Here is a 230,686-nt window from a genome sequence, read left to right as displayed (position 1 = left end):
TGGTATATTGGTTAAAATTCATGGCGGCTTTTCTGTTAATGATTTAGTGAATTTGATTTAGATAACTAATTCAGTACAAGGACTATGCCTAATGAAAAAAACGGAAATTTTGGCACATTTTTTTTGTTTTTTGAAGAAGAGTGTAGACAAAATGACGTTGTTTTTGCTATTTTTGGCACTATGTCAACACCTGTTACTATTGAAACCCAAGAGGCGTTCGAAAAAGTGGTTAAACATCTAAGCGGTTTGGAGGCGTTTGCTATTGATACCGAATTTGATCATAACCATTACGCCTACGGCTTTACACTTTGTCTTATTCAAATTGCTACTCCCGATACTTGCTATTTGATCGATCCTTTTACTGTTCAGGACTTAACTCCGCTTTGGCGTGTTTTGGAAGATGAAAGATCTGAAAAGATATTTCATGATTGCGGCGAAGACCTGCGTTTATTGCATTTGCACGGTTGTTCACCCCGTAATATTTTTGATACGAGCGTAGCGGCAAAAATGCTGAGTTTGGAAAAAATCGGCCTCAGTAGCGTATTGAATGAGTTGTTGGGCGTAGAGTCAAGTAAAAAGAAGCAACAAAGCAATTGGCTGAAGCGCCCGCTTTTACCGCTGCAATTGGAATACGCCGCCAACGACGTTATTCACTTATTGGCATTGCGAAAAATATTTGCAGAACGCCTGCAGTCACAGAATCGTTGGGAGTGGTTTGAGCAAATGATGCGATTTGTAGAGCAAAAAGATTATTCTCCCAAGCCTAAAGAAACGTTTTTAAGCCCGAAAGAGCAACGTGAGTTCAATCCCTTTCAACAATATATACTAAACGAATTGTATCGATTTCGGGACGAGCAGGCCAAACGTATTAATAAACCTCATTATCAGGTATTTCCCGAATCAATTGTTCATCAGGTACTGTTTGAGCCGGTGATATTAAATGATTGGATGAATTTAAAGGGAATTCATTATCGTATTCAGAATCAATCCATTGCAGAGCAGTTTAGAGCGGTTTTGCAACAAGCTGAAGCAGAAGCGAAAGAGCAGGTATTGTCGACGCAAAAACGCACATTGAGCAATCCGGACCAAGCTGATTGGCAACGCAAAGCCGCGCGGTACAACAGGCTTCGAGAACACGTTTTTTTGCCTATTAAAAGATGGATAGAAGAAAACTACGGAACGCATTTTGCTCCTTACGTATTGAGTAATGAAACGATGAGCACCTTAATTTCAGGAGATGTAAAACTATCGGAAATCAGCCCTGCCTTTCAACAAAGTATTATCAGAGCAGCTGCGTTTGCGTTAAATATAGATATTTCGGCGTTTGAATAACAGAATTTGCCCCAACAATGAGTTATCTTTGAATATAATGACATTGCCGTCTGCTTGGCAAAAACGAACGTAGAATTGGACTAATGCCCTTACGTCGCCTTTTTTTGTGGATCTTGTTGGGAAGTGTTGCTTTCGTTGTGAGTTACTTCGTCTTATTTCCGCACGTATTTCGCTGTTTATCCATCCGTTATTCTGATTTTAGACTTGCTGCGGAGCACTTATATGTTAGCCCGGAGCTTTCGCCGCGTGTTCAGACCCATGCCAATAAACTTATTCATGAATCTCGGAAACGGATTGAGACGTTTTGGGGGAGTAGAGTGGGTAAGCCTACCATTATTCTTTGTCAACGCGCTGACCAATACCGCCAATACTGTAACAGCGGAGACGGTGCCGGATGCAGCATTGGTACACCTTGGGGAACTTCTTATATTGTACTTAACATGGATGGCCTCAATACCGATGTAATAGCCCACGAAATGTGTCATGATGAACTTTTTACCCGTTTGGGTTGGTGGAAAACCACCCGTGAGATTCCCCAATGGTTCAATGAAGGCTTGGCCTTGATGGTTGATTATCGGTTTGTTCCCAAAACCGACAGTATTCAACGTTACGTTGATTATAAAGATGAATATTTATACCTTTCCCGAGGGGGCCAAGTGGCGTTGGATTTAGATGATATTGCTTCGATGCGCGGTTTTTTCAATGGTCAGGAAAGTCACGTGATGTTGGCGTATATGACTTCGGGAATGGAAGTGTCGCGTTGGTTGGCTTTAACGGGCGAAAAAAAAATCCCTTTACTGATTCAACATGTGGCGCAAGGAAAAGCCTTCGAAGCAGTGTATCAAGAATTGGAGCAGGAAAATAAGCGACGATAAATTGTAGAAATACAATGCAATATACTACTAACTAAACACTCTTCTACTATGGAAACTTTTGAGCGCATTTTTGAAAACAACGAACATTGGGTGGCCGAAAAACTCAGCCATGATCCTGCTTATTTTGAAAAACTTTCGCAAGGCCAACATCCTGATTTTCTATACATTGGCTGTTCGGATAGTCGTGTAACGGCTGAAGACCTGATGGGCGTGCAGCCCGGAGAAGTGTTTATTCACCGCAACATTGCCAACATGGTAGTAAGCATAGACCTGAACGTAATGAGTGTTATCAATTATGCCGTCAGGCACCTGAAAGTCAAGCACATTATTGTGTGCGGCCATTATTCGTGCGGGGGTATAAAAGCGGCGATGCAACATGCCGATCTGGGCATCCTGAATCCTTGGCTGCGGAATATTCGTGATGTGTATCGTATGCATAAAAATGAGTTGAATGCCATAGAAGACGAATCAGCACGTTATGATCGTTTGGTAGAGTTGAATGTGCAGGAGCAATGTATCAATGTCATAAAATTGGCGGCTATTCAGGAGGCACATCGTGAGCGCGGAATTACGGTTCATGGTTGGGTATTTGATATTCATACGGGTAAATTGATCGACCTGAAAATTGACTTCCCCAAAATATTGGAAGATATCATGGAAATCTATCGGTTGGATTAACGTCAAATAGGATGTTTTCAAGGACAAAAAACGGTAAGGAGATATATCTTAAAAAGTGGGCTTTTGAAAATTTGGAAGCCCTGACCGAATATCTTGTCGAATTGAACCATGAAACTAAAAAACGCTTTGCGCCCCATGCCTTTGATATAGAAACACTAAAAACCCTTTTTCAAAAATCGGAGGAATATAGCGGATACATTGCTACAGAACCTCTTGAAAATAAAGTCATTGCGTATTGCATTGTTAAAAGCGGCATCTTACCCAAAGATGCCGCTCGTTTAGAGCAATTAGGTTTGATCTTTGACCAAGATTCCGATTTGACAATTGCTCCGTCGGTAGCAGATGCCTGGCAAAGCGAAGGTGTTGGCAGTTTGCTTATGCACTTTATTGTTTCGGATATTCGTTTAACATTGGCTGCGCGTATGGTACTTTGGGGAGGTGTGCAAAGAGACAACCAAAAAGCTATCCGGTTTTATCTAAAACACGGTTTTAAGATTGTCGGTCAATTTGAGCGTAAGGGGCTTAACTATGACATGGTGTTGGATCTGTGACGCCGCTTGAAGAATATTTTCAATAGTTTTTCAGTACATTTACTAATACGCCAACTTTTTATAATAAGTGGTTTTGTTAACCCTATCTGTATTGTAAAATGAAAAAGTGTGTTTTTCGTAATTGGAGTATCGGGGTCATAGTGGCAGCAATAGCAAGTGCGTGCGGAGGTAGTGTGGAGATTCCTCAAGATGTTGAAAAAGCGGCGGCCAATTTACCGGAGAAATTGGATTATAATCTGCACGTAAAGCCTATTTTGTCGGATCGTTGTTTTGCATGCCACGGTCCCGATAAAAATAAACAAAAAGCCGATCTGCGCTTGGATATTGCCGACGCCGCTTACGACAAAGAATGCGAAAGCGGTCTGAAAGCGATTGTTGCCGGCAATCCTGCTAAAAGCGATGTTGTGCACCGTATTCTATCGGAAGATCCTGAATACGTGATGCCGGAGCCTTCGACTCACCTCACACTTTCGGTGGAAGAGAAAGCCATTCTTATCAAATGGATTGAGCAGGGGGCGGAATATAAACCGCATTGGTCGTTTGTGGCTCCCGTTAAACCTGCCTTGCCCAAGGTCAAAAATGAAGCTTGGGTTAAAAATGATATTGACCGTTTTATCCTGAAAAAATTAGAAGATAAAAAGTTGACCGGAAGCGCCGAAGCCCCCAAAACTACGTTGCTCCGCCGTGTTTACCTTGATCTGATCGGATTACCTCCAACCACGGATCAGATTGAATCGTTTCTAAAAGATACTTCTCCCGATGCCTACGAAAAAGTAGTGAACCAACTGCTGAAAAATCCTCATTTTGGGGAACATCAGGCTGTAGATTGGCTGGATATAGCGCGTTATGCCGATACACACGGCTACCAAGATGATGGCCTGCGCACGGTGTGGCCTTACCGCGATTGGGTCATTAAGTCGTTTAATCGCAATCTGAGTTTTGATCGCTTTGTTACGTGGCAATTGGCGGGAGATATGCTACCCAATCCCCAAAAAGAGCAATTGATCGCCACTGCTTTCAACCGTAATCATCAGCAAAGCCAGGAAGGGGGCATTGTGCCGCAGGAATATTTTGTGGAATACGTGGCCGACCGTACCAACACGTTTGGAAAAGCATTTTTGGGATTAACCGTAGAATGTGCCCGTTGCCATGACCATAAATACGACCCCATCAGTCAGAAAGATTATTATTCTCTGTTTGCGTTTTTCAACAATAACAATGAATACGGCCAAATCCCTTACAACGGAGAGCCAAGTCCGTCGATTACACTACCTAAACCTGAGGTGGAGACGCAATTACGCTTTATCAAAGAACAATTATCGACGATTGGAAAAGATCAACTGAAAGATGCTTCTGCCTTACGGCAGCGGTTTGCACAATGGCTCGCCAAAGCCGATAAAGCGCCTGTTATTGCACCCCGTTCTGCTTTGATGATAGATGTGCCGTTTGACTCCTCCTACATTCGGATGGCGGGAGAAAAGAAAGATAAAATACGGCCTATTTTCAAAAATTTGGCCAATGACACCATGAACTTTGAAACCAACGGCGATTTGGATTTTCCACCTGTTCGCATCAAAAGTCCACGAGGAAAAGGTGTGCGACTGGTCGGGGAAAGTTATATGCAAATGCGCGGTATCAACGGTTGGGCGCAATACAAAGAGGTGCCGACTATTTCAGGCTTTTTTGAACGGAATCAGCCTTTTACGGTGAGTTTATGGGTAGGGGTAACAGATCCGAAATTCAAAGGGCCTTTGTTTAATCGCAACTTAGGACCGTTCAATGGTTTCAGAGGATATGAATGCGAGCGGCTGGAAGACGGGCGACTGGCCTTTCGATTAAGTAATGTTTGGCCGGATAATGCCATAGATTTTGAGACCGATTATGTACTCAAAGCCAATCGTTGGGCACATTTGACAATGACCTACGACGGTTCAAGCAAAGCCAACGGCCTGAAAGTTTACATCAACGGCCACCGTGCATCGGGACGAACGGTATCGGATGGACTGCGGGAAAGTATGCTTTGGGGTAAAAACCATACGAACTGGGGAGCAGGCGCGCCTAATTTTTCCATTGGTCAGCGCCACGATTATAACTTCAAAGGCTATGCAGTGGATGAACTGAAGGTTTTTGCGCGTGAATTAACGCCCTTGGAAGTTCAAGGGGTTATCGGTCAAAAGGATTTTGTTGGAATTGCTCTTAAAACGCCTGTTGGTAAGCGCACAGAAATTCAGAAAGAAGGCCTGTTTGACTATTTTGTGACAAACATAGATGCTGAGAATCAAAAGCTATTTGCCGAGCGGAAGAAATTACTGGCGGAAGAAACAGAGTTATTAAACAAAGAGATTGATATAATGGTAATGCGCGAGCGCAAATATCCACGTAAGGCACACATCCTCAAGCGCGGTGCCTACGATGCTCTTGACCAAGAAGTAGAAGCAGATACGCCCGATCAATTTTTTAAAATTCCTAAAGAACTGCCGCGCAATCGCCTTGGTTTGGCCCAATGGCTTATTCACAAAGAAAATCCACTCTTCGCGCGAGTAATGGTGAATCGAATGTGGCAGCGTTATTTCGGAAAAGGATTGGTTGTCTCAGCCGAAGACTTTGGAAATCAGGGTGATCTGCCAACGCATCTTGAGTTGTTGGATTATTTGGCGGTTAAATTCAGAGAATCGGGCGGCCCGTCGCAGGGGTGGAATTACAAACTGTTGCAAAAGTACATTGTCATGTCAGCGACGTATCGACAATCTTCCGTCGTGAAGCCCGAATTATTAGAAACAGACCCTAACAATTTACTTTACGCTCGTGGACCAAGTTATCGTATTTCGGCTGAGCAAGTGCGAGATGCTGCATTGGCCGCAAGCGGACTTTTGAGCAATAAAATTGGTGGACCCAGTGTACGTCCTTACCAACCCGACGGTATTTGGGAAGCATTGGCAACTCGAAATGCGGTGCAATATGTTCAAAATCATGGTGATACACTCTATCGTCGAAGTATGTATACCATTTGGAAACGCAGCTCGCCGCCGCCAATGATGCTCAATTTTGATGCTTCTGAGCGGCATTTTTGTAGCGTCAGACGTCAAAAAACCAGTACACCGCTGCAAGCGTTAGTCATGCTGAATGATCCTCAGTTTGTAGAAGCCGCAAGGGTATTGGCGCAAAAAGCGTTGACTATAAATGAAGGGACAAATAAGACTCCGTCTTCGGGTATTGTTTATGCTTTTACGTCTCTAATGTCGCGCCCGCCACGGCAAAGTGAAACAGAAGCTATGACGCAATTGTATCAGGAAGAATACCTTGATTTTCTGAAAAACCCAAAACGGGCTGATGAGCTGTTGAAAGTTGGTGAATATCCTGTGGATAAGTCACTTAACAAAGCAGGCTTGGCAGCCATGACGATAGTGGCGAGTACAATGATGAATTTTGATGAGTTTGTGATAAAGAGATGAAAAACGCATTTGAAGAAATAGAACAACATACCCACGAACAACTCAGTCGACGGAATTTTTTGTCGCAGACGAGCATGGGTTTAGGTGCAGCAGCCCTATCATCGCTATTGGGAAATACTACGGCGCAGGTTGCCAACAGCACCGGTGGCGTGTTGGGAAAACCTCATTTCCCGCCAAAAGTAAAACGCGTGATCTATTTGCACCAAAGTGGCGCGCCTTCGCAGTTAGAACTGTTTGATTATAAGCCCAAACTGGAGCAAATGTGGGGGCAGGACTTGCCCGAATCGGTTCGGAAAGGTCAGCGTCTTACGGGAATGACGGCAGGGCAAAGCAGCTTTCCGTTGGCGGCCTCTTACTACAAATTTGCGCAGCATGGTCAAAGCAAAATGTGGGTCAGTGAATTGTTGCCTTACATTTCAAAGATCACCGACGATGCCACGTTCATTCGCTCGATGCATACCGAAGCCATCAACCATGATCCGGCTATCACGTTTTTTCAAACGGGCAGCCAACAGGGAGGAAGACCTTCTTTTGGCTCATGGGTAAGTTATGGTTTGGGCTCTGACAACCAAAATTTGCCTTCTTTCGTGGTGTTGCTTTCCAAAGGGCGCGGTGGCGACCAACCTTTGTATGCTAAACTATGGTCGAATGGTTTCTTGCCATCCGTGCATCAGGGAGTGGTATTTCGTTCGGGGCCTGACCCCGTTTTTTACCTGAACAATCCTGCGGGCATTGATCGTACGAGCCGTCGTCGTATGTTGGATTATCTGGCCAAAATGCATCAGGAGCAATTCAAACAAGTACTTGATCCTGAAATAAACAGCCGTATGGCGCAGTACGAGATGGCCTACCGAATGCAAACCGCCGTGCCCGAAACGCTGGATATTTCCAAAGAACCGGACTATATTTTTGACATGTACGGCCCCGAAGCCAAGAAAGCCGGGACATTTGCCGCCAACTGCTTATTGGCAAGAAAATTAGCGGAAAAAGGCGTGAAATTCATTCAACTTTACCATCAGGGATGGGATCAGCACGGCAATCTTCCCAATGATATTAAAACAATGGCTAAGTCCGTAGACCAACCTTCGGCGGCGTTGGTGATGGATTTGAAACAAAGAGGCTTATTGGACGATACGCTCATTATTTGGGGCGGCGAGTTTGGTCGTGGTTCTTATTCGCAGGGTAAACTCACCAAAGAAAATTATGGTCGCGATCACCACCCACGTTGTTTTACGGTTTGGATGGCCGGGGCAGGTGTGAAGAAAGGCTACATACATGGCGAAACCGACGACTTTAGCTACAATATTGTTCGCGATCCGGTACACGTTCACGATTTTCAAGCCACGGTCATGCACTTATTAGGCATTGACCACGAGCAACTTACCTTTAAATTTCAGGGCCGTCGCTATCGTTTGACCGATGTTCACGGAAAAGTAGTAAAACCTGTACTGGCTTAACTGTCTCGAAGTCAATTAATGAAAAGCGCAGAAGATAATTTTGCGCTTTTTTAACATCTTTTTAGCCTTTTATAAATCAATATTTTTGAAAGAAAGACGTTGTTAGAATGACATTATTCACTCTAACTTCTTACGCCATGAAACAACTCTTTACTTTTGTCTCCCTATTGTTTTCCCTCCACGTTTTTAGTCAAACAGAAAAAGGCAATTCTTTTATTTCGGGGAATATTTCAACGCGTTATTCTGTCTACACTCCACCTAATGGTTCTACCGCGAAGTCAAATACGTTCTCTATTTCTACAGGGATTTCCTATGGAAAATTTGTGCGAGATAATATTGTTTGGCGAACAGACATCTCAGAATCTTTCGATCGTATTTATGGAAAAAACGGTTCCGGATCAAATCAAACGATTACTACATCCATTCCTAACACAAATATTTCTCTCAGCTCAGTAGGACTTTATTATTTTGGTAAAGAACGTTGGCGGGGATTTGTTGGAGGAGGAGTCAGCGCACATGGCTATTTCAGTAATATAGAAACAACCACTAACGGTGTTAACAGTAGACAAAAAAGGTCAGAGTTTTCAGTAACGCCGGTTTTTGAAGCCGGCGCAGTGTACTTCTTAAACAAGCATTTGGCATTACAACTTGCCGCCGCTACAAATTACTTTCCAATAAACATATCCGGGTTTTCGTCAGGGCTTCTTTATTGGATCAAGCCCACTACTTTTGAGATTGATCCTAACGAATTTACCACGTTACAAAAAGGGCGTTGGATGTTGGGGGCGGGTTTTGGTATCAATACGGAACGTTATAAAAATAATAATCCGTATTATTCATCAACAAATGAAGAACGGACACAACGTAACAGCATAGGTATTGAAATAGGGAAATTTATAAAAGACAGAACATTGGTGGGGTTGCAATTGGGCTATTCGACGAGCAAAAATGTATATGTGTATAATAATAATTTGATTCCAAATCAGGAGGGTAAAGGAATGACGTTTAGCGGAGGCATTTTCCTGAAAAAATACCTTATTCCTGCACGCTTTACTCCTTATTTTGGAATAGGGGTTAATTATATGAGAACAAAAAGCACCTATTCGTCCGGCAACTCCATAGACGGTTCTTCCTATGCTAATATTTATGAATTGAATCCTAACATAGGGTTGGCTTATGTCATCAGCAATCATTTTTTAGTAGAAGCTCAGCTCGCTTCATTGTATTTGAATTATACGCCTGAAGCAAGAACAGTAAGCGTAAACATAAGCGGGGGCCTCCGCCCCGGTTTTACCTTGTCTTACGTATTCTAACCAAAAGAGCCGACACTCATAAAAAAAGTGCCGGCTCTTTTGGTATTATTGATAAATGTTGGCTTTTATGGAACGAAATCATCGAACCGGTAGCATTGTAATGATTTTGGTAGGCTTACTGGCAATAATCGTTGCCTATGAAATCCACGAGATCGACGAGAAAAAAGCTTATGTTCAGCAGCATAGCCCGGCGATCAGTATGCCGATCGTTAGCCGAATAAAAGGAATGGGAACCGTCAGATCGCCTAATAAAATCTATGTATGGCACAACGGACAACGATATACCATTGAAACCGGTAACCGATATTTTAGAAAAATGGCAAAGGCTGACTCGGTCAAAGTTAACTTTGATCCTGTCCAAAACATCGCAGTCCTTGCGGAGGCCAAAGTAAAAACGCCGTATTTTCTGCTGGGCCTCATTTTGGTGACCGGCGTGTTTTTGGTCGGATTTGGAGCTTGGCAACTAACAAAAAAGGAAACGATGTGATACTTATTTTTTGAACAAAGAATCCACAAATTGAACACGGTCAAAAACCTGTAGATCATCCATTTTTTCACCGACACCGATGTATTTGACAGGGATTTTGAATTCGTCAGAGATTCCGATCACTACACCGCCTTTTGCGGTACCGTCCAGTTTAGTGATGGCCAAGGCGGTTACGTCGGTGGCTTTTGTAAATTCACGGGCTTGGATAACGGCATTTTGACCGGTACTTCCATCCAGCACCAATAACACTTCGTGTGGAGCTTCGGGAAGGAATTTTTGCATGACCCGTTTGATCTTCGATAATTCATTCATCAAATTTACTTTGGTATGCAAGCGTCCGGCAGTGTCAATAATTACTACGTCGGCGTTTATTTCTACCCCTTTTTTAACGGCATCGTGCGCTACGGCGGCAGGGTCGGTATTCATGCCGTGGTCGATGACAAGTACGCCTGCGCGTTGGCCCCAGGTTTTGAGTTGGTCAACGGCGGCGGCACGGAATGTATCTCCGGCACCCAGTACGACCTTTTTACCGCGTTTCGTAAATTGATGGGCGAGCTTTCCGATGGTCGTGGTTTTGCCGGCACCATTTACTCCTACCACCATAATAACGTATGGTTTGGGTAAATTTTCAGTTTCAAAGCTGTCTTTAAAATCCAGTGATTTGTTTTCTGTCAGTAAAGTGGCGATTTCGTCGCGCAAAATGCTGTCCAGTTCTGAAGTGCCGGTATATTTATCACGCGCTACGCGCTCTTCAATTCGTTTAATGATTTTGACCGTTGTTCCAACACCTACATCAGAACTGATCAGAATATCTTCCAATTCATCCAATACATCTTCATCAACGGTAGATTTTCCTACGATTGCTCGGCTGATTTTTCCGAAAATACTCTCTTTTGATTTTTCGAGGCCCTTATCAAGCGATTCTTTTTTCTCTTTGGAGAAGAAATCAAATAAACCCATAGTACAGGAGGCAGTTTACAGTTTACGGTAAGCAACAATAAGCAGAATAAATTAATTCTGTGGCCAATGTTGCCGGAGAACACACAAATGGAAAACGCACAAATATAAAAACAAAAAAAGTCCCTTATCGGGACTTTTTCAAATATCGTTATGGTAACAGAGTTTGCGGATTAGTTTTTCAACGCAGCCTGTACTTCGTCGGTAGGAACGATAACCTCCTTAAATGTGTAAGCGCCTGTCTTAGGTGATTTCACTGCCTGAATCACTTTGGCGTAAGTCTTACCACCTTCTTTTTTCAGGGTTGCAACTACTTTCTTTGCCATTGTCGTATAATTTAGAATTGTTAATTGTTAACAGTCAATCGTTTAACAGTACCAATTAACTATTAACGATTAACAAATAACGAATTATTTAATTTCTTTATGAACCGTTACTTTTTTCAAATACGGATTGTATTTCTTAAGCTCCATACGACCCGGCGTATTTTTACGGTTCTTAGTCGTGATGTAACGTGACATCCCCGGAACGCCCGATCCTTTCTGCGCTGTGCATTCCAAAATTACTTGTATTCTGTTACCTTTCTTTGCCATTGCTTTAGTCAAATTTCAAAACGGAGTGCAAAGTTACAGATAGTCAAGCACAAGACAAAATAATTTCTTAAAATTTCGACAAAAATATTTATCTACCTTTGCTGTCGAAATCAACCACCTTATGCGAATCAATCCGCGCATCATCGCTTTATTGCTGGCATTTGTTATTTCCGCCATTACCGTTACCTTCCTTTCGTTTGTAAACGGCACTACCCAAAGCATGCTTTTTGTGGTAGGCGTTGCCGGATTTTTAGGGTCATTTTTCCTGATTTTATACACTATTGAGATTTTAGTGTACCGAGAAGTGACCAAAATGCACCAGACCATCCAACGTCTTAAACTGAAAGATTTCAATTTTCCCCGTAATGCCATCATCAGTGACCCAAACCCGCTGAAAAAACTTAATCAGGAAATTTTTGTCTATGTAGCCAGAAAACAGCAGGAAATTGATGAACTGAAAAAAATGGAGGTTTTCAGGAGAGAGTTTCTTGCGGATGTTTCACACGAATTGAAAACACCGATTTTTGCCGCACAGGGCTTTATTCATACGTTATTGGACGGAGCCATGGACGATGAAAAAGTGCGCGATAAATTTCTCCAAAAAGCGGCCAAAAGTCTGGATGGCTTGGATGCCTTGGTGAAAGACCTGGTAGCGCTTTCGCAAATGGAAACGGGCGAGATCAGGATGCGCAAAGAACGTGTCGATTTACGAATGCTTACCTTAGAAGTATGCGAACAACTTGAAAATAAGGCCAATCAACGAAATACGACCCTTAAAATAAAACCGGATCGAATGCTGCACGTTTGGGTAAAAGCCGATCCTCAACGTATAAGTCAGGTAATGACAAATCTTGTCGAAAATGCCATAAAATACGGCAATGATAACGGCAAGGTAATTGTACATTTTGAGGAAGATAAAAAACATTTTTTTGTAACGGTACGCGACAATGGCCCCGGTATTCCGCCGGAGCATTTATCCCGTATATTTGAGCGTTTTTATAGGGTAGACAAAAGTCGCTCCAAAGAAAAAGGCGGAACGGGCCTTGGGTTAGCCATTGTAAAGCATATAATAAATGCCCACGGTTCAAAAATTACCGTTACAAGTAAGATAGATAAAGGAACGACGTTTACCTTTAAGTTAGATAAAGCAGATTGATTTAAAGCCATCGTGACTTCTGTTCAAAAACGCAGTCTTTAAATCAATGACTTATTTTACGGATTAGGCTGATTGAACTTTTTTGACTTATTTTACGCCCTCAATTCCAGAAAAATAGAAATTTTCCAATATTAATCACACTTCAAAAAGACGATTCTCGTATGAATATTGCACTTGTCACCGGTTCGGCCGGATTGATTGGGAGCGAATCTGTCGCTTTTTTTGCTGATAAATTTGACCTCGTGATTGGGGTAGATAACAATTTACGTCAATATTTCTTTGGACAGGACGGAAATACCGAATGGAACCGCAATCGTCTTCAGGAAGGTTTTACCAATTATAAACACTACAGCGCTGATATTCGTGAAGTAAGCCAGTTAGAACCTATTTTTAAAGAATACGGAACGGATATTAAGCTCATTGTACACGCTGCGGCTCAACCAAGCCACGACTGGGCAGCCCGTGAGCCTTTTACTGATTTTGGAGTAAATGCCGTAGGGACACTCAATATGCTTGAAATGACCCGTTTGCATTGCCCTGACTCGGTATTTATCTTTACTTCTACTAATAAAGTATACGGCGATAACCCTAATTATTTGCCATTGGTGGAATTGGAAACGCGTTGGGAAATCTCAGAAGATCACGTTTATTACAAAAACGGGATTGATGAGCACCACAGCCTTGACCATACAAAGCACTCTATTTTCGGCGCGTCTAAAGTAGCTGCTGATATTATGTGTCAGGAATACGGTCGTTATTTCGGCATGAAAGTAGGAGTATTCCGTGGCGGTTGTTTAACAGGCCCTAATCACTCAGGTGCTCAGCTACACGGCTTTTTGGCGTACCTTATGAAATGTACCATTACGGGCAATCCTTATACCATTTTCGGATATAAAGGAAAGCAGGTACGTGACAATATCCACAGCTATGACTTGGTGAATATGTTCTGGCATTTCTATCAGAACCCACGCCCGGGCGAAGCGTACAATGCGGGCGGCGGACGTCATGCCAACTGCTCTATGTTGGAAGCCATTGCCATTTGTGAACAAATCGCCGGTAAAAAACTGACCTACCACTATTCAGAAACCAACCGCATCGGTGACCATATCTGGTACGTGAGCGATTTGACCAAATTTAAAAGCCATTATCCCGGTTGGGATTGGAGTTACAATCTTGAACAAACATTGGTTCAAATTCATGACGGTATTGCCGCTCGTTTGGCTTTACCTGCGTAATTATTATCTATTGCCTGCAACTAAGTTAAGGGTTTGTAGATAATTGATAATGAAGCACATGGCTCCTAAATACGTCATACTTATACCACAATACAACGATTGGGAAGCACTTAATCTGCTAATCCAACGAATTAACCAAGACGTAGCGACCGATACACTGGCCGCTACGTCTTTGGTTATAGTGGATGACTGTTCGAGTCAGGAGGCAGGTAAGATAGAATCCTTTAAAGGTCAAAGAGTCCAAATTGTACGCCTATACCGCAATTTGGGGCACCAACGGGCCATTGCCATCGGGTTGTCATATATCGCCAAAGAATTGCCCTGCGAAAAAGTTATCGTCATGGATGCCGATGGCGAGGATGCTCCCAAAGACATCAATGCCTTAGTGGATGCTTCTGAAAAATGGCCTGATAAGGTCATTTTTGCCCAACGAACCAAGCGTCAGGAGAGCATTGTTTTTCGGGTGTTTTACGGTATTTACAAATTCATTTTCAGACAACTGACGGGAAAGGTTATCACTTTTGGTAATTTTTCACTCGTACCACAGCGACGTTTGCAGAACTTGGTGCGAGTCTCCGAAATATGGAATAACTTTCCGGGCGGTATCATTCGCTCACGAATTCCGTATGAAGCAATACCCACCGAACGTGGTAAACGTCTGGCCGGTGAAAGCAAAATGAACTTTGTTTCGCTGGTATTGCACGGATTGAGTACAGTGTCGGTGTTGATCGATGTGGCAGCGGTGCGGATACTGATTTTCTCCATTGGAATGTCTTTGGTTGCGCTATTCATCATTTTTGTGGTATTATTTTTGAAATGGATGAACGATGCCACTCCCGGTTGGGCTTCTACGCTGAGTTCAGCATTGCTGATCGTGGTGTTGCAATCATTTTTGATTTCATTGTTTTTAGTTTTTATGGTATTGCAATACCGTACCCAACAACAATTCATTCCCGTACTTCAATACCGCGACTTTATTGAAAAAGTGGAGGAATTGTAAAAAAAATACAAAACCTAATTAGGCAAAACAGTAAGTGATAAGCTTCGATGATTTCCCTGTAGTTTATTTTGCACTGGGCTATGCATTGTCCGTTGGAGTTGTATTGCTGTTTTTTCTTCGTAAGAATATTCCTTATTTTCCTAAAATAATTTTGGGGATCTGCGTGATTTCGGTGGTAATGATGCGTTTACCAATGGTGGTTTTTAATCAGGAAATCAATCCGGATGAGAGCCAGATGATTGCTCATGCGCTTACTTTGAGTCATTACCCCACCTATTGGGAATCAGTGGATGGTACTACCATTGGGCCGGTCAATAATTACATGTTATTGATTCCTGCCGCTTTTGGATTGGGTTTTGATTACACCGCCATGCGATTATTGGGACTGGTATGGGTAATCGGTAGTTTGTTTTTTTTCTATCACAGCGTCAAGAACTTTTTTGACGCCCCTACGGCCCAATTAAGCCTGTTGCCTCCTTTATTCTTTTTGGCTTTTACCCAAGATCCTGATTTTGTTCATTATTCGAGTGAGCAATTACCGCTCTTTTTGTTGAATGCGGCATTATGGAGATTGTCGAAATTGAGTTCTACAGATCTTAATAGCTTTGCAGGAATCTTTTGGTTAGGTTTATTATTAGGTATAAACCCCTTTGCCAAGATACAGGTAGTACCACAGGTGGCGATTATTGGCCTTTTTGTGCTGATAATTCTTTATCAACATAGGCAATTTTGGAAATCAGTTTTATGCCTGATTGCCGGCGGTTTAGTATTCCCTTTTCTCATTGTTGTTGCCTCCACAATTGCCGGAGTTCTGGACGATCTATGGGATTATTATGTGCTCGGGAATCTCATTTATGCAGGCGGTAGTTCATTGCTTGATGCTATTGTACGATTGCCCTCCTTTTTCGCCAAAAGCATGGATTTCCTGTTGTATTTGGGAAGCATCAGTCTGTTTATATTGTTTGGTATTTTTCAGCGAGATAAACAACGGGTTTTTAAATTCAATTGGCTGAGTGTATTTGTGTTTTTGTGGTTGATTGCGGCTTTGTATGCTGCTACAAAGACCGGAAATGATTTTGGCCATTATCTTAATCTCTGTATTTATCCTTTTGCATTGCTGGGTGCTTTGTTTATTTATAAAATTCAAAAAAGCACGTCTCTTGTTCCAATGGCGGCTTTAGCGGCATTGCTTCCTTTTATGGTTAGTTTTGGGGTTAAAACGATCCAACATCGTTCGCTCAATGCGTATATTTCGGGTAGCGATCATCAGGTTCCGATCAGCAATGTCTCTAAGTTGATTTTAAAATACGCTCAAACACCCGACCGTTTGGTGATCTGGGGATGGATGTGCCGTTACCATGTCGAAACGCAGTTGCCGCAAGGTACTGCGGAGAATCATTCCGAACGCTGTATTTATCCGCATCCTTTGCGTGAAAAGTATTACCGACGTTATCTGGATGATTTAAGGAAAAATCGTCCGAAAGTATTTGCAGATGCCGTAGGTAACAGTTTGTGGCTGAATGACCGTACCACTCAGGCGCATGAAGTATTTCCTGAACTGAACGATTTTATTGAAAAAAATTACCGTTTAGTAGGTGAAACAGACCGTACGCGCGTCTACATACTGAATACCGTACACTAACTTTGAAAATGTTAAACCTATAAACAGCGCTGAACTTTATGAAAGTTACGCTAATTTTGAATCCTGAATATTGATACATAATGACACATAATCAATTCCTCGAATCGCTGGTTTGTCCAAAAACAGGACAACCGTTACAAGTTGCCGAAAATGGCTTATCTCTTACCTCTCCTGACGGTACTATTTATCCGGTATTAGATTCGGGAATTGTAGATATGGTTCATCCCCGGGAATTGTTTGAAGACGACGCCCGTGAGCAATACCTTTATGACCAAGCCTATCAGCGCTACGACCGAGGCGTATCGTGGGTTTTTGAAACACTCAATCACTCTGACGAAGCCGCTACCCGTCAATTTATGATCGGTTTGATGGGACTTAAGCCCGGACAAACGGTATTGGAAGTTGGTGCAGGGACAGGAAAAGATTCAGCTTTGATCATTGATCAGATCAGCCCCGGAGGTACGGCAGTACTTTCGGACCTATCGCCGAATATGCTGCGTTTGGCTACGCAAAAACTCCAACCGAAAGAAGTCGATGTGCATTACTTCTTAGGAAACGGCTCTTATTTGCCTTTTGCCGATGGAACATTTGACTCGGTATTTCACTTCGGAGGTATCAATACTTTTTCAGAACGTAAAAAAGCGTTTGCCGAATTGACCCGCGTAGTAAAAGTAGGCGGAAAAGTTGTGATCGGTGACGAAAGCATGGCGCCTTGGTTACGTAAAGAACCAACATATGCGACTCTTTGGAAAGCAAATCCACTCTTCCGCGCTGAAGTGCCGTTTGAAGATCTGCCTGCTACGGTCGAAAACTTTAAACTCCATTACATTTTTGGAAATTGCTTCTATGTCATGGAATACACAGTTGCGGCAAAAGCGCCTGAAATTGATGTTGAGCTACCTATTCCGGGGAAAGATTTTGTAGATAACTGGCGTATTCGCGCTGAAAAAAGTAATTAGTGTTTTGACAGGATTTCAGGATTAACAAGATGTATGATTCCTGTTAATCCTGAAATCCTGTCAGCAAATAAGAGTTGATATGTGGCAAAAAAAAGGATTGATCTATAAACCTGACGGCTCGTTGGCACACAGTCGTTCGCACGCGCAGGTGCCTTTTGCGTATAAACATCCCGAATTTTTACGCGTTTATTTTTCCTCGCGTGATGATAGCGGGTATTCACGTCCAACGTTCATTGACGTTGATTACGACGATCCTACCAAGATTTTATACATTCATGACCGCCCTGTATTAGAGCTTGGCGGTCCCGGTGAATATGATGAAACAGGAGCCATGCCGGCGTGGTTTGTAGATATGCCCAACGGCGATATTTGGCTGTATTACACCGGTTGGAACCGTACCTGGAATTCGTATCGACTTTCTATGGGACTTTCTGTTAGTCACGATGGAGGAATCACGTTTACAAAAATGTTCAGAGGCCCGATCATGGACCGCAGCATTGAAAATCCTTTATGGGCCGCTCAGCCATCGGTTATGCGTGAAGAAGACGGTACGTGGCGCATGTGGTACATTTCCGGTCATAAATGCGAGTACATTCATGGGTATCCGGAACCTTATTACCGTGGTCAATCGGCAACGTCTACCGACGGTATCCACTGGAAAATCAGTGATGTGCCTACCTTAGATTTTGACGATTTTTTACACGCTGTAGGCCGCCCGAGCGTTTTTAAAGAGGATGGTATCTATAAAATGTACTATTCATACCGTCATACCCGCGACTATCGTACCGATCGTAACCAAAGTTATCGCCTTGGATACGCAGAGTCAGTAGATGGAGAGCATTGGGAACGCAAAGATAATTTAGTAGGTATTCATAAATCTGATAACCCGGAAGACTTTGATTACCAAATGATTGATTATGCCAATTGTTACCAACACAACGGTAAAAAGTATTTGTTATACAACGGTAACGGATTTGGTGCAGCGGGCTTTGCCTATGCTGTTTGGGAAGATTAAAAAAATTGGAACGTTTGTTGTAATTTAACCTTTTGATTTTGACCAATGTCATTCTTTCAGAAGGGGTCGTGTGTTAGAATTGGGTGTTAAACCAAACAAATCAGTAAAATGGCAACATTAACAGAGCAGTTTCGCCAAGACGGCTTTTTGCTCCTCCGTAATTTTTTGGATAAAAGCGTGGTAGAAACTATTTATCGCGAAGCACGTGAGATATTTGCTGTTCAAATTAAGCACGTAACGGGCCGTGTCGTTGATATTAACAATCGTGATGAATTTGAAAGTGCGATGTTTGAGTTTTTTGAGAAAGACTTTACCGCATTTCGCAATACCGGTCTTACGGTACAACACAGCCTCTCACTTCACCGTTTTGGGGTCAGTGAAGAAATTATCAATCTATTGAAAGAAGTCGGCTTGGAGCAACCTGTTATCGGCGCGCGTCCGGCGATGCAATTTAACAGCCGCTTTCTATCAAAAGATGGCAGCAAACACTGGAAACTTGATGCCCACCAAGATTGGAGAACAGGGCAAGGCTCGTTGGACAGTACCGTTATTTGGTTTCCTTTGGTGGATGCCGGGGCTGATCTGGGCGCTTTGCAGGTGATTCCGAGAAGTCATAAAACAGGATTGTTGGCTTCAAGTACATCCGGATATCAGGGAGGAATTACCGCTGAATTGAAAGACGAAGATTTTATTCAGACAGAGTTTCAGGTAGGTGATTTGTTGATTTTTTCCGCCTTTTTGGTACATCAGTCGGGCAATAATATTACGCGTAATATCCGTTGGTCAGTACAGTTACGTTTCAACAATTTGGCCGAACCTACCTTTATTGAAAGAGGCTACCCAATGGCTTACATCTATAAACCGGAAGCAGAATTGGTAACCCCCAACTTTCCGACAGTTGAGCAATTGGAAACTGTTTTTGCTTCACCAGTCCCGGCAGTATAATGAAAGTAAGCGTCGTCATTCTTACGTACAACCAGAAGGATTTCATCGGCAAGGCCATTGAAAGTGCTCTTGACCAACAAACTAATTTCGATTTTGAGATTTTGGTGGGTGATGACTGCTCAACGGATGGTGCGCAGGAAGTAATCCAATCATACCAAGATAATTATCCGAACAAAGTAAAGGCTGTTTTGCACCCAAGGAACTTGGGCCAAAACGGCCTTTTCAATACGATAGAAACGCTCAAACTTGCCCAAGGAACCTATATTGCTCCGATGGACGGCGACGATTATTGGACGGATTCATCTAAGCTTCAAAAGCAAGTTGATTTTATGGAAGCGCATCCCGAATTTTCGGCCTGCTTTCATAATGCGTTGATTACTTATGAAGACGGCAGCTCATCACACGTACTGAATTCACCCGATCAAAAACCGGTCATCACCGTAGAGGATTTAGTGGGTGAGGATGAGATATGGTTTATGGCTACTTCAGCCGTCATGTTCAAAAATGGAATAATGCATTATCCCGACTGGTTTTTGCAATCCACCAGTGGCGATATACCGCGTTACGTGATTTTGGCCAAACAAGGCCCTATCGGCTACGTGCCGGGGGTAATGTCGGTATACCGTAAAAATAGGGGAGGCGCCAGTTTCAGAGATCATTATAAAGATGCGCGTTTTTTGTACAATCGCATTCGGATGTATGAAGGAATCAACAAAGAACTTGGCCATGCTTATGATGCCTTGCTGAGACGAAACATAGCGCGTTATTATCGTATGTTGTTGGATGCACGCCAGTATCAAAAAAGTTATTTCCGTCGTACCGGCTTGGCGTTGAAATACTTATATCTGGGAAAACCCGACAAAGAAACCACCAAAGAAACCATTCGTGACTATGTGTTGCCCAAGTGGATGTTGCAGGTATATAGCTTCTTTGCCTTGTTGCCTCACCGTTTGAAAGAATCTTCCCGATGAAAGTAAGCGTTTGTGTTCCTACCTACAATCACGAAAAATACATTGCACAAATGCTCGACGGTGCGCTGATGCAGCAGACCGATTTTGCTTTTGAAATTGTGATCGGAGATGATGGTTCCACTGATTCAGCCCCCGCCATTATTCAGGAATATGCCCAACGTTTTCCGGATAAAATTCGAGCCTACCTTCATCCGCAAAATTTAGGACCTAAAGAGCCGAAAGAATTTGGAGGACGTAACAACGTTCTTTTTTTATTAAAAGCCTGCCAAGGTGAATATGTAGCACTATGTGAAGGGGATGATTACTGGACCGACCCGCTTAAACTTCAAAAACAGGTTGATTTTCTGGAAAAACACCCCGATTTTTCTATTTCTCACCACAATTTAGAGGTCATTTACGAAGATAACTCACCGAGTCATTCCTTTAATGCCATAGATCAAAAGGCTGTTTCGAGCATTGAAGACCTATTGGAGGATCGTTGGTTTGTTGGTACAGCGAGCCTGATGTATCGCAACTTTTTCCTGACAGAAGATTTTGCTTCGTGGCATCATCGTGCTGCAGCGGGCGATTGGGCGTTGGTAATCCAGTTGGCTGCGCGTGGCAAAATCGGTTATTTACCCGAAGTAATGGGAAAATACCGTAAGCATCGTGGCGGATTAAGTAATGTTCATGCCGTTACTAACGCTTATTTTCTTCGAAATCGTCGCCAAATGTTTATGGATGTAGATCAGTGGCTGGGTCATCAATACAAATCTACCGTTGAAAAAACGGTGCAGAAATACGACCGACTACTGGAAGAAATTGGAAATTAAAGCAAAACAAACCAATTTTGTCTTTACAGTCATTGTTTAATTATTCCCTAATCGTACCGGTATTCCGGCCATTCCGTCACTAAATGAAGCTTAGCGTTGTCATCCCCGCATATAACGAACAGGAGTCTTTACCGCAAACGTTGCAAACATTGTATGCAACTTTGTCAAAACACGGCATTCCCCACGAAATTTGGGTGACAAACGACAACTCTAAAGACAATACACTGGAAGTTCTGGAAAATTTGTCAAAAGAAATTCCAACGCTGGTTTACGAAACCAATAAAGGGCCTAATGGTTTTGGCTATGCCGTACGTTATGGTTTGGAACGTTTCTCCGGCGATTGCGTAGCGGTTTTTATGGCTGACCTATCAGACGACCCCGAAGACTTGGTGAAGTTTTATAAGAAAATGCTGGAGGGGAATTACGATGCTGTTTTCGGAACCCGTTGGGGTAAAGGAGGCAAAGTATATGATTATCCCGCTGTAAAGAAAGTGATCAACCGCATGGCTAACTTCGTCATTCGGGTGTTTATGGGCGTGAAATACAACGACACAACTAACGCCTTTAAACTTTATAAAAGAGAAACAATGGAAGGACTGAAACCCTTTCTTTCCGCTCATTTCAACTTAACGGTAGAGTTGCCGCTCAAAACGATTGTAAGAGGCTACTCATTTGCCATCGTTCCCAATAGCTGGACCAACCGAAAGTACGGAGAATCAAAGCTTAAAATCAAAGAAATGGGCAGCCGCTACTTCTTTATTCTGATGTATTGCTTCATTGAAAAGACATTTTCTCGCGGTGATTATCGCAAGAAATAAAGTTATAATTATCTTTTCTCAGTTTGTTTCTACTCGAATAGTCGCAGGAATAGTATCGGTCGTACCTGTTCCGCAGGTATTATTCACCATTACTACTTTGTATTCTGTTGTTGTGCGGGGATTCACCGTAATTTGATACGGGTTAATGAACGTGCCATTAATCGTGGTGCCATCAGAAAGCACAAATGACCATGGCGGAAGGCCGTTTTTGAACGATACACGCAAACGGGCAGAGCCGCCCGGACGAATGACACCGACGCCTGTCACCGAGGCTTGAGCAGCATTAGGCATCATTACCTGAATGGTTGTGGGAGTTCCTTCTACAAGCGGATCGGTAGAAATAACGCGCAACTGTTGCGTAGAGAGTGTATCTTTTAGGAAAGGCGGTAAAATCTTGGCTCTGAGCGAACTGGTACCGCCAATGGTAGGTAAGTATACCCAACGCCCGCTGGTATCTTTGATTTGTACCAAAAATTTATTGGCATTGTTGAAACGACCGGTGGTAGTGAACGGAACGGTAATTTCGGTGCCTGAACAAATGATTTTATCGGCTAAACTGCCTGTTGCAATGGTTGGAGGCGGTATTTTTACGTTGACAAAAGCACTTCCCGACATATCACCTACGCCGCAAAATCCGCCGGATGAGCTGATGGTATAGGTAGTTGGGTTGAGAGGAGAAACTTTTACGGAATAAGGCGTTGTGCGGATGTCATTTTGATAAGTACCATCGGAAAGCAAGACAAACCACGGCCCACCGCCGCTAAAATCCAAGGTTATGTTGGTGGATTCTCCCTCAGCAATTTGAAGGGTATCGCGACGTAAAACGGTCTTGGCAGGCGCCGAAATGGCCACGTCGACCGTATCACTCATGATGGTGGGAAAGGTAGAAACGACGCGCAATTTGTAAATCCCCGGCACTAACCCCGAAGGCGTTTTGGCCATGATGGGACTTTGAGGAATAAGTTCAGAGACATTTTTGAAATTCTGACCCGTACTGTCGCTCAATTGAACGATGAATCCATTCCCTGCTTCGTATTTTCCCGTTGCGCTGAAATTGATCTGGAAAGGAGTGGCGGTACAAAGCCGAAAACCAACGCGGGGAATGGCCTTGAGGGCAATGACCGGTAAGGTATCCTGACTTACCTGAACCACTACTTCTCCCGAAGTCGTGCCGCTTCCGCAGGTATTATTGACACTTGTTACTTTAAATGAACTCGTTTGGCTTGGCGCTACCTGAGCCGTAAAAGGATTGACCAATGTATTGGTAACAGTCGTTCCGTCAGAAACGGTAAATGACCAAGGAGCAGCGCCTGTCAGCATAACGCGATAAGAGGCCATTTGTCCCGGACCAATTTTGGTATTTGTACTGCCGTCAATCAGCTCCATACGGGCATGAGGTAACGGCAAAATGGTGAGCCTTGTCGATTTGCCGATCACTTCCGGACTGGTGGATATTACTCGAACCAATACACTGCCCGAACGATTGGCCGGTAAGGTTACGGCAACGGGACCTTCTTTCACAGCCTCCGAAAGATTGACGAATTTGCCGGAAGCATTCGAGATCTGAACAATGAATTTATTATCTTCTTTAAAGGCACCTTGAGTCGTAAATGGAATAAGAACAGGGCTTCCCGGACAAACAGATAAGTAGGAAAGATCACTTATTCGAACTTCCGGTACAACGACCGTATCGGGACGAAAAGTAGTATCGCGCTGTAAGCCAATGACTTTAGGCTTAAGCGTATCTTTACCGGTAATCTCTGTGTGTAATACGTTTTGTCCGTAAGAAAATTGGCCAACATTTACATTCCCAAACCACAATCCCAGACTCGCCAGAGTCACTACAAAACAACTAATAATGAATTTCTGATACATACCTCTTCCAATTGACCCGCAAAGTTAAGACAATCTCTTATAAATTCCCCACAGCCTGATGGATGCGAGCCGCCTGTTTAGGTTCAAATACTACGCAGGGGAATCCAAACAAACACTTGTCTTTGATCATTTGAGCAACTTCTACCGGAACTTTGTCTTCCCAGCCCGGCTCGCCGCGTTTGATCAACTCCAGCACCCGATCGGTTGATATTCGAAGATTGTCTTCGTTATAATCACGAATATCTTCTATTTTATCATTGCAAAGCAAAAAGTTAAAAAGCGGTTGCAGGTTAGCGGGTAACACAAAGTTCTGACAAGTGCATATCTTTCCATCTTTAAACGTAGGATATACGAATAGCTTTACATTTCGGCTGAACAATGTTGAAAAAGATTCTAAAATGCCGCCGGGAAGATTTTGGTAATAGCTCTCTTCGAAGATGTATTCAAGGTTGGGAATACCCAACACCAAGCCAATTTTCAGTCGAGTGGTTTTTGCCAGAAAAGCTACCAAACGATGGTATTCATGATAATTTGAGATCATTACGGTTTGTCCTAATGAAATCAAAATATCGACGCGGTCAAGAAAGTCTTTTTCGTTAATGTCCTGATCACCGCCCCGTAAATTTTGCAGCGTAAGCTCGGCCACCATGACCACTTTTTTCTCATCGACATCAGGCTCAGCCTTGAATTGCTTCAGACCGTTGCGAAGCATATCGACATGGACATTCGTAATTGGCCGTAAACGACCGCGCAGAAGGAGAATATTCTTTTTATATAGTGCTTCCGAAGGTTGTAAAACGTGCCCATCGGGACCGAACATAGCTATTTCTGCAAAGCCATATTTAACGAGATAAAGGCTCATCAACCGATTATCAACATTGGCAAAATCGGGGCCTTGAAGCCGAATCATGTCAATTTGAATACGGTCAGGACTGAGATCGTCCATCAGGGAAGCCAAAAGTATTTCAGGGGATCTGTAGTAAAAGAAACAACCATAAATCAGATTAACCCCAATAATCCCCAGCGCCTGTTGTTGCAGAATGCTGTCATTATCAAGCATTTTGATGTGAATAACCACATCATTGTAAGGCGCGCGCGGAGTAAGTTGAAACCGCAAACCAAGCCAACCGTGGCCTTCGTTGCTTTTTTGATAATTGAGCGCTACGACCGTGTTGGCAAAGGCAAAAAATAGACTGTCGGCACCGCGTTTTTCGGCCAATCGTTGCTCTACAAGGTCGTATTCATGTTGAATCATTTTCATCAACCGCGACTCAACCACGTAGCGCCCACTGGGTTCAGGGCCATAAATTTCATCACTGAATTTCATGTCATACGCCGACATGGTTTTTGCGATGGTTCCCGACGCGCCGCCCGCTTTAAAAAAATTGGCAGCTGTATCCTGCCCCGCACCGATTTCTGCGAAAGAGCCATAAATACGCCGATCTAAATTGACGCGCAGAGCTTTTTGTTTGGTACCGAGATTTTTATCGTGTAAAATGTTCATGAAAAAGTCGTTTGTTGAGGTGGTGGGTTTAAACTTTCCAAGTTTTTTTGTAACGATAACCTGAAAACGAAAATAGTTGCCGGGTATTTACAAAAATACGATAAACAACGTAATACCCACGCGGCAAATGGACATAAACTACTCTTTGCTTGTGTAAGATACCCCTGTCGCAATACTATAAAAAATAGAAAGAAAAAGGGGCAGTTTTCAACTGAAATTAGTACTTATCTACCCAAAGTGTGGATAAAGTCCTAATTTTGTAAAAAAATAAGCAATGCAGATCGACAAAGCCACCCTCCATAAGATTGCAAACCTGGCGCGTTTGGAAATCGCACCCGAAGAAGAAGCACCATTGCTTCAAAGCTTGGAAAATGTTCTTTCTTGGATGGAACAACTCAACGAACTTGATACCGACAACGTAGCACCGTTGACGCACATTTCTTCCGAAATTAATGTGATGCGTGAAGATGTGGTCGGAAATCACTTGCCGCGCGAACAGGGATTATACAATGCGCCTTCACAGGATGGCACATATTTCAGAGTGCCTAAGGTGATCGAATAATATAGCTTGGGAAGTTTATAACATTAAAACAGTTTATCATGAAACAAATCACGTTAAGCGTCCCCGACCGAGAATACACCTTTTTTATCAAGGTGATCAAAGCATTTAGTTTTGTGAAAATTGAAAAAACAAAAACCGTAAAAGAATTTGTGCCGACTCCTGAGCAATTGGAATGGGTGGAAGGACTAAAATCTTCATTGGAAGAAGTGGAAGAGCATCAGCAAGGGAAAAAAAAGCTTCAATCTGCCAGAGAATTTTTAAGGGAACTTAAAGAAGAACAGGCATGAATATTATCATCTCTGAAAAATGTAAAAAGGAAATCAGACAACTCTCTAAAAAATACCGGTCTATTATCAATGACTTTGAAACATTGGTAGAATCGCTTGAACAAGACCCATTTCAGGGCTCACCGCTTGGCAAAAACTGTTATAAGGTTCGAATGAGTATTGCTTCCAAAAATCAAGGAAAGTCAGGCGGCGCTCGGGTTATTACCTGTGTTAAAATTGTGAATGATGTATTGTATCTTCTTTCAGTGTATGATAAAAGCGAAAAAGAGACGCTTGATGAAAAAGAGTTAGATGTATTGATCAAAATGGCGGGAATTTGAGTTGTATATCTACAACAACTTAAATTTTCCTCTGCGCCATGCCGGAACTTCCCGAAGTTGAAACCTATCGACGCTACTTTGAGGCTACTTCACTCCATCAACCTATCGAAGCGATTGAAGTGGAAGACCGTAAACTCCTCACCACCGACTACGCTACCTTGACCGAAATACTTATTGGTCAGACATTTGTCAGTACCAAGCGTGTTGGTAAGAACCTATTTATCCACACAAACGGCGGCACAACGGTCCATATGCACTTTGGCATGACGGGCGATTTGGAATATTATCATTCTTCGCTCGACCGCCCTCGCCATGCGCGCATCGTGTTTGTTTTTAGGTCAGGTTTCAATTTAGGCTTTATTTGCCCCCGCAAGTTTGAGCGTATCGGGCTTATTGAAAGCATAGACAGTTATCTCAAAAAGAAAGAAATCGCTCCGGATGCGCTTGATATAAGTTTGGAAGAATTAACGAAGAACATCCGTAAACGCAAAAGTTTTATCAAGCCTGTTTTGTTAGACCAAAGCACTCTGGCCGGAATTGGGAATTGGATTGTGGATGATGTTCTGTTTCAAGCCCAAATTCACCCTGAAAAATTAGGCCACAAACTTACCGATGCAGAAATAGAGCGTATTTTTAACGCAACGCGTTATGTATTGGGAACCGCCATTGAGCATGAAGCTAACTACGGCCGTTTTCCCACTCATTTTCTGATTCACGCCCGAGAATGGGACATTTCTCCCTATGAAGAACCCACCGGACACAAACATTGCCCGCGCTGTGGAACCGAAATCGCTCAAATGGAGGTAGGCGGTAGAACCACCTATTACTGTCCTGTGTGTCAGATTTTGGATTAAAGTGGCTAAAATGAAGGCTTTGGGTGGATATTTTTTTTAAATAGCTTGGTAATTTTTTTCAAAACCGCTATTTTTGCACTCCATTTTTGGAAAAAACTGTTTTAATCGAAATAATCATGTACGCAATCGTAGAAATCGCGGGACAGCAATTTAAAGTTGAAGAGGGCCAACAAATCTTTACCAATCGTTTGGAAGGTGATGTGGACGCTGCGCTCGTATTTGAAAAAGTATTGTTGGTGGACAACGAAGGAACCATCAGCATTGGCGCACCGACGGTAACCGGTGCCACCGTAAAAGCCACTATCGTTGAACACCTTAAAGGTGAGAAAGTGATCGTTTTCAAGAAAAAACGTCGCAAAGGCTACGTGAAGAAAAACGGACACCGTCAATCATTGACAAAAGTTAAAATTGACGCAATCGTCGGCTAATTTCCTAACAAATCGCATTTTAAAATCTTTAAATACCCAAAGAAATGGCACACAAGAAAGGTGTAGGTAGTTCTAAAAACGGCCGTGAATCGGAAAGTAAGCGCCTTGGCGTTAAAATCTACGGCGGCCAGCCTGCTACAGCCGGTAACATTATCGTGCGTCAGCGTGGCACTAAATACCATCCGGGCCGTAACGTAGGTGTTGGCCGTGACTATACGTTGTTTGCATTGGCAAATGGTACAGTGAAATTCTCTCGTGGACGTGACAACAAGTCATTCGTTCATATTGAATTGCCTGAAGTAGCCGAAGCATAAGCATTTTTACAGAAGAAACTTGGCATAAACCCGTCTGAACAATTTCAGGCGGGTTTTTTGCTACCAAAACATAAACTTCTCAAAAGTGACTTTCTAAGAGAAGCTTAAATCAATGCAACTTCGCGTCGCTCCTGAAAATCCGTTGGAATGGTTAGCACTGAAAACCAATCAGGTGCCCATTCCGCTGTTGCACGTGCAGATGTATTTCATCATGGCTAAGGCAGTAATGGAAGCTGCTGACGCAGGAGTATTTGATGCAATCCATCAGGGAAAAAATACAGCTGAAACCATTGCAGAAGCGTGTAGTTTACATCTAAGACCTACGGCGCAATTATTAACGCTGTTGGTATCAATGGAGTATTTGGTCTTTGAAGATGCTCAATTTCGACTGACAGCAATGGCTCAGAAATGGATCGTGTCGGAAAGTCCGCACTCAGTACATGCGATTGCCGTTTATAATAATCGGGTTGCGTGGGACTGGGTGAGTAACTTAGGGCAATACCTCCGAAGCGGAAAAGGAATGGAGTCGCATGAGGTGTTTGATGAAAAGCAATGGCAACTGTATCAGGACGCCATGCAATCGGTAGCTAAGTCGGAAGTAAGAGAATTTGAAAAAAGAGTACCTATCTCTAAAAAAGCAACTCGTTTGTTGGACATTGGTGGTGCCAACGGACAATATGCGGCGGCGCTTTGTCGGAAACTCCCCAACCTTAAAGCAACTATTCTGGATCTGCCCGAAGCCATTGGAAAGTCGTCATTACCTTCTGATGTTCTTAGCCAAATAAGCTATCAGGCAGGGAATGCATTAACAGATGATTTAGGTGAGAATCAATACGATGCTGTACTTTTATCCAACGTAGCGCATCATTTTACGGAGTCACAAAATCAGGAATTAACGGTAAGGATAGCCCGAAGCTTGCGAAAAGACGGAGTTTTTATCGTCAATGAATTTATTCGGCCTGCGTTAAATAATAAACCCGAATTGGTGGGTAGCTCAAGCAGCTTGTTTTTTGGATTGACCAGCACATCAGGAAATTGGACTGTGCAGGAGATTCAGGCGTGGCAACGGGCCGCAGGGTTAAAAATATACAAAACGATCCGGTATTTTACCATTCCCGGAATGGCGATGGTCATTGCAAAAAAATAGAATAACATGGCATTTGAAAGAAGCGAATATCCTAAAAAACGGACAATTCATACTACTAAGCCCGTTGATAAAACGCGGGAAAAAGAACTGGCTTTCGGGACTCAACCCGTCATAGAAGCACTGAAAGCAGGACAGGAAATTGACAAAATAATTGTTTTTCGGGAGCAAAGTTTTGCGGAAATTCTGCAAATGGCCATCGAACGTGATATTCCCGTTCAGCGCGTTCCGATGGAAAAACTGAACCAGATTACCCGTAAAAACCATCAGGGAGTTATTGCCTTTATGTCGGCGATTCGTTACGTGTCGTTGCATAATGTGCTGGCGGGAATTTTCGAAAAAGGCGAAGTGCCACTGTTACTGATGCTTGATCGGATTACGGATGTACGCAATTTTGGAGCCATTGCCCGGTCGGCAGAGTGTATGGGCGTACACGCCATTGTTGTACCCATGCGCGGGGCGGCTCAAATCAACAGCGATGCGCTCAAAACTTCTTCGGGAGCGTTGAGTCATATACCTGTTTGCCGGGAAAATAACTTAGTAGATACAGTGCAGTATTTACAGGACAGTGGCGTGCAGGTAATTGTTTGTACCGAAAAAGCGGCTCAAATTTTGACCAATGTTGATTTTACAACACCTACGGCTATTATCATGGGGTCGGAAGAAGATGGAGTAGCGCCTGAACTCATTCGTCGTGCCAATATGGCTATCAAAATTCCGATGAAAGGCAAAGTAGCTTCGCTGAATGTATCGGTAGCAGCCGGGATGGTCATCTATGAAGCGGCGCGGCAGAGAGGGTAAATAAAATCCCCTTTGTCAATAATCTAACATTTATTGACAAAGGGGAAGAAAATGTCTATTCGTAATAATTCAGCGGACGGTGCCCTTCACGCTCCAAAATTTGGTCGCGTTTGAATATATCCAAGTCTGATTCGATCATTTCTTTTACCAGCGCAGGCAAATCATATTTAGGGATCCAACCTAATTTGGTATTGGCCTTGGTAGGGTCGCCGATCAGCAATTCCACTTCGGTAGGGCGGAAATAACGTGGATCAATGCCAACGACTTCTTTGCCGATCGGCAGTTGATAATCATCGTTATTGCATTTTGAAACAATTGCTTTTTCTTCAACGCCTTCTCCTGTAAATTCGAGTTCGATACCTACTTCTTCAAAGGCCATGCGTACAAAATCGCGAATGCGCGTTGTAACGCCCGTAGCGATAACAAAGTCTTCAGGGGTATCCTGTTGCAGCATAAGCCACATGGCTTCTATGTAGTCTTTGGCATGGCCCCAATCGCGTTGCGCGTCCAAATTGCCCAAAAAGACCTTTTCCTGTAAGCCTAATGCAATCCGGGCAACGGCTCGGGTAATTTTGCGGGTAACAAATGTTTCACCGCGCAGAGGCGATTCATGATTGAACAATATACCGTTAACGGCGTACATATTATACGCTTCGCGGTAATTGACCGTAATCCAATAGCCGTATAATTTAGCAACCGCGTACGGAGAACGGGGGTAAAAAGGAGTAGTTTCAGATTGTGGAACCGCTTGTACCAAACCGTATAATTCGGAAGTAGATGCCTGATAAATCCGTGTTTTTTGCGTCATTCCCAGCAAACGAACGGCTTCCAGGATACGCATTGTGCCCAGTCCATCTACTTGAGCAGTGTATTCCGGTTCTTCAAAGCTGACCCGTACGTGCGATTGAGCGCCGAGGTTATAAATTTCGCCGGGTTGAATTTCCTGGATCAAACGAATAATGTTGGTAGAATCGGAAAGGTCACCATAGTGAAGAAAAAGACGGACGTCAGTTTCGTGAGGATCAGAATACAGGTGATCGATCCGCTGGGTATTGAATAAAGAACTGCGGCGCTTGATGCCGTGCACTTCATATCCTTTTTTTAATAAAAATTCGGCCAGATAAGCACCATCTTGGCCCGTAATCCCTGTAATCAGTGCGCGTTTTCTCATATATAACTGTTAAACTACTAAAAACTAACGAGGCTATTTTACCAATAGGCTCTTCTTTAAATCGATTTTTTCGGGCAAAATGACCGCACTTTCGTATCGACTGCGTACTTGTTGAAGATAGCGTTCGGCTTCCAGACGAGTCATAAAATCACCGATCCTGACGCGGTAGGTGGGTTGATTATATACCAAATAGGGATTCAACTCCGGAAAGGTTTGATACGAAAACAAACGGGCATCGTCAGCGTCTTTTCTAATGTTGCCGACATAGATTTGAATGCGGTACCCCGACGCAAAACGAATAGCGCGATTTTTGGAAGCGATGGTATCTACCGCGGCATCCAATCTTCTATTTACGTGCAATGGTTGATCAGACAATACCCGTTTTACTTCAGGCTTTTTGGCGGCTTCAGCGGGCGTTAACTCCTTGTACTTGGGTCGTACTGCTGACAGATCTTCGTCATAATTGCTGTAAGCATCTGTAGTAGTGGGACGTACGGGCTTGGAAGAAGCGCAGCCAACAAATACAGAAGCTGAAATAAGCAAAAAAACGAAAGATTTCAAATTCATTTTAAGTTGGGTAGAAGTGAACAATGTTTAGGCCCAAAAATCACACACAATGCTGTACGTCAATTTGAAAACAAAGTTATAGATTCCTGACGATTCTTTTAGCTTTTCTCTAACAACAGTGTCACTTTGTTGAAGTCTGCTGCGGCATTAATGATCTTTTGGAAAGAATCGTAGGTATTGATGGGTTGCAAAACCTGTTTATAATACTCATCAATTGTAACGGTCAATAAGCTTCCTTCCAATTTATAATCCGAGACGAAGCCTAAAATAGAATCTGTTTTTCCATCTGTGATACTGCGTTTCAGACTCTCCAGTCCACTCACTTTATAACCTACAGGAATATGAATTTTAATGACACGCTTATAAGAGTGAGCATTGCCCATATCAATCCCGAACTGACGGGCTCCTTCATTGTACATTTCAACCTGTGGCCCGATCAACTCTCCAACTTTAAACAGGTACTTTTTACCCGCACGCTCCACGACGCTTTTCAACACAATATCGGCAGTTAAAATGAACGGCTTAAATACGTCGTCGCTGTTGAGATTGGTGTTTTTGACCAGAACGTTCGTGTACGTTACATCTGGCTTAAGCGTCGACTTAATGACTTCGTTGGTAAGCCCTTTGCGTTCCTCTTCTGCTTTAACGAAATGATAATAAGGGCGTAACTGCGCAGCCTGATGCCCCGTCATTTGACGTGTGACCTTACCTTGTATTTGATCCATAGCCGGAGAAAAAGAGACTTCCATGGCCAAGTCATCGTGATTGTCGGCAATGGTTGAGAAAGGAATAAGCCGAATCTCACCTTCCGGAATGGTTTCTGTACCTGCTTTCTTCTTCTTAACGAAAAGAGCATAATTCCCTTCCATAAATTGGTCGATCATGCCATAGCGAAGAATAGGACTGGCAGGATCAAGAAATTTCTTGGTTGTTGGGAAGTAAAGTAAATATTCGTCCAGAAAGCTCCATGAATCAAATTCTTTGTCAAAAACCGCACTGGAACGGCTGGTTCCAACGACAATTTCGTACGGAATATTGAGCGACTCCAATGCCGTAATGTACAGGCGCATCATGCCGGCTTTGGAGGCATATTGCTTTTTCAGGATTTCCGAAGCGGTTTCGGCGTCTTCCTCTTCTTTGACCGCAATGTTTGTTTTGGCGTAATTCTCAAATTTTTTAATGGCCAATTCAGGCAAAAGTCCTTTGATCTTTTCTTTGACCAATAAAGCATTTACGTCTTTTTTAGATTCTTCCAGACCGGTTCTTAAATAATCGTAAAAGGTTTCGGCGGCACTTTGCCAAGTGTACAATCGGTCTTCGCCACGGCTGAGGTTGTACGATAATTTATAATCAGCCCGTACCAGATTCGCTTTTATATTGGCATATTTCTCTTCATGGATCGGCTTCAAATCTTTAGTCAAAACCGTTATGGTTCGTTTCTCATTTAGTGTGTCTATCTGAATAGAAGCAGGAGCGTTATAAACTTTAGCTTCGAATTGGAGGTAAGCCGGAGTGATTATTTTCAGTTCAGAATTACGAACAGGAATATCGCTTTGCAGGATTTCGGAGCCAAAAAGCGTGCTGTTGCGTCTGAACAAACTGATATATTCCAATTCTCCTCCCGTTTCAAGGCCTTCAACTGCCAAAATTTTATACACTCTACCCTGTTCTTCCAATTCCTTAACAGCTTCCAAACCTACTTCTTTTATCGTACCGTTTTTGCTGATACTTCGGGCTTTTAAGTATAGAAGATCGTTTGTGTTGGGGACGGGAAGCACAATTTTATTGTACATTTCAATGGCTTTGGAATCATTGATCCGAATTCGCTTATAAATTCCCTGAATACAGGCAAATTGACCCAGCGAATCAAAGGTATATTCAATAAAAAGTTGGTTCTTAAGCAACACTCCGGACTCATTTTGTTCGGCATCCGTTAAGGTAGCAAGTGTAGGATCAACTTTTTGATTTTCAATGATCTTTTTGAAAGCAACGTCTTGGGCGTATGATGTGGCGGAGATAAGGATAATGGCTATCCAAAGAAAATGTTTCATAAATGAGGTTGAACGGTACTTTTGTTCTATTTTTTTACCAATCTTACTATCTTTCTTGCAACTATCCAACCCAAACGAATGATTTGCTGACTTATTGTTTTTGTTAAAAACGCGATTTTAGCTAAAGTAAAGACTTGTTTAGCCGTTACTGTGGGCAATAAGCGAGGGGTAGAGGTTTATATAGTGTTGTTTAAATATACCCGAAATGTCATTAAAAAATGGCGTTTCGTCAGCAGGAAAGCAGTGATAAGAGTGGTGCCTTAAGCCTTAATTATCGCGTTTTTATACTAATTCTCCTTTAAAGGGAAATGGCTGTATTTACCCCATAAAATCAGTTTTTGCAGAAATTTCTCGTAATAATTCCTATTTTTACCCACATTAATAGTAAGCTAAACCCTAAACAACACTTCCAATGAACAACTCCCTTTTTCGAAAAAAATCATTAGAGCAAATTCTGAAAAATGCCGAAGCCGAAAGCCACGCCAACGGGGGAATGGCAAAAATTCTTGGAGTTCGCGATTTGGTATCAATGGGAATTGCGGCGGTGATTGGAGCAGGGATTTTTTCTACGATAGGTGCCGCCGCGTATGATGGTGGTCCGGGCGTTATTTTTCTATTTATCATTACAGCAATTACGTGCGGATTTACCGCCCTCTGCTATGCTGAGTTCGCTTCCCGTGTGCCCGTATCCGGAAGTGCGTATACCTATTCGTATGTTACGTTTGGAGAAGTGGTAGCATGGATTATCGGTTGGGCGCTGATTTTGGAATATGCCATTGGCAACATCGTGGTAGCAATTTCCTGGAGCAGTTATTTCGATAATATCTTACAGGGTGTAGGAATCATTTTGCCGCGCTGGATGGTCACCGATACAACCACGGCCTTTAAGTTGTATGAAGCTGCTCAGGCCGCCGGCAAACCGCTCGAAAGCCTTGCCTGGACTGCAGCGCCTATGTTGGGAGATACAAGGCTGATTTTCAATCTGCCCGCTTTTATTATTGTGATTTTGGTAACGATTCTGGCTTATATTGGCATTCAGGAAAGTAAGAAAAGCGCCAATGCAATGGTTGGATTGAAACTGATCGTATTGCTTGTGGTAGTGGTAGTTGGCGTATTTTTTATCAATACCGACAATTGGACGCCATTCTTTCCGAATGAGTTCAGTGGTGTATTAAAAGGGGTATCAGCGGTATTTTTTGCTTATATCGGTTTTGATGCTATCTCAACGACGGCCGAAGAGTGCGCCAATCCACAGCGTGATCTGCCCAAAGGAATGATCTATTCTTTGATTATTTGTACCATAATTTATATAGTAATTGCCTTGGTTATCACAGGCATGGTCAATTATTCCGAATTTCAGGGAGTGGCCGATCCGTTAGCGTATGTGTTTGACAAAATCGGGCAGCCCAAGGTTGGCTACTTTATTTCGATCAGTGCAGTGGTGGCAGCTACGAGTGTATTGTTGGTCTTTCAGATTGGCCAACCTCGTATTTGGATGAGCATGAGCCGCGATGGATTATTGCCAAAAGCGTTCAGTAAAATTCACCCCAAATACAGCACTCCTTCCTTTGCGACTATTATGACGGGCGTTTTGGTGGCGATTCCCGCGCTGTTCATGGATGCTTCTTTGGTTACGGACCTGACAAGTATCGGTACGCTGTTTGCGTTTGTGTTGGTGTGCGGCGGAGTATTGGTGTTACCGCGGGAAAATAATACTGTTAAAAAGTCATTTAGCTTGCCCTATATCAACGGTCAATTCATTGTTCCTGTTTTATGGATTGTTTTTGCCTTTTTCTCGCGCGAAAGAATCAGTGGCGCTTTCTCGCATTTTGGCAATGAACAACATCAGGAATACCTGTTTTTGATCTTTGTATTCCTTTCGTTTGGATTTTCAGTATTCAGCTTTCTGAGAAAATGGTCTTTGATTCCCGTCTTGGGAGTGCTTTGTTGCAGTTACTTAATGATTGAAATTCCCATTAATTCCTGGTTTGTCTTTTTTGCCTGGATGGCCGCCGGACTACTGATTTATTTCGGCTACGGGTACCGCAGAAGCAAAATAGCATAGCAATTGGCATGAACTGTAAGATTTATTCTAAAGCCTGTCGGAGAATATTTTTAAGGTAAAAGCAGGCGTTTTTTGCGATTACGGAACAAATTTGGGATTACCTAAGTTATTAGAAGTATGACCAGGTATTTTGATTCTGGAATATTTCAGAGAAAAATATAATGGTAGAGGTTTAGGTAGTATATGATCCATCATCCTTGCTGAGGATGATGGATTTTAGTTTATCAGAAGTTGGCAATCGTAAAATGGTCAACCATTTCGTCCGGATGTACTTCGAGCACATTGGCCAGTACCAACAGAACGAGGGTTTTAGAGGCCATGTTACGGGGAATATCAGCAATAGAAGCAAAGGTATCGACCGTTACGCTTTGGTGCTGATCTAAATGCTGCATGAGTTTGCGCTCTTTTTCTCCGTACCTGAATTGAACATTCCGGTCGTCGCTTTTCCTGCGTAAGATTTCCCTCATTTCCCAACTTGCCTGAATGGATTTATCAGCAACGCGCACGTACGTCTTGCGTACAATGGTACTGTTTTTCTGAGGAACGTATTTTTTTCGAACAAACGTAGTGTTCACGCGTTGATTATCAGCTTCCTGCAATACATAATGCGGGCGGCCTTTGCTGGGGTAAATCGTAAACACAAGCACATCGCGCTCGTCGCTGATCGGAATGCGGTCAATGGAATATTCGATACCGGGAGAGCAGTATTTTTCGATGGCGCGCGTCAGCAGGTATTCGTCCTCGTCTACGTATTTGAGGCCCTTGATGCTGCGGTCATCGCCGATACCGATGAGGAGACGTCCGCCGTCAGTGTTGGCAAAAGCCACTACTTCTCGGACGATTTTTTCGGGGTGGTTGGTCTTGAGTTTGAACTCTAAATACTTACCTTCACCCTGTCTGACCAATTCTCTTAGTGCCTTGTAGTCCATTGGACCGGTCGTGAAATTGGAGGGACGCTTTAGACTGCCTGAGCAGTTGATAAAGCTACTATTTTCCTTTGAAACGCCAAAGAATCCAAGATTATTTTTTTGTTGTGACGGAAAATCGGCCATTTTTTTAAATATTGCGCTAATTGGAAAACAAAAAAGAGACGAATATGATTCTGCACAGCGTTACGGTAAACATAGATAAGACCATAGAATTGGAATGGCTGCAATGGATGAAAAATGTGCATATTCCTGAGATCATGGCGACGGGTTTGCTAATGGGAAATAAGGTATTAAGGCTGTTGACCGAAATAGACAACGAAGGCACAACCTTCTCCTGTCAATATTATTTCCGGACCATGGAGGATTATTTTACGTACGACCAACTGCACGCTAAAGTATTTCAGGATAAACATCATGTGCGTTTTCTAAACAGATACGTATCCTTCCGAACGTTGTTGGAAGAGGTGTGATCTTATTGTTGATATAACCCTGCTGAAAAAAGTACGTTTATGGAAGAATGGAGCCGAAAATCATTGATCATCTTAAAAAAATGGCTTCATTCTGCGCGCTTTTGGCTTTTGATAAGTCCTTTTCTTGTTTTCATAACCTTGGATCTGGCACTTCCTTTTAAGGTTAACCCACGTTATTCAACCCTTATTACAGCGTCAGACGGTACGATTCTTCATGCTTTTCTGAATGATGATGACAAATGGCGGCTTTATACGGAACCGGATGAAATTACGCCGTTACTTCGGCAAACCATTCTTCAAAAAGAAGATCGTTATTTTTATTATCACCCGGGTTTTAATCCGTTTGCTTTAGGCAGAGCTTTTGTGAAAAATATACTAACCGGGCGGCGGAGTTCGGGGGCTTCTACCATTACGATGCAGGTGGTGCGTTTATTGGAGCCTCGCAAACGTACCTACTTGAGCAAAGGCATCGAATTGTTCAGGGCAATGCAATTGGAGTTGCATTATTCTAAAGACGAGATACTGCAACTGTATCTTAACCTGATTCCTTACGGCAGCAATATTGAAGGGATGAAATCGGCGTCGTTGCTGTATTTTGGGAAACTGCCGCAGTTGCTGAGTTTGGCCGAAATCACTACGTTGACCATTATTCCCAACCGTCCTTCGAGTTTGCGTTTGGGTCGGAAAAATGCGTATATCGTTCAGGAACGTAACAAATGGCTCAAACGATTTGAACAGGCAGCATTGTTTGATAAACAAGTCATTGAAGACGCCATTGATGAACCGTTGAATGCCTATCGCCGCGAAGCGCCAAAGTTGGCCCCTCATTTATCGTTTCGTCTGAAAAAAGAGTATAAGAATGCGCCGATCATACGAACGGCAATTCTGCCGACCCGACAGGCACAGGTAGAGCAAATGACCCGCAATTATGTCAATCGACTGCAAAGCATGAACATTCACAATGCTGCGGTCATTGTGGTGAACAACGAAACCATGCAGGTAGAAACCTACGTGGGCTCGGCAGATTTTAACAATCCGTATGATGGCGGTCAGGTGGATGGCATTAAAGCAATACGTTCGCCCGGCAGTACCTTAAAGCCGCTGCTTTACGCCATTGCTTTTGATAAAGGACTACTCACGCCAAAATCGGCCATTAATGATGTGCCAACCAATTTCGGTGGATTTGAGCCTGAAAATTTTGATCGTCACTTTAATGGAAAAGTAACCCTTGAATTTGCTTTGGCCAATTCTCTCAATATTCCTGCCGTTAAAGTGTTAAAAGAACTGACCCCAAGCGTTCTGATAAATTACCTGACAAAGGCTGATTTTCAAACGGTTAAAAAGCAATCCAAAGACTTGGGGTTATCTATGATCTTAGGCGGTTGCGGAGTAACGTTGGAAGAACTGACGCGTCTTTTTTCGTCATTTGCCAATGAAGGGCGATGGCAGGGACTGCGTTATACCGCCGATTACAAATCGGCAAATTCTTCGTTCAGGATTACAGATACTGAACAGTTTAAAGCTGAAAAATCAAAAGGAGAATTGCTGATCTCGCCCGAATCAGCGTATATGATCAACAATATCCTAACCCAAATTACACGGCCGGACTTGCCTAATAATTTTGATAATACCTATCATTTGCCCCGTATTGCTTGGAAAACGGGTACTTCTTACGGTAAAAAAGACGCTTGGAGCATCGGCTATAATCGTCGTTATACCGTTGGCGTTTGGGTGGGTAATTTTTCAGGAATGGGGGTACCGGAACTCAATGGAGCTAATATCGCTACGCCATTGTTGTTTGACGTTTTTAATGCCATTGATTATAATTCCCCTACGGGCTGGTTCAAACCGACGGCCGACATTACCCGCCGAAAAGTGTGCGCTGAAAGCGGAGATCTGCCAAGTGATTTTTGTGAGCATCAAGTGTTGGATTATGCCATTATGGGGATATCGCCCACGCGCAGATGTCAACATTTGAAATGGGTATTGACGGATAAAGCCTCCCAAATAACATACTGTACGCAGTGCCTTCCCGACACCGGTTATGTGCGGAAGTTATATCCTAATATGGCCCCTGAACTCATTGCGTACAATGAATCAAATCGTATTCCCTACCAACGCATTCCACCGCATAATCCTGCCTGTACGCGCGTATTTGAAGTAGGAGCGCCCGTGATTACCAGTCCTAATGATGGCAGTGAGTACTTTTTGGAAGGGCAGCAACTGCAATTGGCATGTCAGGCAGGGAATGATGTAAAAGAAGTGTATTGGTATATAAATGACCAATTATTGCAAAAAGCAAACCCACAGACAGCTTTGTTTGTGAAGCTGCCTATGGGTAAGGTAAAAATATCCTGTAGTGACGATAAAGGTCGAAACGTAGATATATTTATAAAAGTGATAAGTCAGTAGCGGTATTACTCTTCTGCGATTTCTGCGCCTTCGATATTATAATTCAATTCGTAAATATTGTCGGCATTGAGTTTCATCATTCCGCGCAATGTATGGCGTTCGTCGGTTTTGAACTTACGCCCGTTTTTCTTGAATTTCAAGCCAACCACAGATTCCGGGCCGGCACCGCCGCAGAAGAAACAGGCGCTGAATGGAAAAGCCGAAAGTGCGTATAAGTTTGATTCCACATCGATCGGTAATATATAGCCCGTTAGCAGGACTTCTTTGCCATTGAGTTTATTTACATTAGGTCCAAACGTAGGGTAAAGCATGTATACTGACTCCTCAGGATACCATTTTTTCTTGAAAGTAACATCGCGTAATGTTTCCCACGAGATCTTTACGGGGTTGTTTCCGGTAAGCGCCCGGTAGCGAAATTTATTCCCCGGTTCGGATGTTTGTTCAGATTTTATGAATCCTGTAAGTACAACAGAAAACAGGACAAGAGCAGCGACTAAACTTTTCATGCGTTTATTGATTGAGTGACAACAAGTTTAATACAATTTTCGGAACAATTATGTTCCCGATTTAGGGATACAAAACACGGTCGATCACGTAAATTACTCCGTTAGTTGCCGTAACATCCGCTTTTGTGACAACCGCCGGGGTGGTGGGAGCGCCTCGACCCGTAATTTTTATTCCTCCGGTAGCCTTATCAATAACCGTTGTATAGGAGGCATCAAGCATATTAAAGTTACCGGAAGGGAGATTGGGTGAAAAAAACCTGCTTATGGCAATATGATAAGATACTAAAGTGGCCAGTGAAGCAGAAGAGACAGTGGAAGAATTGATCTTAGCCAACGTTAGTCCGGCCGCTTCCATGGCTTGGTTTCTTGGTACAAAGATCGTATAAGAAGGATCAAGCGGGCTGGCACCTGTGGAATCAGCAAACACTTTTAGGCGGGTATCGCTCGGAATAGCTTTCAAAAGTGCCGCACGAAACAGACTGAATTCAGCCGTATTTTTAAGGAGCTGCCCCAAACTTTGCTGTGGTATCGGAACCAATCCATTGATAACGTGAATGGTGCCGTTGGTGGCAGTCAGGTCCAATTTGCTGGCCTTGGCCTGATTTAAGTACACCGTGCCATCATTAAGGCTCACATACAATCGGGCCTTTGACATCATGATGACGGGATTCTGGGCGCCGAGTTTCATGCTTGTCGAAGGGTAATTGCTCGTAATGACATGGTTTGTGATCAATGCCCGGACCTGTTCGGCCGGTAAAGCCGTGATGGCTGAAGCATCTGCGTAGCCGGCGGCTTTAAAGCCCTCATCCGTTGGCGCAAATAGCGTTACAGTACTGGTTTTAAAAGCATCCTGCAAACCGGCGTGTGTAATAGCCGCCCGTAGTATACTGAGATTATCTTCTTCCAATAAAAGATCTGAGATGCTTTTAGGCTGTGGCTCATCCTGACGACAACCGGATAAGGCAAAAACGACTATAAAAAAACAACCAATGAATTTTTTCATTACGTAAAAACAATGCTTAGGTGTTATAACAAATAGGCTAAGGTTAAAAAGATAAATGAATGTACCCTTTTAACCTTAACAAATGTCTAAACGCTTAGAAAAGCCGAAAATTGTTGCAGTTTACGCGCGTAACAGCGCAAATTCTTTGGCAAAATACGTAAGAATTATTTTAGCCCCCGCTCTCCGGATGGAAAGCAACGTTTCCAGCATGGCACGGTCACCATCCAACCAACCGTTTTGAGCGGCCGCTTTGATCATTGCGTACTCGCCCGAAACATTATAAGCCGCAATCGGCAGGTCAAAATTTTGATTCAAGGTCTTGATGACATCCAAATAAGCCAGAGCAGGTTTAACCATCAGAAAATCAGCTCCTTCTTCATAGTCCAACGCCGCTTCGATAAGAGCCTCGCGTACATTGGCGGGGTTCATCTGATAGGTTTTTTTGTCGCCAAAACGCGGGGCCGAATCAAGCGCGTCGCGAAAAGGGCCGTAAAAAGCGCTGGCAAATTTGGCCGAGTAAGACATAATGCTGACGTTGGTAAAACCTTCGGCATCCAATGCCTGACGAATATAGCCTACGCGTCCGTCCATCATATCGCTTGGCCCCAGAATATCAGCCCCGGCGCGCGCCTGTGCCACGGCCATTTTCCCAAGAATTTCGAGCGTTTCGTCGTTCAGAATTTTTCCGTTTTCAACCAAACCGTCATGACCGTCGCTGCTGTAAGGATCCATTGCAACGTCAGTCATTAGGGCCAATTCCGGAAATTTATCTTTTACCGCCTTTAGGGCATCCAAATAAAAGGTGCCTTCCCGGTGGCTTTCGGTGGCAAATCTATCTTTTTTGTCTTCTGAATAATTGGGAAACAGATCAATACACTTAATGCCCAGATCCGTTACTTCTTTTAACTCTTCCAACAGCGTATCAATAGAGTAGCGATAAATGCCGGGCATTGATTTTACTTCACTCTTAATGCCTTGCCCATCCATGAGAAACATGGGATAAATAAGGTCATTGACAGATACGGTCGTTTCCTGTACTAAGGCTCGAATGGCCTCCGACTGTCTATTGCGACGCGGACGGCGAATGATGGGATAATTCATAACTTTCGAACGTTTAATGTAAAATTTCACAAGCCTGATTTCAGTTAGGCTTGTGAAAGGGGATGTCTTAAATCTGAAAATGGGCCAATTGCACAAATTCCTGCACACGAGCAGAGATTTCTTCTTGGGTCAGGCCAACGATGCGTTCAGAACCAAATTTTTCTACACAGAAAGAAGCCATTGCAGAACCATACACGATGGCCCGTTTCATGTTGTCAAAGCTAATATCGTCGGTGCTGGCAAGGTAACCGATAAAGCCACCCGCAAAGGTATCGCCGGCACCGGTAGGATCAAACACTTCTTCCAACGGCAGAGCAGGGCAGAAAAATACCTGATCGCCCTGAAATAAAAGCGCGCCGTGTTCACCTTTCTTGATGATCAACGTCTTTGGTCCCATGGCCATGATGGTTTTGGCCGCGCGGCGTAAAGAATAATCGCCCGACAAAATACGTGCTTCTTCGTCGTTGATGGTCAGTACGTCTATCAACTTCAATACCGATTTAAGGTCATCCATGGCAATGTCCATCCAGAAGTTCATGGTATCAAGCATGACCAGTTTTGGGCGCTTGGTGATACGCTCCAGTACCATTTGTTGAATGGCCGGTGCTGTATTTCCCAACATCAGGTATTGACAGTCTTGGTAAGAATCAGGGATAACCGGATCAAATTTCTCCATTACGTTGAGCTGTACTTCAACAGTATCGCGGCTGTTCATATCATTATGGTATTTGCCCGACCAGAAAAAGGTTTTTTCGCCTTCTTTGATCTCTAATCCTTCGGTGTTAACGCCATGCTCTTGGAGCAAACGGATCATTTCTTCAGGAAAATCATCACCAACGACGGCAACCAGGTTGTTATCTGCCGTAAAATAGGAAGCTGAAAGCGTGATATAGGTAGCGGCTCCACCAATAATTTTATCTGTTTTGCCAAAAGGAGTTTCAAGTGCATCAAAAGCAACGGAACCAACCGTAAGTAAACTCATGAGATGTTGGGGTGTTAAATGTGGGACAAAGTGTATTGAAAAAGCAAAAGGGATAAAACTAATGAGTCTTATCCCTTACTATCTTAATCCATAATTAAAATATTATTCGGCAGCACTTTCGAGCAAGCCCTTAAATTTCTTAGCGTTAAGAACTTCCGACGATTGCGGGTATTTTTCGATGAGGGTACTGTATACTTCAATAGCCTCCGTGTTTTTCTTTGCTTTTTCGTACGCAATTCCTAATTTGATCATGTACGAAGGTGTAAAATACGCATTTGGCTTATAATCAACGGCTTTCTGATAGTAGCTGATGGCTTCTTCAGCAACGTTTTTTTCCAGATAAGCATCACCAATGAGCGAATAAGCACGTGCCTGCACAAGCAGATCGGAAGAACTGAACGATTTTAAACGGTCAATGGCTTCGTCAAATTTACCTTGTTTCAAAAGAGCAGTACCTGCATAAAAACTGGCCAAATTTCCGGCTGGAGTAGCGCCATATTCGTCAGCAATTGCGGTTAAACCGGGATTTCCTCCACTGCCTTTAAGTGCTTTATTCAAAGAATCGGCTTCTATGGCAAAAACAGGATTAAACAAAACAGCCTGTGCCTGCTCATCCTGACTGTTTACATACCAGTGATATCCAAACCACCCTGCCAAAGCTACAACTATTACACCACCTGCTATAAAGAAGATATTACGATTTTTTTCGAGGTTCTTCTCGAATTTGGTTAACTCACCCGCTAAGCCCTCAGGGCTCTCCAAGAACTCTAAACCAGGATCTTTGTCTTTGTTGCTCATTACATTGATTTCAAATTGGACTGCAAAATTAGGAAAACTGTTGGAAGTCAAAAAGAACTATTTATTTTTTTCCTAAAATCTATCCATTTATCATTAAAAATTTTAACTCTTTTGTTAACTGCTTATTGCTAAGTAGATAGGCTTGGTTGTTGTCAATTACTCGATATATTGTATTTAATGGGCAAAAATCCCTGAATTATGCCCTTGATTCTTTTATTTTCAGCGCCATTATTGGTATTTCTTCGGGGATGATGGAAACTGCGCAACAACAATGCCAAAACAAATAAGCAGTAAGATTTATAGTCAGTAAGGCAATGTTTACGACTTTAAAATGATTTTTTTAAATGTAAAGCGGGTTTCTCTATCCATTTCCATGAAATCACACTCACCAAATACGTGATTATTATAACTGCCAAATAATAGGAGACGTGTCTTAAGAGCCCCAATTCAAAAAATATATTTACAACAACCATGTGGTAAATATAGACACCATAGGATACGTCTTCTTCTCCCAAAAGAAGTTTGGATAGATTTCGATAACTGAAAGCAAAGCTGATGGTCACGCAGGAAAGGAGAATGTTGGCGATCATTCCCCAGATGTTCGGTGTGTAACTTGTAATGTAAAAACCCAATTCGTAGAAAAAAATACCGATGTAGACTACGTAGGCAATCAACCATATGAGGAATCGGTCTTTGAACCAAGGACCAAGCCGACGATGATACACAAAAAACAACATCCCAAATCCAAAGTTGTATAAATAAGGAAAGACGCTGACTTTGGCCAGTTGATGAAGTAGTGAGGTTGACGGAACAAAAGCATTAAGAATGCTGTAAAATGCAACGGAAAATCCCACAACAACCCACACCGCTAAATTTCCCCATCGGCGCCAACTGTACCAAATAAAAGGAATCAATATATAAAACTGAATTTCAACGGGTATTGTCCAAAGTGCTCCGTTGGGTATGCCAACGCCGAAATCATGCAGAAAAGCGGCTGTATAAAACTGAAAAACAGTCAATTGTCCTATCAACCATTGAGCAAAACCGAAGAGATTCCGCTCAAAAGGTTTTACACCTAAAAAATAAATCAATACAAAAAGGGTTACCAATAAGCATACATACAATCCGGGAAAAATGCGCAAGACGCGATTTCTGGCGTAATTGAGCCATTGCGAAGGATGACGATCAAAACTCCAAAGAATCAAAAAACCGCTGACGGTAAAAAAAATAGGCACGCCGCTGAAATGCTTTAAAAAGTCAACACTTGCTTCTAAGGCAGGGGGCAGGCCAATGTTTAAATGATACCGTGCGTGCAAAAGCAAAACCTGTGTGGCGGCAAACAGGCGAATCAAATGAAAATTATTGGGTTTGGTAAGCATTTATGTACGGCTGAATAACTTTCTCACCCATTTCCCGGCTCTTTTCAGAATAGAGGTATTCTTTGCACCTTCCTCCGTATAATAGCTATTAGACTTTCCGTAGTAATCATAGGTATACTTGTAGCTGTACCCGTAGCCTTTCGACGCATAATAAGAAGCCGAAGCGAGCGAAGCATAAAGGTCATCTCGGTAAAAATCATTTACAATGACTCCCACTGATTTAAGTTCAAGTTCGTCCGCTATTTGGTCGGCGAGCAGGTAGGATTCTTCGTTTGAATACAACCAACGGATGATAAAAATAACCAGATCACTTTTGCGCAACAGCGGAATATTATCGGAAACCAAACCGATCGGAGCCGTATCGATCAGGACAAAGTCATATTCCTGTTGACACGCCTCGATCATATTTTCGAAGCGCTCGTTTTGAATAAGTTCAGTAGGATTAAAAGGCACAGGACCCGCCGGAATATAGTCCATACCTTCAATGACAGAATGTTGAATTACTTTGTGGTATTCATCTGCTTTGCCCGTAAGAAATGTGCTGAGTCCTACTTTGTTATTGTTATTGAAAAAGCGGTGTAGCTTGGAGCGGCGTAAGTCTGAAACAATGATCAATACTTTCTTGCCGACTTTGGTAAGTGATGTCGCCAAATTGATCGTCACAAAAGACTTGCCTTCTCCGGACACTTCAGAGGTAATGACCAGCAGTTTGCCTCTTTTATCCTGACTCGTGGTGAGGAAGTTTAAATTGGTACGTACGCTGTTGACCGATTCGGCAAAAAGCGAGCGATTATCAAGAAAGTGTAAAAGATCTTTTTCGTTGTTTTGAACCTTGTCATGGTAGCGGTGAATGGTGCCCAATAAATTTACATGACTATTTTGTCCAATTTTCGGGATCTCGGTAAATTTTCCGTTAAGATAACGTGCCAGGAAGATAGAACCCATGCCGATCAATAAACCAAGCAGTATCGATACTGACAATAATCGAGCGCCTCTTGGATATACTTTGTACGAATCGGTGCGGGTCAATATCGTAAAAGAGGGAAGCATTCCGGCCTTTACAATGGAGGCTTCTATCTCTTTATTGATAAGAAGCAGGTAAATCTTTTCGTTGACGTCGCGGTCGTTTTGGAGATAACTCAATTCCCGTTCGACAGAAGGCAATGCGTTCATACGACTTTCGAGAATGGATAGGTTCTCGTTAATGATCTGGAGCGTTCCTTCGTTTTTTTGGCGTTGTACTTTGATGTTACTCAGGATTTGATCCCGTAAGTGCTCGATCTCGTCGTCAGTAGCTTTGACAACGGGGTTGTTTACGCTCAGATTTTTGCCGATGGTAAGCCCTTTTCGGTCCAAAATAAGCTTGTTTAACTCCGTAACCAGCCGTACCAATACTCCGTCACTGTTATTATCAAGCCCAATGTTGCCGATATTGATCGGTTCAAAACGGTTGGACAGGCTTTGTTCGAGCAGATTAATGTAAGACTTCTGGATTTCGAGCATATTCTTTTGGGTTTTGAAACCCGTGATCTGCCCCATTACGTCAGACATAGACACCTGTAAGTTGGGAACAGATTTGCCCTGTTTATACTTTTCCAGTTCAGAGGAAGATTTTCGCAGCGCATCAAAGTATATCTTGATCTGTTCCCGAATAAAATCAATGGTTAAATTGGAAGAGCGTTTCTTTTGTTCAAGGTTGTATTTTTGGTACGATTCGATCAGTTTTTGTAAAAAATCCTGCGTGAATTTTTGATTATTATAGGTAAAGGAAATGTTCAGAATGGGCATATTCTGTTCTGCTTCATCTACATAGATCAGGTTGTCCATACGCTCTCGCATGGCATTGATTTCGTTGTAGGTAAACAGGTAATCCTGCGAAAATGTAGCTACTGAACTGACCTTAAACGACAGCCCTTTGACGGCGATAAGCGTATCTTTCGCCAAGTCAAAGCGCCGAATCTCTTCGCTGTATTCTGTCTTATACGTAATGATTCCGCTGGGCTGGATTTCAAATGTTCCATACTCATATTCTCCCGAATCGTACGAAACAATATCGGCGGTAAAAGGCTTAAAAGGATAAACGTCTTCGGTCTGGAAAGTAGATTCGCTGTAAAAAGTAAAAGGATATTTCAGGCTTTCGACCGCCCCATTGATCACCTCTTCAGATTTGATGACGTATTTTTCGGTAAGGTAATCCTGCTGATTGGCTTCGGGTGCCACGAGTCGGTTCAGTTCATCTATTTCCGTTTGTTTTTCATTGTATCTCAGAAGCACCTCCGCTACGTAGCGTTCTTTGGCGATTTGTAAAAAGATAAGACACCCTACCGTAGTAATTGTCAAGGCTCCCAATACCCAATACCAGCGACTCCAAAGGACTCGCATGATCCGTTTCACATCAATGTCTGCGGATACTTCTGTGTACCTGTCCCGCACTTTATTCTCATTCTGCATAGAGGCGTCGCCAAAACTTTTTAGCCCAACCGGTTGAGCAAAGGTAATTGTTGTATGTTCTCAAAGAGAGGATTATGTACCAATTCACTTAATTTTTGTAAATGCCGAAGTCCGTGCGCGTCTGTTCCGACGGCATCAATGTAATCAGCTTCCAACAATTGTTCGGCAGCACGACGTTCAGCCGCGCCGTAATAACCTGTCAGCGACAAAAGATTGAGTTGAAAACAGACTCCGTTATTTTTCCAAACATTACGGTCTTGCGGTTTATTGTGCCAGTAGCGATAGCGTTCCGGATGCGCTAAGAGCGGGGTAAAGCCTTTTTTCTGAATCATCTCAACCAGTTTGATACCCCACAAACTTGGATTTTGCATGGGTAATTCAAAAAGAATGTATTGGTTATCAATCGGTAATAGCTGATTGTCCGTGATAAGTTGAAAAAAGTTTTCATCTGCATAATATTCAGCAGATGTTTCTAAGACTAACGGCAGATCATGCGTTTGGATTAAGTTCCGGACTTTTTGAGAAGCAACTGAAATGGTCTCGTTGGTATTTTTGTAAAAATCGGCTCGTACATGAGGAGTTGCCACTATCTTTTTGAGTCCCATCTGTACATAATACAGCAGCATCTCCAGACTTTGTTCTTCGTTTTGACAACCATCATCAATGCCCGGTAATACATGGCAATGCCAATCGCTTTCGACAGAAGCCAACGATAGCGGCTGCGAAGATGTGCTTTTGGTGCCTTTTAAAAACGAAAACAATGCCATGGTGATTAATTCCTGCTGATGGTTATGTAAAGCCCTAATAATATAGCTATGGCATTAAGGGTCAATGCGACAGGTTGTACGATGCTGGAGAATTTTTGATTTTTTATGATCCGTAAGCTGCTTTTCGATGGAGGGATGAATACATAATCTCCGTCAAAGATCGGAATGTTTGCCACCACCGGATCACTTAAGTTCCGAACATCATAACTTATTTCCTGTTGTAGTCCTGAACGTGTACGAATCAGCTTAATGGTACGGTCGGCAGTCGTAAAATCAATGCCGCCCGAGAGGGCAATGACTTCCCCAAGGGTCATCTTCTCTTCTTCCAACGTAATGACTCCCTGCTTGGCAACTGCTCCCAAAACCTTAATGCGAAGGTTAGCGATTTCCACGTCAAAGACAGGGTTTGTGATCAAATCCTGATACCGTCTTTCTATTTCGGTTCCTGCTTCGGCTTTGGTTAATCCCGCTACTTTAATTCTTCCTATCTGAGGCAGGATAATTTGACCCTTTAAGTCTACCGTTGCCATATAAGGAGGGATGCTCCCAAGCTGTCCGTTGGTCATGGTAGAAGCCCCTACCGAAAGGTTCCCGCCTTGGGGATAAATGATTTCGAGGGCGTTTAAATTTCGAATGCGTAGTTTATCCGCAATTTTAATACGATACACCGTGGTATCTATCGGAGTTGCAAAGTGGCTTGTAATGATGGTTCCGTTTGTTTTTAGGGTATCGGCGGCACTTTTTTGGGCCAAAACCTGAAAACACAACAGTATGAATAACAATGTTAAACGCATGGCAAAAAAAGGAGAGGAGATATAACCTCGAAACAAAATTAAGTAAATTGCCCGCCGTACCAAAATTGCCAACAACCGGCAAGGCGTAACATTGGATTACATACGTCTGATTTGAGGTAACGTCGGTGTTTATAAACGTTTTATTTTCTGAAAACAACATGCTTAAACCTTTTTATCACCCGCATCTCATCGAAGCAGGACTCGACGAAGTAGGTCGTGGATGTTTGGCGGGGCCTGTGGTAGCAGCAGCCGTTGTTTTACCCAAAGACTATACCAATGCGTTGCTCAATGACTCTAAACAGCTGACCAAAGCACAACGAAATGAATTGCGCAGCGAGATCGTTGACGTAGCTTTGGCGTGGGCTGTTGCCGAAGTGTCCAATAAGGAAATTGACCAAATCAATATTTTGAAAGCCAGCTTTTTGGCCATGCACCGAGCAGTGGACCGGTTAACAGTTCGTCCGGAACATTTATTGGTGGATGGAAATCGTTTTACACCCTATCCATTTTTGCCTCATACGTGTATTGTGAAAGGTGATTCAAAATTCATGAGCATTGCCGCCGCATCCATTCTTGCCAAAACCTACCGGGATGAGTTGATGGAACAGCTTGCTGAAGAATTTCCACAGTATGGTTGGGAGCGAAATGTGGGGTATCCCACGCCCATTCATCGGCGAGCCATTGAGGAGTTCGGGCCTTGTCATCATCATCGAATGTCCTTTAAGTTGATATGAATTTCAAAGGTTTACAGAATAACGCTGTAAGTTTTAACGCGTCTTTGTACCTTTGCTGAAATATTTCCCCATTTTGTATTTCGTAAATCCCAAATTGTAAATCCAATGGTTGCTACGACAACAGGGCGCGACACCCAAATATTTGATCTGATCGCTAAAGAACACCACCGTCAAGAGTCGGGTATTGAACTTATTGCTTCTGAAAACTTTACTTCTAAACAGGTGATGGAAGCGCAGGGAAGCGTGTTGACCAATAAATACGCCGAGGGCTTGCCCGGCAAACGTTACTACGGAGGCTGCGAAGTAGTGGATCAGATTGAGCAGATAGCTATTGATCGTCTCAAAGAATTGTTTGGTGCGTCTTGGGCTAACGTACAGCCTCACTCAGGGGCGCAGGCCAACACGGCAGTGTTTTTGGCTTGTCTGCAACCCGGCGATAAAATCTTAGGTTTTAACTTATCACACGGCGGTCACTTGACGCACGGTTCGCCCGTTAACATTTCGGGTAAATATTTCCAACCGTTTTTCTACGGTGTGGAGCAGGAAAGCGGGCTTATTGATTGGAATAAAGTAGAAGCTACGGCGCTTAAAGAACGTCCCAAAATGATTATTTGCGGGGCATCTGCGTATAGCCGTGATTGGGATTATGTACGTCTTCGGGCCATTGCCGACCAAATTGGCGCGGTACTTTTGGCCGATATTTCACACCCTGCGGGCTTGATCGCCAAAGGATTATTGAACGATCCGTTGGAGCATTGCCATATTGTAACCACCACAACGCACAAAACCTTGCGCGGGCCGCGCGGTGGAGTTATTATGTTGCGTAATGATTTTCCAAACCCGTTTGGTATTACTACCCCCAAAGGAGACATTCGTATGATGTCATCTTTGCTTGATTCGGGTGTATTTCCCGGTACGCAGGGCGGGCCTCTTGAGCACGTGATCGCGGCAAAAGCCGTCGCATTTGGCGAAGCTTTGAGCGATGATTATACTGAGTATGCCGTTCAGGTTCGTAAAAACGCGCAGGCGATGGCAACAGCGTTTGTGGAAAAAGGCTACAAGATCATTTCAGGAGGTACTGACAATCACCTGATGTTGATTGATTTGAGTTCTAAAGGACTAACCGGTAAATTGGCAGAAAATACGCTTATCAAAGCAGATATTACAGTCAATAAAAACATGGTGCCGTTTGATACAAAATCACCGATGGTAACATCGGGAATGCGCGTAGGGACTCCGGCCATGACAACACGCGGCCTCAAAGAAGCCGATATGGAGCGCATCGTTGATCTAATGGATACCGTCCTGATGAATGCCGAAGATGATGCAAAGATCGAAGCGGTAAAACAGGAAGTAAATACCTGGATGGCACAAGTGCCGTTGTATCTATAAGATATACTCTCTCAAAATTTGCAAAAGGCAGCCATCACCGGCTGCCTTTTGTTTTTTAACTGTTTTTCTCCAACAACTTCACCAATACCGCAAAATCTTTGGGATAAGGTGCTTCTACTTTGATGGTTTCGCCATTCATCAGCTGAAATGAAAGCGAGAAGGCATGCAACGCTACCCGATGCATAATGGGCTGTTCCAACGTTTCCTGCTTTAATTTATAATCCTTTTTTAAAGTGGAAAGAAGGATATTGGCTCCCCCGTAGGTTGGGTCGCAAACAATTGGCGCTTTGAGGCATTGCAAGTGAATACGGATCTGGTGCATCCGTCCCGTGATCGGAATACACTCAACCAACGTATGTCTGCGGAATGCTTTGAGCGTAAAGAACACCGTTTCGGCCGGCTTTCCTTTTTGACGATCTATCTTGACCGCCGTGCCGTCTTTGAGGGGAGCAATAGGTAAGAATACCGAAATACTGTCAAAATCGTGGAGACCATTGGCTACGGCATGGTAGCGCTTGGTGACTTCACGGTGCTCAAATTGCATGGCTAAGTGCCGATACGCTTCGGGGTTTTTGGCAATGGCCAATGCGCCCGAGGTTTCTTTATCCAAGCGGTGACCAACCTGCGCATCAAAACTATATTCTTTGGCCATGCGCAGAATACTCACCGATTTGTCGGCGGTGCGTTCGTTGATGGTTGCTACGTGCGGTGGTTTATTGATAACGATATAATCTTCGTTTTCAAATAATATCAAATCTTTAAAATCAAATTTCGTCATTTACAGAGGAGTACCGGCTATGGTGGAAGAATAAAAGTTAAACCAAAAGACGAGGCCGGAAATTCCGGGCACGTCTAAGATGGAGTATTATTTAATTAACAGCCACAAAATTAGCCTTTTATTTTGCCACTTACCAATAACGCGTATTTTTAACCCCTATTCCCAACCCTTTGCGGTTCGCCGCATCGCCCTGTAGGGAAAGGGAGCTTTTATTCCCCTCCCTCACTGGGGAGGGGTCAGGGGTGGGGTTTTAAAAGGCAAATCAAGAACAACCTGTTTCAGAGGAAGATTCTGAAGTGATAAGGCAGCTTTATTCCCGTAAAGCAGCTTCAGTTTATTTTGAATACTTTGTAAGCCATAGCCGCCGCTGATAGGTTCAGGAAAAGATGGACCATTATCGTGTACCGTAATTCGCAGGAGATTTTGTTCCTGTGTTACCCGCACTTCAATAACACCTCGATCAGCTATACGCGCAATTCCGTGTTTGATCGCATTTTCAACAACGGGTTGAATCAAAAAACGCGGAACCGGCACATTTTTAAGGGCTTCGTCGCGGACAATGATTTTAAAAGAAAGACGATCTCCAAAACGTACCTGCTCAATTTCGAGATAAGTGGCTACCATTTCCAACTCGTTGTTCAGCGTGTCAAAATAATCGGCGTTTTTGTTGGTAACGTAGCGGAATAATTTTGAAAGGAGTAGTGTCATTTGTTCGGCCTTATCGGGGTCAATATGGACCAAACTGGCAATGCTGTTGAGAGAATTGTACAGAAAATGCGGGTTGATCTTGGCCTGAAGCGCTTCCAATTCTGCTTTGGTTTTTGATTTTTCCAATTCAGAAAGCTGAAGTTCCTGCTCGGTGATCTTGAGGGTAAGTTGTTTGCCCTGTTTCTGGAAATAATGAAAAACATTGGCAACAAAAATAGGACACAGCACATATATATACCAAGGAGCGCTACTGGTCACCTGATTGGGAAATTTCGCCAAAACTTCGGTAATGATTTCATGGCCGAATTGAAAATAGGAAAAGGTAGTTAAGCCCAAATAACCTATCCCTACGATCAATGACAACACCAAATGCTGTACCCATGTAGTTTTGAAATACCGTTCCAATGGGCTTGAAAGCCAGTTGGTGATGAGTACCGTTATGACTCCTCCCGAAATATTATTCCCGACAATGTATTGATTAAGTGTTGCCAATAAAGGATCGGAAGCGGTAAATATCTGGTGCGTGAAATATATGACTGCGCTGACGCCATAGAAAATAAACGCCCCGATAAAAATACCGATCATGTTTCCAAACCAACCTGTTCGGTACAAAAAGTGGGTTAGCGAGGCAAAACGGTCGGACGGATTTCGTTTATTGATGCCTGAAAAGTTAAAACTTGCTCCGACAATTTTGGCGTTGGTCAGGTTGGCCCCGACCATTGACGAAAAACTCAGGTTGGCATCGGTCAGGTCAGCGTTTTCGAAATTAGTATCATCAAGGTTAGAAAAGCTGAGATTTGTTTTTTTTAAAACGGCATTGCTGAAATTAACACCTGATAGATCTGAAAATCGAAAATCGGCTCCTGATAGATCCAAACCACTCAAATCCGCGCTTTCCAAATCAATCCGCCGAAAGTTGGAACGAGCGTTCTTACTATCTTCATAAATTTGGTCGCGAGAAGCCAATTTCATTTTCAAATGATGGTTTGAAATGATAAATACGGCAGAAAGCCAAGCATAAACTTCTAAAGCAAAAGCAAGGAATAATACCTTTTTTCGACAAAATAAAGAATCCAAAGCGTGAAATACGCTAATCTTTGGATGGATTTTCTACGGTTGCTTTGTTAGAAATCTTCTTCTCTTCGGTCAATTCTGGGCGTATCATTTTTGCCGATATCATCAATGGCACCTAATATACCTGAACCATCCCGGCGTTCGACTAAATTATAATATTGAAAACCAATGGCCACAAGCACCAATGATCGAACAAGCACTGAGCCGACGGTTCCTATTATACTGCTTATGGTAGTCCAGACGTCATTGACACCGTCGCCAATTTGAAGCATAGAAGAAAACGTAATGATCATCGTTGGAATCTGAAATACATAGCCAAGAATACCGGCAATAAATCCCACAATAACCAGAAGGCCGAAGGTAGACCACCATTTATCATTGATCAAATAAAAACATCTTCGGAAAGTAGCTTCCAAACCTAGGTTTTCGCGCATCATCACCATGTACATCAGTGATAATGTGACACCGACATAGATGCCCGGAATAAGAAAGAACAGCGTAGCAATCATTACAAATACGACCATTACGATACTGAAGCCGATTCCTTTGCCAATATATTCTTTGACACGATTCCAGATGATCTCGGGTGTAATGGCTCGATTCCCTTTTTCGTATTCGATCAGGTAAGCATTAACAACCAACGTAGCGGCCAGGCCGGCAGCTCCCAGAAAAATGACCAAGAGCAATATGGAAGATCCCATTGAATAAAAACTTGACAAATAATCGCCTGCGTCACCGGAACCCAAAATACGTTTTTGAATAACAAGCATATTAGACTGATAAGCACCCATAAAAAAACCACCGATCAACGCCGGCGGACCTGCGATATACAAAACAGAAAGCATCAACGGCTTGAAATTCTGAATCATAAACTCAAAGGTTACATTGATTTTTTGCCCGAAATCTCGTTCCTGTTGTAATACGATAGGTGGTTTCATGGATTGGAAATTTAAGAGGTTGGTAGTTAAGAGATTAAGAATTTATCATTTCTTGGTAGACCTTTCGGGGATAAAGCACAAAGTACCACACAATAAATACGGCTGAAACAATAATAATACTACCGCTGACCACGGGATGCAGTGTAAGACGTGTAATGAAACTTTCTAAAAAACCGGCTGTAATAAAAACAGGAACCAAGCCAATGACGATTTTCATACCCTTTTTTGCGCCTTGCTTAAAGGATTCCAATCGGCTGAACGTTGCCGGAAAAAGTAAGCTGTGGCCCATGACCAATCCTGCCGCCCCGGCAATCACAATAGCGGAGATTTCGAGTGTACCATGGATCCATATTTTTAACACTGAAGCCAACAATAAATCACGCTCAAAGAAAAAATACTGAAAAGAACCCAACATAACGCCGTTTTGAAAGAGAATGGCAATTGTTCCAAAGGAGAAGAAAGAACCCAAAACAAAAGCTACAAACGATACTTTGATATTGTTGACGGTGATCTGCATAAACATATCAGCCTGACCTGTGCCACCATAAATGGCTAAAGGATTGCCGTTTTTAATGTTTTCGAGTGTTTGGTTGACGTATGCATCTCCCATGATAAGTCTTACGTAAGTATCATCGTGGGCCGCCGACATCCAACCCAACAGGCAGGCACCGAAAAAAAACAAAAATGCATACAGAAGCTTAAAACGGGATTCAAACATCAAAATCGGGAGTTCGTATTTCCAGAAAGCTGCAATACGATTTCGGTCTTCGCGGCGATTTGCGTAGAGTTTTTGGTGAAACTGCGAAGCTACTCCGTTGAGATAACGCGTTACGGTAGCGTTTGGGTAAAATGTTCGAGCGTAGGAAAGATCATCGGTCAATTCAATAAATCGCTCCGTAAGTCGGTCGGGATCGTGCGCAGGGGTAGATTCAAATTCCTCCCACTTTTCCGTATTTCGTTTGACAAAAACAGCTTCTTTCATTAAAATTGAACAAATGATAGAATGAGTAAACGGACGAATTGTCTATTTTGCGGAAAAGTTATAAAAAACTATTCACTCATTCACGAATTCACTCTTTTCCACCCAAAAAAATGTCTGTCCGTATCCAAACTTCACAAAATGTTGAATTAGAATATGAACCTGCCAGCCTTGGTGATCGTATTTTGGCTACGATCATAGACCGCTTGATTTATCTGGGATGGGCTATTGCGTGGTTTGGGTTATTTTCACTTCTCAAATTAGGCGAGAATCAATCCATCTTTTTTATTGTCTTGACTATTGTCCTACCTGTTTTGCTTTATCCTTTACTTGCAGAGTATTTTCTGAATGGACAAACGTTGGGCAAACGGGCGATGAATATTCGAGTGGTACGATTGGATGGAAACAAACCAACCTTAAGTGCTTATCTGCTGCGTTGGTTGATGATTATCGTTGATACCGGTATTTTTACGCCTCTTGTAGCCATTATTGCGATAGCGGCGAATGGAAAAGGACAGCGGATTGGAGACATTGCCGCAGGAACGTCGGTCATAAAAACAATTAAACGGGTGAAGCTCAGTCAGGTTGTATATCAGCAACTCCCTGAGGACTATAAAGTTACGTATCCGCAAGCTTCTCAGCTAAATGACCGAGACATAGAAACTATTCGACAGGTACTTAGAAAAAGAAACGAAGAGCTGAGCATTCAAACCGCCGAGAAAGTATCAAACGTGCTTAACATTGAAAATACCAATCAGCCACGCACTTTTTTGCTGACCATCGTCAATGATTATACGCATTTGGCAGCACAGGAAAACAGTTGAGTAGAACAGAAAAACCGAAAAATTTCAAACTGAAAAATAAAATTTAATACTTGAGTAAAAAAAACGTCGGCGAGGTTTTGAACCTCGCCGACGTTTGACGCCGCCGTTAAAATTCCTCGCCGAGCGTTTGTATTATCTATCGTTTTCCGGTTGATTTATTATAAAGTGCCACTGCATCCGGCATCAACTTCTGAAGGTTGGATACGCGAGTGTTATCGGCAGGGTGAGTGGAAAGCCATTGTGGTGGTTTTTGACCATTGCTTGCCTGAGCCATACGTTGCCAGAAATCAACGGCTGCGCGCGGATCATATCCCGCCATAGCCATAAACGTAAGCCCCAAACGGTCAGCTTCACTTTCCTGATTACGACTGTTGGGGAGAATATACCCCACGCTTGCGGCGGCCGGTGCAGCCATACCGTAAAGACCCATCCAAATGTTTTGGGTTTCCGCAGGTTTATTAGCCATCGCAACACCCAATCCTACCTGTCCGGCGGTCAATGCTCCCTGTGCCAATAATCCCTGACTCATGCGCTCCGCTCCGTGGCTGGCAATGGCGTGCGATACCTCATGGCCCATGACCACCGCTATTCCCGTTTCATCACGGCAAATGGGCAAAATTCCTGTATAGAACACTACTTTTCCGCCCGGCATGCACCAAGCATTGACTGTTTTGCTGTCAATAACATTGAATTCCCACTGAAAACCGTCCAATACTTGGCGGTAGTTATTGGCTGTTAAGTAATCTTCTACGGATTTTTTGATACGCTGTCCTACGCGTTTTACCATCTCTACCTGATTCCCGCTTCTGAGTACATTGCTGGTATCAAGCACTTCTTTGTAGCTTGTGAAGCTCATGGGTAAAAGCTCTTTGCTGTTGACCAACATTAATTGATTGCGGCCGGTAATGGGTACTTTTTGACAGGCAACCACCAATGCCAATGAAGCTATAGAAGCAACTATGAATTGTTTCATTTTGATTTAGAGATTAAGTAATTTTGAATAATGTTAAGAAACAGACTGTACTATTGACCTAGTAACTAAAAAAGCGTGCCGGCCGGTGTGCAAAGTGTAGAATTTTTTGCACATATATCCTTTTTCTTCCATTAATAAATCCTGTTAACTTCGTGGGTAAAAATGAACGGCTCATCCTTTCTTTAAAAGTAACCGATACTTTATGTATTTGAATATCAACACCCAAAAACAAAACACCTACGACGCTATCGTGATCGGTTCGGGTATTTCCGGTGGTTGGGCGGCCAAAGAGTTGTGTGAAAAAGGATTGCGCACGTTGGTATTGGAGCGTGGGCGAGACGTTAATCATATTACAGATTACCCCACTGCAATGAAAAATCCGTGGGATTTTGAGCACCATAACCGTTTGCCGCCGTCATTCAGGGCAGAAAATCCCATTGCCAGCAAATGCTACGCGTTGGACGAAGCCACACAGCAGTTTTTTACCAAAGATGCTGAACAGCCTTATATTCAGGAAAAACCGTTTGATTGGATTCGAGCGTATCAAGTGGGTGGCAAATCACTTTTGTGGGCGCGGCAGGTGCAGCGTTGGAGTAAATTTGACTTTGAAGGTCCTGCGCGTGATGGCTTTGCCGTTCCGTGGCCAGTTACGTACGACGAATTGGCTCCCTGGTACAGTTATGTGGAACGATTTGCGGGCATTAGTGGAAATAAAGACGGACTCGAAGGACTGCCTGATGGGGAATTTCTGCCTCCCTGGGAATTGAACTGTGTTGAAAAACACCTTCAAAAATCGTTGAATGCAAACTATACGGATCGGCACCTGATCATCGGTCGGTGTGCGCATTTGACCAAGCCGCAACCTTGGCATATAGCCCTTGGTCGCGGGCAGTGTCAAGCGCGGCATTTATGCTATCGTGGGTGTCCTTACGGCGCTTATTTCAGTTCGCAATCGGCTACCTTACCTGCGGCACGCAAAACCGGAAAACTTACCTTGCGACCACATTCGGTAGTTCATTCGATTATTTATGATGAAAAACTCGGCAAAGCTTCAGGGGTTCGTATCATTGATGCCAACACGAAAGAAGTTATTGAGTATTACGCAAAGATCATCTTTTTGAATGCTTCGTGTTTGGCGAGCAACCAGATCTTACTCAATTCTACGTCTAATCGCTTTCCCACAGGACTGGCAAATGATAATGGTTTATTAGGCCATTTTGTGGCATTTCATAATTATCGGGGCATTGTTTACGCAGATATTGACGGATTTGAAGACCAATATTATTTTGGACGGCGGCCAACTTCGGGGTTTATGCCGCGTTACCAGAATGTTCATAAACAGGAAACGGATTTTCTGCGTGGTTATCTTGTGGCCATGAGCGCCGGTCGTGCGGGTTGGGGACATGCGGCGTCACAGGAAGGTTTTGGGGCAGACTGGAAAGAACAAAACAGTCGGCCCGGACCGTGGAATTTGTACGTACAAATTCAGGCAGAAACCATTCCGAAATTTGAAAACCACTTACGACTAAGTCCGGACCAAAAAGATAAATACGGAATTCCGCAATTGATCACCTCTGTGGGTTATGACGATAATGATGTGAAGATCATCAAGCATTTTCACACCTCAGTGGCGGAGATGTTGGACAAAGCAAGTTTTAAAAACATTCGTTTGGTAGATGATAAACGTAATCCGGGCCTGGATATTCACGAGATGGGCGGCGTACGAATGGGAGCAGATCCCAAAACCTCGTTGGTCAATAAATGGAATCAATTGCACACGTGCAAAAATGTGTTTGTCACCGACGGCGCGGCCATGACATCCATTGGTACTCAAAATCCATCATTGACATTTATGGCGTTTACGGCCCGCGCGGCCAACCATGCCGTGCAGGAAATGAAAAAAAAGAATTTGTAGATTTGTGAAATGTTTTCCATTAATTTTATTGCATATGAAAAATTTGTCAAGAATAACGCTCATCGGAGCCATCTTACTGGTTTGGGTATTTAAAAGTTATGTAGCATTGTCTCAAACCTCCGACGAGACCGTAGTGGCTGATACAGAAAAAAAACGTTTTGCTGCATTGGTGAGCAAAGATTATGCGTATCTGGATAAAGTACTGGGCGAAGACCTGATTTACTGTCATTCCAACGCATTGGTTGATAACAAAAGCGCATTCATTCAGTCCATTAAAGATGGAAAGTTATCCTACAATGAAATGACGCCTGAAGAATTGAAAGTGCGTATTTATGATAAAACGGCCATTATTACGGGCGTTTGCGCGGCCAAAGTGATGAGCAACGGCCAGCCGCTCAATACGCGTTTTCGTTTTACGGATGTATATATTAAGCGTAAAGAAGGTTGGCAAATGGTATCTTGGCAATCGCTTCGTTTGCCGGAAAAATAATTAAAAGTTAAAAAGGAATTATTGATGCAACCGGCCAACTCCTTTTTTCGTCTTAGATAAATAAGCGTTAAATAATCATTTGAGTAGGTTTACCGTTTAAAGCTTGCAAGTTTTTTGAAAAAAACTGATATTCGAGCGCAATATTAAACCTTTGGCGTGGGTTTTGTATAGTGAGATAATTGTGGAGAATCAATTTTACTTAAAATAGTAACTATTTATGAAACGTATTTTTACGGTTTTGGTAATGATTGCAGTTGCAGGCACCGTTATGGTCTCAAGCTGTAAAAAGAAACCTAAACCTTTGAGCGAAGTTATTGGGCGAGTGTGGAGTGCGCAATTAATTAAGCATGGTTCAAGCGTCGTTTATACAAAAGGTGTCACAACCAGTCCTACACCGGGGTATGTTAATTTTCGATTAGACCTGAGCAGCCCTACTTCTGCTACTCTCAAAGATTTTGACGGGAATACCTTTACGGGCCAATGGGAAGTACAGGAAACCGCTTCGGGCAACAGCTTGATATTGAAAAATTTAACTCCTCAACCTACAGGCACTAACGGAACTATCCAGTTTACGATAAATTCGGCAAGTGAAACAGAATTTGTAATTACCCGTACAACAGGAAGTCAGAAAACAGGAGGAACCATTAATAATTACACATTGGTATCACCTTAGAACTCGTGTTGAAATACTATTTTTGAATGTCGTTCTCTGACAAGAGGGCGACATTTTTTATTTTTGCCAAACACTTTATCAAACGCACATCTTTTATGCTGAAATCCTTTATTATTCTCGCTCTTTTATCCGTTACGGCTCACGCACAAATGAATTATCCCGCCACTCGAAAAGTAGATCACACCGACGACTATCATGGTACAAAAGTAGCCGATCCTTACCGTTGGCTGGAAGACGACAACGCCGCCGATACCAAAGCTTGGGTATTGGAACAAAATAAGGTCAGTTTTGGCTATTTGGAAAAAATCCCTTACCGAAGTCTTATCAAACAACAATTGGAGAAAGTCTATAACTATCCCAAATATTCGGCGCCTCGTCGCAAAGGAGAGTATTTTTATTTTTACAAGAACGATGGATTACAGAATCAATCGGTGCTTTATCGTCAGAAAGGCACAACCGGTGCTCCCGAAGTAGTACTTGATCCGAACAAACTTTCGACCGATGGCACCACGCGCTTAACGGTGTTTAGTCTGTCGAAAAAAGGTGATTATGCTGTTTGCGGATTTTCCAAAGGCGGTTCTGATTGGCAGGAATATCAGCTTATGGACATGAAAACCCTGCAAATGCTCTCTGATAAGATCGAATGGGTAAAAGTATCGGGTGCTTCGTGGCAGGGAAATGGCTTTTATTACAGCCGTTACCCAAAACCGGAAGGCAGTGCATTAGCAGCTAAAAATGAAAATCACCAAGTATTCTTTCATAAAGTGGGCACAGCTCAGTCGGCTGATGAATTGGTGTATGAAGACAAAGCCAACCCGCAACGTTTTCATGGAGTGTATGTCAGTGAAGACGAGCGTTTTTCGTTTTTAAATATTTCAGACCGAGGCAAAGGCAAAGATGGTAATGCGCTTTTTTATCGTGAGATTGGCCAAAAAGAATTTAAGCCAATCGTAGCAGATATTACAGACAGTCAGTTTTCTATTGTAGATAATGTGGGCAATAAATTTTTGTTGCGTACCAACAAAAATGCCAAAAACGATCGCGTTGTACTTTTCGATCCGGCGAATCCTGACGAAAAAAATTGGAAAGAAATTCTTCCTGAAAAACCTGAACCGCTGCAAGGCGCAGGCACGGCGGGTGGAAAACTGTTTGTAACGTATTTGAAAGATGTTACAACGCGCGCTTATGTATATGATTTGAACGGTAAATTAGAAAATGAAGTACCGCTTCCGGGCTTAGGCTCAGCCGGCGGATTTGGTGGCGAAAAAGATGATAAATCTGTATTTTACACGTTCTCTTCGTTCAACTATCCACCGACTATTTTCAGTTATGACATCGCTACGCGCAAAAGTGCCGTTTTTCGTAACCCCGAAGTAGCCTTTAAACCAACGGATTATGAAACAAAACAAGTGTTTTATCCAAGCAAAGACGGCACTAAAATTCCGATGTTTATTGTCTATAAAAAAGGGTTGAAATTAGACGGAGCCAACCCAACCATTTTATATGGTTACGGTGGCTTTAACATCAGCATGACAGCAAGCTTCAGCCCCGTGCTTATTCCTTTTTTGGATAATGGTGGCGTCTATGCCCAAGCCAATTTGCGCGGCGGTGCTGAATATGGCGACAAATGGCACGAAGCCGGAATGCGGCTTCAAAAGCAGAATGTATTTGATGATTTCATTGCGGCAGGTGAATATTTGATCAAAGAAAAATATACTTCCAATGCGCGTTTGGCATTACGTGGTGGTTCCAACGGTGGTTTGTTGGTAGGTACCGTGATGAACCAACGTCCTGACTTAGCCAAAGTGGCTTTTCCACAAGTGGGTGTAATGGACATGCTTCGTTTCCATAAATTTACGATTGGTTGGAACTGGATCGCCGATTATGGCAGCAGCGATAATGCTACTGATTTCAAAAACCTGTACGCGTATTCGCCGTTACATAATATCAAAGAAGGCATTAACTATCCGGCCACGTTGGTCACTACCGCTGACCATGACGACCGCGTAGTACCGGCGCACTCATTCAAGTACATTGCTGCATTGCAGGAAAAAGCCGCCAAAACCACAAAAAATCCTCTTTTGATTCGCGTTGATGTAAATAGTGGTCATGGTGCAAGCAATACGGCTAAGTCATTGGAACAAACGGCGGACATTTACGCTTTTATGTTTTATAACATGGGTCTTACCTGGAAGTAACATTTCATCCAAAAATCAACAAACAATACATTATGGCTACCGGATTTTTCAACGTACCCGTTCCAAAAAACGAACCCGTCAAATCATACGCTCCGAATTCGCCCGAACGTGCGGCCCTAAAAGCAGCTCTTGCCGAAGCACGCAGTAAGCAAATTGAGATTCCAATGTACATTGGCAGCGAGGAAATTATGACGGGTGATAAATATGCCGTTACTCCTCCGCACGATCATCAGCACGTATTAGGGTATTATTCATTGGGCGATGCTTCGCACGTAACAAAGGCCATTGAGGCAGCGTTGGCGTCACGTGAGAACTGGGCAAATTTGAGTTGGGAACACCGCGCCGCCATTTTCCTGAAAGCAGCAGATTTGTTAGCGGGCCCGTATCGTGCTGAGATCAATGCCGCTACAATGCTCGGACAATCCAAAAATGCCTATCAGGCCGAAATTGATGCGGCTTGTGAAATGATTGACTTTCTGCGCTTTAACGTGCATTATGCGTCTCAGATATACCGCGAACAACCTCAATCTTCGGATGGTGTTTGGAACCGCTTGGAGCATCGTCCGTTGGAAGGGTTTGTGTTTGCCTTAACTCCTTTCAATTTTACTGCCATTGCCGGCAACTTGCCTACTTCGGCGGCGTTGATGGGCAATGTTTGCGTATGGAAACCTGCTTTAACGCAAGTGTACGCGGCCAATGTATTAATGAACGTATTTAAAGAAGCAGGGGTACCCGATGGTGTTATTAACCTGATTTATGTAGATGGTCCGGTAGCCGGTGATATTATTTTAAGCCATCCTGATTTTGCAGGAATTCACTTTACGGGAAGCACAAAAGTGTTTCAACATATCTGGAAAACGATTGGTGATAATCTTTCGATGTACAAATCCTTTCCACGTATTGTGGGCGAAACGGGTGGCAAAGACTTCGTCGTGGCACATTCCTCGGCCGATGCTAAAGCGTTGGCGGTGGGATTGGTGCGCGGAGCCTTTGAATATCAGGGACAAAAATGTTCGGCCGCTTCAAGAGCCTACGTTCCGGCCAATTTGTGGGAAGAGGTAAAAGGATATATGGTAGAAGACTTGGCAAGCATGAAAATGGGTGTCACGGAAGATTTTTCCAATTTCATTAATGCCGTTATTGATGAAAAATCCTTTGATAAAATTGCCAATTACATTGACAATGCCAAAAAAGACCCACGTGTGACCATAATAGCCGGTGGAAACTACGATAAATCAACGGGCTATTTCATCGAACCAACGGTACTTCTCACCACTGATCCATTGTACACCACCATGTGTGAAGAAATCTTCGGACCGGTGTTGTCTATTTACGTTTACGAGCCGGATAAATTTGAAGAAACACTTGATTTGGTGGATAAAACATCGCCTTATGCGTTGACCGGTTCTATTTTTGCCCAAGACCGTTATGTGATTGAGCAGGCAAGTAAAAAGCTGGTCAATGCTGCCGGAAATTTTTATATCAACGATAAACCTACCGGCGCGGTTGTAGGCCAACAACCTTTCGGAGGCGCTCGGGCTTCGGGAACAAATGATAAGGCCGGCTCTATCCTTAATCTATTGCGTTGGGTCTCACCGCGAACAATCAAAGAAACCTTCGTTTCTCCCGTAGACTACCGATATCCGTTTTTGTCGGAAGAATAACTGGAAAGCCCCGTCAGATTTTTACTTTCTGACGGGGCTTTTTGAATTTAGGGCTTTGCCAATCGATCACGTACTTCCATTAAAGCAAATCCCAATAGATTCAATCCCGGCCATTTTTCGGGATACAAAACGTCAACATGATCAGCGGCCAGGCCAATTCCCCAAATAGCATCTACCGGGCTGGCTTCTGCCAAAACGCGTTGCTGTGTTTGCAATAAAAATTCTTTAAGTGCTTTGTTTTGATTGAACTTGTGGAAATTGCCTTCTACAACAATTTTTTCTCGTTCCGAAAGCCACGCATTTTCGTCGAAATTACGAATTTGGCGTCCCAATTTCTTAGCTTCAGCGGGAGATTTGGCGTCCAAAATCTGTTCAAAAACGTCTTCATCTCCAAATAGCTTAGCCTTCTGTGCCATCATCCAATGTTCTGCCGTTGGGTAAACAACTCCTTCCACTTCAAAAGAGCTTTCCCACCACTGACTCAGACAGGTCTTGGTAATGTTGCCGTCTTTGCTTGGTTGATGCCCCCAAAAAAATAAGTATTTCAGTGGCTTGTCCTGTTGTTCGATAAGCCGGTTTAAGTTGTATTTCATTTCTTTTATGACCTCATATGCCTTACATGGTATAAAAAATTTGAACCATATAATGCATATGAGAAAATATAAGGTTTTAGTCTTTTAGAGAACGATAGTATTCATTCACATAGGTTCGCTGTTTTATGCTGTTCGGGATTTGCAATCGCGCGGCGAACCGTCCCGAACGTATCTGACAAGGATTTTTAATCCGAAAATCTTAAATAACAACTACATCTATCAATCCTTTTTTGCCCACATAATCACGGGCTGAACTATAAAGATATTCTTCAGGGTACTCTACAATAGTTGCCCTGACCGGATTATCGTGGATGTAATGCAACTTTTGGAACAAAAAATCATTGGTATGAATCTCTTTAGCCTCATTACCGTCTTGCCAAAACTTAAAGTGTTGGTTTTTAGGATGCCAAAAGCCGTGATAATTAAAACGATACAACATCCATTGTTTACGACTTTCCGGTTCATTGGAAATAGTTTCAACTATTTTCTTTGAAGTAAATTTCTTAAAATCGCGGAGAATATCTGAAAGATGATACCCTTCTTTTGCAGAGGCTAATAAATGTAAATGATTGGTCATTAGCACCCAAGCATAGACTTCCAGGCCTTTTTCTTTTTGACAATATAGAAGTGAGTTTACTATAATATTTTTGTAAACAGGTCGGGTGAAAACGTCTACCCAATCCACAACTGTCATCGTTAAAAAATAGACATATCCTTCACTGATTTTATTTTTTAAGCCCATGAGTTTTATCTTTTAAGACGGCCGTTATTTTGAACAGTCATCTTTTCGCTCCTGGATTTTTTTAGGATTACAAATCCTTTGCAGTTTTTGTCGGGATTGCAAATCCCGACAGGCTTTTCGGTATTTATGCTTCAAAAATATTTATTATATAAACGGTTTGCCAATTGTAGTATATCCTCTTTTCTGGAAATTTGATCCAACCAATTTTCAGGAATGGTTTCTATCCCATAATATAAGCCGGCTAAGCCTCCTGCTACAGCCCCCGTTGTATCAGTGTCGCTACCTAAATTAATTGCTTTTAAGACAGCCTCTGAAAAAGTATCTGTTGTTAAAAAAGCCCAAAAGCTAGCCTCCAGCGTGTGTAAAACATACCCTGAAGATTGAATTTGGTTTTCAGTATATTTGTAAATAGGCTTAATTTCTGAGTTGCCAACGGCTGTTTCTAAAAGCCGATGAAAATGAGTTAACTCGTTTCCTAATCTAAAATCAAATTCAGTAAAAAATTGATTTACACTTATTTGCGTTTGCCTGAGAGCTTCATATTTATCAAGCCCCTTTAATAAGTTTAATGCATATTCTAAATAGATAAAGCAAGAAATGACAGATCGAATATGAGAATGAGTAATAGATGATACATCGTTTATATGTTCAAATCTTTTTACAATAGGCATGTCTTTAATATAAAAAATCAAAGGGAGCACTCGCATCAAAGAACCATTACCATTACTGTATTCATCATTCATACCAGCTAAAACAGGGCTTTTTCCTTTTTCGAGTTGAAGAATTGCATTTGCTGTAGTTATGCCTATGTCAAAAACCTCTCCATGTGGTGTCCAATAATTATGCTCTCTCCAATTAATAAACTTAATAGCTAAAGCTTTTAATGAATACATATCACAAAGTGTTTCGGCTAAGCAAAAAGCAAGAGAACTATCATCCGACCATGTTCCCGGTGGCTGATTATGTGTCCCATAACCAATCATATCTTTAAGAGGGTTTGCTTTAAGATATTCTCTTGACCGAAATTCAACGGGTACTCCCAAGGCGTCACCAACTGCCAAGCCGAAAATTGCTCCTTGTACCTTATTCATCTTTTTTATTATTTTCAATGTATTCTACCACGATCAATTCCTCCAGCTCCCTGCAAACCTCCTTCAAAATTTCCTCTATTCGCGTCCAATCACCGCCTGCCAAGCCTGCTCCGATCTTTGGAATACCGACTTTTTTGCCTGAAAATGCGTCGTTTATTTTAGCAAAGCAGCTTTGTAAAGCATCATAATCCAGCGGAATTCCAAAGGGTCCGGGCTCGGTCCAATGGTATTGAGTGTAGGCATTTACGGCAATCAATTCTTTGCCTGAAGGTAAAATCACAGATTGATAATCAATTTGACCCAATTTGGTTTTATCACCCTCAAAAGCAACAGTTTCTAAAGGGAAGTGATCGCATCCAAAAGCTTTCGCCATCTGAGGAGCAATGCCACGTTTCATTCGACAAAAACAATTACAGCCGTGAACCACTACATCAAAAGCTCCTTGCTTTGCGAGCGCAATCAAATCTCCTTTTTGGTAAGTTATCATTTCGCAAACCCTGTTTTAACCCTTTCTCGCACCTCTTCCAATGTCCAGTCGACCAATAAATTGCCGTCTCTGAAAACCGTTTTGAGCTCACCTTTGGCTTCCTGCTCCCACGTGCATTGATCTTGCAAAACGTACTTATTTGTGGCGGGGTCGATGTGAATTGCCATTAAACCTTTGGCTGATTTTTTGGTGCCATCGTCCGTTTTAGGGTCTTTGAAAATATCGCGTCCTTCGTGGTTAACTTCGCCATAGGTGGCTTTCATAGCGAAGCCAAAGGTGTCGCGGGTTACGTATTCGTAGGTGTAAGAACCGATGCCAAGTACCACGTTATAGCTTGCGAAACCTTTCAGTTTTAAGCCTTCCAAAATGGCGATCTGACGGGTAGTGGTGATGCTGTCACCGTAGATCAGACCGATGTGTCCATCCAATAATTTGAAACCTTGAGCCGTAATTGTTCCGCCAAAGGTCTCCCACATGCATTCTATGGCACCTTTATACGCAGGACTTCCTTCGGGGGCGTCGGAATCACCGATGATAATTTTGACAGGGTCGCCGCTATCGGGGCGAATGACCACTTTGCCATCACGGGCCAATATTTGTGATTTGAGCTGCGGTAAAATGTCAGTTATTACCTGCCAAAAGTCAAATGTATCTGCCACCAGCGATACAATCCCTTTTGGGCAAACATCACTTATTAATCGTTTGACATACAACATTTCACCATATGCCTGTTTTTCGGTTTGGCTTAATAGTCTCGTTCTTTTCATGGCTCGTATTTTTTTGATTTTAATAAATTATCTTTCCACCAAAGCGGTCTTAAATTTGTATAATGAAAGCAAAATTTCTGCTGTTCCGCTATTCGCAAATCGAAAGCGCAACAGGGCTTAATATGATCTACGTGCCACCCGAATTGGCCATAGTTATCCCAGTTCATACGGCTATCGAACATAGATTCAAGATGTGTCATAAAAAATTCGATAGTACATCCAAGCAAATTCATGGATGAATCTGACTTACTCTCTCCTTTAAGTACGTGAATGATTCTCCTGCGCAGGTTTTGCTTAATCCGTACCTCAATCTTTTGGCGGTATTTTTCTTCCCAAGACTTTTTATATTCCTGAATTCGTTCTTTGTTAATTATCCGATAATGGGCATCATACTGTTTTTTTGAAAGCGTATTTTTTACGTAATAATCTCTTTTTTCAAGGTTCGCTTGGTAATATTTCTTCCTTGATTCCTTTAAAAGATTATAGTTGTTCAGCCTGTATTCCCTATTTATTTCATTTCTACAGGTTTTACAGAGGAGATCATACCCATCTCTGTTTCTCTTATTTCTTGGGAAGAAATCTAAGGATAAAATCAATTCACATTTTTTACACCGTTTCTCCATGGCGAATAAAGCGTTTTATTTCCCAGCATTGGTTCTCTTCATTCCACTCCTCTTCTACAGAATCGACTAATTCAGCATAAGAAAGAATACATAGTGATGAAACACTGTGTTCAGTGGCCGGTACAGAACCGCCAATCAATTCTTTTTCGCAGTCGGCGTTGTAATATTGCTCCAAAAAATCAATCGCGGGAATGGTATCAGTTCCTGCAAAAGATAACAGGTGTCCGGCACCGCTCATGACGGCATCTTCTACGCCTGACATACCGCGAAATGAGAAATCGTGGCCTTGCCAAGGAACAAAACTCAAGTCTTCGCCTACGGTTTCTTGGGCATAGCGTGTAAACGTTTCCAGATATTCAAAGGCTGTAGTGGCCGACGTGGCAGGTTTCCACAAAATGGCGCTCATTAGGGTTTCGAGCATGTTGGTCACCCAAAAGAACTCCGGTTTTGTATTCCATATTGTTAACACCGGTACGCGCATCGGTACGCGGCTTCCTTCGGGTAATGCCTTGATTTCGAGTGGTAAATAGCCTAAGTCGTGCAATGCTTCGATATGGTCGTAGGTAATGCTGTCTTTCCCTAAATAGTTATCGATCCGACGTTTGTATAAACGCATCACTTCTTCTTTGGGCTGCTGAAAAAAGTTCTCGTCAAATTGCCGAATCAGGTATTCTTTGATGAAATATTGCAATCCGAAAAACACGATTTCGTTCAAATCAGCATTGCGTGCTTTACGAGGTGTGAAGTTGGAATACACCAGTGTTGTGCCTTCGGGATATTGAAATTTGTGGCCTACTTTGTAGCCGTCTTTTAAGAGAATGGGGAGTGTTTTCATGACTGTTTTGTTGTAAACCATATAAGTTATACAAGAGAAATCTTATATTTACTTATATGCCTTATATGGTTCAGATTACTGTTTAAATTTTAAAGTGAAATCCTTCTGTTAATAATTGTTCGTAACGTGTTTTGTCAAAAGTGAATAACTCAGCGGGACGGCTCTTTAGCCCTGTACGGCGCGCACCGGTACTTTTCAAAATCTCCGACGCCATGATTTTCTTGTAGAAATTACGGCGGTCGAGCGATTCTCCCAGAATACGTTCGTACAGATCCTGCAACTCAGTTATGGTAAATTGCTCGTTCAATAACTCAAATCCTACAGGTTGGTACGTCACTTTAGCGGCTAACCGACGACGGGCAATGTCGATAATATGATTGTGGTCAAAACCCAAGGCAGGCAAAGCATCAATGGAACACCAACGCAGGTCGTTGGCCATGGTGCCAACCACTAATTCAAACTGATGCGGATTAACCAAGGCATAGTATGAAACTGAAAGCACCCGTCCGCGCGGGTCGCGATCAAGGCCACCAAACGTGTAAAGCTGTTCAAGATACAGACCTGTCAGACCTGCTTTTTGAGACAGAATACGCTCTGCCGCTGTTTCAAAGGTTTCTTCTAAATTCAAAAAACCGCCTAACAGCGTCCAATGATTGGCAAAAGGCGCTTCTTTCCGATTGAGCAGCAAAACCGATAGATGCTCTCCGTCATAACCAAACACTACGCAGTCAACCGTAACTGACGGACGAGGATACTGTGAAAGGTCATTGTTCATTATACTTTGCGTTTTATTGACACAAAGTAAATGAATCAAAATTCAAGTAGCAAATATTTTGCGTATTTTTTACACTAAGTTTATTTTACGGTCATTTCAGGAGTAATTCGGGGCGATATTCGAAGTGCATCGTATCATAGTGGTACCATTTGCCGCCCCAGATGAAGCCGTGTTTTTCAAAGATTTCAACGACTTTGTCGGCAATAAGGTTGCGATACGTTAGTGGAACGGCTTCGTCTTTGCAGCGACAATCCCATTGCCAATAGTGCGAAAGGTCGAGATTGATGTCAATCGCCACGCCGTAGCTGTGCATACTGAGTCGGTTGGTGCCGCTGATGACGCGCCACGAAAATGTTCCGGCGGGATTATTGACGTATTTCATTAGCTCCGGGTGTTGTTCCAGTTCATCCGATAGGGCCTGAAAATATTTGTCTACGCTGTTGATCTTTGTGACCAACAGCTTCTTTTTCAGCGTTTTCGGTAGCCAGATGATCTCTGTCAGATTCTTTCGTACTTCTTCCTGCGTATTTCCGTACATCTTTCGAAAAAAAGGTTCGTAGCGAAAACGGCCGGGATCTTGATTGATGGCGGGGGATTGATGAATGGTAGTTAGCGGATATTTTTGAATTAACTGATCTTCCAGATCGGCGTTCTGAAGAAGTTCGGCAAACATCTTTTTTTGTCCATCGTCAAAGGGCATTACCGTGGAGTCTTTCCAGATAATTTGGTTTTTTGTTACCCGAACAATGTGGTCGGGATAAGCTTTGAGATAGGCAGTTGATTGAGAAAAACCGCTAAAACCGACGCAGATCAGCAGGCTCAAAAGTCCATTCAGGTGTTTTAAGTGTTTCATTTTTAAGTTCATACCAAGGACTGAAAGAAGCATTGTTTGGATTGATCAATAGCTGAATTTCTTGGGCCGGCATATAGCTTTGAGCCAATAAATATACTTTTTGGCCCGTAGCCGGATTTTGGGCCATGTCGACCACAATCACTGCATGTCCAAACGGAATGCCTTTTTGAATAAAAACATCGCCGATCTGCATTTTCTGCATTGGCGCAGATTTTAATTCATTATGAAGTGAACGCGTGTTGGCAGAGGTAAAAATGTACTCCATGTATTTCCAAAATTTGGCATAAGTATAATCTCCCTGTGCGTAATTTTTGAAATAACGCGGCTTGCCGTCCGATACAAAATTAAAATGAATCTCATCAAATCGACGATTGGCGTACAGATATTCTGCCCGCAGGCGCATTACGGCATCGGCGCATTGATGAAGATCTCTTTTGCCGATCTTTAAATCTACCACCGAAAGGTATACATCAGGCGTGTTTTTGGAGCGTCCGTCAAAATACAGCACTTTGCTGTTCCAAGGTTTCAAGGGCAGATTTCTAAGATACGTTGAAAAAGAAGCAGGTTCATTGGTAACGCGTTCAAAACCGACAGGCGGCGCAAAACGTGTTGCAATGGTTGCGGCTGATTTATTGATTGTTATCTGCGCAACGCCGGGAAGGGAAAACAAAAGGAATAAAAAGAGGGTTTTCGGCATTAATTCAATTAGTTATAAGTAGCACGTAAAATGAACGCTACAATGGGAGAGGGGTCTTTCAAGCTGTGCGGATGATGCTTCACGCCGGGCTTATGAATTACGGTGATGTTGCCGCCCAGTGCTTTGACGCGTTGCTCAAATAAAGTGGTATTTTCTTCAATGGGTACGGCTTCATCATCATCGCCGCATACGTGCAGCATTGGAAAACCGCCTTTTACGATTTTATCTACATTATCAAGTGGGTTTCCTTTGAATTGCATGGCTTCTTCTTCCGTTTTAAGGTTGAAATCCTGCTTGAAGATTTCCCAATCTTTAGGACTGCCCGCGCTGCGCCCTTTACCACCCGGCCAACTTTTCATGTCAAGCACCGGTGCATCAGCGTAAACGCAGGATACTTTTTCAGGATTGACAATGGCCCAATTGTAAACGTATATTCCGCCGCGACTGAATCCTTCAAGCGCAACTTTGGAAGAAAGGCCTGCTTTGTGAAGGAAGGCGTAAAAGTGATTCCAAATTTCAATGGCGTGTGCATTGCCGTAGAGTTCGGCCACATCACAATAAACTACGTGAAATCCACGCGCCAGTAACGCACTGTCTGCCTGCGGCTCATGCGCCCAAAAACGCGCCCGCCACACCCACGGTGCACCTTGAGCCACTTTTCGGGGTTTGACGACCTTCGCCTGTCGCCCGATAAAACTAAAAGTAGCACACGAAAATCCGCCGAAAGTGCTGAGTTGTTTGTCTTGGGGAAGTACTTGAAAAATATCCGTGTCAGCCGTTGCCGGATTTTGAGCGAGGGAAATGGCCAACAGGCAAAGTAATAAGCACAAAAAAAGAGGTATAATTTTAAAAAAAGTCATGGAGAAAAGTGAAAAAGAGTTTTCTACGAAAGCAAGAACGAATCAAAATCTATTTCATTTTTGAGGAATCACTTATTCTTTGGTAACATTGCTTTTCGAAAACAATGAAACGCCCTTTTTACCTTCTTCCGCTGGTTGTGACAGCGCAGTTTGCCGGTACGTCGCTTTGGTTTGCGGTCAATGCCGTTATGCAAACATTGCAAACTTTTCATCTTCAGGCCACCGCTTTTATGCCCACCATGACCACGGCTGTGCAACTGGGATTTGTATTCGGAACACTTTTGTATTCTTACTTTTCCATTGCCGACCGTTTTTCGCCCGTACGGGTTTTTATGGTTTCGTCCGGGTTAGCGGCGGCCTGTAATTTGTTGGTATTGGTAAGTTATCAATCGTTGGAAGGTTTGTTTATTACACGGTTGGGCGTCGGATTTTTTCTGGCGGGTGTATATCCTGTGGGTATGAAAATTTGCAGTGATTGGTACGAGACGGGCCTTGGAAAAGCCTTGGGTTATTTGGTGGGAGCGTTGGTATTAGGAACTGCTTTTCCGTATGTGCTAAAGTCATTGTCGTTAACCTTGCCCTGGCAATACGTCATTGTAGCCACGGCTGCTTTGGCAGTTTCGGGGGGTGTTACTGTTGGATTGTTTGTAAAAGACGGGCCTTTTCGTCGCATGGCAGGGCGTTTCAATCCGTCGGTTTTACGAAATGTATTTAAAGATACTGCCTTTCGTCGCTCCGCGTTTGGGTATTTCGGGCACATGTTTGAATTGTATACCTTCTGGGCTTTCGTTCCTGTGATCATTACTGCATACAATCAACTTACCCAACAGACGCTCAACGTCCCTCTCTTTTCCTTTGTCGTTATCGCCTCAGGAGCATTGGGTTGTGTACTGACCGGCGAGCTTTCACTGCGTTGGGGAAGCCACCGTACGGCGTGGTTTGCTCTTTTGATTTCGTGCATTTGTTGTATTTTAAGCCTTTTTCTTCCTGCTTTTTCCGGTACATTTTTCCTTGTTTTCATGCTCGTTTGGGGAATTAGCGTGGTGGGAGATTCGCCGCAATTTTCGACTTTAGTTTCCCAAAGTGCTCCGGCGAATTATAGAGCCACCGCCCTTACGTTGGTCACTTCCATTGGTTTTTTTATTACCATTCCGAGCCTGTATCTTACCCAATGGCTTTTTAATCTCTATGGCTATAAGGCGTTGTTGATTTTGGCCTTAGGAGGCATTGTCGGACTCATGACTTCACGACGGATCTAATCCATCTATAAAATCAGCAGAAAAACAGAGAATTATTTGAGAGGTTTTCTTTTTTCATTCTTCTCTTTCTAAAATTAAAAGCCGTAATTTTGCGGCTTCATTTTTTATCAGTGATATAATCAATTGTTATTTAACCGCTTTTGTCGCACTAACGATTTGGTAATCAAGATAATCAATTCATACCTCTGCGATTAGCAATCACCAATGCGGAAGCACTTAATTCAATGAAAAAAATCCAATCGGCTTTACTTTCGGTCTATTACAAAGACGGTCTCGAACCTATTGTCAAACTTCTCCACCAAAACGGCGTTAAACTGTATTCTACGGGTGGTACGCAGACCTTCATCGAAAACATGGGCATTCCCGTGACAGCGGTGGAAGACCTCACGGGCTATCCTTCTATTTTTGGTGGACGTGTCAAAACCCTTCATCCTGCCGTTTTTGGAGGTATTTTGTACCGCCGCGACGATGCAGGTGACTTGGCGCAGGCGGCTCAATTCAATATCCCTGCCATTGATTTGGTGGTAGTTGATCTATATCCATTTGAAGAAACGGTGGCGTCAGGAGCAAGCGATGAAGACATTATCGAAAAAATCGACATTGGCGGAATTTCATTGATTCGGGCAGGAGCCAAAAATTTTCAGGATTCTCTGATTGTTTCGTCACGCACTCAATATGCTGATATTTTAAACATTTTAACCGAAAAACACTGCTCAACCGAACTTTCTGATCGCCGCCGTTATGCGTTGGAAGCTTTTGGAACTACGAGCCATTACGATACGGCTATCAATCAGTGGTTTATCAATCAGTCAGGTGGTACGCCGGCATTATCATCCAATATTTATGCGTTTACCGAATTGCAGCAAAATTCACTGCGTTACGGTGAAAACCCTCACCAAGCGGCTACTTTCTACGGAGACTTGGACGCGATGTTCGATAAATTGCATGGTAAAGAATTGTCTTACAACAATTTGGTAGATGTAGATGCGTGTGTGGCGCTGATTGACGAATTCGGAACAGAGCCCACATTTGCGATCATTAAACACACTAATGCGTGCGGTGTAGCCACGGCCGCTACTGCCAAGGAAGCGTATCTTACCGCCTTGGCCTGCGATCCTGTTTCTGCCTTTGGTGGAGTAATCATTACCAATGCCACTGTTGATTTGGCTACGGCAGAAGAATTGAACAAATTGTTCATGGAAATTCTGATCGCTCCTGCGTATGAGCCTGAAGCGTTGGCGTTGTTACAATCAAAGAAAAACCGCATTCTCCTTCAGCGTAAAACCGTTGGCTTACCCCTAAAAATGTTCAAAACCATTCTCAACGGAGTTCTTGAGCAAGACAAAGACATTGTGGTTGAAACAGCTTCTCAATTCAAAACAGTCACCACCAAAGCGCCCACAGAAGCAGAAGTACGGGCTTTGGAGTTTGCATTGAAAGTGTGTAAACATACCAAATCAAATACGATTGTGTTGGCAACGGAAAACCGTCTTATTGCCAGCGGAACGGGCCAAACCTCAAGGGTAGATGCGCTGCGTCAGGCCATTGATAAATCGTTGGCCTTCGGATTTGAGTTGAAAGGAGCAGTGATGGCGTCTGATGCTTTCTTCCCCTTTGCAGATTGCGTGGAAATTGCCCACTTGGCCGGTATAACGGCTGTGGTACAGCCGGGCGGCTCTATCCGTGATCAGGAATCTATCACTTATTGTGATGCCAACGACATGGCAATGGTTACCACCGGCGTGCGGCATTTTAAGCATTAGTAATAAAAAATCACATAATAGGTCCCTCTTCTGTATTCAGGAGAGGGATTTTTTTATTCAAAAATTTTCTCGTTGCCTTCGAGAAGCCGGGCATTACACTCCATTTCAAACATCAAGGCTGCATCAGCGCTACTACTGGTACGGACAGGATAGCTATCCTTACTTGCAAAACTGATAATGGCCTCAATAGCAGTGACATCTTGAAATATCTCTTTGTCTCTAAATAACAGTATGGTCGCTTTAAGTTGCTGATAGGCTTTGCGTCGATGCTCCTTTCGCGTTCTCTTTCCTGCGTCTTTCAATTCGATAAAGCAAAACGTTTGTTCGTCGAATAATGCACAATCGCAGTGCGTTTCAGCATCATCATTAAGCAAACATTTGTCTATTGCCAAAAAATGAATGGGCTTTTGGGAGGGATTTCTAACCAAAAAATGCCTTTCCTGCTCATGATTACGTCTGATAAAGCACCTTTGAGGAGGAATTGGACTGTCAAACAATTCAAAACCCGGGGCAGTTTCTACTTCTAAACACTTACCTGTTATGACGTGTGGAAAGGCATTCTCAATGGACTTTCTCATTCTTTGCATTACGGTAAATGTCCATTAAACTATCGAATTCATCTCCAATTTCATCTGAAACGTTATCCAGTTCATTTTCGGAAATTAAGCCGGTTTTAGGGTTAATGATGGAACGCACTGTGCCATCAGCAACAAAATAAGCTGCAAACTCATCCGGATTTAGCCAAGATGCTCTCGGAATCACTTTTTCTACTTCAGCTGCTTTTTCAGGATGGTTGTGTGCTACTTTGTAGGCAAAAATTAAGTTGTTAAGCGCTGCAAGTACATAAGGACTGTGAGTGGTCATCATCAACTCGTTTTCGCTTTTAGTGCAGCGATCAGCTAAATAATAGACTAAGTTTTTTTGAGTAGTAGGATATAAATTTAGTTCAGGTTCTTCAATGATAAAACTTAGAATGCCTTCTTCAAAAAAACCCTCTACTACCATTTGTAAAGGAATCAGAGCTTGAAATCCGCTTGCACTTTCAGCCAAGTTGATTGTAATATTATCATCTACAATTATTACATCTTTGCCATTTTCAAATTTATAAACGACATTTTGAAGAACAGACCTGAATTCTGTTAGTTTTTGACGTGCACCTTCAAATTTTGAACCAAATTGGGCAATAGACTCAGGTAAAGGAATTTTATTAACCGCAATACTAAAAAACGATTGAGAAATAAGGGCAAATAAAATTCTTTCAGCAGGAACATAAATGGGTCTTTGCAGAAGATTCATTAGTTCAAAAACTTTATTTGAATACAAAATGTCGCTCTTCGCTTTTATTACTTTTATTACTTCCTGTTCCGGATAATTTTCATTGGGACTTCTTCGAGTCACCTTATGCTGATATACGTGATTAAAATATTTGGCATTAAATGAGTAATAGGAAGGTTCTGTGATATAGTTTTGAATACCATAATCCAATAAATTAATGGGACTGCTTTTTTCCATAATTAGATCCATCCAATCCTTATCTCTGCACAACGCCACCAATTTTGCCAGTGTACTCTTCCCGCTTCCCTGCGGTCCAATGAGCACAGTGGTTTTCTTAATGTCCATTTCGGCTTCTCGAATAGGCCCAAAATCTTTTACAATAAGCTTGTCTGCCATCGCTTTCTACATTTTTTACAATATTACAAAGAATTTGCACATGCCTCCCCGCCGCTTCTGTGTTCAGTGCTGTGTGAATATGGATAATAGATTTCTAAAAGTCACTATGTCTGCCAATTGTGCCTTTTTTGCCTGAAAATTGCGTTTATGTCGTGGCTGTTTCTATCTTTACCTCACTTTCATAAAAATAATCGAACGCTCAGAGACGATTGGCAAGGTTTTAGCCGTTAAGGATTTGAGTACCCAGACCGCTGAAGAATCGTGGGAATTATTATAAAAAAGCTCTACCTTATTTCTACTACATCATATCTTATCATCGGGCTGACCTCAGTTCTGTGGTTAACTATGCATGTGGGCGTTGCCCAACAACCGGCCAATCGCCGGCAGCCTGCCCCGGATACCAGCCGAAATGACCGCCAAAGTCGGCGGTTGTTGTATTCACGTTGGAATGATCGCATCGGCAACCGATTTATCTACACCCCTTCCCGTTCATCGCTTTTTCTGAAAGAGCCCAAAGGTCTTTCCAACGATTTTCGGTTGGATACTACCCGCCGTATTTCGGTGTATGAGCGCATTGGCGATACAAAGTTGCCAACGCTCAACTATCGTAACCCCATGACCATGAGTTATGAAGACTTTCAGAAGCTTCAGGACAAGCGGGTGTTCAACTACCTTTGGCGCGATTATTCTTCCAAGCAGGATGGCAAAGGCGCACTTGGTGCGCGTGGATTGTTGCCCAAATTGGATTTACCTCCGGGCCTTGACCGTATTTTCGGGAGCAACCTTGTTGACTTTAAGCCCAATGGTTTTGTACTGTTGGACTTTGGCGTGTTACATCAAAACATTGATAATCCTCAAATACCGATTCGTCAGCGGAAATCCACGAACTTTCTCTTCAATGAGCAAATAAATATCAACTTCAACGGAAAGATCGGCGACAAGCTGGGAATGCTGACCAACTTTGACACAAAGTCGAGTTTCAATTTTGAGAACCAATTCAAATTAGATTATCGTCCGGGCAACCTTCCCACCAATACTTCAAATCTGCCCAACGCTTCCAATCTCCCTAATGCTTCGGGCTTGGGCCAAAGCGGTGCTTTAGGGCAAAATGGCAGTTTGGGCCAAAATCCGTTTAGCGGGGTTGGTCCGCAGCAAAACTATATTCCCGAGAACGAAAGTATTATTCAGGGCATTCAGGCGGGAAATATCAATTGGCAACTTCCGTCGCAGTTGATTCCGGGCGTTCAAAACCTGTTCGGTGCTAAGGTGGATCTACGTTTCGGACGTTTGACAACCACGGTTGTGGCTTCACAGCAACGTTCTAAACAGCAGTGTATTACGCTTAGGGGAGGTGTACAAAATCGTCCGTTTGAAATTCGTGCGGATGCGTACGACGAAAATCGACACTTCTTTTTATCTTACTTCTTTCGAAACAATTACGAACGTTGGCTGGGCAATATTCCGATGATCATGTCGGGCGTAACCATTACCCGTTTGGAAGTGTACGTAACCAACCGTACCAATAACACCGAAACCCTGCGCAACATCGTAGGTTTTTCTGATTTGGGAGAGCCTGCACCTGTCAACAGTGCGAACCCTAACCTGTCCCCAATTGTCGCCAATCAGCCTGCCAATAACAAAAGCAACGGTCTGTTTCAAAAAGTAACGGTCGATGCTGAACTTCGCGAAGCCGACAAAACAAGCTTTGCACTTGACAGCCGTTACAACTTACGCCGTGGCGATGACTACGATCTTTTGCGAGGCGCGCGCAAGCTGAACGAACGGGAATACAAATTCCAGTCTGAATTGGGTTATATTTCATTGTTGACACCGCTTCGCAACGATGAGATCTTAGCCGTAGCCTACGAATATACCCTCAACGGGCAAAAATATAAAGTTGGAGAACTTACGGAAGACTATCAGGCTCGCCGCGATGATGAAGTATTGATCCTGAAATTGCTGAAATCATCAACGATTCGTAACAATACGAGCCACCCGATGTGGAATTTAATGATGAAAAACATTTATTCATTGAATACCACGCAGGTAGGAAGACAAAATTTTCAACTTCGCGTTATTTACAAAGATGACTTGACCGGGATTGATAACCCTAACCTTCAGGAAGGCCCTATCGCTAATGTCCCTTTGCTGAGAGTCATGGGCCTTGATAAGTTGAATCCAATCAATGATCCCGTTTTGGATAATTCCGGTAAGGCCATTGGTGATGGTAACTTTGATTTTGTTGACGGAGTTACTGTTGACAGTCGTACCGGTCGCATTATTTTTCCGGTTTTGGAGCCATTTGGTTCAAATTTGGCAAAGCAATTCACCAATGACCAGGTATTAGCCAATAAGTACGTCTTCAACGAACTGTATCGCACCACTCAAATTGATGCTCAGCAGATAACGGAGAAAAATAAGTTTTTCCTGAAAGGAACATTTCAGGGTTCGTCAGGTGGAGCGGCGGTTCAATTGCCGTTTGGAGTGTCGGAAAAATCAGTCACGGTAAGGGCGGGCGGAGTTCAGCTGCAATCGGGCATTGATTACGCCGTAGAAGGCCAATCGGGTTCGGTACGTTTGATCAACGAAAGCGTAGTGAATTCAGGTCGCGACATTGAGATTTGTTATGAACAGCCTGATCTGTTTCAAAATCAGATCCGTCGTTTGTTCGGAACTCGCCTCAATTACGTTGTTAACCGCGATATGCAGATAGGACTTACGGCCATGAATATGCGTGAAACGCCGCCGGGATTCCTGACCCGCGCCGCATTGGGCAATGACCCCGTTAACAACAGCATTATCGGTGCCGATCTTACCTTCCGAAAAGAGTCGCGCTTTCTGACAAAGATGCTGGATAAGTTGCCTTTTCTGCAAACCAAAGAGATTTCCGGTATTCAGTTTCAGGGAGAAATTGCGCAGTCGTTTGCCGGACTGCACCCGCAGGTCAGAAATCGAATTATGGTGGATGATTTCGAGGCGGCCCGTACGCAGTTTGACTTGACACGTCAGCCGACGCGTTGGCGGATGGGTGGCACACCGCAGCAATTCCCGCAGGGCACACCAACCAATCCCTTGCAATATGCCTATAACCGCGCTAAAATATCGGCCTATACGATTGATATTACGTTTTCTCCCCAAGCGCAGGCGGGATTGAGTTTCCGCCCAAATATTACGGAGCAGGATTTTAATAATTTCTACGAACGGCTTTTTACGCCTCAGGATATTTTTAAAGGTCGTGGTCAGTATTTGGTCAACTTGCCTGAAAATATTTTGGATGTTGCCTATTTCCCACGGGAGCGGGGAATGTACAATTATAATACCGACCTTGATCCTGATGGAAAGCTCAGAAATCCAAAGAATAACTTCGGTGCCATTACCCGGGCCATTGGTTCAGACGTTGATTTTGACAATGCCAACGTGGAAATCATGGAATTTTGGTTGATGGATCCTTTCAAGGAAGGCCCAAATGGCGTAGTACGCGACGGATTTACCAATACAAACAATACCACAGGCGGAAAACTGTATTTTAACTTAGGGGAGATTTCGGAAGATGTTGTTAAAAACGGGCGGTATGATTTTGAGAACGGATTGCCATTAGACGATAAAAGAACTACAACCGTAGGGGATCTTACTCCAAACGTCGCTGCAACAGCTTGGGGCTATTCGACGCGCCAGCAATACATTATCAATGCATTTACCAATGAGCCAAACGCGCGCGCTAAGCAGGACGTTGGATTGGACGGATTAAGCAATGCCGAAGAACGTACCTTCTTCCAAAATTATATTCAAAACCTTCCGCCAACCTTAAAAACAGAAGCTCGGAATCAAATTGTAACGGATCCCTCAGGCGATGACTTTGAATATTATTTCAGCACAAAAGCAGATAGTGCCAATAAGAAAATCGTAGAACGCTATAAAAACTACATGGGGATGGAAAACAACACCCCCGAGTTTCAGAGCGGCAGCGAAATAACGCCTGCTGCCACAAATTTGCCTGATATTGAAGACCTTAATACGGATAATACCATCAACGACCAAGAGGCTTACTACGAATACGAAGTAGACCTCAAGCCCGGACAATTGGACGTTGGGAAACCGTATATTGTAGATAAAGTAACCGCTCCTAACAGTGCCGGAGAAACTGTAAACTGGTATTTATTCCGTATTCCCGTAAGAGAATTTACGCGTAAAGTCGGAAATATCAATGGTTTCAAATCCATTCGGTTTGTACGAATGTACATGACCGACTGGGAACAACCCGTTGTGCTGCGTTTTGCGCAATTACAAATGGTGGCAACCCAATACCGTAAATATACCGGTGACCTCAACGCGCGCGGCTTGCAGGAAGTGCCTGAGCCTTACGATGCCCAATTCAAAATAGCAACCGTGAGTGTTGAAGAAAACAGCGCGCCGGCTACAACAGGAGGACAGGGCCGTAATATTTATGCAGTGCCTCCGGGATGGCAACGGGATGTGGATTATACTACGCCCAACCAACGGCCGTTGAACGAGCAATCTATGAGTCTGTGCGTTACCAACCTGCGGGACGGCGATTCGAGAGCGGCTTTTAAGAATGTTACGAGCCAAAACCTGCTTTTTCGCGAACGTCTGAAAATGTTTGTTCACATGCAAAATGACTTGAACGAAAACGGTCAGGTATCGGCGTTTATGCGTTTGGGAACAGATGTTTCGGAACACTATTATGAAATTGAGGTTACTAATTTACAGGCTACGCCGCCTAACGTGGCAGAACCTGACCGTGTTTGGCCTCAACAGAACGAAATTGATATTGAAGTGCCTTGGCTGATAGAAGCAAAATCAGAACGCGACCTTCAGGCGAGTGGGTCAATTTCAGCACCTTATACAGTAACTAAAACCGACCCACTGGGGCGGGTGTACCGGATCACCGTCGTGGGTCGTCCTGATTTGAGCAATGTGATGATCATTATGATTGGGCTGAGAAACCCGCGTTCACCTGACCAACAACCCAAGAGTTTTTGTATTTGGGTAGATGAAATGCACGTACAAGGGTTTGATAACCAATCCGGAACGGCGGCAATTGCGCGCGCAGATATTAAATTGGCTGATTTGGGAACGTTACAGGTAGCAGGGAAATATACAACGTTTGGTTTTGGTGGTGTTCAACAAAAACTCACCGACCGCTCACGTGATGATACCCGTGAATTTAGCCTTTCGACAGCATTGGCGTTGGATAAGTTTTTGCCGGAGAAATGGGGCTTTAAAATTCCGTTGTACGTAAACTACGATATTCGTGACGTAAAACCTCATTTCAACCCTTACGATCCGGATACACCTTTGGCGATGTCGTTGGCGAACTACGCCGAAAACGACCCCCGACGAGCGCAACTCGAAAATGCCACCACAGAACGGGCCGAGCGGCGTGGATTTAACTTTTCGAACGTTCGTAAAACCAAAACCGGTCCCAACGCCAAGCGGCATTTCTGGGACTTTGAAAATTTATCGTTTACCTACGCTTTCAATGAGCAAACCCGTCGAAGCAGCACCATTGCCGATTATGCCCAACGGCAGTACCGCGGAGGTATTGTGTATCAATACGGCTTTCCGCAACGCTCATGGGAGCCTTTAAAGAATGTCAAAAGTTTCGAGCGGCCTTACCTGGAACTCCTGAAGGATTTCAATCTTTCGTTGCTTCCAACCCAGATAGCGTTGCGTTTTGATGCAGACCGAAGTTTTGTGCGCACGTTGTATCGGAGTGCCGACCTGACCGATGCCAATCAGGCGCCGTTGTTTGAAAAGTATTTTCTGTTCAATCGTGCGTATGACCTTTCCTGGAATTTGACCAAGAACGTAGTGCTGACCTATAGCGCCTTGGCCAATGCCATTATTGATGAACCGGAAGGAGATATCAACACACAGAGCAAACAGCAGGAAGTATGGCGTAATGTGAAAAATTTTGGGCGGATGAAGAACTTTGACCAAAAGATAAAGATAACATATCGCCTGCCGCTGGAAAAAATTCCCTTGCTTGACTGGATGACGGCTGATTATAATCACAACATTATGTATCAGTTTTCGCCAATAACTTCGTATTACTCTTCATCTTCTTATTCATCTTCCGGGTTATCAAATACTTCGGGGTTATCAAATACGTCGACATATGGAAGCAGCTATGGTACGGGAACCACAGGCAGTTATGGTTCAAACCAAAATCCGGCGTTTCAGGCCGGAGGGTATCGCCTTACTGACTCTGACAATTTCCTTTTAGGAAACATCATTCGTAACGGCAGAGAGCAGGGGATTCGGGGAAAGGTGGACTTGATCAAGTTATACAATAAGATTCGTTATCTGCGCTTCGCCAATAACCCATCTCCTCCGCGTAAAAACTTTGCCCGCAGTCCCGGTGACGATGAAGACATCAGCCGCGAACCCAATAAAGTGCTAAAAAACCTAACTCGGTTATTGATGACCGTGCGTGGAATTGATGTTGATTATACTCGAATAGTTACCACTACTTTACCCGGTTTTTTACCTTCCAATCCTAGTTTTTGGGGAATGGACGGTACTCAGCCGACTTCATTGACAAAATTCATATTGGGTAGCCAAAGCACGAAAGTACTTTATGATGCCGCCGGGAAAGGCGATCTGACAAAAAGTACCATGCTGAATGTACCTTTCGTCCAATCCGACAATCGGACTTTTAGGATCAATACCCGTTTGGAGCCATTTAAAGATTTCAAGATTCAAATCAGTGCGCAACTCACGCGCGGAGATGAATACCGGATGTTTTACCGCGTCGTTGATTCAACCAATCGGAACAGTTATCAAATACAGAGCCCGGTCAGGAGCGGAAACTTTCAAATGTCTTTCATGTCATTCCGAACGGCTTTTGCCAAAATCAATGACGACAACAGTTCGCCTATTTTTGACCGATTTAAAGCCTATCGGGCAGATTTTGTCACATTACTCTCGGCAAAACAACGAGCCAATCCTGAATACAAAGGAGGAGAATATAATCTTAATTCGCAGGATGTCCTGATTGCGGCTTTTTTTGCTGCTTACAACGGCCGTGATCCTAAAAAAGACCCCGCCAAAGCACGCGCCAATCCATTTCTGGGCTTTCCGTTGCCCAACTGGCGAGTGGATTATAACGGGCTTTCGCAATTGCCCGGATTCAAGAAGATCTTTAGCTCGTTTACGTTGGAACACAGTTATCAGTCTACCTACAGTGTAGGAAACTTCACCTCTTCGCTGGATTACAATGACCTGTATACCAAATACCTGACACTTGATAATCGCGACTACCAACTTTCGCTGGTGTCGGGTGAAAATGGAGGTGCAGTTCCTATTTTTGTAATGAGTACGATCTCGCTATCAGAGAAATTCTCGCCTCTGATCGCCATTCGGGCCCGAACCCAGAACAAGATCGATATGCGCTTTGCATACAACCAAGACAGAAATATATCGCTCAATCTTTCAAATTCACAGGTCGCGGAGTTGTTCAACCGTGACGTGACCATTACGTTGGGCTTTACCCGAAATAATGTACGCATTCCGTTTAGGATCAATGGAGAGTTCAAAAAGCTTAAAAACGATCTGCAATTCTCCTGCAACTTTACGATTCGAGACACGCGCGCCATTCAACGCCGTTTTGACGAGCCCCCAACGGCCATTGCGGGAAATTATAACTTCCAGTTGCGGCCACAACTTAATTATACCGTAAGCAAATTATGGAGTCTCCAATTCTATTTCGACCGGACATTCAATAATCCTTACGTACTTAATTCATTCAGAAGAGCTACTACTGCGGGAGGAATACAGGTACGGTTTAACGTAGCAGAGCTTTAACCTCACGGCAGCGGCCGCCCGCCCCTTCCCCTCTCCTTAAACAACGAGAGGGGTAATCCAATGAAATATTAAACTCTTATTGTTCTTTCAGAGCTTCAGAGAACCGGTTCCCCTCTCCTTAAACAAGGAGAGGGGGTGCCGAAGGCGGGGGTGAGGTTACGGCGCTAACTCAAATATCACTTCAATTTCAATGGCACACATGCGAGGCAGGGAGCCCATGCCTACGGCGCTGCGAGCACCTACGCCTTTTTCATCGCCCCAGATCTCGGCAAATAATTCACTGCACCCGTTCATGACAAAGGCATGTTGTTCGAATTCAGGAACGGCATTTATCATGCCTAGTATCTTAACTACTTTGTTGATTTTGTCGAGGCTGCCGAAATAAGAACGCAGCGTTGCGAGCAATAAATAGCCCGTTTTGCGCGCGGCCACTTTGGCTTCTTCGGCGGTAAGGTCTTTTCCTACTTTCCCGGCAATCACGGTGCCGTCAAGGTCTAAGGAAATATGGCCTGAAATGTAAGCTAAATTGCCGGTGACAACAACCGGCGTATAAACACCTCCTTTGGCCGGAGGAGCAGGAAGGGTAATGCCCAAATTAGCAAGATTTTGTTCGGGAGTCATGGGTTTTAGTGTTATGGAAAAATAGGGATTGTGGAAAATGGATAACGGAGATTCATACTAACCAAGGGTAAGTTTGGTGCCGGCGGTTTTTTTGGTTACTGCCTGACGTAGTTGGTCGGCGTGGCAAATCGTTACTTCGGCTACGCCATTGCGTAGGGCGGCAAAGGCATTGTCCAGTTTTGGAATCATTCCTTTGTAAATGGCACCCGCTGTTTTGCAGGTGGCGTACAGCTCGGGAGTTAACACAGGAATAACGGTATCGTCATTTTCGGCATCTAATAAGACACCGTTTTTCTCAAAACAATACACCAGATTAACGTCGTAAAACTCCGATAATCCTACGGCTACGGCCGAAGCCATGGTATCGGCATTGGTATTGAGCATTACGCCCAAGGAAGGATCAAACGTTAAAGGTGCAATGATTGGAAGTAATTTGCTTTTTAAAAATGAAGTTAATTGTTTACCGTTTACGGCATCAATATCACCCACAAAACCGTAATCAATGACAGGCTCTACATTGTCATTAACGGGACGTCTATGTGCCCGAATAAGGCCGGCATCGGCGCCCGTAAGCCCAATCGCGTTAGTGCCTAATGATTGGAGCGTAGCCACCATGTTTTTGTTTACCAATCCTCCGTATACCATTGTCACGACATCAAGCATGGCATGATCGGTAATGCGACGCCCTTCGACCATTTCGGTGGGAATACCCAGTTTTTCGGCCACTTGGGTAGCGATCTTACCGCCTCCATGAAGCAAAATCCTGTTGCCTTTTAAGGCCGCGAAAGAAGTCAGAAATGAACGAAGCGCGTCAGGATTGTCGATTATATTTCCGCCAATCTTGACAACGTAGAGCTTTGGTTTCATAAGAATCTGTACATTTTATGTTATTTTCGCTTCAAAGTTACACTCATGCTCCACAAAACACGCGGTATTGTCCTCAATTATATTCGCTACCGCGAAACTTCCATTATTGTTAAGATTTACACGGAAGATTTTGGTATTCAAAGCTACATTGTCAATGGCGTTCGCAGTGCTAAATCCAAGACCAATCGCATTGCGCTTTTTCAACCGCTTACTTTATTGGATCTGGTAGTGTACCACAAAAATAAAGAGCAGACCATTCACCGTCTTTCGGAAGTAAAATGCAGCTTGCCGTTTCGAAGTTTGCCTTTTGACTTTATTAAATCAAGCATTGCGTTGTTTGTAACGGAGATGCTGGTCAAGACACTGCGCGAAGAAGAAGCCAATCCGCCGCTGTTTCATTTTCTGATGGAAGGTATTATCTATCTGGAAGAGGCCGAAGAACATTTCGAGAATTTTCATTTACAATTCCTGGCCAAATTTGCCTTTTACCTGGGATTCGGCGCTGAAACTGTTCGTGAAATGGAGCAGCAACTCAAAGAAAGCCTTTATCCGCATACCTTAGATGCTCACGCTCGCGAAATCATGCAAAATTTCATTTTGATGCCGTTTGAATATCCTGCTTTTTTAGACCGACAACGGCGCAACCAACTGTTGGATACACTTCTTTTTTACTTCAAAATTCACTTGGAAGGATTGGGTGAGATAAAATCATTGGAAGTGCTGCGGGAGTTGATGAGATAAATTCCGCGATGATTATTAACCATACAAGGCATTTAAGGAAATATAAGATTTAAATATCAATGACCGTAAAAATGACGCTGGTGGAATAACTGCTTGCGGGAATCAATACCGATAGCCCTCGTATTTCATATTGAATCGGGACGTTGAAACGATTGGAAAAACCGGTGAAAATTTCCTGATTGGTGGCTGTTAATTGTATAAAACTTGTGGCGCCGTTGGGTGAAATCGTACCTAAAACGGGCGTTAGGATACCGGTTCCGTCCCCCGTCTTTCGTACCCATACCGTTAAATTTGAATTCCAGGTGGCATCCTGCTTTTTGACAAACACTTTCCAATTCGTCAGCAAAGCCAAACCGACCGAGATCGTAAGCGTTGTTTGATTGGCGGCGCTTGTGATATTGGAAGAATAATTACTGCCCGCTTCGGTGATCGTTGTTACTGATGCATTCCAAGTTGTACCCGTAGCTGAGATCGTTTGTCCGAATGCTGACCGAGTAATGAAGAAAATTAGCAGCAAAAAAAATAGACGGGATGATTTTTTCATTGCGTAGGTCAGTTATCCATTAAGGTATACGTAATGGTCAGCGTGGCAGAAGCATTGTAGCGCAGTTGGCTGTAGTTATTGATTTCCAAGCCATACGTCAAATTATAGCCGTTGTTGCTTCCATTGCCCGTGTAAGCACCACCGATACCGGTGACGATGTTTTGTGCTGCCGCACTTAAATAAATACTTGTAACCGGCGAGCCGAGTGAACCTGCTCCGGTGCCCGTATAACTTGAAAGGCTGAGTTTCAGGCGCAATCCGTTGGGAATAGTACCGGAAGTTACCTGAGCTGTGATTTTTCGACTTCCTCCCACCGCAACAGCAGATGTAAAATTGAGCCATTTTGTAGAATTATCAGAAGGAACCGTTACCGGAAATCCCGCTTCGATCGGTGTTTGCAGCGCCAGAGCAATGGCAGCCGTGCTTGGCTCAATATCCAGCAACGTTACCGTAGGTAAACTTACATTGACCGCTACAGAACTTTGTGCGTTACAAACCAAACCGGCGAACAGCAGAACGATAATAGTCAAGTAGTTCATTCTTTTGCCCCCAGATAGAAATTGTTCTCTGTAAAATGAATTTTTCGCTCTACTGCTTTTATCGTAAACGTTAATTCATGCGAGGATTTTTCTTTGACTTCAATTGTGCTGTTGCTGTTATCAATGACGTAGGTTTTTGGGTTGCCGGGTATCCAAAGCATCACGTTCCAACTCCCGGGTTTTACCTCTTTAAATGAAAATATTCCATCAGAATTGACCTTTGTTGTATAACTTTCACGCTCGTTGTACAGCTTAACAAGAATATCGGGCAGGGCATTATTCACTTGCTCGTTTCGGATTTGAGCGGCTTTTTCAAGGAGAACTTTACCAACAATCCTGCCTGATTTAGCAAAAGGTATCTTTACAATATAATTGCTGTTGGCTCTTACATCGACTTCGATAGGAATGGAACGAACGGGAATATCGCCTTCCTGCATCGACGAACGAACTAAAGTGATGTAATATTTATTGGGAACCAAGCTGTTAAACATGAAAAAACCGTTCTTGTCACTGACAAATTTCTGATCGCCGATCTGAAGCAAAACTCCCGCTTTCCGAACGTTGGATGCGCCCGTAATTTGTCCTTTGATGCTTCCAAGGTTACGACTTTTGGCAATGGGCAAATTGATGTTCAGGCTATATTTTACCCCAAAATACAGCGTGTTTTGTTCGGTAAGAATAGGGTAATACGCCTGACTGCCCACTAAACTCAATTGATGGTGATTAAATCTTAGATTGGCTTGTACATCAAAGAACATCCGTTTTTCGGTCAATTCATCAATGGTATAATTGTTTCGGTACATCACCGATAAATCAAAATATTTTTTCAACTGAACCCGCAATGTACCGCCGTAAAATACAAAATCCTGTAGTTCATTTTGGGGAGAATACCGATTGGTTCGCAGGTATTCAATGTTTGGCCCAAGCGTCAAACCTCGCACAATCGTCACCTGCATTTGCATCAGATTACGAATCGAAAGGCGTCGGGAGGAGGCATCCGGTGAGACCAAAAGATTTTGGCTGTAGCCATAATTGCCGTCGAGCCAAAGATTAAAGCGATTGGTGTTCAAAAAATAGGCGTAGCGCAGAAAATCTTCTTTAAAATCAAATCGCTTCGTATTGGCGCGGTCTTCGCGGTGCAATTGATTATAACTCAAAACAATGCGATTTTTGTTGTTGGGCCGAAGCGTAAGTTCCGCCACGTTACTCATGAAATAGGGCGATTGGCTATAGATCGTTGAGTCCAGACCGGGATTTACGCGGCTGTAATTCATTACTCCGCCAAGCGTTATTTTGGGCGTAATGGCATAATACAAAGAGGTATTAAACAACCGACTATTGGTATAAAAACCGTAGAACCGGTTGCCGGCAAAAACAATATTATTATAAAATCGTATGCGTTTTCTGAAAAAATTCAAGCTGCTGAACGCCCCGAAACCAAGCTTGGAAGAAGTATGGCTCGCGGCCAATTCAGCATCCCACCACAAATATTCATTGCGAACCTGCAGCGATGTACTCAACAGCTCAGTTTGTAGCGGGCGATTGTTATATATGTGATTTTTATGGAGCAAATTAACCCCTAAAGTGGTTGTTGGTAAGGGTTTAAAGGTGTAACTCCCGCCGATATTTTGCTTGGTATCCCGATAAAATCGCGGCTCCTGATAAAAAACGCTCATTCCCGAACGACCAAATTGGTGGTCTATTTTTACACCCCGCCCGAAGCGATTTAATTCTATAAGGTGAGAGAACATCAAATTATAGTCGCCCAAAGCGATGGATGAAATACGGTCATTTTCGCGTTTGTAGGCATAATTAAAGGAATATTGCTCGTAAGCGCCAATGGCCGCGTAACCGAACTGATTGGCATTTCGAGCAATAAAATCAATGGAATGCTTTCGCTCAAAATCAAGGTTGCCGGCTCCTTTCAACTCATACTGAAATCCTTGACGCACAGAGGCCGCACTCCGAAATGTATGGTAGATGATGCCGCCTTCAACGGGGAAACGAAGATAAGGGTCGCTTTTTTTGTTTTTGGTGGCGTAGGCAGGAATCGTCAGTAAGTGATGCACCGGTTGACTTGTGTCGCCAAAACTTACCTTTAAATCGGTATTGACCAACCACATATTCTCTTCAGAGGTGGCAATGAGTTGGGTTACCTCAACTTTTATCGACTCGTTTTTTTCTAATACAATTGCGCTTTTCGGACCGGCTATTTTTCCTCTCGAACTGTGTAATTCTATGTTCTCTTTTCCATTTCCTGCATTTTGTACCAAATATTCCACCTTCAATGTTTCTCCTTCCCTCAAATACTCCGGATAGTCCAAGGGCGTTATTTCTACTTTTCGTACTTTTTCTACCTGCAATTTGACATCTTTACTTGCTTTTGAAAGCCCTTTTTCCCATGCTTTTAAAGCAATTACGTATTCTCCGGCCGACGCCATTCGCGGTACCGCTATCGTATATACGTATTTTTGATTGCCGGCATTTTTATTGATATCCGGTTGGTTTTTTGCCAGTACCTGCCAATGTTCAGGCAGCGCCATCGAGGTTGAAAAGGTCGGATCTACTACATAATTGCTTTTTATCTCGATGAATAACGTAAAATACTCACCGGGCTTTATGTGCTGAGGCGCGTTCAAAATCTCAATGGAAATCTCATCCGAAGCAAATCCCAAGCGAGGCAGGAGAAAGAACAATATGGCGAGAAAGTAATTTTTCACGGTAGCGGTTTTCTCCTGCAAAAGCTTGCCGGACTCTATTCAATGTCGATGACCAAGTTTGTTCCAAAGAGATCCTGTCCATAATCGGCTACTAAAACGGCGTCGTATTTTCCACCGACCAATCCGCTGATCTCTATTGCAAAATCTTTACAGGTAAAGGGATAAATTTTCTGATAAGTCGATTCAAAAGTTTTTATTTTTTGGCCATCTTTCGAATATATTTCCAAGGTTAATTTAGGAACTGCCATAAATTTTCCAAGATTTTTAAGCTTGGCCCGAACTGCCTTATTGCCCGATTCAGCTTGTTTTAGGTCTACTTTTTCAAAATTCAATTTGGGGTTTTCCGGCGTACCAATGTCTGCAATGATTTGAACGGCATACCGGATTTTAGAACCTACTGTAAATTGACTGTTAAGTGCTTTATTGACCGGTTCAGCACCTTCTATCATCAACAGCGACCAGTAAGAACCGCTCAATGAAGTATCTTGCGGAACGTTGATAGTATATTGAATTTCATACGTTTCCCCGGCTTGGATAACCGTCTCGTCTACATTGGTTTCTAGCCATTTCCCAAGCCCTCTCACTTGGCCTTCGACCGGAACAAAATCGTTTCTCTCATCGCATGTTTGTAAAAGGCCGTTTTGGTAGATCAGAATTTTTTCGGTCGTTGCACCTACATTCTTTACCTGAATCTTCCCCTTTAGTAATTGCCCCTGCCTACCGGCATGAACATGTGTCAAACCATTGATAACCATTACCTTGGCAAACGTCCAATGACAAACAAGTACCAACAGGCCGGCAGCCTGCAAACAACGCGTAAACATTTCGTGAGTTCGTTAAAAAAATGAAAGAATCACCCTCAATTCAGAAGGTGATTCTTGTCCGGAATTAATTATCTGCAATAGTGTAGGTAACTGTAACAGTTGTACTGGCATCCGACTTTAAATTGGCATAGCCTCCCGAAGCAAGGGCCAAATTATACGTCAATTGATGGCCATTGTTGGCACCGTTGCCCGTGTAAGCGCTGCCAATACCGGTAAGCAAAGATTGGTCGGTGGTCGTAAGCGTGATAACCGAAGAACCTGTTGCTACGACATCTCCACCACCCGAGCCGGAGGCCGCCGCCGCCTGTACGGTCAAATTAGTACCCGGAGGAATGGTACCGCTTGATACTTTAACGTTAATTCTTCGGGAAGTAACGCCGGTAGTAGCTACAATCGAAGAATAGTTAAGCCATAACGTTGTATTGGCAGTTGGAGCGGTAATGGGGTTCCCTGCTTCGGTAGGGGCGGCAAAAGCTAAGGCGATGTCTTTAGAACCGCTTGGCTCAATGTCTACAAGGGCTACACTGGGAATTGTGATCTGTACTGTGTGCGCATCGGTTCCGGCATCCGACTGTGCTTGGGAAAGTGTGCTTATTCCCACAAAAGCAAATAGAGCAAGGTAATTGGTTTTAATCATTGTGTTTGAGTAGTTAAAAAATTGAATAAAAGAGGTAAAGAAAGCGCACGTTTTGGTTAAGCATGGTTGTAAACAGACTTTAGAAAAAATGCCCCAACGCCTCTTTCCATTCCTCTGATTTTATTCTCTGATTCTCACAATTAGGTTTTCGTGATCTGCTCTACAAACCGGTAACCATACTGAACCAACTTTAAGGCCATACCTTAAAAAATACCGTTTAAAATGCACGATTGGAATGTTCTATAATCTTATAAGAAAAAAGCAGACAGGTTGCCTGTCTGCTTTTTATACGAAATAATTATTCGAAAAAACGCAACGTCTAATAGCAAAAACTATACCGGTTAATTGGGTTTTTTAGGTGACATATACTTATCATCCTTAAACAGTACGTTGGCCGGCGCAGAAAAATGAGCCGTTACACAAACGCTATGACCTTTTTTACATTGAAATTTTCGGGTAACTCAGAGAAAGTTCGATACGAGTCAGTGGTATAAATATGGTCAATCCCTGAGATAGAGAGGCCTTTACTGAAAATTCCATGACTTACAACCAACACAACAGCGCCCGCATTACGGCTTTTCAGTAAAGAAGCTATTCCGGCAAAAGTGCCGCCGCCGTCGCACAGGTCATCGACAATAAAACATGTTTTTTGATTAAAATTTTCCTCAAATGTTTTGAAACCGGAAAGATGCCCCGTTTTTACGTCACGGTGTTTTATGAATTCCGCTACATCGTCTATTCCCAATTGCTGAGCTACTTTATATACCTTTTTTAAAGCCCCTGAGTCAGGAGAAATCAGGCAATGTCCGAGCGCTATTTGTTCCGGGAAACGTTGAGAGAAATCCTCAACCGCCGCTTTTACCAACAATGAATTGTCAATAGCCGTAGAACGATTAATTAGGGCCGTCGATACATCTGAATGCGGGTCAAAAATAGTGACGCGCTTGAATCCTCCCAAATTGAGAATATCCGCCACGATCTTCAATGAAAACGGTTCGCCGTCAGTCATAACGCGGTCCATCCGTGCCGCCATAAGGTAAGAAACGGTCAGTTCGATTTGTTCTACTCCTGCGTATTCAAGGGCATTTTTGGCAGCAAGCGCCAAAAATACATCGTTCATACTCGCCAACCGCGTTAGGATTTTACAGGATTCAACGCCTTCTAACGAACTGACGTCGATTTTAATGTGAGGCTGCCCGTCGGGAAAATTGAAGCTTTTGAATTGAATGTCTGAATTTTCGGATGTAATGAGATCAAGTGTTTTCATGAATTGCTGTGTATGTTATAATTTATTAGTAATGATTTCGTCCTTTTTCGTTGGGGTATAAACGTTGGACCACATCGCTTTGCCAAAACTGCTTTGTGTCGATGTCTATGATGCTGAGTTTTCCGTGAAAAGCAGCGCCGGTATCAACATTCCAAACATTACAGGCATTCATTGGAATATCCGTGTTATAATTGAGCGTCGGCGTATGGCCGATAAATATTTCTTTAAACAGTTTCAGGCGTTTGGGCATCATGCTGTCGTCTTTTTGGCTTCTGCGTTGCATCGTCAGCGCAGTTTCCCAAAGTGTTCTGTCCCACAAAAAATTGCTGTCATCATACTCATCCTCAGGACCGTGAATAGACGCAAACCCCGCGTGCACAAACAGGCGATTCTCGGAGTCGATGTGGTAGCTTTTCAATTGATTAAAAAAAGCCAAATGCTCCTGCCGTTGTTTTTTATCAAAGTGTCTATAGCTTTCCGCCGTGCTGCTTCCGCCGTGCATGAGCCAAACATGGGGTGCAATGCCGCTGTCGAGCCAATTTTCGCACCACATATCATGGTTCCCTTTCATAAATAGGCAAGAATGTTGTGTGGCTAATTGGATGAGAAATTCAATGACCTGAGCAGACTCACCCCAACCGTCGACATAATCACCCAAGAAAATAAGTATATCGTCGCGCTGCACCTTAGCCCGCTCAAGTACTTGCCGCAGCGCCTTCAATCCACCGTGTATATCACCTATTGCTAATGTTCTTTTCATCCTTTTTGAGCAATCCGCCGCTTTTTCAAGAAGGCTGTTTAAGAGATACAAATGTTGGCTAAATGATTAGCAAATGCAACTTCTTCTTATTTTTCGTCATTTTCGACCCTTTTTCAGTCATTAATTTCGGGAAAATACAAAAATGCGGGATGAATTTAACGTTTAAAGTTAAACCCATCCCGCAATAAAATTCTTAAATCAACGAATGATCGTCAGCAAAATCAAGCTTTGTTTTCCTCACGAATCAACTTCCTGTATTCGTCTTCCGTAGCTTTCCGCTCGTCGAAAACAAAACCGTACGCTACTATACCATGAATACCTAATCCTATACCCCACGCCCACCACAGGTCAACGGGAACTTTGCCGCCTTCGATCAGACAGAGTAAAGAAATAACCGAACAAACGATAAAATAAACAATGGCATGTTTTTGAAAACGTACGCGGCGATAAGCGATTTTCATCAAATACTCGTTGCGTTCGGGAGTAGGATCGGAGGTGAATGTTGTGTTCATGGTTGTATTTGTTTTAGGTTATTAGTTTAAATACTATTTGTCTTTGGCTGTTTGTTGAATCAAAAGTAGAAGGTAATTGCGGCGCTCAACAGCAAATTCCGACGAAGTGTAGTGAACGGCATACCAAATTTAGAATGGGTAGAGTGAAATGTTACTGCCCGTCAGGTCTGTAATCGCGGAGTGAATTACTGCTTGTCAGGATTTGCAATCCTGACATAATCTGTCGCGGATTTATAATCCGCATTCCCCCAAAAATTTTGTATTTTTGCACCATCTTTCACAGAAACTTTCAATTCATTAATGATAACGGTATCAAACGTGTCGTTGCGCTACGGTAAACGGGTGCTTTTCGACGAAGTAAATATTAAATTTAATCCGGGCAACTGCTACGGCGTTATTGGGGCGAACGGCGCGGGGAAATCTACTTTCTTAAAAATCTTATCGGGCGAAATCGACCCGCAAACCGGTACCGTAGCCATTACACCGGGCCAACGGATGGCAGTATTGAAGCAAAATCAGTTTGAATTTGATGAGTTTCAAGTCTTGCAAACGGTTATTATGGGCCACAAACGCCTGTATGACATCATGATAGAAAAAGATGCCATCTACGCCAAAGAAGATTTTACCGAAGCTGATGGTGAAAAGGCAGCCGACTTGGAAGCCGAATTCGCCGAGCTTGATGGCTGGGAAGCCGAGCCGGAAGCGGCTTCATTATTGAGCGGTTTGGGCATCAAAGAAGATTTGCATTATGCCCAAATGACTGACCTTGACCCGAGCCAAAAAGTGCGGGTACTGTTGGCTCAAACACTTTTCGGTAATCCTGATATTTTGTTATTGGATGAGCCTACCAACAACTTGGACGTAGAAACGGTCATGTGGTTGGAAAACTTTTTGAACAACTTCAAAAACATCGTCATTGTAGTTTCCCACGACCGTCACTTCCTTGACCAAGTGTGTACGCACGTGGTGGATATTGATTTCAGCAAAGTACAGATGTACGGCGGTAACTATACTTTCTGGTACGAATCAAGCCAATTGGCATTGAAGCAACGCGCCGATCAAAACAAGAAGTCGGACGAAAAACGGAAGGAATTGGAGGAGTTCATTCGTCGTTTCAGTGCCAACGTAGCCAAGTCAAAACAGGCAACGGCGCGTCAGAAGATGTTGGAAAAACTCAACGTGGACGAGATCAAACCATCGTCGCGTAAATATCCTTATATTAACTTCAAACCTGAACGCGAAATCGGTGATCAGGTATTGAATGTGGAAGGTCTTTCCAAAACCGCAGAAGACGGCACCAAATTATTTGAAAATGTATCTTTCCGTCTTAACCGCGAAGATAAAGTAGCATTCATCGGCCGCAATACCTTGGCGATCACGGCATTGTTTGAAATCCTTCAGGAACAGATCAAACCTGATTCGGGTAGTTTCAAATGGGGTGTAACGGTGACAAACGCGTATTTTCCAAAAGACAGCGATCATTATTTCCAAACGGAAGACAACCTGGTAGATTGGCTTCGTCAGTTTTCGAAAGAAAAAGACGAGAGCTTTATTCGGGGTTTCTTAGGCCGGATGCTGTTTTCGGGAGAAGAATCGCTAAAAAAAGCAAGTGTGCTTTCCGGAGGTGAAAAGGTACGTTGTATGCTCTCAAAAATGATGCTTTCAGGTTCTAACTTCCTGACACTTGACGATCCAACCAACCACTTGGACTTGGAATCAATTACAGCATTAAACAATGGTCTGATCGAATTTAAAGGGGCGATGCTGTTTTATTCACATGACCACCAATTTATTCAAACGGTAGCCAATCGCATCATCGAAATCACGCCAAACGGTATCATTGATAAACTCATGACCTACGACGAATACATTACCGACGCCCGCGTAAAAGCACAGCGTGAGGCGTTGTATGGTGAATTGGTATAGAAAATAATTAATGAATCAGTTGAAAACCATGGCTTTTGATCGGGCCATGGTTTTTTATTGGTCAATGCCAATGGCACAATTGTGCTATTGACAAACGACGACCATGCTGATAGCTTTGCCCTGTCAATGTAAACTCTAAATTCATGAAAAATCTTGTTTTCAGTTTCTTATTCACAGTTACATTTTTGGTAAGCGGCTTTGCGCAAAATACCAAAATGCATGTAAAACTTACGGGTGGAGCAAACGCCGGTACATATGATTTCAGTTCGCCCACGACTACGTGTAGTTGCAACATCATCAAAGAGATCGCTTTCGGAAATCAATTTTCGTTGGCCGACGGAAAAGGCGTAACCAGTCTGCAACTTATTGCTCCCGACCGAGCCAAAGCAATGGCGGGAACCGATGTTTTTTACGTCAAAGTAGCGTTTGGCAAACGATTGGTTGGAACAAGATACGAGATCGGAAAAGAAGCCATAAAAGTGACCGAAAAAGCAAACGGTCAATTGAAACTGTCTGAAACGGCCAACTCGACCGTGGCTACCGTCTCCGGCTCAACCAAAGACGGAGTCAAAATGGAAATAAAACTGGAGTGTTTTAAAATGATAAACAACAAAGGCGAAGAGGTCACAAAATGCCGTTGAGTTTGTCTTGATCATTTTGCAAAAACCGCCAAACGCTTGGCGGTTTTTGTGTTTTTATCTCAATAGTAACTGTCCTACTTTTTCACGATACAATTCTCCAATCGGTACTACTCCCTTGTCCAAGGTAAGCTGATGCCGTTCTATTTTTTGAATGGATTCTACCGCTACAATATATGATTTATGCACACGCAGAAATCGTTCGGGCGGTAATAAACTCAGCATTTCGGTCATGGTCATGCGTGTGATGATGCGACGATTTCGCTCATAAATGAAAAGTAAATTGGTGTCTGATTGGATGTATTGCACTTCATTGAGTTGAATCCGTACCCAATCGTAACCTTCCTTCACAAAAATAGAACTTTGTCCTTCTACACGCTGACTCAGGTGCGCATGAACCCGATTGGCAGTTTGCAAAAAACGGTCAAATTCTATTGGTTTGAGTAGATAATCAAGGGCTTGTACTTCAAAGCCTTGTAGGGCGTATTCTGAATAGGCCGTTATAAAAATGATTTGTGTTTGCCCTTTGAGAATTCGTGCTAACTCTGTGCCGAGCAGATCCGGCATTTTTATGTCCAGAAATACGCAGTCTACCCGTTCGGTTTTAAGAAAAGTCAATGCCTCTTTTACGCTCACGAAGGTTCGCTTTAAGGCTAAAAAAGGCACCAGTTCAGCGTATTGTTCAATCACCGCCAAAGAAGCCGGTTCGTCGTCGAGGGCAATGCAGGAGATTTTCATGGTTTAGAGCTGAATTGTCAAATCTACTTCAAAGGTATTTTTCTGTTGCCCGTATTTTAAAGTGTATCGGTCAGTATAGAGCAATTGTAACCGTTTTTCGGCATTTTTCAGCCCTGTTCCCGCACCTTTCTTCTCGTCCTGATTATGCGTAATGCTGTTTTCTACTTTTAGCCCTACTTTTTTATCTTCCACCTGCAAATTTATACTCACAAAACTCGGTTCATCAATGCTGATTCCGTACTGAAACGCATTTTCAATGAACGGAATCAGCAACAATGGAGCAATTTCGGCAGACTCCTGATCCCAAAAAAGCTGAGATTGAATAGATATATTGGAATGCTCGGGCAAGCGAGCGTTTTGGAGGGCAATGTATTTTTCGACAAATGCCAGCTCTTTCTGAATGGTGGTTTTCTCGTGCTGAACCTCTTCAACGCTGTGCCGCAAAATCCCCGATAGTTGTTGGACCAACTGCGCCGTAGGATTATCTTTTTCAATAAGCGCCGAACTGTAAATGGTATTGAGCGAATTGAACAAAAAATGTGGGTTTAACTGTGCTTTCAGTGATTGGATCTCCGTTTCGCGTTGCAGTTTTTCAAGTTCTGCTTCCCGCTTGCGGCTTTGCCAAACGTACATAATTAGGGTGAAAAAGGCGGTGTATAAGAGATAGAAGGTATTATCTTCAACTCCAAACATAAGCATCATATTCACAAGTCCATTGTGAGTAAGAATGTTAAAAGAATCTACTAAAAGAGCTCCAAAAGGGCGAAACAAATTTCCATTCTCAAGTTGTATTTTTATCCATTTGTCACTTTGAGTATGACTATAGGTATAATTAAAAAGAAGCCAATCGTAAAAAGCCCAAAGAAATATACGTAGAGTGCATAGGAGTACAATAAATAAGAAAAATTTGCCAATAAATTTTTTGTATTTTTTTTGAATCAAATCCTGAAAAATATACAAGTAAAAAGAGGAAGCAAATAGTGTAAGCAGCAAAGCATTTAACACGGGAGCATCTTTCTCTAAAAATAAAGTACTAACAATTGAAGGCCAAATAAATGAAATCCAATCAATCCAGTGCCCACCATCAAAGGTATATCTGTGAGTAACCGTAAATGTCCAAAAAAGCAGGACGGTTAAAACGAAAGCATAATGAAGCCCGAAAAGTCGCCGTTTATTGATTTGCATGGTTGTAAAGATAAGGATGATGATGCAAAGCAAAAACGATAGAATCAAGCGTAAAAATAAAGATGGTAAACTTCCTAAATGACGTGGTGTAACGGCAGAAATCAAGTGGCGAAGCATTCTTAAAGGCCGTCAAATAAATGCGCGGCGCTTTTGTTGTTGACTGACAACAATTTCTCGTACTTTCACCGTTAATACGCTTAAATTCTAAACCTCGTACACTAATGCGCTCCTTTTTTAGCAGTCGCTTCCAGGCCTACTTTGTCACCCTGAAAGGGTCTGAAAACAGTTTCTTTCAGAATGACAAAGACGCTCATCATCCTAACATGAAATTCGTTCGCCTTTTTCTTTTTACTGCTGTCTTTTCCACACTTTTCTTAACTCAATGTGGAAAACTCAACGAAATTCGAGTCGTTGGGCGAAATTTTGAAGATGAGATTAATCTGGCGCAAAACTTAGTTTTTACGTTCAACAAAGACATCGTTTCTGCTTCGGACCTGAACAGTTGGGAGTCAACCAAATTTGTGGAATTTATTCCTGCTGTGGCAGGTAAATTTAAATGGACGGCTCCTAATGAGCTGATTTTCTCGCCCGCCAGCGGTTTTGAACCCGCCACCGAATACCGTGCCGAACTCAGTAAAGAGTTAGCCAAGAAAACCATCGAAAAACGTTATGATGTATCGAGCGAGGAAATGGCTTTTCATACGCCCTATTTACAACTCACCGAAGCCGAAACCTACTGGACCAAATCGAGGGAAACGGGCAAGGCATTGGCCAAAGCCAAATTGCATTTTAATTACGCCGTGAATGGAAATGATGTGGGCGGAAAGTTGAAGGTAAAAAGCGAAGAAAAATCGCTTGCTTCCTTCGTTAATCAACCACAGGCAGCAGAAATCGTTACTGTTTCGTTGAACGATGCGGCGGCTGATAAAAACGAGCAACCCTTAGAATTGTCGCTCGAAAAAGGGCTGAAAGTGCCTAATACAGCCTATACAAGCAAAGAAGACATTAGTCTGTCGGGTACGCTTCCTTCGGCAACAACCCTTGAAGTGAAAGACGTCAAAACAGGATTTGAAAATAATCGTGGCGTAGTGCGTGTCGTGACAACGCAGGAACTTCAAAATGTGGACTTATCGACATTTTATACTATTCAGCCTGCGGTGCAAACCAAAGCTGAATTGACCGAAAACGGCCTTATTATTCGAGGAGATTTTAACGAAACTGACACGTACGTTTTGACGCTGACCGACCAAATGAAAGGTGTTTTGGGAGCAGGTCTGGAAGAAGCCGTAAGCAAGGATCTGTTTTTTGGCGCAATGCCCGCCAGTATTGCTTTTGTGAACAAAAAGGCGGTTTATCTTTCTTCCAAAGGCGCTCGTAATGTTGGAGTACAGATTGTGAATGTGCCTAAAGTTCAGGTCAAAATTGCGAAGATTTACGAAAACAACATTTTGCAATACCTGCGGAATAACCGTTATGAAGAATACGGCTATTTGGGTGGCGACGATAATTGGGGACCAACCGGTGCCTATAATTATCAGGAAGATGAGAATCAATCGTACAGCGATCTCATGGTTGATAAAACCGTCGAAACCGATAATTTGCCCAAAGTAAAGGGCGTTTCGGCGCTGAATTTGGGCTTGCCTGATGCGCCCAATGCCTTTCGGGGTATTTATTTGGTGAGCATTCAGTCGAAAGATGAGCAATACCAACGCGCTAATAAATTGGTGTCATTGTCGGATATTGGATTGATTGCCAAACAGGGAAAAGATGAATTGTGGGTTTTTGCCAATTCCATCAAAACTGCCGAACCGCTTGATAAGTTGGAAATCAGCCTCATTTCTTCCAATAACCAAACCGTGTTGACCGGAAAAACCGACAGCAAAGGCGTGGTCAAATTTGAGAAATTATCAGAAAAAGCGCCGAATTTTTCCATTGCGATGGTCATTGCCCATACGTCCGAAGCCCAAAGTCGCGATGCTGATTTTAATTACCTCCTTTTGGAAGATACACAGGTAGAAACGTCTCGTTTTGAAGTAGAGGGTAAACGAGACAATGCCTCGGGGTTTGAAGCTTTCATTTACGGAGATCGGGATATTTACCGTCCCGGCGAAACCATTCATTTTAATACTGTCGTACGTCAGCAAAATTGGAAAAGTGTAGGAGAAGTACCGCTGAAGATCAAAGTGTTATTGCCCAACGGCAAAGAACTCAAAACCTATCGCCAAAATACCAACGGCGAAGGAGCGGTTGAAACTTCCTTAGCGCTGGATAAAGCCGCTGTTACGGGCGGTTACAGTGTGGAAGTGTATAACGCGAACGATGTGTTGCTGGCTTCTAAAAAGCTTAACATTGAGGAGTTTATGCCTGACCGTATCAAAGTAGATGCCAAAACCAATCAGGAGTTTTACAAAACAGGGCAAGCTATCACGCTTAATGCCACGGCTCTTAATTTGTTTGGCCCGCCGGCTTCGGGGCGCAATTATGAAATGGAGTTTTCCCTAAAACGTAAAGCCTTTTTTGCCGCTAATTACAAAGAGTATTTTTTCGATATGCCGGACAACGCCACCAAGTTTGAAAATGTAGTTCGGCAGGGTGTTACGGACGATAACGGTTTAGCCAAAGAAGCTTTTCCACTTCCTGCCGAATATCAGGATATGGGCGTATTGGAAGGAAAGATATACGTGACGGTGTTTGATGAAACGGGTCGCCCCGTCAATCGCCTCAAACGTTTTGACGTATTTACGCAGGATGTGTTTTATGGAGTAAAAATGGCTGATAATTATGTAGGCCTGAACGCTCCCGTTCCCATCGGATTGGTGGCGGTAGACAAAGACGGCAAACCCAAAGCTACGGCTCAGGCGCAGGTGGATGTGATACGCATGGATTACCAAACGGTGGTTGAAAAACAGAACGAGCAACTTCGGTATACGTCAAAAAAACGGGAGAAAGTGGTGTATTCCAACGTAGTAACTTTCAAAAATGGGTTGGCAGAAGTACGGTATGTACCAACGGTTTCGGGTGAATATGAAGTGCGCGTGCGACGTTCGGGAAGTACAGGCTATTCAGTTATTAATTTCTATGCTTACGGTTGGGGAAGTACTTCAGCGTCTTCGTTTGAAGTGAGCAACGAAGGAGAAGTGCTCATGGAATTTGATAAACCAAGCTATAAAGTAGGTGATAAAGCAAAGGTTTTATTCAAAACGCCTTTTGTGGGTAAATTGCTGGTAACGGTTGAACGCAATAAGATACTGGAGCATACCTATTTAACGACCGATAACAAATCAGCCGAATTTAGTTTTTCCGTCGGCAGTGATCATTTGCCAAATGCGTTTATTACCGCCACGTTGATTCGCCCGTTAGATAATTCTAATTTGCCGCTAACCGTAGCCCATGGTTTTGCATCGGTCAAAGTCGAAGATGATGATACCAAATTGCCCGTAGAGATCGTGGCGGTGGAAAAGTCTCGCTCTAAAACCAAGCAAAAAATTAAAATCAAAACAGCGCGTAATGCTCAGGTAACGGTGGCGGTTGTGGACGAGGGAATCTTGCAGATCAAAAATTTCCAAACGCCTGACATTCACGGATTCTTTTACCAAAAACGCGCCTTGGAAGTAAACAGTCATGATCTGTATCCATTTCTGTTTCCTGAGCTTTCATTGGCCTCAACGAGCAGCGTCGGTGGGGATGGTTACGATCTGGAAAAACGCATTAATCCCCTTTCCAACGGGCGCGTCAATTTGGTAGCGTATTGGTCGGGACAGTTGGATGCAGGCTTAGACGGCGAAGCAGAATTTGAAGTGGATATTCCGCAATTTTCGGGCGATCTGCGCATCATGGCCGTGGCCTACAAAGACAATGGTTTTGGGTCAGGCAACAAAAACATGAAAGTTGCGGACCCTATTGTGATCAGCACGGCATTGCCCCGTTTCTTAAGCCCTGATGATGAGTTGATTGTGCCCGTAAACATAACAAATACCGAGAAAACATCGGCCAATGTGCAGGTAAGTCTGAGTGTAACCGGACAACTTCAAAGCCTTCAGGGGAAACCCCAAACATTAACCATTGCGCCTGAAAAGGAAAACCGTACGGCTTTTGTGGTCAAAGCCGCGCAGGCAATGGGAACGGGCAGCGTGACCGTCACGGTCAGCAACGGCAAAGAAAAATTTGTTGAAAAAACCGAATTGACAATCCGCCCTGCGACTTCTCTGTTGAAAACATCGCAATCGGGTGTGATAGCGGGTGGAAGTGCAGGAACGGTTGATCTTAGCGGAACTGGTTTTATTCCATCAACCGTCAACAGTAAATTGGTGGTAAGCCGTTCGCCGATGGTGCAGTATGCCAAAGCCTTAGACTATTTGTTGGGCTATCCGCACGGTTGTATTGAACAAACGATTTCCAAAGCTTTTCCACAATTGTATTTTGCCGACATTGCCAAGTCAATTGCCCCCAAAACGTATGTAGTCAAAACGGGAGAAAGTGATTATAATCCAAACTTCAACGTTCAGGCGGCCATTCAGAAAATAGAAAGTATGCAATTGCCGAGCGGTGCGGTGAGTTATTGGCCGGCAGCGACGGAAGAATCGGCTTGGGGAACGGCGTATGCCACACACTTTCTCATTGAAGCACAACGGGCGGGGTTTGAGATCAACCAATCGGCTTTGGGGCGTATGTTGGATTATTTGACTGCCAAAACGGGCTCGCCTGCCACCGAATATGATTACGTGTATGAAGAAGCAAGCGGCTACACGCAGGTCACTATTGCAAGTCGTTCGTCATTATACTCATTGTACGCATTGGCATTGGGAGGAAAAGCGAATCGCGCTTCCATGAATTATTACAAACAAAATCAACAGTTGTTGACATCCGATACGCGCTACTTATTGGCGGCGGCTTTCAAACAGATCGGCGATGATCGGAGTTATTATGCTTTATTGCCGGCCACATTGGCCGAAACCCGTTCAACGCGCCAGTTGAGCGGCAGTTTTGCTTCGCCTATTCGTAATTTGGCACTTACGCTGAACACATTAATAGAAACCGACCCAAGCAGTCTGCAAATTCCGACTTTAGCACGCAGGCTTTCGCAGGCACTCAACTCGACAGGCTACCTCAATACGCAGGAAGCGGCGTTCTCATTTTTGGCATTGGGTAAATTGGCTAAGAAAAATGCAGGCTCAACGGTTACCGGGAAAGTGTCGGTGAACAACAAGCAAATTGCGGCCTTTGATGGAAAAGATCTGACGTTAACAGCAACCGTCAGAAATCAGAAACCGCAGATCACCACTTCCGGCAAAGGTTCTCTTTACTGGTTTGCTCAATCGGAAGGTTTGAACGCCACGGGGGCATATGTGGAAGAAGATGCAGGGTTGCATGTAAGAAAGCAGTTCTTAAATCGTAATGGTCAACCACTTACAACGTTCCGCCAAAATGATTTGGTCGTGGTAAAAATTACGTTGACAAGTACCGATGGATCGCCCGTTGAAAACGTAGTGGTGACGGACCTTCTCCCGGCAGCGTTTGAAATTGAAAACCCGCGACTGACCGAACCACGTGACATACCGTGGATTCAAAACCCCACAACGCCTGACCATTTCGACATTCGCGACGACCGCATCAATTATTACACCACGGCCAATAACACCGCCAAGACGTTTTACTACATGGTGCGCCTCATCACTAAAGGAACGTTCACGCTCGGCCCCGTTTCGGCTGATGCGATGTATTCAGGAGATTTCAGAAGCTATTCGGGTGGTGGAAAAGTGAAAGTGGATTGATATGAAAACAAGCAGGGGCGCATAATTTATGCGCCCCTGCTTGTTTTAGTTTTCCGCCCATTTCCAATCTTTCCCAAGGATCAATTCTTTTTTGAGGCCTTGAGCGATGAGCAGATCGCGCGTTTTGTAGCTGTCTAATTTCTTGGCAGGAAGTTCATCTGCATTGGCGAGGGCGTAAAGCAACATGGCCGAGAATCGCACACCATTGACCATTTCATCACGGTTGATAAGATTAAATTTGTCGCAATTGGCGTGATAGCAACCGAATACATTGGGGGCCAAACGACCCGCAGGAGCGCCCGTCGGAATGCCTTCCAACATAAAAGGTTGATGATCGGAATGTAATCCCGCACGACTGCTGACCGTATTGGCAAAGTTGCCGTCAACTTTTCTTATTTGTTCGCCAACGGCCTGAAAGAACGGAATCAATTCATCACGACCCCCTACGCTCATTCCCTGCACATTATTGGTCATGTCGAGGTTCATCATGAACTTCACTTTATCTACCTGTTTGGTTTTGATCAGCTCTTTAACCACTTGGCGGGAGCCCAGTAATCCTTGCTCTTCACCCATGAAAAGTACAAAATCGATGGTGCGTTTGGGCTTTAATTTAAGTGCCTTAAAAGCACGGGCAATGTCCATAATTGTAAAAGAACCAAGACCGTTATCGGTGGCTCCTGTCGCCAGATCCCATGAGTCTAAATGCCCGCCAATGATGATGCGTTCGTCGGATTTTCCGGGCAAGGTTGCAATTACGTTTCGAGCCCTGATTTTTTTGCTGACGTTGCGCATATCAACAATAGCGTGCAGATCCGTATCTACTTTTATCCAATTACGGATTTCTTCGCCGCTTTCTTTAGAAATATTTACGGCGGGAATTGAAATCAATGACCCTGTCACGGATGCCGTTCCGGTCAACAGCACATTTCCCGGAACTTGATTAACAGTGATAATTGCAGTAGCACCGTATTGAATGGCTAATGCTGTTTTTTCCGAACGATGCAGGTTTTTTTGCCCGGGCCTTCCATTGATCAAACCAATGTTTGCCAAGGCTATTTTACCCTTAATTTGGTCTTTTACAGCCTCAAAGTCCTCTTCCAACCCATTTCCCACATCTACAATGGCACCATTGACCCGCGCTTGGACGGGAGAATGCGCCAGAGCTACCACCGGTACGCTGCGGAAATTATCACTTTTGTTTGGCACAACCTCAAGCGTAACGGTGTCGCGCATCCAGGATTCTACCTCAAAAGGTTGGTATTTTACGTCGGTATAGCCATATTTTTTTAACAGATTAAAAGCATATTGTTCCGCTTTTGTACCGTTGATACTTCCTGTCAGTCGATGGCCAATGGTCGAGGTAGCTTCACCCAGTGTCTCATAGGCTCGGCTGTTTTTAAGTACGTCTTGGTTGATTTTTTGGAAGGTTGAAACGTATTCATTGTCACCTCGTAAAGCTAAAAGAGCAACAAGTGAAAGACTGATTGAAAAAGGAGATAAAACTTTACAATACATAGGGGTTAGCGGAAGCTTTAATAACTTATAAAAATACAAAAAAGCATCCATTATCGTTTCGTCGTGTAAAAAGTATTTATCAAACGGTTAAGAGTGACGCAAAAGAGTTGTTCCAATCGTACAGTTTAAACACTGTTTTGCTTGGCAGAAATGTGTATAAAGTTCTATAACAGCCTGTGAATCAAAGGCTGTTTTTGTTGTTTGCCCCAATTCCGCCCATAGACCGGTCAGGTGATTTTTTTCCGCAGAAAGTTGTTCAAGAAATTCCATGGCTTTATCCAAAAAGCCTCTATTGTCACGGGCTTCCGCATAAGCCACCAAGAGTGGTACAACGGTATTAATGATAACGTTTTCCATGGAAGATTTCCCTAATGCAGGCACTTTTCCTGTGGCTTCTTTTTGAAATAAATAGTGCTTCTGCCAATAATCAGACTGTTGTATGTGCAGTAAATTACTCAGTTGCTCAACGTTTTCAGCATGAATAAATAACGAAAAAAAACCGGGATGAAGTTGAATTAACCTTGCCAATTGGGCCAACCGAACGGTCGGAAAGTTGGCGGGCCGCAACCGTAAAAATTTCCACTCATGTGGCAGGAGTTGATGTGAGTTTAATTGATACTTGATCGACAGGAAATGATATTCACGTTCTAAAGTGAGTGAATAATCATCAGCGCCTTTTGCATCGGCAAGCAACCCTGATTGACCTAATAACAGGGCTTGCAGTTGCATAAGGTTATCGCGATGTTTGAGCAAAACTTTCAGCGGCAATCCCTGTGCTAATCTGAGCATGGGTTCGGCATTGATCTTGAAACCAAAATTTTGGGCCAAAAGTTGATAGGTTGTTTCCTCCCAATCCTGCTGATTTCGCTCCAACATTTCATGAATTACGGATGCTTTCCGTTGAAGCCGCTGTAAAAGGGCGCGGTCAAGCATTGAACGTTTTTGAAGCTCCGGTACGGTTTCAAACTGACTTGCGCAGGGAATTACCTCACGGCTATCAATAAGTGAGCGGTATTTTTGAAGTAACAACAGGGAGGTCAATGATCTTAGGGCTAACGTTGGTATCAATGACCCATCGGGACGTTCAATGATGGTATCGTTTTCCCAAACAACATGCAACACAACACTGTCGTAGGCGCGGTCGTGCGTGTGCGTATGACGGTGCCAATCCGAACTTCGCAGGTGCATTTCGATGTTACCCACCCATTCAAGCCCGTCAATGAGTATCCTTCCATTCAGAAAATCCGGTCCGGCATTGGTATTGCGCAGCCCAACGGATAAGATTTGCAGAGCTTCGCCTGCAACGGTTTGTAGATTTGTTTTTTGGAAGTACTGAAATTGCCACAGGAAATACAGAAAATCTTCGGACATAGGGTTCGGTTCAAAATAAATAGGGCTAAATTGAGTTATATTAAATGGTTTATTTTCTTCAAATTACAGTGTGATTACGGTCTTGTGCGTGTCCACAATGGTGGAGTAAAGTGATTTCAATAATACCCTTATATGATTTTTAAAAGACTGTCTATGAAACGGTTTCCACTACTTATATCATTTGCCCTTCTCCTGTTAGGTTTAAACACAGAAGCCCAAGTTGTAAAACTGTCGGAAGACCCGACTCAGTTTATTGCCGATGCCCAGAAAATGATGGCGCTGAGCGGTAATCCTGTTTACGTCAAAGCGGCTAAAAATCTGGAGACCTTATGGTTGGACAGTCGTATGACGCAAAACCATCAAAAAAGTATCGTTGCGCTCTCGCGAAGAATGGTGGCAAAAGGATATAAACCTGCCATGCCACATTTTGAACAGTTTTTCAGTGGGATCAACGCGGCCTTCAACGGAACATATGCTAACCCCGCCGAAGTCGATAATTATCTGGCGGCGGCAAATCAAGTGGTGGAAACGTACGATACAAAAAGTGCGCTTAAATACTTTGAAATTGCGCGTACGCTGTTTGAGAATCGTGTGATCTATACTACGAATTTCAATAAGTTGTTTGCTTTTGAAGGCACGTTCAGTTTTCGTTTTATTGATGCCGTCGCTGATGCTGCCAAAGGTGCCGATCCGGCAAAACCCAACGCAGCAAACGATGGATGGGGCACTGTAACGGCAGATTCGACAGGATTATTGAGTAGTGCTACCGCTTATGAAAAAAAGCCGTTGCCGACCGTAACAGGAGCTATTGTTGAATTCAAAAATGTGAATTTGGTCATGACAACCGCCAATGATTCCGTTCCCATTACCCAGACAAACGGGCAATTGGCGATAAAAGAAGGTATCTGGCTGGGCAAAGGCGGAAAGTTGACGTGGGAAATGGCGGGTACGCCGGATATATATGTTACGTTCAGCGGTTATAGTTTTAACATAGGTTTGCCTAAGCTGATCACCGATGATGCCAAATTGAATTATGCGGCCAAACTTTCTCAACCCATTGACGGCGTTTTTGAGTACGAAAGCAAACGCCGCAGCAAGGGGCAGCCGTCGCCTTATCCGCGATTTGTGTCGTACCAAAACGATGCTCAGTTGAAAGGCTTAAGTAAGAATATCCGCTACAAAGGCGGTATTTCGTTGGTAGGTTTGAAATTGTCGAGCAATTCACTCAGTCAGGAGCCTTCCACCATTATTATTAACAACGGCAACAAAGTAGCTTTTAAATCAAGCAGTCGCCGGTTCGAGTTTGCGGATTCACTTATTACGTCAACGTTAGCCAGTTTTTCAACGTACTTGGGCGACAAAGATTCGCTGTATCACCCTGCTATTCGTCTTTCCTATAACGATTCCGAAGGTTTGGTAAAGAGTCAGCGCGCCGAACGGACGGGTTATCAAAATACGCCTTACACCGATTCTTACCACAAAATGTACATTGACGCAGAAATGCTGCGCTGGAATTTTGTGAAAAATGAGATCGAATTTTCGGTCATTGCCGGCAAAAATGTTGTCCCCATTCGCTTTGAATCATTTAGTTTTTTCAAACCCGAGCGCTTCCGCGCCATGAGTGAGCAGTACGGTTTTCATCCGTTGCTGATGGTGGCCAATTACATAGCCAAGCAAAAAACACCTACCTTCTTCCCGGAAGACATTGCTCAATTTAATAAACGTGACGCCGCCGCGATTCGCACAGCCTTTAATCAATTGAGCGCGGACGGCTACCTAATGGCAGATCCAAAGACAGGATTGTTTAAAATGACCAATAAAGGGCTTTTGTACGTATTGGCCAACAATAAACAAACTGACTTTGATAATTTTCAGGTATCTTCTTTGTATCCATCCAATACTACTACTGCCAACGCTTCCATTGATCTAAAAGACAACGTGTTAACCATTAGGGGAGTCGATAAATTTACGATCAGTGATTCGTTGAAAATCGTAGCTATTCCGTCCGATAAACAAATCAAAGTATACAAGAACCGGGATTTTATGATGAATGGGTTGCTGATGTCGGCCAATTTCCGATTCAATGGACGCGACCTGATGTTCAATTATGATAAGTTCTTTGTAGATCTGAACAAAATAGACAAGGTCACTTACATACCCAAAGCGGCCTATGACAAAGGAAGTACAACCGAAGTCGGTGGAGATATTGTTTATGAAAAATCAGGAAGGATTTACCTGAATGATCCCGGCAATAAATCCGGAGGTAAGAAAAACTCGGTCTTTCCGCGTTTGAGCGTGCCTGAAGGAATGACCGTTTATTTTGACCAACCGGATCGGGGAAATTTAGCCTATGGCAAAAAGGTCTTTTTTAAGATTCCGTCGTTGGATTATGACAGCTTGGCCATGCAGGATATTGTATTTATCGGTACGTTCAATTCCGATGGCATTTTCCCAACCTTTCAGGCACAGCTTCGCTCTATGCCCGACAATTCTTTAGGGTTCAATTATACTCCACCTGCCGCAGGATATAAAGTTTACGGCTCCAATACCACTGTTAAGTTTACGAAAGAGTTGGTGATGGATAAACAAGGGCTGCGTTCGCAGGGTGAAATCACGCACTTAAGTGCGCGGATTCCTACGCAAGCTATGCTGTTTATGTCTGATTCATTGATTGCAAGCGGAGCTGAAGCGGAAATCAAAGAAGCAACCATTGGTAAGGCCTATTTTCCTAAAGTGGAATTGCGAAATTATAGCCTCCGCTGGATGCCGAAAGCCGACAGTATGTCGCTGACAACCAAGGGAAACACCTTCAATTTTTACAATGCAACCACCAAACTTGACGGACGTATCGTGCTGCGTTCTACGGGTTTATACGGTAAAGGGTTATTACGACGTGATGACTCCGAGCTTACCTCTCAGGACATTAAATTTAACAAAGAAGGTTTTTTGGCGGGAGAATCACAGTACAAGATCATCTCGGCCACGAACGCCACGCGTCCCGTTTTGTTAGGACAGAATGTTGACATTGATTTTAACATCGTGAAAGGCTTGGTTGGAATTTCGACCAATAAGAATTCACTCGAAAATACGTCAATGGATTTTCCTTTTGCGGCTTATCGCACGTCCATTAATAGGGCGCAATGGAATATAAACGCTAAGACGATTGCCATGAAAGGTGATGTAGCTACTTCTACTTTTACGGCTACCGCTCCCGAACAGGAAGAATTAACCTTTAACGGGTCGTCGGCTTTGTACGAAATTGAGAAAATGACGCTTAATATCGGCGGAGTTCCGTTCATAAAAACAGCCGATGCTAAAGTATTGCCTGACAAGGGTTTGGTGGTGGTGCACCGCAACGGAGAAATGATGCCGTTCAAAAATGCACGTTTGGTACTTGATACATTGAACGAATACCACCGCCTCAAAAATGGTAATATCCAGATCGTATCGCGCACGAAATTCTCGGGAGACGCTACCTATTTGTATGCTACGGTTACCAACGATACCATTCCGGTCAAAATGGGCAATTTTGATTTGCGACAAGTGGCAACGGCTTCCGCTTCAACGAGCAGTCGACTTCCGCAGAGCAAAGCAAAAGTGTTCTCGACCGTTGCCAAGGCTGAAATTGTGGAGGCTGACAATTTTGTGGTGGGACCACGATTGCAATACAAAGGCGGTATGACCATGTTGGCTCCCGAGCCGAATCTGCAATTTGATGGGTATATCAAGCCGATCATCAAGAAACGACCGGATTTAGTTGCGTCCTGGATTCCTTTCAAAGAAATGCCTACCAAAGATGTAGCCCTGAAAGTGACGCCTGCGCTTAAAAATGAATCAGATCTGCCTATTTCTGTCGGATTACATTACCGTTCGGGTGCTGACGGTTTGTACAGTACATTCTTATCACCGAAAGAAACCCGTAACGATCAGACGATTTTTGAAGCGCAGGGTTTATTACGCTTTGATGCAAAAAGCAAATCATTCAAAATTATTCCCGAAACAAAATCCGTCGATGAATTGGTAGACGAAGAAAATGCATACACGTTTAATGACGCCAAAGGAACCATCAATTATCAGGGTAAACTCAACCTGATTCATGACCGAACCGAGAAAGCGGGTGAAGAGATGATTCTGTCGGCAGGAAGTGTGCAAACCAACATTGACAGTACTACCTACCGATTCAATACATTATTGTCGCTTAACTTCCCGGCCAACCGTGAGATCATTGCGAAAGCTGCTGAGAATATTGTTCAGACCAACTTAGACGAACAAAACAGCGACCCGGCCGAACCTGAATTTGAGCGATTGGGTGCAAAATTGTCGGCCTTGATCGGCCGTAAAGCTACCGATAGTTACATCGCACGAACAGCGGCGGCGTACAAACCTTTATTTGATGCTTCTCCCAAATTCAACGCTACGTTGGTATTGTCGAATGTTGATTTCAGATGGTCGGCTCCGCAAAATACGTTTTACAGCGTTGGAAAGATCGGCGTATCAAACCTTGGAAACACCGATATCAATGCCCAAATGGAAGGTATGATCGAAATTCGTAAAAATGCCCGTGGCGATGAAGTCAGCATTTATATAGAGTCGTCGGAAGATGTTTGGTATTATTTCGATTGGCAACAGGGCAAATTGGCGATGGTGACGTCAGTACAGGAAGTCAATGATTTTATTACGGTCAAATCGAAGGATAAAAAAGAGTCGACCGTGATATCCATCGGCATGGAAGAGCGAGATATGTTTATGAGCCGATTCAATTCGCAGTATCGTCCAAGAACCAAAAAGCCAACTTTGGCCAAAACTCCGGCGAAAGGTGCAGCTAAAACCACTCCGTCAGCCGGCAATAAAACTGCCGCCGCGCCGGTAACCAAAGAAGAAAAAGTGGAAGAAGTAGAAGCAGATGCACAGGAAGAGGATACTGATACCAAAACAGCCGATAAAGTAGCGGATAAAGCAACGCCGGCGAAAGGAAAGAAAGATACCAAAACTTCAAAAGAAAAAGATACTAAAACGGCCGCAAAAACAACCGATCCAAAAGATCCCAACGCAAAGCCCGGCGCCAAAGTAGTGCAGACACCGCCGAAAGCACCTGTTAAGAAAAAAGAGAAAGCAGAGGAGAAAGAAGGTTTTTAGAAAATATTGCTTATCAGGCATGGTTTTTTAGGGGTGGAATACTGGATATTTCACACCTAACCGGCTTGTTTCATGGCGTTTGCTAATCCTTTCAGAAATAAAAAAATAAGAATATTTACTATTGTTGTTGGAGCCCTGATTCTGGTTCGGCTACTGCTTCCGTATATTATTCTTCATTATGCCAACAAAAGCTTGGCGAATATGCCCGATTACTATGGGCATATTGATGATATAGATCTGTCTATTTATCGAGGAGCTTATCAAATCAACGATATGTTTTTGAATAAGCTCGACGAAAAGTCCAAAAAGCAAACGGAGTTTTTCAAAACGCGCAACATTGATTTAGCCATCGAATGGAAACCTTTATTCAAAGGCTCTTTGGTTGGTCAATTGGAATTTGACTCGCCTACGTTGATCTTTACAAAAGACAAAACTGAATTGGATGATGTTCAGAAAGACACCAACGATTTTCGAAAACTGTTAAAAGATTTCATGCCGTTGAAAGTCAATACGTTTGAGATAAGAAATGGAAGTATTCACTACATAAACCCCAATTCAACGCCTAAACTGGATATATTTCTAACGGATACATACGCACTTGCCAAAAACCTCACCAATGCCGATGAGAATGCCAATGTGCTTCCGTCTACAGTAAATGCCCGGGCAAATGTTTATACCGGAACAATGGTGCTGAATATGAAGCTGAATCCATTGGCCGAAGATGTAGCCTTTGACCTAAATGCGGAGATCAAAAATTCTAATTTGGTCTTGCTCAATGATTTCTTTAAGGTATATGGCCATTTTGATGTCAATAAAGGCAACTTTGGACTCTATACTGAATTTGCGGCCAAAGACGGAAAATTCAAAGGGTACGTAAAACCGATCATCAAAGATTTGGATGTATTGGGACCGGAAGACCGAAAAGATTCTTTCTTTCAGAAGATATGGGAAGCACTTGCGGGCGGAGTCTCCAAAGTGCTGGAAAACCCTTCAAAAGATCAGGTTGCCACTAAAGTAGCAATAGAAGGAAGCTTTGAAAGTCCGCGAACTCGTACCATTGATGCCATTTTTGAATTACTCAGAAATGCCTTTATCCGCGCATTGGTACCGACAGTTGATAATCAAATCACGTTACGGTCGCTGAAAGATGTGACCAAAGAAGATAACCGTAATCTGATTCAAAAGATTTTTAATAAAAAACCGAAAGAAAAAGACGAGAAAAAGAAATAGGTAAAGTCCAGACTTGCCAAATCTTTGAGACGGGGTCGCCCGGACCTGGCAAGTCTAAGATGAAGTTTTACCACTCAAATACATACTCCCCCGAACCCGCTTCAATTCCTTCGGGGGTTACTTTAAGATTTTGAGCTTTTGCCAGTTGATTTACTTTGTCAACGCTCGCATTTGGTAGTTTTATGATCGCTTTTGAATTGGCGGGCACGCTTACTTTCAGTGTTGTTTTTCCATCTTTCTGTTCCCACGCTGATGAAATACTCCCGTAAGGACTTTCGTAAGAACCTTTGGTTGAGGTAAAACCGCCGCCCGGTTTCGGCGCGATCAAAAATTTCTTATAACCTGTATCAATGACATCAATGCCCAACATATTTTGGTACATCCAGTCGCCGATGGCGCCGTAAGCATAATGGTTGTATGAATTCATGCTTACATCCTGAAAACTGCCATCGGGCTTGATACCGTCCCAACGTTCCCAAATGGTCGTTGCGCCCATCTTGACGGGATAAAGCCAAGAAGGATAGGTCTCCTGATTGAGCAGGGAATAAGCTACCTCATTTTTACCGAAACGTGTGAGTACATGACATAAATAGGGTGTTCCCAAAAAGCCCGTAGTTAGGTGATTACCATGATTTTTGATGTCTTGAACCAGTCGGTCAACGGCTTGCTCACGCATATTTTCCGGCAATAGATCAAAATGCAGGGCCAATACATAAGCCGTTTGAGTATTGCAAACCAATCGGCCGCTTGGCGCTACGTATTCCTGAAGAAACGCTTTTTTAATGTTATTGTACAACTCTCCGTATTGCACGGCTTCCGCCGCTTTTCCAATGTTCAGGGCTGCTTTGGAAGTCAGATGGGCTGAGTGTGCAAAAAAAGCAGTTGCGATAAAATCATTGTCGGTCACGGGTTCGCCTATTTGAGCATTTCCGCGGTACGACAACCAATCGCCAAAGTGATCGCCATTTGTCCATAATAATTTACTTCCTGCGTTTTTACGAATGTATTCCACCCATTTTTTCATGCTTTCGTACTGGGTTTCGAGTAGTCGGCGGTCACCGTAGACCTGATAGATCGTCCACGGAACAATAGTGGCTACATCAGCCCAGCCGGCCGAAGACTTGATTCCGTCGGGATTATCACGTTGCAATAGATCAGGAACGATGTGTGGAACCCCACCGTTTGGTTTTTGGTCAATGGCCACGTCGCGGAGCCATTTGGTAAAGAAGCCTGCCACCTCTTTATTGAACGTAGCCGTGCGCGCAAACGCCTGTGCATCGCCGGTCCAGCCGAGGCGTTCGTCGCGTTGCGGGCAGTCGGTAGGGACATCGACAAAGTTGCCGCGTTGCCCCCAAACAATGTTTTTATAGAGTTGATTAACAAGCGGTTTTGATGTTTCAAAAGTTCCGGAATTTGCCATGTCCGAGTGAATTACAATGCCCGTAATATTGTCTAACGTCGGTTCGCCGGGCCAACCTTCCAGTCGAACATAGCGAAAACCCATAAAAGTAAAATGTGGCTCATAGGTTTCAGTTTCGCCGCCCTTGAGAATATAATTGAGTTCACATTTCGCGTGGCGAAGATTGGCGGTATAAAAGTTTCCTTTTTGATCAAGCACTTCGGCGTGCGTAACGCGGATTTTCGTTCCTGCAGGTCCTTTTACGTTGAGACGCACCCAACCAACCATGTTTTGGCCCAGATCCAACACGGTTTCTCCTGCCGGCGTTTTGAAGATTTTGAGTGGCTTGATCTCTTCAATTCTACGCACAGGCGGGCCCGCAGGAGCCACTAAATTGTCCTTGGGGTAGTTGCCGATTTTGACATTCCACCACGAAGAAGCATCAAACCCGGTAGACGCCCAACCCGTTTTTTCGAGACGGGCATCATACGTTTCACCGTTATAAAGGTCATTTTCAATGATAGGTCCGTCGGTTGTGGCTTTCCAGGATTCGTCTGTTCCGATGATCTGTTCGCTGCCATCGGTATATTTTATAACGAGTTGTGAAAGCAATGCTACACGTTTTCCCCAAAGATTACGGTTATTTTCCCAGACCAAATTACCGCGATACCATCCATCGCCGAGCATTGCGCCAATGACATTATTGCCTGCCTGAATCAATGAAGTAACGTCGTAGGTAAAATATTGAATTCTTGCCTGATAGGCCGTCCAACCGGGAGAAAGCACATCTTTGCCCACGCGTTGACTGTTAATATACATTTCATTAAGTCCGCGACTGGTAACAAACAGACGCGCCGACGCTATTTTTCCTTTGGGTTTGACCGTGAATTCTTTGCGGATAAGGGGAGAAGGTTGCTGCTTTTTTTCATCAAAACCTTCTTTTTCGGGTTCGATCCATTGCGCTTGCCAATCTTTGGAGCCTAGGAGGCCCATTTCAAAATACTGCACTGCCGATTCTGCTGCATTGCCAAAATTGTCATTTACTCTTACTTTCCAAAAATAACGTTGACGTGACCGGAGGTTAGGGCCTTGATAATCAACCAAATGAGAGGCATCCGAAGTTACATCTCCTGAATTCCAAATCAGTGATTTTTTAGAGAATTTATCATCTTTTGCTATTTGTATTTGATACGATTTTTGCATCGTATTGCGCTGCGACGAAAAGAGTTTCCAGCTAAATCGCGGTATCACTACATCAATACCGATGGGATTGGTTTTGTATTCGACACGCAGTTGTTCGACGCGCAGGGTAGAAGTTTGACCAAAAGTAACTGTAGAGAGAAAAGACAGTACTATTAACAAATGTTTCATTGAATATGACAATAAATTGATTTATGAAGTAAAGGAAAGGTAAGCCATTTTCTACACACTACTGCGTTTTATTGACCGGCAAAAAAACTGCACGTATTCTCAATATAGTTGGAGATAAGAAACAAAAAAGCCATAACCGACTGACAATTATGGCTTTGAAAAATAGAGTAAGGCGTAAGGTATTTCCTGATCATGAACGGGAGAAGAACCGGTAAAATTGGTTACAACAAATCCCCGATCATGTGCAGACGTTAAATTTTTATGGCAATCAGAGTGAAAAGATTGTGAAAGCTGTTAATAGATATTCTTGAAAACACAAATATCCGTCTTAATACTATAGAATAAAATACCGGAATGCCGGTATTTTATCTTACTTGAATGTATCCACCAGCAGATACACATTCAAGGCTACAATAATGGCGGCGATCGTCCAGCTAATGGTGGAAAGTAGGCGAGAATTGACAAAACGGCCCATCCAGTCGCTTTTATTGGTAAAGAGAATCAAGGGAATTACTGCAAAACTCAACTGGACTGAAAGAACCACCTGACTGAAAACGAGGAGTTCGCTTGTACCATGTTCGCCGTAATTAATGGCTACAAACAGCGCCGGAATAATGGCAATGAGTCGCGTAAACAGTTGGCGTACCCACGGTTTCATTTGAAGGTTAAGAAAGCCTTCCATGACGATCTGCCCTGCCATGGTGCCGGTAATGGTAGCATTTTGTCCGGCGGCTAATAAAGCAACCGCAAACAGGACACTTGCCCAGCGGCTGCCCAAAAGAGGATCAAGGAGGTGATGAGCATCGGTAATGTCGGCCACTTGCTGATTACCGGTGGTGTGGAAAGTAGCCGCTGCAAGAATCAATATGGCTGCATTAATAAAAAAGGCAATGCTCAGCGAAGCCGTTGAGTCGATGGTTGCAAAACGAATGGCTGATTTGCGTCCTTCTTCTGTGCGCTCATAAGCGCGGGTTTGAATGATACTTGAGTGCAGGTAAAGGTTATGGGGCATGACCGTTGCGCCCAAAATTCCAATGGCCACGTAGAGCATTCCCGGATTGGTAATGACTTGCTTTTGAGGAATCAGGCCGCCTGCTACAGCGCTCCATTCCGGATTGGAAACGATCACTTCGTACACAAAGCACATTAGGACAATAGCGATCAATCCTCCTACAATGCTTTCAAGGACTCGGAATCCTTTGTTTTGGAAGTATAAAATCAGCAATACATCCAACGTTGTAATGACAACTCCCACCGATAACGGAATGTGAAACAACAGATTGAGGGCAATGGCTGAACCCAGCACCTCTGCCAAATCGCAGGCAGCAATGGCTATTTCAGCCAATATCCAGAGGCCAACAGCTACTTTTTTAGGGAAATATTCGCGACACGCCTGCGCCAGATCCATCCCCGTTGCAATGCCAAGTTTGAGCGATAAATGTTGCAAAAGCATGGCAAAAAGATTGGAAATCAAAATAACTGATAACAATGTATAGCCAAACCGCGCTCCTCCGGCGATGTCGGTAGCCCAGTTGCCCGGGTCCATGTACCCAACGGCCACCATTAGCCCCGGGCCGATATAGGCCGACATTTTTTTCCAAAAACTACCCGTTTGGTGTACGGCAATGCTGCCATTTGCGTCAGAAAGCGATTGACGGTCAAGGGGCATATTAATTGTAGACTGTATTATTTTCATTATTTTCTTCGTTTTCGTGGTGGTACAACTGAAATCCTCTTAAAAGAGCTGTGCCACCTTGGTCTTTTTATGGCTTATTTCTAACGTTACTACAAATATAAGGGTTTCCAAATATATTTTTTAGATTAGTCTAAATTTTTTATTTATTGGTTCTAAATTTACCTTTGTCAAAATTTATTGCGTGTCATCTACTGAATTTCAGGCTATTTATAACCAATACCAACATCGTGTTTATAACACGGTGTTGTCGTATTTGCAGCAAGTGGAAGATGCGGAAGAAGTTACGCAGGATGTTTTTGTGGAGGCATTTCGCTCAATGGAATCTTTCAAAGGTGAGGCGAACGTAGGTACGTGGATCTATCGGATTGCGGTAAATAAGTCTCTTGATTTTTTACGGCATAAGAACCGCCAAAAAAGATTTGCTTTTTTTACAACGTTATTTCACCCTCAAACCGACGAATTGCTTCATGATCCACCCGATTTTCACCATCCCGGCGTGACGTTGGAAAATAAAGAAAAAGCAGCCGTGTTGTTTAAAACCATCAGAACATTAGCCGAAACCCAGCAAACGGCATTTATTCTGACCCAAGTAGAGGATTTGAGCTACGCCGAAGCCGCTGAGATTATGAAAATTACAGTAGCATCATTGGAAGCATTATTACATCGGGCTAAACAAAACTTACGAAAGAAATTAGCTCATTTATATAAGGAATAAGCGAAGGTTTTTGAAAGTGCTGACGTCTAAAAGAACAGTTGATTTTAAAAAACGCTGCATGATAAAAATTTTACCGGCAAACGTATGAAAAACAAGGAATGGATTGAGGAGGTTTTAAGTAGTACCAACAAACTACAGCGTGCCGAGGCTCCCGCCGAGCTTTGGCAAAAAGTGGAAAATAAACTAAAAGCGGAGACAAAAATCATTACACTCGTGCCCAAACGAACGGTTTGGTTGGCAGCGGCTTCAATAGCAGTGCTTGTAGTGCTGAATTGGATGGCTATTCGAAATTACCGAAAACATTCTGAGCAGATCTCACCCGTGGAGTCAATCATTGAGCAGTATCAATTGAACTAACGAGGCACTATGAAACGTGAAACACTTCTTACGTTGGCCGTTATTATGTTGTTTTTGCTTAATCTGGCCACCATCGGTTTTTTGGTTTTTCAGCGCGGGCACGGCCCTGAACCTCATCAAGGACCTGATCGCCTTATTGAAGAAGGACTTCGATTGGATGGGGCGCAAATTGAACAATTTCATGAATTGAGAGAAGAACATCGTACGCAAATGCAACAACGCGATAAGATACAAAAGGAATCACAGCAACAATTGTGGCAGTTATTGCGGACATCTTCCCCCGATACAACATTGGCGAATTCTTTGGTTGATACCTTTCTGGTACTTGAAAAAGAAAAGAAAATACTCACATTTGAGCATTTTCAAAAGCTTCGGGCCATTTGCCGGCCTGAACAGCAGGTCTTATTTGATACACTCATTGGAGATATCGGCAGAGCAATGATGCCTCCTCCGCGAGGTCCGAAAAAATAAATTTTCATAAAAAGCGAAGGTTTTTGAACAATGTACCGTCTAACAAAGAAATACATTAAAAATCCAAAACTGAATGAAAATGAAAGCATCGGTAAAAAGCATTTTGTTGGCCGTTATTTTAATGGCGATCAATGCATGTAACAAAGAAGAAGTAACCGCTGACACAACCACCAATCCTACCACGAATGTAGGCGCAACAGTTCCGGACGTTTATAAAAAAATCTACGGAGCGAGCGATATTTACGTTGAAGGAAATTTTGTTGTAGTTAAAATTACCAACGGCATTCCTGATCATAAAAGCCCTTACTTTAAAGGAACAAAGTGGGAAAGTACAATGTATGAAGCCTACAACGGCACAAACACAAAGTGGGGGGCGGCACCCAATACAATAGCCGCTCAAACGCTCACCTTCAAAATTCCACTTAATCCTACAAAAGCGAGCGTCTCAGGCCAAACGCCTTTAGGGCCGATGGGGGTTTCACTCAACGGCGTTCCTTTCTTTAATCAATATGCTGCCGGGCGTGCGGCACTGACCGATGAAGTCAATGGTTTTGACCAATATGGTGGCCACCCTCAGCAACAAGGGCAGTATCATTACCATGTGGAACCGTTGTATTTGACCAAAAACAAAGGCAAAGATGCGTTGTTAGGGTTCTTATTGGATGGGTTTCCGGTGTATGGACCTACCGAAAACGGTAAAACGGTCACGAGTAAAGATTTAGATGCCTTTCACGGTCACTCGCACGCCACGGCCGATTATCCCAATGGTATTTATCATTACCACATCACTGCCGACGACCCGTACATCAACGGGAGCGGATTTTATGGTACAGCAGGCACTGTTTCTCAATAACAGTTTCACAGGAAAATGGCTGCTCTAAAGGTTTTTTCAATAAAAAAATTACTCAACGTTATAATAGGTTTAGGGCTGATAGGAGCATCTTGTAAAAATACTTCACAAGAGGTTTACCTGTCTGCCGATTCGTTCAAAATACGAACCGCCGGCGGTGTCACTACCGCCGCCGGAAAGCCTGTTTCAGGACGCCTTTTTTCGATTTATCCTTCCGGTGATACAGCCTTTTCGGTTGGTTTTCTAAGCGGCAAAGAAGAAGGGAAAGCAAATTTTTGGTACGAAAACGGCCAACTGAAAGAACAACGCCTGTTTAAAAATGGGCACAAAGAGGGCATTCATAAAGGCTGGTGGCCCAATGGCAAGCGAAAGTTTCTCTTTCATTTTCAGGATGATATGTATGAAGGAAACGTGCAGGAGTGGGACGAGAGTGGTCAACCCTATCGCGATATGAATTATCATCTGGGACAAGAAGAAGGTCAACAGCGTATGTGGTATGATAATGGCCAATTAAGAAGTAATTATATCATTAAAAACAATCGAAGATATGGATTATTGGGCACCAAAAACTGCGTTAATGTGGCCGACAGCATTCCTGATCTGCGCACTAAGCGGGTTGTTGGCGGGCTGTAATACTTCGACCGAAACGTCTACTCTAGCCCTGCCTTTTTACAATACCCCCGATTTTACGCCCGTTTTTTTAGAAAATTCGAGCGAAATAGAGGTGAAAGTGCCGCATCGAATCCGAAAATTCTCGTTTGTTAACCAAAATAATGAGACAATTTCGGAGAAGGCAATTGAAGGAAAAATCCATATTGCTAATTTCTTTTTTACCTCCTGCCCAAGTATTTGTCCGAAGATGACAAATCAAATGAAAAAAATTCAGGATTCATATCGAAACAATAAAGATGTGGTACTCCTGTCGTACAGTGTAACGCCTTGGATCGACACTCCTGAGCGTTTGAAAGAATATGCGCAGCATAAAGGTGTTATTTCAGGTAAGTGGCATTTACTGACCGGAGCAAAGGGAGAAATTTATGATTTGGCCCGAAAATCGTACTTTGCGGAAGAAAATATTGGGTATACAAAAGACAGTACACAATTTCTGCACACAGAGCATTTTTTGCTTGTTGATAAGTCAAAACACATTCGGGGAATTTATAATGGAACGCTTGAGCTTGAAATCCAACAGCTTATCAAAGATATTGAAATATTAAGCACAGAAAAGTGAGGTAATTTTTGTTTTTTTGCTGAAACAAAAGTTAACATCTTGTATTCGTTCACGGAAGAAAATTACCTCAAGACCATATTCTATCTGTCAGTAGGGACGGAAGAATGGGTCTCAACCAACGCACTCGCCGACAGCACCAATACGCGGGCCGCGTCGGTATCGGATATGCTTAAGCGTCTGGCAGAGAAAGGATTGATCAATTACCAAAAATACCGCGGTGTCACGCTGACTGAAGAAGGTGAGCGGCTTGCGTTATTAGTGATTCGCAAACACCGTCTATGGGAAGTATTTCTGGCTGAAAAACTGCAATTTGGCTGGGATGAAGTACACGTTATTGCCGAAGAACTTGAACATATACGTTCAGAACGATTAATAGAAAAACTGGATGCTTTTTTAGGTTATCCAAAATTTGACCCGCACGGCGATCCTATCCCCAACGCCGCGGGAGAAATGCCGCCATTTATTTATCGTAAACTTTCAGAGGTCACAAAAGGCGACGATGTGATCATGACAGGTGTTTCGGAGCATTCTCCGGCATTTCTTCAACACTTAGATAAAGCCGGTTTGACCCTTGGCTGCCAATTAAAAGTTAATGAAATCAGCGATTTTGATAAATCAGTGAACGTGTTGATCGATAATGATCGAACCTTGTTCGTAAGTCATGAGGTTGCCAAAAATCTTTTGGTAAAATAACATTTTAACATTTTTTATATCTTCTTTGGGCTGTGTTGTTGATATTTCTCCCCAACGCGCAATTCTGACTACATCCTTCTTTGTACATTTGCAGTATGGAATTATTACAAAACGATCTTCTTCTGCGCGCTGCGCGGGGAGAAAAGACCGAGCGTGTACCGGTTTGGATGATGCGACAGGCCGGCCGAATACTGGCCGAATACCGCGCCGTACGTGATAAAGCGGGCAGTTTTATCAAATTGGCCACAAATCCTGAACTGGCTGCCGAAGTAACCCTTCAACCTGTTGATTTGCTGGGAGTAGATGCAGCTATTATTTTCTCCGATATTTTGGTGGTGCCCGAAGCCATGGGCCTGCCTTACGAAATGGAAGAAAAGCGTGGCCCCGTTTTTCCGAAAATAGTAAAGTCAATGGAAGATATTGCCCAATTGAGAGTGGCAGAACCTGAAGCTGATTTAGGATATGTATTAGATGCGATTCGTATTGTAAAAAAAGAACTTAACGGACGAGTGCCTTTGATCGGTTTTGCCGGGGCACCGTTTACCATCTTTTGTTACATGACGGAAGGCAAAGGTTCAAAAACATTTTCAGTGGCTAAAAAAGCCTTGTATGCCGATCCCGAATTTTCGCATCAACTGCTCCAAAAAATTACGGACAGCACTATTTCTTACCTAAAGGCGCAAATCGCGGCAGGGGCCAATTTGGTTCAGATCTTTGATTCATGGGCGGGAATATTGTCGCCGGTGCAATATCGGGAGTATTCTCTGCCATACATCAAACAAATATGTGACGCTATAACAGAAGCGCCGGTTACGGTTTTTGCCAAAGGTGCCTTTTTTGCCCGCCGGGAAATCGGTGAGCTGAATTGCGAAGTTGTAGGTCTGGACTGGAACATGGATATTGAAGAATCCCGAAAACTGATTCCAAACAAAACATTGCAGGGGAATTTAGACCCTTGTGTACTTTATTCATCGTTTGGTCAGATAAAAGCCGAAGTTCGAAAAATGCTGGAGGCCTTTGGTACACAGCGTTATATCGCAAATTTAGGACACGGAGTTTACCCTGATACGGATCCCGACAAAGTGCGCTGTTTTATTGATGCTGTAAAATCCTATTAGTTTTTTCGACCCAATACCATCCATGAGCTCAGCCCTGTTAAAAAAATACACCTTCGTGTTTATCGGGCTGTTTTTCTGTTTTGAGGTAGTAATTACCATTCGAAATTTCTCGGTGCAGTTGGGAGATTTACAGGTCTACTTTAACTTGTCTAAACGTATCATTGTAGATCATTTATTACCTTATCGTGATTTCCCGTCAGAATATCCGCCGTTAGCTGTTATTCCTACCCTAATTCCACAATTATTGTGTCAGATAGGAACTACCGGATTTCAAGGTTTTGTGGTGTTTTTTGTCTTGCAAAATATTCTTCTGGGATTGTATATGGGTCGGGTGGTGTTAAAAACGGCACAAGCATTCTTGGAGGAAGTTCGAGCGCTTGAGATCAGCAGAATCTATTGGATGCTATGGGGCATCAGTTTACCCATATTTCTTTTTAGATACGATGGCTTTGTCGCTTTATTGACTATTCTGACTGTTTATTTTATAGTGAAGCAATCTCCGGGTGTTTCCGGCAGTTGGTTGGCGGCCGGTATTTTTGCCAAATTGTACCCTATCGTTCTACTTCCGCCGATTATTGTATACTATTTTATAAATAAGCAGTATCGTTTTCTGTTGTTGTTTTTGGGTGGATTTTCGGCGCTTTCGGCGGTAATTTTTACCGTAATGTATCTTTTGGCAGGAAATGATGTGGTGATATTTCTAAAATATCATCGTTTGAGAGGTATTCAGATCGAAAGTTTTGTGGGAGGAGGATTGCTGCTTTGGTATAAAATAATAGACGCTCCTTTGGAAACAATCTCTAATTACGGAGCTATTCATCTCGTTACCTCTTGGACTGATTCGCTGTTGAAGGTGCTGTCATGGGGATTCCCGATTTGTTATCTCGCGCTATCGGGAGTTATTTATCGCTATTTCAGTAAGCAGATCGGTGTTTCGGTTGAGATGTTGTTGATTGCCTTTGCGGCTGCTTTACTGCTGTTTTTGGTATGCAATAAGGTATTATCCCCCCAATATCTTATATGGCTTTTACCGATTATTCCTTTTTTGCGCTCCCAAATACTTTATTGTTTTGCGGCAGCGTTTATGATTACAATATTCATCTATCCGGGCTCTTATCATCGCTTGGTTGAAATGAAGTTTTTGTGGGTCCTGCTGCTTAACGTACGAAATGGCCTGATATTTGTCATGCTGTTATTAACCCTATTTTCAATGCCTTTTTCAACGAAGAACTCGACACTAATTTAACCTAATGAAAGATATGGGAACCTTCAAAGAGAACCTTGTAGTTATTCCTACTTATAATGAGATTGAGAACATTGAGGCGATTCTCCGTAAGGTTTTCAGTCTTTCACATCCTTTTGACGTGCTTGTGGTAGACGATGGCTCGCCGGATGGTACGGCCTTAAAAGTAAAACAACTTCAGTTGGAATATGCCGAGCGCTTGCATTTGCTGGAACGTAAAGGCAAACAAGGACTCGGAACGGCATATATTCATGGATTTCAATGGGCGATTGGTGAAGGGTATCGTTACTTGTTTGAAATGGATGCTGATTTCTCCCATAATCCTGAAGACTTAGTACGATTGTACACTGCATGTGCAAAAGATGGGAATGATGTGGCGATTGGCTCTCGTTACATTAAAGGCGTGAACGTGGTTAATTGGCCTATAGGGCGTGTGTTGATGTCTTATTTTGCGGGAGTGTATGTCCGCTTCATAATGGGGATGGAAATCATGGACCCTACGGCGGGTTTTATTTGCTACAAACGGGAAGTATTGCAGGGAATTGGGCTAAATGATATTCGTTTTGTAGGTTATGCGTTTCAAATCGAAATGAAATTCAACACTTGGAAGTACGGTTATGAAATGACAGAAGTACCTATCATTTTTACGGATCGTACCAAAGGCGTGTCCAAAATGTCAACCAAGATTTTTAAGGAGGCGGTCTTGGGGGTGCTCTATTTAAAAATAAGAAGTTTTTTTAAAACCTACATTCGCAAAACAGATGCGCAAGTAGCTCCAATCTCTCCAATAGCTGAATTGGTATAGCGCAAAAATTAGCTGTACTATATATGCTGATGCTGCCGGTAAGAATCCTTTACCGGCAGCATTTTTTATGGAATGAAAAATAAATGTTTAAAATGTCTTGACATTAAATGTATATACATATAAATTTGCATCATCAATTTTGATTTACATAAAACTTACATAAGACAATGGCTACCACAAAAACAGCTTGGACAATAGACCCAACACACTCAGAAGTGCAATTTAAAGTGAAACACTTGGTTATTTCGACCGTAACAGGAAGCTTTAAATCGTTTGAAGGCTCTGCCGAAACAGACGGAGATAGTTTTGAAGGCGCTTCTGTTAAATTCAGTGCTGATATCAACAGCATTGATACCAATATGGAACAGCGCGATGCGCACCTTAAAAGTGCAGATTTTTTCGATGCTGAGAATTTTCCTACACTTTCTTTTGTATCTACTTCATTCACTCAAAAAAGCGACGACGAATACGTTATTGTCGGTGATCTGACCCTTAGAGGTGTAACTAAATCAGTAGCCCTTTCTGCGGAGTATGGCGGACAGATGCTTGATTTCTACGGTAATAACAAAGTAGGCTTTGAGATATCAGGTAAGATTAATCGTAAAGATTTTGGCTTGAACTGGGCGGCAGTAACGGAAGCCGGCGGTATTGTAGTAAGCGACGAAGTTAAGTTGCATATCAATATCCAATTGGTTAAACAAGCTTAACAGCATTTACGTGTTAATTAAAAAGCGCGATTTCCTTCGAAATCGCGCTTTTTAATTAAGGATAACTTTAAAATAATCTGCCTACGCCAAATTAGAATTTAATTCGGGAGTACGAGAGGTTTTACTTCTTGCCTCAGCCAATAAGGCTTTTAGGTCGTTACGTCGGCGAGAATTAACCCGAGGCGCTCTCCATAGATACAAGCTGGGTTTAGAGTCGGTGCTCTGCCCGAACTCCAACTCATCGACCGCTTCAAGGTTGGTATGACGAAATGCTCCGTTACGTTTAAACGATAACGAAATCAATTCATCGAAACCTGTTAAAAAGCCTTCATTCAAAGTTGACTCCGTTTCTTCAAGAAGCCATTCATTGTTTTTGGCCGCTTTAACTTTGATCTTTAGCGGAGCGATAAGCCCTAACGCAAGTCCCTGTTGTCGGATGAACTTTTGAAGGGTCATTTCTTCACTTATCACTAACGCATACAGTTCCGGACGAGTAAAAAGCTCCTTAGCCGCCAAAACGCGGTATAAATAACGGCGATTTTCAGCACTGATCCGGAGATTATAATAACTCGTTTTGCCGCGAGCGGACAAATACCGTTTTACTTTCGTCGGACCGGCATTATAAGCCGCCGCTACCAACGACCATGAACCGAGTTGGCGGTACAGATCTAAAAAATACTGACAGGCAGCATGCGTAGATTTGACCAGGTTCTCGCGTTCGTCTTTGGGACCGTCTACAACGAGGCCCATAGCACGTGCAGTATGTGGCATGAACTGCCAATAGCCATACGCTCCTTTGTGGGAGATGGCCTTAGGGTTGAGCGCACTTTCTACAACACACAGGTACTTAAAATCAAGCGGAATTTGATATTGTTTTAAAATTGGGTCAATGACCTGAAAGAATTTCTGCGCTCTTGGCTTGATTTGATGCAGCGGCATACTGGCCGTGTGGAGCAATGCAGATTGGAAATAATGAAGTACTTGATTTTCATAGACCGGAAGCGGCTCATTACAAAAACGAATACATGAGGATTCATTGAAGCCCTCGGCTTCAGCTCCTAAACTTGACAACAAAAGCGTTGATAGAATGATACATTGTCTTCTTTTCAAAACGATTTTTGGTTAGTTAAACATTGCGGAGTATGCCTTTTAAGAAGAGTGGCGTACCTCGCTTTTCTATAGCTGTGAGGCTATATTAACGTAAAGGTACGCAAAAATTGTTCAACACCCTAGAAATTTATTGATGATTATCAGGGACTTGCAATATAATGCTCTGTTTTTTATTGGAGCAAAATAATTATTTAACGGTCATAGAAGCCCGCAAAAAACGAGCCAATTGTACACTTTTCGCAAATTTGTATTCTGAGGAAATCAACAAAGAATAGATGGGATAAAACAGTTAAGCCGTCGTATACGACGGCTTAACTTTGGAAGCTTTACAGAAAATTTTGTTAGCTTTTGACCAGCGAGTCGGCAATTTTGCGATCATTTGCTAAGCGCGGAACCTTATTTTGCCCACCTAATTTACCTTGCGAGCGCATGTAATCAATGAAGGCATTTTTAGGCAATGACGTAATCTTTAAAGGGCGTAAAATGCTTCCGGAAATGAGATCGTCGTAATAAACATTCAATTTGGCAAGGCGTTGGTCAATATCAAACGCAAAACGTTGCAGGTCATTCGGAGCAGTTGCAAATTCAATGAGCCATTCATGGTAGGGGAGCCCTTCTGAAGGAGTGACCATTGGCGCAACGGTAAATTCCACTACCTCCGTTTCGGGTTGCCTTTCCATGGCATATTTGAGCGCTTTTTCAACTTCTTCCCCAATGACGTGTTCGCCAAAAGCTGAAATGAAATGTTTGATTCGCCCCGTTACGAGCAAACGATAAGGATTTTTGGAGACAAACTTGACCGTATCGCCAATAGAATAACCCCATAATCCTGCGTTATTATTGATGATAAGCGCATAGTTTTTACCAACTTCAACTTCCTCCAACGATAAACGCGTTGGATTTTCATTGAAAAATTCTTCGGTTGGAATAAATTCAAAGAAAATTCCTGTATCTGCCAATAACAGCAACCCTTCAGCGTGTTGAGAATCCTGATAAGCAATAAAACCCTCAGAAGCAGGATACATCTCGATAGAGTCTATTTTTTTTCCGATGGATTCGTACAACTTTGCTCGGTACGGTTCAAAATTGACACCACCGTAAACAAAGAGTTGAAATTCAGGAAAAACATCCTTAATAGGTTTACCGGTTCGGGCAATGATTCGGTCAAAATACATCTGAACCCAGGGCGGAATGCCGGAAATGAGCGACATGGGTTGTGAAATGGTTTCGTCAATGATTCGTTCCAATTTCTCTTCCCATTCCTCAATGCAGTTGGTTTCGTAACTCGGCAGTTGATTGGTGCGCAGGTAAGCGGGTACGTGGTGATTGGAAATTCCCGACAATCTTCCCGTAGGCACACTCCCTTTGGTATCTAATACGGGGCTTCCTGATAGGAAAATGAGCTTTTTATCCAGAAATTCTGCTTTGCCGGTTTCGTGAACATAATTAAGGAGCGCGTCGCGTGCCGAATTGATATGATTGGAAATAGAATCTTTACTGATGGGAATGTACTTGGTACCGGAGGTGGTTCCTGATGTTTTGGCGAAATAAATAGGTTTGCCCGGCCACAGTATATCGTCCTGACCGTCGATTATTTGCTGAATATATCCTTTCAGATCTTCATAATCCCGAACGGGAACTGCCTGTTTGAAATCATCATAAGAAGCAACATCCTTAAAAAAGTGATCGCGCCCAAAGGCAGTAGTACGGGCTGTTTCGATCAATTTTTTACGCCATTGGTGTTGAGCTGCCGGTGCGCTGTATACCCAGTCCTGTTGGCGATTAACAATGAATTGAGAGAGCGGTTTGCTAAGAAAAGAGCGGAAGCCCATTGTTGCGTCTTTAATGGTTAAAGGTCTTGCCAAAAATAAATGCGCTGACCGAAGCCTCAAAAATAGGCGTTTTATGGATTACGCTCAATAAAAAAAGAAAAAGGAGAACCGGATTATGGTTCTCCTTTTTCTATGAAAGTAATTAATTATCTGATTTCCAAAACTTTAAATTCTGTACGTCGATTACGTTGGTATTCAGCCTCTGTACAAATAACGCCGTCTACACAACCGTTAACGGGCATGCTTTCTCCCATTCCGGTAGGTTTCAGACGTTTGGAGGTCACACCTTTTGAAACCATATAATCGACTACTGCCTGAGCTCTTTTTTGAGATAATACTCGATTAAAGTTAGCATCTCCCCGGCTGTCGGTATGTGAGAGAATTTCTGCCTGTAATGAGGGATAACGCTTCATCGTGGCTACCAATTTCTCCAATTCCCGAGCCGCGTCGGGACGGATACCTTCTTTTCCCTGATCGTAATAAATGTTATCAAGCTTAACGATGTCACCTTTTTTCAATAACCCAATGTCATTGGAAAGTACTTTTGGCACCGCTTTCTTGGGTACCTTGCTGATCTTAACGGTATTTGTTCCGTAAGTATCTTTGGAGTAGATCAATGTATAATCGCAGCCTTCGGCTATTTCAAAGTCATATCGCCCGTCAGGTCCGGTAATGGATTCGTATATTTTTTTATCACACTCGTTACGCAATTTAACTAAAACCCCCTCAATTGGCTGCCGGTCTGTTTCGGTGCGGACAATACCTCGTACTCGGGAGTGTTTTAATGCTGAAATGCTGTCATCGGTCGAAATCTTTTTTTTTTCAGTAGTTGCAGTAGAGGTCAAAATGTTGCTTACCACAAAGGGTTCCATTCCCAATTCCAAACGAGTTGGTTTGTCATCTGTTAAATAACGCGTTGAAAAACCAATTGTATTGTCTACAAAACCACTTTTAGAGACATTAAATATAAAATCATTGTTTGAAGCCAAACATAAATGAACCCAACCATTTGCATCGGTTTGCAGCGATTTATCAGGTTCCTGATCGCCTGCCTTTGATTTTACAGTGATGGTAGCGCTGTCGAGAGGCTGTTGCGTTTGGTTGTCAAAAACCCGCACAAGCAATTCCCGACATTCATAAAGTGAACTTTCCCGTGTGAAACGATAAATGTCATCATTGCCTTCGCGGCGGTTACTGCTGAAATATCCTGAAGTTCGAGCGGCGTCGGTAATAAGCCCGAAATCGTCTTCTTTCGAATTAATGGGCGTATCTAAATGAATAACTTCAATAACCTTTGTCCCATCCTTGCTCAGAACTGCGTAATACAAATCCAAGCCGCCATATCCGCCTTTACGGCCTGCTGTAGAGAAATACAGATTGCCACGGGCATCAACAAAGGGAAATACCTCATCCTGTTTTGTATTCAATTCTTTTCCTAAATTAATAGGTGTTGACCATTGACCGTTTTCAAAGCGAGATACATAAATATCTTTTCCTCCCATTCCTTTGGGCATGTCTGAAACAAAATACAGCAATGAGCCGTCTTTACTCAAAGAAGGGTGAGCGGTTGAATATTCATTGCTGTTGAATGGAAGCTCCTGCACATTTGTCCAATCGCCGTTGCCCCACCGGGCACTGTACAATTTCAATTTAATGTTATTGTCGTCGCTTACTCCCTTTTGGCCTTCGTTAAAGTTATTTCTTGTAAAAATAATTTGCGAACCGTCGCCCGAGAAAGTAACGGGGCCTTCATGGTATCTTGTATTCAATTCTTTGCTGAAAGAAACAGCCTTCCCCGATTTAGCACCGATTTTTTGATCGGCAGATTGATCATTCAAACCATACCCGCTGTAAGAACCAAGCGTACGGGAATCATTGGAAGTGGTTTTGGTATAAGAATCGCTGCCAAGTCTTCTTGTTTGGGAAGGGGTGGGAATTCTACGGGAACCTTTTGCGTCAACCTCTGTGCCATCGGCATTCAAGGTACTCAGTGCTTTGATCTCGCTTGCATTGTTAACATAAAACAGGTCCAAATATCCTTTTTGGGTTGATTCGGAAGAGACTGCCCCGGCTGCTTTTCCCGATACATACACCAACCCCTCTTTATAATACATTGGGCTAAACTCTGCATCAGGAGTATTAATGGCGAGATATTCCAAACGATAGGTAATGCGTTTTTTCGTAAATGTTTCCGCGCTCTGATTTTTTCGACTTTCAGCGAGTTTATTACTTTGGTAAAGGTCGTAATATTTTTGCGATTCCTGCATTTTACCATTATTGGCAAGAACCTTTGCGTAGTTCAGATAATTTGAAACCGGTAAATCATTGATAGAGCCTTCGTTAAACACTGCTCGGTAAGATTCTTCCGATTTTACATTATCCCCCAAATAGAAATAGGAAGCGGCTACGTTCAACAACACCTGTTGGCGTTGTTGAAGCGGCAATAAGTTTTGACTGAGTACTTCCTGGTACAGAGCGACCGCTTTGGCATACGCCTGTGTATCAAATTGTCGATTGGCCTGCTGCAATAACGATTCTCGCACCGGTGTTTGTGCGAATGTAATGGCTGAAAAAAGGACAGCCAGACAAAAATATTTTATTCTAATCATATTGGGTATATGCTTTAAAGTCCCCTTCACGCCAGCTAATTGGAATATTATTTTAACGAATTGGTTTTAACGATTTATTGTTAAAAACTTTGAAAATTCTCGCCCGTCACTTAACCTCACTACGTAAAAATAAGTACCGGCAGGTACGTTGTTTTGGGCGGTAATACCACCGTTCCAGTCGTTCTTATAATCTGCATTTCTGTACACAAGTCCACCCCAACGATTATAAACTTCCAGCGAGGCGGTACTGCCGACCGGTTTTTTTATGGTCAAAAAGTCATTAATGCCATCCGAATTCGGAGAAAAACCTTCAGGGATGAAGAAATCATTTCCCGTGTTTTTCAACGTGTTCAGTGAGATAGCAGTAGGAGATGCATCATCGGTCGGGTCTTCATTCTGATTAAGATCAGGCCAATTTCCATTGGTTGATCTATCTGAACACACATTGCCGTTTACATCTATTGCCCGGGCATAAGCAGTATTATAAAATATACTGTCTTTGGCGTTGGCAACGTTTACGATTGCTTTAAGTGACACTGTGCGTGTTTGTCCGGATACCAAAGTCACCGATTCTTCTGTGAAGAGATTATAGTGTCCGGTTTGCCCGGTATAAGCCGTATTAATGCCTGTTGTATCCGACGTATTTACCGAAGGGTCAACGACCTTTACGGTAGGTGTGCCAACAAGAATTGCACCATTGGTAAAAACATTATCCAAACTGTCCAGAAGTTGAAGGTTTTTAAGTTCATATTTTCCCATGTTGACCACTTGAATGGTATATTCAATTTCAAACAGATTCTCTGCAAGACGCGTCCAACCTTTTACTGATTTATTAACACCGATCATTTCCTTTGAAAGTGTAGGTGCAGTCTTGATCTTCAATTCTTTTACTTCAACACCGGCTTTACAGGGGCCCTCACCGTCGGGGTCATCGCTGGAAAATTGAATAGTAACATTGCCTGCCTGACGATCTTCCGACGAAGGCGTATAAATTACGGCCAATCCCGCAGCAGTATTGAAGGTTCCTGAACCGTTGCTTTTCCATTGCCCAACGGATGCAACACCACCGATTATTCCCTGCAACGAAAAATTGCCTGAAGCGGTCAATTCTGCTTTGACAATAGTTGCCGTTGCAGGATTTGTTGTACAGAGAGGCAACGCATTTTGGCATGCATTAATAACTGTTTTGACGGATGCCGGTTCACTATAACAATTGTTTTGGTCACGAGCAAACAGATAGTAGGTGCGATTCTCAGCAATTGATCCGACACCCGATACCAAAGGGGACGTGGGAGAATTGCTCATATGTGCCTCAAAAACAATACCTGCGGGAGCATGTGCAGTAATGGCAGATGATAAATCAACGGTCGTGTAAGGGCATTGATTTATTAATTCCTGTACGATCTGAGGTTTTGCGGGAATTGCTCCTTTCATATCAACGGTAACGGGAGCCGACTCGCCGCTTTGACAAGTGCCCTGCTCACAGCGTGCGGAATAGGATGTTTTTTCGATAGGCGAAACAGTTATCGTTTTTCCTTCCATTGTATTGCTCCATTTAACAATTCCTGCGCATCCTTCTGCTGATATGGCTACACTTTCACCCAAGCAAATGATGCTTTTGCCCGCTGCTATGACAGGGGGGGAAGGTGGAGAAACCCGAACGCTCAGTGAGCTTTTGACGGGTACACAACCTGCTGTTTCGCAAAGTGCCCAATAGTCAGTTGTTTGGTTCGGTTTCACCGTAATTGTTCGTCCGGTTTCGTTTGTTGACCATTTTACCTGTCCGGCACAGTTACCGACAGCCGATAAAATACTGCTTTGTCCTTGGCAAATAACGGATTGCGAAGCCTTTAAAAATAAAGGTTCGCCTCCCATGATTGTGATGATAATATCATCTGCAAAGCAACTTACACACCCTTCCGTACGACATGTGGCGGTGTATTTGGCAGTAGCAACGGGTTGGACGGAAATTGTTTTACCCAACATCCCATTTGACCAAATAATGTCACCGTTACATCCCTTTGCGGTTAACACAACAGTATCCCCCAGGCATATTTTATTTTTAGTGGCTTCAACTATCGGAGTGGCAGGAACAGTGATAGAAATAATAAGCTCATTGGAGACTTTACTCTTACATTCGCCTTTTATGCAAACAGCTTTATACGTATTTGTAAGCGTTGGATAAACAGTTAAAGTTGAGCCGGTTTTTTGATTTGACCATTCAACGATACCATCACAACCTGTGGCTTTTAATACTACCGGTTGGCCCGCACAACTGACCTGTTTTTGACAGCTTATGACGGGTGCTGCCGGGTCATCACAGTTACCCTGCGCCAAAACAGATGCATGGTAACCAAAGAAGACAGTCATTATAACCGAACATAAAGTTGAGCGTAATTTCATACTTTGATTTTTAGACCCCAATTCAGAGAATCTATTTTTTCTATCATTGAGGTCGCTTACCTTCGTGTAAACAATGTTTAGACTCTCAAATCATAAATCGTGCCAATAGTGCTTTTATAGTAGTGTTATAAATATACCTATTACCTAAATCATGAACCATTTTCAAGGAAAAACAGCCTTTATTACGGGCGCAAGTCGGGGTATCGGATTAGCCATTGGGCTTCGATTGGCACAGGAAGGAGCCAATGTTGTTATTGCTGCCAAGACGACGGAACCCCACCCCAAATTGCCGGGAACGATCTATACAGCGGCTGCCGAAATTGAAGCTGCGGGCGGCAAAGCCTTACCCCTTATAGTGGATGTCAGGGAAGAAAGTCAAGTGTATAGTGCTGTAGAAGAAGCAGTAAGGGTATTTGGTGGAATTGATATTTTGGTAAATAATGCCAGCGCTATTCAGCTTACACCAACGCTCATGACAGACATGAAACGGTATGACCTGATGCATCAAATCAACACCCGGGGTACATTTCTTACCAGTAAAGCCTGCCTGCCGCACTTACTGAAAGCATCGAACCCACATGTATTAAATCTTTCGCCTCCTCTTAACATGGAATCTCGTTGGTTTGCTCCGCACGTAGCTTATACAATGGCGAAATTTGGGATGAGTATGTGTGTATTGGGAATGGCTGCGGAATTTAAAAAACAAGGCGTAGCTTTTAATGCACTTTGGCCCAGAACAGCTATTGCAACCGCCGCAGTTCGTAACCTTTTGGGAGGCGAGCAATCCATCCAAAAATGTCGAAAGCCGGAAATTATGGCAGACGCTGCCTATACTGTTTTCAGTAAGAACAGTCGGGAATGTACGGGTAACTTTTTTATCGATGAAGATGTCCTGCGTGAGAGTGGAGTCACAAATTTTGATAGATATAAATATACCGAAGTGAATGACAATGAACTCTTGCCTGATTTTTTCATCTGATTTACCTAAAAAAACAACTCTCAATTGCATCTCCCAACTAAGTCGGATTCTGTTTTTTTTACGACCGCGAAAACTTAGTTAGAGTAAAATGTGATTTCTAAATGCTTTGGAATAAGCTTTTGAAATGTATCTGATTTTATTGTTAAACTAAGTATTTTGGCTTGATAACATAGCAGTTACGTAACAAAAACAGGTGAAGCCGTTTACTTGATGATGACGATTCTTCTTCGGGAAAGTCGATTGGTAAAGAAAGATTATAAAAAAATTAAAAAAAACTAACATACGATTTGACAGTTTTTTTTCTGAAATCTTATAGCTTTGTACCGCATTTTTCATAAGTATTTTATGAAATCACCAACAAAAATTTTCTTGGTTAAAGCATTAACCGTTTAAAATTTTCGTTTTCTTTACAGCGCAAACACTTAAACTATTTTTCAATTAAACCCTAAAAGTAAGTCTGATGGAAAAGAAGGCTACATCTCCCGCACCGGCCAAGGCGGCCGCTCCTAAAAAACAAGCTGGTGGTCTTAACCCCATTTTGGTAATCCCTGTACTGTTGGTTATCGGTATCTTAGTGTACAACTTCATTTGCGGTGACGCCAGTCACTTTGTAGATGGTGACCACGAAAAAGGACCAAAATCCGGTGATTATTTTGGTATCGTTTATGAAGGGGGACCTATCGTGCCATTGTTGTTTACCTGTTTTTTAACAGTATTAGTTTTCTCAATTGAGCGTTTCTTCATCCTTGGCCGTGCCAATGGATCAGGTTCAATTGATGAGTTTGTTCGCAAAATCAAAAGCCTTCTTGACAAAAACGAAATTGAAGCGGCTATCAAAGAGTGCGACAAACAAAAAGGTTCAGTTGGTAATGTTGTAAAAACAGCATTGCACAAGTTCATCGAACTTCGTACTGAAACTGAATTGACAAAAGATCAAAAACTGGCGGCCCTTCAGAAAGAAGTAGAAGAAGCTACCAGCCTTGAGCTGCCTATGCTTGAGAAAAACCTGACCATCATCGCAACCTTAGCGTCAGTTTCTACATTGACTGCACTCCTTGGAACGGTATTGGGGATGATTCGTGCATTTGCCGCTATGGGTAACACAGGTGCTCCTGATACCGGTGCTCTTGCAACAGGTATCTCTGAAGCTCTTGTAAACACAGCGTTAGGTATCGGTACTGCAGCGATTGCAACTATCATGTATAGCTACTTCACAAGCCGCATTGATACGTTGACCTACAAAATTGACGAAATCGGTTTGAGCATTCAACAAAACTTCTCAGCTCATAACTAGAAGCCTACTTAGCAAGTATCATATATAAAAAAATTATATATAAATATTTGCTTTGTATTTGTTTGTGTTCTACATTTGTATTGTCAATTTAAACCGAAAGTAATATGCCTGCTATAAAACCCAAACGGAATTTTCCGATGATGGATATGACGGCGATGTGCGACGTGGCTTTTTTGCTGCTAACCTTCTTTATCTTGACGGCTCAGTTCAAGTCACAAGATGCAGCAACCATCGAAACTCCATCGTCAATCTCCGCAATCCCGGTTCCGGATAATGACATTATGATTATTAGCATAGGCAAAGACGGGAAAGTATATTTTGGAGTGGATAATCAACAGACGCGCTTAGCAATGCTGGAGAATATTTCCCAAACGGAAGGATTACAGTTTTCTGATAAGCAGAAAAAAGTTTTCTCACTTCAATCTAACTTTGGTGTTCCTATTCGCTCTTTGCCTCAATGGTTGAATGTAGGAGTAACAACTCCTGATAAAATGAAGGATATTCCTCAACCGGGAATTCCAACGGATTCAACTGCCCAAAACGAGTTAGCTAAGTGGATATATCAAGCTCGCCGCGCTAACAACGGACTTCGTATTGCTATCAAAGGTGACAACGTGTCTAAGTTTCCTGTTTTCAAAGATGTGATGGCGTCATTACAAGCCCAAAACATCAACAAGTTTAACTTGATCACGGGTTCTGAAGCTCCACCTGCGGGCTGGACGTCAGATAAGTAAACTAAACCACTATAAAACTCTTTTAAGAAAATGGCAGAAATAGCACAAGGTGGTGGTGGCGGACATGGTGATAAGAAAGTCCGCAGTAAAAAAGCCTCTACGCGCGTTGATATGACTCCGATGGTGGACTTGGGCTTCCTGCTCATTACGTTCTTCATCTTGGCCACTACGCTCAGCAAGCCTAAGTCAATGTCTTTGGCGGTGCCTGATAAACAGAATCAAGATCAACCTCAGGAAACGGAGCCTCTAAAAGCTTCAAAAGTATTGACTTTATTTTTAGGTAAAGACAACACTGTGTGGGCGCTTGATCGCATCGCAGCAGATGATGAAAAAGCCAAAGCAGATCTGAAGAAAGTGTCTTACGGTCCTGAATTGCGTACATTTATTTTTCAATCACAGGCACAGGTAGACCGTGAACACGGCAAAGATGACAAAGGTTTAAGTCAATTTGTGGTCGTTATTAAGCCACTCAAAAGCAGCACCTATAAGAATATGGTAGATGTGCTTGATGAGATGGCTGTGACTAAGAGTAAACGTTATGCGCTTGTAGATGCGCTCACGACTTCCGAAAAAGAACTTTTGGGAGACAAGATAAATTAACCGCATTTTATTCTAAAAAATAACCAAACGCAATGGCTGAAATTAAAGCAACCGCGGCAACTCTCGATGATATTATATTCGAGAACCGCAATAAAGCGTATGGTGCGTATGACCTGAGAAAAGTATATCGTCCAACGCTTACCAAATCCATGTTTATTGGAATCGGTCTGTTTGTCTTGGCGATGCTCTCTCCGGCCCTCATCAGTCTGATTCCTAATGAAGAACAGGAATTGAACATGACAGAAATGGACTTGATGAAGATTCCGCCACCGCCAATCGACCCTAACGAACCGCCGCCGCCGCCACCGCCGCCGATTGAAATACCCAAAGTGGCTACTATCAAATTTCTTCCTCCTGAGGTAAAGAAAGATGAAGAAGTACCTGAAGAAACTCCTCCACCGGTAGTGGAAGAATTGGAAAAAGCAGTAGTTGCTGACAAAACACAGGAAGGGGACGAAAATGCGCAGGAAGCAATCGTTGCTCCTGAAGAAACTGCTCCTGTCAAAGAAGAGGTAAAAGTAGTAGAAGCAGCTCCTGTAGAAGATCAGGTTTTCCAAGTAGTTGAACAAAACCCTGAATTCCCCGGTGGATTGGGTGCATTGGGTCAGTACTTAGGCAAAAATATCAAGTATCCGGCAGCGGCTTCACGCGCAAACGTATCCGGAAAAGTGTTTTTAACATTCGTTGTAAACACGGATGGCAGTATCCAGGATATTGCTGTGCTGAAAGGTCTCGGCTTCGGTTGTGACGAAGAAGCTATCCGTGTGGTAAAAGGAATGCCCAAATGGAAACCGGGAAAACAATCCGGCCGTAACGTTCGGGTAAAATACAATTTGCCGATTAGCTTCGTCTTGGAATAAGTAGCATGAAGCGTAAGCCATTTTACCAGCGACTATCATCGATGCTTTCGATGGCAATTGGGCTGGCATATTTAGGAGGAGGCCTCTTTTTGGTGGCCTCCTCCGCTACTTTTGGTATGTTGCCTTCCGGGGTAATCAGGTATTTGTTTGGCGGGATGTTGATCGTGTATGGTGGATATCGTTTTTATCGTGGATATATTCAGTACCAAAATGATAATGATTAGAAGCGCTTTTTTCGTATTTTTAATACTATTGGCAGCTTCTTGCAAGAGACCGGAAGATTCCACTTCTCATGGTAACATCACCATTACGGCTGATGAATCTCTCCAACCGGTCATTGATCAGCTTTATGAAGCTTATCAGCACACATTTCCCGAAACACACTTTAATGTTCGCTATCTGCCCGAACACCAAGCAGCGGCTTTTATGCTGAAAGACAGCGCGCGCCTGGCCTTTATTACTCGAGAATTTACGCCGGATGAACAAAGGGTTTTTAAATCCAAAGGCATAAAATACAATCCTCAATATATTGCTACTGATGGTGTTGCATTATTAACAAACCGTTCTAACCAAGATAGCCTTATTACCTTAGACCAATTATCCGGTATATTTAAAGGGAAGATCAAAACCTGGCCACAGCTTGGAAACAGTAATCAAACAGGAAATATTATCTTGGTATTTGATAATGCTAATTCAAGCAACCTTAACTTTATTATGAAAAAATTTGGCCTGTCGGATGTAAAAGGGCTTACTGTTTTTTCGGCAGGGTCAAACAAAAAAGTTATTGAATATGTAAAGCAAAATCCAAATGCTTTAGGATTTATCGGTGTAAGCTGGATTAGCGATGGTGAAGCTCCGCTTACGGCTGAGCTTTCGCAAGGACTGCGGGTAATGGGAGTTGCTGAAAAGCTAAATGCTTCCAAAGAGGACTATTATCAGCCATTTCAAGGCGATTTAAAATGGAAGAGATATCCCCTACATCGCAAAGTCTACGTCATAAGCCGTGAAATGCATTCGGGTTTAGGAAGCGGATTAGTTAATTATATCATGCGGGATGTAGGCAGTTTAGTTATCGAAAAATGTGGTCTTTGGCCTACAAAACCATTTAATCGGGAAGTAATTATAAAGAAAGACATATAAAATTTTTCGGTTAGGGGACAATTTCATAGTTTTGTTACCCGTTGTTTGAGTCATTTAAACTTTTTTATATATCACCTCCATTTTCAACCTACTGAAAGATGAATATTAGATTCAAATCGTGGTTGGTAGCGTTTGCAGCGAGTGCGTTTGTTTACGGCCAGACTTCTGCGCAAGACATCGCCACCGGTTTAAAGCAGTTAGACGGAAACCAAGCATGCTTGGCCAAAGAGACTTTTGAGAAGTTGGCTACTGCTACACCTTCTGCTGACAACCAGTTCTACTTAGGCTACTACTATCTCCGCACCAAGCAGCCCGACCTTGCGAAAGCTGCTTTTGAAAAAGGATTGGCTGCCGATCTTAAGAGCAAAGAAAACCTGAATAAGGTAGGAATGGGAGCTGTTGCTTTAGCACAAGGCGACAGAACAGGAGCTCAAACAATTTTTACAGAGGTTCTGAAAGCAACCAAAAACAAAAATGTAAGTGTACTGCAACGTATCAGCGAAGCATACACCGGTTATGTTGTGATAGATTCAATGAAGCCTATCTATAAAACAACAGATCCTGCCCAGGCAATTGCATTGGCTGATATAGCTATTGCGTTGATGCTGAAAGGCGGCGAGAAAAACCATGAAGTATACATGGCAAAAGGCGATGCATTTTATATCAAAGGAGAAGCAGGCCCTGCTGTATCTGCCTATGAAGATGCGATCAACGCCACTCCAAGTTTAGGAAAGGCCTTTGCTAAAGTAGCTAAAATTTATTGGGGAGGCCGGAACTATGAATTGGCACAGACCAACTTTAAGAAAGCCATTGAAGTTGACCCTGATTATGCTCCCGCAAACAATGAATACGCAGAGCTTTATTTCTTTGTACGGCAATATAAGCAGGCGTCACGTTATAAAGATGCTTATATTGAGAAAATAGGCGTATGTGCCACCGATGATGAAATATTGCGCAGTGCACAGTTTAACTTCGTTGCCGAAGAATTTGCGAAAGTAAATACGAAAGTTGCTAAGGTAATGAGCAGCGGCCGTACCAGCGATGTACTGTTTCGTATGCAGGGATGGGCTGCTTATAAAGAGAATCAATACGAAAAAGCAATTGAAAACTTAAATAAGTTTTTGAAGCAAGCGCCGCAGAAAGCAATTGACAATGACTATCGGTACCTGGGTAATGCAATGTTGCGTGTTTCACCGGCTGATACCGCTGCCGCCATTGCCAACTTAGTAAAGGCCGCAGAAATGGATACCGTTGATAACGGATACAAAGAAATCGCTGCTTTCTATAATGCTGCGAAAGACTACGAAAACGCAATTGTATACTACAGAAAGGTGATCGGTCGTGAAAAAAACCCGGTATTGCAGGATTACGTAAACCTTTCGTTGCCTTTATACAATGTAGCAAATAAAATCTTTGCTTCAGGACCTGACTCTTTGGCTTTGCGTGAGAAAAAACGCAATTACTTTATGGCTGCGGACTCCTTGTACATGAAGATGATCGAGCGTAAACCGGATTATCTGTATGCTCACGCCCAACGTGCAAAAGCTAATTATTTTGCATATAGTCGGGAAGAAGCGATGACCAATGGAATCGCCATTCCATTGATGGAAAACTATATTAAGATGGCTCTGGCTGATACTGCCCCGATGGATGACGCTAAAAAAGCCAACTTGAAGTTGTTTTACCAAGTTCTTGGAGCTTACAGTGTGATCACATTGAAAGATGAGGCAAAAGCAAAAGAATGGTTTACTAAACTGTTGGAAATAGATCCGGGTAATAAAGTGGCAAATGATTTTCTGAACCCACCTCCACCACCTGCTCCGGAGCCTGCAGCTAAGACTCCTGCCAAAGCACCCGTTAAGAAAAAAGCATAATAGCGAGTGTACTCCATAAAAAAAGCCCCTCGTGACTAACACGAGGGGCTTTTTTGTGGCGTTTAGAAACTAAAGGGCCAGTTGATGTCTACTAAAATACAAATTTAACACAACATGGTATTTGTCACTAAAATGTTCATAACACCACGCTTTCAGCCGTTTTACATCATCGGGCAACAGCACCTTTAGTGCTTTGCGCAACTCTTTTTCAAACAGTTTTTTGTCAAAACTGACTTTCACAAGTACAGTCTTCATAAACTCTAACATAGTTGCCATAGTAGAATCATAATTTAAAAGAACTAAATAAGAGGATGGGACTTTACTAAATTAACGAACAGGCAGTAGGTATTATGTATACGAGTCTGTTAATTTTGCGTTAAATATAACGATGAAAAAGCAAAACAGATATATAGTTTTTTTGATTTTTTTTTGGACTATATCCATAGCTCATGCACAGATTACGGAAAACCCTTTTGCCATTGAATTTAGCGGTACAAAGATCACTTTATTGGAACCGTTTACGGTTTCCATTAAAGTAACAGGACTTGACCAAGTCCCACTGATTTCATTTCCGGACAATATCAAAAATTTCCAAAAAAGAGAAAGCTCCCGGTCAAGCCTCACTAATCAGGTCGGGGGAAAAACGATCATTACCTATACAGTTTCCCAAAATTATTATCCAACCAAAACGGGGATTTTCAATACAGGGCCGCTGGAAATTTTGGTAAATAAACAAATAATGCGTTCGGAAGGCACTACAGTAACGGTAGAACAGAGCTCGGATGTTGAAAGTGATGAAACTGAAGAGGAATCACCTGAAATAAATGCAGAACTGGAACGTGAAGCTTCACAAGGAGTATTTTTGGCAGTGAGTGTAGACAAAAGGCAAGTGTATGTTCAGCAGGGATTCAATCTGCGTCTTTCCCTGCTGGTTTCAGAAGATAATGCCGCAGAACTGGATTTTTATGAGGTGGAGAAGCAGCTGGAAAAAGTGCTTAAATTGCTTAAACCGGCCAATTGTTGGGAAGAAAATTTTGGCATTCAGGAAATTCCTGACCTGCCGATCACTATCAAAGGAAAACGATTTACAGAATACCGAATTTATCAGGCCTCTTTTTTTCCTTTAAATAATCAATCCATTACTATTCCCTCGGTAAGTTGGATGATGAAAATGATGACTAAATCGGAAGAGGAAAAAGACATTGTAGAATTAAAAACCTATTCCTCCAAACCGCTTGTTGTAGAGGTCCTCAGTCTGCCTGCTCACCCACTGCGAAATCAGGTCATTGTTGGAAATTTTAGATTAGAAGAAAAAATAAGCAGTAATCAACTCAAAACCGGAACCAGCTATCGGTATAATTTCCGGATCGTAGGAGAAGGAAATATTCAATCTATTCAGGAACCAACGTTTACAAATATGGTATTGTTTGATATATATCCTCCTGATATCGAAAATAATATCATAAGACAAAAGAACAGAATTGCCGGCGCAAAAACCTTTCAATATCAGATAATTCCAAAACAAAGTGGTAGTTTTTTGATGAATGATCTTGTTTTTTGGGTCTATTTTAACCCAAAAAAGCAAATGTACGACACGCTTCGGTCAACGCTGAATCTTACAGTAATAGGCGAAAATGTTCAGAACACTCAATTGGAAACCGCCGATGCTGAATCGGTCTATACAGGTATTGAGCAATGGGACAGTACAAAACCGGTGGTTGATTATCAGACTATTATTCGCAATATTGCCAATATTTTAATTATAATAATGTTGATCGTAATGATCTTTATGTTTAGAAAGTAATGAGTAGCACTTACGGAAAAATATTTAAAATTGCCACTTTTGGGGAATCGCACGGCGTTGCCATCGGGGTTGTAGTAGAAGGATGTCCTGCGGGCATAGATTTTGATTTAGAATTTATTCAGTATGAATTAGACCGTCGCAAACCGGGCCAGTCGCGCATTACGACGCAACGTCGTGAAGCGGATACTGTTCAGGTACTGTCGGGTGTGTTTGAGGGAAAAACAACGGGTACGCCCATCTCCATGGTGATCTGGAATGAAGACCAGCGCAGCAAGGATTATTCACACATTGCCGATCAATACCGACCCTCTCATGCTGATTTTACCTACCAAACCAAATATGGTGTTCGGGATTATCGTGGTGGTGGGCGCAGTTCTGCGCGCGAAACTGCGGCTCGTGTGGCGGCAGGGGCATTGGCTAAACTCTTACTAACCGATCTTGGTGTAACGGTTCAGGCGTATGTTTCGCAGGTAGGAAAGTTAAAACTGAACAAAGAGTATAGGGAGCTTGATCTATCGCTGACCGATTCAAACGCCGTTCGCTGCCCTGACCCTGCCGTGGCGCAGGAAATGTTTGATTACATTGATGATATTCGTAAACAGGGAGATTCCATCGGCGGTATTGTAAGTTGTGTTGTAAAAGGTGTTCCGGTGGGTTGGGGAGAGCCTGTATTTGATAAATTACACGCAGAGTTGGGAAAAGCCATGCTCAGTATCAACGCTGTTAAAGGTTTTGAATATGGAAGCGGCTTTGCAGGTGTAGAACTGCAAGGCTCAGCTCACAATGATGCTTTTTATACCGACGAACAGGGAAGGGTACGTACCCGCACCAACCATTCGGGCGGAATTCAGGGAGGAATCTCCAATGGTGAAGATATCTTCTTTAACGTAGCTTTTAAGCCCGTGGCAACCATAATGCAGGAGCAGGAGAGTGTCAACCGGGAAGGGGATAAAATCGTGGTACAGGGTAAAGGAAGACACGATCCGTGCGTATTGCCGAGGGCTGTGCCCATTGTGGAGGCAATGGCGGCCTTGGTCTTGGCAGATTTCTACTTGCGAGATAGGACAATCCGGCATAAATAGTTTGACTTTAGCTGTATCTTTGCTAAATTTGTTAAATAATAACTATAACACCTAGCTATGAAATTTACTGTATCGTCGTCGGTATTGCTTAAACAACTTGCAGCGATTAACGGCGTCGTTTCCACTAACCCGATTGTTCCTATTCTTGAAAATTTCCTGTTTCAGCTAGATAACAACCAACTTACCGTTACAGCCTCTGATTTGCAGACTGTAATGGTTACTGAATTGCAGGTAGAATCTACTGACAAAGGCGCGATTGCGATTCCTGCCAAGTTGCTTTTAGATACGCTTCGTGGCTTGCCGGAGCAGCCGATTGCGCTCAACATAGACGGTGATACCTTTGGAATCGAAATTGTCTCCGACAATGGTCGTTATAAACTCTCGGGAGAGAATCCCATTGATTTCCCGAAAATCCCTTCGGTAAATCGGGCATTTTCGGTGGAATTATCTTCTCACGCACTTTCAAATGCCATTGCAAATACACTGTTTGCTACCAGTACAGATGAGCTTCGCCCTGCCATGACGGGCGTGTTTTTACAACTGGGTGCAGATTATGCAACGTTTGTGGCTACTGATGGGCATCGTTTGATTCGCTATCGCCGCTATGATGTGAAATCATTGGTTGATACTACGATGATCATTCCGCGCAAAGCGTTAAATCTGTTGAAGACCTCATTGCCTTCGGAGAGTGTTCCCGTAAAAGCTGAATTCAGCCAAGCCAACGCGTTCTTTAGCTTTGCCAATATCCGAATGATTTGCCGATTGATCGATGAACGTTTTCCCGATTATGAAAATGCGATCCCGACCAATAATCCAAACGTGTTGACGATCAGTCGCGGTGAGATTCTGAATTCATTGCGCCGTATTTCGATCTATTCCAACCGCACAACCCATCAGATCCGATTGAAACTCACTCCGCCAAACCAACTCGTTATTTCGGCAGAAGACCTTGATTACTCCAATGAAGCGAACGAACGCTTATTGTGTGAATACAACGGCGACGAAATGGAGATCGGCTTTAATGCAAAGTTCCTGATCGAAATGCTTAATAACTTAAATACAAATACTTTATCCTTTGAATTGTCGGCACCTAATCGTGCAGGTTTGGTGGTGCCGCTTGAAAAAGAAGATGATGAAGATATTTTGATGCTGGTAATGCCGGTAATGTTAAATACTTACGCTTAAGTAATGAGGTCAAAGGTTAAGGGGTAATTTTCTTAACCCTTGCCTTTTGAGTAGTTTGCATACCATGTCAACCCAAAAAAAACCTTTACTGCCGAGTCTCTCGGCATTTTTTTTAACAGTATTTCCATTCATAACGAGTTCGTTCTTAGGGGCTTGGATTATCAGGAATGAGGCTCTTATTGACCGGTTTACGTTACAGGATTGGGCAATTGTGTGTGTCGTTTCTGCTTTGGCGTGCGCTTTAGCACTACTTCCGCCGGCTTTATTAGCATTTGCTTTTGGGTATTTTCTGGGGTGGTGGGCATTAGGGCCATTGATTCTACTTAATATGACGGCCATTGCTATTATATACTGGATTACCAAACGGCTCAATGGAGAAGCCTTGCTTCAATACCTTTCTCATTTTCCTCGGGCTGTTTCACTGCTGAATCGTATTCAGAAGAATGAACTGCAATTTGTATTTTTTACTAAATTATCGCCCGCTGTTCCATTTGCGCTGACCAATCTGATCTTTTCGTTGCTGAAAATACGCTTCTCAAATGTGATCTTAGGCGGCTTTTTGGGGATGGTTCCCCGTACAGCTCTCACAGTTTGGGTAGGACTTGAAGCCAAAGGATTGCGTCAGTTGATCGAAAACCCGAATGAAAGCATTGTGAGTCGGGTTGTCATAATTGTACTGGTGATTGTGTCAGTGATTGGGCTTACACGTTTTTTTGTAAAGCAATGATCTGCTTCGCTTTTAGTTGCCTTGGGTTGTACACGTAGAGTTTTGCTCAAACCAACCTGCTGCTTTTTCAATCAATCGGTGATGACCTGTTTTTAAAATGATCGGCTTCAAACTTGGCAAACGCTTAGTTAAAGGTTCCATATAGGAAGCGGGCAATAATGCATCAAATTGGCCTAAAAATAGCTTGAGATCAATTTTATAATGAACAATGAAATTTCCTACAGTCGGCATATCAGGGCGTATAGTACTGAATGCTATCCATGAACGATAGACGCGTTCACGTTGTACTTCCGTTGCCAGCGTAGATTGAGCGAATTTTACCATACTTTTTTCCACCAACCCCAGTTTCAGGAAAGGGTACGCCAGTTTTTGGAAATTGCCAACGTTGCTGACGAAAAACTTAAAGAGGCTTTTGGTCAACCAAAAGCGTGTAGCCAATCGATACCAAGGGCTTTCAGTAATGCCATCAGGCGCAAACAACCAGCAGGAAGTGATTTGTTCAGGAAAAAGCTGTACCGTAGCCAACGCAAATTTCCCCCCCATACTAAATCCCGCTACCGAAAAAGTTGAAAGACTTTCCTCGTTCAGAAAAACATTCAACATCTCCTTCCAAGACGGCATAGACAATTTTTCAGAATCCAAGGCTGAAGTTTCTCCATGAAACGGTAAATCAAACAGGTATAAGGTGTATTGCGCCTTCAACACATTTACCAAAGGCAAAAAACAGCGATGGTCTTGCCCAATGCCGTGAAATGCCAAAAGAGGCTTTGGGCCGTGTCCGTGTATTTGATAATGGAGTTTAACCATTTTTTCTCCGAGAGAAACAAAAAAGCGCGAGCATTTTCTGCTCGCGCTTTGATAGTTAACATTTAGTAGCCAATACTTGTATCATCTCCTCTGGGGTCTGAGCCACCTTCCAAGCGTCCATCAGGGAGAACCAAGATGCAATCCATACGTCCGATGGTATTACGTTGCATTTCAAGAATGTATGATTTTGACAATAACCGTTGAAGAACACCTTCCGAAAAAGCCCCGGTTTCGAACGTTGTTTTATCCGGAAGCCACTGATGATGAAACTTGTAGGCATTCACAGATTGCTGCATGGTCATTCCATGTTCAACTACGTTCAGGATAGTTTGAAATACTGATGTAATGATTGTTGAACCCCCGGGCGTTCCTACCACCATGTATAGTTTTTTGTTCTTTTCCAGAATGGTGGGAGTCATAGAGGATAACATTCGTTTGCCGGGAGCAATGGCGTTGGCTTTGTTGCCGATCAATCCAAACATATTCGGTACGCCCGGCTTGATGCTGAAATCATCCATTTCGTTGTTCATAAAGAAGCCGCCACCTTTTACGATCACACGACTTCCGTAACCTCCGTTGAGCGTTGTGGTTACGGAAACGGCGTTGCCTTCATTGTCAACAATGGAGAAGTGGGTCGTTTCTGTGCTTTCGTAGCCCGAAATATCGCCTCCCTTAATGGCTTTGCTGTCGGTGGCTTTTGCGAAATCAAAATCCTGCCAGCGACCTTTCAGGTAATTCTTAGCCACGAGTTGTTTGATAGGAACTTTGACAAAATCAGGATCACCCAGGAATTTAGCGCGGTCGGCATAAACGCGGCGCTCGGCTTCGATCATTACTTGGATAGTAGAGTCTGAATGCCAGCCCCAACGTTTGAGAGGATAAGGTTCAACCAGTTTCATTAATTGCAACAGCGCCACGCCGCCGCTCGAAACCGGAGGCATCGTAATGAGTTTATACTCTTTGTATTTGCCGACAAGCGGTTTGCGCCAAACCGCTTGGTATAATTTCAGGTCTTCGGCCGAGATAAAACCTTTGCCGCGCTGCATTTCAGCAACTAATAAATCAGCCGTTTCGCCTTCATAAAAGCCTGCCCGTCCGCGTTCTTGGATACGGCGCAATGTTTTTCCGAGATCAGCCTGAATGAGCGTATCGCCGGCCATCCAATAGCGGCCATCGGCGCGACGAAAGTACGTTGTATCAGCATTAAGCTTTATGATGTCTGCTTTTACGCGGTTGAGGCTTGTCGCTTCTTTGGTTGTGAGAATAACGCCTTTTTCGGCTAAGTCAATGGCGGGTTGGAGCAGGGTTGCCCAGGGAAGTTTTGCAAATTTTTCATGTACCTGTACCATTCCATCTACCGAACCCGGAACACCGCTTGCCAAATGCCCCGTCATGCTTAGTCCTTGGATCACGTTTCCTGCACTGTCCAAATACATGTCTTTGTAACCTTGCATTGGAGCTTTTTCACGAAAGTCAAGCGTGAAATTTTTGCCTTTTTTGGTACGGTACACAAAAAAACCACCACCCCCAATGTTTCCGGCCGAAGGGTGTACAACGGCCAACGCGAACTGAACGGCCACGGCAGCATCGGCAGCAGAGCCACCCATTTTCAGAATATCGGCACCCACGCGCGAAGCGGCCGGATGCGCGGTAGCCACCATGCCATTGGATGCGATAACTCCCTGACGGTCTGAATAGAAAGGTTGTTGGTTGGGGTCGTCGGTAAGGAATTGATAAAAGCCTTTATTTTCTTTTATTTCTTGACCAAAAGCAGAAAAGCCGATACACACGGCCAGTAAGTTGATGAAAAGTTTGTTCATAAAGCGGGCAATGGAAAGTTTACGGTTTCAATTTACAAAAAGTCTTTCATTTTGCTTCAATAACAAAAGTTTTAGAAATTGCGACGTATAAAATCACTACCGGTATGGCTATTTTTGACGATGATGACGACGAGGATTTTGGCTTTGACGATGAAGATTACAATTCAGAAGAGTCAAAACGGGATTTTCAGCGAGAAAATGACCGTGTAGATAATTTGCCGGTGATGAAAAAAGCGCGGGAGATTTTCGACATTGTGGATTCACTCGTTGAACTGATCGACGATGAAGATGCATTCATTGCCCATTACCGAAGCATGTTATTTGAAGATTCAAGCATTATATGTGCCAAGATCGCGGGCGCTGAAGGCGGAGATCTGTACAGTCTTCGCATGGAAAATGCCGTATTGATCAGAATCCACGCCCGTAATCTATTGGCGCAAACTTCGGGCCTGAAAATGTTGGGTTTTAAGGATGTACGTTACCTGCAAGTGCTTCGCGATGCCATTGAAGAATTTAGAATTCTATTTATTGAGTGGGTCAACGGTTTTGATAAATCAAACGATGTGGCTGACAATTGGGGGAACCTTTTTCGGTAAAGCTTATATCTCAAACAGAAAACCTTTGGCGACCAATTCCTGATAGCGTTTTTCATCAAAACAGAAAAAGTAAGCTCCCCGGCGAGAAGTGCCTTTTTGCTTTTCTTTGAGTTTTACCAACAGGTTCATATTCAGGATCTTTTTGCTGAAATTACGCTTATCGAGCGAGCGGCCTAAAATGGATGCGTACAGATTGCGCAGTTCAAGCATGGTAAATTTTTCGGGCAAAAGCTCAAAACCAATCGGCTGATAGCGCACTTTGCGACGTAATTGTTCCAACGCTTTTTGAAACATGGCAAAGTGGTCATACACTAAATCCAATTTAAGTACTTCCGAAATAGGTTGCCAAGTAGCGCCGTATTCGTGCGAGAGTTTATCCAGCGTTGGTTCTACCTCAATAAGAGCATAATAACAGGTCGTAATGACCCGATCAGTGGGAACACGGTACACATCTCCAAATGTGTAAACCTGTTCCATATAAACGTCCTGAAGGCCGGTGAGTCGTTGCACCGTTTTTCGGGCGGCATCGTCTATGCTTTCTTCCGGATGCACAAAACCGCCCAAAAGCGCCCAATGCCCTACCAAAGGCTCGTAAGGGAAACGGTGCAATAACAGATGAAGTTCCGTTCCATAAAATCCAAAAATAACGCAGTCAACAGAATTAAGTAAACTGGTTTCTTCCTTATGATAGTGTGGAGAAGGATGTCCTGTGAAGCGAATAAATGGCGTGGTTTTCTGATTGATGCTCGAAGGTTCGCTCATCCCGATGTATGTTTTTGTTCAATACTACTCAAAAAAGACAAAGTGTCATAGAAAATACCAACCTATTAGTGCATTTCTCGTTTTTATGTAGCTCCATTAATTGTTGAGAATCACTCTTTATTGCCGGTCAGTGATTGACCGTAACGAATAGAAATTTGTATATTTGGCCTTTATAAACAATATTCCGCTGATTCATTCCGTTTTTGACACAGCAAAAACCAAACCATAATGATTTTACTCCAAGCGCAAACTGCCGTTGATTCAGTAGCTACAGCCGCTACTTCTGCCCCGGGAATCTCTTTATTTGATCTGTTATTAAAAGGAGGATGGGTGATGATTCCGCTCCTGATTATGTTCTTTCTCACGCTTTTTATCATTTTTGAACGCTGGTTGGCCATTAATTCAAACGGTAAACTCGAAGAGAGTTTTATTGATAACATGAAAGATTTTGTGCAGCAGGGAAATATCAAATCTGCCGAATCATTGTGCCGCAATCAACGCTCCGCTGCCGGCCGAATTTTTGAAAAAGCCGTCGGTCGCATTGGGTATTCCATCAAAGACATTGAAAGTACCATCGAAAACGCCAGTCACATTGAGATCTCACGGATGGAAAGCAATCTTTCCTATTTGGGCGTGATTGCGGGTATTGCGCCTATGTTGGGTTTCGTGGGTACAATTTCGGGGATCATTAATATTTTCTACAGCATTTCGCAATCAAATGACTTTGATATCAGTACCATTGCGAGTGGGATGTATGAAAAAATGGTAACGTCGGGGGCAGGTTTGATCGTAGGTCTGATCGCTTATATGGGCTATCACTTATTAAACATGAAGATAGACCGGATCGCTTTAAAACTACAGTCCGGGGCGTTTGACTTTATTGACGTATTACAGAAACCAATTACGAGCCGTTCATAGAGTAGTCATGAAGTCGTCAGAAACCCAAACCTCTCTGACTTCATGACATTCATTAATGATAATAAATGACTAAACTATGAAGATTCGCCGTAAAGCCAGATTCGCTCCTGAAGTATTCACCCAATCGCTGAATGATATCATGTTCTTCCTGATGTTGTTCTTTTTGATTATTTCAACAATGGTGAATCCCAACGTCATTAAGTTAATGCTACCGAAGGCGTCGGCTGCGCAACAAATGCAGAAAAAGCAGACCACACTGTCGGTCGATGCAGATAAGAACTATTTTCTTGATCGTGAGCCTCTTCCCAAAGAGCAATTGGAAACTGTATTAGCATCCACGTTTGCGGGCATAGATGAAAAAACGGTCATTCTTCAGGTTGACCAAAGCATTTCCGTTCAGGATTTGATAGATGTGTTGGCCGTAGGTGCTAAGCTTGATATTAAGATGGTAATGGCGGTGAAGAAATAACCTGAAATACCATTTAACGGGAAGCAGCCTGTGCAATGACAGGCTGCTTTTTTTATGGCCAATTTTTGGGAATGTCCAACTGTCGAGCGTAGTTTTTTGGACAATGGCTGTGAACGTAGTTCAATAGATGCTGCATATCTCTCTCAAAATCGACGTAATAATCAGGGTCGAATTTCGCCAGTTTTTTAAGGATGATGTCGGTTTTCTTGGCAATGTATTCGGCAACAGAGTCGCTTTTGCTGTTATGAACCAGCAGGAGTGAAGATTGTTGTTCAAAAAAAGTCAAAAGAAGATAGATCATCAACTCAATTTCACCGTATTTATCCTTCGTAATTTTAAGGTGTTGACTGATATCACCGGCCAGATTTCGCATGTCCATCATCATCCATCCCGGTGTATTATGGGTCATTTGGGCACTTTTCAGGATTTGTTGTTTGATGGAATCGCGGCGACTTTGGACGGTGTCACCCATTTCGATCAATTCAAATTCAAGGCGTAGTACAAGGTTTTTGTCTTTTGCGATCAATCGAAGAAGAAGCCTGTCTTTTTCTTTTTGTGGTAATTGAATAATTGCCTTTTTTAGTTCTTCCGGGATAGTCATGTTACAAACCTTTGTAATTTTTTTTCTTTTGGCGAACTTCCAATTGCTTGACTACAATGTCATAGATTCGCTCAAGATAAATAGGATTGGTGGAATAAAATTTATAACTGCGGTTGTAAGTGGCAGAATCGACTCCATATTTTTTAAACACCTGAAGCTTTAAGTGTTCAGTAATAATGGTGGAAGAGTCGAGAGAAGTCAATGCCAATCTTCCGACTCGGGCTTCTATAATATGAATATCCGTTAATATCTGAGCCATTTTTGCCTCTGACACCGTTCCTGCGGGAATATCAGGTTCGTCCTGACAGCCGAAAAGCAGAAACGAAAAGAGTGAAAAATAAATGAGGGTGCGGCGTATCATGACTGTTTTTTGTATTTTTGAGGTACTGAGCTACAAAAATACGCATGATTGAGCAATTTATTACTAAGATTCGTCAGTACGAGATTCGGATTCGAAAGGCCGTCAATGCTGACATGCGTGGGAGCTTTCGGTCAGTTTTTAAAGGCTCAGGGGTAGAATTTGCTGATTTACGTGAATACCAATACGGCGACGATGTACGTACCATCGACTGGAACGTATCGGCCAAAGGCCACGGAACATTTGTGAAGATCTTTCGTGAAGAGAAAGAGCAAACCGTTTTTTTTATTTTAGATGTAAGTGGTTCTCAGCAGGTAGGGCATCTGAATCATTCAAAGCTGGATACTGCCAAGGAAATTTGCGGCGTGCTGGCTTTGTCGGCCATTCAGGAAGCGAGCCACGTAGGTTTGTTGTGTTTTTCGGACCAAAAAGAAAAATACATTCATCCCTCCAATGGCATGAAACATGGCTATGAATTGATAACAGAACTGTATAAATTGAGGCCGCTGTCGTCGAAAACCAATCTTGCCGAAGGGATTTTGTTTACACTCAACGTGCTCAAGCGGCGGAGTGTAGTGATCTTTATCTCCGATTTTATTGATAAAAACTACGAACATAACCTACGGGCATTGGCACGTAAACATGATCTGGTCATGGTGCATCTGCTCGACCGCCGCGAGACTGATTTGCCTCGTTTGGGTATCATCCCGGTGGTTGACCCCGAAACCAAGCGTACAATCTGGGTAAATGCGTCTTCGCTGTGGTTTCGTAAACGCGTACGCGAGGATTTTGCTCAAGTGGGAAAACAAATTGAGCAGTTTGCCCGTCAAAATGATATTAACTACGTAGCCATTGATTCCCAACAGGATTATGTAGAGCCATTGGTCAAACTCTTTCGAATTCGTCGTAAGAAATAGACATGCCGCCCCAACATCTCGCAACTCATCGTACATATAAGTGAAAAAATACCTTCTTTTTTTGTGCTTGTTTTCTTGGAAACTAAGCGCCCAAGATTTAGATACCCGTCTGCTCCAAAACGTCTATGGCTCAATCCAACCGACCAATGTAAACACTGAGAAATTTTTATCTTCTACGGCAAAACCGTTGAGCTTGGCGCTGCCCGCAGGTTTATTGATTGTGGGTTTTTCAACGAAAGATAAAAAATTGCAACAACAGGGTTGGCAGGCATTGGGAGGGTTTTTGATTGGAACAGGAATTACGCAAGCCACTAAAAGGATAGTGTTGAGAGACAGACCTTTCATTGAACATCCTACGCTTTTTGCGGCACGAATTGAAGGAGAGGAACCGCATTATTCTTTTCCGTCCGGTCACACGACTGTGGCATTTTCGACGGCTACTACCTTGGCCATTAATTACCGAAAATGGTATGTTATTGTACCTGCTTACGCTTGGGCGGGAGCCGTTGGTTATTCGCGGATGCGATTGGGCGTGCATTATCCGAGCGATATTTTGGCAGGAGCCGTAACAGGTGCGGCAAGCGCGTGGTTATCTTACAAAATTCAACAGAAATGGTTGGATAGAAAGAAGCGAAAATCTCCGAACTAAAACATATTTGTTTTTTTGTAAAGTTATCCTCTACCTTTGCAGTCAATTCCGGCGCGCGGAATTTTTACATAAATGGGGTGCCCTAACATGACGGGCTGAGATTATACCCTTAACACCTGAACCGGGTAATGCCGGCGGAGGGAATCAGAAATGCAAAAGATTACATCTTGGTTTTTGGCCGTGGCAACGGGAGTGTTGCTGTACGTGCCTGCACTTGCCCAACTATCTGTGTCGGGTAAAATCGTTGACGCCGAAGACGGCACACCGCTGCCGGGTGCTACGGTTCGGGCGGGAAGTTTTCGGGGAACGGTGACAAATGAAAAAGGCGAATTCTCGCTGAAAAATCTTCCAAACAATGCTGACGCCGTTGAGATTTCATACGTAGGATATGAAAATAAAAGCATCTCTATTTTAGATTTGCAGTCAGAAACCAACCCTATTCAATTAAAACGCAGCACTTTCACTGCCGATGAAGTCGTCATTAATGCCACACGGGCCAATCAAAATTCGGGTGTTGCTTTTACGAATGTGGGAAAACTTGAATTGAGTAAACAAAATCTGGGGCAAGACCTGCCGGTTTTGCTCAATTTTACCCCTTCACTTGTTACAACTTCAGATGCGGGAGCGGGCGTTGGGTATACAGGATTACGTATTCGCGGTACCGATGCAACACGTATCAATGTGACTATCAACGGAATACCGTACAACGATGCGGAAAGCCAGGGAACCTTTTGGGTGAATATGCCCGATTTTGGTTCTTCGGTGAGCAGTGTACAGATTCAACGCGGCGTAGGAACTTCTACCAACGGTGCGGCGGCTTTTGGCGCTACTGTTAACATAAACACCAACGAATTCAGAAAAGAAGGTTATGCCGAGATCAACAATTCGTTCGGCTCGTTCAATACGCGCAAGCACACCGTTTTAGCAGGAACAGGTTTGTTGAACAACCGATTTACGTTGGATGCACGTTTATCAAAAATTACTTCTGATGGATTTATTGACCGAGCCAAATCAGATTTGGGTTCTTTTTACCTGTCAGGGGCCTATTTTGGGAAGAAAAGCTCAATTCGTTTGAATGTATTTTCGGGTAAAGAAGTAACCTATCAGGCGTGGGAAGGAATTCCGGAAGCGCGTCTAAAGGGAGATAGAGAAGGAATGCTGGCCTATATAGACCGTAATGGGCTCAATGAACGCGATGCCCAAAATCTACTGAATTCTGACAGTCGCAAGTACAATCTGTATTTATATGACAATCAAACAGATAATTATCAACAAGACCATTATCAACTGATCTCGTCGCATGTGCTCAACAAAAACTGGACATTCAACCTTAATGGATTTTTGGTGAAAGGCCACGGGTACTATGAACAATCGCGCGATAACGATAAGTTAAGTAACTATAAGCTTCCGTCGGTAATTGTAGGCGGTGACACTATTACCCGCAGTGATTTGATTCGGCGCCGTTGGTTGGATAATTCATTTTACGGAACCACTTTTTCGTTAGATTACAACAGCTTCAAAAAGTTGACCGCTAATATCGGCGGCGGCTGGAATCAATACGACGGGAATCACTTTGGTGAGGTGATTTGGGCGCGTTATGCAGGAACCGGCAGTATTCGTCAACGCTATTATCAAAGTGTGGGGTTGAAGACGGATTTCAATGTATACGGAAAAGCCTACTATCAACTAACCGATAAATTGAATATTTTTGCCGACTTACAGCTTCGTAAGATCGGTTACTTTATCAAAGGTGATGACAACCAGCAGCGGCAGCAATTGCACGATGTTAATTACTCCTTTTTCAACCCAAAAGCCGGTTTAACGTATCAGGTTTCAGAAAGCAGCACCGCTTTTGCTTCCTTTAGCTTGGCGCATCGCGAACCCAATCGCGATGATTTTACAGAATCTACCCGGCAGATTCAGCCCAATCCTGAAGTATTAAGGGATGTTGAAGCGGGCTATCGTTTCCAAAAAGGCCGCGTCGCGGCTTCGATCGGTGGTTATTACATGGATTACAAAAACCAATTGGTTGTATCAGGGCAGTTGAATGATGTGGGAAATGCTATTAAAATCAACGTTCCTGAAAGCTACCGCGCAGGCATTGAGTTGGAGTTTGGTGCACAATTGAGCAAACAATGGAAATGGAACGCCAACGCCACATTCAGCAAAAATAAGGTAAGAAATTTTACGGAGTATATTGTTGATTATGACGACGAAAATGGCGGTTACCAAACCACTAACCACGGCAATTCAGACATCGCTCTTTCGCCCAACGTAATTGTAGGAAGTCAACTCATTTATGCACCGGTAAAGAATCTGGAAGTAGCGTTATTGACGAAATACGTAGGGAAACAATACCTCGACAATACCTCCAACGAAAACCGCCGTCTGGATGCGTATTTTACCAATGACGTTCGGTTGATCTACCGCATTAAACCCAAATGGATGAATGAAATTACGGTAAGTGCGTTGGCTAACAACGTTTTCAATGAATTATACGAATCTAACGGATACACATACAGCTACATTTACGGAGGTCAAACCACCACCGAAAACTTTTATTATCCGCAGGCAGGACGTAATTTTCTGGTGAGTGTGGGGTTGAAGTTTTAGTATAGGTTAACGTTGGCGAGGTTCCAAACCTTGCCGACGTTTTTTTTCTACATCCACCCTGCAAACACCTGCTTTGCGTAAGCTAAATCACGTTGATGCGCTTCTACAGGTTTGATGGTATTGGGCGATTGTGCTTCGAGACATTGTTCCAATACGATTAAAGGTTTAACTTTCAACGCCTGTAATTCACGCGCCAGCCGTGGATAATCAATGTCGCCTTCACCGAAGGTTTCAGCCCAAATAGTATTGACGGACTGTCGAATGTGCAATTCAACCACACGTTTACCGTACATTTTCACCACGTCAAAAAGTGCCACCTGCGAGTTGCCGGCACCGCGATACACCCAATGCACATCCAGGCAAAATCCTACATTTTTGGGGTCAGTGTTTTGAAGCATGTGATGAAACTCACGCTCTCCGGCGCGCAACTCTACATCATGTGTATGATAAGCGAGCGTTACGCCACGCTTGCGAAGTTCGCTGCCTAAAAATTCAAGGTTCTTGACCTGCTCAATCAGTTGTGCATCGTTTTTGATTTCGTTGCCGGCGCCCCATTTTAATGGATTAGGATTCGATACCAATATTTTTAAACCCAACGGTTGGGCTGCTTCGGCAATGGCTAACGCCGTTTCGATGGAGCGTTTTCCTTCGGCGGCGTCATGTAATACGCTTCCTACGTAAGCAGAAGGCATGCTGAGATTGTGTTTTTTGAGCAGCGGACCCAGTTTTTTTACTTCTTCAACGTTGGAAAAACTGGGCTCATAGGCCGTTAAACCTGATTTTACATATTCAGCAAGGGAAGCGTCAAGGTCAGCGCTCCAGTTGCGCTTGTCACGGCTATAAAATGTACCGTATTGGTTGGAGGAAATGGGCATAGCCTTAGGAGCAGAAGCAGCGACCGAGTCGGTCAATAAGACCGCGCCGGTCGCCGCGAGAGTTTCTATAAAATGACGACGATTGTAGTCCATGATTGTGTTTTTGACAAAAAGGCAAAAACACATCCAAAATTACCTATTTCCAAAATTCATCACCTACCAATCGCTTCAATTCCAGTTGATTCATGAACAATTGGAATTGATAATTAAGCTGTGATAAACGCGCTTCTTCGATACCCGTTTGAGCGCTTTCCAATTCTACATTGGTAATAGTCCCGTTTGCCAAACGGTTTTTGGCAATGGCCAAAGCGCGCTCGGCTTGCGTTACCTGAATAGCAACGTTTTGGAGACGTTGTTGATTGCTTTTAATGTCAATCAAAACATTTTCGACGTCTTTGCGCAGGTTGGCGTTAACAGACTCTAAGTTATATTTGGTTGCTTCCAGATTGGCTACGGCAGCTTTGCGTTGATAATCGTAACGTTTGCCGGCGTATAAAGGAACATTAACACTGACACCCGCCGCAAGGTTAAACCGTAACTGGTTAACGTTAGGCATATACCCATTTTTCTCACCCATGCTGCCATTTAGCATAATGGTTGGTAAATGCGCTTTTTGGGCAATAGCGATCTCGGTTTCTGCGCTGAGAATACGGTCTTTGGCTAATAAAAGTTCTTTGTTGTTTCCGTTGGCAAGTGTGACCAATTCCTCGGCGGATGCCGGCACGGGAGGATTTTCAATGGCTAATTCAGAAATACTGATGCCTGTCGAAGGCGTACCCGTTAGGTAGCCCAACATTGCTTTTTGTTTCTCAATCTGATTCTCAAAGTCGATCTTACGATTTTGGGTCAATTTGAGTTTTACCTGCTGCGATACTACGTCAAATTCCAGCGCATCACCGTTTTTGAGGCGTTGTTCCACTTGTTTGAGTACTTCCTCACTTGTTTGAATAACGCCTTGTTGTACGCTTACGCTCTTTTGTAAAAAGGCGATGTTGTAATACAGTTGCGCAATCTGATACGCCAAATTATGGCGATTCAGTTCCAGATTGTGACGTGAAACCAACACATTTTCCTGCGCCTGACGAATGGTCAGATCGGTTTTTCCAAAATCATACAACCCATAACTTCCGTTAACTCCTAAGCTAATATTATGGTTAGGAACGAACTGAATTTCGCGCGAGCCTTCGGGAAGCGGTAGCGTAGCTTTGGCCGTTGGAGTGATATAATTATATGATCCTGCAGCACTTACATAAGGCAATAGTGCGCTTTTGGCTATGCCAACGCGGAGTTCGCCCGCCTGAATGAGTTGTTCGGCTTCTTTCAATTTTGCAAAATTCTGAAAAGACTGCTGCACCAAGCCTTGGAGTGGGGCAGGGGATTGGGCAATACCGAAGTAGCTTATGCTACTGAATAAAGCGCCAATTAGGAATGTTTTGAATAAAGTTTTCATTTTGAATGATTGATGACTGTATCAAATTTTTTTTAGCTAGTGTGATGAATCAGCGGCGACTTTGGCGGCGGTGGCGTCCATTTTCTTCCGTTCCAAAAGAAACAAGAGGGGAAATGTGATGATGAAAAACAACGTTGCCATTTGGAAAACATCCAGATACGAAAGCATCAGCGCTTGTTTTTGAATGATCATGTTTAGATTTCCGTATGTTACCTGCAAGGCATCCAGCGGATTAATGCCGCGACTGATCAGACTTTGAGACATCGTTGTGATGCGTTCTTGCGTAAGCATATCACCGGGCTGCAAGTGAGAGGACAAATTCATGGCATTGAGCGGAAGCCGTTGCGCAATGTACGTATTGGTCAATGCGACTCCTACCGCGCCTCCTATCTGTCGAATCATGTTGGTAATGGCAATTCCCATAGGCATTTCCTTAGGGGTCAACGTCGAGATAGATTGATTGATGAGCGGCACATTGGACATGGCTAATCCTATGCCGCGAATGACCAAAGCGCCGATGAAAAGACTCGTCGAAGTGTTTAGATCGAAGGTAGACATCATATAGCAGAAGGTGGCAAATGCAATATATCCCGCTGTTGCAATGTACCTTGGCGGCACTCCTTTTGAAATAAGACGACCCACGAGCGGGAAAACCAATAAAGTAATGGCTCCTCCCGGAATAAGCAGAAGTCCGGTTTGGGAGGCGGTGAATCCGATAATTCGCTGCACAAACAACGGGTACATGAACACCGACGTAAACAAACCGATTCCAATAACGAAGATCAAAATGGACCCAAGCGCCAAGTTGCGGTTTTTGAGTACTCTTAAATTAACAACAGGATTGTCTATTTTAAGCTCCCACCAGATAAAAGTGGTAAGCGAAACAAAAAGCAGAATCGTACACAGAAAAATACTTTGGTCTTCAAACCAGTCGTTGGCTTCGCCGCGTTCAAGCACAAATTGCAAACAGCCAACTCCCACCGCTAACAACACAATTCCGAAATAATCGATCTTGATCTTGCTGCGATCAATATTATATTCTTCCGGCTTTTTGTCAATGTATAAGTAGCTCAATATTAATGCTACAATACCAACAGGAATGTTAATGTAAAACATCCAACTCCAGTGATAATTGTCAATAATCATTCCGCCAAGCGTAGGACCGAAGGTTGGTCCCATGACGATTCCCATTCCGAAAACCGCTGAGGCGATAGGTCGTTGATTAACGGGGAATGAATCAAAAAGAAGCCCTTGCGAAACAGATAACAACGCTCCACCGCCGATTCCCTGTAAAAAACGCGCAATAACTAATAACGGTAATGTATCGGCTACGCCGCAGAGGTAAGAAGCAAACGTAAACAGGGCAATGGACGCAATGAAGTAATTTTTGCGTCCAAAGTAGTTTTGCAAAAATCCCGTCATGGGAATAACGATCACGTTGGCAATGGCATAAGAAGTAATTACCCATGAAATATCTTCAATGGTTACTCCCAAATTGCCCGCCATTTGATACAGTCCGACGTTGACAATGGAAGTGTCTATCAGCTCCATAACTGCCGCCGTAATAACTGTGATGACTACAATCCATCTTTTCATAGCAAAAATCTTTAAGAACGATTACTTCACTTTGACGGCTACTTCAGTACTCAGGCCTGCGCGGAGAAGGTCTTTGTATTGTTGTGGATTGTCAATGGCGATTTTTACCGGAACACGTTGTACCAATTTAACGAAGTTGCCGGAAGCATTGTCGGCGGGTAAAAGTGAGAATTTCGCACCGGTTGCGTCAGAAATAGTGGTGATTTTGCCGGTTACTTTCAAGGCCGGAAAAGCATCCAGTTTGATCTCAACAGGTTGACCTACGCGCATTTTTTCCAATTGCGTTTCTTTGAAATTAGCCGTTACCCAAACGTCGGCGTCGTTGATGATCGTAAAGAGATTTTGCCCGGGCTGTACGTACTGGCCTTTAGCTACGTTGATTTTTCCCGTTTTTCCTGAAACCGGTGCGTCAATGTGAGTGTACGATAAACGCAGTTTGGCTTGGTCCAAAATCGTTTGCTTCACTTTCAGGATCGCTTCCATCTTTTTGATGTTGGCTACTGCTGAACCTTCCGAGACTTTGGCTTGGTTGATCTGCGCCAAAGCGGCATCGTATTGACGATCTTGAATTTCAACATTCGATTGACTTTCGTCCAATGTTCTTTTAGTGGTCGACCCGCCTTCGTAGAGGTTTTTGTCGCGCTGAAGATCGGCGGCGGCTTTGGTCTTGCGGCTTACCTGCACATCTGCGCTGGCTTTAGCCACTTTATAATTTTCCTGTACGTTGCGAAGCGATGCTTTAGCGGTTTCTAAATCGGCCAATGATTGTTGATAATCGGCTTCGGCCTGCGAAACGGCAATCGCGTATTCCTGTGGATCAATTTCGATAAGCCGTGCGTTGGCGTTGACTGTTTTGTAATCTTCAACGTTTGATTCCTGAATATAACCCGCTACACGGGCCAGTACAGGTGTACTTTTAGATTCGATCTGAGCGTTATCAGTTGTCTCGTACGTTTGGTTATAACGATACGATTGAAAGCCGTAGAATCCGGCAGTGGCCAATACGATAAGGCCAATAATAGGTGGAAGTAATTTTCTGACGATACTTTTTTGTTCGGTTGCCATGGGTATTTTGTGCTGAATGGTTATTAACGAATTTTTAATTGTAGTTTATTGATAAGTAAACTTAGTTGACTACTTTTGTGTTGGCAAAGGTAAACTTAGTTGACTATTAAAGTCAAGCAAGTTGACTAATATTTGTATTAAAATTTCATGAAATTTTTTTAATAAGCTGTATTTCAGTAGATTTGTGATATGGAAACGGTAGTAAATAAATCGGTTGATTTTAGTTTTGAAGAATTTCAGGCTATTCGTAATCGCTCACTGGGAAGATTAATCGGGCGTCTGAAGCGACATATACATGAGCATGCCGAGCCGATTCTGCATGCTAAAGGCCATACGGACTTTAAACTGAGTTCATTGGCATTTATCGCCAATATTGATGAAAACGGTACAACTAATAATGAGTTGGCTAAAAAGGCGTGTGTGACCAAACAGGCAATAAGTAAAGTAATAAAAGAACTGGAAGAGCACGGATATGTTTACACACGACCTAATGAAGCCGATGCCCGTTCGAGTGTGATTTTTCTGGATGAGCGCGGCAAACAATTATTTGTAGACCTCAATGAAGCCATGAATGACGTAAGAGCCCGCTTCAATAAAGCTGTCGGGGCAAAAAAATGCCAACAGATGATCGATACAATGTATGACCTGCTGGCAGTGTTGGATGCGGAAGAAGAAGGACAAAAAAGCTGATCACATCAGCCGTCGTACGATCAGGGTTTTGACCAATTCATAGAAAGGCTGAGGTTGCATAGTGCGCCAATTGTCCAAGTGAAGCGTGCCGCCAAAATTAAGATAATAGTCTAAGCGATAGCGCTTCCATTCGCGCTCAATATGGTCGCGTGAACCTACTACTGCAATCCAGCCGTCTTCGATCTCCTCAAACCATTCGGCATAATACTCATCGTCGGAGCCGTGAAAGTTGAGGATATTTTCGCCGATCAGGATAAATTGGCGAATGCCCTGCGCCAACAAATGATCAATGACATTGCGCTTAAAATACATGATGTCATTGTGAAGCGTATCGTTCCACTCACCGAATAATTCAATGATCGCAAACTCTTTTTTATAGTCGGCAAAAAGAATTTTCACGTAAAGCGTTTCAGAATCTATCTCGTCCCAAAGCGGGTGAATATAATACCCGTAAATATCGTGTTCATACTGATTCATGTTGTAGTCACGGCCGTAAAAAGGGGATTTACGGTCTTCAGCGGCTACATAATGTTTTTCCCAATTATAAAAAGGCTCAATTTCATGCATATCTCACCACAGTCAATGTCTCACATCGGCTAGCCGACAACTACTAACAAATATACTATCTGAGAACGAAAAGACAGAAGATATAGAAGCTTATTTATTTCAAAAATTACCTTAGAATCAAGTACAGGTAAGGTTTCTCAATTCTGCTCAATAAGTACTTTTCTCATTATTTTCACCTTCCAATGCCAATTGTCGCAAAGCTGCCGGATTGCTCAGCCAGCCTCGTTTGCCGGTAGGTTCTTCTACGTATAAAAACGTTTGCCAGCTGCCCAGAATTTTCAGGGTTGCTTTTGCCGGTACACGGACTACTGCGTAAGAGTCCAAAGAAGGGAGTATCCACAGAGGCCGTTCCTGTTCTACTGTTAATGTTTTGAGGGAGTTCAAAGAAGAGCTTATATTTTTAGTATCTATATAACCTATCTTTCCGTCGGGCAGCCAAACTTTATACCATTGACCTGCTTTGCCCACTACTCTCATCATTGTGTTACGAGCAAGGCGAGCTACGGTATCCTGCACTAAACCGGGGCCTGTTTTTATATCGGCCATTTTGCCCGTTACCCGTTCCCAATCCCCTGATTTTTTACCTAATAACGTTAAATTAGAATTGTCTTTTTGAGGAATTGATATAAAAGGAAGCGGATCAATAGCCGAGCGAAAAGATTGATAAATGCCAAAGTGCAGGTGCGGCCCCGTTGTGATGGCATTTCCGGTGTTTCCAACTGTTCCAATGGTATCGCCAATGGAAACACGCTGGCCTGAAACTACCAATTGAGAATCCAAGTGGGCGTAATATAAGGTCATGCCGCCATTTTCTACGTCCTGAAAAATGACATTTCCGCCTAAATTATTGACACCAACGGAAGATATATACCCATTGGCGGCGGCCACTACGGGCGTTCCGCGCGGAGCTGCCACGTCAACGCCTTCGTGCGAACGCCGTCCGCCGTCGCGCGCTACACCCCAAAAACTGATGATGTTACGGCTGTCTCGTTTTACGACGGGGAACGAAAGCAACGGATGGCTTTCTAACGATAACGTAACATTTGCCGTCTTTTCGGCCTCGGTTTGTAAATGAAGAATAACAGTGGTGCTATCGGTAGCTTCCCAAGCCAGACGGTTGGACTCCGATTCGGCAAATGTAAGCCGTTTGAATTGGTCACCGGATTGTTGATATAATTCCAGAAATACCTTGAAAGTACTGTCGGCGGGGTTGGAAGAAACGACGGCTTCGAGCCGCCTGCCGCGCGGTACTGTCAATTTATAACCAAACGCTAAAGGCAGATCATTGGGAAAATAGTTCTGTTCTTTATGAGGGAATTTTACGGAAACAGGAGTGTCCAACGCATTTTTGCCTAACTGTTCCCACTGACTGCTCAGTACTTCATCGGCTTTTTTGAGGTCTTTTAAGTATTGGTCACGCGGAGACTTAGCACCTAATAACCCGCCTCCCGGCGAAGACGTTTGGCAGGCCGACAAGACCAGCAGTATTAGCAGCGATAGTCCAATGCTTACATGTTTCATTTTGGTATTCGTTTTCTCTTTGGTCGTTTTTTTGTTGGCTCCGTTTTGTGCTCATTTTGTGGAGAAGAGGTATCTTCATTCTGCCTGGTCATTTCAAGCGGATCTTCTCCGACGGGCAATTTGGTCATGGTTTCTTCGTGTTCATTCTTTGCCATGGCAATAGTCATTTAGAGGATGGTAAGAAAATCGGCAAAAAATCATGCCTAAAAACCCCGACCCTTGAATGGGAATTTTTTTTCTCATTATGTAAAACGCAGGTTAAAATTGGGTACGTTCTTAGGTGAAATCTATTACTTTTGAGTCCTTAATGCGTTTTAAAATGGCAACAACCCCGACAATTCAGTATAACTATCAACCCGAACACCTCAACGTTTCGGAGCCGAGCGTATACACAGCCGATAAGCTGAAATCGGAAGAAATGGTGATTAACCTTGGCCCGCAACACCCGTCTACGCACGGAGTTTTGCGTCTGGAGGTTGTGTCGGATGGCGAGATCATTGTGGATGTAGTGCCGCACATTGGGTACTTGCATCGTTGCTTTGAAAAACACGCCGAGTCACTTCCTTTCAACCAGATCATTCCTTACGTAGATCGTATGGATTATGTAGCGGCCATGAATTCAGAGCACGCTTATGTAATGGGCATAGAGCGAATGTTGGGAATCGACAAAGATCTGCCCAAACGCGTTGAGTACATTCGGGTGCTGGTGGCAGAATTGAATCGTTTGGCTTCGCACTTTGTAGCAATCGGAACGTATGCGATGGACATTGGCGCTTATACGCCTTTCCTGTGGATGATGCGCGACCGTGAGCATATCCTGCGAATGCTGGAGTGGCTTTCAGGGGCGCGGATGCTCTATAATTATATTTGGGTGGGCGGCTTGTTTTACGATTTGCCCGTAGGCTTTGAAGAAAGATGCCGGGAATTTGTTACCTACCTTAAACCCAAATTACAGGAACTTCAACAACTTGTTATTGAAAATAAAATTTTTGTACAACGAACAGCCAATGTGGGCGTGTTGCCGTTGCCGGTAGCCATTAATTACGGTTGCTCCGGACCGGTATTACGTGGTTCGGGTTTGCGTTGGGACCTCCGAAAAGTAGATGGCTATTCAGTCTATCCTGAATTAGATTTTGATGTTCCTATGGGAGAAGGACTTGTAGGAACCGTTGGTGATTGTTGGGACCGGAATTATGTGCGTGTGCTTGAATGCCGCGAATCCGTAAAGATCATCGAACAATGTGTTGAAAAATTGTTGGGCGAACACTGTCGTACGCCCGATTTTGACCCACAGGCGTTTGTTCCCAAAAAGATTCGCCCACAGGCGATGGATTATTACGTGCGGGCTGAAAATCCGAAAGGAGAATTGGGTTTTTTCTTCCGTACCGATGGCAAGTCGGATATTCCGGTTCGCTGCAAAGCGCGGGCCTGTTCTTTCAATAATCTCTCCGTCATTGCCGAAATCTCTCGTGGAGCCATGCTTGCCGACTTAGTAGCGATCATTGGCTCAATCGATGTGGTGATGGGAGAAGTAGATAGATGATGTAAATGTAGAGACGATTTTGCGTCTCCACATTTATAAAGGTTATTCGTCCGTAAACATATACCCAACGCCTTTGAGCGTTCTGATATACGTTTCTCCTACTTTTTCCCGTACTTTTCGGATATGCACATCTACCGTTCGTTCGAGCACATAAATATCAGCTCCCCAGATTTTTTGGAGCAATTCTTCCCGGTTAAAGACTTTGTTGGGATGATTCGCCAAAAAGAAAAGCAGTTCGAATTCTTTTTTAGGCAGTACCACCGATTTATCGTCTTTGGTTACCGTATAATTTTTTCGATTAATGGATAATCCGGCAATCTCAATTTGCGATTCGGGTTCCGCTTTTTGCGCTTCCCTTCTAAACAAGGCATTGATACGACTCATCAACGCACGGGGTTTAATGGGCTTGGTGATATAATCATCCGCCCCGATCTCAAAAGCCGCTACTTCTGAATATTCTTCCGAACGAGCAGTCAGAAACAGGAGATATGTATTCCGAAAATCAGGAATATCCCGCAAAAGGCGAGCCGTTTCGATGCCATCCATTTGGGGCATCATGATGTCCAATACAACAAGTTCGGGGATGAAAGTGCGTGCCGTTTCCAGTGCATTTTTACCGTTGGAGGCAGTGGCCACTTCGTAGCCTTCTTTTTCCAAATTGTAAGCCAGAAGCTCTACAATATCCGGGTCGTCGTCTACGACCAATACTTTGTGTGCAATTTGAGCCGATTTAGCAGCGCTCATAGCAAAGAGGTTGATTTCGTGGCGAATGTACAAGACATGTAAGGAATTTTAACACAGGTTGTTCATTCTTAACACAAAGTTAACAGTCGAAGGACATAAATAGTGGCGAAGGAAAAGTTATAAAAGGTGTTTTCAGACCTTTTGGAAAACTGATAAAAATTATGGGAACTAAACGTCTATTTTACTCATTCGAGGAAGAAGTTTTTGCATAGAGCGCTCAATGACATCGTACTCCACTTTCTCTTTCGCAATTAACACAAACGCAATATAAGAAGGAGCACGATGCTCGGGAAATTCCAAAAAAAGATGCTTGTTTTTGCGATAAGCTTCGCGGCAGCGACGGCGCAGTAGATTGCGGTCAACGGCATGCTTGAAATTCCGCTTAGAGATAGTAAACAAAACCTGAGGGAGCGATTGAGCAGCGGAGACGGGCTCGTAAAGGTAAAATACCTTAAAAGGAAAAAGGTAGGACGTTTGGGTTTCCGTGCTACCTTTTTCGAATAAACGGCTAATAACCTTGGGGCTGCTTAACCGTTCTGTTTTTTGTAATGTCTGTCTCAATGTTTGAATCGTTTGAACTATTGCAATTGTTTGAGAAGCATTAGTCAACTTTCAAACAAACAAACTCCCCAAACACGCAAACAAATTATTGCTTGTGACGCTTTTCGTCTGAAACTGTTAGTTTCCAACGACCTTTTTTGCGACGAGCTGCCAATACCTTGCGGCCGTTAGCAGATTCCATACGCTCACGGAAACCATGCTTGTTGCGTCTTTTGCGGTTTGAAGGTTGATATGTACGTTTCATTTTATTTTGACCTTTTATTTCTTGTAATTCCTTGATTCCAAAAGAGTCCGCAAAGGTACGGAAACTTCTAAAAGTTTACAAACTATTTTTTGAGTAAGGCAGCAAAATGCTGTGATGTACCATACAAAGTCCCCTAAAAACGTATTATTGGCTCTCCAAAAGGTCCATTAATGATTAGGTTTGACTTTCTCCTGCAAAAATTTCACCCGCATGGCCGTTGAATCCGAGGGAGATTCGTAGTTAAGCCATAAATAAGAAGCGCGAGTGTCTTTGGGTAAAAACACCAGTCCGCGCACAGATTCACCGGCCGGCAAAGTGGTTTTGCGAAGTGCCATATCCTGCCAGTTGGCGCGCTCATGTTGCAGTTGATTGGTGCGGGCTTTTTGAAGGTTAATATCTACCACCTGTTTTTGAATGATAAAATTGTACGCTTGTGCGTGAGCGTAGCGATTATTGGCTCGCTGTTGCCAGGAACGGTCGTTGCGATTTGAACTGTGAATATCGCTGGCAATGGTAGCTGCCAACAGTACTCCGTTAAGAATGGAGGAGGCTATCAAACGCTGTTTTTGGCGTTTGATCTCTAATGTTGCCTGTTCAATTTTCCGTTCAGGGTCGGCTGCGCGGTAGGTAGAGGCATATATAGGGTTATATTTATTGCGAAGTGTATCGCCTTTCTCTTCAAAAGGAAAATAAGAGAAATCGTTTGGATCAATCAGTAAAGGCGCCGAAGTGCGGTTTTTGATCTCTATATCCAGTACCAAATGTTGCGTGTCTTCAAATTCATAAGATGCCACAAGCACCACCCCATTTTGCTCAACGCGGGTCACTTCTCGTCCTTCAATCCAGGCGATGTCGCCGGAAGCGGGCCGTAAATGATAAAAAGTGGGCGTACAACCGGCAAGCAGAATCAGGCTCGCGAAAAGAAAGAAATTGTGAATGTTTTTCATGGCAAAAGTGGCTTAACTTTACTGTCTGACTGTGGATTTACAATTGCAGGATCAACTGTATTGCTGTTTCACAAAAATAGGTATTCATCAAGCCACTTCAAACAACTTTTTGACAAGCGGTTAAGCCTGAATAAAAGGGACAAGCAACTCATACACTTTGTGTAACGGAAGTCCCATAATAGTATAAAAAGAGCCTTCGATACGACTGATACCTATCATACCGATCCATTCCTGAATGCCGTAAGCACCCGCTTTGTCGAATGGACGATAGTGTTGGATATAATAATCTATTTCGACTTTTGTAAGGGCTTTGAATTCTACTTTGGCTACATCGCTGACGGTTTGGTAACCACTACTGCTTAACAGACAAATTCCTGTAATGACTTCGTGGGTACGTCCCGAAAGTTTTTGGAGCATGAGTTGAGCCTCTGCTACGTTGGCCGGTTTGTTAAGAATTTCATTCTCCACTACCACAATGGTGTCGGCGCACAATACGAGGCGGTCGTTTAAATCAGCTTCAAATTGCTCGGCTTTGTGCCTTGCCAAATACCCGGGCACTTTTGCAGGCGGCATTTCGTCAGGAAAAACTTCGTCGGTCGGTCGAACCTCAACGGTAAAATCAAATCCCAATTCGCGCAGCAACTGTTGACGGCGCGGGGAATTGGAAGCAAGAATAAGCGGGTGTGAGAGTGAGAGCATATAGTTCGTTAAATCTTCTCTTTGTGCATTAACGTTGCTACGCCTTTGGTGGTGATTTTGCCCGTAGTCACATCTGAGACTTCGCCTAGGATTTCTCCTGTATGTTTTTCAGGATTGAGACTGATGACGGTGAATTTTACTTTATAGTCAGTGTCAACAAACATAGGACGCAAAAACTGGAACGTTTGTCCAACATAGATAGATCCATATCCCGGAAATTTTGTCCCAATTACTTTGGTAAATACACTTGCCCCCAGCATTCCGTGAATAATGGGACGTTTAAATGGCGTAGTTGCGGCATATTCAGGGTCTAAATGCAAAGGGTTGTCGTCGCCCGTCAGTTGCGCAAAGGCAATAACATCGTCTTGAGAAAAACGAAATTCGTATTCGTAAGTATCGCCAATGGAGAGTTTCATGAAAATTATGTTTAAGGTTTATTATTTGTAGGGGCAGGCCTTGCGTCTGCCCAACTCCACGTTATTGGGCAGACGCAAGGCCTGCCCCTACTGCATTTGGTTTATTTTATAACGATCCCGTTTTTCCGCCATCCACAGGAACATTGATACCACTGATTGCGGCGGCGGCGGGGCTGCACAAAAAAGCTACTGCCGCAGCTACTTCTTCCGGTTCGGCAAAACGTCCGATGGGAATTTCGGATTGGAGTTGGTCGGAGACTTCTTCCACACTTTTACCCGTTGCCTGTGCGCGTTGTTTGTTTACTGAATCCAAACGCCCTGTTTTGGTGTAACCCGGCAAAACGTTGTTGACAGTAATGCCGAATTTACCGATTTCAAGCGATAACGTTTTGGCCCAACTTGCTACTGACCAACGAATAGTGTTGGAAACCCCCAGTCCAACAATAGGCTGCTTGACCGACGTAGAAATGATATTAATAATGCGGCCAAAACCTGCCTCTTTCATCGAAGGAACAACCGCCTGCACTAAGAGTTGGTTGTTGATAAGATGCATCTCAAAGGTCTTCAGAAATTGCTCGGGAGTGGCATCAATGATAGGGCCACCTGCCGGTCCGCCGGTATTATTGATCAGAATGTGTACTTCAGGAAAGGCTGCTAAATAACCATCAATAGCGCTTTTGACAGCTTCTGTACTTGAAAAATCAGCTACAATGTAGCGGTGCGTTTGACCTTTACTAACATCCAATGTATTAAGTGTTTGTTGCAACGCTTTTTCGTTACGTGCCATAAGTGTTACATTAGCTCCCAGAAGCGCTAATTCCACTGCCGAGGCTCGGCCAATGCCTTGCGTACTGCCGCACACAATGGCGGTTTTTTGGCTTAGATCAAGATTCATCTTTTTGGAGCACTATTTTATACTAACCGACAGAATGCAGCCCCATTGACTACGCTGTTTGGGACAAACTTCTGAAAAAACACGTAAACGACAAAGGTTTTGTCAATTACACTGCTCCTGAAAAGACAATGATGGCCTGAAAAAGTAACGGAACATGCTAATTCCAATGATGAAACGAAAAATATGTTGATAAACGGAAGGCTGATCTGTCGAAGATATTGTATTGGTAGGGAGGAGATTTTAAGAACGAACCGAACCTCCCGAAAGCCCAAAACCGCCGGGTGGCCCCGTTTCGGGAAGCTGAGGGAAGTTAACAGGAATTCTGATTAAGCCTTTACTGACATTGGCTTCAAATCAGTTAAGTCAGCGATTTTGACAACTTGGCCTGATTGCAAACTCTTGCGGGCACCAATACCGACCAAAATGGCCATTGCCCCGTCGCGGCTCCCCGCCGATTGACGAAATGCATCGGTTGCGTTAGGATTACGAAAAATCTTGTCGCGCAGACGAGCATCACCACCGCCATGCCCTTCAGCCTGCGGGATTTTAATGTATTCCACTTCTCCGAAATTCTTAGAAAGCATCAACTCGTCGTAAGGCTCTAAGGTCATTTTACCCGATTCTTTGATCCACGCTTCCAGACGCCCTTTGGTGCCGTTGAAAGCAATGCGGTAGCCTTCGTAAGGAGAATAAGTAGTCAACGAATAGCTCACGTTTACGCCGTTGGCGTAATGAATCGTGGCCGCCATTTTATCGTAAATATTAATATCTTCCTTAAACACGCAACCGTCGCGTAAATAACCGTCGTGTTTTTCATTGTCGACATACAGAGCGGTAAGGCGCTTGTCTTTAGTGACATCCCAGTAAAATTTACAATCGGCTTTGTGGGCGCAACTGCGACAATTAGTACCTCTTACGGTACCGTTCTTGCCATAATGTTCCAACGAACCTTGGGCATACACACTCTCAGGTTCAGACTCCAGCCACCAGTTCAACAGATCAAAATGGTGACTTGCCTTGTGTACCCAAAGCGAACCGCTGTTTTCTTTCAAACGGTGCCAACGGCGGAAATAATCGGCACCGTGACGGGTATCCAAATACCAATGAAAATCGACAGACGTCACTTTGCCAATGGCACCTTCGCGCAGAAGTTCGTACAATTTTTGGCGATGAGGTGAATAACGATAATTGAACGTAACCGTTACTTTCTTTCCCGTACGTTTTTCCGCATCCAATATCGCCCGGCATTTGGTTTCATCGGTGGTCATGGGTTTTTCGGTCACGATGTCTGCGCCCATTTCCATGCCTTTGATGATGAATTGATCGTGCGTGGCGTCTACCGTTGTCACAATGAGAATATCGGGTTTGGTTTCCCGCATCATTTTCTCAAAGTCAGTAAAAAGCGGACAGTTGACATTCAGCATCTTACGGGCAGTTTCGGCGCGGCCGGGATTAATGTCACAAAGGCCTACGAACTCAATAACGTCGCTGAATTCTTTGACGACCGGTACACCCCACATGCTCGTACCACGGTGGCCCGTGCCCACCATCGCCACTTTACGTTTAGCGGTATTGCCATTAGCAAACACGGAAGCAGACGCCAATACACTCGCAATAGCCATCGAAGACTTCTGCAAAAACGAGCGTCGGTTAAGGGTTTCTTTAAGAGTGTTCATGTATGGAGGTAGTTGATTTATAACGAATGAGGAGGGCGGCCTTCACTTAATCCATGTGAAATACACATTCTAAAGAGGTACTGACGGGCGAATTGTCGGGATTGGTGTCCATAATATCGGCCATGTACGCCCACCATTTTTTGACGATGGGAAGTTGAGGCAAACCATCAGCCGTATTATTTTCGGTACGTTTTTGTACGGCTAAAAGAAATCCCGTAGTGCGGTCGAGGTAAATGGAATAATCACTTACGCCGGCTTCCCGTAAAGCAGCGGAAAGCTCGGGCCAAATTTCGTCGTGACGTTTTTTGTATTCTGCCTCAAAACCGGGTTTGAGCTTCATCAAAAAGGCAATTTTTTGCATGTTGATTGTTAATTTATCGTCTGCGTTAACAAATAAAAAAGAATAGTTCAGCCCAACCCTCCTGTACCTTTATGTTCCAATAGTGTGCTTTTGGAAATAGACTTTCCAAGTTTTTGAAACTTGGAAAGTCTTTACATTATTCTTTAGAATCACCACAATTGATGTACCTGCGGCTTAATGTATTTTTCGTAAATTCCATTAACGGCTTTTAACTGTTCCGAAGTCAAATCAGGAATTGCAAGGGCTTCCAGATTAGCCGTTGCCTGTTCGGGATTGGATGCGCCGGGAATAATGGTACTTACGGCCGAAAACTGTAAAATCCAGCGTAGCGCTATGGGTGCTAAATTAGTGTAAGTTGGAAAAACAGCTTTCAATGCCTCAACGGCGGCCAAGCCCGTTTCATAATCAATTCCCGAAAAGGTCTCGCCTTTATCAAATTGCTCGCCGTTGCGATTAAAGAAACGGTGATCACCGGCGGTAAAGGAAGAGTTTTTAGAAAATTTACCCGTAAGTAAGCCACTGGCTAACGGTACCCGCACAATGACGCCTACATTTTTCTTTTGTGCCTGTTCAAAAAATAACTCCGAAGGGCGTTGCCGAAACATATTAAAGATGATTTGCACCGTAGTTACGTTTTCATATTCAATGCCTTTGAGTGCTTCTTCCACTTTTTCAACGCTGATGCCCAAGTTCAGGATTTTGCCTTCTTCTTTCAGCCGATCAAACAATTCAAAGATTTCGGGACGATAATAGACTTCCGTAGGCGGACAATGTAATTGAATCAGGTCAAGGGCCTCAAGATCCATATTTTTGAGACTGTCTTCCACAAACTTGCGCAACACAGCCGGCTGATATGCTTCATTGACGTGGGGGTTCAATTGACGGCCGCATTTGGTTGCCACGTAAATGCGCTCCGAACGGCTTTTGACAAATTTACCTACGGCTTTTTCGCTTTCTCCCGCGCCGTATACATCGGCAGTATCTATGAAGTTGATGCCCGAATCGACCGCAGCGTGTAGAATTTGTTCGGCGTTCGCGTGACTGAAATCATCGCCCCATTTGCCGCCAACCTGCCATGTTCCCAGGCTTATTTCCGAAATGTCAAACCCTGTTTTTCCTAATCTTCGATAATTCATTTGTGTTCAATGGTTAAGATGAATGCATCTAATAAATTGCTTATAACTATTCAATGGTTATGGCCGTGATTTCTACTTACTCACTATAACATGAGTGGCGTTTTATGAACTAAAAATCGCGGTATTTTGTAATTTATATGTATCTACATATATTTATTGTAAAATTGGTTTGCCGGCGTGAAAAGTACCTATTTTCAGGTTGTTGAAACCATTTACGATCAAAGAAATGAAAAGAAGCGAATTTATAAAAAGTGCCCTTGGAGGGGCTATTGCAATGGAATCGTTAAAGGATTTATATAATTGGAATCAACAATTGGCATCCAAAGACAGCCTGATGCCGATGTTGTTTGTAGGGCATGGGTCGCCCATGAATGGAATTGAAGACAACGAATTCAGTCAAAGCTGGAAAAAATTCGGCACCGAAATTCCCGTTCCTACGGCTGTATTGGTCGTATCGGCTCACTGGTTTACGCCGGGAACTAAGGTAACGGCCATGCCTGAACCGCGTACCATTCACGACTTTGGCGGCTTTCCTAAAGCCTTGTTTGACGTGCAGTACCCTGCTCCGGGCAGCCCTGCTTTAGCTAAAGAAACGGCGTCCTTGATTCATAAAACACAGGTAGGCCTTGACCACGAATGGGGCCTCGACCACGGCACTTGGACCATTGTTCGACACATGTATCCTGAGGCTAAAATTCCCGTTTTGCAGTTGAGCATTGATTATACCAAGCCTCCACGCTACCATTATGAATTGGCAAAAGAACTGGTGGCTTTGCGTAAAAAAGGGGTTTTGATCATCGGTAGCGGCAACATGGTTCATAACCTGCGTATTCTGAATTGGCAATTGACCGAAAAAGGCTACGATTGGGCCATTGAAATGAATGATACTTTTAAGTCATTGATTCTTAAAAATGAACATGCGCCGTTGATCAATTACGAAAGTTTGGGCCAAGCAGCCAAAATGTCAATTCCAACACCTGAGCATTATTTGCCGTTGTTATACATTTTGGGCTTGAAAGAAGAACATGAGAAAGTCGGAATCTTCAATGATAAGACATTAATGGGTTCTATTTCAATGACATCGGTGAAGGTTGGGTAAAATAGAAACAAGTAAAAACGGCTCCTGCTTTTTATAGGCGGGAGCCGTTTTTATATAGAATAGAATTGCATTTCCATTCATACTTTTCGGCTCATCTTCAAAAGAAAAAGTTATTTTTGTTGGTATTCCAATCTTCGAAACATGAGTAACGAGAAATTGCCGCTTGATAAATCCAACGATTACACTTCTGACATGGCGCAGGCGCGTCGAACGTTTGTGACGGAGAAAACGGGTGTTTCATTTCATCACATTGATAAATTCTCGTTTGAACCACCGACAGCTAAGGGCAATATCGAAAATTTTGCGGGAGTGGCCCAAGTTCCGATTGGTTTTGCGGGTCCGCTCAATGTGATTGGCGAACATGCTCAAGGGGATTTTTATGTACCAATGGCAACTACGGAAGGTACATTAGTGGCAAGTTATAACCGAGGCATGAAACTTTGCCGTGAAGCAGGAGGCATCACTACCACCGTGATGGACGATGCCATGCAGCGCGCGCCATTGTTTGTATTTGAAAATGCACGTTATTCAAGAACCTTCGGTAAATGGGTAGATACGCATTTTGCCCATCTCAAAACCAAAGCGGAAGAAACAACTTCGATTGGAAAATTGCTTGATATTGAGCAATATACCGTTGGAAAACTGCATTGGCTTCGCTTCAATTATTCCACAGGCGATGCTGCCGGACAAAACATGGTCACCAAAGCCACACATCGGGCGTGCCATTGGATTCTTGAACAGAATATCGAAGGGTTGGAGCATTTTACGATGGCCGCCAACATGGATACTGACAAGAAGCATTCTCACCTTAATACGCTCCAAACCCGAGGCAAGCGCGTAGTGGCCGAGATCACGATTCCGAAAGAATTACTCGAGCGCATCATGCACGTGAGCAGTGAGGCACTGTTTAAGCAGCGGCAGTATTCAAACGCCGGGTCAATGTTGTCCAACGCCATCAGCAACGGTTCCCATTTTGCTAATGGCATAACGGCGGTATTTATCGCAACGGGTCAAGACGTTGCCAATGTGGCCGAATCGTCGGCGGGAATTGTGTACGTCGAATTAAAATCCAACGGAGATTATTATTTTTCGTTGACCATACCTTCGCTCATCGTGGCTACGTACGGCGGTGGCACAGGCTTACCCACGCAGCGCGAGTGTCTGGAAATGATGGACTGCTATGGCGCGGGCAAAGTCAATAAATTAGCCGAAATTGTTGCCGCAACTGTACTTTGTGGTGAACTATCATTAGGGGCTGCCATTGTTGCCAACGAGTGGGTAAGCAGCCACGAACAATATGGCCGCAATCGCTGAATTTTTCTCATTATGTGACCTCTAACTCATTGAAAACATGTATAAAGACATTCTTTTTTCACAAGATAACGGCATTGCCGGAATCACGCTCAACCGTCCGTCGGTACTCAATGCTCTCAGCCCCAATCTCATTGCTGAACTTACCGAAGCCACCCAAAAAGTAGCGTTGGACGATTCTGTAAAAGTACTCATCGTGACCGGAGCAGGCCGGGCGTGGTCGGCAGGGGTAGATTTGAAAGCACTCAACGAAAGTATTCAGGGTGGGCATTTTTCTAATTTTGAACTGATGGAAATGGGGGCTGCGTTTATTCTTGCCCTTCAGTCCATGCCCCAAGTGACAATTGCCCAGATAAACGGCCATTGCTACACGGGTGCCACCGAATTGATGTTGGCTTTTGATCTGGTCTACGCCGCCGACGAAGCCCAAATCGGGGATACACACACCAAATGGGGCATTGCCCCCAAGTGGGGAATGACGCAGCGATTGCAACAAAAAGTAGGTTTGATGAAAGCAATGGAAATGTCATTCACCGCGCAGCCTGTTTCGGGAAAGGAAGCCGAACGAATTGGTTTGGTGAATAAGTCAGTGCCGTTGGCGGAGTTGGAAACAACGGTTAATCAGGTTGCCGATAAGATTTTAGGTAACTCTGCGCAGACCATTGCCGCCATGAAAAAGATGTACTATTTCGGAGCGAATCAAGGGCTGCATCGAGGTTTGGAATATGAATGGCAGGCTGATTTTAAGATCACGGACAGAGAGGATTTTCTGCGAAATTTCGAGAAGAATAAATAGTAAATAGATGAGTGACAAAGAATTATACAGCATTTTAAAGAATTTCCTTTCTTTTCCTGCGGAGACAGAATGGCTTGAATTTAAAGAAGCTAAAAACAACTTTGATTTCGATGATTTAGGGAAGTATTTTGCCGCTATATCAAATGAGGCTAATTTAAAAGGAAAAGAATTTGGTTGGCTGATTTTTGGAGTAAAAGACAATTCTAAAAGTATTGTTGGTAGTAATTATCGCATTACGAATAGAGCAAAGTTGGATAGTCTAAAATCAGAGATTGCCAATCATACCAATGGTCATACTTTTCAAGAGATTTTTGAACTGCAATTGCCGGAGGGACGTGTAGTTATGTTTCAAATCCCGGCGGCTCCCCGAGGGATTCCGATTACCTGGAAAGGGCATTTTTACGGAAGAAATGCAGAATCCTTGAGTGGTCTATCTATTTCCGAAATCGAACAAATCAGAGGGCAGGTTATTCGATTTTCAGATCAGGATGCAAAAGAACTTAAAGCACTGGGACTCATTGAAGGTCGAAAACCCAATTATCTTCTTACTTCAAGCATTGCATCATTGGTGAAGAAGGAAACCCGCTATATTCAAAATCGAGGATTTGATAAAATATACTATCAAGATTTGATCATTCAATATTTGAGAAAATTTGGAACAATTACGAGAGAGAAAACCGAGGAGCTATTGCTGCCTAAACTACCGGATATTTTGAGCCCCCAACAGAAGCTCAATAAAATTAAAAACTTATTGCTGGAAATGAAAGGCAAAGATATCCTTGTAAGAGAAGGAGCAAAAAAAACAACCAAATGGTCTTTAAATAAAAATAAAGATAAATAAAGATAATTTTTAGTATATTAATATATTGATTATCAATATATTAAATATTGTAATATTAATAATATTATTAATTTATTACTAAAATAAATGTCTATTCAGCCCAAAATCCAAACTTCCCAAGACTACTACGAAAGTCTCAAAGGCCGCAAACTGAAAGTATATCTTTTTGGAGAATTAGTAGAAGAACCATCAGAGCATCCCATGATTCGTCCGTCGGTAAATGCTGTGGCCGAAACCTATGATTTGGCGCTTCGGGAGCCGGAATTGGCTTCGGTGAGTTCGCCGTTTACGGGCGAACGCATCAATCGCTTTCTGCATATTTCGACGAGCGCCAACGATTTGGTGCTGCAAAACAAAATGCAGCGTAAACTCGGCCAAAATACCGGCACCTGCTTTCAGCGTTGTGTGGGAATGGATGCGTTTAATTCCCTTTTTTCGACAACATTTGAAATAGATAAAAAACACAAAACACCTTATCATCAGCGATTTATCGCTTTTTTGACCGAAATGCACCGTCGTAATTTTGTCATCGGTGGCGCGATGACTGATGTAAAAGGCGACCGCAGCAAAGCCCCGCACGAACAGGCCGATCCTGATTTGTTTGTTCACATCACCCGCCGTACTTCCGAAGGGGTTTATATTACGGGAGCCAAAGCGCACCAAACAGGTTGTCTTAATTCGCATTGGCTGATGGTCATGCCCACCATGCGTTTGGGCGAAAAAGACAGGGATTATGCCATCGTGGGCGCGGTTCCGGTTGATGCGCCGGGAATCACTTATATCTACGGACGCCAATCGTGCGATACGCGGAGCATGGAAGGTGGAAATATGGACGCGGGAAATGCCAATTTTGGCGGACAGGAAGCAATGGTGATTTTTGAGGATGTGTTTATTCCCAATCACCTGATTTTCATGGACGGCGAATACGAATTTGCGTCGATGTTAGTGGAGCGATTTACATGTTACCACCGTCGGAGTTATGTTTGTAAAAGTGGGGTGGGAGATGTGCTGATTGGGGCAGCAGCGAGCATTGCAGAAATGAACGGGGCTGAAAAAGCGAGCCACATCAAAGATAAATTGGTGGAAATGACGCACCTCAACGAAACCATTTACGGCACCGGCATTGCGGCTTCTTATCAAGGATATTCCACAGAATCAGGGGCTTATTTACCCGATGATGTATTGGCCAATGTTTGCAAACATCACGTGACGCGTTTCCCGTACGAAATCAGTCGATTAGCGCAGGATTTGGCTGGCGGACTCATGGTAACATTGCCTTCCGAGCAGGACTATAACAATCCTGAAACGCACGAACTTCTGAAAAAGTACCTGAAAGGAAAACCCGACGTGCCGACCGAAGATCGTTTCAGGATGTTTCGCCTCATCGAAAACATGACCTTGGGTCGTAATGCCGTGGGCTACCTCACCGAGTCCATGCACGGGGCCGGTTCGCCCCAAGCGCAACGCATCCAAATTGCCCGTTTGATGCAAACGGAATATAAAAAACGTTTAGCAAAGGTATTGGCAGGAATTGAGAATACAGACGCTGTGGTAGAAGAAGCGGGCAGTTATTTTGGGAGGGTGTTTGGCCTTCCTTGAGTTTTGTGGATGTATATAGGCAATATGAGCACCAACCTTTGGTCGAAATCCTTACAATGGATTCTTAACCTAATTTATAATTCACAATAATAGGCCGAAGAGGCTATCAAAAGCTTCGGAGAAGCCATAACCTTTGTAGAAATAAATTTGGTTGTCGTAATCTGAAGGCTTCGGAGAAGCCCTCAAACTAATTGATAACTGGCTACTACAAAGGTCATGGCTTCTCCGAAGCTGTCGCCAACTCAGATTCCTTTCCTTGGTCTGTCCTCACAGACCAAGGAAAATTAAAATCTACCAATCCAACGTCACCAAACCTACGCCCTGCCGTGGCAAAGTTGTAGAAAAAGTAAGTTGACCATCTTTCGTTGTTTGGTTTTTAGGAAGGCCGTAGGGAGCTAATTGCCCTGCTTTCTCAAGTTCAGTAATTTGTTCAGGAGTGGGATTCGTAGGCGAGCCCATTTTCTTCCACATTTCGTAGCTGTTACTGTGCTCGTTATCAATGCGATATTGTGAAATTTTGACTCTTTTGCTCGGAATGTTTTTGAGCGTTACCTCAATGATTGCCGGGGCGGCCACCACATCATCGTCATGATAATTCCAGAGCATCACGGCGGCCATGCCTTCGTCTTTCGTAGCCAGTCCACCGATGTCGGGTGTGGTACGACGAATGCTTGAATCTCGTACAGTGAGGGTGGGATACATCATATTTCCTTTTACTTCGACCCGTTTCCCATTCATCATTCCAAACATTCGAAATACGTTCAAAACCGGCTTATCCACACCGTTGGTAGCGAGATCACGAAATCCGTAAAACCAAGGTTGATCTTCAAATTCAAACGACCATGATACCGCCCCTTTGAAATTGACTTGGTGCAGATCGGCCAACGCGTACTTTCGCGCAAATGAGGCCGCTGTATAGCTTGAATACATCGTGCCGTTGCGGTAGGCATTTTGCGGATCCGTTTTCATGCCGCAGGCCGCGCAACCTTCGGGGTCAGATTCACCGATAACAATGGGCGTGTTTTTGAGTTGAGGAAAAGAGGCAACGATCTCAAACCCAGACGAGATATCGCGCAGTTGCGTTCCCATGTTCATTTGCACGTGATTGTTTACAATTTTGGGGGAGCCTTTGGCGTGAAAAGCCACGAAATCAAGCGGTGTGCCAATTTTGCCCGTTACGTAATTAGTGTCTTGGGTGCAATGTTTCAAAAAGGTTTTTAAGAAATTCCCACCTCTGCGCCCCGACGGACCCGTAACATGCGGCCCACCGATTTTAGCCGTTGGCAGGGCGCGCCGAACGGCGTCGGCGGAGTAATCGTACAATTTGCAGTATTCCTGTACCGTTCCGCTCCAGTAAGGGCTGTCGGGCTCGTTCCATAATTCCCAGTACCAGCTTTCCACTTCTTTTTGGCCATAACGCCCCACCGAATGTTTTACCCATTGGTAGACCAATTCAGCCCATTTTTTATAATCTTTAGGTGGGTACGTCCATCCTGTATAGATGGTATTATACGGTTGTCCCGGCACCCAATGATGCTGATAAGGCTGTGGTTTGGTCGAAAGAGCCTCGGGCATAAAGCCGATCTGGGCGAGCGGTTTCATGCCGCGTCCGATATAAGTATCGAATATTTTGTCCACAATGGTCCAGTCGTATTTGGGGTTTCCCTGGGCGTCTTCAGTATAAGCGTTGGTCGAGCCCCATTTCAGGGCCGGCGTCCCGTCGCCGGTCGTAAGTAGGTTATGAGCGCGCACATATACCGGAACGGGACTGAGCGTGGCAATTTCGGAGAGTAATTTTTTGCCGTCTTTCATGTACGTATAGTTTGGTTCGTCGTAACCAAACCACGCCCAGGCAGGTTGCATGGGCCCAAGCTCTTTGCCGAAATCAACGGTCAGGGTTGCGTTTTGGCCCCAAACACTGATATAGCAAAACCATAGAATCAAAATTCTGACAAAGGGTATCTTTTCCATTTTTTTAAGTAATAACAAGTGAGGAATGAAATCGGAAGGGCGATTGATCGGATTATAACTTTTTTACTAATAAGCAGGATTCGGTAAACTTTACTAGCCAAATTTTGTTTTTCCAAGAAAAGACCGCAACAAGCGGCCTGTTTTTTGACTATTTTTGCGAATCATTATACATACTATACCGCTCTGATCATCGGATGAAAATCAGTCTTCACCAACAAGAATCCTTCGAGCGCCGTCACCACGGCCAAAGCCCCAAAGATTTACAGGATATGCTTAAAACGGTCGGCGTTGCTACGCTCGACGAGTTAATAGAGCAAACGGTTCCGGCGGCAATCCGCTTGAAACAACCGTTGAATTTGCCCACACCAAAGTCTGAATTTGACTTTTTGAATGATTTGAAGAAAGTAGCGCGTCAAAACCGTATCTTTCAATCATACATTGGAACAGGCTACTATGATACAAATGTCCCCAATGTGATTTTGCGTAATATTATGGAAAATCCTGCTTGGTACACGGCTTATACACCGTATCAGGCCGAGATCGCGCAGGGACGTTTGGAAATGTTGCTCAACTTCCAAACAGCGGTGATTGATTTGACAGGCATGGAGATCGCCAATGCATCGTTGCTGGACGAAGCTACGGCCGCTGCCGAAGCCATGACGATGTTACACAGTCTGCGTCCTGCGGCCAAGAAAAAAGCCGAAACGATCTTCGTCTCAGACCGTTGCCATCCACAAACCATTGATTTGATCCATACGCGTGCTACTCCGCTCAATATCAAGGTAGTAGTAGGCGATCATACAAAAGTGGATTTGACGGACCCTGCTATTTTCGGGGTGTTGGTGCAATATCCCGCTACCGACGGGGAAGTCATTGACTATACCGATTTTATCGCCGCCGCGCACGAACTGAATATTTTCGTAGCCGTTGCCGCTGATTTACTAAGTCTTACATTGCTCAAAGCGCCGGGCGAAATGGGCGCGGATGTGGTAGTTGGTTCGGCGCAGCGGTTTGGCGTTCCGATGGGCTATGGTGGGCCGCACGCTGCATTTTTTGCGACCAAAGATGCTTATAAACGCCAGATTCCGGGGCGTATCATCGGTGTATCGATTGATGCGGAAGGAAATCGTGCCTTGCGGATGGCGTTACAAACGCGTGAACAGCACATTCGTCGTGAAAAAGCGACTTCCAATATTTGTACAGCGCAAGTGTTGCTTTCAGTGATGGCTGCTGCGTATGCCGTTTATCACGGACCGGAAGGGTTGAAAACCATTGCTTCCAAAGTACACGGTTTGACCAAAGCATTTGCCGATTCCATCACGCACATGGGTTATGAAGTATTGACCCAAAACTATTTTGATACGGTTACGGTACAGGTAGGAAATGTGGAAAATCTGCGCGAAGAAGCTGAAAAACGGTGGATCAACCTGCGCTATACTGATAATGGTCGCGTGGGAGTTTCCTTCGACGAAGTAAAGTCATTCAGTGATCTGATCGCCTTATTGGATTTGTTTGCGACCGCTTCGGGAGAAGGTGTGGAAATGACGTTGGCAAGCGAGGTGGAAATAGAATTTCCTGAAAACTTAGCGCGTCAGTCGGCCTACCTGACTCACCCTGTATTCAGCGCTTACCACACAGAGCATGATATGCTTCGATATTTGAAGTCATTGGAAAACAAAGATTTGTCTTTGGTACATTCGATGATCTCATTGGGTAGCTGCACCATGAAACTCAACGCAACGGCTGAAATGATTCCTGTTACGTGGCCTGAATTTGGAAAAATGCACCCATTTGCTCCGATAAATCAAACGACAGGTTATCAATTATTATTCAAACATTTGAACGAATGGCTGTGTGAGATCACCGGTTTTGCGGCCATGTCGCTGCAACCTAACTCAGGTGCGCAGGGCGAATATGCCGGTTTGATGGTGATTCGGGCGTATCACGAAGCACGCGGTGACAATCACCGCAATGTGGCCCTGATTCCGTCGTCGGCGCATGGAACCAATCCTGCTTCGGCAGTAATGGCGGGTATGAAAGTAGTCGTGACCAAATGTGACGAACGTGGAAACATTGACGTTGCCGATCTCAAAGCTAAAGCTGAACAATATAGCAATGAATTGGCGTGTTTGATGGTAACATATCCTTCCACGCACGGGGTATTTGAAGAAAGTATAATCGAAATTTGCCAACTTATCCACAATCACGGTGGACAAGTATACATGGACGGTGCAAACATGAACGCTCAGGTAGGATTGACAAGTCCTGCCACAATTGGGGCGGATGTTTGTCACCTCAATTTGCACAAAACATTCTGTATTCCTCACGGTGGCGGTGGCCCGGGAATGGGACCAATCGGCGTTGCAGCACATTTAGTGCCGTATTTGCCAAGCCACGTTAGCTTAACAGATGGCAAAATCGCAGGAGCTGTTTCTGCGGCCCCTTACGGTTCTGCCAGCATCCTGACCATCTCGCATGCTTACATTGCCATGATGGGCGGTGAAGGTGTAACCAATGCCACTAAGATGGCAATTTTGAATGCCAACTATATCAAACAACGTTTGGCAGGTGACGGTCAATTTGAAATTCTGTATACGGGAGCAAATGGCCGTTGTGCCCACGAAATGATCGTGGATTGTCGCCCGTTCAAAGCGGTAGGCGTTGAAGCGGAAGATCTGGCTAAACGTCTGATGGACTACGGGTTCCATGCACCAACATTGTCATTTCCTGTAGCAGGTACGTTAATGATCGAGCCGACGGAATCAGAATCAAAAGCAGAACTTGATCGTTTTTGTGATGCATTGCTGAGCATTCGCGCTGAAATTCGGGAAGTGGAAGACGGCATTGCCGATAAAACCAATAATGTATTGAAGAATGCGCCTCACACGGCCCGCGTAGTATTGACCGAAAATTGGGAACGCCCGTACAGTCGCGAGAAAGCAGCGTTTCCAATGCCTCATTTGCGTTTCAATAAGTTTTGGCCAAGCGTAAGCCGCATTGATTCGGCCTATGGTGACCGTAACTTGATTTGTGCTTGCGTGCCGATTGAAGAATACGCTCAGGCGGAAGCATAAGCAGAGAGTGTTTTCGGTTACTCATAACCGAAAACATTTGTTTGAATCCCTCAGTTGCTTTGGTGGCTGAGGGATTTTTTTGATATATGATAAAAAGCATCTTTGGGTGGTGTCGTTGGTCATAAAGCAGTTAAGGGGAATTGGTCAATATTGGCTATCACAAAAAAACAATTTCCAATGAAAAGAAGAGAACCAATTTCGCACATCATGACCAAAAACGTGTTGACCGTAAAAGTAACCGACGATCTACACGAAGTAGTTGAATTAGTTAAAAAGAACCATATTCGTCATTTGCCCGTTTTGGATGGCGCAGAAGTAGTGGGAATTATAAGCAGCACAGATATCAATAGGTTGACATTCAGTTCTTTATTTGAAAATCAGGAAGGTGCCGACGAGGCGATTCTCGAAATGCTCACTATTCCGCAGGTAATGACCCAAAAACCGCGTACGGTAGAGGCGTCTTTAAGTATCCGTGAAGTGGCCGAAATCCTGACCACCGAAGAATACCACGCCTTGCCGGTGGTTGAAAACGGTCAATTGGCAGGCATTGTGACTACTACCGACGTTATTAAATATATGTTGGAACAATACTAATTTTAAACATTCTTTCAAACGGCTTGGTTTGTAGCAATACAGATCAGGCCGTTTTTTTATGCAATCACCACTTACATTTTTTTGGTTTCGTCGCGATTTACGCTTACATGACAATGCCGGACTATATCACGCGCTCAAATCAGGCAATCCTGTTTTGCCCGTCTTTATTTTTGATTCTGAAATTTTGGATCAACTGGAAGATAAGCGCGACCGTCGAGTAGAGTTCATTCACCAGGCTGTCAATGAGCTGCAAACGCAATTGACTCAATTTGGCAGCACCTTGATCGTAAAATACGGTAAGCCGACCGAGATTTGGCAACAATTTTCTCAGGAATACACTATTGCAGAAGTACATACAAATCATGACTATGAACCTTACGCCATTGCCCGCGATAAAACCATCGGTGAATTTTTAAACGGTAAAGGAACGGCATTTTATACCCATAAAGACCAATGTATCTTTGAAAAAAGTGAAGTGCTGAGTGGTGCAGGTACGCCTTACACGGTTTTTACGCCTTACAGCCGTAAGTGGAAAGAAAAGGTCAATGAATTTTACCTACGCTCGTATCTGACAGAAACTTACTTCAATGCATTTCTTAAAACAACACCGTTGACTGTTCCTTCACTCGAAAGCATGGGATTTGAAGCAACGAGCCAACATTTTCCTGCAAAAGAAGTACGAAGCGAACTCCTTCAAAATTATAAAGACTGCCGTGATATACCTTCTATTCCGGGTACTTCACGGTTGAGTGTACATTTGCGTTTTGGGACTGTTTCAATTCGTAAGTTGGTTCGTGAAGCAAGAAACCTAAGCGAAACCTTTTTGAATGAATTGATTTGGCGGGATTTTTACATGCAGATTCTGTGGCATTTTCCACACGTAGGCCAAGGCCAAGCATTTCGCCCTGAGTACGACCGAATCGAATGGCGCCACGATGAACCCCAGTTTCAGGCGTGGTGTGAAGGGCGAACGGGCTACCCGATTGTGGATGCAGGCATGCGTGAACTGAATGCTACGGGATTTATGCACAACCGCGTCAGGATGATTACTGCGAGTTTTCTAACCAAACATTTGCTCATTGACTGGCGTTGGGGTGAAGCTTATTTTGCCCAAAAATTACTGGATTACGACTTCTCGGCCAACAACGGCGGTTGGCAATGGGCGTCGGGTTCGGGAACGGATGCGGCCCCTTATTTTCGCATCTTTAATCCAACTTCTCAAACCCAAAAATTTGATCCCCAACACACTTACATCAAACAATGGGTGCCCGAGATCAGTGATTTTGACTACCCCGAACCCATTGTAGATCATGCTTTTGCGCGTGAACGTTGTTTGAAAGTGTATAAGAAGGCGCTGAAGCCGTAGAATTTACTTTTGATTGAATTTTCATTTCATTTTTTTAACTTGCATGATCAACCGTTAAGAATATGAATTATATCACTAATACCAAGGGTAAGCGCATTTCGGTAGTACTTCCAATGAAAGAATACGAGCGATTATTGGCTGATTCGGAAGAATTAGAAGATATTAAACTGTATGACCAAGTGAAGGCCAAAAAGGAGGAGACTGTTTTGCTTGAAGACTACTTAAAGCAACGTCAGTTAAAAAAATAATGCCGAAGGGTTACACTATTCGTTTATCAAAAACTGCAAGTAAGCAATTGGACAAATTACCTGACTCAATTGCTATATCGTTGTTGAATTTAATTCAGGAATTAGGAGTGAATCCTCGTCCTTCCGGAGTAAAAAAATTAAAAGGAAGGGAGGGTTATCGAGTTAGAAAAGGAGATTATCGGATTATATACGAAGTGCTTGATTCTGTGCTGGTTGTTGAGGTAATTGCAATCGGCCATCGAAAAGAAATATATGATTGATTCCTTCTTAAATCATTTCAGCAGTCGTTCTTCCAACGCTGCTTTATAACTCCCTGCCAACGGGATAGCCACATTGCCCACCGTCACTTGGTGGCGTTCCATTTTTTGAATGGCTTTGAGAGCTACCAAATACGATTTATGTATCCGTAAAAACTTATCGGTTGGCAGTTGCGTCAGCATCTCGTTGAGCGTCATCCGCGTGGTAATTTTGCGCGTGCGTTCGTGAATAAAAAGCAAATTGGTGTCTGACTGGATGTACAGAATTTCATCAATAGTCACCCGAACCCAATCATACCCGTCTTTGACAAAGATACTCGACGATTCACCCGTTTGTTTGGAGTGTTGACTCAATGCCCGATTACAGGCCTGCAAAAAACGCCCAAATTCGACAGGTTTGAGCAGATAATCAAGGGCGTGCAATGCAAACCCCTCTACGGCGTATTCGGCATAAGCTGTTACAAAAATGACCTGCGTTTTGTCGGTTTTCAGTAATCTTGCAAACTCGGTACCGAGCATATCGGGCATTTGCACATCCAAAAACAACACATCAACCGAATGTTGGTTCAGAAAAACCAATGCTTCTGCCGTACTTACGAAGGTTTGCACAAGACTGATAAACGGCACTTTTTCGGCGTGTCGACGTAAAACTTCCAAAGAGGCTGGTTCGTCGTCAATGGCGATTGCGATCATCGTTGAGGGTTAATAAAGCTCAAGTTGTAAATGTATTTCAAAAACATCGTTTTCTTCTTTCATCTTCAGAGAATGTCGATTGGCATACATTAATTTCAAGCGTTGTTGTACATTGGCAATGCCTACTCCATTGCCTGTTGAACGCTTGTCATTTGAAATAATACTGTTTTGGATGCGTAAATTAAGCAATTGATCTTCAATGGATAATTGCATTTTAATAAAACAGGCCTGTTGCATACTGAGGCCATATTGAAAGGCATTTTCCACAAAAGGAATCAATAACAAAGGCGTGATTCGGGCAGTTTGGCCGTCATGTTCAACGTCAATTTCCAGTCGGATATTTTCGCGGTGCGGCAGGCGGGCGCGCTGAAGGGTCAGGTATTTGTCCAAAAATTCCAGTTCACTTTCTATACTGATAAAAGGCTTAGTTGAATCCTGCAACGTAAATCGCATGATGCCGGCGAGTTGCTGTACCAAATCAGCTACGGTGTCATTGTTGGCTCCGGCGGCTTCGTTATAAATCGTATTGAGGGTATTGAACAAAAAATGAGGATTGATTTGGGATTTAAGGGCATTCAATTCAGCTTCAGTTTTTTGTTGCTGCAAAACCAATTGCTCCCGCCGTACCCGAAAGGCATCGGCTATGTAGCCAAAGCAAATGATGATTCCCGCCAATAATAAGGTAACGAGAATATTTTCATCCACAAATTCATTTTCATGGTCTTTTCTAAGTTGAAGAAGTTCAAAAATCACCCATGTCGAGACCATTATCCATATCCAATAAACCCATTTTTTTTCAGTAACCGAAAACCACCATCGAAAAGGACCTTGATAATTGAGCCAGCCTAACAGCCAAACTCCTGCCACCAACAACACATAACTCAATAGAAATTTAAAGAATCCGATAAGGTTTTCTCCGTTGCCGCCAAATTGCGCTTTTAAACTTCCATATAGCAAAGAGCCAAGGTAGCCACTGAAAATAAACAGCAACAAAAAGAATACTAAGCGGCTGTATGAAAGGAACTTCATTCGATTCTTTTAAGGGCGGTTTCGTCCAATTTCAATTTGTTCATCTCTTTAGCAGCTTCTCCACTGTCAGTTCGTTTAAAATAAAGGGCATTGCTTAGGTAATCATAGTCTACAATTCCTTTAAGAAAGAGAGTCTCATTGGCGTTAATGGTGAAGGACATGCTTTTCTTTTCCGTAATAAAGCTTCCTTCGGTGTCAACTTTAACTTTTCCTGCCGGAACTTCCAGCCGAAAGTATTCATTGTTACTGAATTTTTCGGTAATCGCCTGATTGTTAATTTTTATCGTAAAATCAGCACTGAAATAATCTTTTCGTCGGTATACCACCACCACGGCACGTTCCGTTTCAGCAGACTCCTTTGCCAAAAAAGTGCTTAAATAAAGCCAAAAGAGAATGAAAACAGGGATCTTCATGGCTGTTAACGCTAATTTAGCCCCCAATCATTAGCGGACTGTTGTTTTTTTCGAGCTTCTTTTTGAGCCGGCGTTAACTTTTCCCGGTTTCTGCCAAGGACAAAAATACATTGAACAAATACCTGATTGACGCGATCAGACGGAGCATTTAAGAGTGTAATTTTTCTTTCGGACTCCCATGGAGTACTGTTTATGCCTAAACGATAACCTATCTTAAGATTGACATTAAAACTCATTGGACGTTTGGGACGATAAGTACGTTCTACAGAGATTTCGCCAAATGTATTTTTGTGAAACAAACGGGGAGAAGTACCTATAGAAGGAGACGCAAAGAGATCATTGATCGGAATAATTTGATTGGAAGAAAGATTGATTTCCTGTAGACGTAAATTATAGTTAATTTCTCCTAAACCTATATTTATGAACCATCCTATGTTTCGTCCGTAATAAAATGCATAGCCAACATTTAAATCTGCTGTATGTATATTAGTCTCGGTTATAATTTGCGGATCAGATGCATTGTTTAATAGGCTATATTCGATCATAGCCCCAACTTTCCAGCGCTGCTTCTGAAACCCCATCCCATACCCTACATTTTGCCCGAGGCTTGGAAAAGAAGCTTTTTGCGCTTTTATTATTTCCTTTAAGTTAGGGTAAATGGTGTAGCTTACGCCCATAAGTGGCGGAATAAAATAGAACTGAAAACTATGCTCAAACCGATTTGGATCGGGGATCATAACCGAATCCGGCTGAGCGTTACTTTTTTTATAGGCAAAGAGCAAAATCAATAAAAATAGCAACAGGCGTTTCATAAAGGTAGTTTAGATAAGATCGGCTAAATGCTTCCATCGCTGTCAACAGAATTAACACTGCAAATCAATGACGCTATTGATGCTTTACCAATACTTTGTGATGAAAGAAGCAGAGTTTGTGGGCAAAGCCAAAAAGTTTGAGTCGAAGATGTCTTTTTACGTTAACTTTGAAGGAATAAACAGTATGTCAACGCATTAGAATGTATGTGAAAAATGAGCTCTTTCAAAAAACTCGGCTTTTTGTCCATTTATCTGATGATTTTGCTCTCAAACAGTATTTTCATTTTGAGCAATGGACGATTTACATGGACAGGTGTTTTGTTTGCCTACGGATTGGTGCCGTTGGTGGATGGGTTGGTAGGAAAAGATAAAAACAACGCAGCTAAAGAAGATTTTGAACGGCTGATGAATGACCGATTTTTTGACGGTGTGGTGTATTCATTGGTGTATGTTCACCTGATTCAATTGTGTTTGGCAGTGTTTGCGATTTTGACGCACAAAATGACATTGTTTCAGTGGGTAGGTTACGTGCTTTCGTTGGGTATTTTTGCGGGAACAATGATCAATGTAGCGCACGAGCTGGGACATAGAAGCAGTAAAATGGCGCAGTTTCATGCCAAACTTACGCTCATGACGGTGTGCTATATGCACTTTTTCATTGAGCACAATCGCGGGCACCACGTATGGGTTGCTACGCCGCAAGATCCCGCTACGGCGCGTAAAGGCCAATCGGTCTACGCATTTTGGTGGCAGAGCGTTACCGGAAGTTTTCGAAGTGCTTTGGCTATTGAGAAAAGACAATTAGAAAAAGCCAACATTTCTTTTTGGAGTATCAAAAACAATATGATTTGGGCGGTAATTTTATCCCTGCTTTTTTGCGGTGCTTTGGTAGGGTTGGGAAGTTGGCGGGTAGGTCATTTTGCGTGGGAAGTGATTCCGTTTTTCTTCGGGCAAAGTATCGTAGCCATTTTATTATTGGAAAGCGTCAACTACATTGAACATTACGGTATTGTGCGCCGCGAGATCGCACCGGGAAAGTACGAACGCGTCAATCCGTTGCATTCCTGGAACGCCAATCATTTGTTCAGCAATCTCGTATTATTTCAACTCCAACGCCATTCCGACCACCACGCCTACGCCTCTCGGCCGTATCAGGTATTGCGACATTTTGACGAAAGCCCCCAACTTCCTTTCGGCTATCCGCTCATGATCCTTATGGCGACAGTGCCACCGCTTTGGTTTTCGGTAATGAATAAACGCCTCGATCAATGGCAAATGAATGCGTATGATTCGCAGCATATTGCGCAGGTGGTGCGGGAAATGGCGTAATAGATTAAAACTATCGTAAATTAAGATTTTTGGGTAACTTTAATACGCAATTACCTTTTTTTAGTATGGACAAGCTATTGAAAGAATTACAGGAGGCCGAGTTGGAAAGACAAACGAGGCGGTATTTTTTGCAAACGCTGGGAGCGGGGATAGGGTCGTTGGGATTTGGCTCATTGTTAAGCAGTTGCGGTTATTTTGGAAAAGAAAATACCGGTGCTTCGGCTCCGCTTCAATCTGCCGACGCTATGAGTGTACGCATGCCGCAGTTTGCGCCTAAAGCCAAACAGGTCATCTACATTCACATGGCGGGGGCACCGTCGCAGCTGGAGTTGTTTGATTATAAGCCCGAACTCGAAAAATACCACGGCAAAGACTGTCCTGCGGAATTTTTGGAAGGAAAGAAATTTGCGTTTATCAAGGGCGTTCCCAAAATGTTGGGACCCAAAGGGAAATTTGCACAACACGGTCAATCGGGGGCTTGGATTTCTGACTACCTGCCGTATCTGCAAACCGTGGCCGACGATGTTTCATTTGTCAAAGCCATGTATACCGATCAATTCAACCACGCTCCCGCACAACTCCTGATGCACACCGGAAGCGCTCGTTTGGGGCGACCAAGCATGGGCGCTTGGACGGTATACGGACTGGGTTCGGAAAATAAAAATTTACCCGGTTTTATCGTGTTGGCCTCCGGTGGTAAACAACCCGATGCCGGTAAATCGGTATGGGGAAGCGGTTTTCTGCCAACGGTTTATCAGGGGGTGCAGTGTCGCACAGGTGGTGATCCCGTTCTGTACGTTTCTGATCCACAGGGCATGAATCGTGATATTCGAAAACAAACCATTGAAGCGATCAATGAAATCAATAAGCAGGCTTATGAAGAGGTCAAAGATCCCGAAATTCTGACGCGCATCAGCCAATATGAAATGGCCTTTCGGATGCAAATGTCGGTGCCGGAAGTAATGGATGTGAGCAAAGAGCCGCAATATATTCTGGATATGTATGGTGTAAAACCCGGCGAAGGCTCATTTGCAATGAACTGCCTGTTGGCCAGAAAATTAGTGGAAAACGGCGTACGTTTTGTGCAATTGTTTGATTGGGGCTGGGATACACACGGTACCAGTGAAGATGGTTCGGTAGAAATCGGCCTGCACAAAAAATGCCAAGCTTCGGATCGAAGCGTTACGGCTTTGTTGAAAGACCTTAAAATGAGAGGGTTGCTGGACGAAACGCTGGTGGTATGGGGCGGAGAGTTTGGTCGTACACCTATGCAGGAAAACCGCGATGGACAAGTGTTGCCGTATTCCGGTCGCGACCATCACTTGGAAGCGTTCACGGTTTGGATGGCGGGTGGTGGCGTCAAAAAAGGGTTCTCTGTGGGTGAAACCGATCCTCTGGGATATTATGGAGTGAAAGACCGTACGCACGTCCATGATTTGCAGGCTACCATTCTGCATTTGATGGGCTTCAATCATGAGAAATTTACCTATCCTTTTCAGGGGCGAAACTTCCGACTGACGGATGTAGCAGGGAAAGTAATTAAGCCGATTTTGGCGTAAACGAGACCTATAAGGTTTTCAAAACCTCATAGGTCTGGTCTATTTATGATTGTGTGCTTTCGGACTCTCAAATCCGAAACTGTAAGATCCGGCAATATCCGTCTGCGGGTTGTAAGCAACCCGCTTCACGTTAAATCCCGTATTTGTCCAACAAATAAATAATAGCTGCCATAGAAGCGGTTCCCAAATCCAACTCACGTTTGCTGACGTTCTCAAAATTGTCGTTGGACGCGTGATGATAGTCAAAATAACGCTGTGAATCAGGTTTATAGCCCAACAATACTGTGCCTGATTGCGCCAAAGGACCAATGTCGGCACCACCTCCGCCGGGACCGATTTCGTGTAAGCTATAAGGTGCCAATAATTCTTTCCAAGCCATTAGTTTAGCTCGTTGTTCGGGTTTTGCCACAATACCAAACCCGCGCGGCGCAAAACCTCCGTTGTCGGATTCAACGGCGGCAATGTGTTTTTCGTTGTTTTGTTTGGCCAGATCAGCGTATTTAACGCCACCGCGCAGACCGTTTTCTTCATTCATAAACATTACTGCCCGAATCGTGCGTTTGGGTTTGTAACCAATGGCTTTCAAGAGACGTAATACTTCGATGGATTGAACACAGCCCGCACCGTCGTCGTGCGCACCTTCGGCCAGATCCCAGGAATCCAAATGCCCGCCTACTGCAATGATCTCATCGGGCTTCTCGCTGCCTTTGAGTTCTCCTACCACGTTGTGAGAATCAGCATCAGGAAGCGTTTCACAGTTTTGACGGAAATAAAAAGTGAGATTGGGAGTTTCTTTCAATTTTGCACTTAATAAGTTGGCACCATTGGTACTGATGCCCGCCGTTGGGATCAAGGGCACACCTGTACCGTAACGCATACTGCCTGAATGTGGAAAATCATCTTGTCGAGTAGTCATTGACCGTACAATGGCACCTACTGCGCCCAAATTAGCCGCTTCAGTAGCGCCGTTGGCGCGTTGTTCTACCGCTCTGCCATAGGCTTCAAACGTATTAAGTTTGGTTGGGTCCATAGGGCGATTAAAGAAGACGATCTTGCCCTTCACCTTCTCTTTCCCCAGCTCACGCAGTTGTTGAAAACTCGTTACTTCGATCACTTCAGCTTCGACGCCTTTGGGCGCTGTTGCCACTGAGCCGCCCAGCGCAGCGATGGGAACGGTAGTTTTTTGTTTTCCTATTTTAATATACGCTTCTTCTTTGGCGCCGCGTACCCAATGCGGCACTTTGACATCCTGCAAAAAAACGCGGTCAAAAGCCTGTTGCTCCATAAGTTGTTTGGTGTAGGCGACGGCTTTTTGCGCACCTACCGAGCCGCTAAGGCGCGGACCAACCTGTTTGCACAAATACCGAAGCCATTCATAGGCTTGGCCGTTGGAGAGCACTTCATCATAAATTTTGCGAATCATTACTGAATCTTCGCGCGTTTGAGAAAAAGCAGTTGTGCTGATGAAGAGAAGGAGAAAGATAAATTTTTTCAAAATGTTGATGATTTGGGTTGAACGAATGTGACTTTTACAAAAATAGGGCTTTGTTCGGTAACTTTTCTACACAATAATGTCTTAATAAAGCCGAGAATGTGATTAGGGAGAAAAATGTTAAATTTGTAAAAAATGATGAGGCAATGACACAGATTACCTTAAAAATCGAAGACGCTTTCATTGAAAGCCTTGGAAAAGAACAAATTGAAAAATTAGTGCAGGAGTGGTTGTTGCAATACAAAAAACGATTGGCACTGCAGGAAGCGGCGGATGAACTTTCGTCTATTGATCTTACCAACGATTCGCAATGGCACACTGCAAGGTCTTTGGCTTGGGAAACGTACAAGCAGAATTTTGAGTAATGAGAGATTTTGTGGTTGATGCCAATGTGTTGATGTCTATATTAATTAGCGGCAAAGCTATTTATAAGACTTTACTCATAGACTATGATTTTTTCAGCAGCGATTTTGCTTTCGTTGAAATTGAGAAATATCAAAATTTAATCATGAAGAAAACAAGGTTGGAGCAAGATAGCTTCCAACACTTTTCATACTTTATTTTCTCTCATGTACATTTTATGCCAAGCTATTTAATTGATAGTGAGGTGAAAATAAAGTCTTTGCAGCTTGTTAATGGCATTGATATAAAGGATGTTTCTTACGTAGCGTTGGCTTTGCAACTTGACATTCCATTACTTACCCGTGATATTCCACTTTATGCAGGATTGCGTAAAAAAGGATTTCGTAAAGTAGAGATGTTTGATGCTTTTTTAAGAAATGCTTAAAGTAACGTATTGAACATGTTTGCGATCCCTTTTAAGAAAAGGGATCGCAAACATAAAAGGCTACTGCTTCAACTCCTCTAATTCCGCTTTCACAAAATTCATCAATTCAGTAATGTACTCTTTCGAGAAGTCGAAAGGGATATTGGCGGCGGAGTAAATGGCGCTTATAGGGGCGGTGTAACCGAGTTTGAGGGCGTTGAGGTAGCCTTGCAAGCCCTGCTTCGGATTTTGTTTGTAATTTCGCCATACGCCGATCGCTCCCAACTGCGCCATACCGTATTCGATGTAGTAAAACGGCACTTCGTAAATGTGCAATTGCTTCTGCCAGATGTATTTTTTGAACTCCTCAAAACTGCTCCAATCGGTGAGCGAATCGCTGAATTGTTCGTAGATTTTCAGCCAAGTCGTCTGACGTTCTTCGATGTTGTGCGTTGGATTTTCGTACAGCCAATGCTGAAATTTGTCGATCGTTGCTACCCACGGCAGCGTTTCGATGATGGATTCCAAATGCTGTATCTTGGCGCGGCGTAGGTCTTTTTCGTTATCAAAAAACACATCCCAATAGTCCATTGTTAACAATTCCATGCTCATCGAGGCCAATTCGGCTACTTCGGCAGGAGTGTTTTTGAAGGAATTGAGCAACAGATCGCGCGTGACAAAATTATGTACGGCATGGCCACCTTCGTGTAAAAGCGTAACCAGATCGCGGAGATTGGACGTGGCATTCATAAAAATAAACGGGACGCCGATCTCTTCCAGAGGATAATTATAACCGCCCGGTGCTTTGCCCTTGCGCGATTCGAGATCAAGGTGACCCATCGCTTTCATGACGCGCAGGTAATTGCCCAGTTCAGGATCAAGTTGGGTAAAACAGGTAATGGTTTTTTCCAGCAGTTCTTCTCCGCTGCTGAAAGGTTTAAGCGGTGGGAGATTTTGTGGATCTACCTTAAAATCCCACGGACGCAGGCTGTCAAGTTGCAATGCTTTTTTGCGCTCAGCCGACATATCATTCAACATTGGCACAACGGCCTCCGCCACGGATTCATGAAAGTTGAAACAGTCTTGAGGCGTATAGTCAAAGCGTCCCAAAGCAGCAAACATATAATCGCGAAAGTTGGCAAAACCGGCGTTGGTGGCCATTTGATGGCGAAGATCGCGCAGTGTATTCAGCAATTCATCCAATTGATCTTTGCTCTCAAAACGACGCACCTGAAGTTTATTCCAAACGAGTTCGCGCAGGGCGCGGTCGGTAGATTGCAGATAATCAGACGCTTTTTGAAGCGTTACTTCCTCTCCGTCGATATTCACGGTCATGGCTCCGACAATAGCGCCGTATTTGGCTTGTTCGGTCTGGATTTGGGTTTGGATCGGGATATTTTCTTCGCGAAAGATCTCAATCGCTTTTTTCATGCTGCGAAGCGCAATGTCAAAACCACTGTCTTTCAATTCCCCTAAAAACGGACTTTCCAAGGCTTTTTTGTCAAGTTCATTGCCGTATGCCGAAAGGTAAGGCTGAACGTTTTCCACAAAATCGTTGAATTCCTGTTGGTATTGTTCGCTGCCGGTGTCGCAGGTCATGCGAATATAGCGCCACGCGAAGTTTTCGGAGAGGTAAGACTCCAATTCGCTCTTGTCCAGAAACCAGCGGCGTAATTCTTCAACAGAGTTGATGGAGCGATTTTTGAGATTTTCGTAAAATGGCTGAAGCTGTTCCCAACCGGTCAATTCAAATTCTTCGCCCAAAAAGTTGCGGGTGGGGCGTTGGGGGATGGTTATTGCTGACATAAAGCTAATTTTGTACTGTTTTGGTCTTGTTCACTAACAAAGGAAGGTGAAAAATGGTTTTACTGAAAAAGAATGTCAAATCAAGGCGATTGGCATTTTTGACAACAGAGAATCAGTTGTTTGTAAGGTTTTGATTTTCAATAATTAACGACAGAAGGAGGTATTGATAGTTATGTTGTTTCCTATTCTTATTGTTCTCGGAACGTTTGTTTTTATGGAATGCTTTGCCTGGTTTATGCACAAGTACATCATGCATGGCCCCATGTGGAATTGGCACGAGTCGCACCATGTACATCATAGCGGATGGTGGGAAACCAATGACCTTTTCGGAATTATTTTCGGCGTATCGGCCACGGCGTTGATCGTCATAGGCTCAGAAACAGCATCAGTGCGTTGGTTGATGTACATTGGTTTTGGCATTACGCTCTACGGCATTTCTTATTTTATTTTTCATGATATTATTGTTCATCGTCGCGTTAAGATCAAATTCAAAACCAAAAATCGGTATATGAATCGTATTATTCGGGCGCACTACGTCCACCACAAAGTTCACAAGCGCGATGGTGCCGAAGCCTTTGGCTTTTTATACGCTCCCAAAAAATACGAAAAATCGTAGGGGCAGGGCTTGCGGTTCCTTTTTCTTTGTGGTTTTCGTATGACTGTGTTTTATTCCAATCTGTCTCCTGATTTTCCTCTTTGTCTGATTTCAATCGTTTCGATCAAATCATACATTTCAAAAAGTAGTTTTGTACAGCGGCTTTCTTTTATCTGAAAATACTGTACAATTATGAGAAAATCGTTTTACCTCTGCGCTTTACTTTTGGCAGTTTCCCTTGGTTCTTTTGCTCAAAAGAAGAAAAAAGCTGCTGCTACCAAAGATGCCATACTTGTGTTTGCCAAAACGGCGGGCTTTCGCCATGCTTCTATTCCTAAAGGTAAGCAGGCATTGATGCTGCTTGGTGAACAAAACAAATTTGCGGTGGATACCACCGAAGATGCTTCTGTGTTTACGTTGGACAATCTTAAAAAATATAAAGCCGTGGTGTTTTTGAGTACCACCGGTAACATTCTCGACGAAGCCCAACAATCGGCTTTTGAACAATACATCCGTGGTGGCGGCGGTTTTGTGGGTATCCACGCGGCAGCCGATACTGAGTATGACTGGCCATGGTACAATCAGTTGGTGGGCGCTTATTTCTTAAGCCATCCCAAACAACAGAATGTCGATGTAGTGGTCAATGACCATACCCACCCTTCTACTGTCATGCTTCCTGACCGTTGGAAGCGTTTTGACGAGTTGTACAACTACAAAAAAATCATTTTAGGAATCAAGGTACTGGCTACGCTTGATGAGACGTCGTATAAAGGTGGAGCCAATGGGGTAAATCACCCTTTTATTTGGTACCGTGAGTTTGATGGAGGCCGTTCTTTTTATACAGGAGGAGGTCATACAGACGAGTCGTATGTAGAACCCTTATTTGTGCAACATTTGCTGGGGGGAATAGAGTATGCGATAGGTCGTAAATCCGCAAAGAAACCGATGTAAGGGGTTACGTTGGTAATTTAGTACAATCATGCGCAGTCGGTTCCTTACGGAGCCGGCTGCGTTTTTTTATGCTCTTTTTGAGGCGTCAATTCCCCATTGGAAGCTATGGAGCTGCCGGAATGTGTTTTTTATAGGTATAAGAAACAAAAACATTAAAGGCATGAAAACGAACGTATTACTTCTGACATTACTCTTGGTTCAGGGAGTGGCTTGGGCGCAGGACGGAACAAAATTTTTTAGTTTAGGGCTTCGTGCAGGAGCCAATGTTTCTCAATTTAGAGGCAATGATTTATCACTCAGCAATGCTGAAGGAGTTTTTCAGTTGAAAGACAACAGCAATCGTGTTTGGGGCGCTACGGGAGGTATATTTATGCGGATCGGACGCACTTTTTACGTACAGCCTGAGATCATGTTCTCGCAAAAAGGCGGAGAATTCAGTCTGTATGACGGCAAAGCTACCAACACAAAAAGCTTTAAAATGACTAACTTGGATTTTCCGGTCATGTTTGGGGTTAAGATCGCGCGGTTCTTACGGATCAACGCCGGTCCCGTGGCAGTATTTAATATCGGCCATAACGGAAACCTCGAAGCAGCATTTAATGATTATACCAATGAAGACAATTTCGACAGCGCTTTTCGCCGCGCCGCTTTGGGGTATCAGGCGGGTATAGGGCTTGATTTCGGCAAGTTGAATTTTGATATACGCTACGAGGGAAATGTAACGGATGTCGTAAATCTTAAACTCAGCAATCCACAGGCTCAGGCTCAGTTTGAGCGCAAGGTCAATCTTTTGCAAGCTACTATCGGCGTTGCATTTTAGGAAAAAATACAAAATAAGAGGGTTGAAAAGTTAGATCATTCTACACTTTTCAACCCTCTTATTTTTGCATATACCCAACTTTTACATTCTCGTTTTTGTCTTCTCACTCCTCACTTTATGTCTGCCTATATATTTGATTATTCGCTTGACTTTAAGACTGTTGACTTTAAAAAATCACCTTACCTATACCGCATTGGGAAAGGCGAGCAGGGTGTATTATTGGTAGAGCCTTATAAATCAGAATTGCTGCCGCTTTGGAAATTTAAGACGGTAGACCTGGCACAGGAATCGGCAGAAGCTATTTATAGAAAGTTTGAGGAATACGTTACAGAGCAGGATTTTGTAGGTGCCGATATGGCCCGAAAATTCCTGCAAATGGGCTTTACCCGAGCGCGCCGTTATGCCAACCACCCTACAGGCCGTAAATACGCTACTGATAACGGAACCTTGACGCCTGCTGAGTACCCTTATTCGCAAGGCAGCAAATACAAAGCTGGAAATGCACCTTTAGCGCAAGCCGATGATGCACTGTGCAATGAAAAAGCGCAGGCCGCAGCCATTTTTAAAGAATACTGGTTTAAAGCAAAAGATGACGAAGTTTATCAAAAACTAAAGCAGGAGTTTGTAGAGAAACTGAAAATGAAGGAGTCGGAACGTTAAAAATTTATTTTTAACGTTCCGACTCCTTCGACTTTAAAGTGAATTTACAATAAATAACCTTTTAGGGCGGATAAGTGCTTTTCAAAATTGCGGGGCATTATTTGCGGGCTGTTTGACCCCAGATGGGGTCATATATTTGTAGAAATTAATCTGTTATCTACAAACATGTGACCCCGGATGGGGTCAAACAGCCTTTTATATTTTTCAGTTTAACATTTTTCGGTTTTTCAGTTACTTAATCTACCTACTTCTGAAAAACCTCTTCCTGTCCGTTCACAACTACTTCGTCGGGCCCGTTTACAATTTTTTCCTGATTATCGGTTGCATTTATTTCATGCTTCTGCGTGTCCGGGCTTATTTGTTTATCCGGTTCTATTTCAGGAGGAATCGTTGGTTCCGGAATTTCAGGCTGATGTATTTCCGGTTGAGCCGGATGAGGTACAATATCAGGTGATGGATGCGGCTGTGCTGGTGCCGGCGTTGGCTCCTGACCGGGGATTTGAGTTTGCATGGTTATCATAATCAATTTGATTAATGTTAGTATGTAGAGAAATCAAAAATCTATGCCACTCTTTTTGGGGAATATTTACCACAAATCAAGGTTTTATGCATTGGAATAGGATTTTTATCATAAAGATCAAATTCAAAAAATAGTCAACAGTCATGCCTCCGATTCCCCAAAATTTCCAGTTGCCGTACGTGGCCCGATTAGCATTTGCGCTTATCAGCATCACGATATTGGTGTACTGGATGTACGTTTTAGGTTCTATTATTACGCTTCTGTTATTTTCGATCATCCTCTCGATCGCAATGTATCCTATTACTGTGTGGCTTGAGCGCAAAGGGTTTCATCGGATGGTCGCCATTACGATCTCGATTTTGGCTTTTTCGTTGGTTGCGGCGGGTATCGGTACATTGTTGGTCTATCAGGTAACGGATTTTTCGAAGATGCTTCCTCAATTGATTCAAAAAGTCAATGCTTCGCTTAATAAATTACAGCTGTGGGCCTATGACAGTTTTAATATTCCCCCAAGCCGTCAGTTGAAAGAACTTCAGAAGTACTATCAGAATTTGGCCGAGAGCGGTGGTTCCATAGTAAGTACAGCTGTGAGTACCACTACCACTATGTTGGGAAATCTGTCCATTTTGCCTGTATACATCTTTTTTCTGTTGTATTACCGCGATATGTTCAGGCAGTTTTTTTGCAAAGTGTTTATTTCGGCCAAAAAAGCGCAGGTACATGAAGTAATGGGCAAGATCTATGAAGTAGTACACAGCTATTTATCGGGCCTGTTTATCGTAACGCTTATTGTAGGTACACTTAACTCGGTCGGTTTGCTGATATTAGGTATTCCGTCGGCGATCTTCTTTGGTTTTTTAGCTTCTATATTATTGATTATTCCCTACATCGGCATTTTGATCGGTTCTATTTTGCCGATAGTGGTTGCGCTCGTGACCAAAGATTCGCCGATGTATGCAGTGGGTGTGGCGGGCATATTTTTCTTTGTTCAAATGCTCGAAGGCAACGTTATTACACCCTACATTGTCGGCTCCAAAATCAGTGTTAATCCCTTGGCAGCTATCATAGCTTTGTTTTTGGGAGGCTCACTCTGGGGCTTGGCCGGCTTGGCGCTGGCATTGCCTTTAACGGCGATTATAAAAGTGATCTTCGACGCCGTGGAATATTTGAAGCCCTATGGCTACCTCATGGGCGAGCCCGAAGTCTCGAAGGAGCGGGCTGTGAAAAGTCGAAAGGTGCAGCAAATTGAACGGGAAGTTGTAGATACGATCACGGATACAACCAACGAAGTAAAATCACTCTTCAAGAAAAAACGCTCCGAAAAGTCAACAGCGTAATGTAAACAAATTGGGGAAGGTATTGCCCATTATTGTTCTCTACTCCCCATTAATTAGAATGGGGCTTATTTGGCATGAGATTTTTGGCTTCTAAAGTGTGTAATAAAAGTAACATTCTACAAATCAACACATCATCAACTATTCAAAAATACATATACCCATGGAAATCGCATCAGAAGTAAGTTATCCTAAAAGTAAAGTAGGCGGGATGGGCGCGATTGTGATGGAAGAAGGAATTTCCTTTAGAGTTTGGGCTCCTAATGCAAAAAAAGTTTTTGTAATGGGAGATTTTAACGAATGGCAGCGAAATACGATTCCGCTCATGCGTGAGGACAACGGTTATTGGTCGGTAGAAGTACCTCAAGCCACCACCGGACAGCAATACAAATATGTACTGAAAACCAAAGAAGGGGAATTGATTCGTAATGATCCTTACGCCCGCGAATTGACCAATTCCGTAGGCAACAGCATCGTTCACGACCCATCTTTTGATTGGGGAGAGGAAGAGTTTCAGCGCCCTAATTGGAACGAAATGGTGATATATGAACTCCATGTTGGGAGTTTCAACGTCAAAGAAGAAGGCAGGCCCGGTGATTTTTACAGCGTCATTGAGCGACTTAACTATTTCAAAGCTTTAGGCGTAAATGCCATTGAGATCATGCCGATTGCGGAGTTTCCCGGCGGCTATTCATGGGGGTATAATCCCGCGCATCCGTTTGCGGTCGAATCAGAATACGGCGGCCCGAAAGGCCTGAAAGAATTGGTAAAAGCGGCACATGCCAAAGGTATTGCCGTAATGCTGGATGTGGTTTATAACCATTTTGGCCCAACCGATATGGACCTCTGGCAGTTTGACGGCTGGCAGGAAAACGGCATGGGAGGCATTTATTTTTACAATGATTGGCGCGCTAAGACCCCTTGGGGTGATACACGGCCCGATTATGGTCGCTCGGAAGTACGCCAATACATTCGCGATAATGCCATGATGTGGTTGGAGGAATATCATCTTGACGGATTGCGGATGGACATGGTTCCTTACATACGAAACGTCAATGCCGATGAAAATCCGGCCAATGATCTGAAGGATGGCTACAGCATGATTCAATGGATAAATTCTGAGATACACGCCAATTTCCCCGGTCGCTTTACCGTCGCTGAAGATTTGCATAGTTTAGACTGTATTACAAATTCCGTTGAAAACGGTGGACTTGGATATAGCAGCCAATGGGATGGTGAATTTGTACATCCGATCCGCGAAGCGATCATAAATATGCACGATGAAAATCGTGACATGAATTTAGTGGCTAAATCAATCACGCATCGCTATAACAATGATGTATTCGAACGGGTCATTTATACCGAATCACACGATGAAGTTTCCAACGGTAAAGCCCGCGTAGTGCAGGAAATTGCCGGACAGGATGATGTAAATACATGGTACGCCAAAAAACGTTCGACACTTGGCGTAGCATTGATGATGACTGCTCCGGGAATCCCGATGCTGTTTCAGGGACAGACCATTTTGGAAGATAAATGGTTTCAGGATACTGATCCCGTTGACTGGAATCGTTTTTCAGAATTCAAGGGTATTGCAAAACTGTACCGCGATCTGATTTACCTTCGCCTTAACAGAGAGGGAGTTACGAGAGGACTTACGGGTCAGAACGTACAAATTCTGCACATCGACAATGATCGCAAATTGATCGCTTTTCAACGTTGGATGGATGGCGGTGCAGGAGACACTACCGTAGTGATAATGAATTTTTCTCAGCAGGCTATAGAAAATTACTCCATAACTTTTCCTGAAACGGGAATGTGGAAAATAAGATTTAATAGCGACTGGGAGGGATATGACAGTGATTTCAATAATTCTTTCGGTTATGATACCGAAGCACAAGGACAATCTGAAAAAGAGCCGTTCATTGCTAATGTATCTATCGGGCCATACAGTGCGGTCATTTATTCAAAAGATTAATGTATTGTTTCATTTAAATCAAATAACTATGAAAACGCTGAAAATGCTCTCTATATCAGTAATGGTTTCCGGTGCTTTATTGATGGCAGGATGCTCTCGCGAAGACAAACGGGAAGCCGCCGATAAAGTGCAGGATGCACAGGATAAAGTGGAGAACACCGCCGATAACGTAGCTCAAGATGTAAAAGATGCCGGCAAAGAAACGGCCGCAGAAATAGAAGCTGAACGTAAAGAAATGGCGGCCAAAATAGAAGATCGTAAACTGGCCATTAAAAACGAACTGGATCGCATTGATGGAAAAATTAAAACGGCTTCTGCCAACGAAAAAGTGAAATGGCAGGCGCGCCGGGAAGATCTGAAAGACGATATGAACGATTTGGATAACCAATTGGCCGAAGTCAAATCAGATGTAAAGCGTGATTGGAAACAATTTAAGCGCGACCTGAATGCTAAGATTGACAAAGTTCAAAAAGATATTGAAGATTAAGATTAATAAGTAAGCAAGTAACTGCTTCCAACTAAGCCGAAAACACTCCGGCTTAGTTGGAAAAATACATATAGTATCAAAATACCAACGTTAGAAAAATCATCAACATCAAACCCACTAGTGAAAATGGAAAGTGTTAAAGATTCGATAACGGTGCAGTTTAGAAAGCTATGGTCATTGTACCTGCGCCGGATGCACCTATGCAAAGAGCTTGAAAAGCAAACACTTACGGATGATAAGCAAGCTTTTGTCAAGCATTTTTATAACGAAACCGACCTCTTTTTGAGTGAGGTCAACAAGTTTGATTGGGTAAGAGGACAGGTATGCCTTCCGGCCATTACGGATTGTCAAAATCTACATGATACCGACAAGCAATTGTTGATAACCTATACACGGTTGCAGTTAGATCCTTCCTGGGAGCAGGAATACCCTGAACTGGCGCGTTTTTTAATGCGTAATCTGGGTAGGGTAAAGGCTTCGCTTCGATTACTGCGTTATTTGACTTCTCCATCATATTAATTAAATGATACTTACTATTTTGCATTATCTTTATCTGATCAAATCGTCTTCTCTAATTTTTGTTTAATTTACGTATTACCCCGCATGAAACTTAAAGGAAAAAGTGTTTTTAAATACACTGTTAATAATCCTACGCCTGTACAAATGCTTTTGCGTTCAAGACGGCAGGAAGGACAATCAATCGTCAAAGAAGAATTTAACATTGAACCCACGGTTACTTTCGTAGAATTTATTGATCAATTCGGCAATCAGTGCCAACGCACGGTCTTGCCCGTAGGCGATGTTACGATTACTATGGAAGTGGAAGCCCTCGTGGAGCCCGGCATGGCTCCGCCGCAGCCGTTGCCGGCCTATGTACCGGTAGAAGAGCTTCCTGACGATGTCATGATGTACTTATTGCCCAGCCGCTATTGTCAATCTGATTTGAACGAGATCAAAAATCTTGCATCGAATATTGTTGGAAATCTGGAAGCCGGCTATGCGCAGGTAGAAGCCATCAGAAACTGGATTCACCAAAATATAAGCTACCAATATAATACAACCAATTCGGCTACTACGGCGTTGGATACATCCTATCAACATGTGGGTGTATGCCGTGATTTCACGCATTTAGGGCTGGCACTTACGCGCAGTATGTCTATTCCCGCACGTATGACCGTAGGCTATTTAGACAAGCTTGAATACATGGATCTGCACGCTTGGTTTGATGCGTATGTGGGCGGTAAGTGGTATACGTTTGATGCGGTACAGGAACAAACGCACGGCAGCAGAATTGTGATAGGATACGGACGAGATGCGGCTGATGTGGCAATGATCACTCAATTTGGCAATGCGCAACTTCAATCATTGGAAGTAACAACGGAGGAAATACCGGAATAAGAATACCGGTCTCAAAGAAATTTGAGTTGAAGAAATAAATTTTAAAGAACTACTTGTCAATGAATGGTTTGCTTCCTAAGAGCTACCACGTTGCAAGTAGTTTTTTCTTTTATGATGAGTTGCAAAAAACTAACCCATATCTATGTAGGTTAGTTTACCATCGCAGCAGCGTAAGTAGGATTGGCTAAATGGAAGCGTAAGCTTTTAATGGCCAGACGGATACGGGTTTTTACCGTGCCCAAAGGCAATTGGAGGCGTGCGGCGGCTTCGTTTTGCGTATAACCTCCCCAATACACCATTTCAATGATGGTTTTTTGTTCGTACTTCAATCGAGACACCAGTTCGCGAAGTTCACTGTTCTCAATTTCACCAAATATCGCCTGATTGCTTTCAATCCAATAAGAAGCTGAATCAAGGTCTTGAATTTCAGCGCGTTGTCCGCGAAGGTAATCAATGGAACTGTTGCGGGCAATGTTGAGCATCCACGTAAAAAAGCGTCCTTTGCCGGAATCATATCTGGTAATATTTGTCCAGATCTTGATAAAAACCTCCTGAAGCAGGTCCTGAGCAGCTTCTTCTTTCACCACAATTTTCAGCACAATTCCGTAAAGAGCATCGGAATAATTTTCGTAGAGGTAGTTAAAAGCGTGGCGATCCTGTTTGAGTAGCATTCTGATGAGATCACTTTCAGAATAGCTAAGTACATTGTTTTTCATAATCTCTTTTTTAAAAACATTCTTAATTTTTATGCAGAATCATGGGTAAAATGATGTACCCTTATTGCTGTTGTATCTTTAAGGCGGCCTGTTCAGCTTGAGTACTGTTGGTGCGTGGAGTAAGTGTCTGAATGATCTTAAGAGAACTTTCAATGGCAGCCTGTTGCCGAAACAAAACTCCTTTCAATTCTTCGTCTTGTTGTATGGCTTCTTCTTTAAGCGCAGTTATGTATGCCTCGATGGCTGATTTATCGCCAAATTCGCAGGATTCAAGCAGCCCGATTCGATTATTTCCCGTAAGTGCGGTTTTGAAGTCCAACCATGCCTGATGAATGTGTCCACCGGTTGTGCCACCGGTAGCAGGCTCGCCTCCCATTTCCCTGATGTATGCGCCCAGTGTTTCGGCAAAATTGACGCTCTCGTTCAGCATACTCGTAAAGAGTTGCTCTAAATCTCCATCCTTGGTTTCATGAGATGCCTGATGATAGCCCGCAATGCGATCATTGTTAATCTGAACAAGTTCGTTAAGGGTATTGATCACATTTTGATTAGGGCGTTCCATAGGAAGAATTACAATAGTTGGGATAGTGTAATTCTTAAAAATCAATACCATTCATTTTAGGGTAAAATTGAGGAAATTGAGCTTAAGTGTGTGGTTTTTTTACCCCAACATTCGGGAAGGTCTTGCCGGCATTTGATTTTCTTATACTGAATTGTTCAATAACATTACTTACCTAAATCAGGACTAATCATGAACGAATTGGATAAAAATAAAGAAAGAAGAAACTTAGAAAAAGAAAGTGTAAGTGATGATAAAAAATCCCAAAAAATATCAGCACAGACCATTTTATTGTTTGTTCTTATCGTCGGTGTCGGACTTATGATATTTGCATATACGAGTGGCTACTTTACGACCGGTTCCGAAGGGAACAATAGAATGGGCCCCGTAACAACTGAAGATACAACGATGGTAAACAAAAGTGACACCATCATTGGCAATTAATTAGTTTATTCTATACCATATCAATTATAATAAATACCAAACTCATGAAAACGACCAAAGAAGAAGTACTTGAAGATGCTGCAAAACACAAAGCAGAAACCGTAGAAAAGAAAGCGGAAGTAGCAAAATCTGAATTCAATGAAAAGGTGGATGACGTTAAAATAGGCGCCGTCAACCTGGCTGAAAAAGCAGAAACAAAGTGGGAAAATTTCAAAGATAAAGCGGCCGACGCTTGGGAAGATACCAAGGATAAAGCCGAAGATGCTTGGGAAACCGCCAAAGACAAAGTGCAAAATGCTTGGGGCGATACCAAAGATAAAGCCGAAGAAATCTCTGATAAAGCTGCTGCCAAAAAAGCAGAAGTAAAAGAGGAGATACGGGAAGAAAGAGAAGAAAAAAGAGAGAGAGAAAGACAAAACTAGCAATAGTTACTTCGTGCCTCGGGCGGTCCTTTATAAAGGTCGGCCGAGGCATTTTTGTTTTCAATCACTTCTTAACAGTGTAATATGGACTTACGCACCGAATCGCCTTATTGGCTGATGAAGAATGGCTTTCTTTACTCGTATCCTTCTCTCAGTCAATCGCTTACTATCGATGTAGTAATTATGGGCGGCGGCATAACAGGCTCTTTGATCGCCTACCATTTGGCTAAAGCAGGTATTCCGGCCATCGTGGTGGATAAGCGAAAAATAGGCATGGGCAGTACGTGTGCCAGCACGGCCTTATTACAATACGAAATAGACACGCCGCTTGCAGAACTGGCTGAGTATGTTGGGGTTCACAATGCCTCTCGCAGCTATTTACTATGTTTGGAAGCGATCGGCAAAATTGAAAAAATAGCGCTCGAAATTGGGAGCAAAGCAGGGTTTCAACGGCGTCAGAGTTTTTATTATGCTTCAAAAAAGAAAGATGTGCCGCTGCTCGAAAAAGAATTCAAGTTGCGTAAAGCACTCGGAATTGACTTGGATTTTTGGCCAAAAGAAGCCATTGAAACCCATTTCCCGTTTTCGGCACCGGCGGCATTGATGTCGCGGGAGAGTGCTCAAATTGATGCGTATGCATTTACGCACGAACTCTTGCAGACGGCCCAAAGAATGGGTACGCAGGTTTTTGACGATACGGCCATAACCCAACTTACGCATCACTCCCGAGGCATAAAACTCGTGACGGAACATGGTGATGTGATCAACGCAAAAAAACTGATCATTGCCTCAGGATACGAATCGCAGGCGTATTTGTCCAAAAAAACAGTTGATTTTAATTCTTCCTTTGCAGTAGTAAGTGAGCCATTTTCGCAAGTTGATATTTGGTATAAAAACTGCCTTATTTGGGAAACTGCCCGCCCTTATCTATACATGCGCACCACCGACGACAATCGGGTATTGGTAGGTGGCAAAGACGAACCTTTTTATAGCCCAAACAAGCGTGATGCACTTACTAAACAAAAAGCAACTCAACTGGCAAAAGCCTTTTTGGCCCATTTCCCTGATTTACCTTTTCGGGTCGATTTTGAATGGGCCGGTACCTTTGCCGAAACCCGCGACGGATTGCCTTATATTGGAACAAACAGCGAGCGGCCACACACTTTCTTTGCGATGGGATTTGGAGGCAATGGGATAATATTCAGCTTGTTAGCGGCCGAAATTATTCGAGATGCGCTCGCAGGGAAAGCCAATAAAGATGCAAAAATCTTTGGGTTTGAACGCTGAAAGCAGCCAATGGCAATGCCTAAACAGAAGAGAGATAGCAACAAAAAACAACAGAAGCGATAGATAATTTTTGAAATTACCTACACAATTATTTTCTCAATTTTAGTCATATCAAGTGGTTTTTCAACAAATCCATCGGCTCCGGAAAGCAAAGCACGATCGCGCAAACCACTCATGGCGGTAATCATCACTAACTTAGAGGAAGGAGCTTTTTCACGAAATTTTTTGATCTGCTCGATTCCGATGCCGTCAGGGAGATTATTGTCCAGAAATATAATAGTGGGTTGCTCTTCCGTGGCTTTTTGTAAACCCTCGGCAAGGGTATGCGCCCGGAGCGAAACAATCCCAAAACGTTTTAATACCATTCCTAACAAAAGACAAGTATCGATCTCGTCGTCAATAATCACTGCCTTTTGATTAGAACTGGAAAAGGCCTTGTTACTCATTTCAGTTAATAATTAATGGTCAATAAGTACTTTAATTCATTTCAAGTTCATTACTATTTAATAAAAAAACTATGCCGGAGTATATATAGAGCGTTATACCGAATACACACTTTGCCCCGGATTGGGGAAAAGTACCCACATAATTTTTTTTTATACTCATTAAACAACATACCTAAGGCGCTGTAACAGGGTGGAATAAGATTTTAATCACCATGAATCGACAAAATAGTTAACGTAAATCTTTTAAACGCATAATGCCATGACAAGTAATTCAAAAATAGTTTTAGGACTTGCTACTGCTGCTGCTGCCGGTGCAGTAATTGGTTTGTTGTTTGCTCCTGAAAAAGGAACCGAAATCCGTGACAAAGTACGTGAAACTGCCAATGGTTTTGCTTCAGATTTGCTTGATGCCCTTCAACGTGGCCGCCAACAGTATACTGAAATAAAAGACAATGTTGAAGATAAAGCAAAAGAGCTTAAATCAAAAGCAGAAGATAAAGTTACGGAAGCAAAAGATCGGATTACGGATGCAAAAGATCGCGTAAACGATGAAGTAGATAACGTAAAAAATAAAGCACAACGTTACGCTTAATCATTTAAGAAATCCCAAAGATTCCTGCGGGATATTCTCGCAGGAATCTATAAACCCTATTGAGCCATGCAAGTGATAGATTCCGCAAATGAGATAAAAGATCAGGCCGCCGATTGGTTTGACCACGCTTCCGATTACTTTGAAGCGCGTTGGAATTTGGGCGTTTTGGAAGTATCCGAAAAAACAGCAGGTGTGGTATCAAGCCTTGCTTCTGCGGTTATCATAGGCACAATCGGTACAATTACATTGCTGTTTGTAAGCTTGGGAGTAGCTTGGCTGATCGGCCAACAACTCAATAGCCCTGCCTTAGGTTTCTTTATAGTAGCAGGGTTTTATGCATTGGTGGGTATTATAATGTATATGGTCAAAGACAAACTGATCAAAGTACCCGTCGTTAACTCTTTTATAAAACGATTCTATTATGAAAGCTAAGCTCGAAACATTGGACGATTTACGCGCAGAACGGGCAAGGTTGAAGAATCAGCTGGAGTTGTCGCGCGTGAAGATGCACAATAACATAACCGCCATAAAAACCGAGATCAATCCTGCTCGTCAGGCAGTAGGTGCGATCAGTGATTTATTGACCACTCCCCGAAAAGGATTGCTTAATGTTGGCGTCGGCATTGGCGTAGACCTTATATTGAGAAGAGGGTTGTTGGCGCGTGCAGGATGGTTGCCTCGATTGGTGGTTCCTTTCATTGCGCGCAACATTGCCACGAATTTCATTCAGAAAAACAAAGCGTCTTTGCTTGAAAATGCCCTGATATGGGTAAAAAAGAAGACCGAAAAACCGGTAAAAGTGCAGGTTGAGCAGAAGCTGTTACCCGCCGCCATGACTCCTCCGGTGGAAGGGCAAAAACCAAAGCGTGTCAATCATCGCATAGACCACTCAAAGCTTAGTGTTAATTAAGGAACCGACTGGCTTCCGGTACAACGGGCAGTTGGGTGAGTTTGATCCAGAATTTAATGAGTGTAGTGATAGTATCGTTGAAAACATCAAAAGACGAGGGTTTGGCTATATAGCAGTTGGCCCCCAGATCATAACAATCGTTGATATCTTGCTCGGCTTTGGAAGTGGTCAGAACCACCACCGGGATTTTACGTAAATGAGGTTCTGATTTTAATATCTTTAACACTTCTCGCCCATCCATTTTGGGCATATTCAGATCCAATAAGATAAGACCTACTAAATATTCGTTATTGCTGCGACGAATGTATTCAATAAGTTCGATCCCATCTTTCACATAAACGGTAGGATTTACCAAGCCGCAGTCATCAAATACCGACTGAAGCAAAAATCGGTCATCGGCGTCATCGTCAGCTATTAAAATAGTGGCTTGTTTGTTCATAACGAAAGGTAGTGTATTGACGGTTTCCGGTCAACTTTCAGGTAGGTAAATATACATGAAAAATTGAACCTTCCTGATTCGCTCTTGCTTCAGCGATGATAAAACCGTTATGGTTGGTAACAATCCTCCGACAAAGTGCAAGTCCAATGCCTGTTCCCTGGTACTCGGTTCGATTGTGCAGGCGTTGAAAAATAACAAAAATCTTCTCGGCATAAACAGGGTCAAATCCGATCCCGTTATCTATAAACGAAATCCGGTGGTAAATGTTATTCTTCTGCATGTCGCCGATATTGGGAATTTCACTGCCTGTCGCTTTTCGATAATCAATTTCGATGAGTGGAGGGACATCGGGCTTACTGTACTTAATGGCGTTGGAAATGAGGTTGTTAAACAATTGAAACAGTTGAAATTCCATGCCCTGCACTGTAGGCAGAACTTCTGAAATAATAGTGGCATTTTTCTGAGAAATTGTTTCGTGCAATTCTTCTTTTACCTCCCTGAAAACAGTATTCAGATTTACTTCTTCAAATACTCGCTCCTTCAAATTGGCCGTACGTGAGAACGTCAACAGATCATCAATGAGTTGTTGCATACGAATAGCCGATTGATTTATTTTGAGCAAATTTGTTTTTCCATCTTCGTTCAATAGTTCTCCCTGTTTCATTTGAAGTCGTTCGCTGAAAGCCCGCATCTTGCGCAGAGGTTCCTGCAGATCGTGCGAGGCCACATAGGCAAATTGCTCCAACTCTGCATTGGCCCGTTCCAGATCGGTCAGTTTTTCTTCAAGCGTTTTCTGAAAAGCAATTCTGCGCCGTAGCTCTATGTATAGCAATCGAAAAAATACCAACAAAAAAGCCAACGAAACGGCGGAAAGCAAGAACAGATAGAAGTTGGTGCTTGAGTCGGCATTTTTCTGGAGCCCACTTCGATAGGAGAGGAGCAAACGCTCATCATTGTCAAGTTCTTTGCACAAAACGCGGATATTGTCCATGTGCATCTTGCCTTCACTTAATTTGGAGGTGTCAATGGGATAGCCGTTGCGCGCTCTTTCAATGTTGTACTCAATGAGATTGAGCCGATGGCTTATTTCGTCTTTTATACTTTTCACGCGTTGCATTTGCCGGGGATTATCTCTCACCAATAAATCCATAGAGCGCAATATGCCCTTCAGATTGCTTCTGCCATCGCCGTAAGGTTGCAAATACTTTTCTTTGACAGTCAATAAATAGCCTCGTTCGCCCGTTTCAATTGTATTCATTGTTGCCAAAATATCCTTATTTTTAAGCCTTACCCGATAAGTATGATTTACATCTTCGGTACGGTGATTTGATTCCATAATACGATCATGTGCCAACCAACTTAAGAAAGCCAACATGGATAAACTAACCCCCATTGCCAAAAAAATTCCTAAAAGAGCATTACGTAAAACCATAAGAAATTATAATTGAGGTATTTAATCTACATATTTATGTAGAAATAATTGCCCAAATTGAGTAAAAAACACTATTGGTCGTAAACTATAAAATTAGCAAAGTTGTTTTAATAAAAAAGTTTTTTGATATAAACACCTGATTAAAAGTGTTTTATTAGTAAGAAAGAAAAAAGAAGACGATTAAGTAACTCATTAGAATCTCTGAGGCATCCGATTTGGTAGTTGATTACCAAAAAACGTTGTCCAACCATGGCGGCTCCCATGCTAAACCTTATACAAACGCAGAAGCAAACGCTGAAGATATCTCCGGCGCAGATACAACTGCTGAATTTTCTACAACTTAATACGCTCGAACTTGAGCAGCATATAAAAAATGAGCTTGAGGAAAATCCAATTCTTGAAGAAGGAGCGGATGATTCAAAAGAAGAGTTTGATGCTTTTGATGAGGGCGGTTTAAATACAAAAGCCGAAGATCGTACCCAAGACTACATGGACTGGGACGAGTTTAGAGACGACGATACGCCGGATTATCGTACCCGGATCAATAACTTTTCGGATGACGATGACACGTATACGCCTCTAATGGTGGAAGTAACTACGTGGAGAGATGAATTGAAAGAGCAATTTCACCTGCTGGCACTCAACGAACGTCAGCAGTTATTGTCTGATTTTGTGGTAGATTCTCTCACCGATACCGGCTATCTTAACTATAGTGCAGGCGCAATTGCCGACGATGTTTCGTTTACAAGCGGCATATTTGTGGAAGAGGAAGAAGTGCAGGAAATAATTCAATTACTGCGTAAAATGGACCCTCCGGGTCTGGGCGCCCAAGATTTGCAGGACTGTTTGCTGTTACAATTGGAGCGTTTACAGGGGCCTGAAGTGGGCATTGCTACAAAGCTCATAAAGAATAATTTTGAGGATTTCGCAGCTCGTAATTACGAGAAAATGATGAAATCCAACAATCTGACATCCGATCAGTTGAAAGCCATTGTGGCCCTCATCGGTACGCTGAATCCACAACCTGTTATAGGAAGCCAGACGGATAGTTTAGTTATTAAAGACAACATTGTCCCTGATTACGTTGTGACCGTTGATGGTGATTTGATTGATGTAGAGTTGAATAACCGACGTATCCCACCCCTGAAAATCAACAAGACGTACGCCAAGGAAGTAGGAGGAACACGCGCCGCTAATACATACGTAAATTCAAAGCTAAACGCGGCAAATTGGCTTATTGAGGCCATTCAGCAGCGGGAAAATACCATGTTGAAGTCCATGCGAACCATCGTAAAACTTCAGGAAGATTATTTCAAAACAGGCAATGTTCGGCTGCTTAAACCAATGGTGTTGCGTGATGTGGCCGAACGGATCAGTATGGATGTATCCACGATCTCACGGGTAACGAGCGGAAAGTATGCGCAAACTCCTTTCGGCGTTATTCACCTTAAAGACCTGTTTACGGAAGGAGTACTGACCCAAAGCGGTGAAGAAGTTTCCAACCGACAGATCCAATTGGTCTTGGTGGAACTGGTGTCAAAAGAAGATAAGCAACACCCGTTTAATGACTTTCAATTGGCTGAAATGCTGGCCGACCGCGGTTATCCGGTGGCTCGGCGAACAGTAGCCAAATACCGTGAACAGATGGATATCCAAGCGGCTTCGTTGCGGCGGGTTTTGTAGACTGAACGGGTCAACAAATTCAGCAGAGAAGCCATATATAGTTGAAAATAAATCAGGGCGCTGACTTACAGATTATAGTCGTCATAAAAAGGCGGTGAAAAGTGGAATAGAAAGCGCACACAACCTCAAGAACTTTTGAGTTAAATGGCACAGAGAATACTGGTTATAGACGACGACACCGACATTTGCTTATTACTACGTCGTTTTTTAAGCAAGAATGGGTTTGAGGTGGCTGTTGCCCACAACGGAGTAACAGGGTTGTCTGTTTTGGAAGACTTCCACCCCAATTTGGTCCTTACCGACTTCAAACTCGGGGACATGGACGGGGCAACGATATTGACGCGCATTAAGGAAAAATTTCCTCATTTACCCGTACTCATCATTACGGGCTATTCTGATATAAAGATAGCCATCAATGTAATGAAACAAGGGGCATATGACTACATTACCAAGCCGCTTTTTCCGGACGAGATCTTACTCACTATTCGAAAAGCGCTCAGCCATTCCGAGACACAGGAGCAGGGAAATCAGCTTACGGGCGAAAATGAAAACGGCTCTGCCGGCACTTCTCGCCGAAAAGCTACTCAAACGCAATACATTTTTGGAGAAGGACCCGAATCTACCTATCTCTATAAGCAGGTAGACTTGGTAGCTCCGACCAATTACAGCGTACTTATTTACGGTGAAAGTGGCTCGGGAAAAGAAGCCGTTGCGCTCGAAATCCATAAGCGCAGCAAACGCGCATCCGGCCCATTTGTGGCAATGGATTGCGGGGCTATTTCGCGTGAACTCGCTGCCAGTGAGCTATTTGGGCACGAAAAAGGGTCTTTTACCGGAGCGCTTGCCCAGAAGATCGGCCATTTTGAAATGGCCAATGGCGGTACTCTTTTTCTGGATGAAGTAGGTAACCTTCCGTACGATGTGCAGGTTTCGCTGTTGCGGGTAGTGCAGGAACGAAAACTAAGACGTATTGGCGGTAACCGTGAAACAGACGTAGATGTACGCCTGATCGTAGCCTCAAATGAGCGGCTGATCGAAGCGGCTCGTCGAGGTAAATTCAGGGAAGATCTCTATTATCGTTTTAACGAATTCAGTATTGATGTTCCGCCTTTGCGTGAGCGTCGGTCTGACCTGTTGATCTTTGCCCAATTTTTTCTGGATAAAACCAACAATGAACTGGGGAAGCATGTTAAAGGATTTACACCTGAGGTTGAACGAGCGTTTCGGGATTATCCCTGGCCGGGAAATCTTCGGGAATTACGCAATGTGATCAAGCGCTCTACGCTCCTCACGGAAGGAGAATATGTGGATGCACGAACGTTGCCGTTTGAATTACTGAACTACGATAGGCTATTATTTCTTGAGCCCAATGCCGTAAATCCACCTGTTGTTCAGGACACAGCTCCTCTGCCTGTTTATGAAGCGCCCAGTGCTCCCAAACCACAGACTGCTTCTAAGGTAGACCTAAAATCGGCAGCGTTGGAAGCTGAATATGAAATGATTCTGAATGTACTCAAACAAGTTAATTTTAATAAAAGTAAAGCCGCTCAAGCGTTGGGGATAGATCGTAAAACACTTTATAATAAAATGAAAAACATTAATTTAAGTAATTAAGTGATGGTGTTTGCCGAGATACCTGCCGCTGTACAAGACACTTTTCGACTTGACCTTACGGGGAAACAAGTAGAAAGGTTGTTTCAGATTTCACCCGATCTGGTTTACATCATTGATATGAACCGGCGTCAGATGGTGTTTATCAGCAAGCGGGTGGAGGATATGCTCGGTTATTCATACGACGATATTCAGCAACTGGGAGGTTCGTTGGTTTCGATGTTGGTGCATCCTGATTTAACGCGCTTTTTAAAAGAAACATACGAACGATTTCTGGCACTCAACGAAGGAGAAAGCTTCGAATTTACGTTTCAAGTACGGCACAAAAACGGCAGCGTTCGTACCATTCGCAGTCGGGCTACCGTGTTGGTCTATGATGAAAACGGCAATAATCATCTCATCATGAACATGGCCGAAGACATTACCAAAACACTGGTGCATGAGATGGATCTGCAAAAAAAGCAGTACCAGATCCACGAAACAGAGGTTATTTTTAAATGCGGCAGTTGGGAATGGCAAAATACCGAAAAGATCATTCGATGGTCTGAAGGGCTGTTCAGACTGATGGGCCTTTCGCCCGAAGATTATCCGGACAAGTGCATAACCTTGCCTTTTTTTGAAAGCTTTATCCTCCCGGAAGACCTGCTCCGCGTTCAAAACTATACAAAACAGTTGGTTGTCGACAGAAGAGAGAATTTTGAGATCGAACATCGCATCACTGATGCGAGCGGTGCTTTAAAATACCTCACGCTGCGGGCACGTTGTTATTATGGAGAAGATGGAAGATTGGCTCGGGTAATAGGTGTAGCCGCTGATCGGACCGAAATAGAAACCTACCAAAAAGAACTGGAACGGCGACTGGTGGCACTCAAAAAAAGCAATCAGGACCTGGAACAGTTTGCGTATGTGGCCTCGCATGATTTGCAGGAGCCATTGCGTAAGATCATCGCTTTTGGCGAGCGACTTGACAAAAAATACAAAGAGCAACTTGGCACCGAAGGCCAATTTTTTGTGGAGCGCATGACCAATGCCGCTTACCGAATGAATGGGTTGATCGAAGATCTGCTGACCTATTCGCGCGTGTCACGGCAAACGGAGTCCCATACATTGATTTCACTCGAAGAAGTGGTAAAAAATGTAATGGAGGATTTGGAAGTAAAAATTCAGGATAAGAATGCTGTTATATTGATTGATAAACTACCGCCTATTGAAGCCCAACCTGTACAGATGCACCAACTTTTTCTTAATCTAATAGAAAATGCACTAAAATTTACCAAATCATCTGCGGCTGTGGCTCCATTAGTAGAAGTAAAGGCGCGTAAGGCTACGGTTCAGGAAATCAAGGCAATTGTTCAGCTTATTCCGCACGAAACCTACTATAGGATAAGTGTTACTGACAACGGTATTGGTTTTGAACCGGAATATGCCGAACGAATTTTTGCTATTTTTCAACGATTGCATGGCCGCGCAGAGTACGAAGGTACAGGATTAGGGCTTGCGATTTGTCGGAAAATAGTAGAAACCCATCATGGTTATATTGAGGCTCATGGGAAAGTTGGTGAGGGAGCCGAATTTATTTTCTATTTACCACACAGACAGCACGACACACCGGTGAGTTAGTCTGTATGAACCCTGCTATAACTAGCTGATGTATTATGAACACCACAGAGATTCGTGAAGCGCGAAAAAGCGTTATGATTTTAATTGCCGACGATGATGAGGATGACCGGATGTTTACGAAAGAGGCATTTGAAGAAAATTACCTGCTGAACGAAATTCGCTTTGTCAATGATGGTGTTGAGTTGATGGACTATCTTAAGCGCCGCAATAAGTACAGTAACCCTGCTGACAGTCCGCGTCCGGGCATTATTTTGCTGGACCTCAATATGCCCAAAATGGACGGACGCGAGGCGCTGAAAGAAATTAAATCAGACCCAAATCTGCGGTCTATCCCGGTAGTGGTACTCACTACTTCAAAGGCTGAGCAAGACGTTTTGCAGACCTATGATCTAGGGGTTAATTGCTTCATTACCAAGCCCGTATCTTTTGCGGATTTCATAGAAGTAGCCCGTACGGTCGGGCATTATTGGTTTGATATTGTTCAACTTCCCAACTCCTCGGAATAATGCAGAAAGACACCATTAGACTACTCATTGTAGATGATGATGAAGATGATTTTTTCCTTACGTCAGATTACCTCAAAGATATTCGAAACAAAAAGTTTGTCATTACGTGGGCCAGTTCTTTTACGGAAGGGATCGATCAACTGACGCATGCCAAATTTGATCTGTGCTTCTTCGATTTTCTGCTCGGCGCCAAAACAGGTATTGATCTTTTAAAAGCGGCCATTCAGAGCGGAGTAAGCTGCCCCATCGTACTTCTAACGGGCAAAGGCGACCAACAGGTGGATGTAGAAGCCATGCGGTTGGGAGCTATGGATTACCTCGTAAAAAGCGAATTGGATCCCGAAAAACTGGATCGTTGCATTCGTTATGCGCTTGAGCGTTCTGCCGTTTTGCAGCGCCTTCGCGAAAGTGAAACGCGGCTGCGCGGAATTTTTGGCCAGTTGAAAGACGCCGTTTTGCTCAAATGGCCCAAAGGACTTATCTTTTATTACAATGATACCGCGCTCGATCTTCTGGGATACGATGAAGCTGAAATTTTGCAAACACAGTCGCAGGATCTTTTTGCGATTCCGGCGCAGCATTCTATGTATGTCCATGCCTTGGAAGAAAAAGGCCTGGTAGAGAATTTGGAAGTGTGGTTGGTACGAAAAAGCGGCGAAAGAGTGCTGTGCTCGCTTCATGCCAGCAAACAGAATGATAGCGAAGGGAAAGTGTATTATTTGCTTGTTATTCAGGATATTACGGCGAGAAAAAAAGTAGAGCGTGATAAATTGTTAGCCGAAAAATCAGCTTCAACCGCGCGGCTTGTGCGAACACTTGCCCACGAAGTTCGCAATCCGCTCACCAATATTCACTTGTCTTTAGATCAGTTGGAAGCCGATCTGCAGGACGATGATCAACGCCTGTTTGCGGATATTATCCGTCGAAACGGCAAGCGTATTAATGTTTTAATTACCGAACTTCTCAATTCTTTTAAACCGCAGGAAGCCGTATTGAAGCGGATTTCCATCCATGATCTGTTGGAGCAAACTCTTAGTGAGGCTATTGACCGTTTGAGCTTAAAGAAAATTACGCTCAACAAAAAATACGGCGAAGACTGCCTGTTGCTGTTGGATGAGCCAAAGATAAAAATAGCATTGCTTAATCTGATCATCAACGCGATTGAAGCGATGGAAGAGGGCAAAGGAGAACTTACGCTGTCGACGCATATTGCAGGAAATTCCTGTTATGTGAAAGTGCAGGACAATGGTTCAGGAATAAGCCCGGAAAATATTAACCGCCTTTTTGAACCCTATTTTACTTCTAAATCAAACGGTTTGGGGCTTGGTTTGGCCGCTACACTGACCATTTTGCAATCACATCGTGCCACGGTTGAGGTAGAATCGGAAGAAGGAAAAGGCACAACTTTCACCGTGACGTTTCCGTTGGGTGAAGTGCAAATGGTTCAGGAAAGCTGAAAAATAAACAGTGTGCCGGGTTGTGAGCAACCCGGCACACTGTTTCCAAAGACAACGGGCTGTTCATATGAACAGCCCGTTGTACGTTTTATGATAGGCTAAGCGTTGATCATCAAGGATTAATATGCGTAAAATCAAGCGATTTTAGTGAGAAATGACAGTGGTATGCGTAGGAGTGTGCGTTGTGCCCACTACCTTCACTTTTCCGGTTCTGAACAATGAACCCGTTGTTTCAGCAATAACCGCTATACTTACAAGTAAAATCCCGAATACCGTTGACCAAACCACAAAACGTTGGTAAACTTCAGCATCTAACCGAGCCATAATCACTCCGATAAGTGCCCAAATAACGGCCAAGCCAATGTACGCATTCTTAAGCTTGAGTAAAGCATAACTACTGATTACGGCACCAACAATAACCATCACTGATGCCCAAAATACTTCCCCCTGCCCCCAGCCGTTCCAATTTGAGTAGACTAATAAGGCCGTAACATTGGCAATCGTTGCGATACATAACCAGCCTAAATAAACCCCAAACGGTGCTTTAATGGAAAAACGTGAGTTTTTGGCTAAGAAAGGAGTAAGCGTATCGAGGCGAGCATTGAGGTTTATCAACTGTATGAGAAACAGCGAAATAATAAAAACCGAGAATACAACGTACTCATAATGCCAGGCAAAGATCCAAACCATGTTCAGAATACAGGTGATGATAAAACGCGGGCCTACCACCGAAACCGTTTCGGCCGTGGCAGCATCGGCTTGACTGCTGAAGAGTGACTTACTTTGTTTAACACAAAACACCAACAACAGCAGATAGATCACGCCCCAGATCGCGAAAGTGATCGGAGCGGGAACAAATAAATTCGGATACTGATCGGAGAGTTGACCCGTCGTTTTATCATTAATAGGCAACGCATTCGCCAAATAGTTAACAAAGACCATTGCCAAAAAGAAGACCCAATTCAGCACCTGATAGGCCTTGACTGCTGATTTATTCAAAAACGTTTTCATAGAATTTAAAGTTAAGTGACTGATTATATATATAGCTCGTTAGGGATTTTTTACCACAATTTCACTCTTTTGAAACCGTACAGCATAAGATCCGGGGCGAATTCCGCCGCCAAAATTAAGCGCATAGACTTTAGTAAATTCTGCGCCGAAATAGAGAATGACCGACGAATAATAGACCCACAATAAAATGATGACTACCGATCCGGCGGCGCCGTATGCTCCTCCAATGTCTGATTGCCCCAGGTATAATCCAATAACATATTTACCGATCATAAAAAGAACCGCCGTAACTCCCGCTCCGATAAAGGCATCTTTCGCTTTTACTTTTCCGTCGGGTAAAATGCTGAATATCACCGCAAATAACACCGTCATAATGATCCATATAACAGCAGCATTCAGTATCCAAAAAATATAAACGGTAGCTTCTGAAAACAGTGCTTTGAAAGGTTCGTTGAAAACCATGATCAGCGCATTGAGCAGAAGCGAAACAATAAATAAAAAACCCAATGAAACAATCAGCGAAAACGAAATAAGGCGGTTGATGAGGTATTTCAGAATTCCGCTTCGGGGTTTTGGCTTAATGGACCATATTTGGTTGATAGAATCCTGAATTTCGGCAAAAACCCCCGTTGCGCCAAGCAACAATGTAATTACACCGATGACGGCTGCAATACCCGATTTTCCCGACAACTCGGCGTTGCGTATCAACTCCTGAACTTCTTTGGCTGCCTGCGCACCGATAAGCCAATCCAGTTGGCCGTACAACTCACCTTCTACCGCTTCTCTGCCATAAAATAGCCCAACTATCGACATAAAAACCAACAGCATAGGTGCCAACGAAAACAACGTGTAATAAGATAAGGATGCGCTGAGCTTTATGGCGTTATCATTTGAAAATTCTTCGAAAGCTGCTTTCAAAAGCGAGCCGTACTTCTTGATAAAAGAAACCATAAGTGTAGTTATGTCAATAGTATAAAGTCAACAACTATTCCACAATATTGTTTGATGAACCTATGGGGAAAATGTTCCCCAAAATAGGATACATACAGGTTGATTTTCTACATAAATACCGCGTTCCGGGCTGTGGCACAAGTATTTGAAGAATTATAATCGTCAAATGAATTATAATCTCTTAATCTTTAAAGCCATGCGTTCCTTACTATATATCATCGCTGTAATCCTGATTATCGGTTGGCTCATCGGAGCTTTTGCTTACAGCGCAGGTGGACTTATCCACATCTTATTAGTACTGGCAATCATTTCATTATTGATCGGATTTATTCGCCGCGGTACGGTATAACTAATAGTTGATGCGTAGATACAACATCGTAAAATCTTAACTTACTCAATGTTATGGAAATCGCTTTGTTATTAACAGTTACCGGCCTGGTAGGCTTGGCCACTTCAGTTGGGATGTTGTATCTATCGCATACTCCTACTACAGACGGGACAGACCCTGCGGGAAGATTCAACCAACAGGGGCGAGATGATTTTTTCCGGAAGGTCAAAATGAACGCCCATCGGCTCAAATGACCCGGATAATTATTTTGTTATAAAAACAAAAAGTAATTTCCGAAAATACTAATGACCGGCACGGCTTTTTAGCAACAAGCTTTGTAAAAATAGAAAAGGTCATCCATTACCCCTTGTTCTCATTATTTTCAAGCACCATTATTAGTTAATTAAGTAATTATTAAAGCACACTATCATGCAAGCAGATATTGGAATCCCCGAAGTGCAAACCGACAAGATCGTCGATATGTTGCACAAAACCCTTGCTGATGAGCACGTACTATTGATCAAAACCCGCAATTACCACTGGAATATAAGAAGCTCCAGTTTTATGGAATTGCATAAGTTTTATGAGGCTCAATACGAAATTCTCACCGAATTGATCGACGAAATAGCGGAGCGTGTTACCCAATTGGGTGAACGGGCTGTAGGAACAATGAAAGAGTTTCTGTCGATCACTCGTTTGGAAGAGGGGCCATATCACCACCAACAAGACCAACAGATCAAGCAATTATTGCACGATCATGAGGAGCTTTGTAAACATTTGCGGAATCACATTGAGAAAACGGATAAGTACAGCGATCCTGTAACAACCGATTTTATGACGGGAGTTTTGGCCCAACATGAAAAAATGGCTTGGATGCTGCGCTCTTTTTTGAAATAGTTCTGCAGCCATGAAAACAATACAAATAAATAGATCAGCCAAAGGCCTGACAATTTTTGCAGCAAGCATACTGTTGATCACCGGGCTTTCCGACTGTTCATCCACACCACAGACAAAAAAATCGGGGACCGGCACTGCCTCGACACCAAAGCAGTCAATTAGCAGATCTAAAAATCCGGCTAATTATGCAATAGTCGCCTCAACAGTTGGCGGAGCAGCCGGTTCCATTATTGAACAATACATGGAAAAGCAATCCGTCAAATTGAGCGAAGACCTGAATTGGATTGCTAAAGTAGAGCGAATTGGGGAGGGAATAAAAATCACGATGAACTCAGCAGTTTTGTTCGGAAATGATACCTATATTCTCTCCAATGATCCTCAGCCTCAAATGAAAAAGTTGGCCGAAACGCTAATGACGTATAAAGACACCGAAATTTTGGTGGCCGGACATACAGACGGAGAAGGAGACGCCAAAAAGAATCAGGTGCTCTCGGAAAAACGAGCGGAAGCTTTTGCCGATTTTTTGCAGGCGCACGGAGTACCGCAATTAAGAATTGTGACTCAAGGATTTGGCGAACAGACTCCTAAGATGTCTAACGGCACCGAAGACGGACGACGTCAGAATCAGCGTGTTGAGGTGGCTATTGTGGCCAATCAAGCGCTGAAACAGCAGGCCAAAAACGAAGCTGCCGAGAAAAATCTGAGCAAAAAGAATTAAAAGTTAAGTGGTTGAAAATAAGAGTGCTATGGCAGAAAATATTGTAACTCCTCAGGATTTTGATAAGAACCCAAAAACGGGTGAAGTCCAAAAAAAAGAGGCCGACACTGCCCCAAAAACAACAGAAGTAGACCCCAAAAAGGTAGATATCAAGTTGTACAAAGAGCAAAAGAAAAAGGCGGAAGAAGCCGAAAAATATACCAGCGATTAGACGACAATAGCCATGAAAAAGTCAGTTGAAGGAGACGAAATAATCGCGGATAATTCAAAAATGGTGTCCGGTAATACAGAAAATTCGACAGAAGCGCTTTTTTCAGATGCGCCTACCGTAGAAAAAACACCGGAAGACAGTAAAATCAAATCTGACGTTCCTCATACATCGGAAAGTGAGAGCATCAGATCCTCAAAGAGCAAGAATATGAGTAAGAATCGTGGGTATAACGAGCCACCAAACACGATTCCCATCAAAAAATAGTGTAGTAGATTTTTCATAAGGTAAAGGGTTTAGGAATGGGTGAGAGCCGGGGGATACTGTCCCCCGGCTCTTTTTTTTGTCCAAAAAACAGTAAGCCTGCAACTATTCCGGCTATCTCTTCTTTATCGCGGTGTATTATGCTGTTTTTCAGGGAGTTATAAAGCTTAAAAACGGCCTGTTTTTGAGCTTTTTTTTTGAAAAAAAATGACAGTTTCGTAAGCAACTATTTGCTTTTATATTCAACATTTATTTATTATATTTATACTCATTTTCAACCACTATAACACAACAATTTTTTTCAATGGAAAAACAGTCGGAGTACTTTAAAAGCAAAGGTGGAGGTCAGTTTTTCAAGCTGTTAAGCGAGTATGAAGTAAAAGTAATAAGCCTGTACGATTTCAACCCTATCATTGAAAGACGGCGAATTTCGCCCACGATTATCGAGCAACTCAAATGCGTTCCCTGCCCGGCAGCGGAGTTTGAAAGTGCCGAAAAAGAAGCCATCAGATTACTGGATTTGCCGTATTATTATCCCGTAGCATAGCTGCTGAAAGGCGGATGTTGAGCAGCTCAACGAAAAAGCGCATCGGCTATATTGGGAGCGCCGCATAATTGAGCTGAGATGCAACCTGCAGGCCGCTCAGAGAGAATTGAAAGGCATTGACAGGGAAGTGGCGGAAAGGATCGGATAACGTGGCGTAGAAGCCCCTTTGTAGAAGAAATTAAAAAAGTCATGAAAGCATTCATCGAAACATCCCCCGTTCAGGTAAGCGATTTGATTCATTTAAATCGCTTACAATTTCGAATCGCCGAGTGGGCATCTATGCACAGCAACGGCGAATTCTTTCAAAAATTCTTTTGGGAATGGAAAGAAGAGACAGAACGATACTATTTACAAATAACTTCTCACCAAACCACCTATCATAGCGCATTTGGTGAATTGAATACCCTGAAAAGCGAATGGCAGGGATTGATGAATACTGCCGATGTCAGAAGTGAAGGGATGAGGACCGCAGATTTCTTTGAAATGGCAGATAAGTTGTTTGCGACAGAAGCAAAAACCATAAAAAGCCTCCTGCGGCTTTACGGGTTGAACGAAAATCTAAGAACAGTACTGGAAGTTCACTCGAAAGAAATAATGCTTCTGCGTGAAGCTATGGCGTTTTTAGAGCAATACGACGCTATTTTTGAAGGAGCCAAAGTGTCTGTACTGGAAATAAATGAAGGAAAAGCGTATCAAACGGCTTAGGAAAGTAAAAAGGGTGAACCGAAAAATGTAAAACTGAAAAATGTAAAACCGTAAAATGATAAACCGCAAAAGGGAAATTTAAAAGCCTATACGATTGAAACGGCCAATATTGCTTATAGAGCTGATTTTCTCACACTTTTACATTTTTCAGTTTCTCGGTTTATTATTTTTCAGTTTTCCTTATTCTCGGTTCTATACTTTCGGTTTTGACGAATGTGTTTCAATGAAATTTTCTACGATCGGTTGAAGGGTAGGGTACTGCTTTATGATCGTTTGTACGTTTTCTTCCAATTCGTGGTTGTATTTGCGCTTTTTACGTTCGTAGTAGCGTTCAATATAACCCGCACGGGCATTCATGTATTCTTTGAACAGCTCGATCAGGTAACCGGCTGTTGAGCTTTTACGCACTTTGTAATGCCCGGCATACGTGCCCGCCAACAACACATCTTTGGCGCTTTCAGTCGAATAACATTTGACCAGATAGCGCACAAATAATTGCTTCTCAAACCACGAAATTTTGGCGATGGATTTTGGCCAACAATGAAGTATAATTGCTCCCAATAATTTCTCGGTAAAAGCCTGTCCTCTCAGGGCCGTGATCTTTGACAATGAGGGAGCGGTCAGCGCTTCTTTGAATCCGACAGTTTGCGAAAGAGCATGAAACAGGTCTCTTAATGCTTCATTTTTTAAGTCGTCTTCCTGATTGCTGCAGGCTCCCAAACAGGCAAGGATCTTGAACTCTACAGCTACGGTACTATTCATTATATCTTTCATAGTTTTACCAAAAAAAGAAAGCAATAGAAAATAAATATTGACGTTTTCTTGCCTATTCGGAACTCTTCTTCTTACTTTTGAGAGAAATTAATCAGTAAGCATCTCAAAACCCCGAAAAAAACGATGGAATCGCAGGATACTAAAACCATTTTTAACCGTTTGGCCTATCTCATTGAATCTAAGAAAATGACACCTTATGGTTTTAGTAAAGAATTGGGCTTTGATAAACCGGCAAAGCTTTATACGATTTTGCGAGGTAAAGTGCGGCCCAGCTATGATACATTGGAAACCATTCTGACCAAGTTTGAAGATGTAAGTGCTGAGTGGTTGTTGCGTGGTGCCGGAGATCCTGTCAGAATCATCAATTCAATTTCGGTAAAAGGGGGAAATGGAACGACAAGTATTGAAGCTTCTACGCAAATAACCACTCAGGTTGCCCATAATGACAATAAAATACTGGTACTTGAAGAACAAAGAAAAGGGCTGGAGCGGCTTTTGGACGAACGCGAGCAGACTATCCTACTCCTCAAAGACCAAATCCTCATTCTGCGCGAAGTCATCCAGCAGACACGCTCAAACCCAATCTCTGTTCCTGCTTCATAAGGGATGTACAATTAGTGTCGGTTATGTGCTGACGCACTTAAGGGGTATTGGCTAAAGAGTTTTAGAAATTTGATTCCTGACTCTTAGCACTTTACAAATAACTCCTCATCAAAAAGGTGGTTCCCATTCTCTCATAAAGACGCAGTCGGCCAACAGGGCTTCTAAGTTATCGCACTGCAACAGCGTAGCCAATGCTTCAGCGTTGTCATTAGTGCGAACGGTCAGGGTTTGTCGGGGGGTAGTAACGGTGCTCCAATCGCTTTCGACCTTCACTACTTCAATGGCTTCCGGATTAATCCAGAACAATCCACTTTCTCCTTTGAGTTTTATCATCATGGTTGCTTTTCCAGGTTTTTAATAAAGATTGATACTTATTACGTCCACGCTTTACAAAATCGTCGTCGGGCAAAAGCTCGTAGGTATATATTTGGTAAGGAAAATTCTTTTGAATCCCAAACAGTACGAATTTTTTAGGGAGAGTTGTTTCATTTCTGAAACTATCCCAATAGAAGGCTACTTGTCGGTCATAATCATAGGTGCGGCATATGCGTCGGAAAGCTTCCGATGAATCGCAGGAAGTCGTTTTTATGTCCGCCAAAATTCCCTGCGAACACACCATGTCCAGTTTTCCCTTGCACAGCACGCCGGTCATATCATCTTCCCACACGCGTACTACCTCACAATCAGCCTGTTGGAGTAATGTCTGAAAAGGAGCAAAATGATAAAGGTTGTCTCTGATGCTTTCAACAATATCAACATCAACCTGATCGCTCCAATTCTTTTCAAGATGCGGTTCCAACACCGATTGGTGCAACGCAGAGCCCATTTGAAGGGCTTTGGTATTGAGAGGGCGGGTACGGGCAAAAAGTTCGTCACGCAGGCGACTCAGATCGGAATTGGATACCGCCTTGATTCGGCGGTATTCTTCATCAGAAATTTGGGGGGTAAGAACTGCTGTATTTATCATCGATTTTTCCATTGTTCAAACATCTCCAAACCTCTCAAAGCAGCTTCTTTCAGCTCGTGGCGCGTCAGACGTGCCTCCTTAAAAAGACGCACGCTTTCTGTCGTAATACGGCCGTGACGGGCTACATCCCGCTTGATACTCATCATGGCAAAATCACGTTGTGACATGGATTGAAAATTTTTAAGGTTAACAGATCACAGTTTTGAGTTAAATCACAGCTGCGGAGTGCGCAAAAAACGCTGCGCACTGCCACAACTGCCGGTCAAACGGGGTAAAGAAGCTTGACGTTGATTTTACCAGTCAACCTTTTAGGCAGGGCCCGAAAGGTGACTTACTACCCTAACTCTATGTTTTTAAGCTGCCTGAGATTGTGCTACAGATCCCAAAGGCATGATTTCTTCAGATTCAAGCAAACGGGCAAAGGAGCGTGACACTACCTTGTGCTCAGCTACCGGAGTAAGCGTTTCGGCGCGATAGACCGCGTGGTCTCTTATGTAATCGCGGTATTCTTTTACTTTTTCTGATTGGCTTACTTCATACGAAAAACGAGTAATGTACCAAGTCTTGGTCGGGTCACCTTTGCTGGTTACGCGTTCGGGCCGGGCCGTCAGGGTAACATCGCACAAAGAGAGCTTTTCGTAGTGCAAAGGCTCCATCAAACGAAACAACTCACTCACTGAGGTGTTGTTGAACATGATTGAGGATACACATTGCTGACTGTCTATGAAAAATAACTCGGCCCACATTTCTTTTTCGGTCCGGCCAAAAAGGACGTCTTCAAAAAACCGGTACGCGATGGGCTGAAACGTGAAAGAGGCCAACGTTTTACCTCTGTCGTCTATCAATACACGTTCTCCGTATAGGTTGAACTGACCGTTTTGACCGTTGAAACGATACT

The 230,686-nt window shown here is 43.3% G+C and carries 221 protein-coding genes and 1 riboswitch (2 of these 222 cut by a window edge); of the genes, 121 read left to right on the top strand and 100 right to left on the bottom strand.

Annotation, left to right across the window (positions count from 1 at the left end; translation table 11 throughout):
• A protein-coding gene (clpB, locus tag ACQY73_RS18425) for an ATP-dependent chaperone ClpB (protein WP_428653546.1) crosses the window boundary here: on the bottom strand, positions 1-22 show its 5' end (the start). Its footprint begins 2,612 nt before the window's first position; only the first 22 of its 2,634 coding nucleotides appear in the window; the start codon lies at positions 20-22; its stop codon lies beyond the left edge, outside the window.
• A 158-nt stretch (positions 23-180) separates the two neighbouring features.
• On the opposite strand from clpB, the gene ACQY73_RS18420 reads away from it, so the two are divergent.
• From ACQY73_RS18420 to ACQY73_RS18385, 8 genes are all read left to right on the top strand, one after another.
• Positions 181-1,332: a ribonuclease D gene (locus tag ACQY73_RS18420; RefSeq protein WP_428653544.1), complete on the top strand. Its 1,152-nt coding sequence runs from the start codon at positions 181-183 to the stop codon at positions 1,330-1,332.
• 83 nt (positions 1,333-1,415) lie between these two features.
• Positions 1,416-2,207 (top strand): hypothetical protein, encoded by a 792-nt coding sequence (locus ACQY73_RS18415; RefSeq protein WP_428653541.1) that lies wholly within the window; start codon positions 1,416-1,418, stop codon positions 2,205-2,207.
• Between the two features lie 48 nt (positions 2,208-2,255).
• A complete protein-coding gene (locus tag ACQY73_RS18410) occupies positions 2,256-2,885 on the top strand; it encodes a carbonic anhydrase (RefSeq protein ID WP_428653540.1) in 630 nt (209 codons plus the stop codon).
• A gap of 11 nt (positions 2,886-2,896) precedes the next feature.
• Positions 2,897-3,436, top strand: coding sequence for an N-acetyltransferase family protein (locus ACQY73_RS18405; RefSeq protein ID WP_428653538.1), 540 nt, complete (start codon positions 2,897-2,899; stop codon positions 3,434-3,436).
• Between the two features lie 98 nt (positions 3,437-3,534).
• Positions 3,535-6,888, top strand: a complete 3,354-nt coding sequence (locus ACQY73_RS18400) for a DUF1553 domain-containing protein (RefSeq protein WP_428653536.1) — start codon at positions 3,535-3,537, stop codon at positions 6,886-6,888.
• Positions 6,885-8,345: a DUF1501 domain-containing protein gene (locus ACQY73_RS18395; RefSeq protein WP_428653534.1), complete on the top strand. Its 1,461-nt coding sequence runs from the start codon at positions 6,885-6,887 to the stop codon at positions 8,343-8,345. Before ACQY73_RS18400 ends, ACQY73_RS18395 begins: the two co-directional genes overlap by 4 nt.
• Before the next feature lie 137 nt (positions 8,346-8,482).
• Complete coding sequence (locus ACQY73_RS18390; RefSeq protein WP_428653532.1) at positions 8,483-9,658, top strand: hypothetical protein; 1,176 nt, start codon at positions 8,483-8,485, stop codon at positions 9,656-9,658.
• Between the two features lie 67 nt (positions 9,659-9,725).
• On the top strand, positions 9,726-10,145 hold the full coding sequence (locus ACQY73_RS18385) for a hypothetical protein (protein WP_428653530.1): 420 nt from the start codon (positions 9,726-9,728) through the stop codon (positions 10,143-10,145).
• A 3-nt stretch (positions 10,146-10,148) separates the two neighbouring features.
• On the opposite strand, the gene ftsY is transcribed toward ACQY73_RS18385, so the two are convergent.
• The 3 genes from ftsY to rpmG all read right to left on the bottom strand — a co-directional run bounded on the left by ftsY (position 10,149) and on the right by rpmG (position 11,695).
• Positions 10,149-11,105 (bottom strand): signal recognition particle-docking protein FtsY, encoded by a 957-nt coding sequence (gene ftsY, locus ACQY73_RS18380; protein WP_428653527.1) that lies wholly within the window; start codon positions 11,103-11,105, stop codon positions 10,149-10,151.
• A 170-nt stretch (positions 11,106-11,275) separates the two neighbouring features.
• The gene (locus ACQY73_RS18375; protein ID WP_084332196.1) at positions 11,276-11,428 is read right to left on the bottom strand and encodes a DUF4295 domain-containing protein; all 153 of its coding nucleotides are present in this window, start codon (positions 11,426-11,428) and stop codon (positions 11,276-11,278) included.
• Between the two features lie 84 nt (positions 11,429-11,512).
• Entirely contained in the window at positions 11,513-11,695 is a 183-nt protein-coding gene (rpmG, locus tag ACQY73_RS18370; RefSeq protein WP_428653524.1) for a 50S ribosomal protein L33, read from the bottom strand.
• 121 nt (positions 11,696-11,816) lie between these two features.
• Here rpmG and ACQY73_RS18365 point away from each other — a divergent pair, with 121 nt between their 5' ends.
• From ACQY73_RS18365 to ACQY73_RS18320, 10 genes are all read left to right on the top strand, one after another.
• Entirely contained in the window at positions 11,817-12,851 is a 1,035-nt protein-coding gene (locus ACQY73_RS18365) for a sensor histidine kinase (RefSeq protein WP_428653522.1), read from the top strand.
• 161 nt (positions 12,852-13,012) lie between these two features.
• Positions 13,013-14,086 (top strand): NAD-dependent epimerase/dehydratase family protein, encoded by a 1,074-nt coding sequence (locus ACQY73_RS18360; protein ID WP_428653519.1) that lies wholly within the window; start codon positions 13,013-13,015, stop codon positions 14,084-14,086.
• Positions 14,087-14,144: 58 nt separating this feature from the next.
• Positions 14,145-15,086, top strand: a complete 942-nt coding sequence (locus tag ACQY73_RS18355) for a glycosyltransferase (protein ID WP_428653517.1) — start codon at positions 14,145-14,147, stop codon at positions 15,084-15,086.
• Between the two features lie 34 nt (positions 15,087-15,120).
• Positions 15,121-16,728 carry a hypothetical protein gene (locus ACQY73_RS18350; RefSeq protein WP_428653515.1) on the top strand — a complete coding sequence of 536 codons (1,608 nt, stop codon included), beginning with the start codon at positions 15,121-15,123 and terminating at the stop codon, positions 16,726-16,728.
• An 80-nt stretch (positions 16,729-16,808) separates the two neighbouring features.
• Positions 16,809-17,687, top strand: a complete 879-nt coding sequence (locus ACQY73_RS18345; protein ID WP_428653514.1) for a class I SAM-dependent methyltransferase — start codon at positions 16,809-16,811, stop codon at positions 17,685-17,687.
• A gap of 79 nt (positions 17,688-17,766) precedes the next feature.
• The gene (locus tag ACQY73_RS18340; RefSeq protein WP_428653512.1) at positions 17,767-18,702 is read left to right on the top strand and encodes a hypothetical protein; all 936 of its coding nucleotides are present in this window, start codon (positions 17,767-17,769) and stop codon (positions 18,700-18,702) included.
• A 108-nt stretch (positions 18,703-18,810) separates the two neighbouring features.
• Positions 18,811-19,647: a phytanoyl-CoA dioxygenase family protein gene (locus tag ACQY73_RS18335; protein WP_428653510.1), complete on the top strand. Its 837-nt coding sequence runs from the start codon at positions 18,811-18,813 to the stop codon at positions 19,645-19,647.
• Positions 19,647-20,618, top strand: a complete 972-nt coding sequence (locus ACQY73_RS18330) for a glycosyltransferase family 2 protein (protein WP_428653508.1) — start codon at positions 19,647-19,649, stop codon at positions 20,616-20,618. Before ACQY73_RS18335 ends, ACQY73_RS18330 begins: the two co-directional genes overlap by 1 nt.
• A complete protein-coding gene (locus ACQY73_RS18325; protein ID WP_428653506.1) occupies positions 20,615-21,430 on the top strand; it encodes a glycosyltransferase in 816 nt (271 codons plus the stop codon). Before ACQY73_RS18330 ends, ACQY73_RS18325 begins: the two co-directional genes overlap by 4 nt.
• A gap of 83 nt (positions 21,431-21,513) precedes the next feature.
• Positions 21,514-22,248 carry a glycosyltransferase family 2 protein gene (locus tag ACQY73_RS18320; RefSeq protein WP_428653504.1) on the top strand — a complete coding sequence of 245 codons (735 nt, stop codon included), beginning with the start codon at positions 21,514-21,516 and terminating at the stop codon, positions 22,246-22,248.
• An 18-nt stretch (positions 22,249-22,266) separates the two neighbouring features.
• Here the strand turns inward: ACQY73_RS18320 and ACQY73_RS18315 are convergent, their stop codons facing one another.
• Both ACQY73_RS18315 and ACQY73_RS18310 read right to left on the bottom strand, forming a co-directional pair.
• Entirely contained in the window at positions 22,267-24,123 is a 1,857-nt protein-coding gene (locus tag ACQY73_RS18315; protein ID WP_428653502.1) for a hypothetical protein, read from the bottom strand.
• Positions 24,124-24,160: 37 nt separating this feature from the next.
• Positions 24,161-25,627 (bottom strand): TonB-dependent receptor, encoded by a 1,467-nt coding sequence (locus tag ACQY73_RS18310; RefSeq protein ID WP_428653500.1) that lies wholly within the window; start codon positions 25,625-25,627, stop codon positions 24,161-24,163.
• Between the two features lie 274 nt (positions 25,628-25,901).
• Here ACQY73_RS18310 and gatC point away from each other — a divergent pair, with 274 nt between their 5' ends.
• From gatC to rlmB, 8 genes are all read left to right on the top strand, one after another.
• The gene (gatC, locus tag ACQY73_RS18305) at positions 25,902-26,189 is read left to right on the top strand and encodes an Asp-tRNA(Asn)/Glu-tRNA(Gln) amidotransferase subunit GatC (RefSeq protein ID WP_428653497.1); all 288 of its coding nucleotides are present in this window, start codon (positions 25,902-25,904) and stop codon (positions 26,187-26,189) included.
• Between the two features lie 38 nt (positions 26,190-26,227).
• On the top strand, positions 26,228-26,476 hold the full coding sequence (locus ACQY73_RS18300) for a hypothetical protein (RefSeq protein ID WP_428653495.1): 249 nt from the start codon (positions 26,228-26,230) through the stop codon (positions 26,474-26,476).
• Complete coding sequence (locus ACQY73_RS18295) at positions 26,473-26,796, top strand: type II toxin-antitoxin system RelE/ParE family toxin (protein ID WP_428653492.1); 324 nt, start codon at positions 26,473-26,475, stop codon at positions 26,794-26,796. Before ACQY73_RS18300 ends, ACQY73_RS18295 begins: the two co-directional genes overlap by 4 nt.
• A 38-nt stretch (positions 26,797-26,834) precedes the next feature.
• Positions 26,835-27,650, top strand: coding sequence for an Fpg/Nei family DNA glycosylase (locus tag ACQY73_RS18290; RefSeq protein WP_428653490.1), 816 nt, complete (start codon positions 26,835-26,837; stop codon positions 27,648-27,650).
• 116 nt (positions 27,651-27,766) lie between these two features.
• The gene (rplU, locus tag ACQY73_RS18285) at positions 27,767-28,078 is read left to right on the top strand and encodes a 50S ribosomal protein L21 (RefSeq protein ID WP_428653488.1); all 312 of its coding nucleotides are present in this window, start codon (positions 27,767-27,769) and stop codon (positions 28,076-28,078) included.
• Positions 28,079-28,122: 44 nt separating this feature from the next.
• Positions 28,123-28,392 (top strand): 50S ribosomal protein L27, encoded by a 270-nt coding sequence (rpmA, locus tag ACQY73_RS18280; RefSeq protein WP_013927256.1) that lies wholly within the window; start codon positions 28,123-28,125, stop codon positions 28,390-28,392.
• Between the two features lie 112 nt (positions 28,393-28,504).
• Positions 28,505-29,539, top strand: coding sequence for a methyltransferase (locus ACQY73_RS18275; RefSeq protein ID WP_428653486.1), 1,035 nt, complete (start codon positions 28,505-28,507; stop codon positions 29,537-29,539).
• A 6-nt stretch (positions 29,540-29,545) separates the two neighbouring features.
• Positions 29,546-30,337: a 23S rRNA (guanosine(2251)-2'-O)-methyltransferase RlmB gene (rlmB, locus tag ACQY73_RS18270; RefSeq protein ID WP_428653484.1), complete on the top strand. Its 792-nt coding sequence runs from the start codon at positions 29,546-29,548 to the stop codon at positions 30,335-30,337.
• A 55-nt stretch (positions 30,338-30,392) separates the two neighbouring features.
• Here rlmB and gmd read toward each other — a convergent pair whose 3' ends face one another.
• The 3 genes from gmd to ACQY73_RS18255 all read right to left on the bottom strand — a co-directional run bounded on the left by gmd (position 30,393) and on the right by ACQY73_RS18255 (position 34,126).
• Positions 30,393-31,508, bottom strand: coding sequence for a GDP-mannose 4,6-dehydratase (gene gmd, locus ACQY73_RS18265; protein ID WP_428653482.1), 1,116 nt, complete (start codon positions 31,506-31,508; stop codon positions 30,393-30,395).
• Between the two features lie 33 nt (positions 31,509-31,541).
• Positions 31,542-32,075 (bottom strand): SPOR domain-containing protein, encoded by a 534-nt coding sequence (locus tag ACQY73_RS18260; protein ID WP_428653479.1) that lies wholly within the window; start codon positions 32,073-32,075, stop codon positions 31,542-31,544.
• A gap of 98 nt (positions 32,076-32,173) precedes the next feature.
• Entirely contained in the window at positions 32,174-34,126 is a 1,953-nt protein-coding gene (locus ACQY73_RS18255; protein ID WP_428653477.1) for a DUF3857 domain-containing protein, read from the bottom strand.
• Between the two features lie 412 nt (positions 34,127-34,538).
• Between ACQY73_RS18255 and ACQY73_RS18250 the strand changes: the two genes are divergently transcribed.
• Entirely contained in the window at positions 34,539-36,191 is a 1,653-nt protein-coding gene (locus ACQY73_RS18250; protein ID WP_428653474.1) for an amino acid permease, read from the top strand.
• A 224-nt stretch (positions 36,192-36,415) separates the two neighbouring features.
• Here ACQY73_RS18250 and ACQY73_RS18245 read toward each other — a convergent pair whose 3' ends face one another.
• Positions 36,416-37,120 carry an AlbA family DNA-binding domain-containing protein gene (locus tag ACQY73_RS18245; RefSeq protein ID WP_428668495.1) on the bottom strand — a complete coding sequence of 235 codons (705 nt, stop codon included), beginning with the start codon at positions 37,118-37,120 and terminating at the stop codon, positions 36,416-36,418.
• Between the two features lie 167 nt (positions 37,121-37,287).
• Here ACQY73_RS18245 and ACQY73_RS18240 point away from each other — a divergent pair, with 167 nt between their 5' ends.
• Together ACQY73_RS18240 and pbpC are read left to right on the top strand one after the other, a co-directional pair.
• Positions 37,288-37,590 carry a DUF4286 family protein gene (locus ACQY73_RS18240; RefSeq protein ID WP_428653472.1) on the top strand — a complete coding sequence of 101 codons (303 nt, stop codon included), beginning with the start codon at positions 37,288-37,290 and terminating at the stop codon, positions 37,588-37,590.
• A 39-nt stretch (positions 37,591-37,629) separates the two neighbouring features.
• Positions 37,630-40,002 (top strand): penicillin-binding protein 1C, encoded by a 2,373-nt coding sequence (pbpC, locus tag ACQY73_RS18235; protein ID WP_428653470.1) that lies wholly within the window; start codon positions 37,630-37,632, stop codon positions 40,000-40,002.
• Positions 40,003-40,007: 5 nt separating this feature from the next.
• Here pbpC and ACQY73_RS18230 read toward each other — a convergent pair whose 3' ends face one another.
• From ACQY73_RS18230 to ACQY73_RS18190, 9 genes are all read right to left on the bottom strand, one after another.
• Positions 40,008-40,508, bottom strand: a complete 501-nt coding sequence (locus ACQY73_RS18230) for a DUF3299 domain-containing protein (RefSeq protein WP_428653467.1) — start codon at positions 40,506-40,508, stop codon at positions 40,008-40,010.
• Between the two features lie 61 nt (positions 40,509-40,569).
• Positions 40,570-41,511, bottom strand: a complete 942-nt coding sequence (locus ACQY73_RS18225; RefSeq protein ID WP_428653465.1) for a fasciclin domain-containing protein — start codon at positions 41,509-41,511, stop codon at positions 40,570-40,572.
• Positions 41,512-41,631: 120 nt separating this feature from the next.
• On the bottom strand, positions 41,632-42,612 hold the full coding sequence (gene hemB, locus ACQY73_RS18220) for a porphobilinogen synthase (protein ID WP_428653462.1): 981 nt from the start codon (positions 42,610-42,612) through the stop codon (positions 41,632-41,634).
• Between the two features lie 67 nt (positions 42,613-42,679).
• A complete protein-coding gene (locus ACQY73_RS18215; RefSeq protein WP_428653460.1) occupies positions 42,680-43,594 on the bottom strand; it encodes a PfkB family carbohydrate kinase in 915 nt (304 codons plus the stop codon).
• A 102-nt stretch (positions 43,595-43,696) separates the two neighbouring features.
• A complete protein-coding gene (locus tag ACQY73_RS18210; protein ID WP_428668493.1) occupies positions 43,697-44,392 on the bottom strand; it encodes a tetratricopeptide repeat protein in 696 nt (231 codons plus the stop codon).
• A gap of 326 nt (positions 44,393-44,718) precedes the next feature.
• A complete protein-coding gene (locus ACQY73_RS18205; protein ID WP_428653458.1) occupies positions 44,719-45,771 on the bottom strand; it encodes an acyltransferase family protein in 1,053 nt (350 codons plus the stop codon).
• Positions 45,772-48,222, bottom strand: a complete 2,451-nt coding sequence (locus tag ACQY73_RS18200; RefSeq protein ID WP_428653456.1) for a GumC family protein — start codon at positions 48,220-48,222, stop codon at positions 45,772-45,774.
• Between the two features lie 20 nt (positions 48,223-48,242).
• Positions 48,243-48,989 (bottom strand): tyrosine-protein phosphatase, encoded by a 747-nt coding sequence (locus ACQY73_RS18195; RefSeq protein ID WP_428653453.1) that lies wholly within the window; start codon positions 48,987-48,989, stop codon positions 48,243-48,245.
• 5 nt (positions 48,990-48,994) lie between these two features.
• Complete coding sequence (locus ACQY73_RS18190) at positions 48,995-49,783, bottom strand: polysaccharide biosynthesis/export family protein (protein ID WP_428653450.1); 789 nt, start codon at positions 49,781-49,783, stop codon at positions 48,995-48,997.
• A gap of 158 nt (positions 49,784-49,941) precedes the next feature.
• Between ACQY73_RS18190 and ACQY73_RS18185 the strand changes: the two genes are divergently transcribed.
• Positions 49,942-50,517, top strand: coding sequence for a ribonuclease HII (locus ACQY73_RS18185; protein ID WP_428653448.1), 576 nt, complete (start codon positions 49,942-49,944; stop codon positions 50,515-50,517).
• Between the two features lie 105 nt (positions 50,518-50,622).
• On the top strand, positions 50,623-51,909 hold the full coding sequence (glyA, locus tag ACQY73_RS18180; protein ID WP_428653445.1) for a serine hydroxymethyltransferase: 1,287 nt from the start codon (positions 50,623-50,625) through the stop codon (positions 51,907-51,909).
• A gap of 55 nt (positions 51,910-51,964) precedes the next feature.
• Here the strand turns inward: glyA and ACQY73_RS18175 are convergent, their stop codons facing one another.
• From ACQY73_RS18175 to ACQY73_RS18160, 4 genes are all read right to left on the bottom strand, one after another.
• Entirely contained in the window at positions 51,965-52,687 is a 723-nt protein-coding gene (locus ACQY73_RS18175) for an RluA family pseudouridine synthase (RefSeq protein WP_428653443.1), read from the bottom strand.
• A 222-nt stretch (positions 52,688-52,909) separates the two neighbouring features.
• Positions 52,910-54,367: a pentapeptide repeat-containing protein gene (locus ACQY73_RS18170; protein WP_428653441.1), complete on the bottom strand. Its 1,458-nt coding sequence runs from the start codon at positions 54,365-54,367 to the stop codon at positions 52,910-52,912.
• A gap of 152 nt (positions 54,368-54,519) precedes the next feature.
• Positions 54,520-55,407 (bottom strand): hypothetical protein, encoded by an 888-nt coding sequence (locus ACQY73_RS18165; protein ID WP_428653439.1) that lies wholly within the window; start codon positions 55,405-55,407, stop codon positions 54,520-54,522.
• A 34-nt stretch (positions 55,408-55,441) separates the two neighbouring features.
• Complete coding sequence (locus tag ACQY73_RS18160) at positions 55,442-56,389, bottom strand: stage II sporulation protein M (protein WP_428653437.1); 948 nt, start codon at positions 56,387-56,389, stop codon at positions 55,442-55,444.
• Between the two features lie 110 nt (positions 56,390-56,499).
• On the opposite strand from ACQY73_RS18160, the gene ACQY73_RS18155 reads away from it, so the two are divergent.
• On the top strand, positions 56,500-57,210 hold the full coding sequence (locus ACQY73_RS18155) for an RDD family protein (protein WP_428653435.1): 711 nt from the start codon (positions 56,500-56,502) through the stop codon (positions 57,208-57,210).
• A 136-nt stretch (positions 57,211-57,346) separates the two neighbouring features.
• Here the strand turns inward: ACQY73_RS18155 and ACQY73_RS18150 are convergent, their stop codons facing one another.
• Entirely contained in the window at positions 57,347-58,183 is an 837-nt protein-coding gene (locus ACQY73_RS18150; RefSeq protein WP_428653432.1) for a M48 family metallopeptidase, read from the bottom strand.
• A 202-nt stretch (positions 58,184-58,385) separates the two neighbouring features.
• Here ACQY73_RS18150 and ACQY73_RS18145 point away from each other — a divergent pair, with 202 nt between their 5' ends.
• The 5 genes from ACQY73_RS18145 to pruA all read left to right on the top strand — a co-directional run bounded on the left by ACQY73_RS18145 (position 58,386) and on the right by pruA (position 65,123).
• On the top strand, positions 58,386-60,098 hold the full coding sequence (locus tag ACQY73_RS18145) for a GMC oxidoreductase (RefSeq protein WP_428653430.1): 1,713 nt from the start codon (positions 58,386-58,388) through the stop codon (positions 60,096-60,098).
• A 34-nt stretch (positions 60,099-60,132) separates the two neighbouring features.
• A complete protein-coding gene (locus ACQY73_RS18140) occupies positions 60,133-60,588 on the top strand; it encodes a nuclear transport factor 2 family protein (RefSeq protein WP_428653429.1) in 456 nt (151 codons plus the stop codon).
• 217 nt (positions 60,589-60,805) lie between these two features.
• Positions 60,806-61,261 (top strand): hypothetical protein, encoded by a 456-nt coding sequence (locus ACQY73_RS18135; RefSeq protein WP_428653427.1) that lies wholly within the window; start codon positions 60,806-60,808, stop codon positions 61,259-61,261.
• Positions 61,262-61,356: 95 nt separating this feature from the next.
• The gene (locus tag ACQY73_RS18130) at positions 61,357-63,459 is read left to right on the top strand and encodes a prolyl oligopeptidase family serine peptidase (RefSeq protein WP_428653425.1); all 2,103 of its coding nucleotides are present in this window, start codon (positions 61,357-61,359) and stop codon (positions 63,457-63,459) included.
• Positions 63,460-63,491: 32 nt separating this feature from the next.
• Positions 63,492-65,123, top strand: coding sequence for an L-glutamate gamma-semialdehyde dehydrogenase (gene pruA, locus ACQY73_RS18125; protein ID WP_428653423.1), 1,632 nt, complete (start codon positions 63,492-63,494; stop codon positions 65,121-65,123).
• Between the two features lie 47 nt (positions 65,124-65,170).
• On the opposite strand, the gene ACQY73_RS18120 is transcribed toward pruA, so the two are convergent.
• The 11 genes from ACQY73_RS18120 to ACQY73_RS18070 all read right to left on the bottom strand — a co-directional run bounded on the left by ACQY73_RS18120 (position 65,171) and on the right by ACQY73_RS18070 (position 73,416).
• On the bottom strand, positions 65,171-65,716 hold the full coding sequence (locus tag ACQY73_RS18120) for an NADAR family protein (protein WP_428653421.1): 546 nt from the start codon (positions 65,714-65,716) through the stop codon (positions 65,171-65,173).
• Between the two features lie 199 nt (positions 65,717-65,915).
• Positions 65,916-66,458, bottom strand: coding sequence for an REP-associated tyrosine transposase (locus ACQY73_RS18115; protein WP_428653419.1), 543 nt, complete (start codon positions 66,456-66,458; stop codon positions 65,916-65,918).
• 131 nt (positions 66,459-66,589) lie between these two features.
• Positions 66,590-67,549, bottom strand: a complete 960-nt coding sequence (locus ACQY73_RS18110) for an ADP-ribosylglycohydrolase family protein (RefSeq protein ID WP_428653417.1) — start codon at positions 67,547-67,549, stop codon at positions 66,590-66,592.
• Positions 67,542-68,036 carry a phosphatase gene (locus tag ACQY73_RS18105; RefSeq protein ID WP_428653415.1) on the bottom strand — a complete coding sequence of 165 codons (495 nt, stop codon included), beginning with the start codon at positions 68,034-68,036 and terminating at the stop codon, positions 67,542-67,544. The genes ACQY73_RS18110 and ACQY73_RS18105 overlap by 8 nt, the downstream gene beginning before the upstream one ends.
• Positions 68,033-68,803 (bottom strand): hypothetical protein, encoded by a 771-nt coding sequence (locus tag ACQY73_RS18100; RefSeq protein WP_428653412.1) that lies wholly within the window; start codon positions 68,801-68,803, stop codon positions 68,033-68,035. Before ACQY73_RS18100 ends, ACQY73_RS18105 begins: the two co-directional genes overlap by 4 nt.
• Entirely contained in the window at positions 68,800-69,426 is a 627-nt protein-coding gene (locus ACQY73_RS18095) for a hypothetical protein (RefSeq protein WP_428653410.1), read from the bottom strand. The genes ACQY73_RS18100 and ACQY73_RS18095 overlap by 4 nt, the downstream gene beginning before the upstream one ends.
• A complete protein-coding gene (locus ACQY73_RS18090; protein WP_428653408.1) occupies positions 69,410-70,261 on the bottom strand; it encodes a nicotinamide phosphoribosyltransferase domain-containing protein in 852 nt (283 codons plus the stop codon). Before ACQY73_RS18090 ends, ACQY73_RS18095 begins: the two co-directional genes overlap by 17 nt.
• A gap of 82 nt (positions 70,262-70,343) precedes the next feature.
• Positions 70,344-71,036 (bottom strand): NUDIX hydrolase, encoded by a 693-nt coding sequence (locus ACQY73_RS18085; protein ID WP_428653406.1) that lies wholly within the window; start codon positions 71,034-71,036, stop codon positions 70,344-70,346.
• Between the two features lie 91 nt (positions 71,037-71,127).
• Positions 71,128-71,889 carry a M15 family metallopeptidase gene (locus tag ACQY73_RS18080; RefSeq protein ID WP_428653404.1) on the bottom strand — a complete coding sequence of 254 codons (762 nt, stop codon included), beginning with the start codon at positions 71,887-71,889 and terminating at the stop codon, positions 71,128-71,130.
• The gene (locus tag ACQY73_RS18075) at positions 71,831-72,586 is read right to left on the bottom strand and encodes a DUF4846 domain-containing protein (RefSeq protein WP_428653401.1); all 756 of its coding nucleotides are present in this window, start codon (positions 72,584-72,586) and stop codon (positions 71,831-71,833) included. The genes ACQY73_RS18080 and ACQY73_RS18075 overlap by 59 nt, the downstream gene beginning before the upstream one ends.
• Positions 72,587-72,594: 8 nt before the next feature.
• The gene (locus tag ACQY73_RS18070; protein ID WP_428653398.1) at positions 72,595-73,416 is read right to left on the bottom strand and encodes an alpha/beta hydrolase family protein; all 822 of its coding nucleotides are present in this window, start codon (positions 73,414-73,416) and stop codon (positions 72,595-72,597) included.
• A gap of 134 nt (positions 73,417-73,550) precedes the next feature.
• On the opposite strand from ACQY73_RS18070, the gene ACQY73_RS18065 reads away from it, so the two are divergent.
• Both ACQY73_RS18065 and purH read left to right on the top strand, forming a co-directional pair.
• Positions 73,551-74,705, top strand: coding sequence for an MFS transporter (locus ACQY73_RS18065; protein WP_428653396.1), 1,155 nt, complete (start codon positions 73,551-73,553; stop codon positions 74,703-74,705).
• Positions 74,706-74,929: 224 nt separating this feature from the next.
• Positions 74,930-76,468, top strand: a complete 1,539-nt coding sequence (gene purH / locus ACQY73_RS18060) for a bifunctional phosphoribosylaminoimidazolecarboxamide formyltransferase/IMP cyclohydrolase (protein ID WP_428653394.1) — start codon at positions 74,930-74,932, stop codon at positions 76,466-76,468.
• A 53-nt stretch (positions 76,469-76,521) separates the two neighbouring features.
• Here the strand turns inward: purH and ACQY73_RS18055 are convergent, their stop codons facing one another.
• Positions 76,522-77,046, bottom strand: coding sequence for a hypothetical protein (locus tag ACQY73_RS18055; RefSeq protein WP_428653392.1), 525 nt, complete (start codon positions 77,044-77,046; stop codon positions 76,522-76,524).
• Positions 77,030-78,139: an AAA family ATPase gene (locus ACQY73_RS18050; RefSeq protein ID WP_428653390.1), complete on the bottom strand. Its 1,110-nt coding sequence runs from the start codon at positions 78,137-78,139 to the stop codon at positions 77,030-77,032. Before ACQY73_RS18050 ends, ACQY73_RS18055 begins: the two co-directional genes overlap by 17 nt.
• A gap of 261 nt (positions 78,140-78,400) precedes the next feature.
• Here ACQY73_RS18050 and sprA point away from each other — a divergent pair, with 261 nt between their 5' ends.
• Entirely contained in the window at positions 78,401-85,966 is a 7,566-nt protein-coding gene (gene sprA, locus ACQY73_RS18045) for a cell surface protein SprA (protein WP_428653388.1), read from the top strand.
• 156 nt (positions 85,967-86,122) lie between these two features.
• On the opposite strand, the gene ACQY73_RS18040 is transcribed toward sprA, so the two are convergent.
• Positions 86,123-86,587 carry a RidA family protein gene (locus ACQY73_RS18040; RefSeq protein WP_428653386.1) on the bottom strand — a complete coding sequence of 155 codons (465 nt, stop codon included), beginning with the start codon at positions 86,585-86,587 and terminating at the stop codon, positions 86,123-86,125.
• Positions 86,588-86,644: 57 nt separating this feature from the next.
• On the bottom strand, positions 86,645-87,454 hold the full coding sequence (argB, locus tag ACQY73_RS18035) for an acetylglutamate kinase (protein WP_428653384.1): 810 nt from the start codon (positions 87,452-87,454) through the stop codon (positions 86,645-86,647).
• Between the two features lie 45 nt (positions 87,455-87,499).
• Here argB and recO point away from each other — a divergent pair, with 45 nt between their 5' ends.
• Positions 87,500-88,195: a DNA repair protein RecO gene (gene recO, locus ACQY73_RS18030; protein ID WP_428653382.1), complete on the top strand. Its 696-nt coding sequence runs from the start codon at positions 87,500-87,502 to the stop codon at positions 88,193-88,195.
• A gap of 49 nt (positions 88,196-88,244) precedes the next feature.
• On the opposite strand, the gene ACQY73_RS18025 is transcribed toward recO, so the two are convergent.
• The 8 genes from ACQY73_RS18025 to ACQY73_RS17990 all read right to left on the bottom strand — a co-directional run bounded on the left by ACQY73_RS18025 (position 88,245) and on the right by ACQY73_RS17990 (position 95,998).
• Complete coding sequence (locus ACQY73_RS18025) at positions 88,245-88,739, bottom strand: hypothetical protein (RefSeq protein ID WP_428653380.1); 495 nt, start codon at positions 88,737-88,739, stop codon at positions 88,245-88,247.
• An 8-nt stretch (positions 88,740-88,747) separates the two neighbouring features.
• Complete coding sequence (locus ACQY73_RS18020; RefSeq protein ID WP_428653377.1) at positions 88,748-89,278, bottom strand: hypothetical protein; 531 nt, start codon at positions 89,276-89,278, stop codon at positions 88,748-88,750.
• On the bottom strand, positions 89,275-91,998 hold the full coding sequence (locus tag ACQY73_RS18015; RefSeq protein ID WP_428653375.1) for a hypothetical protein: 2,724 nt from the start codon (positions 91,996-91,998) through the stop codon (positions 89,275-89,277). The genes ACQY73_RS18020 and ACQY73_RS18015 overlap by 4 nt, the downstream gene beginning before the upstream one ends.
• Positions 91,999-92,033: 35 nt before the next feature.
• Positions 92,034-92,822: a hypothetical protein gene (locus ACQY73_RS18010; protein ID WP_428653373.1), complete on the bottom strand. Its 789-nt coding sequence runs from the start codon at positions 92,820-92,822 to the stop codon at positions 92,034-92,036.
• A 64-nt stretch (positions 92,823-92,886) separates the two neighbouring features.
• The gene (locus ACQY73_RS18005) at positions 92,887-93,459 is read right to left on the bottom strand and encodes a hypothetical protein (protein ID WP_428653371.1); all 573 of its coding nucleotides are present in this window, start codon (positions 93,457-93,459) and stop codon (positions 92,887-92,889) included.
• 415 nt (positions 93,460-93,874) lie between these two features.
• Positions 93,875-94,726, bottom strand: coding sequence for a ribose-phosphate diphosphokinase (prs, locus tag ACQY73_RS18000; RefSeq protein WP_428653368.1), 852 nt, complete (start codon positions 94,724-94,726; stop codon positions 93,875-93,877).
• Positions 94,727-94,751: 25 nt separating this feature from the next.
• Positions 94,752-95,486: a metallophosphoesterase gene (locus ACQY73_RS17995; RefSeq protein WP_428653365.1), complete on the bottom strand. Its 735-nt coding sequence runs from the start codon at positions 95,484-95,486 to the stop codon at positions 94,752-94,754.
• 221 nt (positions 95,487-95,707) lie between these two features.
• Positions 95,708-95,998 (bottom strand): 2TM domain-containing protein, encoded by a 291-nt coding sequence (locus tag ACQY73_RS17990; RefSeq protein ID WP_428653363.1) that lies wholly within the window; start codon positions 95,996-95,998, stop codon positions 95,708-95,710.
• Between the two features lie 300 nt (positions 95,999-96,298).
• On the opposite strand from ACQY73_RS17990, the gene ACQY73_RS17985 reads away from it, so the two are divergent.
• Together ACQY73_RS17985 and ACQY73_RS17980 are read left to right on the top strand one after the other, a co-directional pair.
• Complete coding sequence (locus ACQY73_RS17985) at positions 96,299-97,924, top strand: ABC-F family ATP-binding cassette domain-containing protein (RefSeq protein ID WP_428653361.1); 1,626 nt, start codon at positions 96,299-96,301, stop codon at positions 97,922-97,924.
• 143 nt (positions 97,925-98,067) lie between these two features.
• Positions 98,068-98,565, top strand: coding sequence for a hypothetical protein (locus ACQY73_RS17980; protein WP_428653359.1), 498 nt, complete (start codon positions 98,068-98,070; stop codon positions 98,563-98,565).
• Positions 98,566-98,619: 54 nt separating this feature from the next.
• Here the strand turns inward: ACQY73_RS17980 and ACQY73_RS17975 are convergent, their stop codons facing one another.
• Positions 98,620-99,300, bottom strand: a complete 681-nt coding sequence (locus tag ACQY73_RS17975; RefSeq protein WP_428653357.1) for a LytR/AlgR family response regulator transcription factor — start codon at positions 99,298-99,300, stop codon at positions 98,620-98,622.
• A gap of 3 nt (positions 99,301-99,303) precedes the next feature.
• Positions 99,304-99,933, bottom strand: a complete 630-nt coding sequence (locus tag ACQY73_RS17970) for a sensor histidine kinase (RefSeq protein ID WP_428653355.1) — start codon at positions 99,931-99,933, stop codon at positions 99,304-99,306.
• A gap of 875 nt (positions 99,934-100,808) precedes the next feature.
• Between ACQY73_RS17970 and ACQY73_RS17965 the strand changes: the two genes are divergently transcribed.
• Positions 100,809-106,256 carry an alpha-2-macroglobulin family protein gene (locus tag ACQY73_RS17965; RefSeq protein ID WP_428668491.1) on the top strand — a complete coding sequence of 1,816 codons (5,448 nt, stop codon included), beginning with the start codon at positions 100,809-100,811 and terminating at the stop codon, positions 106,254-106,256.
• A 45-nt stretch (positions 106,257-106,301) separates the two neighbouring features.
• Here the strand turns inward: ACQY73_RS17965 and ACQY73_RS17960 are convergent, their stop codons facing one another.
• The gene (locus tag ACQY73_RS17960; protein ID WP_428653353.1) at positions 106,302-107,771 is read right to left on the bottom strand and encodes a M20/M25/M40 family metallo-hydrolase; all 1,470 of its coding nucleotides are present in this window, start codon (positions 107,769-107,771) and stop codon (positions 106,302-106,304) included.
• Between the two features lie 87 nt (positions 107,772-107,858).
• Complete coding sequence (locus ACQY73_RS17955; RefSeq protein WP_428653351.1) at positions 107,859-109,142, bottom strand: DUF2851 family protein; 1,284 nt, start codon at positions 109,140-109,142, stop codon at positions 107,859-107,861.
• A 153-nt stretch (positions 109,143-109,295) separates the two neighbouring features.
• Here ACQY73_RS17955 and ACQY73_RS17950 point away from each other — a divergent pair, with 153 nt between their 5' ends.
• Both ACQY73_RS17950 and ACQY73_RS17945 read left to right on the top strand, forming a co-directional pair.
• Entirely contained in the window at positions 109,296-114,278 is a 4,983-nt protein-coding gene (locus ACQY73_RS17950; RefSeq protein WP_428653349.1) for a hypothetical protein, read from the top strand.
• Between the two features lie 72 nt (positions 114,279-114,350).
• Positions 114,351-115,508: a DUF748 domain-containing protein gene (locus ACQY73_RS17945; RefSeq protein ID WP_428653347.1), complete on the top strand. Its 1,158-nt coding sequence runs from the start codon at positions 114,351-114,353 to the stop codon at positions 115,506-115,508.
• Between the two features lie 67 nt (positions 115,509-115,575).
• Here ACQY73_RS17945 and ACQY73_RS17940 read toward each other — a convergent pair whose 3' ends face one another.
• Both ACQY73_RS17940 and ACQY73_RS17935 read right to left on the bottom strand, forming a co-directional pair.
• Positions 115,576-118,278: a family 78 glycoside hydrolase catalytic domain gene (locus tag ACQY73_RS17940; RefSeq protein WP_428653345.1), complete on the bottom strand. Its 2,703-nt coding sequence runs from the start codon at positions 118,276-118,278 to the stop codon at positions 115,576-115,578.
• A 370-nt stretch (positions 118,279-118,648) separates the two neighbouring features.
• Positions 118,649-119,974 (bottom strand): Nramp family divalent metal transporter, encoded by a 1,326-nt coding sequence (locus ACQY73_RS17935; protein WP_428653343.1) that lies wholly within the window; start codon positions 119,972-119,974, stop codon positions 118,649-118,651.
• A gap of 181 nt (positions 119,975-120,155) precedes the next feature.
• Here ACQY73_RS17935 and ACQY73_RS17930 point away from each other — a divergent pair, with 181 nt between their 5' ends.
• The 11 genes from ACQY73_RS17930 to ACQY73_RS17880 all read left to right on the top strand — a co-directional run bounded on the left by ACQY73_RS17930 (position 120,156) and on the right by ACQY73_RS17880 (position 128,164).
• Positions 120,156-120,689, top strand: coding sequence for an RNA polymerase sigma factor (locus tag ACQY73_RS17930; RefSeq protein WP_428653341.1), 534 nt, complete (start codon positions 120,156-120,158; stop codon positions 120,687-120,689).
• A gap of 84 nt (positions 120,690-120,773) precedes the next feature.
• Complete coding sequence (locus ACQY73_RS17925) at positions 120,774-121,046, top strand: hypothetical protein (RefSeq protein ID WP_428653338.1); 273 nt, start codon at positions 120,774-120,776, stop codon at positions 121,044-121,046.
• Positions 121,047-121,055: 9 nt separating this feature from the next.
• Positions 121,056-121,517 (top strand): periplasmic heavy metal sensor, encoded by a 462-nt coding sequence (locus ACQY73_RS17920; RefSeq protein ID WP_428653336.1) that lies wholly within the window; start codon positions 121,056-121,058, stop codon positions 121,515-121,517.
• Between the two features lie 79 nt (positions 121,518-121,596).
• Positions 121,597-122,370, top strand: coding sequence for a YHYH protein (locus ACQY73_RS17915; RefSeq protein WP_428653334.1), 774 nt, complete (start codon positions 121,597-121,599; stop codon positions 122,368-122,370).
• 15 nt (positions 122,371-122,385) lie between these two features.
• Positions 122,386-123,000, top strand: coding sequence for a toxin-antitoxin system YwqK family antitoxin (locus tag ACQY73_RS17910; RefSeq protein WP_428653332.1), 615 nt, complete (start codon positions 122,386-122,388; stop codon positions 122,998-123,000).
• Complete coding sequence (locus tag ACQY73_RS17905; protein WP_428653330.1) at positions 122,945-123,598, top strand: SCO family protein; 654 nt, start codon at positions 122,945-122,947, stop codon at positions 123,596-123,598. Before ACQY73_RS17910 ends, ACQY73_RS17905 begins: the two co-directional genes overlap by 56 nt.
• 39 nt (positions 123,599-123,637) lie before the next feature.
• Complete coding sequence (locus tag ACQY73_RS17900; protein ID WP_428653328.1) at positions 123,638-124,291, top strand: metal-dependent transcriptional regulator; 654 nt, start codon at positions 123,638-123,640, stop codon at positions 124,289-124,291.
• Positions 124,292-124,386: 95 nt separating this feature from the next.
• The gene (gene hemE, locus ACQY73_RS17895) at positions 124,387-125,409 is read left to right on the top strand and encodes a uroporphyrinogen decarboxylase (protein WP_428653326.1); all 1,023 of its coding nucleotides are present in this window, start codon (positions 124,387-124,389) and stop codon (positions 125,407-125,409) included.
• A 22-nt stretch (positions 125,410-125,431) separates the two neighbouring features.
• Positions 125,432-126,655: a hypothetical protein gene (locus ACQY73_RS17890; RefSeq protein ID WP_428653323.1), complete on the top strand. Its 1,224-nt coding sequence runs from the start codon at positions 125,432-125,434 to the stop codon at positions 126,653-126,655.
• A 13-nt stretch (positions 126,656-126,668) separates the two neighbouring features.
• Positions 126,669-127,457 (top strand): polyprenol monophosphomannose synthase, encoded by a 789-nt coding sequence (locus ACQY73_RS17885; protein WP_428653321.1) that lies wholly within the window; start codon positions 126,669-126,671, stop codon positions 127,455-127,457.
• 167 nt (positions 127,458-127,624) lie between these two features.
• Positions 127,625-128,164, top strand: a complete 540-nt coding sequence (locus ACQY73_RS17880) for a YceI family protein (protein WP_428653319.1) — start codon at positions 127,625-127,627, stop codon at positions 128,162-128,164.
• An 81-nt stretch (positions 128,165-128,245) separates the two neighbouring features.
• On the opposite strand, the gene ACQY73_RS17875 is transcribed toward ACQY73_RS17880, so the two are convergent.
• From ACQY73_RS17875 to ACQY73_RS17860, 4 genes are all read right to left on the bottom strand, one after another.
• Positions 128,246-129,274, bottom strand: coding sequence for a lytic transglycosylase domain-containing protein (locus ACQY73_RS17875; protein WP_428653317.1), 1,029 nt, complete (start codon positions 129,272-129,274; stop codon positions 128,246-128,248).
• Positions 129,275-129,615: 341 nt separating this feature from the next.
• Positions 129,616-131,106 carry a GH3 auxin-responsive promoter family protein gene (locus tag ACQY73_RS17870; protein WP_428668489.1) on the bottom strand — a complete coding sequence of 497 codons (1,491 nt, stop codon included), beginning with the start codon at positions 131,104-131,106 and terminating at the stop codon, positions 129,616-129,618.
• 146 nt (positions 131,107-131,252) lie between these two features.
• A complete protein-coding gene (locus tag ACQY73_RS17865) occupies positions 131,253-133,715 on the bottom strand; it encodes an OmpA family protein (RefSeq protein ID WP_428653315.1) in 2,463 nt (820 codons plus the stop codon).
• Positions 133,716-133,781: 66 nt separating this feature from the next.
• On the bottom strand, positions 133,782-136,118 hold the full coding sequence (locus ACQY73_RS17860; protein WP_428653313.1) for a gliding motility-associated C-terminal domain-containing protein: 2,337 nt from the start codon (positions 136,116-136,118) through the stop codon (positions 133,782-133,784).
• 151 nt (positions 136,119-136,269) lie between these two features.
• Here ACQY73_RS17860 and ACQY73_RS17855 point away from each other — a divergent pair, with 151 nt between their 5' ends.
• The 8 genes from ACQY73_RS17855 (at position 136,270) to ACQY73_RS17820 (ending at position 143,599) form a co-directional block, all read left to right on the top strand.
• Positions 136,270-137,097, top strand: a complete 828-nt coding sequence (locus tag ACQY73_RS17855; protein ID WP_428653311.1) for an SDR family oxidoreductase — start codon at positions 136,270-136,272, stop codon at positions 137,095-137,097.
• Positions 137,098-137,557: 460 nt separating this feature from the next.
• Entirely contained in the window at positions 137,558-138,391 is an 834-nt protein-coding gene (locus ACQY73_RS17850) for a MotA/TolQ/ExbB proton channel family protein (RefSeq protein WP_428653308.1), read from the top strand.
• Between the two features lie 104 nt (positions 138,392-138,495).
• Entirely contained in the window at positions 138,496-139,125 is a 630-nt protein-coding gene (locus ACQY73_RS17845) for an ExbD/TolR family protein (RefSeq protein ID WP_428653306.1), read from the top strand.
• Between the two features lie 30 nt (positions 139,126-139,155).
• On the top strand, positions 139,156-139,725 hold the full coding sequence (locus tag ACQY73_RS17840) for an ExbD/TolR family protein (RefSeq protein WP_428653304.1): 570 nt from the start codon (positions 139,156-139,158) through the stop codon (positions 139,723-139,725).
• A gap of 32 nt (positions 139,726-139,757) precedes the next feature.
• Entirely contained in the window at positions 139,758-140,585 is an 828-nt protein-coding gene (locus tag ACQY73_RS17835) for an energy transducer TonB (protein WP_428653302.1), read from the top strand.
• A 5-nt stretch (positions 140,586-140,590) separates the two neighbouring features.
• Positions 140,591-140,809 carry a hypothetical protein gene (locus ACQY73_RS17830; RefSeq protein WP_428653300.1) on the top strand — a complete coding sequence of 73 codons (219 nt, stop codon included), beginning with the start codon at positions 140,591-140,593 and terminating at the stop codon, positions 140,807-140,809.
• Positions 140,802-141,725, top strand: a complete 924-nt coding sequence (locus ACQY73_RS17825) for a PstS family phosphate ABC transporter substrate-binding protein (protein ID WP_428653297.1) — start codon at positions 140,802-140,804, stop codon at positions 141,723-141,725. The genes ACQY73_RS17830 and ACQY73_RS17825 overlap by 8 nt, the downstream gene beginning before the upstream one ends.
• 98 nt (positions 141,726-141,823) lie before the next feature.
• Complete coding sequence (locus ACQY73_RS17820) at positions 141,824-143,599, top strand: tetratricopeptide repeat protein (RefSeq protein ID WP_428653295.1); 1,776 nt, start codon at positions 141,824-141,826, stop codon at positions 143,597-143,599.
• Positions 143,600-143,668: 69 nt separating this feature from the next.
• Here the strand turns inward: ACQY73_RS17820 and ACQY73_RS17815 are convergent, their stop codons facing one another.
• Entirely contained in the window at positions 143,669-143,866 is a 198-nt protein-coding gene (locus ACQY73_RS17815; protein WP_428668487.1) for a hypothetical protein, read from the bottom strand.
• A 121-nt stretch (positions 143,867-143,987) separates the two neighbouring features.
• Here ACQY73_RS17815 and ACQY73_RS17810 point away from each other — a divergent pair, with 121 nt between their 5' ends.
• The 4 genes from ACQY73_RS17810 to ACQY73_RS17795 all read left to right on the top strand — a co-directional run bounded on the left by ACQY73_RS17810 (position 143,988) and on the right by ACQY73_RS17795 (position 148,397).
• Positions 143,988-145,403 (top strand): BatD family protein, encoded by a 1,416-nt coding sequence (locus ACQY73_RS17810; protein ID WP_428653293.1) that lies wholly within the window; start codon positions 143,988-143,990, stop codon positions 145,401-145,403.
• Complete coding sequence (gene aroC / locus ACQY73_RS17805; RefSeq protein ID WP_428653291.1) at positions 145,403-146,485, top strand: chorismate synthase; 1,083 nt, start codon at positions 145,403-145,405, stop codon at positions 146,483-146,485. Before ACQY73_RS17810 ends, aroC begins: the two co-directional genes overlap by 1 nt.
• 57 nt (positions 146,486-146,542) lie before the next feature.
• Positions 146,543-147,670: a DNA polymerase III subunit beta gene (gene dnaN, locus ACQY73_RS17800; RefSeq protein WP_428653288.1), complete on the top strand. Its 1,128-nt coding sequence runs from the start codon at positions 146,543-146,545 to the stop codon at positions 147,668-147,670.
• 64 nt (positions 147,671-147,734) lie between these two features.
• Positions 147,735-148,397 carry a TVP38/TMEM64 family protein gene (locus tag ACQY73_RS17795; RefSeq protein ID WP_428653286.1) on the top strand — a complete coding sequence of 221 codons (663 nt, stop codon included), beginning with the start codon at positions 147,735-147,737 and terminating at the stop codon, positions 148,395-148,397.
• A 12-nt stretch (positions 148,398-148,409) separates the two neighbouring features.
• Here the strand turns inward: ACQY73_RS17795 and ACQY73_RS17790 are convergent, their stop codons facing one another.
• Positions 148,410-149,204, bottom strand: a complete 795-nt coding sequence (locus tag ACQY73_RS17790) for an alpha/beta hydrolase (RefSeq protein WP_428653284.1) — start codon at positions 149,202-149,204, stop codon at positions 148,410-148,412.
• A 62-nt stretch (positions 149,205-149,266) separates the two neighbouring features.
• Positions 149,267-151,024 (bottom strand): gamma-glutamyltransferase, encoded by a 1,758-nt coding sequence (gene ggt / locus ACQY73_RS17785; protein ID WP_428653282.1) that lies wholly within the window; start codon positions 151,022-151,024, stop codon positions 149,267-149,269.
• Positions 151,025-151,128: 104 nt separating this feature from the next.
• Here ggt and ACQY73_RS17780 point away from each other — a divergent pair, with 104 nt between their 5' ends.
• Complete coding sequence (locus ACQY73_RS17780; RefSeq protein ID WP_428653280.1) at positions 151,129-151,620, top strand: hypothetical protein; 492 nt, start codon at positions 151,129-151,131, stop codon at positions 151,618-151,620.
• Positions 151,621-151,623: 3 nt separating this feature from the next.
• Here the strand turns inward: ACQY73_RS17780 and ACQY73_RS17775 are convergent, their stop codons facing one another.
• Positions 151,624-152,382, bottom strand: a complete 759-nt coding sequence (locus tag ACQY73_RS17775) for an NUDIX hydrolase (RefSeq protein WP_428653278.1) — start codon at positions 152,380-152,382, stop codon at positions 151,624-151,626.
• 228 nt (positions 152,383-152,610) lie between these two features.
• Here ACQY73_RS17775 and ACQY73_RS17770 point away from each other — a divergent pair, with 228 nt between their 5' ends.
• Both ACQY73_RS17770 and ACQY73_RS17765 read left to right on the top strand, forming a co-directional pair.
• Positions 152,611-153,300: a MotA/TolQ/ExbB proton channel family protein gene (locus ACQY73_RS17770; RefSeq protein WP_428653276.1), complete on the top strand. Its 690-nt coding sequence runs from the start codon at positions 152,611-152,613 to the stop codon at positions 153,298-153,300.
• Positions 153,301-153,376: 76 nt separating this feature from the next.
• Complete coding sequence (locus ACQY73_RS17765) at positions 153,377-153,769, top strand: ExbD/TolR family protein (protein ID WP_428653274.1); 393 nt, start codon at positions 153,377-153,379, stop codon at positions 153,767-153,769.
• Positions 153,770-153,821: 52 nt separating this feature from the next.
• Here ACQY73_RS17765 and ACQY73_RS17760 read toward each other — a convergent pair whose 3' ends face one another.
• Both ACQY73_RS17760 and ACQY73_RS17755 read right to left on the bottom strand, forming a co-directional pair.
• Positions 153,822-154,370 carry a hypothetical protein gene (locus tag ACQY73_RS17760; RefSeq protein WP_428653272.1) on the bottom strand — a complete coding sequence of 183 codons (549 nt, stop codon included), beginning with the start codon at positions 154,368-154,370 and terminating at the stop codon, positions 153,822-153,824.
• Position 154,371: 1 nt separating this feature from the next.
• Positions 154,372-154,731 (bottom strand): DUF4296 domain-containing protein, encoded by a 360-nt coding sequence (locus tag ACQY73_RS17755; RefSeq protein WP_428653269.1) that lies wholly within the window; start codon positions 154,729-154,731, stop codon positions 154,372-154,374.
• 44 nt (positions 154,732-154,775) lie between these two features.
• Between ACQY73_RS17755 and ACQY73_RS17750 the strand changes: the two genes are divergently transcribed.
• The 3 genes from ACQY73_RS17750 (at position 154,776) to ACQY73_RS17740 (ending at position 158,907) form a co-directional block, all read left to right on the top strand.
• Complete coding sequence (locus ACQY73_RS17750; RefSeq protein ID WP_428653267.1) at positions 154,776-155,645, top strand: DUF58 domain-containing protein; 870 nt, start codon at positions 154,776-154,778, stop codon at positions 155,643-155,645.
• Between the two features lie 40 nt (positions 155,646-155,685).
• Complete coding sequence (locus ACQY73_RS17745) at positions 155,686-156,294, top strand: phosphatase PAP2 family protein (RefSeq protein ID WP_428653265.1); 609 nt, start codon at positions 155,686-155,688, stop codon at positions 156,292-156,294.
• Positions 156,295-156,357: 63 nt separating this feature from the next.
• A riboswitch (TPP riboswitch) is annotated at positions 156,358-156,454 on the top strand.
• The gene (locus tag ACQY73_RS17740; protein ID WP_428653263.1) at positions 156,445-158,907 is read left to right on the top strand and encodes a TonB-dependent receptor; all 2,463 of its coding nucleotides are present in this window, start codon (positions 156,445-156,447) and stop codon (positions 158,905-158,907) included. (Overlaps the previous riboswitch by 10 nt.)
• 47 nt (positions 158,908-158,954) lie before the next feature.
• Here ACQY73_RS17740 and ACQY73_RS17735 read toward each other — a convergent pair whose 3' ends face one another.
• The 4 genes from ACQY73_RS17735 to ACQY73_RS17720 are packed head-to-tail and all read right to left on the bottom strand — an operon-like array spanning position 158,955 to position 163,893.
• Entirely contained in the window at positions 158,955-159,875 is a 921-nt protein-coding gene (locus ACQY73_RS17735) for a sugar phosphate isomerase/epimerase family protein (protein ID WP_428653261.1), read from the bottom strand.
• A gap of 43 nt (positions 159,876-159,918) precedes the next feature.
• Positions 159,919-161,232, bottom strand: a complete 1,314-nt coding sequence (locus ACQY73_RS17730) for a TolC family protein (protein ID WP_428653258.1) — start codon at positions 161,230-161,232, stop codon at positions 159,919-159,921.
• 36 nt (positions 161,233-161,268) lie between these two features.
• Positions 161,269-162,828, bottom strand: coding sequence for a DHA2 family efflux MFS transporter permease subunit (locus tag ACQY73_RS17725; protein WP_428653256.1), 1,560 nt, complete (start codon positions 162,826-162,828; stop codon positions 161,269-161,271).
• Between the two features lie 21 nt (positions 162,829-162,849).
• Positions 162,850-163,893, bottom strand: a complete 1,044-nt coding sequence (locus tag ACQY73_RS17720) for an HlyD family secretion protein (RefSeq protein ID WP_428653254.1) — start codon at positions 163,891-163,893, stop codon at positions 162,850-162,852.
• Positions 163,894-164,082: 189 nt separating this feature from the next.
• Here ACQY73_RS17720 and ACQY73_RS17715 point away from each other — a divergent pair, with 189 nt between their 5' ends.
• Positions 164,083-164,583 (top strand): MarR family winged helix-turn-helix transcriptional regulator, encoded by a 501-nt coding sequence (locus tag ACQY73_RS17715; protein WP_428653252.1) that lies wholly within the window; start codon positions 164,083-164,085, stop codon positions 164,581-164,583.
• On the opposite strand, the gene ACQY73_RS17710 is transcribed toward ACQY73_RS17715, so the two are convergent.
• From ACQY73_RS17710 to ACQY73_RS17700, 3 genes are all read right to left on the bottom strand, one after another.
• Positions 164,584-165,150, bottom strand: coding sequence for a hypothetical protein (locus ACQY73_RS17710; RefSeq protein ID WP_428653250.1), 567 nt, complete (start codon positions 165,148-165,150; stop codon positions 164,584-164,586). It lies immediately after the preceding gene.
• 147 nt (positions 165,151-165,297) lie between these two features.
• Positions 165,298-166,671 (bottom strand): peptidoglycan DD-metalloendopeptidase family protein, encoded by a 1,374-nt coding sequence (locus tag ACQY73_RS17705; protein WP_428653248.1) that lies wholly within the window; start codon positions 166,669-166,671, stop codon positions 165,298-165,300.
• Positions 166,668-166,826 carry a hypothetical protein gene (locus ACQY73_RS17700; RefSeq protein WP_428653246.1) on the bottom strand — a complete coding sequence of 53 codons (159 nt, stop codon included), beginning with the start codon at positions 166,824-166,826 and terminating at the stop codon, positions 166,668-166,670. The genes ACQY73_RS17705 and ACQY73_RS17700 overlap by 4 nt, the downstream gene beginning before the upstream one ends.
• Positions 166,827-166,990: 164 nt before the next feature.
• Here ACQY73_RS17700 and ACQY73_RS17695 point away from each other — a divergent pair, with 164 nt between their 5' ends.
• Complete coding sequence (locus ACQY73_RS17695; RefSeq protein ID WP_428653245.1) at positions 166,991-168,214, top strand: NADH-quinone oxidoreductase subunit D; 1,224 nt, start codon at positions 166,991-166,993, stop codon at positions 168,212-168,214.
• 42 nt (positions 168,215-168,256) lie between these two features.
• Here the strand turns inward: ACQY73_RS17695 and ACQY73_RS17690 are convergent, their stop codons facing one another.
• The 10 genes from ACQY73_RS17690 to ACQY73_RS17645 all read right to left on the bottom strand — a co-directional run bounded on the left by ACQY73_RS17690 (position 168,257) and on the right by ACQY73_RS17645 (position 175,893).
• Entirely contained in the window at positions 168,257-168,958 is a 702-nt protein-coding gene (locus ACQY73_RS17690) for a response regulator transcription factor (RefSeq protein WP_428653243.1), read from the bottom strand.
• Positions 168,959-169,126: 168 nt separating this feature from the next.
• The gene (gene rnpA, locus ACQY73_RS17685; RefSeq protein ID WP_428653241.1) at positions 169,127-169,519 is read right to left on the bottom strand and encodes a ribonuclease P protein component; all 393 of its coding nucleotides are present in this window, start codon (positions 169,517-169,519) and stop codon (positions 169,127-169,129) included.
• Between the two features lie 85 nt (positions 169,520-169,604).
• Complete coding sequence (gene rpmH, locus ACQY73_RS17680; protein ID WP_013927159.1) at positions 169,605-169,763, bottom strand: 50S ribosomal protein L34; 159 nt, start codon at positions 169,761-169,763, stop codon at positions 169,605-169,607.
• 167 nt (positions 169,764-169,930) lie between these two features.
• On the bottom strand, positions 169,931-170,710 hold the full coding sequence (locus tag ACQY73_RS17675; protein ID WP_428653238.1) for a hypothetical protein: 780 nt from the start codon (positions 170,708-170,710) through the stop codon (positions 169,931-169,933).
• A 120-nt stretch (positions 170,711-170,830) separates the two neighbouring features.
• Positions 170,831-171,409, bottom strand: a complete 579-nt coding sequence (locus tag ACQY73_RS17670) for a Maf family protein (protein ID WP_428653236.1) — start codon at positions 171,407-171,409, stop codon at positions 170,831-170,833.
• 8 nt (positions 171,410-171,417) lie between these two features.
• Positions 171,418-171,825 carry a MaoC family dehydratase gene (locus ACQY73_RS17665; RefSeq protein WP_428653234.1) on the bottom strand — a complete coding sequence of 136 codons (408 nt, stop codon included), beginning with the start codon at positions 171,823-171,825 and terminating at the stop codon, positions 171,418-171,420.
• Between the two features lie 106 nt (positions 171,826-171,931).
• Positions 171,932-172,720: an SDR family oxidoreductase gene (locus ACQY73_RS17660; protein WP_428653232.1), complete on the bottom strand. Its 789-nt coding sequence runs from the start codon at positions 172,718-172,720 to the stop codon at positions 171,932-171,934.
• A 326-nt stretch (positions 172,721-173,046) separates the two neighbouring features.
• Positions 173,047-174,396, bottom strand: coding sequence for a Gfo/Idh/MocA family protein (locus tag ACQY73_RS17655; protein ID WP_428653230.1), 1,350 nt, complete (start codon positions 174,394-174,396; stop codon positions 173,047-173,049).
• 46 nt (positions 174,397-174,442) lie between these two features.
• Positions 174,443-174,757 carry an L-rhamnose mutarotase gene (gene rhaM / locus ACQY73_RS17650; RefSeq protein ID WP_428653228.1) on the bottom strand — a complete coding sequence of 105 codons (315 nt, stop codon included), beginning with the start codon at positions 174,755-174,757 and terminating at the stop codon, positions 174,443-174,445.
• Positions 174,758-174,906: 149 nt separating this feature from the next.
• Positions 174,907-175,893 (bottom strand): aldo/keto reductase, encoded by a 987-nt coding sequence (locus ACQY73_RS17645; protein ID WP_428653226.1) that lies wholly within the window; start codon positions 175,891-175,893, stop codon positions 174,907-174,909.
• A 226-nt stretch (positions 175,894-176,119) separates the two neighbouring features.
• Between ACQY73_RS17645 and ygiD the strand changes: the two genes are divergently transcribed.
• The 5 genes from ygiD (at position 176,120) to ACQY73_RS17620 (ending at position 181,539) form a co-directional block, all read left to right on the top strand.
• Entirely contained in the window at positions 176,120-176,992 is an 873-nt protein-coding gene (gene ygiD, locus ACQY73_RS17640) for a 4,5-DOPA dioxygenase extradiol (RefSeq protein ID WP_428653224.1), read from the top strand.
• A gap of 141 nt (positions 176,993-177,133) precedes the next feature.
• The gene (locus tag ACQY73_RS17635; RefSeq protein ID WP_428653222.1) at positions 177,134-178,306 is read left to right on the top strand and encodes a hydroxymethylglutaryl-CoA reductase; all 1,173 of its coding nucleotides are present in this window, start codon (positions 177,134-177,136) and stop codon (positions 178,304-178,306) included.
• A gap of 37 nt (positions 178,307-178,343) precedes the next feature.
• Positions 178,344-179,099 (top strand): enoyl-CoA hydratase/isomerase family protein, encoded by a 756-nt coding sequence (locus tag ACQY73_RS17630; RefSeq protein WP_428653220.1) that lies wholly within the window; start codon positions 178,344-178,346, stop codon positions 179,097-179,099.
• A gap of 7 nt (positions 179,100-179,106) precedes the next feature.
• Positions 179,107-179,940: an ATP-binding protein gene (locus ACQY73_RS17625; protein WP_428653218.1), complete on the top strand. Its 834-nt coding sequence runs from the start codon at positions 179,107-179,109 to the stop codon at positions 179,938-179,940.
• An 87-nt stretch (positions 179,941-180,027) separates the two neighbouring features.
• The gene (locus ACQY73_RS17620) at positions 180,028-181,539 is read left to right on the top strand and encodes a 4-hydroxyphenylacetate 3-hydroxylase family protein (protein WP_428653216.1); all 1,512 of its coding nucleotides are present in this window, start codon (positions 180,028-180,030) and stop codon (positions 181,537-181,539) included.
• A 291-nt stretch (positions 181,540-181,830) separates the two neighbouring features.
• Here ACQY73_RS17620 and ACQY73_RS17615 read toward each other — a convergent pair whose 3' ends face one another.
• Positions 181,831-183,510 (bottom strand): GH39 family glycosyl hydrolase, encoded by a 1,680-nt coding sequence (locus tag ACQY73_RS17615; protein ID WP_428653214.1) that lies wholly within the window; start codon positions 183,508-183,510, stop codon positions 181,831-181,833.
• A gap of 194 nt (positions 183,511-183,704) precedes the next feature.
• On the opposite strand from ACQY73_RS17615, the gene gcvP reads away from it, so the two are divergent.
• From gcvP to ACQY73_RS17590, 5 genes are all read left to right on the top strand, one after another.
• The gene (gcvP, locus tag ACQY73_RS17610) at positions 183,705-186,584 is read left to right on the top strand and encodes an aminomethyl-transferring glycine dehydrogenase (RefSeq protein WP_428653211.1); all 2,880 of its coding nucleotides are present in this window, start codon (positions 183,705-183,707) and stop codon (positions 186,582-186,584) included.
• 177 nt (positions 186,585-186,761) lie between these two features.
• On the top strand, positions 186,762-187,178 hold the full coding sequence (locus ACQY73_RS17605; protein WP_428653209.1) for a CBS domain-containing protein: 417 nt from the start codon (positions 186,762-186,764) through the stop codon (positions 187,176-187,178).
• A 58-nt stretch (positions 187,179-187,236) separates the two neighbouring features.
• Entirely contained in the window at positions 187,237-188,544 is a 1,308-nt protein-coding gene (locus ACQY73_RS17600; protein WP_428653207.1) for a cryptochrome/photolyase family protein, read from the top strand.
• 62 nt (positions 188,545-188,606) lie between these two features.
• On the top strand, positions 188,607-188,792 hold the full coding sequence (locus ACQY73_RS17595; RefSeq protein ID WP_428653205.1) for a hypothetical protein: 186 nt from the start codon (positions 188,607-188,609) through the stop codon (positions 188,790-188,792).
• The gene (locus ACQY73_RS17590; RefSeq protein ID WP_428653203.1) at positions 188,792-189,052 is read left to right on the top strand and encodes a type II toxin-antitoxin system RelE family toxin; all 261 of its coding nucleotides are present in this window, start codon (positions 188,792-188,794) and stop codon (positions 189,050-189,052) included. Before ACQY73_RS17595 ends, ACQY73_RS17590 begins: the two co-directional genes overlap by 1 nt.
• A 12-nt stretch (positions 189,053-189,064) precedes the next feature.
• Here the strand turns inward: ACQY73_RS17590 and ACQY73_RS17585 are convergent, their stop codons facing one another.
• The 4 genes from ACQY73_RS17585 to ACQY73_RS17570 are packed head-to-tail and all read right to left on the bottom strand — an operon-like array spanning position 189,065 to position 191,996.
• Entirely contained in the window at positions 189,065-189,742 is a 678-nt protein-coding gene (locus ACQY73_RS17585; protein WP_428653201.1) for a LytR/AlgR family response regulator transcription factor, read from the bottom strand.
• A 9-nt stretch (positions 189,743-189,751) separates the two neighbouring features.
• Positions 189,752-190,771, bottom strand: coding sequence for a sensor histidine kinase (locus ACQY73_RS17580; protein ID WP_428653199.1), 1,020 nt, complete (start codon positions 190,769-190,771; stop codon positions 189,752-189,754).
• The gene (locus ACQY73_RS17575) at positions 190,768-191,184 is read right to left on the bottom strand and encodes a hypothetical protein (protein ID WP_428653197.1); all 417 of its coding nucleotides are present in this window, start codon (positions 191,182-191,184) and stop codon (positions 190,768-190,770) included. The genes ACQY73_RS17580 and ACQY73_RS17575 overlap by 4 nt, the downstream gene beginning before the upstream one ends.
• An 11-nt stretch (positions 191,185-191,195) precedes the next feature.
• Entirely contained in the window at positions 191,196-191,996 is an 801-nt protein-coding gene (locus tag ACQY73_RS17570) for a hypothetical protein (protein WP_428653195.1), read from the bottom strand.
• Between the two features lie 67 nt (positions 191,997-192,063).
• Here ACQY73_RS17570 and ACQY73_RS17565 point away from each other — a divergent pair, with 67 nt between their 5' ends.
• The 3 genes from ACQY73_RS17565 to ACQY73_RS17555 all read left to right on the top strand — a co-directional run bounded on the left by ACQY73_RS17565 (position 192,064) and on the right by ACQY73_RS17555 (position 194,884).
• A complete protein-coding gene (locus tag ACQY73_RS17565) occupies positions 192,064-192,195 on the top strand; it encodes a hypothetical protein (RefSeq protein ID WP_428653192.1) in 132 nt (43 codons plus the stop codon).
• Between the two features lie 14 nt (positions 192,196-192,209).
• Positions 192,210-193,325, top strand: a complete 1,116-nt coding sequence (locus ACQY73_RS17560) for an alkane 1-monooxygenase (RefSeq protein ID WP_428653190.1) — start codon at positions 192,210-192,212, stop codon at positions 193,323-193,325.
• A gap of 65 nt (positions 193,326-193,390) precedes the next feature.
• A complete protein-coding gene (locus tag ACQY73_RS17555) occupies positions 193,391-194,884 on the top strand; it encodes a DUF1501 domain-containing protein (RefSeq protein WP_428653188.1) in 1,494 nt (497 codons plus the stop codon).
• A gap of 130 nt (positions 194,885-195,014) precedes the next feature.
• On the opposite strand, the gene ACQY73_RS17550 is transcribed toward ACQY73_RS17555, so the two are convergent.
• On the bottom strand, positions 195,015-196,379 hold the full coding sequence (locus ACQY73_RS17550) for a M28 family peptidase (protein WP_428653186.1): 1,365 nt from the start codon (positions 196,377-196,379) through the stop codon (positions 195,015-195,017).
• A 143-nt stretch (positions 196,380-196,522) separates the two neighbouring features.
• On the opposite strand from ACQY73_RS17550, the gene ACQY73_RS17545 reads away from it, so the two are divergent.
• Both ACQY73_RS17545 and ACQY73_RS17540 read left to right on the top strand, forming a co-directional pair.
• Positions 196,523-196,741, top strand: coding sequence for a hypothetical protein (locus ACQY73_RS17545; protein WP_428653184.1), 219 nt, complete (start codon positions 196,523-196,525; stop codon positions 196,739-196,741).
• Positions 196,741-197,163 carry a PIN domain-containing protein gene (locus tag ACQY73_RS17540; protein ID WP_428653182.1) on the top strand — a complete coding sequence of 141 codons (423 nt, stop codon included), beginning with the start codon at positions 196,741-196,743 and terminating at the stop codon, positions 197,161-197,163. The genes ACQY73_RS17545 and ACQY73_RS17540 overlap by 1 nt, the downstream gene beginning before the upstream one ends.
• Before the next feature lie 60 nt (positions 197,164-197,223).
• On the opposite strand, the gene ACQY73_RS17535 is transcribed toward ACQY73_RS17540, so the two are convergent.
• Positions 197,224-198,948, bottom strand: a complete 1,725-nt coding sequence (locus tag ACQY73_RS17535) for a M3 family oligoendopeptidase (protein ID WP_428653179.1) — start codon at positions 198,946-198,948, stop codon at positions 197,224-197,226.
• 214 nt (positions 198,949-199,162) lie between these two features.
• On the opposite strand from ACQY73_RS17535, the gene ACQY73_RS17530 reads away from it, so the two are divergent.
• The 4 genes from ACQY73_RS17530 to ACQY73_RS17515 all read left to right on the top strand — a co-directional run bounded on the left by ACQY73_RS17530 (position 199,163) and on the right by ACQY73_RS17515 (position 201,974).
• On the top strand, positions 199,163-199,564 hold the full coding sequence (locus ACQY73_RS17530) for a sterol desaturase family protein (RefSeq protein WP_428653176.1): 402 nt from the start codon (positions 199,163-199,165) through the stop codon (positions 199,562-199,564).
• Between the two features lie 171 nt (positions 199,565-199,735).
• Positions 199,736-200,494, top strand: a complete 759-nt coding sequence (locus ACQY73_RS17525) for a ThuA domain-containing protein (protein ID WP_428653174.1) — start codon at positions 199,736-199,738, stop codon at positions 200,492-200,494.
• A gap of 160 nt (positions 200,495-200,654) precedes the next feature.
• On the top strand, positions 200,655-201,314 hold the full coding sequence (locus ACQY73_RS17520) for a porin family protein (protein WP_428653172.1): 660 nt from the start codon (positions 200,655-200,657) through the stop codon (positions 201,312-201,314).
• Positions 201,315-201,431: 117 nt separating this feature from the next.
• Entirely contained in the window at positions 201,432-201,974 is a 543-nt protein-coding gene (locus ACQY73_RS17515; RefSeq protein WP_428653170.1) for a DUF4385 domain-containing protein, read from the top strand.
• Positions 201,975-202,218: 244 nt separating this feature from the next.
• Here the strand turns inward: ACQY73_RS17515 and ACQY73_RS17510 are convergent, their stop codons facing one another.
• A complete protein-coding gene (locus ACQY73_RS17510; protein ID WP_428653168.1) occupies positions 202,219-202,485 on the bottom strand; it encodes a hypothetical protein in 267 nt (88 codons plus the stop codon).
• 152 nt (positions 202,486-202,637) lie between these two features.
• On the opposite strand from ACQY73_RS17510, the gene ACQY73_RS17505 reads away from it, so the two are divergent.
• The 5 genes from ACQY73_RS17505 to ACQY73_RS17485 all read left to right on the top strand — a co-directional run bounded on the left by ACQY73_RS17505 (position 202,638) and on the right by ACQY73_RS17485 (position 207,691).
• Positions 202,638-203,831: an AI-2E family transporter gene (locus ACQY73_RS17505; RefSeq protein WP_428653165.1), complete on the top strand. Its 1,194-nt coding sequence runs from the start codon at positions 202,638-202,640 to the stop codon at positions 203,829-203,831.
• Between the two features lie 160 nt (positions 203,832-203,991).
• Positions 203,992-205,806 carry an alpha-amylase family glycosyl hydrolase gene (locus ACQY73_RS17500; protein ID WP_428653163.1) on the top strand — a complete coding sequence of 605 codons (1,815 nt, stop codon included), beginning with the start codon at positions 203,992-203,994 and terminating at the stop codon, positions 205,804-205,806.
• A 28-nt stretch (positions 205,807-205,834) separates the two neighbouring features.
• Positions 205,835-206,293, top strand: a complete 459-nt coding sequence (locus ACQY73_RS17495) for a hypothetical protein (protein ID WP_428653161.1) — start codon at positions 205,835-205,837, stop codon at positions 206,291-206,293.
• A 126-nt stretch (positions 206,294-206,419) separates the two neighbouring features.
• Complete coding sequence (locus ACQY73_RS17490; protein WP_428653159.1) at positions 206,420-206,812, top strand: hypothetical protein; 393 nt, start codon at positions 206,420-206,422, stop codon at positions 206,810-206,812.
• 84 nt (positions 206,813-206,896) lie between these two features.
• Entirely contained in the window at positions 206,897-207,691 is a 795-nt protein-coding gene (locus ACQY73_RS17485) for a transglutaminase-like domain-containing protein (RefSeq protein WP_428653157.1), read from the top strand.
• 149 nt (positions 207,692-207,840) lie between these two features.
• Here the strand turns inward: ACQY73_RS17485 and ACQY73_RS17480 are convergent, their stop codons facing one another.
• Both ACQY73_RS17480 and ACQY73_RS17475 read right to left on the bottom strand, forming a co-directional pair.
• Positions 207,841-208,407: an RNA polymerase sigma factor gene (locus ACQY73_RS17480; protein ID WP_428653155.1), complete on the bottom strand. Its 567-nt coding sequence runs from the start codon at positions 208,405-208,407 to the stop codon at positions 207,841-207,843.
• A 61-nt stretch (positions 208,408-208,468) separates the two neighbouring features.
• On the bottom strand, positions 208,469-209,020 hold the full coding sequence (locus tag ACQY73_RS17475; protein ID WP_428653152.1) for a ferritin-like domain-containing protein: 552 nt from the start codon (positions 209,018-209,020) through the stop codon (positions 208,469-208,471).
• Positions 209,021-209,158: 138 nt separating this feature from the next.
• On the opposite strand from ACQY73_RS17475, the gene ACQY73_RS17470 reads away from it, so the two are divergent.
• From ACQY73_RS17470 to ACQY73_RS17460, 3 genes are all read left to right on the top strand, one after another.
• A complete protein-coding gene (locus ACQY73_RS17470; protein WP_428653150.1) occupies positions 209,159-209,410 on the top strand; it encodes a hypothetical protein in 252 nt (83 codons plus the stop codon).
• A 44-nt stretch (positions 209,411-209,454) separates the two neighbouring features.
• Positions 209,455-209,832 (top strand): hypothetical protein, encoded by a 378-nt coding sequence (locus tag ACQY73_RS17465; RefSeq protein WP_428653148.1) that lies wholly within the window; start codon positions 209,455-209,457, stop codon positions 209,830-209,832.
• 84 nt (positions 209,833-209,916) lie between these two features.
• The gene (locus ACQY73_RS17460; protein ID WP_428653146.1) at positions 209,917-211,119 is read left to right on the top strand and encodes an NAD(P)/FAD-dependent oxidoreductase; all 1,203 of its coding nucleotides are present in this window, start codon (positions 209,917-209,919) and stop codon (positions 211,117-211,119) included.
• Positions 211,120-211,199: 80 nt separating this feature from the next.
• Here ACQY73_RS17460 and ACQY73_RS17455 read toward each other — a convergent pair whose 3' ends face one another.
• Positions 211,200-211,565, bottom strand: coding sequence for a response regulator (locus ACQY73_RS17455; protein ID WP_428653143.1), 366 nt, complete (start codon positions 211,563-211,565; stop codon positions 211,200-211,202).
• Between the two features lie 259 nt (positions 211,566-211,824).
• On the opposite strand from ACQY73_RS17455, the gene ACQY73_RS17450 reads away from it, so the two are divergent.
• The 3 genes from ACQY73_RS17450 (at position 211,825) to ACQY73_RS17440 (ending at position 213,067) form a co-directional block, all read left to right on the top strand.
• Complete coding sequence (locus ACQY73_RS17450) at positions 211,825-212,157, top strand: YtxH domain-containing protein (RefSeq protein WP_428653141.1); 333 nt, start codon at positions 211,825-211,827, stop codon at positions 212,155-212,157.
• Positions 212,158-212,223: 66 nt separating this feature from the next.
• Positions 212,224-212,589, top strand: a complete 366-nt coding sequence (locus ACQY73_RS17445) for a phage holin family protein (protein WP_428653139.1) — start codon at positions 212,224-212,226, stop codon at positions 212,587-212,589.
• Positions 212,579-213,067: a hypothetical protein gene (locus tag ACQY73_RS17440; RefSeq protein ID WP_428653137.1), complete on the top strand. Its 489-nt coding sequence runs from the start codon at positions 212,579-212,581 to the stop codon at positions 213,065-213,067. Before ACQY73_RS17445 ends, ACQY73_RS17440 begins: the two co-directional genes overlap by 11 nt.
• Here ACQY73_RS17440 and ACQY73_RS17435 read toward each other — a convergent pair.
• Both ACQY73_RS17435 and ACQY73_RS17430 read right to left on the bottom strand, forming a co-directional pair.
• Positions 213,060-213,506 carry a response regulator gene (locus tag ACQY73_RS17435; RefSeq protein ID WP_428653135.1) on the bottom strand — a complete coding sequence of 149 codons (447 nt, stop codon included), beginning with the start codon at positions 213,504-213,506 and terminating at the stop codon, positions 213,060-213,062. The two genes, ACQY73_RS17440 and ACQY73_RS17435, sit on opposite strands and share 8 nt — an antisense overlap.
• 37 nt (positions 213,507-213,543) lie before the next feature.
• On the bottom strand, positions 213,544-214,938 hold the full coding sequence (locus tag ACQY73_RS17430) for a sensor histidine kinase (RefSeq protein ID WP_428653133.1): 1,395 nt from the start codon (positions 214,936-214,938) through the stop codon (positions 213,544-213,546).
• Positions 214,939-215,199: 261 nt separating this feature from the next.
• Between ACQY73_RS17430 and rpoN the strand changes: the two genes are divergently transcribed.
• The 5 genes from rpoN (at position 215,200) to ACQY73_RS17405 (ending at position 221,815) form a co-directional block, all read left to right on the top strand.
• On the top strand, positions 215,200-216,621 hold the full coding sequence (gene rpoN, locus ACQY73_RS17425) for an RNA polymerase factor sigma-54 (protein WP_428653131.1): 1,422 nt from the start codon (positions 215,200-215,202) through the stop codon (positions 216,619-216,621).
• Positions 216,622-216,765: 144 nt separating this feature from the next.
• The gene (locus tag ACQY73_RS17420; protein ID WP_428668400.1) at positions 216,766-218,235 is read left to right on the top strand and encodes a sigma-54-dependent transcriptional regulator; all 1,470 of its coding nucleotides are present in this window, start codon (positions 216,766-216,768) and stop codon (positions 218,233-218,235) included.
• Between the two features lie 3 nt (positions 218,236-218,238).
• Complete coding sequence (locus ACQY73_RS17415) at positions 218,239-219,852, top strand: sensor histidine kinase (protein WP_428668398.1); 1,614 nt, start codon at positions 218,239-218,241, stop codon at positions 219,850-219,852.
• Positions 219,853-219,887: 35 nt separating this feature from the next.
• Positions 219,888-220,358, top strand: coding sequence for a response regulator (locus ACQY73_RS17410; RefSeq protein WP_428668396.1), 471 nt, complete (start codon positions 219,888-219,890; stop codon positions 220,356-220,358).
• Complete coding sequence (locus tag ACQY73_RS17405; protein ID WP_428668394.1) at positions 220,358-221,815, top strand: ATP-binding protein; 1,458 nt, start codon at positions 220,358-220,360, stop codon at positions 221,813-221,815. The genes ACQY73_RS17410 and ACQY73_RS17405 overlap by 1 nt, the downstream gene beginning before the upstream one ends.
• A 144-nt stretch (positions 221,816-221,959) precedes the next feature.
• On the opposite strand, the gene ACQY73_RS17400 is transcribed toward ACQY73_RS17405, so the two are convergent.
• Complete coding sequence (locus ACQY73_RS17400) at positions 221,960-222,826, bottom strand: hypothetical protein (protein WP_428668392.1); 867 nt, start codon at positions 222,824-222,826, stop codon at positions 221,960-221,962.
• Positions 222,827-222,865: 39 nt separating this feature from the next.
• The gene (locus ACQY73_RS17395; protein ID WP_428668390.1) at positions 222,866-223,777 is read right to left on the bottom strand and encodes a YihY/virulence factor BrkB family protein; all 912 of its coding nucleotides are present in this window, start codon (positions 223,775-223,777) and stop codon (positions 222,866-222,868) included.
• A gap of 196 nt (positions 223,778-223,973) precedes the next feature.
• Between ACQY73_RS17395 and ACQY73_RS17390 the strand changes: the two genes are divergently transcribed.
• The 8 genes from ACQY73_RS17390 to ACQY73_RS17355 all read left to right on the top strand — a co-directional run bounded on the left by ACQY73_RS17390 (position 223,974) and on the right by ACQY73_RS17355 (position 227,444).
• Entirely contained in the window at positions 223,974-224,126 is a 153-nt protein-coding gene (locus ACQY73_RS17390) for a lmo0937 family membrane protein (RefSeq protein ID WP_428668388.1), read from the top strand.
• A 53-nt stretch (positions 224,127-224,179) separates the two neighbouring features.
• Positions 224,180-224,359 carry a hypothetical protein gene (locus ACQY73_RS17385; RefSeq protein ID WP_428668386.1) on the top strand — a complete coding sequence of 60 codons (180 nt, stop codon included), beginning with the start codon at positions 224,180-224,182 and terminating at the stop codon, positions 224,357-224,359.
• Between the two features lie 175 nt (positions 224,360-224,534).
• Entirely contained in the window at positions 224,535-225,002 is a 468-nt protein-coding gene (locus tag ACQY73_RS17380) for a Dps family protein (RefSeq protein ID WP_428668384.1), read from the top strand.
• 10 nt (positions 225,003-225,012) lie between these two features.
• Positions 225,013-225,720, top strand: a complete 708-nt coding sequence (locus tag ACQY73_RS17375; protein WP_428668382.1) for an OmpA family protein — start codon at positions 225,013-225,015, stop codon at positions 225,718-225,720.
• 28 nt (positions 225,721-225,748) lie between these two features.
• Positions 225,749-225,931, top strand: a complete 183-nt coding sequence (locus ACQY73_RS17370; RefSeq protein WP_428668380.1) for a hypothetical protein — start codon at positions 225,749-225,751, stop codon at positions 225,929-225,931.
• A gap of 12 nt (positions 225,932-225,943) precedes the next feature.
• Entirely contained in the window at positions 225,944-226,195 is a 252-nt protein-coding gene (locus ACQY73_RS17365; RefSeq protein ID WP_428668378.1) for a hypothetical protein, read from the top strand.
• 301 nt (positions 226,196-226,496) lie between these two features.
• Positions 226,497-226,739 (top strand): hypothetical protein, encoded by a 243-nt coding sequence (locus ACQY73_RS17360; protein ID WP_428668376.1) that lies wholly within the window; start codon positions 226,497-226,499, stop codon positions 226,737-226,739.
• Positions 226,740-226,928: 189 nt separating this feature from the next.
• A complete protein-coding gene (locus tag ACQY73_RS17355) occupies positions 226,929-227,444 on the top strand; it encodes a hypothetical protein (RefSeq protein ID WP_428668374.1) in 516 nt (171 codons plus the stop codon).
• Between the two features lie 192 nt (positions 227,445-227,636).
• On the opposite strand, the gene ACQY73_RS17350 is transcribed toward ACQY73_RS17355, so the two are convergent.
• Entirely contained in the window at positions 227,637-228,218 is a 582-nt protein-coding gene (locus ACQY73_RS17350) for a hypothetical protein (RefSeq protein WP_428668372.1), read from the bottom strand.
• A gap of 123 nt (positions 228,219-228,341) precedes the next feature.
• Here ACQY73_RS17350 and ACQY73_RS17345 point away from each other — a divergent pair, with 123 nt between their 5' ends.
• A complete protein-coding gene (locus tag ACQY73_RS17345; protein ID WP_428668370.1) occupies positions 228,342-228,821 on the top strand; it encodes a helix-turn-helix domain-containing protein in 480 nt (159 codons plus the stop codon).
• Between the two features lie 108 nt (positions 228,822-228,929).
• On the opposite strand, the gene ACQY73_RS17340 is transcribed toward ACQY73_RS17345, so the two are convergent.
• The 4 genes from ACQY73_RS17340 to ACQY73_RS17325 all read right to left on the bottom strand — a co-directional run.
• A complete protein-coding gene (locus ACQY73_RS17340) occupies positions 228,930-229,157 on the bottom strand; it encodes a hypothetical protein (RefSeq protein WP_428668368.1) in 228 nt (75 codons plus the stop codon).
• Positions 229,114-229,788 carry a PD-(D/E)XK nuclease-like domain-containing protein gene (locus ACQY73_RS17335; protein ID WP_428668366.1) on the bottom strand — a complete coding sequence of 225 codons (675 nt, stop codon included), beginning with the start codon at positions 229,786-229,788 and terminating at the stop codon, positions 229,114-229,116. The genes ACQY73_RS17340 and ACQY73_RS17335 overlap by 44 nt, the downstream gene beginning before the upstream one ends.
• A complete protein-coding gene (locus tag ACQY73_RS17330; protein WP_428668364.1) occupies positions 229,785-229,955 on the bottom strand; it encodes a hypothetical protein in 171 nt (56 codons plus the stop codon). The genes ACQY73_RS17335 and ACQY73_RS17330 overlap by 4 nt, the downstream gene beginning before the upstream one ends.
• A gap of 186 nt (positions 229,956-230,141) precedes the next feature.
• Positions 230,142-230,686: the 3' portion of a hypothetical protein gene (locus ACQY73_RS17325; protein ID WP_428668362.1), read on the bottom strand. The gene runs 142 nt beyond the window's last position; 545 of the gene's 687 nt are visible here — the last part of the coding sequence; its start codon lies off the right edge, out of view; its stop codon occupies positions 230,142-230,144.

The sequence above is a fragment of the Runella sp. genome (assembly GCF_965279615.1).
In the GTDB taxonomy this organism is placed as follows: Bacteria; Bacteroidota; Bacteroidia; order Cytophagales; family Spirosomataceae; genus Runella.
The sequence above is the reverse complement of the archived record's forward strand: the minus strand, read 5'-3'. Positions and strand labels throughout refer to the sequence as shown.

Coding starts and splice junctions, on each gene's coding strand:
- ACQY73_RS17630 (WP_428653220.1), top strand. CDS start 178,344: ATGTATAAAGACATTCTTTTTTCACAAGATAACGGCATTGCCGGAATC.
- ACQY73_RS18310 (WP_428653500.1), bottom strand. CDS start 25,627: ATGAACATTTTACACGATAAAAATCTCGGTACCAAACAAAAAGCTCTG.
- ACQY73_RS18360 (WP_428653519.1), top strand. CDS start 13,013: ATGAATATTGCACTTGTCACCGGTTCGGCCGGATTGATTGGGAGCGAA.
- ACQY73_RS17620 (WP_428653216.1), top strand. CDS start 180,028: ATGTCTATTCAGCCCAAAATCCAAACTTCCCAAGACTACTACGAAAGT.
- ACQY73_RS17755 (WP_428653269.1), bottom strand. CDS start 154,731: ATGATACGCCGCACCCTCATTTATTTTTCACTCTTTTCGTTTCTGCTT.
- ACQY73_RS17775 (WP_428653278.1), bottom strand. CDS start 152,382: ATGAGCGAACCTTCGAGCATCAATCAGAAAACCACGCCATTTATTCGC.
- ACQY73_RS17470 (WP_428653150.1), top strand. CDS start 209,159: ATGAACGAATTGGATAAAAATAAAGAAAGAAGAAACTTAGAAAAAGAA.
- ACQY73_RS17460 (WP_428653146.1), top strand. CDS start 209,917: ATGGACTTACGCACCGAATCGCCTTATTGGCTGATGAAGAATGGCTTT.
- rlmB (WP_428653484.1), top strand. CDS start 29,546: ATGGCATTTGAAAGAAGCGAATATCCTAAAAAACGGACAATTCATACT.
- ACQY73_RS18255 (WP_428653477.1), bottom strand. CDS start 34,126: ATGAAACATTTTCTTTGGATAGCCATTATCCTTATCTCCGCCACATCA.
- ACQY73_RS17835 (WP_428653302.1), top strand. CDS start 139,758: ATGGCTGAAATTAAAGCAACCGCGGCAACTCTCGATGATATTATATTC.
- ACQY73_RS18150 (WP_428653432.1), bottom strand. CDS start 58,183: ATGAAACAATTCATAGTTGCTTCTATAGCTTCATTGGCATTGGTGGTT.
- ACQY73_RS17440 (WP_428653137.1), top strand. CDS start 212,579: ATGAAAGCTAAGCTCGAAACATTGGACGATTTACGCGCAGAACGGGCA.
- ACQY73_RS18260 (WP_428653479.1), bottom strand. CDS start 32,075: ATGAATTTGAAATCTTTCGTTTTTTTGCTTATTTCAGCTTCTGTATTT.
- ACQY73_RS17500 (WP_428653163.1), top strand. CDS start 203,992: ATGGAAATCGCATCAGAAGTAAGTTATCCTAAAAGTAAAGTAGGCGGG.
- ACQY73_RS17340 (WP_428668368.1), bottom strand. CDS start 229,157: ATGATGATAAAACTCAAAGGAGAAAGTGGATTGTTCTGGATTAATCCG.
- prs (WP_428653368.1), bottom strand. CDS start 94,726: ATGAAAACACTTGATCTCATTACATCCGAAAATTCAGACATTCAATTC.
- ACQY73_RS17975 (WP_428653357.1), bottom strand. CDS start 99,300: ATGAAAATCTCCTGCATTGCCCTCGACGACGAACCGGCTTCTTTGGCG.
- ACQY73_RS17720 (WP_428653254.1), bottom strand. CDS start 163,893: ATGGCAACCGAACAAAAAAGTATCGTCAGAAAATTACTTCCACCTATT.
- ACQY73_RS17735 (WP_428653261.1), bottom strand. CDS start 159,875: ATGGACTACAATCGTCGTCATTTTATAGAAACTCTCGCGGCGACCGGC.
- ACQY73_RS17635 (WP_428653222.1), top strand. CDS start 177,134: ATGAGTAACGAGAAATTGCCGCTTGATAAATCCAACGATTACACTTCT.
- ACQY73_RS17505 (WP_428653165.1), top strand. CDS start 202,638: ATGCCTCCGATTCCCCAAAATTTCCAGTTGCCGTACGTGGCCCGATTA.
- ACQY73_RS18025 (WP_428653380.1), bottom strand. CDS start 88,739: ATGAAAAAATCATCCCGTCTATTTTTTTTGCTGCTAATTTTCTTCATT.
- ACQY73_RS17510 (WP_428653168.1), bottom strand. CDS start 202,485: ATGCAAACTCAAATCCCCGGTCAGGAGCCAACGCCGGCACCAGCACAG.
- ggt (WP_428653282.1), bottom strand. CDS start 151,024: ATGAACAAACTTTTCATCAACTTACTGGCCGTGTGTATCGGCTTTTCT.
- ACQY73_RS17525 (WP_428653174.1), top strand. CDS start 199,736: ATGAGAAAATCGTTTTACCTCTGCGCTTTACTTTTGGCAGTTTCCCTT.
- ACQY73_RS18340 (WP_428653512.1), top strand. CDS start 17,767: ATGTGGCAAAAAAAAGGATTGATCTATAAACCTGACGGCTCGTTGGCA.
- ACQY73_RS18075 (WP_428653401.1), bottom strand. CDS start 72,586: ATGCCGAAAACCCTCTTTTTATTCCTTTTGTTTTCCCTTCCCGGCGTT.
- ACQY73_RS17760 (WP_428653272.1), bottom strand. CDS start 154,370: ATGACTATCCCGGAAGAACTAAAAAAGGCAATTATTCAATTACCACAA.
- ACQY73_RS18325 (WP_428653506.1), top strand. CDS start 20,615: ATGAAAGTAAGCGTTTGTGTTCCTACCTACAATCACGAAAAATACATT.
- ACQY73_RS18395 (WP_428653534.1), top strand. CDS start 6,885: ATGAAAAACGCATTTGAAGAAATAGAACAACATACCCACGAACAACTC.
- gatC (WP_428653497.1), top strand. CDS start 25,902: ATGCAGATCGACAAAGCCACCCTCCATAAGATTGCAAACCTGGCGCGT.
- ACQY73_RS18355 (WP_428653517.1), top strand. CDS start 14,145: ATGGCTCCTAAATACGTCATACTTATACCACAATACAACGATTGGGAA.
- ACQY73_RS17935 (WP_428653343.1), bottom strand. CDS start 119,974: ATGAAAATAATACAGTCTACAATTAATATGCCCCTTGACCGTCAATCG.
- ACQY73_RS17810 (WP_428653293.1), top strand. CDS start 143,988: ATGAAAAAGCAAAACAGATATATAGTTTTTTTGATTTTTTTTTGGACT.
- ACQY73_RS17965 (WP_428668491.1), top strand. CDS start 100,809: ATGAAATTCGTTCGCCTTTTTCTTTTTACTGCTGTCTTTTCCACACTT.
- ACQY73_RS17570 (WP_428653195.1), bottom strand. CDS start 191,996: ATGAAACGCCTGTTGCTATTTTTATTGATTTTGCTCTTTGCCTATAAA.
- ACQY73_RS17960 (WP_428653353.1), bottom strand. CDS start 107,771: ATGTATTGTAAAGTTTTATCTCCTTTTTCAATCAGTCTTTCACTTGTT.
- ACQY73_RS17725 (WP_428653256.1), bottom strand. CDS start 162,828: ATGAAAAGATGGATTGTAGTCATCACAGTTATTACGGCGGCAGTTATG.
- ACQY73_RS17560 (WP_428653190.1), top strand. CDS start 192,210: ATGAGCTCTTTCAAAAAACTCGGCTTTTTGTCCATTTATCTGATGATT.
- ACQY73_RS17770 (WP_428653276.1), top strand. CDS start 152,611: ATGATTTTACTCCAAGCGCAAACTGCCGTTGATTCAGTAGCTACAGCC.
- ACQY73_RS18130 (WP_428653425.1), top strand. CDS start 61,357: ATGCTGAAATCCTTTATTATTCTCGCTCTTTTATCCGTTACGGCTCAC.
- ACQY73_RS18240 (WP_428653472.1), top strand. CDS start 37,288: ATGATTCTGCACAGCGTTACGGTAAACATAGATAAGACCATAGAATTG.
- ACQY73_RS18335 (WP_428653510.1), top strand. CDS start 18,811: ATGGCAACATTAACAGAGCAGTTTCGCCAAGACGGCTTTTTGCTCCTC.
- ACQY73_RS17420 (WP_428668400.1), top strand. CDS start 216,766: ATGGCACAGAGAATACTGGTTATAGACGACGACACCGACATTTGCTTA.
- ACQY73_RS17430 (WP_428653133.1), bottom strand. CDS start 214,938: ATGGTTTTACGTAATGCTCTTTTAGGAATTTTTTTGGCAATGGGGGTT.
- ACQY73_RS17580 (WP_428653199.1), bottom strand. CDS start 190,771: ATGAAGTTCCTTTCATACAGCCGCTTAGTATTCTTTTTGTTGCTGTTT.
- purH (WP_428653394.1), top strand. CDS start 74,930: ATGAAAAAAATCCAATCGGCTTTACTTTCGGTCTATTACAAAGACGGT.
- ACQY73_RS17905 (WP_428653330.1), top strand. CDS start 122,945: ATGTGGCCGACAGCATTCCTGATCTGCGCACTAAGCGGGTTGTTGGCG.
- ACQY73_RS17575 (WP_428653197.1), bottom strand. CDS start 191,184: ATGAAGATCCCTGTTTTCATTCTCTTTTGGCTTTATTTAAGCACTTTT.
- ACQY73_RS17485 (WP_428653157.1), top strand. CDS start 206,897: ATGAAACTTAAAGGAAAAAGTGTTTTTAAATACACTGTTAATAATCCT.
- ACQY73_RS18005 (WP_428653371.1), bottom strand. CDS start 93,459: ATGATTAAAACCAATTACCTTGCTCTATTTGCTTTTGTGGGAATAAGC.
- ACQY73_RS17925 (WP_428653338.1), top strand. CDS start 120,774: ATGAAAAACAAGGAATGGATTGAGGAGGTTTTAAGTAGTACCAACAAA.
- ACQY73_RS17585 (WP_428653201.1), bottom strand. CDS start 189,742: ATGATCGCAATCGCCATTGACGACGAACCAGCCTCTTTGGAAGTTTTA.
- ACQY73_RS17710 (WP_428653250.1), bottom strand. CDS start 165,150: ATGCATGAAATTGAGCCTTTTTATAATTGGGAAAAACATTATGTAGCC.
- ACQY73_RS18135 (WP_428653427.1), top strand. CDS start 60,806: ATGAAACGTATTTTTACGGTTTTGGTAATGATTGCAGTTGCAGGCACC.
- ftsY (WP_428653527.1), bottom strand. CDS start 11,105: ATGGGTTTATTTGATTTCTTCTCCAAAGAGAAAAAAGAATCGCTTGAT.
- glyA (WP_428653445.1), top strand. CDS start 50,623: ATGGTTGCTACGACAACAGGGCGCGACACCCAAATATTTGATCTGATC.
- ACQY73_RS18165 (WP_428653439.1), bottom strand. CDS start 55,407: ATGAAACCACCTATCGTATTACAACAGGAACGAGATTTCGGGCAAAAA.
- rplU (WP_428653488.1), top strand. CDS start 27,767: ATGTACGCAATCGTAGAAATCGCGGGACAGCAATTTAAAGTTGAAGAG.
- ACQY73_RS17565 (WP_428653192.1), top strand. CDS start 192,064: ATGACGCTATTGATGCTTTACCAATACTTTGTGATGAAAGAAGCAGAG.
- ACQY73_RS17955 (WP_428653351.1), bottom strand. CDS start 109,142: ATGTCCGAAGATTTTCTGTATTTCCTGTGGCAATTTCAGTACTTCCAA.
- ACQY73_RS17540 (WP_428653182.1), top strand. CDS start 196,741: ATGAGAGATTTTGTGGTTGATGCCAATGTGTTGATGTCTATATTAATT.
- rpoN (WP_428653131.1), top strand. CDS start 215,200: ATGCTAAACCTTATACAAACGCAGAAGCAAACGCTGAAGATATCTCCG.
- ACQY73_RS17555 (WP_428653188.1), top strand. CDS start 193,391: ATGGACAAGCTATTGAAAGAATTACAGGAGGCCGAGTTGGAAAGACAA.
- ACQY73_RS18375 (WP_084332196.1), bottom strand. CDS start 11,428: ATGGCAAAGAAAGTAGTTGCAACCCTGAAAAAAGAAGGTGGTAAGACT.
- ACQY73_RS17840 (WP_428653304.1), top strand. CDS start 139,156: ATGGCAGAAATAGCACAAGGTGGTGGTGGCGGACATGGTGATAAGAAA.
- ACQY73_RS18200 (WP_428653456.1), bottom strand. CDS start 48,222: ATGCAGAATGAGAATAAAGTGCGGGACAGGTACACAGAAGTATCCGCA.
- ACQY73_RS17535 (WP_428653179.1), bottom strand. CDS start 198,948: ATGTCAGCAATAACCATCCCCCAACGCCCCACCCGCAACTTTTTGGGC.
- ACQY73_RS17795 (WP_428653286.1), top strand. CDS start 147,735: ATGTCAACCCAAAAAAAACCTTTACTGCCGAGTCTCTCGGCATTTTTT.
- ACQY73_RS17590 (WP_428653203.1), top strand. CDS start 188,792: ATGCCGAAGGGTTACACTATTCGTTTATCAAAAACTGCAAGTAAGCAA.
- ACQY73_RS17750 (WP_428653267.1), top strand. CDS start 154,776: ATGATTGAGCAATTTATTACTAAGATTCGTCAGTACGAGATTCGGATT.
- ACQY73_RS18185 (WP_428653448.1), top strand. CDS start 49,942: ATGCTTAAACCTTTTTATCACCCGCATCTCATCGAAGCAGGACTCGAC.
- ACQY73_RS17370 (WP_428668380.1), top strand. CDS start 225,749: ATGGCAGAAAATATTGTAACTCCTCAGGATTTTGATAAGAACCCAAAA.
- ACQY73_RS17335 (WP_428668366.1), bottom strand. CDS start 229,788: ATGATAAATACAGCAGTTCTTACCCCCCAAATTTCTGATGAAGAATAC.
- ACQY73_RS17850 (WP_428653308.1), top strand. CDS start 137,558: ATGGAAAAGAAGGCTACATCTCCCGCACCGGCCAAGGCGGCCGCTCCT.
- ACQY73_RS17995 (WP_428653365.1), bottom strand. CDS start 95,486: ATGAAAAGAACATTAGCAATAGGTGATATACACGGTGGATTGAAGGCG.
- ACQY73_RS17700 (WP_428653246.1), bottom strand. CDS start 166,826: ATGGCAAAGAATGAACACGAAGAAACCATGACCAAATTGCCCGTCGGA.
- ACQY73_RS17380 (WP_428668384.1), top strand. CDS start 224,535: ATGCAAGCAGATATTGGAATCCCCGAAGTGCAAACCGACAAGATCGTC.
- ACQY73_RS17780 (WP_428653280.1), top strand. CDS start 151,129: ATGGCTATTTTTGACGATGATGACGACGAGGATTTTGGCTTTGACGAT.
- ACQY73_RS17350 (WP_428668372.1), bottom strand. CDS start 228,218: ATGAAAGATATAATGAATAGTACCGTAGCTGTAGAGTTCAAGATCCTT.
- ACQY73_RS17345 (WP_428668370.1), top strand. CDS start 228,342: ATGGAATCGCAGGATACTAAAACCATTTTTAACCGTTTGGCCTATCTC.
- ACQY73_RS18400 (WP_428653536.1), top strand. CDS start 3,535: ATGAAAAAGTGTGTTTTTCGTAATTGGAGTATCGGGGTCATAGTGGCA.
- ACQY73_RS18215 (WP_428653460.1), bottom strand. CDS start 43,594: ATGAGTTTACTTACGGTTGGTTCCGTTGCTTTTGATGCACTTGAAACT.
- ACQY73_RS18110 (WP_428653417.1), bottom strand. CDS start 67,549: ATGAATAAGGTACAAGGAGCAATTTTCGGCTTGGCAGTTGGTGACGCC.
- ACQY73_RS17845 (WP_428653306.1), top strand. CDS start 138,496: ATGCCTGCTATAAAACCCAAACGGAATTTTCCGATGATGGATATGACG.
- ACQY73_RS18175 (WP_428653443.1), bottom strand. CDS start 52,687: ATGACGAAATTTGATTTTAAAGATTTGATATTATTTGAAAACGAAGAT.
- ACQY73_RS18140 (WP_428653429.1), top strand. CDS start 60,133: ATGAAAAATTTGTCAAGAATAACGCTCATCGGAGCCATCTTACTGGTT.
- ACQY73_RS18250 (WP_428653474.1), top strand. CDS start 34,539: ATGAACAACTCCCTTTTTCGAAAAAAATCATTAGAGCAAATTCTGAAA.
- ACQY73_RS18085 (WP_428653406.1), bottom strand. CDS start 71,036: ATGAACAATGACCTTTCACAGTATCCTCGTCCGTCAGTTACGGTTGAC.
- ACQY73_RS17595 (WP_428653205.1), top strand. CDS start 188,607: ATGAATTATATCACTAATACCAAGGGTAAGCGCATTTCGGTAGTACTT.
- ygiD (WP_428653224.1), top strand. CDS start 176,120: ATGAAAAGAAGCGAATTTATAAAAAGTGCCCTTGGAGGGGCTATTGCA.
- ACQY73_RS18405 (WP_428653538.1), top strand. CDS start 2,897: ATGTTTTCAAGGACAAAAAACGGTAAGGAGATATATCTTAAAAAGTGG.
- ACQY73_RS17990 (WP_428653363.1), bottom strand. CDS start 95,998: ATGAACACAACATTCACCTCCGATCCTACTCCCGAACGCAACGAGTAT.
- ACQY73_RS18420 (WP_428653544.1), top strand. CDS start 181: ATGTCAACACCTGTTACTATTGAAACCCAAGAGGCGTTCGAAAAAGTG.
- ACQY73_RS17520 (WP_428653172.1), top strand. CDS start 200,655: ATGAAAACGAACGTATTACTTCTGACATTACTCTTGGTTCAGGGAGTG.
- ACQY73_RS17950 (WP_428653349.1), top strand. CDS start 109,296: ATGAAACGGTTTCCACTACTTATATCATTTGCCCTTCTCCTGTTAGGT.
- ACQY73_RS17715 (WP_428653252.1), top strand. CDS start 164,083: ATGGAAACGGTAGTAAATAAATCGGTTGATTTTAGTTTTGAAGAATTT.
- ACQY73_RS17530 (WP_428653176.1), top strand. CDS start 199,163: ATGGAATGCTTTGCCTGGTTTATGCACAAGTACATCATGCATGGCCCC.
- ACQY73_RS17970 (WP_428653355.1), bottom strand. CDS start 99,933: ATGTACGTTTGGCAAAGCCGCAAGCGGGAAGCAGAACTTGAAAAACTG.
- ACQY73_RS17615 (WP_428653214.1), bottom strand. CDS start 183,510: ATGGAAAAGATACCCTTTGTCAGAATTTTGATTCTATGGTTTTGCTAT.
- ACQY73_RS17490 (WP_428653159.1), top strand. CDS start 206,420: ATGGAAAGTGTTAAAGATTCGATAACGGTGCAGTTTAGAAAGCTATGG.
- ACQY73_RS18095 (WP_428653410.1), bottom strand. CDS start 69,426: ATGGAGAAACGGTGTAAAAAATGTGAATTGATTTTATCCTTAGATTTC.
- ACQY73_RS17920 (WP_428653336.1), top strand. CDS start 121,056: ATGAAACGTGAAACACTTCTTACGTTGGCCGTTATTATGTTGTTTTTG.
- ACQY73_RS17445 (WP_428653139.1), top strand. CDS start 212,224: ATGCAAGTGATAGATTCCGCAAATGAGATAAAAGATCAGGCCGCCGAT.
- ACQY73_RS18345 (WP_428653514.1), top strand. CDS start 16,809: ATGACACATAATCAATTCCTCGAATCGCTGGTTTGTCCAAAAACAGGA.
- ACQY73_RS18010 (WP_428653373.1), bottom strand. CDS start 92,822: ATGTTTACGCGTTGTTTGCAGGCTGCCGGCCTGTTGGTACTTGTTTGT.
- ACQY73_RS18105 (WP_428653415.1), bottom strand. CDS start 68,036: ATGATAACTTACCAAAAAGGAGATTTGATTGCGCTCGCAAAGCAAGGA.
- gcvP (WP_428653211.1), top strand. CDS start 183,705: ATGAAAATCAGTCTTCACCAACAAGAATCCTTCGAGCGCCGTCACCAC.
- ACQY73_RS17870 (WP_428668489.1), bottom strand. CDS start 131,106: ATGGGCTTCCGCTCTTTTCTTAGCAAACCGCTCTCTCAATTCATTGTT.
- ACQY73_RS17450 (WP_428653141.1), top strand. CDS start 211,825: ATGACAAGTAATTCAAAAATAGTTTTAGGACTTGCTACTGCTGCTGCT.
- hemB (WP_428653462.1), bottom strand. CDS start 42,612: ATGAATTATCCCATCATTCGCCGTCCGCGTCGCAATAGACAGTCGGAG.
- ACQY73_RS18155 (WP_428653435.1), top strand. CDS start 56,500: ATGTCTGTCCGTATCCAAACTTCACAAAATGTTGAATTAGAATATGAA.
- ACQY73_RS17480 (WP_428653155.1), bottom strand. CDS start 208,407: ATGAAAAACAATGTACTTAGCTATTCTGAAAGTGATCTCATCAGAATG.
- ACQY73_RS17705 (WP_428653248.1), bottom strand. CDS start 166,671: ATGAAACATGTAAGCATTGGACTATCGCTGCTAATACTGCTGGTCTTG.
- ACQY73_RS17880 (WP_428653319.1), top strand. CDS start 127,625: ATGGCTACCACAAAAACAGCTTGGACAATAGACCCAACACACTCAGAA.
- ACQY73_RS18230 (WP_428653467.1), bottom strand. CDS start 40,508: ATGAAAAGTTTAGTCGCTGCTCTTGTCCTGTTTTCTGTTGTACTTACA.
- ACQY73_RS17985 (WP_428653361.1), top strand. CDS start 96,299: ATGATAACGGTATCAAACGTGTCGTTGCGCTACGGTAAACGGGTGCTT.
- ACQY73_RS17655 (WP_428653230.1), bottom strand. CDS start 174,396: ATGAACACTCTTAAAGAAACCCTTAACCGACGCTCGTTTTTGCAGAAG.
- aroC (WP_428653291.1), top strand. CDS start 145,403: ATGAGTAGCACTTACGGAAAAATATTTAAAATTGCCACTTTTGGGGAA.
- ACQY73_RS17515 (WP_428653170.1), top strand. CDS start 201,432: ATGTCTGCCTATATATTTGATTATTCGCTTGACTTTAAGACTGTTGAC.
- gmd (WP_428653482.1), bottom strand. CDS start 31,508: ATGAGAAAACGCGCACTGATTACAGGGATTACGGGCCAAGATGGTGCT.
- ACQY73_RS17825 (WP_428653297.1), top strand. CDS start 140,802: ATGATTAGAAGCGCTTTTTTCGTATTTTTAATACTATTGGCAGCTTCT.
- ACQY73_RS17980 (WP_428653359.1), top strand. CDS start 98,068: ATGAAAAATCTTGTTTTCAGTTTCTTATTCACAGTTACATTTTTGGTA.
- ACQY73_RS17390 (WP_428668388.1), top strand. CDS start 223,974: ATGCGTTCCTTACTATATATCATCGCTGTAATCCTGATTATCGGTTGG.
- dnaN (WP_428653288.1), top strand. CDS start 146,543: ATGAAATTTACTGTATCGTCGTCGGTATTGCTTAAACAACTTGCAGCG.
- ACQY73_RS17405 (WP_428668394.1), top strand. CDS start 220,358: ATGCAGAAAGACACCATTAGACTACTCATTGTAGATGATGATGAAGAT.
- ACQY73_RS18195 (WP_428653453.1), bottom strand. CDS start 48,989: ATGGCATTGTTTTCGTTTTTAAAAGGCACCAAAAGCACATCTTCGCAG.
- ACQY73_RS17675 (WP_428653238.1), bottom strand. CDS start 170,710: ATGAAAAACATTCACAATTTCTTTCTTTTCGCGAGCCTGATTCTGCTT.
- pbpC (WP_428653470.1), top strand. CDS start 37,630: ATGGAAGAATGGAGCCGAAAATCATTGATCATCTTAAAAAAATGGCTT.
- ACQY73_RS18245 (WP_428668495.1), bottom strand. CDS start 37,120: ATGGACTACAAGGCACTAAGAGAATTGGTCAGACAGGGTGAAGGTAAG.
- ACQY73_RS18300 (WP_428653495.1), top strand. CDS start 26,228: ATGAAACAAATCACGTTAAGCGTCCCCGACCGAGAATACACCTTTTTT.
- ACQY73_RS18210 (WP_428668493.1), bottom strand. CDS start 44,392: ATGAGCAACAAAGACAAAGATCCTGGTTTAGAGTTCTTGGAGAGCCCT.
- ACQY73_RS17820 (WP_428653295.1), top strand. CDS start 141,824: ATGAATATTAGATTCAAATCGTGGTTGGTAGCGTTTGCAGCGAGTGCG.
- ACQY73_RS17865 (WP_428653315.1), bottom strand. CDS start 133,715: ATGATTAGAATAAAATATTTTTGTCTGGCTGTCCTTTTTTCAGCCATT.
- rpmA (WP_013927256.1), top strand. CDS start 28,123: ATGGCACACAAGAAAGGTGTAGGTAGTTCTAAAAACGGCCGTGAATCG.
- ACQY73_RS18385 (WP_428653530.1), top strand. CDS start 9,726: ATGGAACGAAATCATCGAACCGGTAGCATTGTAATGATTTTGGTAGGC.
- ACQY73_RS17855 (WP_428653311.1), top strand. CDS start 136,270: ATGAACCATTTTCAAGGAAAAACAGCCTTTATTACGGGCGCAAGTCGG.
- ACQY73_RS17395 (WP_428668390.1), bottom strand. CDS start 223,777: ATGGTTTCTTTTATCAAGAAGTACGGCTCGCTTTTGAAAGCAGCTTTC.
- ACQY73_RS17690 (WP_428653243.1), bottom strand. CDS start 168,958: ATGAGCGCTGCTAAATCGGCTCAAATTGCACACAAAGTATTGGTCGTA.
- ACQY73_RS17365 (WP_428668378.1), top strand. CDS start 225,944: ATGAAAAAGTCAGTTGAAGGAGACGAAATAATCGCGGATAATTCAAAA.
- rpmG (WP_428653524.1), bottom strand. CDS start 11,695: ATGGCAAAGAAAGGTAACAGAATACAAGTAATTTTGGAATGCACAGCG.
- ACQY73_RS17545 (WP_428653184.1), top strand. CDS start 196,523: ATGACACAGATTACCTTAAAAATCGAAGACGCTTTCATTGAAAGCCTT.
- hemE (WP_428653326.1), top strand. CDS start 124,387: ATGGAATTATTACAAAACGATCTTCTTCTGCGCGCTGCGCGGGGAGAA.
- ACQY73_RS18295 (WP_428653492.1), top strand. CDS start 26,473: ATGAATATTATCATCTCTGAAAAATGTAAAAAGGAAATCAGACAACTC.
- ACQY73_RS17600 (WP_428653207.1), top strand. CDS start 187,237: ATGCAATCACCACTTACATTTTTTTGGTTTCGTCGCGATTTACGCTTA.
- ACQY73_RS18205 (WP_428653458.1), bottom strand. CDS start 45,771: ATGCTTACCAAACCCAATAATTTTCATTTGATTCGCCTGTTTGCCGCC.
- ACQY73_RS17465 (WP_428653148.1), top strand. CDS start 209,455: ATGAAAACGACCAAAGAAGAAGTACTTGAAGATGCTGCAAAACACAAA.
- ACQY73_RS18320 (WP_428653504.1), top strand. CDS start 21,514: ATGAAGCTTAGCGTTGTCATCCCCGCATATAACGAACAGGAGTCTTTA.
- ACQY73_RS17475 (WP_428653152.1), bottom strand. CDS start 209,020: ATGGTATTGATTTTTAAGAATTACACTATCCCAACTATTGTAATTCTT.
- ACQY73_RS18225 (WP_428653465.1), bottom strand. CDS start 41,511: ATGAAAAAATTCATTGGTTGTTTTTTTATAGTCGTTTTTGCCTTATCC.
- ACQY73_RS17945 (WP_428653347.1), top strand. CDS start 114,351: ATGGCGTTTGCTAATCCTTTCAGAAATAAAAAAATAAGAATATTTACT.
- ACQY73_RS18100 (WP_428653412.1), bottom strand. CDS start 68,803: ATGAAAAGAACGAGACTATTAAGCCAAACCGAAAAACAGGCATATGGT.
- recO (WP_428653382.1), top strand. CDS start 87,500: ATGCTCCACAAAACACGCGGTATTGTCCTCAATTATATTCGCTACCGC.
- ACQY73_RS17605 (WP_428653209.1), top strand. CDS start 186,762: ATGAAAAGAAGAGAACCAATTTCGCACATCATGACCAAAAACGTGTTG.
- argB (WP_428653384.1), bottom strand. CDS start 87,454: ATGAAACCAAAGCTCTACGTTGTCAAGATTGGCGGAAATATAATCGAC.
- ACQY73_RS17730 (WP_428653258.1), bottom strand. CDS start 161,232: ATGAAAACTTTATTCAAAACATTCCTAATTGGCGCTTTATTCAGTAGC.
- ACQY73_RS17360 (WP_428668376.1), top strand. CDS start 226,497: ATGGAAAAACAGTCGGAGTACTTTAAAAGCAAAGGTGGAGGTCAGTTT.
- ACQY73_RS18170 (WP_428653441.1), bottom strand. CDS start 54,367: ATGAAATTGGCTTCTCGCGACCAAATTTATGAAGATAGTAAGAACGCT.
- ACQY73_RS18275 (WP_428653486.1), top strand. CDS start 28,505: ATGCAACTTCGCGTCGCTCCTGAAAATCCGTTGGAATGGTTAGCACTG.
- ACQY73_RS18390 (WP_428653532.1), top strand. CDS start 8,483: ATGAAACAACTCTTTACTTTTGTCTCCCTATTGTTTTCCCTCCACGTT.
- ACQY73_RS17415 (WP_428668398.1), top strand. CDS start 218,239: ATGGTGTTTGCCGAGATACCTGCCGCTGTACAAGACACTTTTCGACTT.
- ACQY73_RS18120 (WP_428653421.1), bottom strand. CDS start 65,716: ATGAAATACAACTTAAACCGGCTTATCGAACAACAGGACAAGCCACTG.
- ACQY73_RS18290 (WP_428653490.1), top strand. CDS start 26,835: ATGCCGGAACTTCCCGAAGTTGAAACCTATCGACGCTACTTTGAGGCT.
- ACQY73_RS18415 (WP_428653541.1), top strand. CDS start 1,416: ATGCCCTTACGTCGCCTTTTTTTGTGGATCTTGTTGGGAAGTGTTGCT.
- ACQY73_RS17885 (WP_428653321.1), top strand. CDS start 126,669: ATGGGAACCTTCAAAGAGAACCTTGTAGTTATTCCTACTTATAATGAG.
- ACQY73_RS18050 (WP_428653390.1), bottom strand. CDS start 78,139: ATGGCAGACAAGCTTATTGTAAAAGATTTTGGGCCTATTCGAGAAGCC.
- ACQY73_RS18055 (WP_428653392.1), bottom strand. CDS start 77,046: ATGAGAAAGTCCATTGAGAATGCCTTTCCACACGTCATAACAGGTAAG.
- ACQY73_RS17355 (WP_428668374.1), top strand. CDS start 226,929: ATGAAAGCATTCATCGAAACATCCCCCGTTCAGGTAAGCGATTTGATT.
- ACQY73_RS18090 (WP_428653408.1), bottom strand. CDS start 70,261: ATGAAAACACTCCCCATTCTCTTAAAAGACGGCTACAAAGTAGGCCAC.
- ACQY73_RS17435 (WP_428653135.1), bottom strand. CDS start 213,506: ATGAACAAACAAGCCACTATTTTAATAGCTGACGATGACGCCGATGAC.
- ACQY73_RS17385 (WP_428668386.1), top strand. CDS start 224,180: ATGGAAATCGCTTTGTTATTAACAGTTACCGGCCTGGTAGGCTTGGCC.
- ACQY73_RS17645 (WP_428653226.1), bottom strand. CDS start 175,893: ATGAATTATCGAAGATTAGGAAAAACAGGGTTTGACATTTCGGAAATA.
- ACQY73_RS18315 (WP_428653502.1), bottom strand. CDS start 24,123: ATGTATCAGAAATTCATTATTAGTTGTTTTGTAGTGACTCTGGCGAGT.
- ACQY73_RS18365 (WP_428653522.1), top strand. CDS start 11,817: ATGCGAATCAATCCGCGCATCATCGCTTTATTGCTGGCATTTGTTATT.
- ACQY73_RS17695 (WP_428653245.1), top strand. CDS start 166,991: ATGGCAACAACCCCGACAATTCAGTATAACTATCAACCCGAACACCTC.
- ACQY73_RS18160 (WP_428653437.1), bottom strand. CDS start 56,389: ATGAAAGAAGCTGTTTTTGTCAAACGAAATACGGAAAAGTGGGAGGAA.
- ACQY73_RS17910 (WP_428653332.1), top strand. CDS start 122,386: ATGGCTGCTCTAAAGGTTTTTTCAATAAAAAAATTACTCAACGTTATA.
- ACQY73_RS18040 (WP_428653386.1), bottom strand. CDS start 86,587: ATGACTCCCGAACAAAATCTTGCTAATTTGGGCATTACCCTTCCTGCT.
- rpmH (WP_013927159.1), bottom strand. CDS start 169,763: ATGAAACGTACATATCAACCTTCAAACCGCAAAAGACGCAACAAGCAT.
- ACQY73_RS18020 (WP_428653377.1), bottom strand. CDS start 89,278: ATGAACTACTTGACTATTATCGTTCTGCTGTTCGCCGGTTTGGTTTGT.
- ACQY73_RS17410 (WP_428668396.1), top strand. CDS start 219,888: ATGAACACCACAGAGATTCGTGAAGCGCGAAAAAGCGTTATGATTTTA.
- ACQY73_RS17830 (WP_428653300.1), top strand. CDS start 140,591: ATGAAGCGTAAGCCATTTTACCAGCGACTATCATCGATGCTTTCGATG.
- ACQY73_RS17330 (WP_428668364.1), bottom strand. CDS start 229,955: ATGTCACAACGTGATTTTGCCATGATGAGTATCAAGCGGGATGTAGCC.
- ACQY73_RS17915 (WP_428653334.1), top strand. CDS start 121,597: ATGAAAGCATCGGTAAAAAGCATTTTGTTGGCCGTTATTTTAATGGCG.
- ACQY73_RS18190 (WP_428653450.1), bottom strand. CDS start 49,783: ATGCGTTTAACATTGTTATTCATACTGTTGTGTTTTCAGGTTTTGGCC.
- pruA (WP_428653423.1), top strand. CDS start 63,492: ATGGCTACCGGATTTTTCAACGTACCCGTTCCAAAAAACGAACCCGTC.
- ACQY73_RS18330 (WP_428653508.1), top strand. CDS start 19,647: ATGAAAGTAAGCGTCGTCATTCTTACGTACAACCAGAAGGATTTCATC.
- ACQY73_RS17665 (WP_428653234.1), bottom strand. CDS start 171,825: ATGAAACTCTCCATTGGCGATACTTACGAATACGAATTTCGTTTTTCT.
- ACQY73_RS17625 (WP_428653218.1), top strand. CDS start 179,107: ATGAGTGACAAAGAATTATACAGCATTTTAAAGAATTTCCTTTCTTTT.
- ACQY73_RS17400 (WP_428668392.1), bottom strand. CDS start 222,826: ATGAAAACGTTTTTGAATAAATCAGCAGTCAAGGCCTATCAGGTGCTG.
- ACQY73_RS17815 (WP_428668487.1), bottom strand. CDS start 143,866: ATGTTAGAGTTTATGAAGACTGTACTTGTGAAAGTCAGTTTTGACAAA.
- rhaM (WP_428653228.1), bottom strand. CDS start 174,757: ATGCAAAAAATTGCCTTTTTGATGAAGCTCAAACCCGGTTTTGAGGCA.
- ACQY73_RS18080 (WP_428653404.1), bottom strand. CDS start 71,889: ATGAAACACTTAAAACACCTGAATGGACTTTTGAGCCTGCTGATCTGC.
- ACQY73_RS17860 (WP_428653313.1), bottom strand. CDS start 136,118: ATGAAATTACGCTCAACTTTATGTTCGGTTATAATGACTGTCTTCTTT.
- ACQY73_RS17890 (WP_428653323.1), top strand. CDS start 125,432: ATGAGCTCAGCCCTGTTAAAAAAATACACCTTCGTGTTTATCGGGCTG.
- ACQY73_RS17740 (WP_428653263.1), top strand. CDS start 156,445: ATGCAAAAGATTACATCTTGGTTTTTGGCCGTGGCAACGGGAGTGTTG.
- ACQY73_RS17495 (WP_428653161.1), top strand. CDS start 205,835: ATGAAAACGCTGAAAATGCTCTCTATATCAGTAATGGTTTCCGGTGCT.
- ACQY73_RS17670 (WP_428653236.1), bottom strand. CDS start 171,409: ATGCTCTCACTCTCACACCCGCTTATTCTTGCTTCCAATTCCCCGCGC.
- ACQY73_RS17660 (WP_428653232.1), bottom strand. CDS start 172,720: ATGAATCTTGATCTAAGCCAAAAAACCGCCATTGTGTGCGGCAGTACG.
- ACQY73_RS17940 (WP_428653345.1), bottom strand. CDS start 118,278: ATGAAACATTTGTTAATAGTACTGTCTTTTCTCTCTACAGTTACTTTT.
- ACQY73_RS17765 (WP_428653274.1), top strand. CDS start 153,377: ATGAAGATTCGCCGTAAAGCCAGATTCGCTCCTGAAGTATTCACCCAA.
- ACQY73_RS18115 (WP_428653419.1), bottom strand. CDS start 66,458: ATGGGCTTAAAAAATAAAATCAGTGAAGGATATGTCTATTTTTTAACG.
- ACQY73_RS18065 (WP_428653396.1), top strand. CDS start 73,551: ATGAAACGCCCTTTTTACCTTCTTCCGCTGGTTGTGACAGCGCAGTTT.
- ACQY73_RS18410 (WP_428653540.1), top strand. CDS start 2,256: ATGGAAACTTTTGAGCGCATTTTTGAAAACAACGAACATTGGGTGGCC.
- ACQY73_RS17455 (WP_428653143.1), bottom strand. CDS start 211,565: ATGAGTAACAAGGCCTTTTCCAGTTCTAATCAAAAGGCAGTGATTATT.
- ACQY73_RS17375 (WP_428668382.1), top strand. CDS start 225,013: ATGAAAACAATACAAATAAATAGATCAGCCAAAGGCCTGACAATTTTT.
- ACQY73_RS18145 (WP_428653430.1), top strand. CDS start 58,386: ATGTATTTGAATATCAACACCCAAAAACAAAACACCTACGACGCTATC.
- ACQY73_RS17790 (WP_428653284.1), bottom strand. CDS start 149,204: ATGGTTAAACTCCATTATCAAATACACGGACACGGCCCAAAGCCTCTT.